221 protein-coding genes, 1 pseudogene and 2 other annotated features (1 of these 224 cut by a window edge) are annotated in these 230,686 nt (G+C 50.3%); of the genes and pseudogenes, 198 read left to right on the top strand and 24 right to left on the bottom strand.

Annotated features, from left to right (window positions below; genetic code table 11):
• Both D889_RS15945 and D889_RS14805 read right to left on the bottom strand, forming a co-directional pair.
• A protein-coding gene (locus D889_RS15945) for a CDP-glycerol glycerophosphotransferase family protein (protein WP_026039139.1) crosses the window boundary here: on the bottom strand, positions 1-383 show its 5' end (the start). Its footprint begins 781 nt before the window's first position; only the first 383 of its 1,164 coding nucleotides appear in the window; it begins with the start codon at positions 381-383; its stop codon lies off the left edge, out of view.
• A gap of 66 nt (positions 384-449) precedes the next feature.
• A pseudogene (locus D889_RS14805) lies at positions 450-3,947 on the bottom strand (bifunctional glycosyltransferase/CDP-glycerol:glycerophosphate glycerophosphotransferase); the annotation flags it as partial.
• Between the two features lie 257 nt (positions 3,948-4,204).
• Between D889_RS14805 and D889_RS0101180 the strand changes: the two are divergent.
• The 6 genes from D889_RS0101180 (at position 4,205) to D889_RS0101155 (ending at position 11,816) form a co-directional block, all read left to right on the top strand.
• The gene (locus tag D889_RS0101180; protein WP_018962078.1) at positions 4,205-5,785 is read left to right on the top strand and encodes a glycosyltransferase; all 1,581 of its coding nucleotides are present in this window, start codon (positions 4,205-4,207) and stop codon (positions 5,783-5,785) included.
• Between the two features lie 156 nt (positions 5,786-5,941).
• Complete coding sequence (gene tagD, locus D889_RS0101175; RefSeq protein WP_010631094.1) at positions 5,942-6,340, top strand: glycerol-3-phosphate cytidylyltransferase; 399 nt, start codon at positions 5,942-5,944, stop codon at positions 6,338-6,340.
• Positions 6,341-6,347: 7 nt separating this feature from the next.
• Positions 6,348-7,490 (top strand): CDP-glycerol glycerophosphotransferase family protein, encoded by a 1,143-nt coding sequence (locus D889_RS0101170; protein ID WP_010631093.1) that lies wholly within the window; start codon positions 6,348-6,350, stop codon positions 7,488-7,490.
• Positions 7,491-7,526: 36 nt separating this feature from the next.
• On the top strand, positions 7,527-8,753 hold the full coding sequence (locus tag D889_RS0101165; RefSeq protein WP_033403852.1) for a CDP-glycerol glycerophosphotransferase family protein: 1,227 nt from the start codon (positions 7,527-7,529) through the stop codon (positions 8,751-8,753).
• Between the two features lie 160 nt (positions 8,754-8,913).
• Positions 8,914-9,351, top strand: a complete 438-nt coding sequence (locus D889_RS0101160) for a universal stress protein (protein ID WP_010631091.1) — start codon at positions 8,914-8,916, stop codon at positions 9,349-9,351.
• 269 nt (positions 9,352-9,620) lie between these two features.
• Positions 9,621-11,816 carry an ATP-dependent Clp protease ATP-binding subunit gene (locus tag D889_RS0101155; protein ID WP_010631090.1) on the top strand — a complete coding sequence of 732 codons (2,196 nt, stop codon included), beginning with the start codon at positions 9,621-9,623 and terminating at the stop codon, positions 11,814-11,816.
• A gap of 154 nt (positions 11,817-11,970) precedes the next feature.
• Here the strand turns inward: D889_RS0101155 and def are convergent, their stop codons facing one another.
• Positions 11,971-12,528 carry a peptide deformylase gene (gene def, locus D889_RS0101150; RefSeq protein ID WP_010631089.1) on the bottom strand — a complete coding sequence of 186 codons (558 nt, stop codon included), beginning with the start codon at positions 12,526-12,528 and terminating at the stop codon, positions 11,971-11,973.
• Positions 12,529-12,705: 177 nt separating this feature from the next.
• Positions 12,706-12,921: a binding site (T-box leader), on the top strand.
• A 204-nt stretch (positions 12,922-13,125) separates the two neighbouring features.
• Between def and tyrS the strand changes: the two genes are divergently transcribed.
• Together tyrS and D889_RS0101135 are read left to right on the top strand one after the other, a co-directional pair.
• Positions 13,126-14,376, top strand: a complete 1,251-nt coding sequence (gene tyrS, locus D889_RS0101140; RefSeq protein ID WP_010631088.1) for a tyrosine--tRNA ligase — start codon at positions 13,126-13,128, stop codon at positions 14,374-14,376.
• A 193-nt stretch (positions 14,377-14,569) separates the two neighbouring features.
• A complete protein-coding gene (locus tag D889_RS0101135; protein WP_010631087.1) occupies positions 14,570-14,803 on the top strand; it encodes a YtxH domain-containing protein in 234 nt (77 codons plus the stop codon).
• Between the two features lie 69 nt (positions 14,804-14,872).
• On the opposite strand, the gene D889_RS0101130 is transcribed toward D889_RS0101135, so the two are convergent.
• Complete coding sequence (locus D889_RS0101130; protein WP_026039018.1) at positions 14,873-15,577, bottom strand: metallophosphoesterase family protein; 705 nt, start codon at positions 15,575-15,577, stop codon at positions 14,873-14,875.
• Positions 15,578-15,752: 175 nt separating this feature from the next.
• On the opposite strand from D889_RS0101130, the gene fumC reads away from it, so the two are divergent.
• Positions 15,753-17,141: a class II fumarate hydratase gene (fumC, locus tag D889_RS0101125; protein ID WP_010631085.1), complete on the top strand. Its 1,389-nt coding sequence runs from the start codon at positions 15,753-15,755 to the stop codon at positions 17,139-17,141.
• A 40-nt stretch (positions 17,142-17,181) separates the two neighbouring features.
• Here fumC and D889_RS0101120 read toward each other — a convergent pair whose 3' ends face one another.
• Positions 17,182-17,685, bottom strand: a complete 504-nt coding sequence (locus D889_RS0101120) for a hypothetical protein (RefSeq protein ID WP_010631084.1) — start codon at positions 17,683-17,685, stop codon at positions 17,182-17,184.
• A gap of 313 nt (positions 17,686-17,998) precedes the next feature.
• On the opposite strand from D889_RS0101120, the gene D889_RS0101115 reads away from it, so the two are divergent.
• The 4 genes from D889_RS0101115 (at position 17,999) to yfkAB (ending at position 21,316) form a co-directional block, all read left to right on the top strand.
• A complete protein-coding gene (locus D889_RS0101115) occupies positions 17,999-19,267 on the top strand; it encodes a C40 family peptidase (RefSeq protein ID WP_010631083.1) in 1,269 nt (422 codons plus the stop codon).
• Between the two features lie 250 nt (positions 19,268-19,517).
• A complete protein-coding gene (locus tag D889_RS15940) occupies positions 19,518-19,577 on the top strand; it encodes a YjcZ family sporulation protein (RefSeq protein WP_100489602.1) in 60 nt (19 codons plus the stop codon).
• 218 nt (positions 19,578-19,795) lie between these two features.
• Entirely contained in the window at positions 19,796-20,062 is a 267-nt protein-coding gene (locus D889_RS0101110) for a hypothetical protein (protein ID WP_010631082.1), read from the top strand.
• A gap of 120 nt (positions 20,063-20,182) precedes the next feature.
• The gene (yfkAB, locus tag D889_RS0101105) at positions 20,183-21,316 is read left to right on the top strand and encodes a radical SAM/CxCxxxxC motif protein YfkAB (protein ID WP_010631081.1); all 1,134 of its coding nucleotides are present in this window, start codon (positions 20,183-20,185) and stop codon (positions 21,314-21,316) included.
• Between the two features lie 65 nt (positions 21,317-21,381).
• Here the strand turns inward: yfkAB and D889_RS0101100 are convergent, their stop codons facing one another.
• Complete coding sequence (locus D889_RS0101100; RefSeq protein WP_010631080.1) at positions 21,382-21,984, bottom strand: TetR/AcrR family transcriptional regulator; 603 nt, start codon at positions 21,982-21,984, stop codon at positions 21,382-21,384.
• 57 nt (positions 21,985-22,041) lie between these two features.
• A complete protein-coding gene (locus D889_RS0101095; protein WP_010631079.1) occupies positions 22,042-23,301 on the bottom strand; it encodes an MFS transporter in 1,260 nt (419 codons plus the stop codon).
• A 293-nt stretch (positions 23,302-23,594) separates the two neighbouring features.
• Between D889_RS0101095 and D889_RS0101085 the strand changes: the two genes are divergently transcribed.
• Both D889_RS0101085 and D889_RS0101080 read left to right on the top strand, forming a co-directional pair.
• A complete protein-coding gene (locus D889_RS0101085) occupies positions 23,595-24,215 on the top strand; it encodes a DUF47 domain-containing protein (RefSeq protein WP_010631078.1) in 621 nt (206 codons plus the stop codon).
• A gap of 54 nt (positions 24,216-24,269) precedes the next feature.
• Positions 24,270-25,277: an inorganic phosphate transporter gene (locus D889_RS0101080; RefSeq protein ID WP_010631077.1), complete on the top strand. Its 1,008-nt coding sequence runs from the start codon at positions 24,270-24,272 to the stop codon at positions 25,275-25,277.
• A gap of 157 nt (positions 25,278-25,434) precedes the next feature.
• Here the strand turns inward: D889_RS0101080 and D889_RS14800 are convergent, their stop codons facing one another.
• Complete coding sequence (locus tag D889_RS14800) at positions 25,435-25,641, bottom strand: aspartyl-phosphate phosphatase Spo0E family protein (RefSeq protein ID WP_238537558.1); 207 nt, start codon at positions 25,639-25,641, stop codon at positions 25,435-25,437.
• A gap of 202 nt (positions 25,642-25,843) precedes the next feature.
• On the opposite strand from D889_RS14800, the gene dapD reads away from it, so the two are divergent.
• The 4 genes from dapD to D889_RS0101045 all read left to right on the top strand — a co-directional run bounded on the left by dapD (position 25,844) and on the right by D889_RS0101045 (position 29,880).
• Positions 25,844-26,554 carry a 2,3,4,5-tetrahydropyridine-2,6-dicarboxylate N-acetyltransferase gene (gene dapD / locus D889_RS0101070; protein WP_010631075.1) on the top strand — a complete coding sequence of 237 codons (711 nt, stop codon included), beginning with the start codon at positions 25,844-25,846 and terminating at the stop codon, positions 26,552-26,554.
• Between the two features lie 48 nt (positions 26,555-26,602).
• Positions 26,603-27,715, top strand: coding sequence for an N-acetyldiaminopimelate deacetylase (locus D889_RS0101065; protein WP_010631074.1), 1,113 nt, complete (start codon positions 26,603-26,605; stop codon positions 27,713-27,715).
• A gap of 343 nt (positions 27,716-28,058) precedes the next feature.
• Entirely contained in the window at positions 28,059-28,607 is a 549-nt protein-coding gene (locus D889_RS0101055; RefSeq protein WP_010631073.1) for a peroxiredoxin, read from the top strand.
• 244 nt (positions 28,608-28,851) lie between these two features.
• On the top strand, positions 28,852-29,880 hold the full coding sequence (locus tag D889_RS0101045) for a cytochrome d ubiquinol oxidase subunit II (RefSeq protein ID WP_010631072.1): 1,029 nt from the start codon (positions 28,852-28,854) through the stop codon (positions 29,878-29,880).
• Between the two features lie 98 nt (positions 29,881-29,978).
• On the opposite strand, the gene rnjA is transcribed toward D889_RS0101045, so the two are convergent.
• On the bottom strand, positions 29,979-31,685 hold the full coding sequence (rnjA, locus tag D889_RS0101040; protein ID WP_010631071.1) for a ribonuclease J1: 1,707 nt from the start codon (positions 31,683-31,685) through the stop codon (positions 29,979-29,981).
• Between the two features lie 4 nt (positions 31,686-31,689).
• Positions 31,690-31,899 (bottom strand): DNA-dependent RNA polymerase subunit epsilon, encoded by a 210-nt coding sequence (locus D889_RS0101035; protein ID WP_010631070.1) that lies wholly within the window; start codon positions 31,897-31,899, stop codon positions 31,690-31,692.
• A gap of 218 nt (positions 31,900-32,117) precedes the next feature.
• Here D889_RS0101035 and D889_RS0101030 point away from each other — a divergent pair, with 218 nt between their 5' ends.
• From D889_RS0101030 to D889_RS0100995, 7 genes are all read left to right on the top strand, one after another.
• Positions 32,118-32,906: a Cof-type HAD-IIB family hydrolase gene (locus tag D889_RS0101030; RefSeq protein ID WP_010631069.1), complete on the top strand. Its 789-nt coding sequence runs from the start codon at positions 32,118-32,120 to the stop codon at positions 32,904-32,906.
• Between the two features lie 334 nt (positions 32,907-33,240).
• Entirely contained in the window at positions 33,241-34,332 is a 1,092-nt protein-coding gene (gene pdhA, locus D889_RS0101020; RefSeq protein ID WP_010631068.1) for a pyruvate dehydrogenase (acetyl-transferring) E1 component subunit alpha, read from the top strand.
• Entirely contained in the window at positions 34,329-35,306 is a 978-nt protein-coding gene (locus D889_RS0101015) for an alpha-ketoacid dehydrogenase subunit beta (RefSeq protein ID WP_010631067.1), read from the top strand. The genes pdhA and D889_RS0101015 overlap by 4 nt, the downstream gene beginning before the upstream one ends.
• 144 nt (positions 35,307-35,450) lie before the next feature.
• Entirely contained in the window at positions 35,451-36,722 is a 1,272-nt protein-coding gene (locus D889_RS0101010; RefSeq protein WP_010631066.1) for a dihydrolipoamide acetyltransferase family protein, read from the top strand.
• A gap of 2 nt (positions 36,723-36,724) precedes the next feature.
• On the top strand, positions 36,725-38,134 hold the full coding sequence (gene lpdA, locus D889_RS0101005) for a dihydrolipoyl dehydrogenase (protein ID WP_010631065.1): 1,410 nt from the start codon (positions 36,725-36,727) through the stop codon (positions 38,132-38,134).
• 301 nt (positions 38,135-38,435) lie between these two features.
• Complete coding sequence (locus tag D889_RS0101000) at positions 38,436-38,624, top strand: hypothetical protein (protein WP_010631064.1); 189 nt, start codon at positions 38,436-38,438, stop codon at positions 38,622-38,624.
• A 267-nt stretch (positions 38,625-38,891) separates the two neighbouring features.
• Positions 38,892-39,737, top strand: coding sequence for an inositol monophosphatase family protein (locus tag D889_RS0100995; RefSeq protein WP_238537555.1), 846 nt, complete (start codon positions 38,892-38,894; stop codon positions 39,735-39,737).
• A 19-nt stretch (positions 39,738-39,756) separates the two neighbouring features.
• On the opposite strand, the gene D889_RS0100990 is transcribed toward D889_RS0100995, so the two are convergent.
• Entirely contained in the window at positions 39,757-39,942 is a 186-nt protein-coding gene (locus tag D889_RS0100990) for a DUF5325 family protein (protein WP_010631062.1), read from the bottom strand.
• A 190-nt stretch (positions 39,943-40,132) separates the two neighbouring features.
• On the opposite strand from D889_RS0100990, the gene typA reads away from it, so the two are divergent.
• Entirely contained in the window at positions 40,133-41,986 is a 1,854-nt protein-coding gene (typA, locus tag D889_RS0100985) for a translational GTPase TypA (protein ID WP_010631061.1), read from the top strand.
• A 189-nt stretch (positions 41,987-42,175) separates the two neighbouring features.
• Here typA and D889_RS0100975 read toward each other — a convergent pair whose 3' ends face one another.
• Complete coding sequence (locus D889_RS0100975; RefSeq protein WP_010631060.1) at positions 42,176-42,382, bottom strand: YlaI family protein; 207 nt, start codon at positions 42,380-42,382, stop codon at positions 42,176-42,178.
• A gap of 209 nt (positions 42,383-42,591) precedes the next feature.
• On the opposite strand from D889_RS0100975, the gene D889_RS0100970 reads away from it, so the two are divergent.
• The 3 genes from D889_RS0100970 to pyc all read left to right on the top strand — a co-directional run bounded on the left by D889_RS0100970 (position 42,592) and on the right by pyc (position 47,558).
• Positions 42,592-42,867 (top strand): Fpa/YlaN family protein, encoded by a 276-nt coding sequence (locus tag D889_RS0100970; protein WP_010631059.1) that lies wholly within the window; start codon positions 42,592-42,594, stop codon positions 42,865-42,867.
• Between the two features lie 103 nt (positions 42,868-42,970).
• Positions 42,971-44,134, top strand: coding sequence for an FtsW/RodA/SpoVE family cell cycle protein (locus D889_RS0100965; protein ID WP_010631058.1), 1,164 nt, complete (start codon positions 42,971-42,973; stop codon positions 44,132-44,134).
• A complete protein-coding gene (pyc, locus tag D889_RS0100960) occupies positions 44,115-47,558 on the top strand; it encodes a pyruvate carboxylase (RefSeq protein WP_010631057.1) in 3,444 nt (1,147 codons plus the stop codon). Before D889_RS0100965 ends, pyc begins: the two co-directional genes overlap by 20 nt.
• A 92-nt stretch (positions 47,559-47,650) precedes the next feature.
• Here pyc and D889_RS0100955 read toward each other — a convergent pair whose 3' ends face one another.
• On the bottom strand, positions 47,651-48,559 hold the full coding sequence (locus tag D889_RS0100955) for a COX15/CtaA family protein (RefSeq protein ID WP_010631056.1): 909 nt from the start codon (positions 48,557-48,559) through the stop codon (positions 47,651-47,653).
• A 388-nt stretch (positions 48,560-48,947) separates the two neighbouring features.
• Here D889_RS0100955 and cyoE point away from each other — a divergent pair, with 388 nt between their 5' ends.
• The 10 genes from cyoE to coaD all read left to right on the top strand — a co-directional run bounded on the left by cyoE (position 48,948) and on the right by coaD (position 54,835).
• Positions 48,948-49,883, top strand: coding sequence for a heme o synthase (gene cyoE, locus D889_RS0100950; RefSeq protein WP_010631055.1), 936 nt, complete (start codon positions 48,948-48,950; stop codon positions 49,881-49,883).
• A 232-nt stretch (positions 49,884-50,115) separates the two neighbouring features.
• Positions 50,116-50,646 carry a hypothetical protein gene (locus tag D889_RS0100945; RefSeq protein WP_010631054.1) on the top strand — a complete coding sequence of 177 codons (531 nt, stop codon included), beginning with the start codon at positions 50,116-50,118 and terminating at the stop codon, positions 50,644-50,646.
• A gap of 82 nt (positions 50,647-50,728) precedes the next feature.
• Positions 50,729-51,778 carry a CAP domain-containing protein gene (locus D889_RS0100940; RefSeq protein WP_010631053.1) on the top strand — a complete coding sequence of 350 codons (1,050 nt, stop codon included), beginning with the start codon at positions 50,729-50,731 and terminating at the stop codon, positions 51,776-51,778.
• Positions 51,779-51,891: 113 nt separating this feature from the next.
• Positions 51,892-52,356, top strand: a complete 465-nt coding sequence (ylbD, locus tag D889_RS0100935) for a spore coat protein YlbD (protein WP_018962067.1) — start codon at positions 51,892-51,894, stop codon at positions 52,354-52,356.
• Between the two features lie 15 nt (positions 52,357-52,371).
• Positions 52,372-52,623 (top strand): YlbE-like family protein, encoded by a 252-nt coding sequence (locus D889_RS0100930; protein ID WP_010631051.1) that lies wholly within the window; start codon positions 52,372-52,374, stop codon positions 52,621-52,623.
• A 101-nt stretch (positions 52,624-52,724) separates the two neighbouring features.
• Entirely contained in the window at positions 52,725-53,192 is a 468-nt protein-coding gene (locus D889_RS0100925) for a YlbF/YmcA family competence regulator (protein WP_010631050.1), read from the top strand.
• A 17-nt stretch (positions 53,193-53,209) separates the two neighbouring features.
• Positions 53,210-53,485, top strand: coding sequence for a YlbG family protein (locus tag D889_RS0100920; RefSeq protein ID WP_010631049.1), 276 nt, complete (start codon positions 53,210-53,212; stop codon positions 53,483-53,485).
• A 93-nt stretch (positions 53,486-53,578) separates the two neighbouring features.
• Positions 53,579-53,707: a hypothetical protein gene (locus D889_RS15875; RefSeq protein WP_018962066.1), complete on the top strand. Its 129-nt coding sequence runs from the start codon at positions 53,579-53,581 to the stop codon at positions 53,705-53,707.
• Between the two features lie 46 nt (positions 53,708-53,753).
• Positions 53,754-54,338, top strand: a complete 585-nt coding sequence (rsmD, locus tag D889_RS0100910; protein ID WP_010631048.1) for a 16S rRNA (guanine(966)-N(2))-methyltransferase RsmD — start codon at positions 53,754-53,756, stop codon at positions 54,336-54,338.
• Complete coding sequence (gene coaD / locus D889_RS0100905) at positions 54,335-54,835, top strand: pantetheine-phosphate adenylyltransferase (protein ID WP_010631047.1); 501 nt, start codon at positions 54,335-54,337, stop codon at positions 54,833-54,835. Before rsmD ends, coaD begins: the two co-directional genes overlap by 4 nt.
• A gap of 6 nt (positions 54,836-54,841) precedes the next feature.
• On the opposite strand, the gene ylbJ is transcribed toward coaD, so the two are convergent.
• On the bottom strand, positions 54,842-56,035 hold the full coding sequence (gene ylbJ / locus D889_RS0100900) for a sporulation integral membrane protein YlbJ (protein WP_010631046.1): 1,194 nt from the start codon (positions 56,033-56,035) through the stop codon (positions 54,842-54,844).
• Positions 56,036-56,207: 172 nt separating this feature from the next.
• Here ylbJ and D889_RS0100890 point away from each other — a divergent pair, with 172 nt between their 5' ends.
• Positions 56,208-57,230 (top strand): SepM family pheromone-processing serine protease, encoded by a 1,023-nt coding sequence (locus D889_RS0100890; RefSeq protein ID WP_010631045.1) that lies wholly within the window; start codon positions 56,208-56,210, stop codon positions 57,228-57,230.
• 15 nt (positions 57,231-57,245) lie between these two features.
• Here D889_RS0100890 and D889_RS0100885 read toward each other — a convergent pair whose 3' ends face one another.
• Positions 57,246-58,514 carry a nucleotidyltransferase gene (locus D889_RS0100885; RefSeq protein ID WP_010631044.1) on the bottom strand — a complete coding sequence of 423 codons (1,269 nt, stop codon included), beginning with the start codon at positions 58,512-58,514 and terminating at the stop codon, positions 57,246-57,248.
• 168 nt (positions 58,515-58,682) lie between these two features.
• Here D889_RS0100885 and D889_RS0100880 point away from each other — a divergent pair, with 168 nt between their 5' ends.
• The 51 genes from D889_RS0100880 to spoVM all read left to right on the top strand — a co-directional run bounded on the left by D889_RS0100880 (position 58,683) and on the right by spoVM (position 113,293).
• Positions 58,683-59,204, top strand: coding sequence for a YceD family protein (locus tag D889_RS0100880; protein ID WP_010631043.1), 522 nt, complete (start codon positions 58,683-58,685; stop codon positions 59,202-59,204).
• Between the two features lie 62 nt (positions 59,205-59,266).
• Positions 59,267-59,440 (top strand): 50S ribosomal protein L32, encoded by a 174-nt coding sequence (gene rpmF, locus D889_RS0100875; protein ID WP_010631042.1) that lies wholly within the window; start codon positions 59,267-59,269, stop codon positions 59,438-59,440.
• A gap of 142 nt (positions 59,441-59,582) precedes the next feature.
• Positions 59,583-60,116, top strand: coding sequence for a hypothetical protein (locus D889_RS0100870; RefSeq protein ID WP_010631041.1), 534 nt, complete (start codon positions 59,583-59,585; stop codon positions 60,114-60,116).
• A 266-nt stretch (positions 60,117-60,382) separates the two neighbouring features.
• Positions 60,383-60,826: a division/cell wall cluster transcriptional repressor MraZ gene (mraZ, locus tag D889_RS0100865; RefSeq protein ID WP_010631040.1), complete on the top strand. Its 444-nt coding sequence runs from the start codon at positions 60,383-60,385 to the stop codon at positions 60,824-60,826.
• A gap of 47 nt (positions 60,827-60,873) precedes the next feature.
• Positions 60,874-61,827 (top strand): 16S rRNA (cytosine(1402)-N(4))-methyltransferase RsmH, encoded by a 954-nt coding sequence (gene rsmH, locus D889_RS0100860; RefSeq protein WP_010631039.1) that lies wholly within the window; start codon positions 60,874-60,876, stop codon positions 61,825-61,827.
• The gene (ftsL, locus tag D889_RS0100855; RefSeq protein ID WP_010631038.1) at positions 61,824-62,186 is read left to right on the top strand and encodes a cell division protein FtsL; all 363 of its coding nucleotides are present in this window, start codon (positions 61,824-61,826) and stop codon (positions 62,184-62,186) included. Before rsmH ends, ftsL begins: the two co-directional genes overlap by 4 nt.
• A gap of 13 nt (positions 62,187-62,199) precedes the next feature.
• Positions 62,200-64,401, top strand: coding sequence for a penicillin-binding protein (locus D889_RS0100850; protein ID WP_010631037.1), 2,202 nt, complete (start codon positions 62,200-62,202; stop codon positions 64,399-64,401).
• Between the two features lie 110 nt (positions 64,402-64,511).
• Positions 64,512-66,446, top strand: a complete 1,935-nt coding sequence (locus tag D889_RS0100845; RefSeq protein WP_010631036.1) for a stage V sporulation protein D — start codon at positions 64,512-64,514, stop codon at positions 66,444-66,446.
• Between the two features lie 153 nt (positions 66,447-66,599).
• On the top strand, positions 66,600-68,072 hold the full coding sequence (locus D889_RS0100840) for a UDP-N-acetylmuramoyl-L-alanyl-D-glutamate--2,6-diaminopimelate ligase (protein ID WP_010631035.1): 1,473 nt from the start codon (positions 66,600-66,602) through the stop codon (positions 68,070-68,072).
• Positions 68,073-68,156: 84 nt separating this feature from the next.
• Entirely contained in the window at positions 68,157-69,533 is a 1,377-nt protein-coding gene (locus D889_RS0100835) for a UDP-N-acetylmuramoyl-tripeptide--D-alanyl-D-alanine ligase (RefSeq protein ID WP_010631034.1), read from the top strand.
• Positions 69,534-69,638: 105 nt separating this feature from the next.
• On the top strand, positions 69,639-70,616 hold the full coding sequence (gene mraY / locus D889_RS0100830; RefSeq protein WP_010631033.1) for a phospho-N-acetylmuramoyl-pentapeptide-transferase: 978 nt from the start codon (positions 69,639-69,641) through the stop codon (positions 70,614-70,616).
• A complete protein-coding gene (murD, locus tag D889_RS0100825) occupies positions 70,613-71,977 on the top strand; it encodes a UDP-N-acetylmuramoyl-L-alanine--D-glutamate ligase (protein ID WP_010631032.1) in 1,365 nt (454 codons plus the stop codon). Before mraY ends, murD begins: the two co-directional genes overlap by 4 nt.
• A 65-nt stretch (positions 71,978-72,042) precedes the next feature.
• A complete protein-coding gene (gene spoVE / locus D889_RS0100820) occupies positions 72,043-73,146 on the top strand; it encodes a stage V sporulation protein E (protein ID WP_010631031.1) in 1,104 nt (367 codons plus the stop codon).
• A gap of 78 nt (positions 73,147-73,224) precedes the next feature.
• Complete coding sequence (locus tag D889_RS0100815) at positions 73,225-73,992, top strand: cell division protein FtsQ/DivIB (protein WP_010631030.1); 768 nt, start codon at positions 73,225-73,227, stop codon at positions 73,990-73,992.
• A 389-nt stretch (positions 73,993-74,381) separates the two neighbouring features.
• On the top strand, positions 74,382-75,656 hold the full coding sequence (gene ftsA, locus D889_RS0100810; RefSeq protein WP_010631029.1) for a cell division protein FtsA: 1,275 nt from the start codon (positions 74,382-74,384) through the stop codon (positions 75,654-75,656).
• An 83-nt stretch (positions 75,657-75,739) separates the two neighbouring features.
• Positions 75,740-76,918: a cell division protein FtsZ gene (gene ftsZ, locus D889_RS0100805; protein WP_010631028.1), complete on the top strand. Its 1,179-nt coding sequence runs from the start codon at positions 75,740-75,742 to the stop codon at positions 76,916-76,918.
• A 272-nt stretch (positions 76,919-77,190) separates the two neighbouring features.
• Positions 77,191-78,114, top strand: coding sequence for a sigma-E processing peptidase SpoIIGA (gene spoIIGA, locus D889_RS0100795; RefSeq protein WP_010631027.1), 924 nt, complete (start codon positions 77,191-77,193; stop codon positions 78,112-78,114).
• 133 nt (positions 78,115-78,247) lie between these two features.
• Positions 78,248-78,958 (top strand): RNA polymerase sporulation sigma factor SigE, encoded by a 711-nt coding sequence (gene sigE, locus D889_RS0100790; RefSeq protein ID WP_010631026.1) that lies wholly within the window; start codon positions 78,248-78,250, stop codon positions 78,956-78,958.
• A gap of 164 nt (positions 78,959-79,122) precedes the next feature.
• On the top strand, positions 79,123-79,902 hold the full coding sequence (gene sigG, locus D889_RS0100785) for an RNA polymerase sporulation sigma factor SigG (protein ID WP_010631025.1): 780 nt from the start codon (positions 79,123-79,125) through the stop codon (positions 79,900-79,902).
• 176 nt (positions 79,903-80,078) lie between these two features.
• Positions 80,079-80,345 carry a YlmC/YmxH family sporulation protein gene (locus tag D889_RS0100775; protein ID WP_010631024.1) on the top strand — a complete coding sequence of 89 codons (267 nt, stop codon included), beginning with the start codon at positions 80,079-80,081 and terminating at the stop codon, positions 80,343-80,345.
• A gap of 83 nt (positions 80,346-80,428) precedes the next feature.
• Positions 80,429-81,268 (top strand): peptidoglycan editing factor PgeF, encoded by an 840-nt coding sequence (gene pgeF, locus D889_RS0100770; protein WP_010631023.1) that lies wholly within the window; start codon positions 80,429-80,431, stop codon positions 81,266-81,268.
• Entirely contained in the window at positions 81,265-81,957 is a 693-nt protein-coding gene (locus D889_RS0100765) for a YggS family pyridoxal phosphate-dependent enzyme (protein WP_010631022.1), read from the top strand. Before pgeF ends, D889_RS0100765 begins: the two co-directional genes overlap by 4 nt.
• A gap of 4 nt (positions 81,958-81,961) precedes the next feature.
• Entirely contained in the window at positions 81,962-82,411 is a 450-nt protein-coding gene (locus D889_RS0100760; protein ID WP_010631021.1) for a cell division protein SepF, read from the top strand.
• A gap of 57 nt (positions 82,412-82,468) precedes the next feature.
• Complete coding sequence (locus D889_RS0100755; protein ID WP_010631020.1) at positions 82,469-82,705, top strand: YggT family protein; 237 nt, start codon at positions 82,469-82,471, stop codon at positions 82,703-82,705.
• Positions 82,706-82,710: 5 nt separating this feature from the next.
• Positions 82,711-83,484 (top strand): YlmH family RNA-binding protein, encoded by a 774-nt coding sequence (locus D889_RS0100750; RefSeq protein WP_010631019.1) that lies wholly within the window; start codon positions 82,711-82,713, stop codon positions 83,482-83,484.
• A gap of 42 nt (positions 83,485-83,526) precedes the next feature.
• On the top strand, positions 83,527-84,042 hold the full coding sequence (locus D889_RS0100745) for a DivIVA domain-containing protein (RefSeq protein ID WP_010631018.1): 516 nt from the start codon (positions 83,527-83,529) through the stop codon (positions 84,040-84,042).
• 70 nt (positions 84,043-84,112) lie between these two features.
• Positions 84,113-84,339 (top strand) — a binding site (T-box leader).
• Positions 84,340-84,435: 96 nt separating this feature from the next.
• Positions 84,436-87,219, top strand: a complete 2,784-nt coding sequence (gene ileS / locus D889_RS0100740) for an isoleucine--tRNA ligase (RefSeq protein ID WP_010631017.1) — start codon at positions 84,436-84,438, stop codon at positions 87,217-87,219.
• A 72-nt stretch (positions 87,220-87,291) separates the two neighbouring features.
• The gene (locus tag D889_RS0100735; RefSeq protein ID WP_010631016.1) at positions 87,292-87,930 is read left to right on the top strand and encodes a TraR/DksA C4-type zinc finger protein; all 639 of its coding nucleotides are present in this window, start codon (positions 87,292-87,294) and stop codon (positions 87,928-87,930) included.
• 134 nt (positions 87,931-88,064) lie between these two features.
• Positions 88,065-88,520, top strand: a complete 456-nt coding sequence (gene lspA, locus D889_RS0100725; RefSeq protein ID WP_010631015.1) for a signal peptidase II — start codon at positions 88,065-88,067, stop codon at positions 88,518-88,520.
• Positions 88,521-88,522: 2 nt separating this feature from the next.
• Entirely contained in the window at positions 88,523-89,443 is a 921-nt protein-coding gene (locus D889_RS0100720) for an RluA family pseudouridine synthase (protein ID WP_026039016.1), read from the top strand.
• Positions 89,444-89,656: 213 nt separating this feature from the next.
• Entirely contained in the window at positions 89,657-90,196 is a 540-nt protein-coding gene (gene pyrR, locus D889_RS0100715) for a bifunctional pyr operon transcriptional regulator/uracil phosphoribosyltransferase PyrR (protein WP_010631013.1), read from the top strand.
• A 200-nt stretch (positions 90,197-90,396) separates the two neighbouring features.
• On the top strand, positions 90,397-91,329 hold the full coding sequence (locus D889_RS0100705; RefSeq protein ID WP_010631012.1) for an aspartate carbamoyltransferase catalytic subunit: 933 nt from the start codon (positions 90,397-90,399) through the stop codon (positions 91,327-91,329).
• Between the two features lie 69 nt (positions 91,330-91,398).
• On the top strand, positions 91,399-92,490 hold the full coding sequence (carA, locus tag D889_RS0100700; RefSeq protein ID WP_010631011.1) for a glutamine-hydrolyzing carbamoyl-phosphate synthase small subunit: 1,092 nt from the start codon (positions 91,399-91,401) through the stop codon (positions 92,488-92,490).
• Positions 92,483-95,734 (top strand): carbamoyl-phosphate synthase large subunit, encoded by a 3,252-nt coding sequence (carB, locus tag D889_RS0100695; RefSeq protein WP_010631010.1) that lies wholly within the window; start codon positions 92,483-92,485, stop codon positions 95,732-95,734. Before carA ends, carB begins: the two co-directional genes overlap by 8 nt.
• A complete protein-coding gene (locus D889_RS0100690; RefSeq protein ID WP_010631009.1) occupies positions 95,731-96,513 on the top strand; it encodes a dihydroorotate dehydrogenase electron transfer subunit in 783 nt (260 codons plus the stop codon). The genes carB and D889_RS0100690 overlap by 4 nt, the downstream gene beginning before the upstream one ends.
• The gene (locus tag D889_RS0100685) at positions 96,507-97,433 is read left to right on the top strand and encodes a dihydroorotate dehydrogenase (protein ID WP_010631008.1); all 927 of its coding nucleotides are present in this window, start codon (positions 96,507-96,509) and stop codon (positions 97,431-97,433) included. The genes D889_RS0100690 and D889_RS0100685 overlap by 7 nt, the downstream gene beginning before the upstream one ends.
• On the top strand, positions 97,412-98,122 hold the full coding sequence (pyrF, locus tag D889_RS0100680) for an orotidine-5'-phosphate decarboxylase (protein ID WP_010631007.1): 711 nt from the start codon (positions 97,412-97,414) through the stop codon (positions 98,120-98,122). The genes D889_RS0100685 and pyrF overlap by 22 nt, the downstream gene beginning before the upstream one ends.
• A complete protein-coding gene (gene pyrE, locus D889_RS0100675; RefSeq protein ID WP_010631006.1) occupies positions 98,122-98,757 on the top strand; it encodes an orotate phosphoribosyltransferase in 636 nt (211 codons plus the stop codon). The genes pyrF and pyrE overlap by 1 nt, the downstream gene beginning before the upstream one ends.
• Positions 98,758-98,942: 185 nt before the next feature.
• Entirely contained in the window at positions 98,943-100,688 is a 1,746-nt protein-coding gene (locus tag D889_RS0100665; protein ID WP_193379210.1) for an Rqc2 family fibronectin-binding protein, read from the top strand.
• A gap of 97 nt (positions 100,689-100,785) precedes the next feature.
• Complete coding sequence (locus tag D889_RS0100660; protein ID WP_010631004.1) at positions 100,786-101,676, top strand: YicC/YloC family endoribonuclease; 891 nt, start codon at positions 100,786-100,788, stop codon at positions 101,674-101,676.
• A 26-nt stretch (positions 101,677-101,702) separates the two neighbouring features.
• Positions 101,703-102,326, top strand: coding sequence for a guanylate kinase (gene gmk / locus D889_RS0100655; RefSeq protein ID WP_010631003.1), 624 nt, complete (start codon positions 101,703-101,705; stop codon positions 102,324-102,326).
• Positions 102,326-102,520, top strand: coding sequence for a DNA-directed RNA polymerase subunit omega (gene rpoZ, locus D889_RS0100650; protein ID WP_010631002.1), 195 nt, complete (start codon positions 102,326-102,328; stop codon positions 102,518-102,520). The genes gmk and rpoZ overlap by 1 nt, the downstream gene beginning before the upstream one ends.
• A 224-nt stretch (positions 102,521-102,744) precedes the next feature.
• On the top strand, positions 102,745-103,959 hold the full coding sequence (gene coaBC, locus D889_RS0100645; protein ID WP_010631001.1) for a bifunctional phosphopantothenoylcysteine decarboxylase/phosphopantothenate--cysteine ligase CoaBC: 1,215 nt from the start codon (positions 102,745-102,747) through the stop codon (positions 103,957-103,959).
• Positions 103,956-106,382 carry a primosomal protein N' gene (priA, locus tag D889_RS0100640; protein WP_010631000.1) on the top strand — a complete coding sequence of 809 codons (2,427 nt, stop codon included), beginning with the start codon at positions 103,956-103,958 and terminating at the stop codon, positions 106,380-106,382. The genes coaBC and priA overlap by 4 nt, the downstream gene beginning before the upstream one ends.
• Positions 106,383-106,418: 36 nt before the next feature.
• Positions 106,419-107,363, top strand: coding sequence for a methionyl-tRNA formyltransferase (fmt, locus tag D889_RS0100635; RefSeq protein ID WP_010630999.1), 945 nt, complete (start codon positions 106,419-106,421; stop codon positions 107,361-107,363).
• Entirely contained in the window at positions 107,360-108,706 is a 1,347-nt protein-coding gene (gene rsmB, locus D889_RS0100630; RefSeq protein WP_010630998.1) for a 16S rRNA (cytosine(967)-C(5))-methyltransferase RsmB, read from the top strand. Before fmt ends, rsmB begins: the two co-directional genes overlap by 4 nt.
• A 46-nt stretch (positions 108,707-108,752) precedes the next feature.
• Entirely contained in the window at positions 108,753-109,499 is a 747-nt protein-coding gene (locus tag D889_RS0100625) for a Stp1/IreP family PP2C-type Ser/Thr phosphatase (RefSeq protein WP_010630997.1), read from the top strand.
• Positions 109,496-111,487 carry a Stk1 family PASTA domain-containing Ser/Thr kinase gene (pknB, locus tag D889_RS0100620; protein ID WP_018962059.1) on the top strand — a complete coding sequence of 664 codons (1,992 nt, stop codon included), beginning with the start codon at positions 109,496-109,498 and terminating at the stop codon, positions 111,485-111,487. The genes D889_RS0100625 and pknB overlap by 4 nt, the downstream gene beginning before the upstream one ends.
• Before the next feature lie 33 nt (positions 111,488-111,520).
• Positions 111,521-112,405, top strand: coding sequence for a ribosome small subunit-dependent GTPase A (gene rsgA / locus D889_RS0100615; RefSeq protein WP_010630995.1), 885 nt, complete (start codon positions 111,521-111,523; stop codon positions 112,403-112,405).
• A gap of 59 nt (positions 112,406-112,464) precedes the next feature.
• Positions 112,465-113,109, top strand: coding sequence for a thiamine diphosphokinase (locus D889_RS0100610; protein ID WP_010630994.1), 645 nt, complete (start codon positions 112,465-112,467; stop codon positions 113,107-113,109).
• A 103-nt stretch (positions 113,110-113,212) separates the two neighbouring features.
• Positions 113,213-113,293: a stage V sporulation protein SpoVM gene (spoVM, locus tag D889_RS14790; protein ID WP_010630993.1), complete on the top strand. Its 81-nt coding sequence runs from the start codon at positions 113,213-113,215 to the stop codon at positions 113,291-113,293.
• 87 nt (positions 113,294-113,380) lie between these two features.
• On the opposite strand, the gene rpmB is transcribed toward spoVM, so the two are convergent.
• On the bottom strand, positions 113,381-113,569 hold the full coding sequence (gene rpmB / locus D889_RS0100600) for a 50S ribosomal protein L28 (protein WP_010630992.1): 189 nt from the start codon (positions 113,567-113,569) through the stop codon (positions 113,381-113,383).
• Positions 113,570-113,838: 269 nt separating this feature from the next.
• On the opposite strand from rpmB, the gene D889_RS0100595 reads away from it, so the two are divergent.
• From D889_RS0100595 to D889_RS0100165, 85 genes are all read left to right on the top strand, one after another.
• Positions 113,839-114,237, top strand: a complete 399-nt coding sequence (locus D889_RS0100595) for an Asp23/Gls24 family envelope stress response protein (protein WP_010630991.1) — start codon at positions 113,839-113,841, stop codon at positions 114,235-114,237.
• A 17-nt stretch (positions 114,238-114,254) separates the two neighbouring features.
• Positions 114,255-114,917 carry an L-serine ammonia-lyase, iron-sulfur-dependent subunit beta gene (gene sdaAB / locus D889_RS0100590; protein WP_010630990.1) on the top strand — a complete coding sequence of 221 codons (663 nt, stop codon included), beginning with the start codon at positions 114,255-114,257 and terminating at the stop codon, positions 114,915-114,917.
• Between the two features lie 35 nt (positions 114,918-114,952).
• A complete protein-coding gene (gene sdaAA / locus D889_RS0100585) occupies positions 114,953-115,855 on the top strand; it encodes an L-serine ammonia-lyase, iron-sulfur-dependent, subunit alpha (RefSeq protein WP_010630989.1) in 903 nt (300 codons plus the stop codon).
• Entirely contained in the window at positions 115,852-117,900 is a 2,049-nt protein-coding gene (recG, locus tag D889_RS0100580) for an ATP-dependent DNA helicase RecG (protein ID WP_010630988.1), read from the top strand. The genes sdaAA and recG overlap by 4 nt, the downstream gene beginning before the upstream one ends.
• A gap of 125 nt (positions 117,901-118,025) precedes the next feature.
• Positions 118,026-118,607 carry a transcription factor FapR gene (gene fapR, locus D889_RS0100575; RefSeq protein WP_010630987.1) on the top strand — a complete coding sequence of 194 codons (582 nt, stop codon included), beginning with the start codon at positions 118,026-118,028 and terminating at the stop codon, positions 118,605-118,607.
• Between the two features lie 74 nt (positions 118,608-118,681).
• Positions 118,682-119,626, top strand: coding sequence for an ACP S-malonyltransferase (gene fabD / locus D889_RS0100570; protein WP_010630986.1), 945 nt, complete (start codon positions 118,682-118,684; stop codon positions 119,624-119,626).
• Positions 119,626-120,372: a 3-oxoacyl-[acyl-carrier-protein] reductase gene (fabG, locus tag D889_RS0100565; protein WP_010630985.1), complete on the top strand. Its 747-nt coding sequence runs from the start codon at positions 119,626-119,628 to the stop codon at positions 120,370-120,372. The genes fabD and fabG overlap by 1 nt, the downstream gene beginning before the upstream one ends.
• 79 nt (positions 120,373-120,451) lie before the next feature.
• The gene (locus D889_RS0100560; RefSeq protein WP_010630984.1) at positions 120,452-120,694 is read left to right on the top strand and encodes an acyl carrier protein; all 243 of its coding nucleotides are present in this window, start codon (positions 120,452-120,454) and stop codon (positions 120,692-120,694) included.
• Between the two features lie 245 nt (positions 120,695-120,939).
• Positions 120,940-121,668, top strand: coding sequence for a ribonuclease III (rnc, locus tag D889_RS0100550; protein ID WP_010630982.1), 729 nt, complete (start codon positions 120,940-120,942; stop codon positions 121,666-121,668).
• 81 nt (positions 121,669-121,749) lie between these two features.
• Positions 121,750-125,322, top strand: a complete 3,573-nt coding sequence (smc, locus tag D889_RS0100545; RefSeq protein ID WP_010630981.1) for a chromosome segregation protein SMC — start codon at positions 121,750-121,752, stop codon at positions 125,320-125,322.
• Between the two features lie 40 nt (positions 125,323-125,362).
• Positions 125,363-126,361: a signal recognition particle-docking protein FtsY gene (gene ftsY / locus D889_RS0100540; protein WP_010630980.1), complete on the top strand. Its 999-nt coding sequence runs from the start codon at positions 125,363-125,365 to the stop codon at positions 126,359-126,361.
• 225 nt (positions 126,362-126,586) lie between these two features.
• Positions 126,587-126,922, top strand: a complete 336-nt coding sequence (locus tag D889_RS0100535; RefSeq protein ID WP_010630979.1) for a putative DNA-binding protein — start codon at positions 126,587-126,589, stop codon at positions 126,920-126,922.
• 11 nt (positions 126,923-126,933) lie between these two features.
• Positions 126,934-128,277, top strand: coding sequence for a signal recognition particle protein (gene ffh, locus D889_RS0100530; protein ID WP_010630978.1), 1,344 nt, complete (start codon positions 126,934-126,936; stop codon positions 128,275-128,277).
• A gap of 53 nt (positions 128,278-128,330) precedes the next feature.
• Entirely contained in the window at positions 128,331-128,603 is a 273-nt protein-coding gene (gene rpsP, locus D889_RS0100525; RefSeq protein ID WP_010630977.1) for a 30S ribosomal protein S16, read from the top strand.
• A 157-nt stretch (positions 128,604-128,760) separates the two neighbouring features.
• Positions 128,761-129,288 (top strand): ribosome maturation factor RimM, encoded by a 528-nt coding sequence (gene rimM / locus D889_RS0100520; protein WP_010630976.1) that lies wholly within the window; start codon positions 128,761-128,763, stop codon positions 129,286-129,288.
• Positions 129,278-130,024 carry a tRNA (guanosine(37)-N1)-methyltransferase TrmD gene (gene trmD / locus D889_RS0100515; RefSeq protein ID WP_010630975.1) on the top strand — a complete coding sequence of 249 codons (747 nt, stop codon included), beginning with the start codon at positions 129,278-129,280 and terminating at the stop codon, positions 130,022-130,024. The genes rimM and trmD overlap by 11 nt, the downstream gene beginning before the upstream one ends.
• Positions 130,025-130,158: 134 nt before the next feature.
• Positions 130,159-130,500 (top strand): 50S ribosomal protein L19, encoded by a 342-nt coding sequence (rplS, locus tag D889_RS0100510; RefSeq protein ID WP_010630974.1) that lies wholly within the window; start codon positions 130,159-130,161, stop codon positions 130,498-130,500.
• 213 nt (positions 130,501-130,713) lie between these two features.
• Complete coding sequence (gene ylqF / locus D889_RS0100505; RefSeq protein ID WP_010630973.1) at positions 130,714-131,586, top strand: ribosome biogenesis GTPase YlqF; 873 nt, start codon at positions 130,714-130,716, stop codon at positions 131,584-131,586.
• 66 nt (positions 131,587-131,652) lie between these two features.
• Positions 131,653-132,438, top strand: coding sequence for a ribonuclease HII (locus D889_RS0100500; protein WP_010630972.1), 786 nt, complete (start codon positions 131,653-131,655; stop codon positions 132,436-132,438).
• Positions 132,439-132,442: 4 nt separating this feature from the next.
• Positions 132,443-133,975: a hypothetical protein gene (locus D889_RS0100495; RefSeq protein WP_010630971.1), complete on the top strand. Its 1,533-nt coding sequence runs from the start codon at positions 132,443-132,445 to the stop codon at positions 133,973-133,975.
• The gene (locus D889_RS0100490) at positions 133,972-134,250 is read left to right on the top strand and encodes an EscU/YscU/HrcU family type III secretion system export apparatus switch protein (RefSeq protein WP_010630970.1); all 279 of its coding nucleotides are present in this window, start codon (positions 133,972-133,974) and stop codon (positions 134,248-134,250) included. Before D889_RS0100495 ends, D889_RS0100490 begins: the two co-directional genes overlap by 4 nt.
• Positions 134,251-134,697: 447 nt before the next feature.
• A complete protein-coding gene (sucC, locus tag D889_RS0100485; RefSeq protein WP_010630969.1) occupies positions 134,698-135,882 on the top strand; it encodes an ADP-forming succinate--CoA ligase subunit beta in 1,185 nt (394 codons plus the stop codon).
• Positions 135,879-136,787, top strand: coding sequence for a succinate--CoA ligase subunit alpha (sucD, locus tag D889_RS0100480; RefSeq protein ID WP_010630968.1), 909 nt, complete (start codon positions 135,879-135,881; stop codon positions 136,785-136,787). The genes sucC and sucD overlap by 4 nt, the downstream gene beginning before the upstream one ends.
• Positions 136,788-136,963: 176 nt before the next feature.
• Positions 136,964-137,833, top strand: a complete 870-nt coding sequence (gene dprA, locus D889_RS0100475) for a DNA-processing protein DprA (RefSeq protein ID WP_010630967.1) — start codon at positions 136,964-136,966, stop codon at positions 137,831-137,833.
• 169 nt (positions 137,834-138,002) lie between these two features.
• On the top strand, positions 138,003-140,078 hold the full coding sequence (topA, locus tag D889_RS0100470; RefSeq protein ID WP_010630966.1) for a type I DNA topoisomerase: 2,076 nt from the start codon (positions 138,003-138,005) through the stop codon (positions 140,076-140,078).
• Between the two features lie 118 nt (positions 140,079-140,196).
• Positions 140,197-141,504: an FADH(2)-oxidizing methylenetetrahydrofolate--tRNA-(uracil(54)-C(5))-methyltransferase TrmFO gene (gene trmFO / locus D889_RS0100465; RefSeq protein WP_010630965.1), complete on the top strand. Its 1,308-nt coding sequence runs from the start codon at positions 140,197-140,199 to the stop codon at positions 141,502-141,504.
• Positions 141,505-141,947: 443 nt separating this feature from the next.
• The gene (gene codY / locus D889_RS0100455; RefSeq protein WP_010630963.1) at positions 141,948-142,724 is read left to right on the top strand and encodes a GTP-sensing pleiotropic transcriptional regulator CodY; all 777 of its coding nucleotides are present in this window, start codon (positions 141,948-141,950) and stop codon (positions 142,722-142,724) included.
• A 413-nt stretch (positions 142,725-143,137) separates the two neighbouring features.
• Positions 143,138-143,518, top strand: a complete 381-nt coding sequence (flgB, locus tag D889_RS0100450; protein ID WP_018962058.1) for a flagellar basal body rod protein FlgB — start codon at positions 143,138-143,140, stop codon at positions 143,516-143,518.
• Complete coding sequence (flgC, locus tag D889_RS0100445; RefSeq protein ID WP_010630961.1) at positions 143,518-143,961, top strand: flagellar basal body rod protein FlgC; 444 nt, start codon at positions 143,518-143,520, stop codon at positions 143,959-143,961. Before flgB ends, flgC begins: the two co-directional genes overlap by 1 nt.
• A 7-nt stretch (positions 143,962-143,968) precedes the next feature.
• Complete coding sequence (gene fliE / locus D889_RS0100440) at positions 143,969-144,271, top strand: flagellar hook-basal body complex protein FliE (RefSeq protein WP_010630960.1); 303 nt, start codon at positions 143,969-143,971, stop codon at positions 144,269-144,271.
• A gap of 42 nt (positions 144,272-144,313) precedes the next feature.
• Entirely contained in the window at positions 144,314-145,906 is a 1,593-nt protein-coding gene (gene fliF / locus D889_RS0100435) for a flagellar basal-body MS-ring/collar protein FliF (protein WP_010630959.1), read from the top strand.
• 14 nt (positions 145,907-145,920) lie between these two features.
• Positions 145,921-146,937: a flagellar motor switch protein FliG gene (gene fliG, locus D889_RS0100430; protein WP_010630958.1), complete on the top strand. Its 1,017-nt coding sequence runs from the start codon at positions 145,921-145,923 to the stop codon at positions 146,935-146,937.
• Position 146,938: 1 nt separating this feature from the next.
• A complete protein-coding gene (gene fliH, locus D889_RS0100425; protein WP_238537563.1) occupies positions 146,939-147,679 on the top strand; it encodes a flagellar assembly protein FliH in 741 nt (246 codons plus the stop codon).
• Positions 147,679-149,007 carry a flagellar protein export ATPase FliI gene (fliI, locus tag D889_RS0100420; RefSeq protein WP_010630956.1) on the top strand — a complete coding sequence of 443 codons (1,329 nt, stop codon included), beginning with the start codon at positions 147,679-147,681 and terminating at the stop codon, positions 149,005-149,007. Before fliH ends, fliI begins: the two co-directional genes overlap by 1 nt.
• The gene (fliJ, locus tag D889_RS0100415) at positions 148,997-149,440 is read left to right on the top strand and encodes a flagellar export protein FliJ (protein WP_010630955.1); all 444 of its coding nucleotides are present in this window, start codon (positions 148,997-148,999) and stop codon (positions 149,438-149,440) included. Before fliI ends, fliJ begins: the two co-directional genes overlap by 11 nt.
• A gap of 14 nt (positions 149,441-149,454) precedes the next feature.
• The gene (locus D889_RS0100410; protein WP_010630954.1) at positions 149,455-150,108 is read left to right on the top strand and encodes a MotE family protein; all 654 of its coding nucleotides are present in this window, start codon (positions 149,455-149,457) and stop codon (positions 150,106-150,108) included.
• A gap of 31 nt (positions 150,109-150,139) precedes the next feature.
• A complete protein-coding gene (locus D889_RS0100405) occupies positions 150,140-151,831 on the top strand; it encodes a flagellar hook-length control protein FliK (RefSeq protein WP_018962057.1) in 1,692 nt (563 codons plus the stop codon).
• Positions 151,828-152,304: a flagellar hook capping FlgD N-terminal domain-containing protein gene (locus D889_RS0100400; RefSeq protein ID WP_010630952.1), complete on the top strand. Its 477-nt coding sequence runs from the start codon at positions 151,828-151,830 to the stop codon at positions 152,302-152,304. Before D889_RS0100405 ends, D889_RS0100400 begins: the two co-directional genes overlap by 4 nt.
• Positions 152,291-152,677, top strand: coding sequence for a TIGR02530 family flagellar biosynthesis protein (locus D889_RS0100395; protein ID WP_010630951.1), 387 nt, complete (start codon positions 152,291-152,293; stop codon positions 152,675-152,677). The genes D889_RS0100400 and D889_RS0100395 overlap by 14 nt, the downstream gene beginning before the upstream one ends.
• Positions 152,678-152,751: 74 nt before the next feature.
• Entirely contained in the window at positions 152,752-153,522 is a 771-nt protein-coding gene (locus tag D889_RS0100390; protein ID WP_010630950.1) for a flagellar hook-basal body complex protein, read from the top strand.
• 58 nt (positions 153,523-153,580) lie between these two features.
• A complete protein-coding gene (locus tag D889_RS0100385; protein WP_010630949.1) occupies positions 153,581-153,817 on the top strand; it encodes a flagellar FlbD family protein in 237 nt (78 codons plus the stop codon).
• Positions 153,796-154,230 (top strand): flagellar basal body-associated FliL family protein, encoded by a 435-nt coding sequence (locus D889_RS0100380; protein WP_010630948.1) that lies wholly within the window; start codon positions 153,796-153,798, stop codon positions 154,228-154,230. The genes D889_RS0100385 and D889_RS0100380 overlap by 22 nt, the downstream gene beginning before the upstream one ends.
• A 32-nt stretch (positions 154,231-154,262) precedes the next feature.
• Positions 154,263-155,261 carry a flagellar motor switch protein FliM gene (gene fliM / locus D889_RS0100375; protein ID WP_010630947.1) on the top strand — a complete coding sequence of 333 codons (999 nt, stop codon included), beginning with the start codon at positions 154,263-154,265 and terminating at the stop codon, positions 155,259-155,261.
• The gene (fliY, locus tag D889_RS0100370) at positions 155,254-156,513 is read left to right on the top strand and encodes a flagellar motor switch phosphatase FliY (protein ID WP_010630946.1); all 1,260 of its coding nucleotides are present in this window, start codon (positions 155,254-155,256) and stop codon (positions 156,511-156,513) included. Before fliM ends, fliY begins: the two co-directional genes overlap by 8 nt.
• A gap of 45 nt (positions 156,514-156,558) precedes the next feature.
• Entirely contained in the window at positions 156,559-156,921 is a 363-nt protein-coding gene (locus D889_RS0100365) for a response regulator (protein WP_010630945.1), read from the top strand.
• 16 nt (positions 156,922-156,937) lie between these two features.
• The gene (gene fliO, locus D889_RS0100360; RefSeq protein ID WP_010630944.1) at positions 156,938-157,609 is read left to right on the top strand and encodes a flagellar biosynthetic protein FliO; all 672 of its coding nucleotides are present in this window, start codon (positions 156,938-156,940) and stop codon (positions 157,607-157,609) included.
• Entirely contained in the window at positions 157,606-158,283 is a 678-nt protein-coding gene (fliP, locus tag D889_RS0100355) for a flagellar type III secretion system pore protein FliP (RefSeq protein ID WP_010630943.1), read from the top strand. Before fliO ends, fliP begins: the two co-directional genes overlap by 4 nt.
• A gap of 42 nt (positions 158,284-158,325) precedes the next feature.
• Positions 158,326-158,595, top strand: coding sequence for a flagellar biosynthesis protein FliQ (gene fliQ / locus D889_RS0100350; RefSeq protein ID WP_010630942.1), 270 nt, complete (start codon positions 158,326-158,328; stop codon positions 158,593-158,595).
• A 17-nt stretch (positions 158,596-158,612) separates the two neighbouring features.
• Positions 158,613-159,389, top strand: coding sequence for a flagellar biosynthetic protein FliR (fliR, locus tag D889_RS0100345; protein WP_010630941.1), 777 nt, complete (start codon positions 158,613-158,615; stop codon positions 159,387-159,389).
• A gap of 1 nt (position 159,390) precedes the next feature.
• The gene (gene flhB / locus D889_RS0100340; protein WP_010630940.1) at positions 159,391-160,479 is read left to right on the top strand and encodes a flagellar biosynthesis protein FlhB; all 1,089 of its coding nucleotides are present in this window, start codon (positions 159,391-159,393) and stop codon (positions 160,477-160,479) included.
• A 19-nt stretch (positions 160,480-160,498) separates the two neighbouring features.
• Positions 160,499-162,532, top strand: coding sequence for a flagellar biosynthesis protein FlhA (gene flhA, locus D889_RS0100335; protein WP_010630939.1), 2,034 nt, complete (start codon positions 160,499-160,501; stop codon positions 162,530-162,532).
• Complete coding sequence (locus D889_RS0100330; protein WP_010630938.1) at positions 162,529-163,620, top strand: flagellar biosynthesis protein FlhF; 1,092 nt, start codon at positions 162,529-162,531, stop codon at positions 163,618-163,620. Before flhA ends, D889_RS0100330 begins: the two co-directional genes overlap by 4 nt.
• The gene (locus tag D889_RS0100325; protein WP_010630937.1) at positions 163,610-164,512 is read left to right on the top strand and encodes a MinD/ParA family protein; all 903 of its coding nucleotides are present in this window, start codon (positions 163,610-163,612) and stop codon (positions 164,510-164,512) included. Before D889_RS0100330 ends, D889_RS0100325 begins: the two co-directional genes overlap by 11 nt.
• Positions 164,509-165,585: a protein-glutamate methylesterase/protein-glutamine glutaminase gene (locus D889_RS0100320; RefSeq protein WP_010630936.1), complete on the top strand. Its 1,077-nt coding sequence runs from the start codon at positions 164,509-164,511 to the stop codon at positions 165,583-165,585. Before D889_RS0100325 ends, D889_RS0100320 begins: the two co-directional genes overlap by 4 nt.
• Before the next feature lie 6 nt (positions 165,586-165,591).
• Positions 165,592-167,643, top strand: a complete 2,052-nt coding sequence (locus D889_RS0100315) for a chemotaxis protein CheA (protein ID WP_010630935.1) — start codon at positions 165,592-165,594, stop codon at positions 167,641-167,643.
• A 19-nt stretch (positions 167,644-167,662) separates the two neighbouring features.
• Positions 167,663-168,136 (top strand): chemotaxis protein CheW, encoded by a 474-nt coding sequence (locus D889_RS0100310; RefSeq protein ID WP_010630934.1) that lies wholly within the window; start codon positions 167,663-167,665, stop codon positions 168,134-168,136.
• Positions 168,137-168,140: 4 nt separating this feature from the next.
• Positions 168,141-168,755 (top strand): chemotaxis protein CheC, encoded by a 615-nt coding sequence (locus D889_RS0100305; protein WP_010630933.1) that lies wholly within the window; start codon positions 168,141-168,143, stop codon positions 168,753-168,755.
• Positions 168,752-169,234, top strand: a complete 483-nt coding sequence (locus tag D889_RS0100300) for a chemotaxis protein CheD (RefSeq protein ID WP_010630932.1) — start codon at positions 168,752-168,754, stop codon at positions 169,232-169,234. The genes D889_RS0100305 and D889_RS0100300 overlap by 4 nt, the downstream gene beginning before the upstream one ends.
• 26 nt (positions 169,235-169,260) lie before the next feature.
• Positions 169,261-170,031, top strand: coding sequence for a FliA/WhiG family RNA polymerase sigma factor (locus tag D889_RS0100295; RefSeq protein WP_010630931.1), 771 nt, complete (start codon positions 169,261-169,263; stop codon positions 170,029-170,031).
• 61 nt (positions 170,032-170,092) lie between these two features.
• The gene (locus D889_RS0100290) at positions 170,093-170,674 is read left to right on the top strand and encodes a hypothetical protein (RefSeq protein ID WP_010630930.1); all 582 of its coding nucleotides are present in this window, start codon (positions 170,093-170,095) and stop codon (positions 170,672-170,674) included.
• 145 nt (positions 170,675-170,819) lie between these two features.
• Positions 170,820-171,575 (top strand): 30S ribosomal protein S2, encoded by a 756-nt coding sequence (gene rpsB, locus D889_RS0100285; protein WP_010630929.1) that lies wholly within the window; start codon positions 170,820-170,822, stop codon positions 171,573-171,575.
• Positions 171,576-171,664: 89 nt separating this feature from the next.
• Complete coding sequence (gene tsf / locus D889_RS0100280; RefSeq protein WP_010630928.1) at positions 171,665-172,549, top strand: translation elongation factor Ts; 885 nt, start codon at positions 171,665-171,667, stop codon at positions 172,547-172,549.
• A gap of 171 nt (positions 172,550-172,720) precedes the next feature.
• Positions 172,721-173,446 (top strand): UMP kinase, encoded by a 726-nt coding sequence (gene pyrH / locus D889_RS0100275; protein WP_010630927.1) that lies wholly within the window; start codon positions 172,721-172,723, stop codon positions 173,444-173,446.
• Between the two features lie 2 nt (positions 173,447-173,448).
• Complete coding sequence (gene frr, locus D889_RS0100270) at positions 173,449-174,009, top strand: ribosome recycling factor (RefSeq protein ID WP_010630926.1); 561 nt, start codon at positions 173,449-173,451, stop codon at positions 174,007-174,009.
• Positions 174,010-174,097: 88 nt separating this feature from the next.
• Complete coding sequence (uppS, locus tag D889_RS0100265) at positions 174,098-174,886, top strand: undecaprenyl pyrophosphate synthase (RefSeq protein ID WP_010630925.1); 789 nt, start codon at positions 174,098-174,100, stop codon at positions 174,884-174,886.
• 8 nt (positions 174,887-174,894) lie between these two features.
• The gene (locus tag D889_RS0100260; RefSeq protein ID WP_238537548.1) at positions 174,895-175,677 is read left to right on the top strand and encodes a phosphatidate cytidylyltransferase; all 783 of its coding nucleotides are present in this window, start codon (positions 174,895-174,897) and stop codon (positions 175,675-175,677) included.
• 15 nt (positions 175,678-175,692) lie between these two features.
• Positions 175,693-176,841, top strand: coding sequence for a 1-deoxy-D-xylulose-5-phosphate reductoisomerase (locus D889_RS0100255; protein WP_010630923.1), 1,149 nt, complete (start codon positions 175,693-175,695; stop codon positions 176,839-176,841).
• A 26-nt stretch (positions 176,842-176,867) separates the two neighbouring features.
• Entirely contained in the window at positions 176,868-178,127 is a 1,260-nt protein-coding gene (rseP, locus tag D889_RS0100250) for an RIP metalloprotease RseP (RefSeq protein WP_010630922.1), read from the top strand.
• Positions 178,128-178,190: 63 nt separating this feature from the next.
• Positions 178,191-179,846, top strand: coding sequence for a proline--tRNA ligase (locus D889_RS0100245; protein WP_018962055.1), 1,656 nt, complete (start codon positions 178,191-178,193; stop codon positions 179,844-179,846).
• A gap of 164 nt (positions 179,847-180,010) precedes the next feature.
• Complete coding sequence (locus D889_RS0100240; protein WP_010630920.1) at positions 180,011-184,312, top strand: PolC-type DNA polymerase III; 4,302 nt, start codon at positions 180,011-180,013, stop codon at positions 184,310-184,312.
• 155 nt (positions 184,313-184,467) lie between these two features.
• The gene (gene rimP, locus D889_RS0100235; RefSeq protein WP_010630919.1) at positions 184,468-184,938 is read left to right on the top strand and encodes a ribosome maturation factor RimP; all 471 of its coding nucleotides are present in this window, start codon (positions 184,468-184,470) and stop codon (positions 184,936-184,938) included.
• 32 nt (positions 184,939-184,970) lie between these two features.
• Complete coding sequence (gene nusA, locus D889_RS0100230; RefSeq protein WP_010630918.1) at positions 184,971-186,149, top strand: transcription termination factor NusA; 1,179 nt, start codon at positions 184,971-184,973, stop codon at positions 186,147-186,149.
• A gap of 14 nt (positions 186,150-186,163) precedes the next feature.
• Positions 186,164-186,448 carry an RNase P modulator RnpM gene (gene rnpM, locus D889_RS0100225; protein ID WP_010630917.1) on the top strand — a complete coding sequence of 95 codons (285 nt, stop codon included), beginning with the start codon at positions 186,164-186,166 and terminating at the stop codon, positions 186,446-186,448.
• Entirely contained in the window at positions 186,435-186,743 is a 309-nt protein-coding gene (locus tag D889_RS0100220) for a YlxQ family RNA-binding protein (protein ID WP_010630916.1), read from the top strand. The genes rnpM and D889_RS0100220 overlap by 14 nt, the downstream gene beginning before the upstream one ends.
• 19 nt (positions 186,744-186,762) lie before the next feature.
• Positions 186,763-189,084, top strand: a complete 2,322-nt coding sequence (infB, locus tag D889_RS0100215) for a translation initiation factor IF-2 (protein WP_018962054.1) — start codon at positions 186,763-186,765, stop codon at positions 189,082-189,084.
• A complete protein-coding gene (locus tag D889_RS0100210) occupies positions 189,081-189,362 on the top strand; it encodes a DUF503 domain-containing protein (protein WP_010630913.1) in 282 nt (93 codons plus the stop codon). The genes infB and D889_RS0100210 overlap by 4 nt, the downstream gene beginning before the upstream one ends.
• 15 nt (positions 189,363-189,377) lie before the next feature.
• Positions 189,378-189,728 (top strand): 30S ribosome-binding factor RbfA, encoded by a 351-nt coding sequence (gene rbfA / locus D889_RS0100205; RefSeq protein WP_010630912.1) that lies wholly within the window; start codon positions 189,378-189,380, stop codon positions 189,726-189,728.
• A 45-nt stretch (positions 189,729-189,773) separates the two neighbouring features.
• A complete protein-coding gene (gene truB, locus D889_RS0100200) occupies positions 189,774-190,685 on the top strand; it encodes a tRNA pseudouridine(55) synthase TruB (RefSeq protein ID WP_010630911.1) in 912 nt (303 codons plus the stop codon).
• Positions 190,686-190,737: 52 nt separating this feature from the next.
• Positions 190,738-191,712, top strand: coding sequence for a bifunctional riboflavin kinase/FAD synthetase (locus D889_RS0100195; protein ID WP_010630910.1), 975 nt, complete (start codon positions 190,738-190,740; stop codon positions 191,710-191,712).
• A 128-nt stretch (positions 191,713-191,840) separates the two neighbouring features.
• Positions 191,841-192,110 carry a 30S ribosomal protein S15 gene (rpsO, locus tag D889_RS0100190; RefSeq protein ID WP_010630909.1) on the top strand — a complete coding sequence of 90 codons (270 nt, stop codon included), beginning with the start codon at positions 191,841-191,843 and terminating at the stop codon, positions 192,108-192,110.
• Between the two features lie 122 nt (positions 192,111-192,232).
• Entirely contained in the window at positions 192,233-194,365 is a 2,133-nt protein-coding gene (gene pnp, locus D889_RS0100185) for a polyribonucleotide nucleotidyltransferase (RefSeq protein ID WP_010630908.1), read from the top strand.
• Positions 194,366-194,511: 146 nt separating this feature from the next.
• Complete coding sequence (locus tag D889_RS0100180; protein WP_238537546.1) at positions 194,512-196,398, top strand: heavy metal translocating P-type ATPase; 1,887 nt, start codon at positions 194,512-194,514, stop codon at positions 196,396-196,398.
• Positions 196,399-196,460: 62 nt separating this feature from the next.
• Positions 196,461-196,688 carry a heavy-metal-associated domain-containing protein gene (locus D889_RS0100175; RefSeq protein ID WP_010630906.1) on the top strand — a complete coding sequence of 76 codons (228 nt, stop codon included), beginning with the start codon at positions 196,461-196,463 and terminating at the stop codon, positions 196,686-196,688.
• 7 nt (positions 196,689-196,695) lie between these two features.
• A complete protein-coding gene (locus D889_RS0100170; protein WP_010630905.1) occupies positions 196,696-197,226 on the top strand; it encodes a ferritin-like domain-containing protein in 531 nt (176 codons plus the stop codon).
• 24 nt (positions 197,227-197,250) lie between these two features.
• Entirely contained in the window at positions 197,251-197,910 is a 660-nt protein-coding gene (locus D889_RS0100165; RefSeq protein WP_010630904.1) for a Crp/Fnr family transcriptional regulator, read from the top strand.
• Here D889_RS0100165 and D889_RS0100160 read toward each other — a convergent pair.
• Complete coding sequence (locus D889_RS0100160; protein WP_026039006.1) at positions 197,905-198,246, bottom strand: nitrous oxide-stimulated promoter family protein; 342 nt, start codon at positions 198,244-198,246, stop codon at positions 197,905-197,907. The genes D889_RS0100165 and D889_RS0100160 overlap by 6 nt on opposite strands.
• 275 nt (positions 198,247-198,521) lie before the next feature.
• Here D889_RS0100160 and D889_RS0100155 point away from each other — a divergent pair, with 275 nt between their 5' ends.
• The 16 genes from D889_RS0100155 to D889_RS0100070 all read left to right on the top strand — a co-directional run bounded on the left by D889_RS0100155 (position 198,522) and on the right by D889_RS0100070 (position 217,450).
• Positions 198,522-199,757 (top strand): M16 family metallopeptidase, encoded by a 1,236-nt coding sequence (locus tag D889_RS0100155; protein ID WP_010630902.1) that lies wholly within the window; start codon positions 198,522-198,524, stop codon positions 199,755-199,757.
• 200 nt (positions 199,758-199,957) lie between these two features.
• Complete coding sequence (gene dpaA / locus D889_RS0100150) at positions 199,958-200,854, top strand: dipicolinic acid synthetase subunit A (RefSeq protein WP_010630901.1); 897 nt, start codon at positions 199,958-199,960, stop codon at positions 200,852-200,854.
• Entirely contained in the window at positions 200,851-201,441 is a 591-nt protein-coding gene (gene dpaB / locus D889_RS0100145; RefSeq protein WP_010630900.1) for a dipicolinate synthase subunit B, read from the top strand. Before dpaA ends, dpaB begins: the two co-directional genes overlap by 4 nt.
• A 307-nt stretch (positions 201,442-201,748) precedes the next feature.
• Positions 201,749-202,996, top strand: a complete 1,248-nt coding sequence (gene dapG / locus D889_RS0100135; protein WP_010630898.1) for an aspartate kinase — start codon at positions 201,749-201,751, stop codon at positions 202,994-202,996.
• A 5-nt stretch (positions 202,997-203,001) separates the two neighbouring features.
• Positions 203,002-203,910 carry a 4-hydroxy-tetrahydrodipicolinate synthase gene (gene dapA / locus D889_RS0100130; RefSeq protein ID WP_010630897.1) on the top strand — a complete coding sequence of 303 codons (909 nt, stop codon included), beginning with the start codon at positions 203,002-203,004 and terminating at the stop codon, positions 203,908-203,910.
• Between the two features lie 241 nt (positions 203,911-204,151).
• Entirely contained in the window at positions 204,152-205,819 is a 1,668-nt protein-coding gene (locus tag D889_RS0100120; protein WP_010630896.1) for a ribonuclease J, read from the top strand.
• Between the two features lie 238 nt (positions 205,820-206,057).
• A complete protein-coding gene (locus D889_RS0100115; RefSeq protein ID WP_010630895.1) occupies positions 206,058-208,361 on the top strand; it encodes a DNA translocase FtsK in 2,304 nt (767 codons plus the stop codon).
• 84 nt (positions 208,362-208,445) lie between these two features.
• Positions 208,446-209,183 (top strand): elongation factor P 5-aminopentanone reductase, encoded by a 738-nt coding sequence (gene ymfI / locus D889_RS0100110; protein WP_051001343.1) that lies wholly within the window; start codon positions 208,446-208,448, stop codon positions 209,181-209,183.
• A gap of 349 nt (positions 209,184-209,532) precedes the next feature.
• Positions 209,533-210,441 carry a helix-turn-helix domain-containing protein gene (locus D889_RS0100105; protein ID WP_010630893.1) on the top strand — a complete coding sequence of 303 codons (909 nt, stop codon included), beginning with the start codon at positions 209,533-209,535 and terminating at the stop codon, positions 210,439-210,441.
• Between the two features lie 127 nt (positions 210,442-210,568).
• Positions 210,569-211,147 carry a CDP-diacylglycerol--glycerol-3-phosphate 3-phosphatidyltransferase gene (gene pgsA / locus D889_RS0100100; RefSeq protein WP_010630892.1) on the top strand — a complete coding sequence of 193 codons (579 nt, stop codon included), beginning with the start codon at positions 210,569-210,571 and terminating at the stop codon, positions 211,145-211,147.
• Between the two features lie 86 nt (positions 211,148-211,233).
• On the top strand, positions 211,234-212,478 hold the full coding sequence (locus D889_RS0100095; protein WP_010630891.1) for a competence/damage-inducible protein A: 1,245 nt from the start codon (positions 211,234-211,236) through the stop codon (positions 212,476-212,478).
• A 105-nt stretch (positions 212,479-212,583) separates the two neighbouring features.
• Positions 212,584-213,648 (top strand): recombinase RecA, encoded by a 1,065-nt coding sequence (recA, locus tag D889_RS0100090; RefSeq protein ID WP_010630890.1) that lies wholly within the window; start codon positions 212,584-212,586, stop codon positions 213,646-213,648.
• 404 nt (positions 213,649-214,052) lie between these two features.
• Positions 214,053-215,609, top strand: a complete 1,557-nt coding sequence (gene rny, locus D889_RS0100085; protein ID WP_010630889.1) for a ribonuclease Y — start codon at positions 214,053-214,055, stop codon at positions 215,607-215,609.
• 72 nt (positions 215,610-215,681) lie between these two features.
• Positions 215,682-216,476 carry a TIGR00282 family metallophosphoesterase gene (locus D889_RS0100080; protein WP_010630888.1) on the top strand — a complete coding sequence of 265 codons (795 nt, stop codon included), beginning with the start codon at positions 215,682-215,684 and terminating at the stop codon, positions 216,474-216,476.
• Between the two features lie 114 nt (positions 216,477-216,590).
• Positions 216,591-216,851, top strand: a complete 261-nt coding sequence (locus D889_RS0100075; RefSeq protein WP_010630887.1) for a stage V sporulation protein S — start codon at positions 216,591-216,593, stop codon at positions 216,849-216,851.
• A 134-nt stretch (positions 216,852-216,985) separates the two neighbouring features.
• Positions 216,986-217,450 carry a CBS domain-containing protein gene (locus tag D889_RS0100070; RefSeq protein ID WP_010630886.1) on the top strand — a complete coding sequence of 155 codons (465 nt, stop codon included), beginning with the start codon at positions 216,986-216,988 and terminating at the stop codon, positions 217,448-217,450.
• A gap of 126 nt (positions 217,451-217,576) precedes the next feature.
• On the opposite strand, the gene D889_RS0100065 is transcribed toward D889_RS0100070, so the two are convergent.
• The 3 genes from D889_RS0100065 to D889_RS0100055 all read right to left on the bottom strand — a co-directional run bounded on the left by D889_RS0100065 (position 217,577) and on the right by D889_RS0100055 (position 220,030).
• Positions 217,577-218,026, bottom strand: coding sequence for a DUF2231 domain-containing protein (locus tag D889_RS0100065; RefSeq protein ID WP_010630885.1), 450 nt, complete (start codon positions 218,024-218,026; stop codon positions 217,577-217,579).
• Positions 218,027-218,097: 71 nt separating this feature from the next.
• A complete protein-coding gene (locus D889_RS0100060; protein WP_010630884.1) occupies positions 218,098-219,357 on the bottom strand; it encodes a sensor histidine kinase in 1,260 nt (419 codons plus the stop codon).
• Entirely contained in the window at positions 219,350-220,030 is a 681-nt protein-coding gene (locus D889_RS0100055; RefSeq protein ID WP_010630883.1) for a response regulator transcription factor, read from the bottom strand. The genes D889_RS0100060 and D889_RS0100055 overlap by 8 nt, the downstream gene beginning before the upstream one ends.
• A 228-nt stretch (positions 220,031-220,258) precedes the next feature.
• On the opposite strand from D889_RS0100055, the gene miaB reads away from it, so the two are divergent.
• The 3 genes from miaB (at position 220,259) to cotE (ending at position 222,792) form a co-directional block, all read left to right on the top strand.
• Complete coding sequence (gene miaB, locus D889_RS0100050) at positions 220,259-221,746, top strand: tRNA (N6-isopentenyl adenosine(37)-C2)-methylthiotransferase MiaB (RefSeq protein WP_010630882.1); 1,488 nt, start codon at positions 220,259-220,261, stop codon at positions 221,744-221,746.
• Positions 221,743-222,135 carry a YlbF/YmcA family competence regulator gene (locus tag D889_RS0100045; protein ID WP_010630881.1) on the top strand — a complete coding sequence of 131 codons (393 nt, stop codon included), beginning with the start codon at positions 221,743-221,745 and terminating at the stop codon, positions 222,133-222,135. The genes miaB and D889_RS0100045 overlap by 4 nt, the downstream gene beginning before the upstream one ends.
• 111 nt (positions 222,136-222,246) lie before the next feature.
• Positions 222,247-222,792, top strand: a complete 546-nt coding sequence (gene cotE / locus D889_RS0100040) for an outer spore coat protein CotE (RefSeq protein ID WP_010630880.1) — start codon at positions 222,247-222,249, stop codon at positions 222,790-222,792.
• Between the two features lie 77 nt (positions 222,793-222,869).
• On the opposite strand, the gene D889_RS0100035 is transcribed toward cotE, so the two are convergent.
• The 3 genes from D889_RS0100035 to D889_RS0100025 form a co-directional block, all read right to left on the bottom strand.
• Positions 222,870-223,328, bottom strand: a complete 459-nt coding sequence (locus D889_RS0100035; RefSeq protein ID WP_010630879.1) for a DUF58 domain-containing protein — start codon at positions 223,326-223,328, stop codon at positions 222,870-222,872.
• 66 nt (positions 223,329-223,394) lie between these two features.
• Positions 223,395-223,592 carry a hypothetical protein gene (locus tag D889_RS0100030; protein WP_010630878.1) on the bottom strand — a complete coding sequence of 66 codons (198 nt, stop codon included), beginning with the start codon at positions 223,590-223,592 and terminating at the stop codon, positions 223,395-223,397.
• Positions 223,589-224,533: an AAA family ATPase gene (locus D889_RS0100025; protein ID WP_010630877.1), complete on the bottom strand. Its 945-nt coding sequence runs from the start codon at positions 224,531-224,533 to the stop codon at positions 223,589-223,591. Before D889_RS0100025 ends, D889_RS0100030 begins: the two co-directional genes overlap by 4 nt.
• A 141-nt stretch (positions 224,534-224,674) precedes the next feature.
• Here D889_RS0100025 and mutS point away from each other — a divergent pair, with 141 nt between their 5' ends.
• Positions 224,675-227,323: a DNA mismatch repair protein MutS gene (gene mutS, locus D889_RS0100020; RefSeq protein ID WP_010630876.1), complete on the top strand. Its 2,649-nt coding sequence runs from the start codon at positions 224,675-224,677 to the stop codon at positions 227,321-227,323.
• A gap of 24 nt (positions 227,324-227,347) precedes the next feature.
• Entirely contained in the window at positions 227,348-229,228 is a 1,881-nt protein-coding gene (gene mutL, locus D889_RS0100015; RefSeq protein ID WP_010630875.1) for a DNA mismatch repair endonuclease MutL, read from the top strand.
• 54 nt (positions 229,229-229,282) lie between these two features.
• On the opposite strand, the gene D889_RS0100010 is transcribed toward mutL, so the two are convergent.
• Complete coding sequence (locus tag D889_RS0100010; RefSeq protein ID WP_010630874.1) at positions 229,283-230,389, bottom strand: site-specific integrase; 1,107 nt, start codon at positions 230,387-230,389, stop codon at positions 229,283-229,285.
• Positions 230,390-230,686: the final 297 nt, after the last annotated feature.

Genomic DNA, 230,686 nt, shown 5'->3' with positions numbered 1-230,686 from the left:
TGAATATCCGCACCAAGTGTCTTCAGTGGTGTACCGTGCCAGGTCTGGACATAGGTTGTTCCCTTTGGCTTCGGCAGCCATAATGGCCAGCGGCTGTTGGTTACCCAATACTTCGCACGTGCCCATTGCATGATGCCTCGATAGGAATACTTGATCACATAGGGTACCCGTTCTCTTTTAAAGATTTCTTCATAACCATTTTTTACGTTCCAGATGAGGTGATAGTCCGGATAATTCTTTTTCATGTATTCATAAATTGCACGGGGATTATCCGAATATTGTTGCCCGAAAAAACTCTCAAATAAAACTGTCTTCGGCTTACGAGGCAACATTCCAGCACGTCTGAAGAGAGAAGGATAGACGAAACGAAATTTCTTTCGAATATACTCTCTGATGAACGGTTCGCCCGGCTGCAACTGTATATTTGGACTCAGCAGCTGTTCGGCCGCTTTTTTAGCGGAATCACCTCGTCCGAAAGTGCAAAATTTGTTATAGAACGCAACGTACTTATCATGATATTTTGCTGCTAATTCAGGATCCTGAATTTGTCGGATGATTTCTTCTGTACTTCTGACAATCGGCCCGGGTACGGTTTCCTCATAATTTAGATACATTCCGCGCAGATCATCACGATAGAATTCAAGGTCGTAGGCAAAAAACAGCATCGGTCGTTTCAGGTGTGCGTAATCAAACATGACCGAAGAATAATCAGTGATCATCATGTCTGAGATTAGGTACAGATTCTGGATATCCGGATAAGATGATACATCGTAGACAAAACCCTTATAGGCTTCAACGTTAATTCTGCTGGCTACGAAATAATGCAGACGGAGAAGAAGGATATAGTGATCTGACAGACGTTCACGAAGCTGATCAAAATCAAGCTGCAGTTCAAATTTGTCCTTGCTTCGGAATGTCGGTGCATAGAGAATGATCTTTTTATCTAATGGAAGATTCGCTTCTTGCTTCACTTGAGCGATGAAATCCGGATTATTGTGTTTGTAAAGGACATCATTTCGAGGAAATCCGCATTCCACTACCTGATGCTGAAACATAAAGGCACTGGTCGCGGTCTTTGTCATATAAGGGCTTGGAGATACGAGATAATCCCACCGGCCGGACCTTTTGAGTAAGCTTTCCTGCTTCCATTTAGTGTTAAAAGTTACCTTTTCATCGAGCCCCATAGTCTTCATAAATGTACCATGAAGGGTCTGCATTTCGATCTGTCCCTTACGTTTTACATAAAAGTTAGGGAAATTTGTGTTTTCAACAAAATATTTTCCACGGGCAAGGTAGTAAAAATAGCGCCAGCTGTTTTTACGGACAGCAATCACATCATCCGGTACCGGGGTATATTCATTGTTTAAGAACCAGACATACTTATACTTTCTCCCGAATTTTTCGGACATATAATCGTATATTGACTTTGGATTATCATTAAAAGCCCGGCCCCAGAGACTTTCAAAGACGATCACGTGTTTCTTAATCGGAAGCAAACGCATCAGCGCGTAGAGATACCATTTGACAAATTTTCTCGATCTTGACGAACGATCGAGCAGATCCCAGTTGACATGAGTGCAGAAGTACAATGAGCCGTGGTCGCCACTTTTTGCGGTGAACGATAGTCTGTCGAAGAAAAAACGACTGTTCGATTCGGTTAAAAATGCGTCACCGGTTAATACCGGAATTTTCACAGCATGCTCATGTTCGTTAACATCGGTTCCGACAATTTCCATGTAAAGATTCCATCTGCCTGATCCAAACATCTTGAAATGATGATTTTTATCGAAAAGTTTTAAGCTTAATTGAGAAAATCCTGAGTTTTCTGAGCAAATCGATTTTTCAAGATCATAAATGACTGCCGGACCGCTTCGCTCAGGCTCGAATAGTAGCCGCTTACTGCTTATTTCAGTCAGATTTTCTCCGTGACTTTCAGGAAAAGTGATTTCAAGGTATACCGAATTCCCTGAAAAATTAATTTTATGAAGCAGAGGGTGTCTATAAGATGAAGGGAAAACGGTCAGTGTTCCATCATTCGATTGCTCAAGCAGCAGATGGCGCTGAACACCATTCAGGATTGTATTAGACTGAGGCATGTTCCCAGCAACAGGGTGGCCGACCGTTTCACCAGGCCGCAAATAGTTGATGATCCAGCCTTGTTCCTGAAATTTCAGCATCCCAAGCTTGTCGTCAGAAATGATTATTTTGCATGTTTCGTTTGCTTTATTAATTTTCAGTTCAGGAATATAAGTGGCTGATTTATTCAGATCGGGATTAAAATAGTTCAACAGGATTTTAGCTATATCACCATTTGTCTTGCCAGAAAGGATCAGTTGACGGTTGCTTATTTCCGCATCAGTAATCCATACTTCCGGTTTCAAAACGTCCACAGCCAGCTGCCATCCACCGTTATAGCCGACTTTCCAGGCTAATCCGTCCTTTATTTTAAATCCCGCTTCATTGCTGCCTCTGACCGGGCTGCCCAGCCGGATTGATTTCGATATCCCCTGTACCCGGACATTAATATATACAGCCCAGCGACCCTCTTTAAGTATTTCCAGAACTTCGTCTGTATTTATAGCAATTTTAAAGGCTGACCAATTATAGTTGTAGACTCGGGTCAAAGGATTGAACCGATGTATTTTAACCGTTCCCCATTTTCTCGTGATCGAACGGTCTTTAGCAATAGTAACAGGGAGATTCACCTTCTGATAATTATCAACATTAACAAGTGTTCCGGTCATGACAACTTGAGATCGAAATTTTGAATCGATTTCTTCAATATAGGCATGGCCTGAAACTTCAAGAAATTTATCATTCTGCCATTTCACATGATGAACTTTTGCAACAGCTTTGAGAGCATCATCAACAACGACCGGAGAAGCATTGGTAAGTTCGCTGAGCTTGAAATGTTTATACCAGTGGCCATTTTTTCTAAATGGTTTAACATTCAGATTCTTCTTTTTACCTATTTTGATCATCTTTAGTACTTCATCCATCTTGTTTTCAAGAACAAAACGATAGGCTAATTGCCATCGAGCAGGCAGTAATTTAAAAAGATCCGGGTTTACCTTCTTCAGTTCCGTTGCCAGCAAACTTTGAAATGCCAGAATATAATTGGAATCGGCGAACTTTAGATCTTTTAGGTAAATAAGAAAATCAACAGAGAGATATTTCAACTGATTAGCTTCGATAATTTCTCTTGAAGCGTGATGCTCATGCATAAATGTATTTAAAAGATGCAGTGCCTTCAAACGATCTTGAAAGTTTTTCAGATCGTTTCTTTTTTGGGTGATCGAACCATCATTGCTTTCCCTCATTCTCCAGTAATAAACGGTGTCTTCAACGATATCGACCGATTTTGCCAGAAAATGTGCCGGAATGGTTACCGGAATATCTTCATAGAGCATCCCTGTTGGAAAGGAGAGGTGGTTTTCATTCCAGAAGGAACGTTTATATAGTTTGTTCCAGGCCGTCGTATCATAAAGAAGAAATGGATCTTCTGTAATGTGTGTTTTTTCACGAGTATCGCGGATTGCCCGGCTGTGCAGCCATGAATTCACATTCTTCTTCGAATTGAACCGGTGGACTCCTCCGGATACAATATCTGAGCCAGTATGTTCCACCATGCCGTACATAATCCGAAAGGCGTCAGGATTAAGATAATCATCACTGTCGACGAACGCAATATATTCTCCTTCAGCATAACGGACGCCGGTATTTCTTGCTGCGCCCAAACCTTGATTTTCCTGATGAACGGCCTGGAAATTGGGGTACCTCGACGCATACTCATCCATGATTTCTCCAGTTTTGACATCTGGAGAACCGTCGTCCACCATAATGACCTGTATGTCTTTAAAACTCTGGTTAACCAGTGAGTCCAGGCACTGTCTGATATATTGAGCCACGTTATATCCGGGCACGATTACGCTGATCTTGTAGTCCATTCAAAATCTCTCCTTACAGCGGTAGTGTTCACAGAGCAAACATCATTTATCTTACCATTTTTTCGACAAAAAGTGGATGATTCCAAGTGCTTATCCTCTTATCGAATAGTTTTCAACATTCACTTGTTTTTATCCGTTTTTTTTGGGTATGACAACTGAGTTTGTATGGAATAGAGGAGTCTGTCTTTTTCAGGAATGTTTGCAGGACATAGTGTATAATACCATGGAAGCTTCATTATTTTGAAAGGATCCTGATCATGAATCATCCGAAAATAAGTGTGATTGTTCCTATATATAATGTTGAAAAATATTTGAAGGCATGCCTGGATTCGATTGCTCATCAGACGTACGACAATATCGAGGTCATCATGGTCAACGATGGTTCAACGGATCAATCCGGCAACATCATGCATCACTATGCAGATCTTTATTCGAATTTTCATGGCTACGACAAGCCGAATGGCGGCCTTGGACAGGCACGCAATTTTGGCGCGAGCCATGCTGCCGGGGAGTATCTCGCTTTTGTGGATTCAGATGATCGTGTGACGGCCGACGCTTATCTGCATATGGTCACGATGGCGGAACAGACAGGATCAGACATCGTGGTCGGCAATGTGCTTCGCTTTAACGCATATAAAACTTTTCCGTCGGGGATTCACCGGCAAGCGATTGTCCGGACAAAACGGCGTATTCACATAACCACCGATCCGGAACTGATTTATGACACCACGGCGTGGAACAAGCTCTACCGCACTTCATTCTGGAACAAACATCAGTTTGCTTTTCCCGAGGGGATGTTGTATGAGGATATTCCGCTCACTTTTCCGGCTCATTATCTGGCCCGGTCGGTGGATGTGCTCGATGAAACCGTCTATTTCTGGCGTTTCAGAAATTTTGGCGATCACTCGATCACGCAAAGCCGGACAGCGGTGAACAATCTCAGGGACCGGCTGAAAGCTGTCGAGATGGTGAACCGTTTTTTTGAGGCGTATCTGATCGATCCGGAACTGTGCGAAGCCAAGGACGTTAAACTCCTCAGCCTGGACTTTATGATGTATTTGAACAAACTTCCGAACGCCGATCAACCGTATTTTGATCTGTTCCAGGATTATGTTACCAGGTATTTAAAGGGCGTTCCGGAACAGGTTCTGATGCAGCTTCGTCCAATCGACCGGCTGAAGTATTATTTTCTGAAAAAAAGGGATCAAGATAAACTGTTCCGGCTGATCCGCTATCAGAAAAGCAAGGCCTTCCGCCGAAGCCGGCTGATCCGGCATGAAGATGGCCATTACTATGCTCCGGAACCTTTTCATGTCCAGATTCCAGAAAAATGGTTGCGGGCGGATAACACCCTGGAAGTCCGGCAGCAGGCGGAGAAAGCTGTCTGGCGGAACAGCAGTCTGGTGATTCGGGGCAGTGCATTCATCGAAAAACTGGATGTCCGGAAAAAAGATCAGGTATCGATGGGCTTTACCCTGGAGGACGAATCAGGGAGCATCCGGATACCGATAAAAAATGTCCGAAAACACAAATCATTGAAGAATTCACTGCGCGCTGCCGTCTCCGGACGCCTCAGCCGGCCGCATTTTGACTGGGTATATCACTATGACTGGTCGTCCTATGAAGCCGTCATTCCGTTTTCGGAACCGGAATTTGCTGCGCTTCCTGAGGGGACCTACAGGATCGTCGGGGAGCTGCGGACTCATGGATTAGCGCGAACATTTGCCGTCGGATTGCATCCGGGCAGCAGGAAGGTCGGCAAGTTTGCCGGGACGCACCACCGGGTGACACTGAGTGTCGGCGGAAGCGGGACGATTTATCTGATTGTTAATAAATAAGCTTTTTATTCCTCAGAGCGGATAATGTGCTGAGACAGATTGCTATCAACTGGACGAAGACTTATAATAATTGCAATTAGGTGCAGTTTTTTGGTCAGCGAGCCGTGATGGTTCGGCCAACTGAAACCTTACTAAAGTTCACCGGGAGAGATTATGATGAAAAGGGTACTGACATACGGAACATTTGACTTGCTCCATTACGGTCATGTCAATCTTTTGAAGAGAGCAAAGGAACTGGGCGATTACCTGATCGTCGGACTGTCGACGGATGAATTCAATGCCTTGAAACATAAAGAAGCGTACCACAATTATGCGCATCGCAAACTGATCCTTGAAGCGATCCGTTACGTCGATCTTGTGATTCCGGAAGAAAACTGGGAGCAGAAGGTCGATGATGTCAAGAAATACAATGTCGATATCTTTGTTATGGGCGATGACTGGAGAGGGAAGTTTGACTTCCTGAAAGATTATTGCCAGGTTGTTTATTTGCCGCGGACGGTGGGCATCTCGACAACGAAGATCAAGCATGATCTGTTTTCTGTGAAAAATGATTAGAGAATGGATGATCACCCTTTATTTACTGGCTTTTCGCTTTGCTTTTCTGCTGTTCAGGTATTTCCCGCAGAAAAACAGAGTCGTGTTTGTCGTATCGTTTAGTGAAAACACAAGATTTATTGCTGATGAATTCCGAAGCGAGCATGTCGCCGTGGAATTCGTCTTTTTGTGCCGTGGAAAATGTATCGACGCATTTAAAGACGATCGCAGTGTTGTACTGCCCTTTGAAACGATGAATCCGGGTGCCCTGTTCCGGTCGGCTTATTATCTGGCTACCGCAAAGGTTGTGTTTGTCGATAACTATTTTGGCTTTCTGTCTGTTGTCCGGTTCAGGGAGGGGGTCCCGTGCATACAGATCTGGCACGCGCCCGGAGCATTAAAAACTTTCGGCCTGGAAGACAACTCGATCGCCGGCCGGTCAGAGCGGGCAAGAAGACGTTTTCGCAAGGTTTATGAAAAGTTCGATAAGGTGGTTGCCGGTTCGGAGATCATGGCAGATATTTTCAAACGTTCCTTTGGCCTGACCGACGACCGGATTCTGCGAACGGGCTTTCCGCGGACCGATTTCTTTTTTCAGAAGCATGAGGCAGGTCGGCGTCCTTCGCATCACTTTCCGGCGGACAGGAAAAAAATCCTGTATGCGCCGACATTTCGCAACCGGCAGAGGGACCGGTTTCCGCTGGATCTGGATTTGTTAAAAAAAGAACTGGGTCATGAGTACGTTCTCCTGCTTCGGCTGCATCCGGCAGAGCGGTCCGGATACCGGTTTTCTGCAGAGGATCAGTCCTTTATAATCGACTGTTCCAATGATTCCAGTATTGATGAACTGATGCTGGCCAGTGATCTGCTGATTACCGATTATTCATCGATCCCGGTCGAGTACTCACTTCTTGGGAAACCGATGATTTTTTATCCTTATGATCTGGAAGCATACGGTAAGGAACGCGGCTTTCAGTCTGACTATCTGAAATGGGTGCCGGGGCCTGTCGCCTTCACGACCGAAGAGTTGATCAAGGTGATTCGTCAGGACCGGTTTAACCTGAGTCAGGTGAAAGAATTTGCCGCGTTATGGAACCGGTATTCACACGGCGACGCGTCAAAAAAGCTTGTCGATTACGTGGTCGGGACGTATGGTCTGACCCGAAAATGAAATGCACCTGTTTCACACAAATGAAAGGATGAACAGATGAAAAATAGGTTGCGCTCCTGCGCGTCTCTGATAAACCGGGCTGTTCGTACTTTTGCCGAATGGCTGATTCAAACGGGTTATAAATGCGGCTTCCTTTTTTTCGGACGGTTCCCCGCCGATCAAAAACTGGTTATTTTTGAAAGCTTTTTCGGCAGACAGTATAGCTGCAATCCACGGGCGATCTACGAATATATGCGCACCCATTGTCCGGATTACCGGCTGGTATGGAGCGCGGATCGCCGTCATGAAAAAATGTTTGCGGCCCGTCACCTGATGTATGTACGCCGCTATTCGTTTCGCTGGCTGCTTCTGATGAGCAGGGCAGGGTATTGGGTGACAAACATTCGATATCCCGACTGGTTCCGTAAGCCGGCTCATACCGTTTACGTGCAGACCTGGCATGGGACGCCGCTGAAAAAGCTGGCACTGGATCTGGACAGCTACCCGGAGAAATACAAGAAACAATTTATTAAGGATGCTGCCATGTGGGACATATTGATCTCGCCGAATACATACTCATCCCGAATCTTTCCCCATGCCTTTGGTTTCCACGGAGAAATGCTAGAGACCGGCTATCCGCGCAACGATATCCTCTATCGGAAGAACAATCTGCCGATGATCAGGAGGATCAGGGAGTACTGCCATATTCCGGAGGGCAAGAGCGTGCTGCTCTACGCGCCGACGTGGCGTGATGACCAGAATCTTGGGAATGAACATTATCGTTACGATCCTGTTCTCGATCTGAATGCAATGAAGAAGGCTTTCGGGGATCGCTGCGTGATTTTACTCCGTCTGCACTATCTTGTCGCCGATCAGATCGACCTGTCTGCTTTTGACGGATTTGCTCTCGATGTATCACATTATGAAGACATCAGTGATCTTTACCTGATCGCCGACGTGCTGATCACCGACTATTCTTCGGTATTCTTTGATTATGCCAATTTGAAACGACCGATGATCTTTTTTGCCTATGATATTGATAAATACCGGGATCAGCTGCGCGGTTTCTATTTTGATTTTGAACATGAAGCGCCCGGGCCGATTGTGACAACAAACGAACAGCTCATCGAAACGCTCCGGTCTGTCGAGAAGTCCGCTTTCACCGCAGATCGGCAATTTGAAGGCTTCTATCATCGTTTCTGTGCTTTTGAAGACGGCCACGCGGCGGAACGTGTTGTCCGGAGTGTGTTCCATGAGACTTCAAAAGCCCGGGCCCATCAATGAGTATCAGGGATAATGGGCAACCTCAGACAGGTTTGACCATTATCCCTTTAATAAACGAATATTCTTTCAATAAAACGCTTACGTGAATGAAAAATGTGGTATAGTTAAGGTGTAAGAGGAGTTATTGTCATCATATTGGTCAGGGAAGGTTGTGGTGAATATGTATGAAATTCTCGTACCTGTCGACGGATCAAAACCTGCAGCACGTGCGGTAAAAGAAGCCACTGTTGTTGCTGAAGGAAAAAAAGATGCCGAGATTACTTTAATTTACGTCAGTCCGTCTCCCGTTTATTTTCCATTCTATTCGATGGTCGGCCCGTCTCTGGATGCTGACGTTAAAGAGGTCGAGGAAAAAGAGGGCAACCAGATGCTTGACGACATTATTGCCGAGGAATCGAAACATACAAATGTAAAATTCAAAAAGAAACATTTGTACGGCATTGCCGCCCAGGAAATTTGCGATTATGCCAACGATACAAAGAAAGATCTGGTCGTCATGGGCAATCGCGGTATGGGTGCATTCGGTCAGGTCATTCTCGGAAGTGTCAGCAACAAGGTACTTCATCTGGCCAACTGTCCGGTAATGATCGTCAAGTAAGTACGAGTAAGTACGATGTAGATATGTATCAGGCCCCTGCGCCAGTAAGCAGGGGCTTTTGCTTTATAACGAGTCAGATCCATCACTGACGGAACGAACGTTTTCTTAAGGATCCGAAAGGGAGAAAAATTATTTTCAATCTTTTTTTGACGAAATACTTGAAAGTCAAAAAAGGTCAGACTATAATAAGAGCATAAGGTCAAAGATGGTCAGATGGATCAGTCCTCCGGCCATATGCAGACAAGTAAAGCCTGAAGGAGGCATACTTTATGTTATGTGATGAATGCAAAGTCAACCCGGCAACGGTGGAGATGAATGTGATCATTAACGGTCAGCAGAAACACCTCCATCTTTGTCAGGAATGCTATGCGAAGATGAGAAACGGCCTGAATATGTCACAATTCTTCCAGAGCGGGTCACCATTTGACGATCTGTTCAGAAGCTTTATGCAGCCGTCCTTTGCGGATAAAGCAAATAAAGCCCAGGAGAACGGAATGTCGTTCAACGGGATGCAGGGTCAGCCTGCCGGCGGGAGAGGCGGCAGACGCAGCGGCTTGCTGGATTCGCTCGGACGGAACCTGACCGATGAAGCAAGAAAAGGAAAGATTGATCCGGTGATCGGCCGTGACCGTGAAGTTCAGCTGGTCATTGAAACGTTGAATCGCAGAAATAAAAACAACCCGGTACTGATCGGTGAACCTGGTGTCGGCAAGACGGCGATTGCCGAAGGCCTGGCATTGAAAATCGTTGAAGGTAAAGTACCGGCAAAACTGGCGAATAAAGAAATTTACCTGATCGATGTGTCATCTCTTGTAGCAGGCACAGGAATTCGCGGCCAGTTCGAGCAGCGGATGAAACAAATGATGGCAGAACTGGAAAAACGTAAAAATGTCATTATCTTTATTGATGAAATTCATCTGCTTGTCGGAGCCGGATCGGCAGAAGGCGGCTCAATGGATGCCGGTAACATTCTGAAACCGGCACTGGCCCGCGGCGAGATTCAGGTTATGGGCGCAACGACGCTTCAGGAATACCGCAAGATTGAAAAGGATGCAGCGCTTGAACGGCGCTTCCAGCCGATCATGGTCAATGAACCGACTCAGGAACAGACGATACAGATTCTGAAAGGGATCCAGTCCAAGTATGAGAAATATCATCACGTCTCGTATTCCGATGATGCGATTAAAGCTTGCGTTGCTCTGTCGGCACGTTATATTCAGGACCGTTACCTGCCTGACAAAGCCATCGACCTGATGGATGAAGCAGGGTCGAAAGTCAACCTGAACCTGACTCCGGTCGATACGGAAAGTGTCAAGAGAAAAATTGAAGAGATTTCAGCAGCCAAAGCTCAGGCTACGAAGAACGAACAATTCGAGCAGGCGGCACATCTTCGCGACCAGGAACATGCTTACCAGAAGCAGCTGGAACAACTTGAAAAGATTAAAGCGAACGGTTCCGAACCGCCGGTTTCCAGAAAAGATGCTGTGGTTACTCCGGAACTGATCCAGCAAATCGTGGAAACACGCACCGGTATTCCGGTCCGCAGACTGCAGAGTGATGAGCAGAATAAGATGCGCAATCTGGCCGATCGTCTGAATGCGAAAGTCATCGGACAGAAAGAAGCCGTTGAGAAAGTCGCCAGGGCAATCCGGCGCAACCGCACCGGCTTCAGAAAATCGACCCGTCCGATCGGTTCCTTCCTGTTCGTCGGACCAACCGGTGTCGGGAAGACAGAACTTGCAAAACGGCTGGCAGAAGAGATGTTCGGTGACCGGGAAGCGATGATCCGTCTTGATATGAGTGAGTACATGGAGAAACACTCAGTGTCTAAACTGATCGGAGCACCTCCGGGCTATGTCGGCCATGAAGAAGCAGGACAGCTGACTGAGAAAGTCCGTCGCAAACCATACAGCATCATTCTGCTGGACGAAATTGAAAAAGCGCATCCGGATGTCATGCACATTTTCCTGCAGATTCTGGATGACGGGCGTCTGACGGACAGCCAGGGCCGGACGGTCAGCTTCAAAGATACGGTGATCATCATGACCAGCAACGCCGGCATCACAAATCGGTCGTCAACCGTCGGATTCGGTGCCCGAAACGCTCATGATGATATGATCAAACAGCTGGAAAACTACTTCCAGCCGGAATTCCTGAACCGTTTCGATGCCATCGTGAAATTCAACTCACTGACGAAAGAGGATTTGGTTTCGATCGTCGGACTGATGCTGGGCGACATTGATGAATCTGCGGAAAAACAGGGATTGAAACTGACTGTCACCGATGCCGCGAAGAAGAAACTGGCGGAACTGGGATACAATCCGGAATTTGGTGCGCGGCCGCTCCGCCGGGTTCTTGAAGAGCAGGTAGAAGACCGGATCTCGGATCTGCTTTTGGATAACGATAAGGCGAAGACCATGAATGTCGATGAGAAAGACGGTAAAATCACTGTTACCGCCGAATAAACTATTTGGATAGCAAAAACAGGGCAGGCGCTCAGTAGAAAAAGAGAGCCTGTCCTGTTTTTCTGTGGTTTAAAAAAAAGAGCCATCACTATGGACGGTCAATTTCTGAAAATGATCGGTGAAGGATGGTTTAAAAAAGTGTTTCGAGCTGCCTTTAAAGTTCGTTATGCTCGGCCACATGATCCGGGATTTTAAAGGGGTCGTCCTTATTTATCCGGTCGAAGAACAGGATTCCATTCAGATGATCGATTTCATGCTGCACGGCGATCGCCGGATAGCCTTTCAGTCTCAGCTTAACCGGCTTGCCGTCCGGATCGAAGGCTTTGACCTTAATCCGTGCATGACGCGGTACGAAGCCGGGCACTTCACGATCGACGGAGAGGCAGCCTTCTCCGCCTTCCAGGTAAATATTTTCGACCGATTCACTGACGATTTCCGGATTGAAGAGCATATATTCGTAATGCTTGCCGTCCGAATCATCCAGATAGATCGCAATCATCCTTTTACTGATCGCCAGCTGCGGGGCCGCGAGTCCAATACCGGCACGCAGATGATATTTTTTTGCCAGTGCTTCATCCTGACTGTTTTTCAGAAATTCAAGCATGTCCCGCAATGTATTCTTTTCTTCCTCCGTTGCGGGCAGAGCTACCTTTTCGGCGACTTGCCGCAGGATCGGATTGCCCTCACGGATGATATTATCCATTGTAATCAACGCCATTGCCACTCCTTAAATAATGAACTGAATATTTATAGTAACAGTATAGCATTAAGTCACGTGTCTGTTTATTATGTTGGTTCGGGGCGCTGAATTTATGAGAAACAGGATTTGACAGAGGGGGGCAATCGTGACAAAATAACACTATTCAGATGAACATCATCAAATAGAAAAGTAAAGACAATGACGAGATCAGTAACGTCAGTCTGATTTTTTCAGAGAACCGGCGGGTGGTGAGAGCCGGGAACGGACTGTATCGTGAATTACACCTCTGAGTCGCTTTCGTGAAAATCAGTAGCGAGAGACGGTTGATTCAGCCGTTAGCGCAATGAAGTGGCCGGATTTTAGTGCCGGTCAGAAGGATGGTACCGTGCATGAAGCGCTCCTTTTTCGGAGGGCTTTTTATTTTGCTTTTTTTTCATGTAAGCTCTGTTTAAAAATTGTGCTGGTTTTTGCCACTCCATCACTTGGCGCGGAAGGCGCGGGACTTCTGAGGGAAAAGCGAGCAAAGTAAGCCCCACAGCGAGCACCTGCAGCGGAAAACAACAGTCAGGTTAAACAGAGCCTTTAGATTAAAACAGAAGGGTGAGCGTTATGGATATTCTGGATGATCTGAAATACCGGGGCCTGCTCAATCAGGTGACCGATGAGGAAGGGCTCAGGAAAGCACTGAAGAAGCCGATGACATTTTATTGCGGGTTCGACCCGACGGCAAACAGCCTGCATGCCGGAAATCTGCTGATTATTGTGATCATGATGCGCCTGCAGCGGGCCGGGCATCATCCGATTGCGCTGGTGGGCGGCGGCACCGGTATGATCGGCGATCCGAGCGGCCGGTCCACCGAGCGTCAGCTCAATACGAAGGAAGTTGTCGACGGTTATGCGGAAAGTCTGAAAAATCAGCTCGGCCGGTTCCTTGATTTTGATCACGGCAAGGCCACATATCTGAATAATAGTGAATGGCTGAGCAAGTTATCGGCAATCTCATTCTTGCGGGACGTCGGGAAACATTTTCCGCTGAACTATATGCTTTCGAAGGAATCTGTTCAGACACGAATGGAAGCCGGGATCTCTTTTACAGAATTCGCCTACATGTTGCTTCAGTCGTTTGATTATCTGAATCTGTATGAGAAGGAAGGCTGTCGCCTGGAAATCGGCGGCAGCGATCAGTGGGGCAACATCACGGCCGGTCTGGAGCTGATCCGCAAGAAAGGACATGAAGAACCCGCCTTTGGGCTGACATTCCCGCTGATCACCAAGAGTGACGGGACAAAATTCGGGAAATCAATGGGCGGCGCCATCTGGCTGGATCCGGAGAAAACGACCCCCTATGAATGGTATCAATTCTGGTTCAACGCATCAGACGATGACGTGGTCAACTATCTGAAATACTTTACCTTCCTGACCAAAGACCAGATCGAAGCACTGGCTGCAGAGGTAAAGGCGCATCCGGAAGAACGAAAAGCGCAGAAAACACTGGCCAAAGAGATGACACGCCTGGTTCACGGCGAAAAAGCGCTGGAAGAAGCGGAAGAAATTACGGATGCCCTGTTCAGCGGCGACGTTTCCAAACTGACTGCCGCCGAAATCCGTCAGGGATTCCGCAGTTTTCCGACCTACAAGGCAGGTTCAAAAGATGCTGTCCGGCTCGTTGATCTTCTTGTCGCGGCCGGCGTCACCTCTTCGAAACGGCAGGCGCGGGAAGATATCGGAAACGGGGCCATCTATGTAAACGGGTCGCGGCGGACAGAACTGGATACCGTGTTGAACGCGAACGACCGGATCGAAGGCCAGTACACGATCATCCGCAGAGGGAAGAAGAAGTATACATTGATCAAGTATTAACTGTTGCAGGCAATGCCGCTTTTTCGGCCAATCCCGCTATGCTCCGACAAAAAGTGATGATTAGACGACACCGTCTGATATTGGTATACTTGAGTTAATCAAGCCGGAATGGATCAACGGTTTTTGCTCCGGCTGAAGATTGTCTGACATCAGCAGTCTGAAATCATTGCGACGATTCGGGGAGGTTTGCAGGATGAGTGCAGAAAAGAAGGAACAGGCTTGTGATTGCACCAACGCGAAGGATATTTTTCTCGGCGGTGTCATCGGAGGATTGATCGGGGCCGCGCTGGCATTGTTATTCGCCCCGAAAACCGGTGAAGAAGTAAGAAACGATTTGCATCTTAAGAAGCTTGTCACGGACGGCGTGGACAAGGTTAAAGAAGCTGCTTCAACCATTGCGAACAAAGATCAGGAGCCCTATAGCTGATCCTGTCGTTACGTTTTTGCAGTGCTTGAACAGAAGAAAACAGCTCTCCGGAAGACCAAGAGACGGTCTTTAGTCCGGAGAGCTGTTCGTTTTTACAGAATAAGCGGCTTGTGAGGGGAGTTCAAGACAGTTGAGCTGTCCGCCGAAGACACAGCCGCCGTCGATTCCGATAATGTTATTTTTTCCGAAAAAGACATCACAGGACGGCTGAAAATTCATTGTCGGCGTGTGTCCGAAGATCACAGTCTTTTCTCCGTGATAGCCATTAAAGAAGGGATCCCGGATCCAGAGCAATGTTTCTTCATCCGTATCTTCAAGATTACGGTCGGGATCAACACCGGCATGAACGAAAATATAATGTTGGGTCTGTGCGTAGATGTTCAGATGAGCAATCCAGTCCAGATCGTTCAGCAAATCGTCCGGGAGCGTCAGCTGACCGTCACAGATCTGACGATAGACGGTCCGAATATCAAGACCGTAACTCTGGAGGGTCTGAGCGCCGCCGTTCGCAGCCCAGTGGGACACAGCCGTCGGTTCCTTGCCGGACAAGGCTTTTTCCATCATCGATTCATGGTTGCCCTTGAGCACAATGGCTCCTTTTCTTTCCAGCTCTCTGACCTTTGCAATAACAGCTTTAGGATTTTCGCCGCGGTCGACATAATCGCCGATCAGGAACAGAAGATCCTTCGTTTCATCAAACTCGATTTTATCGAGCAGCTCATTGAATTGGTGAATCTGACCGTGTATATCACCGATCACGAGTAAACGTCTGATTGACTGCAAGAAATCGCCCACCTTCCTGTTCTATAATAGACAGAAAAAATATGAAGATGCAATACTGATCTTTCAATGGTTCAACGATGGCCGGCCGATTGTGTTACTATTAAATCGGTGAAAACGAATACATCAAATGCAGCAGACATGAATAATCAGGGAAGGGATGAGCGTGATGGCATTTCGGATTGAGCACGATACGATGGGGGAGGTTAAGGTTCCGGCCGATCGTTTGTGGGCGGCGCAGACCGAGCGGAGCAGGAACAATTTTCAGATCGGCTGGGAACGTATGCCGATCGGACTGATCCGGGCATTTGCCGTCCTGAAAAAAGGAGCGGCACTGGCCAACAGGGAACTCGGCAAACTGGATGAGGATAAAGCTTCAGCGATCAGCAGGTCGGCCGACGAGGTCCTATCGGGTAAATGGGATGACGAATTTCCTCTGGTTGTCTGGCAGACGGGCAGCGGCACGCAATCCAATATGAATATGAATGAGGTCATTGCCAGCCGTGCCAATCAGATTCTCAAGGAAAAAGGATCTGATCTGCATGTTCACCCCAATGATGACGTCAACAAGTCACAAAGCTCTAATGACACTTTCCCGACAGCCCTCCATATTGCCGCACTGACCGCGGTGGAAGATGAGGTGCTTCCGGCACTCCGGCACCTTCAGCAGACGCTGGAACAGAAGTCCGAAGCGTTCAGGGACATCGTAAAAATCGGCCGGACCCACCTTCAGGATGCAACACCGCTGACGCTTGGCCAGGAGATCAGCGGATGGGCTTATATGCTCGACCGATCAGAAGCAATGATCCGCAGCAGCAGCAACTACTTAAGAGATCTGGCGATCGGCGGTACAGCGGTAGGTACCGGGCTGAATGCTCATCCGGATTTCGGCAGGCAGGCAGCGGAAAAGATCAGTGAAATAACCGGAAAAAAATTCATCTCTTCACCAAATAAATTCCAGGCACTGACGAGCCACGATCAGATCGTGACGGTGCACGGTGCGCTGAAAGCACTGGCAGCCGACCTGATGAAAATCGCCAATGATGTCCGCTGGCTGGCGAGCGGTCCGCGCTGCGGTATCGGCGAACTGACCATTCCGGCGAATGAACCGGGGAGCTCGATCATGCCCGGCAAAGTCAACCCGACACAGTGTGAAGCCGTAACCATGGTTGCGGTTCAGGTCATGGGCAACGATGCAGCGATCGGCTTCGCCGCCAGTCAGGGGAATTTCGAGCTGAATGTCTTCAAACCGGTGATCGGTTATAATTTCCTCCAGTCTGCGCGTCTTCTGGCCGATGTGATGAAATCATTTGACCAGCACTGTGCCGCCGGTATCAAACCGGTACGTGAGAAGATCAATGAGAACCTGCATCACTCCCTGATGCTCGTTACTGCGCTGAATCCGTATATCGGTTACGAACAGGCTGCCAAGATTTCAAAGACAGCATTTAAGGAAGGACTGAGTTTGAAGGAAGCGGCAGTGAAACTTAAAATACTGACTGCGGAACAATTTGATCAGTATGTCCGTCCGGAGAAAATGACCGGACCGGCAAAATAATCGGATGATCGCTCTGAAGATGACTTCTTCAGAGCTTTTTTTAATGACTTCGCTGTCTTCTCAGACGCTGTTCGTTTTGTCCGGTTTTTACGACAAGGCCGGGATAGCGAATAAAGACCATCAGATAGCGGCCGAGCAAAAATCCGGCAATGAACAGCAGGTAGAAGATAAAATCGGATGCATGAGTCACCGTCGGCGTCAGAGAAAACCAGGACACAGCAATCTTTTTGAAAGCTGCCCGGACCGGAACGGACAGCAGCCAGACGAGTACGGCCATGATCGATCCGGACAGATACCATGCCCCATCATGTTGTATCAACGGTGTGAAGCGTCCCTGAAGCATCCCGAACGAGAAAGAAAGGGCCAGAGCAAGGGCCATTGCCAGCCAGTCGGAAGGCGTTACGGCAGGCGCGAAGGAGAGCGCACAGGCAATATATAAAAGCAGTGCCAGCGGCTGACGATACAGTCGGCCGGTGAGCGGTTTCTCCCGCAGCTGGTTCAATAAAATGATGAAAAGCAGAAGGGAACCGGAAATAAGGATCATTCGCTCACCTCCTTTTGCTTTTTATTATTCATACGAAAACAATAATTTGTCCAAGAACCCGCATTAACCTGGTAAAATCAGTCAACTTTTTCATGGATGACAAAAGGTTACAATAACATTACAAACTGAGCATTGTTCGACACGGACTTTGTCAGTTATTGTTACAGTTATGTTTCACTGAGAAATATAAGCTTAATATCTGTTAAAAAGTGCTGATGCTATAATAAAAATGTCAGAAAGAACAAACAGAATAATGAAAATCATGACAGATAAAGATAAAGAACAACCGTCTAGGGGAGGACAACCACAGGCTATGAAATTAAATAAGAAAAATGCGACCGTCGCTTTAGCCCTAACCGTAAGTCTTACATATACTTCGGTACTGCCATCTGTTACATACGCAAAACAATCTATTCACTCGATCAATAAGGATAAATATGCCACTCAGTCGCAGAAGGCTCAGCTTAGCAAGCAGCAGAAGCAGCTGAAGGATGATCTGGCAAAAATCGAAAAGAAGCAACTGGCGCTGACTGCCGAGATCAGTAAGGGACAAATTGCATTTAACCGCAATAGTGACCGGATTGCTGCTTTGAAGGATGAAATCGGAACGATACAGAAACGGATCGATAAGCGAAAGGCTCTCCTTAAAGAACGACTCGTTTCTGTTTATAAGAATGGCGGCTCGGTGAATTATCTGGATGTTCTGCTTGGATCCAGGGACTTCGGAGACTTCCTTGACCGGACAAAGGCTATATTTGAGATTACCAGCCAGGATCAGCGCATTATCACCGCACAGAAGAACGACAAACTGGCGGTCGATGCGAAACGTAAGACGGTTGTCAAGAAACAGGCAGTAAATGTTGCCAGGCTGGAAAGCCTTAAAAAGAACCTGGCACAGGTTCAGACACTTCAGGAGCAAAAGAAGATCGCATCATCTGCCCTGGCATCCAAACAGTCAGATCTGTCTGCAAGACTGGTGACACTGGCCGGAGCAGCAGCTGATCTTCAGCAGGCACAGCAAAGTGTGAGCCAGACATCCTATTCCCCATTCCAGAATAAAACTCAGGCTGAAAGTGCCGGAAATAATTCCGGATCTTCATCAGCATCATCTTCTTCATCCGCGGCCTCATCCGCAAAATCTGCCCCGTCCGCAGCGTCGAAACCATCCGCTTCTTCATTTAACCTATCTGCTTCGGCGGCTTCAGGCGGTGTTTCAGGGATTACCGGCTATGGAAATCGCTATATCGGCAGATCAACCTATGTATTTGGCGCATCAAGTCCGTCAACCGGACAATTCGACTGCTCGGGATTCGTCAACGCCGCCTTTGCGGCTAATGGCATCAGCGTCGGCCGGTCGACATCTGCCCTGGTCAGTACAGGCAGAGCGGTCAGCTACAGTCAGGCAAAACCGGGAGATCTCGTCTTTTTCGACACCTATAAGACGAACGGACATGTCGGGATTTATCTCGGCGGCGGCCGCTTCATCGGTTCCCAGAGCAGTACGGGTGTTGCCGTTGTCAGCATGAGCAATCCGTACTGGAGTTCTCACTTCCGCGGTGTCGTACGGCGGGTTCTGAACTGATAAAAAATTTATAGTCATCTGGCTGATTGATCAGGAGCCGGAAACGCGGATCTTTTGTTTACCGCATTTCCGGCTCTTTGTGATTTCTGCCGGAACGACTGATCACGGGTGCGACTCCTGCAGTCAGCAAGCGTCTCAAGAAAAATAACCGATGTATTGGCACAACTTTTTTCTGCTGCCTGTGCCGGTGTCCCTCTCTTTGTCCCTTCAATTCGCATAAACTATGGAAAAGTAGAGGGAGGATACTGGATTGTTTATTCTCATCGTTGTGATGTTTATTCTCCTCGTCATTGTCGGTCTGTTCTTCTGAATTCATGAAATGGAACAGATCTTAAAAGCACACAAAAATTCATACCGGCTCCCGATCGATCAGGAGCCGGTTTTTTGCACGATCATATTGGCACATTCAGAGCTCCGTGATTGTTCTGCCAAACTAGTGCTGTATCGACAAAATAACCCCGTTCAGCATTTACCTGAAATGTGTGACAATAGAGGTACATCAATCACACGAAAGGAAGTGCAGGCATTATGCGAAACATGGTCTCCTTCAAGATTAACCCGGCGAAACTGAAACTGAATCTGTTCATCGACTTTTATGATTATTGCACCCAGTGGGATCAGAACATCTATATTTATGGACAAACAGAAGCACATAAAATTCACCGACTGTCTGAGCTGCTTTCGTTTATTCTGTTTAATCATAATGATGAATGTCTGATCGTGATTGAGGGCAGCGGGATCAGTGAGACCAAAGCGTATATTTCCAAACACTTCTCAGGTGTGATGACTGCGTAGATAGGAACGAACTGTGGGCGAACTATAGAATTTGTGATTTATCGCACATTTTTTATCCAGAACTTTCCCGAACTGTGATATATTTAACAAGTGCTTATCACAAAGAAGGGATCGGGATAAATGAATATCAGGGAATCCATTGGCCAGAAACCGATCAGTGCCGCCAATGATCCATGGGAAGCTTATCAGGACATACAAACGTACGGCCATCTTGAATTGACGAATATTGAACTGACGACCACGACATTATGCAATATGCGCTGTGAACATTGCGCGGTCGGCTACACACTGCAGCAGCGCGATCCGGACGCGCTGCCGGTCGATCTATTGATCAAACGTCTTGACGAGGCAAAGCATCTTCATGCACTCAGCATCACCGGAGGAGAGCCGATGCTGTCGCTCAAATCGGTGCGTGAGTACGTGGTGCCGATTCTGAAATACGCCCATGAGCGGGGACTCAGGACCCAGATCAATTCAAACCTGACGCTGGATCTCGCCAGATATGAACCGATTCTTCCTTACCTGGATGTCCTTCATATTTCTTTTAATTACGGGAGCTTTCAGGACTATTCAGAAATCGGATTCGCCGTCATGCAGAAGAAGCCGGGGATACGCATCCAGCAACGCTTTTATCAGCAGATGATCGAGAATGCGAAACAGCTCTCTGCGCGCGGTGTGTTTGTGTCGGCAGAGACGATGATCAATAAACGAACGCTGCCGCATCTGGAGCAAATTCACGAGCAAGTAGTGGCCATGGGGTGCAGGCGGCACGAAATCCATCCGATGTATCCGAGCGACTTTGCCAGCAGCCTCCAGGTTGCCTCTCTGGATGAAATCCGTGCAGGCATTGATCGCCTTCTCGACATTCATGATGAGCATGTCTGGATGCTTTTCGGGACACTGCCCTTTTATCCGTGCAATAAAAGCGAAAAGGATCTTGCGCTTCTGGAGCGGCTCTACCACGCGAAGAATGTGACCGTTCGCAATGATCCGGACGGACGTTCGCGTCTGAACATCAATATTTTTAACGGAAATATTATTGTGACGGATTTCGGCGACACGCCGGCGCTTGGCAATGTGAAAACAACGCGTCTTGAGGACGCCTACGAGAACTGGATGAAATCGCCGCTTGCCCGGTCACTGAACTGTCATTGTCCGGCGGTGAAATGTCTCGGACCGAATATTCTGGTGAAGAACACCTATTATCGGGATACAGATTTCACAAAGCGGAAGGCCCGGATTGCACTCAGTTGAAAAGGAAAAAACGGACACCGTTTCCTGATTACAGATAACGGGTCCATTTTTTTTGCAGATTGAGTTCAATCAAGGCCGAGAGCATGGCGCAGATACAGGCGCAATGCTTCGACCTGGCCATGAACATTGACCGTTTCTTTTCCGAGCAAAGCGGCCTCGAGTGCAATACCGTCATTTACATTCATGAAAAACTGATTAATGGCCGAAACGGGCTGTCTCGGTTTGAATTCACCGCGGCGGACACCTTCATTAAAAAGACGAAGGAACAGTGCCTGGCCTTTTTCATAGCGCGTCCTTAAGTAATCTGTCCGTTCTCTGGCTCTCCATCCGGAGACAAAATATTCATAGGCAACCAGGGAAAAAGGATCGTTCGCTTCATCTTCGAGACTGATCAGATAATCCTGAAAAATATCCCAGATGTGCGCCTGAGCACTCAAGCTTGCATCGAGATGATGGCTGAATTCATCAGCGTTTTGTTCGAGCAGGGCGCGCATCATTTGATCCGTACTGGAAAAATATTGATAGACACCGCCGCGACTCATGCCGGTTTCTTCCACGACATCCTGCATGGTTGCCGGTTCGAAACCCTTCCGGCAGAAAACACGCTTTGCAGCGGTGAGTATCTGCTGCCTGCGCCGGATCACATGTTCAATAGAGACTTTCGGCATCGGATTCACCTCATAAATGCAGTATAACATGCCGGACAAAAGGCATAATCGTGAAAATTACTTTTCCGGCCGATCCAAAGTGATGGTATAGTTTCCTGTTCCCAGCTGTTCGGCCGGCGGCATTTTCCGAAGCAAGGCGTCGCCGAACCAATATGCGGAGACGAACAGGAAAGTGACACCGATGCTGATAAAGACAGGTGTTAAGGACCATATCCGCGCCAGTTCACCCCCGGCGAGTGAACCGACCGGTGTCATGCCGGCACCGATGCTGACGATGATCGTGTAGATCTGAGCCAGTTTCTGCTGAGGAACGGCACGCTGTATGGCGGAAACAAAAAGAATGTTGGTCACACCGATCGGGACGAAGCTGAATGCGTAAAGTAAGACGGACAAGGCATTGTTTGCCGAGAAAAAAGAAACCAGCCAGGCGAGACCGCTGACCGTGAATCCAAATATAGTCATTCGACCCAGAGGGATATTTTTCATGATCGGAGCCATCGCCGCACCGGCGAGCAATCCGGCTGTCTCTGCCGACTGAAAGAAACCGAACCACTGACTGCCGCCTCTTGACGAGGCATAAGCAGGGAGAACGGCAGTCAGCGTGCCGAGAACAAGATTTGCGACGACGGTTGCAGGGAGAAGGCGGCCAATAAATGTCTGACTTACAGTCTGAAAACCTTCTGCCAGGGATCGGCGATAATTTTTGAATCCTGAGACCAGTCCTGCTGCCGAATCCGCTTGTTCTGTTACCGGTGTTTTATTCGAACGCAAGCGAATCAAAGAGAAGCAGAGGGCGCTTCCGGCATTAAAGAGTACGGAAAAAATGTAAAGAAACAGAGGACTGATGAAGATAAGAAGGACGCCGACAAGGCTGGTGAAGACAATCTGCAGCGTCTGGTAGGTCACATTCATCAGCGAGTTTGCCGCTGCCAGTTTGTTTTTATCGACAAACTGCGGAATCAGCGTCATCTCCGCCGGATTACTGAACAGAGTGAGAAAGGCGACGACAGGCGTCAGAAAAATCAGGGCGCCGACATGATGCCAAACCGTCTCATAAAGGACAAAAGCGGCCAGGACTGTAACCAATTGTCCTGCCTCCGTAGCGATCAGGAGAAGCTTCTTATTGAATTTTTCAATCAGCGGACCGACGAGAAACTGCAGGATCATCGGAGCCAATACGAGGAATCCGGTCAGGCCTGTATAAAAGGTATTTCCGGTTAAGTGATAGATCAGCCAGATCAGAGAAACATTATAGAAACAATCACCAATATTACTTAAGATACGTCCGGAGAGCAACTTCCAGAAATTAACGGACATGATGATCCACCTCCCGAATAATAATGACATCAATGTCGTTATTATAATCGACACCTGTGTCATTTTCAATGCGATTCATCTTATTTCTATTTTTATCGGGAACGGCAGCAGAGAAAAACCGGGGACATTGTTAAGGAATTGTAAAGAAAACCAAAATTGATTGTAAATCTATCAACGTCTGTTAAAATGAAACATGGATTCCCGCCGGACGCAAATGTCGATCAGATTCGACCGCTTATCACCGGAACAGGAATGGATATGATGCCTATTTTGTTACAGAGGAGTGGACTTTTGTGCATTTTTTGTCCAAAAACGACAAGTTTTTGAATATGCTTTCGATGATTTCGGGGAATCTCGAAGAGGCTGCACGTTTTTTTGTTGAGACAAAAATCAAAAACGAAACAGACCTCCACGAGTTCTCGAAAAAGATGAAGAGTTATGAACGAAAGGGCGACTCCTATGTTCATGAATTGATTATCGCCCTGAACAAAACCTTTGTGACGCCGCTTCAACGAGAAGATATTCTCGAACTTGCGATGAAAATGGACGACGTACTGGACGGCTTTGAAGAGTGGTCGATGCGGCTTGAAATTTATGGACTGACCCATGCGGATGAATATATGGTGCAGTTTGTCGGCTATCTGAATGCCTCGACGAAAGAAATTGATGAGGCGATTACGATGCTGAGTAAGAAAAAGCTCGCGAATATCCGGAATAATGTGATTAAGATTAACGACTATGAGACGGAATGCGACGATCTTCTGGTTAAGTGCATTACCAACCTTTTCAAAAGTGAGAAGGACGCGATCAAAATCATCAAGTATAAGGAACTGTACGAGATGCTCGAGAGCGTGGCTGACAGCTGTGAAGACGTTGCGGATACACTGGAAACCATTATTATGAGAAATGCCTGATCGTCATTGATTATCGGGTTTCTCTGATCTTGATTCAGAAGGGATATTTTATTCATGGGAAGTTTGTTTGTGCTTATCCTCCTGATTGTGCTTTTTGCGTTTTTGTTCGACTTTATGAATGGCTTTCATGATACCGCAAACACAATCGCAACTTCGGTTTCAACCCGTGCGCTTCGCCCGCAGGCAGCTATTATCCTGGCCGGGTCGATGAATTTCCTCGGTGCCCTGACTTTCACCGGTGTGGCTCAGACGATCAGTAAAGGCGTCATCGATCCTTTCACTATACATGACGCGACATTAGGCCTTACCATTGTTATGGCAGCCCTGATTTCATCCGTACTCTGGGATTTGCTTGCCTGGCTCGTCGGTATCCCGAGCAGTTCCTCACATGCCATTATCGGATCGCTGGCCGGTGCCGGAATTTCTGCGCTGGGGTTCGGCGCCATTAATTATCGTGGATTTATCGAAATATTCGAGGCTTTGATTATCTCGCCGATTGCAGCAATTACTGTCGGTTTTATCATCATGAAATTACTGACACTTATTTTTCATAATTTTTCACTGGTGAAAACGAACCGGCGTTTTCGTCTGTTCCAGGTTTTTACGGCAGCACTGCAGTCGTTTGCACATGGAACGAACGATGCGCAAAAAACGATGGGCATCATCACAATGGCCCTGGTTGCATCGCATTATCTTGACGTTGTGGAAATCCCAATGTGGGTCAGGATCACTTCCGGTTTCGCAATGGCGATGGGCACATCGCTCGGCGGATGGCGGATTATCCGGACTGTGGGCAGTAAGATCATGAAAATTGAACCGATCAATGGAGCCGCTGCGGATATGTCTTCAGCAGCGATCATTTTCGGATTTACGTTCTTGCATTTTCCGGTCAGCACGACCCATGTGATCACCTCATCGATCCTTGGTGTCGGATCGGCTGAACGTGTCAAGGGGGTAAACTGGGGTGTCGCACGGAATATTGTCATCACCTGGATCATCACGCTGCCGATTACGGCGCTTGTTGCTTTCTTTATTCTTAAAGTACTGCAACTGATTCTGTGATGGCGGCTCTATTCTGATTTGACCATCCTCATCGGCAATATTTGACCATTTACATAGGATACAAATCAGGGGACAGCCGTTTCAGCGGCTGTCCCCTGTCGATTAATTGTCATTGAAAGGGCTGTGATTCGCTTGATGTGACGCGTTCTTTTCTTTGTCAGATGGCGAGGCTGTCGGTCTGGACCCTGATAATCATTCTGTCCAGTTCGCGGCTGCACCGTAACGTTTCTTCGGCGGACATTCCATAGATACTCGCGACGTAAAAGAGTTGTTGCCGTTTTGCTTCAATTTTCTCTGAATGGATCAACGCTTTAATACCAGGTTGATTCTGTGACGACAGACCGTACATTTGGTTCTTGTCCACCTGCTCCCAATTAGCATAGATTTATTATAGCATGTCTCATTTTTAAACTCTATAACAAAATCAACATGTCACCGAATCGTACAAAAGACCTGTGAATGATGGATTATTAAACGATACAGCTGTTGCCGCGCTCAGCCTGAATAGACTTTTCATTAAAAGTTCGGTAAGATATTTTTGATATAAACTTTTAGGAGGACCGGTCATGGAGCAAATGGATGCGCATGAAATCATCTCATTTTTACAGAACAGCCGCAAGAAGACGCCTGTGAAGGTTTACATAAAAGGAGAACTTGACGCTGTTGATTTTGGAAAGGAAGCACACGTGTTTATTAACGGGAGTTCGGGCGTTGTATTCGGCGACTGGAGCAATCTTGAACCCGTCATTCGCGAAAACAAAGATAAGATTGACGACTATGTTGTGGAGAACAACAGCCGGAATTCAGCTGTCCCGCTTCTGGATTTGAAAAAGATCGGCGCCCGGATTGAGCCTGGTGCACTGATCCGTGAAAAGGTTGAAATTGGCGCCAATGCGGTCATCATGATGGGCGCAGTCATCAATATCGGCGCGGTCATCGGTGAAGGCACGATGATTGATATGAATGCGGTACTGGGCGGGCGCGCAACTGTCGGTAAAAACTGTCATATTGGTGCGGGAGCCGTTCTCGCCGGTGTTGTTGAACCGCCGTCTGCGAAGCCGGTAGTCATTGAAGACAATGTGCTGGTCGGTGCGAATGCCGTGGTTCTTGAGGGCGTCCGTGTCGGGAAAGGCGCTGTTGTCGCTGCCGGCGCTATTGTGACTCAGGATGTACCGGCAAACACCGTTGTAGTCGGTGCCCCGGCAAGAGTGATTAAAACAATCGACGACAAGACACGGTCGAAGACGGAGATCATGCAGGCGCTGCGGCAGATCTGACAGAACCGGATGCATTGACACTATGAAGGAATCAGAGGGGACAAATTGATGGATTATCGAGAAATCAGGAGGGCACTGCACCGGATCCCGGAAACGGGGTTTCAGGAGTTCGAGACACAGGACTTTCTGCTCAGACAGATCAAGAAGATGCCTCAGGAACATCTTCAGATCAGAAAATGGAAAACGGGACTCTTTGTTCGGGTGGATGGGGTCAGCCCGACAAAAACAATTGGCTACCGGACGGATATTGATGCGCTGCCTGTCGAGGAAAAAACAGGCTATTCTTTTGCCTCTGAACATCCGGGGAAAATGCACGCCTGCGGCCACGATTTCCATATGACTGTAGCACTGGGCGTTCTGGAGAAGATTGCCGCTCATCCGATCAGGGATAATGTGGTCTTCCTCTTTCAGCCGGCAGAAGAAGGGCCGGGTGGTGCGATTCCGATGATGGCGAGCGACAGTTTTAAAGAATGGAAACCGGATTTTATTTTTGCACTGCATGTTTCTCCGGAGTTCCCGGCAGGCACGATTGCCACGAAAGAAGGCATCCTGTTCGCCAATACATCGGAACTATTTATTGATTTTACCGGGAAGGGCGGCCACGCAGCGTATCCGCATCTGACCCATGACGCGATCGTCGCCGCCTGCAGTTTTGTCACCGGCATTCAAAGTATTGTTTCCAGACGTGTCAGTCCGCTTAATTCGGCTGTACTGACGATCGGTAAGATGAGCGGGGGCACAAAGCAGAATATTATTGCTGAACATGCCCGTGTGGAAGGCACGATCCGGACACTGGATCAGGAAACGATGGCATTGATTAAGGATGATATCGAGCGGCATGTGAAAGCCGCCGAAACGGCTTATCATTGCACAGCAGCCATCGATTATGGAGCAAACTACTATGAGGTTTATAACCGGAAGGAGAATGTGGCGCCGTTTATTTCCTTCCTCAAAGAAAATAAGTTTCCTTATGTCATCTGCGGAGACGCGATGACCGGGGAAGACTTCGGCTATTTTCTGAAGGAAATACCAGGTTTCATGTTCTGGCTGGGTGTAGGAAGGACATCCGGTCTGCATTCCGCGGATTTTAAACCCGACGAATCCGCCCTGGCACAGGGTGTTCGTGTGGCTTCTGAATTTCTGATTCACGGGATTCGCTGATTTCCCTGCATGAGCGTTAACTGGTCATCTGCAAAAGCGGAGATTTTCTGATGTACGGAGAAAAGTCGGTATAGAAGCAATTGCTGCCAGAAAATGTTATGATATCCGGTGAGCAGATAGTGATTACAGACGTGGCAGGAAATCAACCACATGATAATAATCTTTTTAACTGATAATTGCTTATCGCGCTACCACTGATGTCTACATGTTTAAAATGAACCCTTCTAATTAGTTTAAATTAATTATCATTTAAGTTTGACTAAAAATAAAACAGGCTTTATAATAAGTCTATGCCCTCATGGGAGCATGAGGTACTTCAAACAATTCAGGAGGTTTTTCAAAGATGGCAGAACGTCTTGTTAGTGCTAAAGCACCGCTTTTCAATCTTGATTGTGTCAATGCTGATGGCTCATTCGGCAAGGCAAACCTGGAAGAGAATATCAAGGCTGGAAAATGGACGATTTTTTTCTTCTATCCGATGGATTTCACATTTGTATGCCCGACTGAGATCACCGCTTTCAGCGACCGTTATGATGAATTCAAGGCATTAAATACAGATATTATCGGCTGTTCATGCGATACCATTTATACGCACCAGGCGTGGATGAAGACATCTCGCAGGGAAGGCGGCATCGGCAAGATTAATTTCCGTCTCGCAGCCGATCATACACATGAAGCAGCTGAGAAGTATGGTGTACTGATTGAGGAAGAAGGGGTCGCTCTTCGCGGTCTGTTCATCGTCAGCCCTGAAGGAGATCTCCGTTATTCAGTTGTCAACGATAACAATATTGGACGCTCCGTTGATGAAACACTGCGTGTGCTTCAGGCACTTCAGACAGGCGGCATGTGCCCGGCTAACTGGCAGCCGGGTGATGAAACGCTGCACGTCTGATCCTGAATCTTTTATCCTTAAGAATAGATGTTTTTCAAATGAGTGGCTCCTGACGGATGCTGCTCATTTTATTTTCACACCAGGAGACATGTCAGACTGATTGTTTGTTGCCGGCCTCTTTTCTGTTAGAATGAAAGTTGCCGGAGCTTTTTTAGATTTTCCGGATTCAGCCGGTGCCGTCTGAACCAGGCATTTTTTCATTTTCAGCTGCTTCGTGCACGGACCTTTTGGGAGATGAAATCTGTTGGCGCATGTTCTGATGATGATGATTCTCTGGGTGATTATCTATAGTTATCTGATTCTGTCGGCGATTGAATACGGTGCCAGCTATTATCTTTTTTATGGGAAGTGTGTCATCCGGAGGGACTCTGAGTATGATACGCTGTATCCGTACCTTTCACCTGTATCTGAAATAACGAACTTTTGTTTCGTTTTATTATTTGCTCTGGTTATTACCTTCTCTCCTGATTTGTTTCTCAATAATCAGACACAGCTGGCGTATGCCGGGATTCTTGCCATTATCCTGATTTTGGTCAAGGGCACCTTTTTTTCACTTCTTGAGTGGTTTCCGAATAAATCGCGCGGTCACCAGATTTGTCTCGCGGGAAACGGAATCATCGGCGTCCTGATTCCTCCGGTGCTTGGGATTTCAATGGTCATCAGTGAGGGCGGATTCAGCGGTGCGGGTGCAGGATCGCCAGAAGCGTTCGCCGCCGGTCTGATCACAAATGTTTATTTCTGGTCGGTGATGGTCATTGCGGTCATCAGTATCTTTTATATCAGCGCGATGTACCTGACCTTGTTTGCCCATACTTCCAGGGATGAGACATTAAGCGCCAACATGAGAATGCACGCCATTTTCTGGAGTATGCCGACGGTTATGGCGAGTGTCTTTGTCTTTATCGGCCTGGAGAAACAGAATCCGGTTCACTTTATGCGTGTTCTGGACTATTCCTGGCTGTTCCTGCTTTCACTGGTCTGTCTCTTTCTTGCGGTTTTATTTATCTTTCTGAAACGCTGGTATTTCCTTTCGTTCGGGCTTGTGATGGCACAGTATTTCTTTGCACTGCTCGGTTATACATTGTCTCACCTGCCTTACATCATGTATCCTTCCATTCGGATCTCTGCTGAAGCCAGCCGGCTTGCCGGAAACTTCTGGCTGCTCCTGATCGTGATGGGCCTGTCTTTTACGCTCGTCCTGTTCTATCTGAGAATCAAAGCAAAACAAATCAGAAAGAATGAAGCCTTTCGCAAATTTAATTCGAAAGAATGAGTCTTTTCGCCAATGTCATTCGATAAGTACAGAAAAACACCCGATGCACTGCCGTCATGGCAAACATCGGGTGCGCTGTTTTTATTATTGATTTTGTGTCAGTTACCCGCCGGGAGCCGCCGTCCTGACTTTTCGTTGACCTGCATGATAATCGGCAGCACCATCGGCTTACGCCGCGTCTTTTCATAAAGATAGGGGGTAAGAACATCATTGATCTCATTTTTCACGTCCGACCACTGAAGCGTCTCCTGCGTCATGAGCCTCTGCAGGAGCGAGGAGACCAGTTTCTGCGCTTCATTGATCAAATCGCCGGATTCGCGCATATAGACGAATCCGCGTGAGATAATATCCGGTCCGGCCAGTACTTTATGTGCATTGAGATCGATGCTGACAACGACGATGACCAGCCCTTCTTCTGAGAGGGTCCGCCGGTCGCGAAGGACAATATTGCCGATATCGCCGATACCGTTTCCATCGATATACACAGAACCTGAGGGAATCCGTCCGGTAACTTTGGCATGATCACGATCCAGAGCGAGCACATCGCCAATACTCATAATATGAGAGTGGTCGTAAGGGATACCACAGGCGTGTGCCGTTTCGACATGCTTTTTAAGCATACGGTATTCACCGTGAATCGGCATGAAGAACTTCGGCTTCAGCAGACGCAGCATCAGCTTTTCTTCCTCCTGACCGCCGTGCCCCGATGTGTGAATATTGCTCAGTTTCCCGTGAATAACTTCTGCACCGGCACGGTAAAGCTGATTAATTGTCCGGTTGATGCTGACTTTATTCCCCGGTATCGGCGAGGATGAAAAGATGACGGTGTCGCCGGGCTGTACCTGAATCTGTCGGTGCGTGCCATTGGCAATGCGTGACAGAGCTGCCATTGGTTCACCCTGACTGCCGGTACACAAAATCACGACCTGATTATCAGGCAGATGGTTAATCACCATATGGTCGACAAACGTATCCTCTGGTGCATCAATGTAGCCCAGATCCTGACCAATCGTGATTGATGCCTCCATGCTGCGGCCAAACACGGCGATTTTCCGCCCTGTTTCAATAGCTGCATCGACCACTTGCTGAAGCCGGTGGATATTCGACGCAAAAGTCGCAAAGATGATCCGGTGCTGTACTTTGCGGAAAATATCCTTGATGTTTTCACCGACTTCTCTTTCCGTCATTGTGAACCCGGGAATTTCCGCATTGGTACTGTCGGACATCAGGCAAAGCACGCCTTCCTTACCGATATCGGCCATTTTTGTTAAATTCGCTATCTGACCGCCGACGGGCGTGAAGTCGAATTTAAAGTCCCCGGTCTCAACAATATTGCCCTGAGGGGTTTTCACGACGATTCCGTAAGAATCCGGAATACTGTGTGTCGTTCTGAAGAAACTGACTGACATTTTCTGAAATTTAATCACATCATCTTCAGTAATCTCATGAATGACGGTCTGGCGAAGCAGGTTATGTTCCTCCAGTTTGTTGCGAATCAGTGCAGCGGCCAGGTCACCGGCATAGATCGGAACATTCAGTGCCTTAAGCAAATAGGGAACGCCGCCGATATGATCCTCGTGACCGTGGGTAATAAACAATCCCTTGACTTTATCCGCATTTCTCACCAGATAACTGTAATCGGGTATCACATAGTCGATACCGGGCAGGTCGTCTTCGGGGAATTTTATCCCTGCATCGATAACGATGATTTCGTCCTGAAACTGGACGGCATAGGTATTTTTTCCGATTTCGCCGAGACCGCCGAGTGAATAAACAGCGACTTGATTATTTTTGACAAATTTCATATGTTTATATCTTCTCCAATTTGAATCCGGCCGACTTCTTTTCATACTCCAGAAACTTTCCTGTTACCGGCTGGATAAACTCGACATTATAGGGCGTGTCTGCCAGTTTTTTTCGGACATCGCGAATATCGGCCGCTTCAAGATACAGGGTCTCGGTGTTTTCCCGGATCGGCACTTCATCCAGTGTTTTTTGATACAGTACTTTGAATACCATTCCTTTTACTCCCCTCAAAAAGATTCTACTAACCATTATATATGAAACGGTGAGGTTTTTCATTGTTTCGCTGCCGGGAAGCGGAAAAGACACGCACCGCGTTGCGGCTGTCTTCCTAGTGTCTGCGCGTTGCAACAAATCATGCACGGGGTCGTGCGCAAAGAAGCGGATGACTGTTATAATGAAACAGTATGAGTTTTGACAGGGGAGGAAAAACTGTGACAGGAATCAAGATTGTCTTCTTTGACATTGATAATACGCTGTTCAATCAGAACAAGAAAGTTCCGGATTCCGCAGTTGAAGCGATCACAAAACTTCAGGAGAAGGGCATTATTACGGCGATCGCCACCGGACGGTCACCATTCATGTTCAGTGAACTGAGAGAAATGCTCAAGATTCATTCCTATGTCAGTTTCAACGGCTCTTATGTCGTCGATCAGGACGAGCCGATCTACCGGAATCCAATACCGGAAGAAGTGCTCGGCCAGCTGGAGAGACAGGCGTCGGAGAAAGACCAGCGTGTAGCCTTTCTGGATGAAAAGGCCATGAAAATTGACGGTACGCTGGATCCGCACATTAAAGCAAGCATCGCCAGTCTGAAACTGGATGTGCCTTTTCCGGAGAGGGACGACCAGTATTATAAGCACCATGAAATTTATCAGGGGATGCTGTTTTATTCGGAAAAAGACCCGACGGATTATCTGAAACAGGCACCGCTGAATGAACTTCGTTATGTCCGCTGGCATCCCTATGCTGTCGACGTGATCCCGCAGCACGGTTCAAAAGCCATGGGCATCAAAAGACTGCTGGCGGAAATGGATCTGCCGGCTGAAGCTGCCTGTGCCTTCGGCGATGGGAATAATGATGTTGAAATGCTGCGGTATGTCGGGACGGGTGTTGCTATGGGAAATGCGGTGGAACGCGCCAGAAATGCGGCAGACCGCGTGACCCGTACAGCAGATCGCGACGGCATCTATTATGGTTTGAAAGACCTGGGCCTGATCTGACCTGATCTCGGCCGGGCGAATTGACAATGTTGCAGCGGTTCTGGTGTATGTATCAGGCCGCTTTCTTAAAAATAAATGAAAGCGTTAACATTATCAGACCCTTCCGATTGACTTCATGAATTGCGTTATTATACACTGAATTTGGGCGTGGATAAAGAAATAGAGGAGCACGTCACAGTACCCAGACAAAAAAACACTTATTGTCCCGGATCCTGACCGGCAAGGGGAAACTGCCTGAAGAAGCAGGGGTTTCATATCAGGAATTGGAAGCGCTTCTGTGATATAGATCACTTAGCGCGGCCAAACGCGAATTCTGAAGGAAGAGGTGATCACGATGCCTGCAAAAAATGTTGAAGAGACACAGGATCAATTCGCACCATACAGAATCCTGGATGAACAAGGTCGGCTGATCCGTGAACAGGAAATGCCGGATTTGTCCGATGATGACCTTAAAGCGCTGATGCACCGTATGGTTTACACAAGAATCTGGGATCAGCGTGCTTTGTCGCTGAACAGGCAGGGACGCCTTGGCTTTTACGCGCCCGTAGCCGGCCAGGAGGCATCCATGCTGGCCAGCGAATTCGCAATGGAAAAAGACGACTGGCTGCTGCCTTCCTATCGGGATGTCCCTCAGCTTGTCTGGCACGGCCTTCCATTATATATGGCTTTTCTTTATTCCCGCGGCCATTTCAAGGGCGGTTCTTTTCCTGAAAACCTGAAAGCGCTGATGCCGCAGATTATTATTGCTGCGCAGTGCACGCAGGCAACAGGCATCGCGCTTGGCCTGAAAAAAAGAGGAAAGAAAAATGTCGCTTTCACCTATTTTGGCGACGGGGCAACGTCTCAGGGTGACTTCTACGAGGCTCTGAATTTTGCCGGAGTTTTCAAGGTTCCGGCCGTATTTATTAACCAGAATAACCGTTTTGCCATTTCTGTTCCGGTAGAAAAGCAGACGGCAGCACAGACACTCGCTCAAAAAGCCGTAGCTGCCGGTATTCATGGCATTCAGGTAGACGGAATGGACCCGCTCGCGGTTTATGCAGCAGCTAAAGATGCGAGGGAACGGGCTGTTTCCGGAAAAGGACCGACGCTGATTGAAACACTGACTTACAGATACGGACCGCATACAATGGCCGGAGATGATCCGACACGCTACCGGACAAAAGAATTGACGAATGAATGGGAGAAGAAGGATCCCCTGGTCCGGTTCCGCATTTTTCTTGAAGGGCGTGGTCTCTGGTCTGCTGAGGATGAGGAAAATTCCGTCAATACGGCAAAAAGCGATGTTGCTGCGGCATTGAAAGAAGCCGATCAAATACCGAAACAAAAGGTCACGGATCTGCTGAAGAATATGTACGAAACGCCGACGGCCCCGATAAAAGAACAGCTTAAGATTTATGAACAGAAGGAGGGGGAAGCGCAATGACGCAAATGACCATGATCCAGGCGATTAACAATGCCATGCGCATCGAACTCGATCAGGATGAAAACGTTCTGGTCTTTGGCGAAGATGTGGCTAAGAACGGCGGTGTGTTCCGAGCGACCGAGGGACTTTATGATGCGTTCGGCGAAGACCGCGTCTTCGATACGCCGCTCGCCGAGTCAGGAATCGGCGGACTGGCATTGGGTCTTGCCCTCCAGAATTTCCGGCCGGTAATGGAGATTCAGTTTTTTGGCTTTGTTTTTGAGGCAATGGACAGTATTGCCTCACAAATGGCCCGCCTTCGTTATCGATCCGGCGGAGTCTATCACGCTCCGGTCACGATCCGTTCGCCATTCGGCGGCGGCGTCAAGACGCCGGAACTGCATTCGGATAACCTCGAGGGGCTATTCTATGAATGTCCGGGTCTGAAGGTTGTGATTCCGTCCAACCCCTACGATGCGAAGGGCCTGCTCATCTCAGCGATCAGGGATAACGATCCGGTACTCTTTCTGGAACATATGAAACTGTACCGGTCCTTCAGAGAAGAAGTCCCTGAGCAGGCGTATACCGTCGAGATCGGCAAGGCGAAGGTCGTCCGCGAGGGAACGGCGGTTACGCTGATTACGTACGGGGCGATGGTCCGGGCAACATTGAAAGCCGCTGAACAGCTCGGCAAGGAAGGGATTGACGCGGAGATTATTGATCTGAGAACGATCAGCCCGCTGGATACAGAAACGATCACTGAATCGGTAAAAAAGACAGGACGGGCAGTGGTGATTCAGGAGGCCCAGAAACAGGCAGGAATCGCCTCGCATATTATTGCTGAGATCAATGACCGGGCGCTTCTCTACCTTGATGCGCCTGTAGGGCGGGTGACTTCCCCGGACACGATTTTTCCGTTTGCCGCGGCTGAAGATATCTGGCTGCCCAATGAAACAGACATCATTCAGAAGACTAAGGAAACAGTGGCTTTTTAAAAATATAGCTCTGATTTTCACGGCAGGGGATCCTTGCCTGACAGGACAGGCAAGTGCCGAAGAGCCATCAAATGAGTGATCAAAGAGCGAGCAATAAAAAGAGACAGAAATGATTGATGAATGGACTGAAGGAGGTAAGCGCCAATGGCCTATCTGTTTAAACTGCCGGATATCGGCGAAGGCATCCACGAAGGCGAAATTCTGAAATGGTTTGTCAAACCAGGTGATTTTGTTAAAGAAGACGAGGCACTTGCCGAGGTCCAGAACGATAAGGCGGTTGTCGAAATTCCATCACCGGTTGATGGAAAAGTATTGAAACTGAATGCTGATGAAGGGCAGACAGTCGAGGTGGGAACCGTCGTCATCACACTGGAATCCGATCAGGATAATGATCAGGCAGTGGAGCCGGAGGCAGTTGCTGAATCCATACAACCCGGAGTGCCTGATCCGGTTCAGCCTGCCGGTGCGGCAACTGCTTCCGCTCAAAGGGAGGATCAGGCAGCCGGACATCAGGTGATTGCGATGCCGTCCGTACGCAAATATGCACGGGATAAGGGAATCGATATCCATGCGATTCATGGTACCGGGAGAAACGGGCGGGTACTTAAGTCAGACGTTGACGCGTCGCTGGTTCCCCCGGCTGAAGCGGCGGCTGCGCCGAACAGCAGCGAGACTGCAACGGACACACGGCCGATTACAGGCGGCACATCCTCCTTTCCGGAGCACCGTGAAAAGTTTATCGGGATACGCCGGGCGATTGCCCGGGCCACAGTTCACTCGGTTCAGACAGCACCGCATGTGACGCTGATGGACGATGTCGACGTAACGAAACTGGTGGCCCACCGGAAAGCATTTAAACAGGAAGCGGCGGAGGCAGGCCTGAAGCTGACCTATTTACCTTATATCATAAAATCTTTGATTGCCGCTTTAAAAGCTTTCCCGATTATCAATGCATCACTGGATGAGGAGCATCAGGAAATTATCTACAAGGAGTATTACAACATCGGCATTGCCACGGATACGGATTCCGGGCTGGTGGTGCCTGTGGTCAAGCATGCCGAATCCAAGTCCCTATTTGAAATTGCGGCACAAATCAGCGACCTGGCGGAGAAGGCACGAACCGGGAAACTGACTTCCGCTGAAATGAAGGGCGGGACCTGCACGATTTCCAATATCGGATCCGAAGGCGGTCAATGGTTTACACCTGTCATCAACCAGCCTGAATCTGCTATTCTGGGGATTGGCAGGATTGCTGAGAAAGCGATCATTCGCGAAGGCGAAGTTGTCGCTGCACCTATGCTTGCTCTGTCTATGAGCTTTGATCACCGCCTGATCGACGGAGCCACGGCTCAGAGGGCAATGAACAAAATAAAAAGGCTGTTAAATGATCCGCAACGCCTAATTTTGGAGGGGTAAAGATGGTTGTTGGCGAATTTACCACAGAAGTTGACACAGTGGTGCTCGGAGCAGGACCCGGGGGATATGTCGCAGCGATTCGTGCCGCGCAGCTCGGACAGAAAGTGGTTGTGATTGAACGGGAGTACGTCGGCGGTGTCTGCCTGAATGTCGGCTGTATCCCTTCGAAAGCATTAATTTCAGCCAGCCATCGTTTCGAACAAGCCAAAAATTCTGAGTCATTCGGCATCAAAGCAGAAAATGTCACCCTGGACTTTCTCAAAGTTCAGGAATGGAAAAGTCAGGTGGTCGGCCGGCTGACAGGCGGGGTCAAGAGTCTGTTTAAGGCCCATGGCATTGAACTGGTTGAAGGCGAAGGACTTTTTGTTGAGCCTGATGTCATTCGTGTCAACCATGGTTATGAATCATCACGCTATAAATTCAAACATTGCATCCTTGCAACCGGTTCGACACCGATTGAAATTCCGGGCTTCAAATGGAGCAACCGGGTTATTTCATCAACCGGAGCACTTGCTCTGAAGGAATTGCCGAAGAAACTGGTCGTTATCGGCGGCGGTTATATTGGCATCGAATTGAGCTCTGCTTTCGCAGGCTTCGGCACGGAAGTCGTGATTCTTGAAGGCACACCATCGATTCTTCCGGCTTTTGAGAAGCGGCTGATTGCGCCGGTCAAGAAAAGACTTAAAGCCAAAGGCGTAACGGTTTACACGGAAGCCATGGCAAAAGGCGTCGAAGAGACGGCATCCGGGGTGACGGTAACCGCAGAAATAAAGGGGAAACCGGAGACCTTCCAGGCAGATTATGTAATGGTGACTGTCGGCCGCCGTCCGAATACCAAAGAGATCGGACTCGACCTTGCCGGAGTGGACACGACGGACCGCGGACTCATTAAAGTGGATAAACAAGGCAAGACCAGCAATGATAAAATTTATGCGATCGGCGATATTGTTCCCGGCCTGGCACTGGCTCATAAGGCATCCTACGAAGGCAAGGTAGCTGCCGAAGCGATCAGCGGCGAACCTGCTGAAGTCGATTACCGGGCAATGCCGGCGGTTGTGTTCTCTGATCCGGAGATTGCCAGCGTCGGTTTGTCCGAAGACGAGGCGAAGAAGCAGGGTTATGAGGTAAAAACCGGGCAGTTCCCGTTCGCTGCCAATGGACGTGCGCTGTCGCTCGGCGCGACCGACGGCTTTATTAAACTGGTTATCCGTGAATCCGACGGGCTTGTGCTGGGTGCCCAGATCGTCGGCACGAACGCCAGCGATATGATTGCCGAATTTGGCCTGGCTATCGAAGCAGGGATGACGGCTGAAGATATTTCGCTGACGGTTCATGCTCATCCGACGCTGGGAGAAATGGCGATGGAAGTAGCGGATGTCGTTCTTGGCAAGCCCATCCATGTCGCTAAATGATCATCATTCGCTAAACAGGTGAACTTTTTACTTTTAATCAGGCGGGAAACTGCCTGATTTTTTTCGGCTTTTTCACTGTTACCTGATACGTTCTCACTGTAAATCGTTTGTTTCGCATTGGATGGATGGACAGGGGTCCGGGAAAATAGGCGTTTTGAAATCGGAGAAATCTAAATTTTATAGCAAGACGGTTTATTCTGCCGCATAGTATGAAGAAAAAGCAGTCGGCTGGTGCAGTGTTCGCTGCAGGTCAATCTTTCAGTAGCCCTTTGGAACAAAATGCAGAAGGGATGTGCGGAAATTGAATTCAATTAATCAGACACTGAACAGAAAAGATGCGGAGAAGAGAATCCCGATACTAAAAATGGAAATCGATACTCAGCTGGGACTGTTGCATCACGCACTGATCAGTAAAGATATGGACACGGTCACAAACTGCAAAGCAAAGCTTGAAAAGCTGAGGCGTGAGATGCTGCTTTTGGAAATCTGAGCAGGCAGGACGTACCGTCGCCGCCCTTTAAGAAGGATCCGCGGACACGAGCTGCAGCAGCGCCTTAGAGTGTACCGGAGTTGATCGGGAGGCAAGGGAAACAGAATGAAAAAAAACATGGTTTTACCATTTCCGGTGAGGTTTGGTAAAGCCACATTTTATTTATCAGATGAAATGCGCTACTATTTAAGATGTTGATTGGCCATAGAGGATGCTGATCCTCCATGTGTGATCACGGCATAGCAAGGAAACAGGAGTGAACGATGAATGATAAACACTCAATATTGGCAGGAGCTTGAGGGTCGTGTGACCAGCTGGATCAGACAGGCGGGTGCGAGACTCAGGGACACACTTTCCGATCCGGTGGACATTCGAACGAAAACGGCACATAATGATCTGGTTACGAACAGAGATAAAGAAACGGAAAAATTTCTGACGGGGAAAATCAGAGCCAATTATCCGGGGCAGAAAATTATCTCCGAAGAAGGATATGGCGATTCCCCGGCAGACTTAAGAGGTGTCGTCTGGTTTGTCGATCCGATCGACGGCACGTTAAACTACGTCATGCAGAAGCGCTTTTTTGCCATCTCTGTGGCTGTGTATGAAGACGGCAAGGGGAGAGCCGCGTTCGTTTACGATGTGATGGCGGACGAGCTGTTCCACTGTATTCACGGTTCAGGCGTTTACCAGAATAACCGGCGGCTGCCGGAACTGCAAAATGTTGCTGTAAAGGATGCACTGATCGATCTGAGCATGACCTGGATTAAGCCGAACCGTCTGATCGATGAGAATGTCCTGACCGATATCGTCCGCACATGCAGCGGAACCAGAGCTTACGGGGCAGCATCGATTGAACTGGCTTACGTTGCGGCCGGCCTGATCGACGCCTACTTTACAATGCGTCTGTCTCCGTGGGATTATGCCGCCGGGCTGATGCTCATCAAAGAAGTCGGCGGAAAAGTAAGCAGGGTGGACGGTGCTCCTGTAGATCTGAAAAGCCGGACCTCCGTTCTGGCAGCGGGTCCGGCACTTCATGATTCTATTGCGAAGCATATCCAGCAGCAAATCGATTCTGGGAAATATGTTAAGGAACCCCCTCAGCTCTCCAGATAACTCCCAAAAAACAAATGGATCAGCCTTCATCACGGGCTTTCTGCTGCCGGCTTTTGATATAAAAGCCGAGCCACATGAAAAGTATGACGGCAAATACGCTGATCAGCGTGATCAACGGCCGGCCGTAAGCGATGCCTCCGCCAACTCCGATTAATGCGACAATGACGAGGAATGCCAGCAGCAGGAACAGAAAACGCATGATCATCACCACCCTTCCTATTCCATGATAAATTGAAGATGAAGAAGTTACAACGAATTGTATTTCAAAGTTTAAATGAAAATTATTTCCTTTAAGTCGGCTGGATTGACAAACCGGCTTTCCTTGTGAGAAAATGATTTGCATGTGTATAAGACCGGATTTGGAAAGTTTATGTAAATGAGGAGATTAAGCAGAAATGACAAAACGCAGGGAAGAATTAAGGAATATCGCGATTATCGCACATGTCGACCATGGGAAGACAACCTTGGTAGACAAGCTTTTGATGCAATCGGGAACATTCCGGAAGAATCAGCATATTCAGACGCGGGCCATGGATTCCAACGCGATCGAGCGGGAACGCGGCATCACGATATTAGCAAAGAATACAAGTATCACTTATAAAGACCATACGATTAATATTGTCGATACCCCCGGACATGCGGATTTCGGCGGTGAAGTGGAACGGATTATGAAGATGGTCGACGGCGTGCTGCTCCTGGTTGACGCCTATGAAGGCTGCATGCCGCAGACACGTTTCGTTTTGAAAAAAGCACTGGAACAGCATCTTCGTCCGATTGTCGTCGTGAACAAGATTGATAAGCCGATGGCCAGGCCGAAGGAAGTCGTCGACGAAGTCATCGATCTGTTCATCGACCTCGGTGCCGACGAAGATCAGCTCGAATTCCCTGTCGTCTACACTTCGGCTATCAAAGGCGTGGCAGGTACCGATCCCGATCATGTGGATCAGGATATGAGCGTCGTTCTGGACATGATTCTGAAGGATGTTCCGGCACCTGTTGACAACAGTGATGAAGGCCTGCAGTTCCAGGTCACCATGCTTGACTATAACGATTATGTCGGCCGTATCGGCATCGGCCGCATCTATCGCGGAAAAATTAAAGTCGGTGAGGAAGCGGCGCTTGTTAAGAACGGCGGCAAAGAAGTTCAAAACTTCCGGATTACCAAACTGTTCGGTTATCGGGCACTGAAACGCTATGAGATTCAGGAAGCGTCATCCGGGGATATTATCGCCATCACCGGTATTTCTGATATCGATATCGGCGACACGATCAATGACGTCAATAAGATTGATCCGTGTGCACCGCTGCGCATCGATGCACCAACGCTGAAGATGACCTTTCTGCCGAATACCAGCCCGTTTGCCGGCAAGGAAGGCGACAAAGTAACGAGTCGCAAAATTGAAACCCGGCTGATGCAGGAAATGGAACGTGACGTCAGCCTGAAGGTAGAGCCGGCTTCTGAAAAACATGATTCATGGATCGTTTCCGGACGCGGTGAACTTCATCTCTCGATCCTGATCGAAACGATGCGCCGTGAAGGCTTTGAACTTTCCGTTTCCAAGCCTCAGGTTATCACCAAGGAAATCGACGGCAAACTGTGCGAACCTTATGAAGCGGTTCAGATCGACGTTCCTGAAGAATATGTCGGCGCCGTTATTGAATCGATGGGGCAGCGCAAGGCCGAACTGAAAGATATGAAACAGGAGCAGCCGGGACAGACACGTCTGAATTTCATGATTCCATCGCGCGGCCTGATCGGCTTTAACCGTCAGTTCATGGCCGACACGCGCGGGTACGGCATTCTGAATCACACTTTCGATCATTTTGCTCCGCTGATCAAGGAAGAGATCGGCGGACGCAGAAACGGCGTCATGATCTCAATGGATCAGGGGAAGACGACCGCTTATTCGCTGGCGTCGCTTGAAGACCGCGGTGAGATGTTCGTTAGTGCAGGCGTCGATGTGTACGAAGGCATGATTGTCGGCGAGCATAACCGCGAAGACGATCTGACGGTGAATGTAACCAAAGCAAAACATGCGACAAACGTCCGGTCATCTACGAAGGACATTTCCGTCACGCTGAAAGAACCGAGAAAGATGTCTCTTGAAGACTCCCTTTCATATTTGAATGAGGATGAATATTGCGAGATTACACCGAAAAGTGTCCGTATGCGCAAGAAGATCCTCAATAAAGGGGAACGTGAACGTTACGAACGGCGCGGCAGCAGAATTCCTAAATTCAACGGCTGACGAACCGCATGAACAGAATAACCAAAAAGGACGCCCGGAAACGGACGCCCTTTTTTAATGATTGTGTTAAAAAAATAGTGTTGTTTTGACCCCGATCTCTGTCATCTGGGCGGAAGGTGCAAGATTCATGCGAGGAGACTCGCGGATCATCCCCGGAAAGCGGGTGATCGTGAACACGAAAAAACACAATTAACTTCTTAATCCTTTTCTGCCTTCGGCGGGCAGGTGAAGGACGAATTTACCGCTTGCCCATCTGTCTCTTGTACGTTTGCTGATGCGCTCATGACATTCATGACACATAAACGTATGGATCGGGCGGTTTCGCAGCCGTTTGGCCAGCAAAGACTGGTCGTCCAGTTCACAGATTTTATCACAGATGACGCATTTAACTTTCATCATCATCCCCCCAACTGGATTCCAGTATACCAGTTTTACGGGAAACAGACTAATTTGATGGAAAGCGGCATAATTGTTAAGGAAGTTGTCTGTCTCTCTGAGGATGAGCGGATCGGACGGTGAAACCGTTGCTGAATCTTGCTTTTTAAGTGTGCAGATTGTAAGATTAAAATTAAGAAACTGGAAACAGGGGAGGAACCAAATTGTCCATGAACCTGACGATAGGCAAACGCGAAAGAGCTTATGAGCTCCTTCAGTCCGATGCCCGGAAAATCCTGAAACTGATTGGGGTACAGATGGAAAATTTGACAATTCCCAAATGTCCCCTTTACGAAGAGGTGCTTGATACACAAATGTTCGGCCTTTCGCGGGAAATTGATTTCGCGGTTCGTATGGGGCTGGTACGTGCCGATGATGGCCGGGAACTGCTGAGTTCACTTGAACGGCAGGTTTCGGCACTCCATGAGGCGTCCATGCGCAAATAGGAACCATGCGAGGTGGAGAATCAGACTGCCTGTTTAAGGGCGGCTCGTCATTCCTTTCTCCGTTCCCGTTAATTTTTTGAAAGTACCGGGCCAGGTGAAGCACATGTTAAAGAAGCTCTTTCGTCATTATGATTATTCAATTCTGGTCGTCATGCTTCTGCTGATCGCTTTGGGATTGCTGATGGTGTACAGTGCAGGATCAGTATGGGCGACACTTATTTTAAAAAATGGATCACCAAGTTATTTCTTTGTCCGACAGTCGATCTGGCTGGTTCCTGCAATGATCGCGGGAATCATCGGACTGACTGTTCCGTATTATAAATATCGTAAATTTGTTAAATTTTTACTTCTTATGTCCTTTTTACTGTTAGTATTTCTTGAGTTTGCCGGCATGACGGTGAATAATGCGCAGTCATGGCTGCGTGCAGGATCCGTCAACCTGCAGCCGTCTGAAGTCGCAAAAGTTACCCTGATTTTTTACCTTGCCTATGTATTATCAAATAAGCAAAAATCAATCTCCAATTTTATGACTTCGGTGGTTCCGCCGCTGATCGTGGTGCTTGTGTTTTGCGGAATGATCGCCAGTCAGCCCGATCTCGGAACGGCGACAATTATCTTTGCGATCAGTGTCGTCATGTTTCTTTGCTCCGGACTCCGTTTCCGTCATCTGGTATTACTGTTCAGTTCGGGTGCTGTTCTTCTTTATCTTTTTATTCCAAAACTGATCAAAGGTTACCAGACGGGCAGGTTTACGGCTGCATATGATCCATTCTCTGTAGCGAACACAACGGGGCGGCAGCTGATCAATTCATATATCGCTATTGCGTCCGGGGGCCTGATAGGAAAAGGCCTGGGAAGAAGTATCGAAAAAACAGGCTTTCTTCCCGAACCGCAGACCGACTTTATCATCTCCATCGTTGGCGAAGAGCTCGGTCTGCTTGGAATTTTGTTTATCATTCTGTGTATTGCCTATCTTGTGTTTCGCGGGTTTGTCACGGCCATCCGGTGTAAAGACGTCTTTGGCAGTCTTCTGGCTATTGGCATTTCAAGCATGCTGGCGATTCAGACATTTGTCAATCTCGGGGCAGCGACCGGCCTGCTTCCGGTAACCGGAGTAACACTGCCCTTTATTAGCTATGGCGGGACTTCTCTGGTCGTCATGGTGTTTTCAATTTGTGTCCTGATCAATATTTCTGCCTATGTGAACATGGGCAGATCGAGTGGCAAAGCGGAAGGGGAGAGAGAGAATGTTAAAGCGTACTATTAAGAAACTGCTTGTTGCGAACCGCGGGGAAATTGCGATTCGTGTCTGTCGTGCCTGTAATGAACTGGGTATCCGGACGGTCGCCATTTACTCTAAGGAAGATATTGCTTCTTATCACCGCTATAAAGCAGACGAGTCTTATCTGGTCGGTGAAGATAAAAAACCGATCGAGGCTTATCTGGATATCGAAGGGATCATTGAGATCGCCAAAGCGCATCAAGTGGACGCGATCCATCCCGGATACGGCTTTCTCTCCGAAAATGCTGATTTTGCACGGCGATGTCAGGAAGAGGGGATCATTTTTGTCGGTCCCAAACCGGAACATCTGGTCACTTTCGGAGACAAATCAGCAGCTCGGGAAGCAGCCGTTGCAGCTGGAATACCGGTCATTCCGGGATCTGGCGGACCGGTGACATCCGTGGAAGAAGTTAAAGCCTTCGGCCGCGATCATGGCTATCCGATCATTATCAAGGCCGTTCTCGGCGGCGGCGGCCGCGGTATGCGGATCGTCCGCAGTGAGAATAGCGTTGAGGAAGCTTATGCACGTGCCACCTCTGAAGCCAAACAGACCTTTGGCAAGGAAGATGTCTACGTTGAAAAATTTCTGGACGAGCCGCGTCATATCGAAGTTCAGGTGATTGCTGATGAAGACGGCGAGACCGTTCATCTGTTTGAACGCGACTGTTCTGTCCAGCGACGCCATCAGAAAGTGGTTGAAGTGGCTCCAAGCCGCGGACTCGGCGAATCCCTGCGCCATGAAATCTGTGATTCAGCGGTCCGGCTGATGAAAAGTGTCCATTATCTGAATGCCGGAACTGTTGAGTTCCTGGTTGAACCGTCCGGAAAGTTTTACTTTATTGAAGTGAATCCACGGGTTCAGGTGGAACATACTGTGACGGAGATGGTTACAGGGATTGATATTGTCCAGTCTCAGATCTTCATTGCTGAAGGATACGGACTGCACGAAGATCCTGTACTGATTCCGGAACAGAAAGATATTCATACTTACGGACACGCCATTCAGTGCCGCGTGACGACGGAAGATCCGGCTAATAATTTCATGCCGGATACAGGAAAAATTGTCGCCTATCGCAGCGGTGGCGGTTTTGGTGTCCGTCTTGATGCCGGAAATGCATTTACCGGTTCAGTGATCACCCCATATTATGATTCGCTGCTCGTCAAATTGTCCACCTGGTCGATGACGTTTAAAGGCGCCGCGGCTAAAATGCTGCGGAATTTAAAAGAGTTCCGTATACGCGGGATCAAGACGAACATTCCATTTCTGATTAATGTGGTTCAGCATCCGGTCTTTCTTTCCGGAAATGTCTCCACATCGTTTATCGATTCGACGCCGGAACTCTTTTCCTTTGAAAAGAGTCTGGATCGCGGGACAAAAATGCTGAGTTATATCGGTAATGTCACGATCAACGGTTACACAGGCATTCCGAAGAAGAAAAAGCCAGTCTTTGAAAAACCGCAGCTTCCGGATGTCAAGCTGTCCGAACCTTTCCCTTCAGGAACGAAGCAGATTCTTGAGGCGCAAGGTCCCGAAGGCGTCTCCAGATGGGTCAGCGCGCAGAAACATGTCCTGCTTACCGACACGACATTCCGGGATGCCCATCAAAGTCTTCTGGCAACGCGGATGCGCAGTAAGGATCTTGTCAAAGTCGCCGCACAGACGGCGCATCTTCTCCCCAACCTTTTTTCAGAAGAGGCATGGGGCGGTGCGACATTTGATACCGCCTATCGTTTCCTGAGAGAAGATCCATGGGCACGGCTTCGCGACATACGAAAGAAAATGCCGAATATCCTTCTGCAAATGCTGCTGCGCGGTTCAAATGCAGTGGGTTACAAAAATTATCCGGATAACATCATCAGAGCATTTGTAAATCAGGCAGCCAAAGAAGGCGTCGATGTTTTCCGCGTATTCGATTGCATGAATTGGCTTGAAGGGATGAAAGTTTCTCTGGATGCCGTTCTCGAGAGCGGGAAGATCGCCGAGTGCACGATGTGCTATACAGGCGATATTCTTGATGGAAAACGAACCAAATTCAATCTTGACTACTATAAGAATCTGGCAAAAGATATGGAGAATTCCGGTGCACATATTCTGGGAATCAAGGACATGGCCGGACTTCTGAAACCGGAAGCGGCTTATGAACTCATCTCGGAATTGAAGGATACGATATCGATTCCGATTCATCTGCATACACACGATACAAGCGGCAATGGTATCTATACTTATGTCCGGGCGATCGAAGCCGGTGTGGATATCGTTGATGTAGCGGTTGAAGCTCTGGCCGGAATGACCTCCCAGCCAAGTGCCAACACGCTTTATTATGCGCTCGGCACAAACGACCGTCAGCCGGAAGTATCGATTGATGCCCTTGAGTCGCTCAGCCACTACTGGGAAAGAGTCCGCAAATATTACTATCCATTTGAAAGCGGTATGAACGCATCGAATGCGGAAATTTATAAACTTGAAATGCCGGGCGGGCAGTACAGCAATCTGCGTCAGCAGGCAATCTCTGTCGGGCTGGGCGACCGGTTTGAAGAAGTTAAGGACATGTATCGCCGTGTCAATCTGATGTTTGGCGATATTATTAAAGTAACTCCGTCATCCAAGGTTGTCGGTGATATGACCCTTTACATGGTTCAGAACAACCTGAATGAAGATGATATCTTCGAGCGCGGAGAGCAGCTGGATTTCCCGAATTCAGTCATCAGTTTCTTTATGGGTGAGCTGGGTCAGCCTTACCAGGGTTTCCCAAAGGAATTGCAGAGTATCATATTAAAAGGGAGAAAGCCGCTGACAGAACGACCCGGAAAACTTTTGCAATCCATTGATCTTAAAGAACTGCGGGCAACACTCGAAGAGAAATACAGCCGGAAATTTGCTGATGACGAAGTGATTTCTTACGGTTTGTATCCCAAAGTTTATTCCGGATATCTGGAATTTTGCGAGCAGTACGGACGGATCAGCGTACTCGAGACGCCGACCTTTTTCTACGGGCTGCGACTGGGCGAGGAGGTTGCCGTTAATATTGAAGAGGGCAAGACGCTGATTGTCAAACTGATTTCCATCGGTGAGGCACAGAACGACGGGTCGCGTACTTGTTACTTTGAACTGAACGGCCAGCCACGTGAAGTTTCAATCAGAGACCTGAGTGTCCAGTCCACCGTGACCGCACATCAAAAGGCGGACAGGGGCAATCAGAAGCAAATTGGCGCGTCTATGCCGGGTACCGTCATGAAAGTGCTGGTCTCCTCGGGTGAACGCGTAAAGAAAGGCGATCATCTGCTGATCACTGAAGCGATGAAGATGGAGACAACGGTTCAGGCACCTTCTGATGGAACGATCAAGAAGGTTTACGTTGACGCCAACGATGTGATCGAAGCAGGCGATCTGATGATCGAACTCGAGTAAATTTCTCATTCATGATAAGCAAAGCAGCAGGCAGGAGAACTGATCAGTTCTCTTGCCTGCTGCTTTGTGTTTTGCTGAGAAGCGGTTGCCTGTTATTCTTCGCTGCGTCTCAAGCCCAGCATTATCAGAATCATCAGGATTCCGAAGAACGCTGTGACAAACAGTGCATGAAGCAGTAAAAAGACGAGAGCCATTCGGGTGATGATAATATAGATTCCGGAGATTGACTGCAGGATAATGAGTAATAAAGCAACAGACAGGATCACGGAAAGGCTTGGCATCGAACGATATTTTTTCAGGCAGGTGACAAGAGTGGCAATCAGCCAGATTAAAAGAATCGCGGCGAGCACCCGATGCAGATACTGAACGCCGGCTTTACTGATCAGCGGTTCAGGAAGAATTTGTCCGTTGCAAAGCGGAAAATCAGTGCAGCCGAGACTGGATTGCGTATGTCTCACAAAAGCGCCGGAATACATCAGCACATACGTATAAATGCCGAGAAGAATAAAATTCAATGTCATGCCCCGGCGAATGTGCGGGATGATCCTTTTTGCATGAGGCAGCGTTTCTTCACAGATCACAAAGGCGAGCAAAAGGTTGCTGGAAAAGGACAGAAGGGAGACGCCGAAGTGAAGGGCCAGAACAACCGATGATTGGCCCCAGACAACAGCTCCCATCCCGAGAAACGCCTGAAGAAATATAAAAAATACGGAGGAAATCGCCAGAAAGCGAACTTCTTTGATCTTTTTAAATCGGATCCAGGACCAGACGGCGACAATCACGACAAGAATTGAGGAGATTCCGGAAACAACCCGGTGGCTGAATTCAATCCAAGTCTGGTGCGCCTGTGATGTCGGTATCACCTGTCCGTTGCATAACGGCCAGTTATTGCCGCATCCATAGGCGGATCCGGTGTTGGTCACAAGCGTTCCCATCAGAACAACAATAAGAACAGCCAATGCAGCCAGCAGGCTGAGAAGTCGAAGATATCGGTCTTTCATATACAGATCACCTGTCTCTGAAATGTCTCAGGTTCATTATCCTGTTTGATCGGGCAGTACTTCAAAACCGGATATGAACCCAGTCTTTATTCTAACAGATTCACTGGAGAAGGGGGCATAATCTGTATGTTGCTGAGCAAGTTGTAAGAATACTGTCGCTAAATGTCGGATCGTCGTTGCCTTATATGTGATATTAGTCATTGTTTCATATTGAGGACAAATAAATGTTTTTCATATATAATAGTTTATGGATTCAGGAAGATTTTTGCAGTGCCGGATAGTTACCTGGATCGATGAGAACCAATTTGTTTCGTATTGATCGGCATAAATCGAAAATAAAATAGGAAATGTAATGGCAGCAATCTTTAACAGAGAGAAGGAATCATTTATGAGCAAACCGGTGTTCAGTGCGCAAACCATGGAAGAGACAGATCTGCGTACGGAAACAGAGGGGTCGGGCAGTCTGGTTAAAGACGTGCTGACCACAGTGAAAATCGGAATTGTGAATTCTAATTTAATCACTACATTTACAGGACTATGGCTGGCTTTGTATTTTACCGGCCAGTCGGTTTTATCGTTTCTTCTGCCGGGCTTTTTCGCACTTGCCGGAACCGCATTGATTATTGCGGGGGGCTGTTCCCTGAATAACTATATCGACAGGGATATTGATCCATTAATGGAAAGGACACAGAAACGGCCGTCGGCGACGGGCAGATTTACCGGGAGCAATGTTTTGAAAATGGGTATCTGCTTGTCTGTATCCGGTCTGATCCTGCTGCTTGCGGCTTCACCGACAGCCGCATTCTTCGGCTTTGTCGGGCTGTTTGTCTATGTATTGATTTATACGATGTGGCTGAAACGCACCTATACCATTAATACGGTTGTCGGCAGTATTGCCGGTGCAGTGCCGCCGCTTGTCGGATGGGCCGTAGTGGATCCGTCCATGACTTCACCGGTACCCTGGGTGCTGTTTCTGATTATGTTCCTCTGGCAGCCGCCGCATTTCCTTTCGCTCGCGATCAAAAGGGTTAAAGAATACCGTCGGGCAGGGATTCCGATGCTCCCGGTCGTCGCCGGTTTCTCAGTGACGCAGCGGCAGATGATCATTTATGTTGCCGTCCTGGTACCGGTTTCGCTGTTACTGTATTCTCTGGGCACTTTTTATATCGTGTCGGCACTGCTGCTTGGTTTCGGCTGGCTATGTTACGCCATTGCCGGACTGTTCACGAAGGATATTGTCAGATGGGCGCGGATCATGTTCGTGATCTCGCTGAACTATCTGACCCTGCTCTTCATGCTGATGATTATTGCTACCTTTATCTGATCCATTGATTTACCCATCTCCTTGTGAATTGCCGGGAAATAAGCTTCCCGGCAATTTTCATATCTGTGCCGGCGGTTAAATAGAATAGAATGCAGAACGCCCGTCCGAATATTTCCGGGAGACCGGCGGCCGGAGCAATCTCTACAATCTGCACCGGATACAGAATGTTTACGCATTTCCGTTTCTGTCAAAAATGGAGGGTAGAAATGCATGTCGGGGGGGAGGAATCCTGATGAACGGCCGTTTCCGGACGCAGACCCGAATCCTGCTCTTAGTCATCCTGCTGGCCGGTATTCCGCTGCTTTCCGGTTTATATGCTGAAGGGACACCTGCAGAAATGAAACGGACGCCGGCACAACTTGCCCGTCCCCATTTTTCACCTGTGCTCACGGATGAAAAAACACTTTCCGAGAAAATCAATCTGTACCGGCAACAGAACCACCTCAGAATGCTGAAAGCAGACTGGGACTTGTTCCGGCTTGCCCGGCTTGAGGCGAAAAGTCGGGCAGCCGGTAAGACTCATGCCCTGGTTGATCATAAACTGAATACACTGCTCTCAGGAATGGGCCGGAGCAAGATACGCGTGCATAGCCTGATTATTTCTGTGCCGCCGGACAAAAGACTTGCCGATCCCGCACTGTGGCCGGGCACGGCGATTGATCGGTTTGTAAGCAATAAATCTGTTTTATTCTTGGGGACAGGTCATGCCAGAAGTGCGGACGGTGAGTTCTGGGTGCTGTTAACAGCTGAGAAAATCAAATGAAAAGCGATTCACGACCGTGGCTTTTCGCATCTGGTAACGGTTATAATTGGGTCGTCAGATTAAACTATCCGGGAGGCAGAAGGTGCAAAGATTCAATAGAATAGTTTTCTTTCTTGCAGTTCTGGTATTCACCGGTATGTTTTTCATCAGTGAGATGAATCTCCCTGCCCGGATGGTACCGAATCCGGATTCGGTCAAATCGGTTTCCGCCGGAGTCTCTGCGGCACCTCCGGTAAAAATTCCTAAGACGGGGATCCAAAAACTGATCGGTAAAAGTGAAGAAAGTATCGTTCGCTCCTTCGGGAAACCGGAGCGAACGGATCCGACTGAATTCGGCTATCAGTGGTTGGTCTATGGCAGAAATACGGAGAATTATATTCAGATCGGAATCGGCCAACAATCGCATCGCGTGGAAACCGTCTATGCATTGGGCAGGAAATTGGATACCGCACCGTTTCTGATCGGTCAGCCGGCCGCTCATTTTTTAAAAAAGGAAGCAGCAACCGTGCCTTTAAATGAGAAGGGACTGATGGTTAACTTCGAATTGAATGCGGATGACCTGGCAGCAAGGCCGCTGATCCGGCTGAAATCCGGCTGGGCACAACTTGACATTGACCGGATGACCGGACGGCTGCAGGGCGTGCGCTATTTAAATTCAGCCGTTCTCTTGCTTCAGCGTCCTTATTCACTGAGCTATGCCGGACATTTACCCTCAAGACCGCAGATTTCATCGAAGCGCCAAACTGCAGTAGATCGCGGTGAGGAAAAAGAAATTTTTGATATAACAAATATTCTCAGAGCCCGGAATCACCGGGAGACACTCACGTGGGATTCCAGGGCCGCGCATGCCGCCTACCTGCATAGCCGGGAGATGAAACTCAGGAACTATTTCTCCCATGATTCCAAATGGTCCGGGGATTTAAAGACCCGGCTTGAGCGGGAAGGGATCCTTTTTCAATATGCCGGAGAGAATATCGCAGCGCGGTATACAGATGCTGCCGCAGTAACGATGGGCTGGCTGAACAGTCCGGATCATCGCAGCAACATGTTGAGCCCGGACTTTACTCAGCTCGGTGTCGGCGCGTTTACAAACGAGTATACTCAAGACTTTGTTTCCCCCATGCGCCCGTAAAATTGGGCGCACCTCTTTTCATCTGCCGATTATGATGGCATTAAGCAGGCTGCGTCTTCAGACACGGCCTTGAGCGGCCACCGAGGCATATATGCTGAGAGGGAGTGTGGATGATGGCTGAAGAGAAGACCAACGATGCATTGAACCGGTTCAAAAAATTTTTACGCAGAAACCCGGAAATTGTGGATTATGTCCGGGAACATCATTTAAGCTGGAGCCATCTGTTTGATGAATGGGTGATTTTTGGTGAAGATGATCCTGTCTGGGAAAAATACGGTGCCAAAGTCGCGAAAAAAGAAGAAAAAGATGCTCCGGCTTCATCACTGTCCTGGAAAAAGATCGTGGATAAAGTTGACCATATCGATACAGGACGCTGGCAGGAACGACTGAACACCGTGAATGGGGCATTAACCGGAATTCGCTCACTGATCAGTCAGTTCAGTCAGAACGGCAGCGGGCAAAACGGCGGGGCGCCTCAGCAGAACAATGGCGGCGGACAAAATGATGCCGCACAGGCGCCTGGCACAGGAACCGGCCCCGGGAACTCACCGGACACGCAGCGGCCGTATTATTTCTGAAAGGAAAGGTGACAGATGCGTACCGAGATCATCCAGTATCTGGATCAAAGACCGGATCAAAAACTGTTTGTCCGGCTGCATCCCGAGTGGTATCGCCTGCTGAGCAGAGATCCATGGCAACTGAACCGTTTAAAAAAATCTGCGGATGCTTTTTACGGCCGGACGCTCGGACAACGGCTGGACCGGCTGAATAGCCAGATTGGCCTGATGTCCATGCTGATGAATATGACCCAGGCGGTGGTGAGTCAGAGTCAGCCGGATAAGTGAGCGCAGGGAACGGACACAATGTGATTCGCATCGTGCCTGCGGTCATTAATGGAACTTTCCCATCATTTGTTGTATATTTTATGTAAGCCGGAGGTGTGGAAATGATAGCTACAACAGAAAGCGTGTCACTGCTTGACGAAACAGATCAGCTGGCATCGATGGTGATCCGGTCAGATGTGTATCAGCGTTATCTTGCATCACGAAGCCAGGTTGCCCGGAGTGAGACGGCACAGCATCTGATCAGACAGTTTAAAGATACAAGGGAAAAATACGATGAAGTTCAGCGCTTTGGACGGTATCATCCTGATTTTAAACGTGTGATTCACCTGATGATGGATGTCAAGCGTCAGCTGGATATGAATCCGCTCATTGCTGAGTATAAACGTTCGGAAACGGATCTGAATGATCTGCTCGGGAAAATCAGTCTGCAATTCGCCCGTTCTGTGTCGGACGAAATCATGGTTCCCACGGGAGACCCGTTCTTTGACAAATTAAATCACGGCGGGTGCGGCGCCGGCGGTAAGTGCGGATGCCGGACAAGAAGAAAACGAATCAGGAAGAAAGCATAAAAGGTGGATAAGCGGCAATGCCGATAAAAAAGAGAGACGGATTCATCGTGTGGATGTACAACACGAAATATTTGCGCGTGCTGAGACGTTATGGCTATGTTCACTATGTGTCCAGACGGATGAAATATGCCGTCATGTACTGGGATCATGATGCTACTGAATCAACGCTCGGTCAGCTGAAGAAAATGCGTTTTGTCCGCAGCGTGGAACCATCGCATCTTCAGGAGATCAGCACGACGTACGACAAAGGAAAGTCGGAATGGGAAGTTAAAGATGAAGTTCTGAATCCATGAGTCCCTGCATCAGCCGGACAGGCAGATCTGTTCTGCAGTACGCCGCGCGTTAACAGGCATAAAAAAAACCCGTATTCTCATGCGGGCGTCTTTATGCATCAACTGATGCAAGACAATGGGAGAGGAGAAACCGGCGGAAAACTTATGGGGAAACGTAAGTATCCGCGGTCGGTCAGCATCTTTGCCGATGCTGCCAGCTCCTATTATTCACGCTTCCTCTGAAAAATATACATCAGGCACCATTATATGCCGAAGGGATGAGCAGTCTGTGAGAGTCATTGCCGGTAAAAATAAGGGAAGGCAGCTGAAAGCCGTGCCCGGCCGTCTCACCCGGCCGACGACGGATAAGGTTAAGGAAACCATCTTTAACATGATCGGTCCGTATTTATCCGGCGGGCGTGTACTTGATCTGTATGGCGGCAGCGGCGGGCTGGGACTTGAAGCGTTAAGCCGGGGGGCAAACGAGGCTGTATTTGTTGACCGGGCTGCTCAGGCATGCCATGTCATCGCTGAAAATGCAGATAAATGCGGCTATACGGATCGCTGCCGGATTCTGCACCTGAATTCTGAGAAAGCACTGAGTCTGCTTGCCGAAAGCCGGGAAGTTTATGATTATGTGTTTCTCGATCCGCCCTATGCAAAGCAGCATCTGAATCAGGATATCGATTTCCTGACCAGGAAGAGAATGCTTGCACCGAATGCGGTCGTGATTGCCGAACATGAGGATACCGTCGTACTTCCGGACCGGACGGGCTCCGGTCTGATCCGGACAAAATACCGAACCTATCAAGGCAAGACTGCTGTTTCCGTCTACTGTATGACGCCAGAAGACCGAGGAGATGGACAACCATGAGTGAGAGAACGGCCATTTATCCCGGAAGTTTCGATCCGGTAACTTTTGGTCACCTCGACATTCTCAAGAGGGGACTCCGGGTATTTGATCACATTATCGTTGCCGTTTTGAATAATTCGAGGAAAGATCCGCTCTTCAGTGTCGAAGAACGTGTCGCTCTGCTCAAGAAAGCGACGGAGGGACTGGGTTCTGTCACCGTGGATTCATTCGACGGACTGCTGATGGACTATGTACATAAAAAAAATGTGAAAGTGGTTCTGCGCGGACTGCGGGCGATTTCTGATTTTGAATATGAACTTCAGATTGCTTCAATTAATAAAAATCTCAATCCGGAGATCGAGACGTGTTTCATGATGACCAGTAACCGTTATTCCTTTCTGAGTTCCAGTATGGTGAAAGAAGTCGCCAAGTACGGCGGATCGGTCCATGGCCTGGTACCTGAAATTGTTGAGAAATCCATTCAGGAGAAATTTGCCGAACAGTATCACCATTCCTGAAACGGATTAATGACGGGAGTGCCGGGCGCGGCGGATCAGAATCATGCAAAAAATCAGAAGGGCAGTAAATGTGAACCACGTACCGGCGGCAGGAAACAGCATGTCGCTCTGAAACAGCGGGTTTCCGGCCATGGCGGGTTGTGCTGATGACTGATCTGTATAGCGAAACAGATGATAAAGGATCCAGGCAGCAATCCCTGAGAAAATGCTGTGCAGCATTCTGCCGAGCATAAAAGGCCGGGCGCTGAGTCCTGCCTGCGAGAGAATACTGATTGCCTGCGCCTGTATTGAGAAACCGCAGAATCCGAGCAGAGCGGCCGCAGTGATGACCCGCTCCTCAAGGGGTGCCATCGCGCTGCCGACGCCATGAGTCCCAATGGTCAGTTCGAAGATGCCGGGCATCGCAGCCGGTCCGATCGAAGGCGCAATCCCCAGAATATGGAACAGGGAAATCAGGACATCAACAAAGATATTGATGATCCCGGCTTGTACCAGAAGCCGGTACGTCATCGAGAACAAGGCGATGAAACCGCCGATGGCGAGCAGTGTCTGAACGGAAGCGATCACGGCGTCGCCGAGCATTTTTCCCAATGGCTGATATCTGTTTACCCGGTCCTGATGCATGCGATCGAGTGCATTGGTAAAAACTGAATGCGTTCGGGCAGGATCAGTCCGGCCGTCCGATTTTTTTTTATAGGCCCGCATGGCGATGCCGACACCGATATTTCCAATATAATGGGAGAGCGCGAACAGGATACCCAGCGTTGCTTGATGAAAGAACTGAACGGCCATGACGCTGAACAGAAACAGCGGATTGCTGAAGTTAGTAAAACTTGAGAGCCGTTCCGCTTCATTTTTCGTCAGTTTCTGCTCTTTATAAAGCTTGGCCGTCATTCGTGCTCCGGCCGGAAATCCTGAAAAAAGTCCCATCATAAAAACGAAACCGCCGATTCCGGGGACGCGAAAAACAGGCCGCATCAACGGTTCCATTAGGACCCCTGTAAAGGTGACCACACCGAAACCGATCATCAGTTCCGAAAGGACAAAAAAGGGGAACAAGGCAGGGAAGACTTTATCCCACCAGATTTGCAGCCCTTCAGCGGAAGCACGGACCGCAGTGGTCGGATACCGAATCATCAGAAAAACAAGGCCTGCGGAAACCATGGCAAGCAGATATGTTGCGGTTCGTGAATATCTCATGGCAGTCTTCCTCTCACGTCCCTTGGAAACTTCTTGTCCTTATCACTTTATGCGGCGGGGTGGAAGAATTGCCGGATTCATCTGAAATTATTCTGTCCGGGACCGGCGGGAAAACAGGACCGTTAGTGTATCAGATCGGAATGTCGGATCCGTTCATCAGGAGGGAAAGCTATTGAACCGAAGAAAACGTTCTTATTTTAAGTGGATCTCACCGATCGTCATTGTCCTTCTTCTCCTTCTCGTATTCATCCGGCTGCCCTATTTTGTCCAGAGCCCCGGAAAGGCACAGACCATGAACGGCCTGGTCAGTGTCAGCAGTGCTCATCCGGTTCACGGCGATTATCGGCTTGTCTACATCTATCTCGGACAAGCCAATGTCTATCAGTACCTGTGGGCCAGTCTTGACGGGAATCCGTATACGACGCTCGTACCGGAGAGCGAGGTGAAGATTCCTGATGAAAGCGATGCGGCGTACAACCTGCGCCAGAAAAATTATATGACGCAGGCACAGCAGGCTGCATCCTATGTGGCCTACAAAGCAGCAGGAAAGAAACCGGAGCTGATTCAGGACGGAGCACTGGTGCTTGATGTGATGTCCGGCATGCCTGCTGCAAAGGTGCTGAAGACCGGAGATCTGATCATCGGTGCAGAGCAGCATAAAGTGTCGTCGACGGCACAATTAAACACTTTGATCAAGAACAAAAAACCGGGCGATCGGGTGAACCTGACTGTGAGACGGGGAAATAAGACGGAGAATCTGACCGTAACGATTGCCAGATTTCCGAAAAGTCTTGCCGGAAATGGAAAAAAGCAGGGGATTGGTATCTATCAGAGTGATCAAATGAAAGTGAACGTCCATCCTCCGGTCCGTTTTAAGATCACCAATATCGGTGGTCCGTCAGCCGGTCTGATGATGACTTTGGACATCTACGATCAGCTGACCCGGCAGGATCTGGCGAAGGGAAGGAATATCGCCGGTACAGGGACGATTGAAATGGACGGCTCGGTCGGCCCAATTGGGGGTATTGCTGAGAAGATTGTCGGCGCCGATCAGTCAGGTGTTTCGATATTCTTTGCGCCTGTTGCAGACAATGAATATAAGACAGCCGTCCGGACAGCGAAACGGATCGGTTCGAAAATGAAAATTGTTCCGGTCCGTACTTTTCAGGATGCAGTCGGTTATCTGTCACGATGAATGTACAGTGATTTGCTAATCCGTTTGTTGATTTGCATGCATCGGGTGAACAAACTGCCCCTTGTGCTCATCATAGCGAACCGGTGCCTGTCCTGTTTCACCAGGAGAAAAGGAAGATCTTCCGGAAAGATAGTCGTAGACGGCCGCCGCTTTCAGATCGAGATCAAGAATCGGCGTACGGTGCTGGCGGATCTTTGAGACGACCGGGATCGCGAAATCTTTGCGCATGGCTGCGAGATATTTTTGGCCTCTAAGGCGCATGCCCAGCAGCCTCAGATAGTCTGCGTCTTTTGCTGCTGCCGGCTTTCTGGCCTCGCTCTTTTCGGTATCCGTCAGAATGTGCACGCAGAGCCGTTGCAGCCGCGACCAGGTATATCGCTTTGTTTTTACTTGAGACAGAAATTCATGGAAGGTCGCAGAGCGTTGAATACAGGCCAGCAGACGGTGCTCGATCCCTTCTTCGGCCTCATAGATTTTTTCCAGTTTCCCTGCACGGGAAGAAAGAAGTTTGTATTTGAGAAAAGGGAAGAACGCCTCCCAGTCGGCCAGTTCATTTTTTTTAATGGACTTCTCAAGCAGAGTCGCTGTAAAACCGGGCACTTTGTCACGAACAGATGCCACCGAATAACTTTGCCGGAGTGCATCACGAATGCTGGTGGCGCTGGCGATCCGTCCCGTTTTACACAGTTCGGGATCATTGTGTCCCGCATCTTTTCTGCCGATCGTCACAGGAATGATCCGACCGCCGCGCTGCTCAATCGCTCGCAGATAGTGATAGCCGAGGCTGTTGTTCGGCTGCGTCAGATCCAGCAGATCCTTGTTTGCTGACTGTGCTGCCAGACTCCGGTAGGCAGCTGCATGCGCATTCGGGTAGCTGATGCCGTTTTTCAGCGCATCCATCAAGTGGGCCCGATAGTCCTCGCGATGCTGTCTGATCAGGCGGAACGTATTCTGAAAAGGTTCAATCCGCCCGGCTTCACTGCCGAAAACGAGATGGGTCACGCCAAGATGATCCAGCACCGAAACAGCGCCGCCGGCAAAAATATCTGCCTTTCCGACAGCATAAATATAAGGAAGTTCAAAGATGAGGTCAGCGCCTTCATGCAGGGCCATGGCCGTCCGTGTCCATTTTGAAACAACGGCCGGTTCGCCGCGCTGGACAAAGTCGCCGCTCATCACGACGACAATCAGATCAGGGTTCAGCTGTTCCTGCACTTTTTTTAACTGAAAAAGGTGTCCGTTATGAAACGGGTTATATTCAGCAACAATTCCGGCAATAATCAAATTACATCGTCCTAATCAATCAGAATTAACTCATTTTAACATATATTATTGGAAACGAAAAATTGCCAAATCTTATTTTCCTGTGTTAACCTGAAAGTACGGTGCAAAGGCAATTGACTTTGCACAGGGCAGAGATTATAATAACTCTTGTTGTCTAGAGGTGGTTCTATGTCTTTATCCTGGTCAGTTCCTGAACTGCTGAAACATAAGCATGAAGGATTTGGTTTTCACGAAGAAATTGTATTGCCTCTGGAATTGTTTCGAGCGGATCCTGAAATCAGAAGTTTGTCACCTGTTGATGTCAAAGGTGTTGTTGAGTTTTCAGCACGTGCACTGACGTTTCATTTGCAACTAACCGGAACGATGGTGCTGCCGTGCGCGATAACCCTGGAGGATGTCGACTATCCCTTTGAGATTAATACTTCAGAGACTTTTTTGCTTGCCGGCGCAGAACTTGAGGCGTCCGGTCAGGAGGATGAAGGTTTTCTCCATTATCCGGAAGATGACCGGATTGACCTGGTGCCTTCTCTTGTCGAGGCGATTCTTGTTGAGAAGCCGATGCGCGTGGTCAGCGCGAAAGCCGGGGCGGCTGAGTTATCTGGAAATGGCTGGGAGCTTGTGACAGATGAAACTGCAAAGCAGCGTATTGATCCGAGACTTGAGAAACTAAAGAAGTTTTTTGACAATTAATAGAGTTTGTTCGGGCAGGAAAAGATCCGGATATCTCTAAATAGATTGAGGAGGTGCGAACCGTGGCAGTACCTAAGAGAAGAACGTCGACGACACGTAAGAACAAACGCCGGACACATTTTAAACTGGCTGTTCCGGGCATGGTTAAATGCGATAACTGCGGTGAATACAAACTGGCTCATCGTGTATGCCCGAATTGCGGCTCATATAAAGGTGAAACCGTCGTAGAAAAATAATGATCGAGGATATGATCCGGGAGAAGCAGAAGCTTCTTCTTTTTTTTATACCCTTTTTTTCTGTGATTCTACTCCTTCTATTAATTGCATAGGGATGAGTAAAAGCTTTTAAAATAAATCAAAAAGAAAAGAGGGAAGCAACATGGCCTTTATTCGTCAGGATGCCTGGTCGCCGGAAGAAGACAAAAAGCTGGCGGAGCTGATTCTGAAACACATTGAATCGGGAAGCACTCAGCTTGCAGGTTTTGCAGAAGCAGCGCCCATTCTCTCACGTACACCTGCTGCCTGCGGATTTCGCTGGAATTCGTCAGTTCGCCGTCAATATGACCAGGAGTTGGCTGAAGCCAAGAAAAAACGGAAAACGTTGAAACTGCGAAAAGGGCATAAGCTTTTACCGGATGCCGGAGCGGTGGCTGCTAAGGAAGCTGTTCCCGACAGGGATCCATTCTCCGCGGAGACGCTGGATACGCTGATTCAATTTCTGCTTGATTTGAAACGAGGCAGAACTGGAAGCGACGAGGTGAACCGGGAGCGCCTGGACGCTTTGGAACAGGAGATTGGCAAACTTAAAGAAGAAAATCAGCAGCTCCGTAAAAATTCCGAGGCATTTATCGGCGTTATGAATCTGCTGGACCGGGCCAGGAAACAAGGGCTGAAAGTACCAGAACAAAAATAGTCATTCCAAGGTAAAACGTGAAAAATCATGTACCGGAAGATTCGTCGGGATCCAATCGATTCCGGCATTTTTTACGCCTCCAGACCATGGAGCAGCGACAGTATTTTTAAATGAAAATTTTGTAGTGATCATTTTCCTTCGGTTCAAAAAACGAGTGTATTGCCCGTGAAGGACCAGATAAGAATAACTAAGCCTTAAGATTTAAAAATTAAGTGGTGAAAAGTGGTGGGTTGTGGTAAAGTAGGACCAAGAGGAGGCGTCCTGCGATGTTTATGGGTGAATTCAATCATAGCATTGACACCAAAGGACGTCTCATTATACCGGCGAAATTCCGTGAAGAGCTGGGCAGTTCATTCGTTATCACGAGGGGTCTGGAGAAATGTCTCTTCGTCTACCCGATGACCGAATGGCATCAGATCGAGGAGAAGCTGAAAGCACTCCCATTCACCAAGAAAGATGCAAGGGCGTTTACGCGTCTGTTCTTTTCGGGGGCCAGTGTCAGTGAACTGGACAAGCAGGGCAGAGTCACCATAGGAAATGGACTGAGAGAGTACGCATCGCTTCAGAAAGATTGTGTTGTGCTCGGTGTTTCGACCAGACTGGAAATATGGGACAGCAAATCATGGCATGACTATTTTGAAGCGTCTGAGGCATCCTTCAGTGATATTTCCGAAACTTTGCTCGATGCCGGCCCGTTATCCGGGATGTGACACGAAACCTTTCTGATCCTGAGTTAACGCAAGGAGTATGGATGCGTATGTTTGAACACACGACGGTACTGAAGAAAGAAGCGGTGGAGGGTCTGAATATCCGGCCGGACGGAATCTACGTCGACTGTACGTTAGGCGGTGGCGGTCACAGTGAAGCAATCGTCACCAGACTGACCTCAGGCCGGCTTTATGCGTTCGACCAGGATCAGGAGGCTCTCCATGCTGCTGAAAAAAGACTTGAGCTGTATGTCGGGAAAATCACTTTTATTAAATCCAATTTTCGTTACATGAGACAGATACTGGAAAATGAAAACGTTACAGGTATCGACGGAGTCTTGTTCGACCTGGGCGTTTCTTCACCGCAGTTCGACCATGCGGAAAGAGGATTCAGTTATCAGCAGGACGGACCACTGGATATGCGTATGGACCGAGATCAGGCACTGACGGCGGAGAAAATTGTCAACGAATGGCCGTATGACAAACTTGTCCATATATTTTTTATGTATGGTGAGGAACACTTTTCTAAGCCCATTGCCCGTCTGATCGAGGACCGCCGCAAGCGGCAGCCGATTCAATCCACAGGGGAACTGTCGGACCTGATTAAGGAAGCCATTCCGGCTCCTGCGCGACGAACAGGCGGCCATCCGGCAAAGCGTGTCTTTCAGGCATTGCGGATCGCCGTGAATGATGAACTGGGCAGTCTGGACGAAGCCCTTCATCAGTCACTGGAGCTGTTGAATGTTGGGGGACGGCTCTCGGTCATCACCTTCCAGTCTCTGGAAGACAGACTGTGCAAGCAATTTATAAAAAAATACAGCGAATGGCCCGAGCTGCCCTTAGGTATTCCGCAACTGCCGGATCACGATCAGCCGGTTTTGAAGAAAGTAACCCGGAAGCCCATCGTTCCGTCAAAATCGGAAGTTGACAACAACCGCCGCGCCAGGTCGGCAAAATTAAGAGTCGCTGAAAAAATAAGATCAGTTGAGGGGGAAAACCAATGAGTCAGTCGCAGCATGCATTTCGTTCACAAGAATCAGAATACACAGCGCCGGAACGCCGTTATATCGAAGAACCTCTGGTCCGTACACGTCATATTACCAAGGGCGAGCGACTGCTCTGGATTGCAGCGGGTTTTCTGTTTTTTTTCCTCGCGGCACTGATCATTACGAACCAGGCAAGATTGTACCATACGTCCAGCCAGATCCAGAATCTGCAGAATTCGCTGGGCAATCACGAGAAAACTGTACAGCAGTTAGAATCACAGGCAGACAGCCTGAGTTCCCCGGACCGGATTGTCCGGTTCGCCGAAAAGAATCTTGGCTTGAAACTCAATATTAATAATATCAAGGTTCTCCCATAAGGAGGTCTGACCGGTGTTTCAACAGAAAAGAAGAGCATTAACGTATTGGACGGTATTGGTCGGCAGTGTTTTCATGCTGACTTTTTTTATTATTATCGGCAGGTTTGTATTTATTGCCCAGGGCAAGGAAATTGACGGACACCGACTCATTCAGCTGGGCCATCAGCAGTGGACGCAATATAAACTGGTTGACGAAAAACGGGGAACAATTTTTTCAAGCGACGGGCAGATTCTGGCTGAGGATGTGCCTTCGTACACACTCTATGCCGTGCTCAGCCCGACTGCCGGCAAGGATTTTAACGGGCACTACAGATATGTCCGGGATAAGCGGAAAACGGCGCAGGAACTGGCACCCATTCTGAAAATGCCGGAGCAGACCATTCTCACTAAACTCAGCCTGTCCCGCTATCAGGTGGAATTCGGTTCCAGGGGACACATGCTCAGTGTGGCGACCAAGGAAAAAATCGACCGGCTCCATCTTCCCGGCATCAACTATTATACTGAATCGAAGCGCTATTATCCGTCTCAATCCAGTGCTGCCTACACCATCGGGTTCACCCAGAAAAATCCTGAGACAAACAGTCAGACGGGGGTTTTCGGCATCGAGAAGGCGCTTAACCGATACCTGACGGAAAAGGACGGCTCAGTGCGCTATTACCGAAGTACCGGGGGCGTACCGATACCTGATGAGGCGCAGAAGATGACGAAAGCCGTTCCCGGTAAAAATGTGACGCTGACACTGAATTCCCGGGTTCAGACGGTGCTGGATCAGGCGATGGCCAATGTCAACCATACGTATCGGCCCAGTGGGATGATCGGTATTGTCGCGGATCCGAAAACGGGCAAAATTCTTGCGATGTCGACTTATCCTGATTTCAATTTGAACAAACGGGATATTAAGCAGTATACGAATAGTGCGATTGCTTCGCCTTTTGAACCCGGATCGGTGATGAAAACCTTTACCATAGCTTCTGCCATTGATGCCGGTGTCTATAAAGGCAATGCCACCTACAAATCCGGCAGCTACCGGACAAAGGGCGGCGTCATCCATGACTGGGACCTTTCCGGATGGGGCAATATTAATTTTGATCAGGCGTTTGAACTGTCCTCAAATGTCGGTATGTCGGTTCTGACAGATAAGTATATTGGAACAGGCCGGTTTCAAAGCTATCTGAAAAAATTCGGTTTCATGAAGCCGACCGGAATCGATCTGCCGGGTGAACAGCCGGGGATTGTGAACTGGAACTGGCCGATTGACAAACTGGAAGCTTCCTTTGGACAGGCTTCATCATTTACCGCGATGCAGATTGTCCAGGCTTCGACCGCCATTGCAAACAACGGGACGATGATGCGGCCTTATGTTGTGGACAAAGTGGTTAATCCGCAAACGGGAAAGACAGTCATGCAAAACCGTCCCCATGTTTCCGGCCATCCGATTTCCGCAGCGGCAGCTGCTCAAACCCGAGCACTGATGCGCCAGGTCGTCAGTAATAAAAATGTCGTCAAGGGATACAGCGCAACCGGTGTGGCCTATGATTTACCCGGTTACGATGTCATCGGCAAGACGGGCACAGCCCAGATTGCGAGCAAGGGGCAATATCTTGTCGGAAAAAATAATTACATTTTCTCATTCCTTGGGATGGCTCCGGAGAAGAATCCGAAAATGATTGTCTATGTGGCTGTGAAACAGCCTCATCTGAAACCTACGGATCTGGGGTCGGAACCTGTAGTATCAATTGTGCGTCCGGTGATGACCAGCACGCTTCAGTATTTTCAGGTGGATAAAAAGCTGACGAGCAGCGGCGGCCAGCTGGCACAGCAGGCAGCCCGTATTCCGGATTTTACCGGAAAACCGATCAGCGATGCAGCCCTTACAGTACAAGGACTGGGTCTGAATCCTGTTCAGCTTGGCACAGGAACGGTGACGGCACAGCTGCCTGCATCGGGCGAAAAGCTGATGCAGGGGAATCGGGTCCTTCTCCGCGGCGAAGGACAGACAGTGATGCCCGATCTTAGCGGCTGGACGCTGGCAGATGCCATGAAGCTGTCGCATTTCCTTGGCCTGCGTCTGGAGACTGGGGGAAGCGGCTATGTATCGACGCAGAGTCCGTCGGCCGGTACGCCGGTCGCAAAGGGCACCGTCATTCGCGTCACCCTGAATCCGCCGGGAACGAAAACGGTTCAGGGCACAGCAGCAAATACCGGAAAACAATAATTTTAAGATTTGCGCGGCCATGATCACAAACCAGTCCTTTTCGGAAAGGCCCGTTCTATTTTTCACGTTCTGTCCATATGAGTAGGACAAGGACGACAGGGGGGCTACTGGTGCGTATCTCTAAAGTAAGCGTAAAGAAAAGGCTGCTTTTTACGTTGCTGATCAGTCTGGCCGTGTTTACTATTTTCTTTAGCCGACTTATCTATATTCAACTTTATAAGAATCACTGGCTGACACAGAAAGCCCTTGATGAATGGGGTAAGAATGTTCCGTATGAAGCCCAGCGCGGTAATATTGTCGATCGGAACGGCGTTGTGCTTGCGACAAACAGCAGCAGTCCGTCTGTACTCGTGGTACCGATTCAGATACCTGCGGAAGAACGCCGTTCAACCGCTCAGGAACTGGCCCGTATCCTTGGCATGAACGAACAGAAAGCATACGGGATGATCACAAAACATCAGTCGATTGTCCGGATCACCCCGGAAGGCAGGAAGATTTCCAATGAAAAGGCTTTTGCCATCCGCACACTTGCTCTGCCCGGAGTCTTTATTGCAGAAGACTTCAAACGGGATTATCCAAGGGGCAACTATCTGGCTCATGTGCTTGGCTTCGCGGGCATCGACAACCAGGGACTGACCGGACTGGAAGCTTATTACAACAATGGACTGAAAGGGGAAAAAGGCCATGTCTCCTTTTTCTCTGATGTCCGCGGCAACCGGATGTCCAGTCTCAGAGATCAGTATACGCCGCCGACAAGCGGGTCAACACTGAAGCTGACGATTGACGCCCGCGTTCAATCGATCATGGAACGTGAGCTGAATCATGCCGTGGCCTTCTACCATCCGGACAATGCACTGGCGATTGCGATGGACCCGAACACCGGTGAAATTCTCGGGATGTCTTCGAAACCGGATTTCAACCCGGAAAACTATCAGAAAGCTTCACCGACCGTCTATGATCGTAATCTCCCGATCTGGAAAACCTACGAACCCGGTTCGACGTTCAAAGTCATCACTCTGGCTGCCGCTCTGCAGGAAAAGGTGGTCAATCTGGAAAAAGATCATTTCTATGATTCGGGCTCCATCGATGTTGCCGGAACGAAGCTGCACTGCTGGAAAAGGGGCGGACATGGTTCGGAAACCTTTCTGCAGGTCGTTCAGAACTCCTGCAATCCGGGGTTTGTCGCCCTTGGTGAACGGCTGGGTAAGAATAAGCTGTTTTCTTACATCAATAAATTCGGATTCGGTACGAAAACGGGTATCGATCTGCAGGGTGAAGCCAAAGGTATCCTTTTCAATAAAAATCAGATCGGCCCGCTGGAAACAGCAACCACGGCATTCGGACAAGGCGTCGCCGTGACACCGATTCAGCAGGTAGCCGCCGTTTCAGCCGCAGTCAATGGCGGGTATTTGTATGAGCCGCATCTGGCTAAAGCATGGATCGACACGGATACCGGCAAGACGATTAACCAGATCGAACCTGTTTTGAAAGGTCAGGTCATCAGCAACCGGGTGTCGGGTGAAGTCAGAAGTGCTCTGGAAAGTGTCGTTGCGGACGGCACCGGAAGAAACGCCTATGTGGACGGATACCGGATTGGCGGCAAAACAGGTACCGCGCAGAAAGTCGATTCGAAAACCGGTCACTATATGCAGGGAAACTATATTGTGTCCTTCATGGGTTTCGCACCGGCCAACAATCCGAAAATCGTCGTCTATGTAGCGATCGATCATCCGAAGGGAACCGTACAGTTCGGCGGCACTGTGGCGGCACCGATTGCCGGACGGATCATCGGAGACAGTCTGAGTGCGATGGGCGTGAAAAAGCAGACAGGCGGTCTCGAGAAGACGCCTAAATGGCCGGATCAGCCCCTGATCGAGATTCCCGACTTGTCCGGAGTCAAGAAAAGTGAACTGACGAGCTATCTGGAGGATTTGAAACTGAAAACCACCGGAAAAGGCAATACTGTGGTTATGCAGTCGCCAAAAGCCGGCGTCAAGGTCAGACAAGGTTCAACAATAATGATTTACTTAGGTGACAAAAAGTAAACCGACGATTAAAATAGTCAGGGGTATGGGGTCGATGCTCTTAAAGATCGGCCTTTCGTTTACATAACCGATAAGTGATCTGCGGAACGCGGCCGGATCGTTTGAATCCATTGCGTTTCCGCTTAATTTTCAAGAAATAAGGACGTGTCATTCATGGATTTAGCCAATTGTCTCGAGGCGCTTACAGATTTCCGGCAGGATCGCAGGGGTGATCCTGAAATCAGCAATCTTGTCATTGATTCACGGCTGGCCGGACCGGGATCGCTGTTCTTCTGTATCAAAGGGCATGCACTTGACGGTCACCGTTTTGCCTCCATGGCAGAAAAAAACGGGGCGGCGGCCATTGTCGCCCAGGAACCGGTCGAAGCAAATGTTCCGGTGATTTACGTCAATGACACACACCGGGCACTGGCGATGGTTGCCGATCACTTTTACGGCCACCCGAGCCATCATCTGCATCTGATCGGCGTCACCGGAACAAATGGAAAGACAACGATTACTTACCTCGTCCAGGCGATTCAGGAATCATGCGGCCTGGCAACCGGACTGATTGGAACGATGGGCATGCATTTTAAAAACCATCAGGCAGCCGTTGTCAATACGACCCCAGAAGTTCATCTGATCCACGAGAATCTGGCAAAAATGAAAGAGCAAGGTGCCGAATCAGTCGTCATGGAGACGTCGTCAAATGCGCTTTATGACGGCCGGGTCCGCGGCTGCGATTTTAATGTCGGCATCTTCACCAACCTGACGGAGGATCATCTGGATCTTCACGGGACAATGAAAGATTACATGTATGCGAAAAGCATACTTTTCACTCAATTAGGAAACCGGTATGGGGAACATGGGGAAAGCAAGGTGGCGGTACTGAATCAGGACGATCCGGTGTCAGACGTTTATCGCCATATGACGGCAGCACATGTGATCACCTACGGCATCGACCATCCCGCCGATTTCCGCGCCGAATCGATACAGATCACGCCGCAAGGTACTGCGTTTACCCTGAATATCAGAGGAACGGCATATCCGGTAGCGATGAAACTGATCGGCAAATTCAGCGTGTATAACGCTCTCGCCGCGCTCGCTGCATGCTCCGTCAGGGGATTCGATACGTACCGGATGATTCATGCACTGGAGCAGGTTCCGGGTGTCTCGGGCCGCTTTGAATCCGTGCGCGCGGGCCAGGATTTTTCAGTGATTGTGGATTATTCGCATACTCCGGACAGTCTCGAAAACGCATTGGCGACGATCAAAGAATTTGCCAGGGGCAGAATCCTGACTGTTGTCGGCTGCGGGGGAGACCGAGAACATGGAAAACGTCCGATCATGGCGAAAATTGCTGTCGATAACAGCGATCTGGCGATACTGACTTCAGATAACCCGCGGACAGAGGATCCGGAAGCAATTCTTGCGGAGATGGAGACCGGTGTGAAAGGACGTTCCTATAAAAAAATCACGGATCGCCGGGAAGCGATCAGGTACGCTGTAAGGGCGGCACAGCCGGACGATATCATCCTGATTGCCGGGAAGGGTCATGAGACCTATCAGATCATTGGAAAAGTCAAGCATCATTTTGATGACCGTGAGATTGCAAAAAATGCGATTGCTGAGATAATAAATAAGTAAGCGGCTGCCGGCGCAGGTTCTGTGATCAGCTTTCCGATGCCGGCGTGAACTTGATTGATAAGCTTTCAACAAGGGGAGTTATTGATGAGTATTGGTATTGATATCGTTCGCGGTCAGGCAATCCAGACCATTGGCAATCCGGCCGGACTGACCCGGTTTAACATTATGACGGACAGTCGTAAGAGGGTGATTAACGGCCTTTTTATACCACTGGTCGGAGATCATTTTGACGGACACCGGTTTCTGGCCGATGCGATCCGCAATGGTGCCCAGGCTGCCCTGTGGATGGAACGGAAACCGCTCCCGGAGAATCTTCCGGAAGCGTTTCCGCTTTTTCTGGTGAAAGACACACTGATCGCCCTCCAGAGCATGGCCAAGGCATTTCTCACGCAGTGCCGTCCCAAAGTCATTGCCATCACCGGATCAAATGGTAAGACAACAACAAAAGATATGGTTTACAGTATTGTTTCCGAAACTTTTAAGGCCTTTAAAACAGAAGGCAATCATAATAATCATATTGGTGTTCCGCTGACAATCCTGTCCATGCCTGAAGATACCGAGGTTCTCGTTCTTGAAATGGGCATGAATCATTTTGGTGAAATGACGTTCCTCAGTCAACTGGCAAAACCGGATATTGCCGTGATCACGAATATCGGTGAATCTCATATTGAATATCTGGGCAACCGCGCGGGCATAGCCAAAGCCAAACTGGAAATGATCAATGGCCTGAAAAAGAACGGCAGTCTGATCATCGACGGAGACGAACCGCTGCTGACCAATATTCATACCAATGCTTTTAAGATTATCCGCTGCGGGTATCAGGATGAAAATGAGTGGAAGATCACCGATGTGAAAGAGGGGACAGACGGGTACCGCTTTTCCCTGAACCACGGATTAAGCGAGTATAAAGTGCCCGTGCTCGGCCGGCATAATGTGAAAAATGCCGTATTCAGTCTGACCGTTGCCAAACTGCTGGGCATCAATGCACAGTCGGTGATCGAAGGGCTGAACCATCTGTCGCTGACGAAAATGCGTTTTGAGAAAATAGCCGGACGAAACGGCTCTCTGCTGATTCGTGACTGCTATAATGCCAGCCCGACATCGATGAAAGCGTCGCTGGAGACCCTTAAGGATCTTCCCGGATTCACCCGGCGGGTCGCGGTACTCGGTGACATGTATGAGCTTGGCAAAGACGAAGAAAAGCTGCACCGGAGCGTTGCCGATGTGCTGACGCCGCCGCTGACGCATGTCGTGACCATCGGCGAGAAAGGGGCCTGGATTGCCGGAGCGCTGCTGGAAAGCGGGAATAAAAATCATCTGGTAATCCGCTCATTTCATGACAAGATGGATGCCTGTGCTTTTCTCCTGTCGCTGCTTGATGAGCATACGGTCATGCTTTTTAAGGCCTCGCGGCTGCTGGCACTTGAGCAGCTGGTGGATGAACTCACCGATCAGCCCTGACAGACGGGCGGCGGGCAGAGAGAAAATGAGGAAAAGAACCGGTGTGCATACCCCGGGTTTCCGGCAGAATGCACCCGGTCTGCAGCTAAAGGAGAGAACAGATTCATGTATTGGGTTTTAATAAGCGGCTTGGGGATTTCATTTTTAATTACACTGCTTTTTGCACCACTGTTTATTCCTGTATTGCACCGTCTGCATTTTGGACAGTATATCCGAAAAGAGGGACCGAAAAGCCACCGGAAAAAGGCAGGTACGCCGACAATGGGCGGAGTTATTTTTCTGGTCAGTGTGCTGATTACACTGCTGATTATCGGGTTTAACTTCCACGCTGCGACTCAGGAAACATATATGCTTCTGTTTGTCTCCCTCGGTTTCGGTCTGGTCGGCTTTGTGGATGACTTCATCAAGATTGTCATGAAACGGAATATGGGGCTGACATCGAAACAGAAGATGTTCGGACAATTGATCGTCGCGCTTGTCTTCTGGTATATTGTAACGCGGTTCCATTACTCCGCCGAGCTGTTCGTCCCGGGAACGGACTGGTCGGTCAACCTGCACTGGTTCTACCCTGTTCTGGCTATTTTTCTGCTGATCGGCGTCCCGAATGCAACGAACCTGACCGACGGTATGGATGGATTACTGTCCGGCCTTGCGGCAATTTCCTTCGCTGCATATGCTGTGATCGCCTATGCAACAATGAATCTGGGTGTCGCCGTATTCTCAGTGGCCATGCTGGGCGCTGTTCTCGGCTTCCTGATCTTCAATGCGCATCCTGCCCGGGTTTTTATGGGTGATACGGGATCTCTGGCGATTGGCGGAGCGCTTGCCGGAATAGCCATATTGACAAAAACGGAAATATTACTGGCAATCATCGGCGGCGTCTATGTCATCGAAACGCTGTCGGTCATCATACAGGTGGTTTCTTTTAAGACAACCGGGAAAAGGGTGTTCCGGATGAGTCCGATTCATCACCACTTCGAACTTGGAGGCTGGTCGGAATGGAAAGTCGTCACCGTTTTCTGGATTGTCGGGTTGATACTTGCTGCCATCGGCGTCTATCTTAGAGTGGGGATGATGAATTGAAAACACTGAAAAAGTATGAAAACAAGAAAGTTCTGGTTCTGGGACTGGGGAAGAGCGGTTACGCTGTTGCAAAACTCATGCAGAAGCTGGGCGCGGATGTCACCGTGAACGACCGCAGCGATCTGGAAGGCAACGCCCATGCTGAAGAACTCAGAAAATCGGGCATTCGCGTCATTGGCGGCGGGCACCCGCTGACGCTGATCAATCAGGATGTGGCCGTTCTGATTAAGAATCCGGGTATTCCCTATTCCAATCCGCTTGTGAGAAAAGCCATTGAAAATCAGATTCCGGTCATTACGGAAGTTGAGATTGCCTATGAATTATCGGAAGCGCCGTTTATCGGGATTACCGGATCAAATGGAAAAACGACAACAACGATGCTGATCGGGGAGATGATGAAGGGATCGCCGCAGACGCCTATTGTTGCCGGGAACATCGGCACCGCGCTCACGTCGGTCGTCAGCAAGGCGACAGATAAAAATGTGATTGTGGCCGAACTCTCCAGTTTTCAGCTGCTTGGCACCGTGACCTTCCATCCGCATGTGGCGGTTGCTCTGAATATCTTCGATCATCATCTCGATTATCACAAAACGGTGGAAAATTACGCACGGGCTAAAGCCCGGATGACAATGAACCAGACGGCCGGCGACTTTCTGGTATACAACGCGGACAGCGAGCGGGTAACCCATTATCTGGCTGAAAATACGAAAGCCGAGACGATCCCGTTTTCGACAACCCGCAAAATGGCAAACGGCGCTTATCTCGCTGAAGGTGCCATCTGGTTCAGAGATACCCGGATCATGCCGATTACAGAGATGGGACTTCCAGGTGAACATAATTTGCAGAATGCACTGGCGGCAGTTGCTGCAGCCCGTGTATCCGGTGCATCGGTTGCAGCAATTGTTCACGTTCTGAAGACGTTCACGGGTGTCCGCCACCGCCTCCAGAATGTAGGTGTGGTTCAGGGACGGACGATCTACAACGATTCGAAAGCAACGAATATTCTGGCGACCTCCAAAGCGCTTGCTTCATTTCCGAATAAACAGATTGTACTGCTGGCAGGCGGACTGGATCGCGGGAATACCTTTGATGCACTCGTTCCGGATTTGAAAAAAGCGGCTGTCAGGGCAGTTCTGCTTTTTGGTGAAACTACAGAAAAATTGAAAGATGCCTGTGAAAAAGCGGGAATTCCGGTCATCAAACCAATGAAAAATGTCGAGGCTGCTGTTCCGGAAGCTTTCGCTTTGTCGAAACCGGGGGATGTTATCCTGCTGTCTCCTGCCTGCGCCAGCTGGGATCAGTATAAATCCTTTGAACAGCGCGGTGACATCTTTATCGACGAAGTGAATAAGTTTAGATAAGGACAGGCCCGACCGGTCAGGCGGATTCCGGTTAATCTGAGCCTTGTCTGAACGGAGTGCCTCAGATGCCGGAACACCGGAGAAAACCGGATCTGTTGATCCTTTTTTCTGTTTTATCACTGCTGGTCACCGGTCTGGTGATGGTTTACAGTGCCAGTGCCATATCGGCGGCTCACAAATTTAATGGCGACGCTTTTTATTTTCTGAAACGGCAGTTGATTTTTTCAGGGGCCGGCCTGGCCATGATGTGGGTGACGATGCGGACGGATTACAGAGTCTGGAAATCCTGGACAAAAGCAGCGCTCCTGATCTGCTTCAGCCTTCTGATTCTTGTCCTGATCCCTGGAGTCGGACTGGCACGGGGCGGTGCAAGAAGCTGGCTCGGAATCGGTGCTTTTTCCATTCAGCCTTCCGAGTTTATGAAGGTGGCCATGATCCTTTTTCTGGCGAAGTTTCTGTCGGAAAATCAGCAAAAACTGCCTTCATTTACAAGGGGCCTGATCCCTGCACTGGCGCCGTTTCTGATCGCTTTCGGCATGATCATGCTCCAGCCGGATTTCGGAACAGGCGTCGTGCTCGTTCTGACGTGCCTCGTGATGATTTTTGCCGCCGGTGCGAGAATCAGGCATTTTGTGATTATGGGTGTTTTCGGGCTGGCGGGTGCGGCTGCGCTCATTCTTTCAGCGTCCTATCGGATCAAACGGCTGGCATCCTTCTTTGATCCGTGGAAGGATCCGAACGGTACCGGATTCCAGATCATTCAGTCCTTGCTGGCAATTGGGCCGGGTGGCTTGCTCGGCTTCGGTTTGTTCCAGAGCCGGCAGAAATATCAGTATCTCCCTGAAGCACAGAACGATTTCATTTTTGCCATTATCTCTGAAGAGCTCGGGCTGATCGGCGCAGCGGCAGTACTGTTTCTGTTCTGCCTGCTTCTGTGGCGCGGGATCATTACCGCCATGCGGGCACCGGATCTTTTCGGTACGCTGCTCGCACTCGGCATTACCGGCATGATTGTCATTCAGGTGATGATTAATATTGCCGTCGTCACCGGTCTGATTCCGGTGACGGGGATTACCCTGCCATTTCTCAGTTATGGGGGATCTTCACTGACACTGATGCTGATCTCGGTGGGCATTTTGCTGAATATCAGCAGTCAGTCGGAAAAATGATCGCTCGCGGAATCAGGCAGTGCGCCCGGTTTTGTTTCTGACACGTCAGTTCCGGCGATGAATCAGGAGGGTCTTAAGATGAGTGATAAAAAAGTCATCCCGCTGGAGGACAGACTTCCACAATTGAAAAAGGAAAGGAAACAGCGCGCGAATCGACGCTTTGTCTTTTACGCTGCCGTTTTCTTTATTCTTATTCTGGGGATTGTTTATTTCCAGTCGCCGCTGAGCCGGGTCAGCCGGATCAGCGTCAAAGGGCCTCAGATTGTCACCCGTCAGGACGTGATTCAGGCAAGCGGGATCACGCGGCAGACGCATATCTGGGATATCCGTTCTGCCCGGGCAGCGGCTCAGATCCGGAAATTACCGACTGTGAAAAGTGCGGCTGTTCATCTCTCTTTTCCCAACACTGTGAGCATCCGTATTCAGGAATATCAGCGAAAGGCGTATCTTCGGAAGGGGGGAAAATATTATCCGATTCTTCAGAATGGCACCCGGCTCACACCGATTTCCGGAACCGCCCAGCCCACAGACGCGCCGATACTGATCGGATTCAACAGCGCAAAGGCGCTGAAAGCAGTCGGCGAAGGGCTGACCGGTCTTTCACCGGATCTGCTTCATAATATTTCAGATATTCATTACATAGCGAACCATGCAGGAAGCGATGATCTGATTCTTTACATGAACGACAACAATCAGGTTGTTGCCAGTACAAAAACTTTTCGGAGAAATATCCGCCTTTATCCGGAAATCGCCGCGAATCTCCCTAAGGGAAAAAAAGGAACGGTGCATCTGAGCGTCGCCAGTTATTTTGTCCCCTATAATAGCGCAAACAGTAACAATCGGTAATCATCCGTTCTACGGATCCTGCGCCCTGCCGAATGCGGTGCTAAGATTTCAAAGAACTCAGTAATTCTATCTTTTCTACTCTGCAAAGATGGTGTAGACTATTAACTAGTTGTAGATTCAATACGACTCGAATTTAGTGAGTGGATATATTTGGATAAAGCAACTTGATTTTTAATCTATTTTTACCGATAGACAGTTTGTAAATGTTTCATTGAACGATGAATGGCAATAAAAGGGGATTAGTTTCTGCCGAAGCCAGCAAGGGGCTTTACAAGGAAACTGAGAGTGCCGGGTTTTATACGCAACGCTTGTCACTGCCGGAATCAGAATAACCCGTATCAGACATCCCTGAGGATCAGTTTGTTAAGTTTATGGGGGTGCGCCGGAGAATGAATGAAGAGAATGTATTTGTCAGCCTGGACATTGGAACGTCCAGTGTAAAAACGCTGATCGGAGAAATGACCGGAGGCGCCCTGAACGTTATTGGCGTCGGTGAAGCAGTTTCATCGGGAATTAAAAAGGGATCAATTGTCGATATTGATGCAACGGTTCAGTCCATTCGTACTGCCGTAGAACAGGCAGAACGGATGGTCGGCCTGACCATCAAAAGTGTGATCGTCGGAATTTCAGGAAATCATATCCAGCTCAGACACTGCCACGGCGTCATTGCCGTGTCCGGTGAATCCCATGAGATCGGCGATGAAGATATAGCCCGGGTCATTGATCAGGCACAAGTCATGTCCATTCCGCCGGAGCGTGAGATCATCGACGTCATTCCGGATCAGTTTATCGTGGACGGGGTGGATGAAATTCGTGATCCGAGAGGCATGATCGGTGTTCGTCTGGAAATGGAAGGGACACTGATCACCGGAATGAAAACGGTGCTTCACAATCTGTATCGGTGTGTTGAAAAAGCGGGGCTTCAGGTGACCGATATTTGTCTGCAGCCGCTTGCACTGGGATCGGTAGCACTGACGGAGGATGAAAAGAATCTCGGTGTTGCGCTTGTCGACATCGGCGGCGGTTCGACAAGTGTTGCCGTTTTTGAGCAAGGATCACTTGTCTCCACCTTTGATCTGCCCATCGGCGGGAATCATGTCACGAAGGATATTTCAATCATCGAGCGGATTCCGATGGATGAAGCAGAGCAGCTGAAGATAAAACATGGTGCGGCGATCGCCAGGGCCGCCTCTCCGGAGGATACATTTACCTGTTCTCAGATCGGAAGCGCCAAGAAACTGACTCTGAGTCAGGAAGATCTTGCGGAAATTATCGAAGCCAGAATCGGTGAAATGTTCGATATCATCCGTGAAGAACTCCTTCGCATTGATATCGACGACCTCCCGGGTGGATTTGTCCTGACCGGCGGCGTCACGTCGATGCCTGGAATTCTGGATCTTGCCGTACAGAAACTCCATGCCAACGTGCGTATTTCAATTCCTGATTATATTGGTGTTCGCGAACCGAAATTCACCGCATGTATCGGTTTAATTCAGTTTGCCTATCACAATGTAAGGATTCAGGGGAAGGAAGTTGCGGCAGCTATTTCACCTGATTCGACAGTGCCGGTACAAAAAACAGCCAAAGTCAAAAGCAAAGATGCCAAAGAGCGTACCGGTATGGTCACAGGTATTAAAAAGTGGTTTAATATGTTCTTTGACTGACAACGGCACACTTTATTTGGTATGTTTAAAGAAAGCCGACTGCAGCAACAGAAAAAAAGACCTCTGGATGGGAGGAATTAAGTGTGAGCGAAAATGACGTGGAGACTGCAAATCTTGCAAAAATTAAAGTAATCGGTGTCGGCGGCGGTGGAAGCAACGCGGTCAACCGAATGATTGAGAGCGGTATTCAAGGTGTCGATTTCGTCTGTGCCAATACTGATGCCCAGGCGTTAAAATTTTCAAAAGCAAACATAAAACTTCAGCTCGGTGCGAAACTGACGCGGGGTCTTGGTGCCGGAGCCAATCCGGATATCGGTAAAAAAGCCGCAGAAGAAAGCCGCGATCAGGTTGAAGAATTGCTTCAGGGTGCCGATATGGTTTTCGTGACTGCCGGCATGGGCGGGGGTACCGGTACCGGCGCCGCGCCGATCATTGCCGAAGTGGCCAAGGATGTCGGTGCACTCACGGTCGGTGTGGTAACACGTCCCTTTACCTTTGAAGGCAGGAAGCGCGCGAAGCAGGCGCAGCTGGGAATTGCCAATCTGAAAGAGAAGGTCGACACGCTGATTGTCATTCCAAATGACCGGCTGCTTGAAATTGTCGATAAGAATACGCCGATGCTTGATGCCTTCCGGGAGGCCGACAACGTCCTCAGGCAAGGTGTTCAGGGCATTTCCGACCTGATTGCCGTTCCCGGTCTGATCAATCTGGATTTCGCCGATGTCAAAACGATCATGACTGAGGGCGGGTCCGCGCTGATGGCGATCGGGATTGCATCGGGAGAAAATCGTGCTGCGGAGGCAGCTAAAAAGGCGATTGCCAGTCCGCTGCTTGAGAAGTCGATCGACGGTGCCAAGGGCGTTTTGATGAACATCACCGGCGGAACCAATCTAAGCCTGTATGAGGTTAATGAGGCGGCAGATATAGTGGCAACGGCGGCCGATGAAGACGTCAATATGATCTTCGGTTCTGTCATTCGCGAGGAAATGGAAGACGAAATCGTTGTGACGGTTATTGCTACCGGATTTCTGGAAGACGAAAGAGAAAATTCCGGCCTGCACCGTCCGGAATCTGTGACTGGCGGCCGGCCTGCAGCTTCCGAGGATGGCGACTCGCTGAAAAAAGCACAGCACGAAATCGGCCAGGAAGAGAAACTGAAACGGAACGAGCATCCGCTGCGCCGTCCTCATGGTCTTGTCGAAGATGAAGAGACGCTGGACGTTCCGACGTTCCTGCGCCATCGTCATCAGAGGAATCAGTAAGCCCCGTTTATTAACCCCTTATGTTGAAACATCCACGTCATAAATTGTCGATCCAGTCGTGGAACAGATGATCACAATCTGTTCCGCGACTTTTACTTTTTTTACGGCGTTTCTGCTGATTGCCGGCAGATCCTGCGATGCGAATCATTCCCTGTTTTCACTTGCTACAGAAGACGTCAAAATAACAGCAAAAATCCTGCCAAAGAGCGACAGACTTTCACACTTCAGGGCCTGTATACTGTTCGTAATCAAAAGGAGAAGAGGGTGAGCGCTTGGTTCTCTATCTCGATGCCGTCTGGATGCTCAATTTGCTTATTGACGCCTGTCTCCTTAAGCTGACGGCCCTGATGCTCAGGCGGAAGGTGAGCCGGCTGCGGCTCTGGTCAGGCGCTGTGCTGGCATCAACGGTCGTATTGATCCTGTTCACACCGCTGTCTTTTCTTGTGGCTCATCCTATGGGAAAGCTCTTGTTCTCTGTGCTGATCATCCTGACCACATTCGGCTTCGGCAGGCTTTCCTGCTTCGTTCAGAATCTCGCGTCCTTTTATTTTGCCGCATTTGCAGTTGGCGGCGGACTTTTCGGTATCCACTATTTCTTCCAGAACAGTTCATTTTATGCGAACGGTGCTTTATTATCCACGATGAATTTTGGTGATCCGGTCAGCTGGATCTTTGTTACTGCCGGCTTCCCGCTGCTCTGGCTTTTCTCAAAGAAACGATTCGACCAGGTCGTTACAAGAAAATGGGAACGTTCAGTGGTCACCGGCATTCAGATCCGGATTTTTGACCGGACAATCCTGACCGATGCGCTGATCGACAGCGGCAATAAGCTCTATGATCCGCTGACAAGGGTTCCGGTCATGTTTCTCAGCCGCTCGGCTTGTCAGGGCATGATCCCTGAACCGTTTTTTCAGCCCTTGCAGCCGGAACGCTTCCAGGAGATTCAGGAGCAGTTGCCGGCAGAATGGCTGGAGAAACTTTCATGGATCCCCTATCGTTCGGTGGACGGCATTCCGCGTTCTTTGCTCGCTTTCCGGCCGGACGAAGTGCTCGTGACGCACGGGGGGCGTCTGCTGAGCTGTAAAAAAGTACTTGTTGCACTGACGGACCAGGTATTAAGCCCTACCGGAGACTTCGGCGCCATACTGCATCCGGACATGCTGCTCCATGGCAAAGCCATCGACAGAGCTTCCTGATCCTGTATCCTGCTTTACTGGCCTTGCAGCGAGCGTCCCGATGAGGATACCTACAGCCCCGTCCGCGTTGAACGATTGCCCGGAGCCAGATGCGACAGTCACATGATTTGCTAATAAAGAGGAGGAGAAGCACTTGAAACGCACACTGATTACTTTATGGCACAAGTTACTTGTCCGGCTGCATCTGCGTCCGGAGGAAATTTTCTATATCGGCGGCAGCGAGGGACTGCCTTCTCCGCTGTCGAGAGAAGAGGAGGCTGAACTGATGAAGCGCCTGCCGACGGGTGATCCGGAGGCACGGGCAACACTGATCGAGCGAAATCTCCGGCTGGTTGTCTATATTGCCCGGAAATTCGACAACACCAGAATCAATATTGAAGACTTGATCAGCATCGGAACAATCGGCCTGATTAAAGCGGTGAACACATTTAACCCGGAAAAGAAAATTAAGCTGGCAACCTATGCATCGCGCTGCATTGAAAATGAAATTTTGATGTACCTGAGACGGAATAACAAGACGCGTTCGGAAGTTTCGCTTGATGAACCCCTCAACGTCGACTGGGACGGTAACGAGCTGCTGCTTTCCGATGTACTGGGTACAGCCAATGATGTGACGACGTCGGATATGGAACGTAAGGTGGACCGGACGCTGCTGAAACGTGCGATCATGATGCTGAGCGACCGTGAGAAGGAGATCATGACTTTGCGTTTCGGCCTGTCAGGGGGAAAAGAGAAGACGCAAAAAGACGTGGCTGATCAGCTCGGCATCTCACAATCCTATATTTCCCGCCTTGAAAAGCGCATTATCAAACGGCTGAAAAAGGAATTCAGTAAGATGGCCTGAGTTTCTGCAGATCAGCTGACGGTGGAAGGGTGCATAAAATGAACCGCCGGGGAGATACTGGATCTTATAGTGACCGGAAGATGACGGAGACAGTGAGATATCCCTTTACCTGCATCTTCTCGTTCCTGTCAACAGTATCTACAGACCCTGGGAGGTTGTCACCAATGGCACGGCATAAAGTTGAGATCTGTGGTGTTGATACGGCAAAACTGCCCGTACTGACCAATACGGAAATGCGCCGCTTATTTACCGAGCTGCAATCCGGTAGAAAAGAAGCAAGAGAGACACTGGTGAATGGAAATCTCAGACTGGTACTGAGTGTGATCCAGCGTTTCAACCATCGCAGTGAGTCCGTTGATGATTTGTTTCAGGTTGGCTGCATCGGACTGATGAAGTCCATTGATAATTTTGATCTGAGTCAGAATGTCCGTTTCTCTACTTATGCGGTACCGATGATCATCGGTGAAATCAGAAGGTACCTCAGAGACAATAATCCAATCCGGGTGTCGCGATCCCTCCGTGATATGGCCTACAAAGCGCTGCAGGCGAAAGAGCGCTACGTGGCAAAGCATTCGAAGGAACCGACGACCGTTGAACTGGCCAAAATTCTCGATCTTCCGGTTGAAGACGTCGTTTTCGCTCTGGACGCGATCCAGGATCCGGTTTCCCTGTTTGAACCTATCTACAGTGATGGCGGAGATCCGATTTTCGTCATGGATCAGATCAGTGATGAAAAGAATAAAGACAAAGACTGGGCCGACCATCTTGCTCTGAAAGAAGCGATGAGCCGGCTGCATGAAAGAGAAAAAAAGATTCTCGCGATGCGCTTCTTCTACGGTAAAACGCAGATGGAGGTAGCTCAGGAGATCGGCATTTCCCAGGCTCAGGTCTCCCGTCTTGAAAAAATGGCGATCAAGGAAATGAATCAGGATATCGGTCCCTGAACGCTTTCCGGAACGGCATCGTATCCTTGTTCCCGAATACAGTCTGCCCTCGGGCAGATTTTTTTGTGCCCGGCGATGCGCCGTCCGGTTTGCTGATAAAAATGGATTCCGTCATTTTCTGCTTCTCAATTCACCTGTTCCTCCATATATTCTGATAAGAGAGGGGGGACAACATCATGCCGAGAATCTCAGATTTTCAGACTAAAGAAGTTGTCAACGTCGAGAACGGGAAACGGCTCGGTCATATCGGTGATCTGGATGTCAATCTGTCAACGGGAAAAATCGAGAATATGATCATTCCTGGTTCAGGACGCGTACTTGGCCTGTTCGGAAAAGAAAATGACATCATCGTTCCATGGAGCAATATTGTCCGGATCGGGGCAGATGTCATCCTTGTCCGCTTTTATCATGAGACAGGGATGTCATCCCATGAGGACCAGTGAGCAGGTAAAGCTTTTCAGTCTCAGATATGGTAAAATAATGGTGTATAAACTTAATTTGTGTAGAAGGATTCCAGGGAGGCTTTATGACGGAACCATTTTCTCAGGTTACGGACACTGCTCTGCTGGCAGAACCGGTTGAATCAGGAAATAAGGAAATACTCCTTGGTTTCTCACTGAGAAATCATGGGACGAGCAGCGGCCCGTTTGAATCACTTAATCTGGGGCTTCATGTTCATGATCAGGCGGAGAGAGTCCGCCAGAATCGGCACATACTTGCCGGGCATATCGGATTTCCGCTGGATCGCTGGGTTTGCGCCGAACAGGTTCACGGAACGACGATTGCCCGGGCAACTTTATCCATGGCCGGTTCAGGTGCTTTAAGCATGGAAGACACTGTCGGCGGTACGGACGGCCTGTTCACGACGGAAACCGGTTTATTACTGGCGCTTTGCTTCGCGGACTGTGTACCGATCTATTTTTACTGCCTTGAACCCGCTGCAGTGGCGATGCTTCATGCGGGCTGGCGCGGAAGTGTCGCAAACGGGGCAGGAAAGATGGTCGCCAGGCTGGAGAAAGAACTGGGCATCGGTCCGGATGCCATTCATGCAGTGATTGGTCCGGCTATCGGCGGCGATGATTACGAAGTGGATGAGCGCGTGGCCGGCCACGTCCGGCAGCTGCCGCAAGCTATTTGGGAGACCGCCGTCAGGATGCATGGAACGGGCCATTACCTGCTTGATCTGCAGGCCCTGAACCGGGCGATGCTTGAAGCGGCCGGAGTACCCGGCAGCCAGATCCGCGTCACCGGATATACCACTTTTGCAAATCCAAAAATATTTTTCTCTTATCGCCGCGACCAGGGATCAACCGGCCGGATGATGGGTTTCATCGGAATCCGTAAAAAGGAGCAAGCGACACGTTGACAGTTGAAGAGAATTACAGACAGATTGACGAGAACATCAGGGCTGCCTGTCTTCGTTCCGGGCGCCGGAGAGAAGACGTCACCGTCCTGGCGGTCACAAAGTACGTCACCGTTCAGACGGCCCGGGAAGCTGTGGACAGCGGCATCCTGAATATTGCGGAAAATCGCAAAGAAGGCCTGATTGAAAAACAGGATGCGATTCGCGACAGCAGAATTGTCTGGCATCTGATCGGGACGCTTCAGACACGCAAAGTCAAGGATGTCGTCGATCGCATCGACTATTTTCACGCTTTGGACCGCCTGAAGCTCGCTGAAGAAATTAATAAGCGAAAAAAAACAGGAAAATTGAAATGCTTTATCGAAATGAATATATCCGGAGAAGCAACAAAACATGGGATCAGTGAAGAAGAACTTGACGGATTTATCGACGCATTAGGCCAGCTTGAGCATATCAGCGTGGTCGGTCTGATGACCATGGCGCCTTATACAGAAGACAAGGAACTGATTCGTCAGGTTTTCCGTAAACTGAGGCGCGACCGCGACCGGATCCGGGCCAGAAAGCTGGACTATGCGCCATGTACCGAGCTTTCCATGGGCATGTCCCACGATTATCAGATTGCTGTGGAAGAAGGTGCGACATTTGTCCGCATCGGCACCGCACTCGTTGGAAATGAACTGAGGGGGAACTGAACATATGGGACTCAAATCGGCGTTCCGGCGTTTTTTTGATCTTGAGGAAACCATCGACCCGGAAGAAGAGGAACTGTTGCAGCATAACGGTACTGAAGGGATCAAGCCACCGAAGGCAACGCATCGCGAACCTGAAAAAAGCGGACACCTGGTGGCCATTCAGAATATCCGCCAGCAGGAAAAAGTCGTTCTGGTAGAGCCTAAAGTTTTCGATGATGTTGAGGATATTGTCACACAGATCAAGAATAAGAAAACGGTTATCTGCAGCCTGGACAGCACAACAAGGGGAGATGCCCAGCGGATTCTGGATTTCATGAGCGGAACCTGCTTCGCCCTGAACGGTCAACTCCGGAAGATCGGAAAAAACACATTTCTCTTTGCACCGGATTCGGTTTCGATTTCAGGTATGATTAACAGCTGGAGAGAAAACACACGTCTTGGTGGACTTCAGTAATTCAAAGTTGAGGTGAATGCATTGACCATATACTGGATTGCGCGAGGACTTTCCAGCTTGCTGGAAATTTATAAATGGATATTATTTATCTATATTTTGATGTCCTGGCTGCCGAATATCGCAGGTTCTTCAATAGGTCTGCTCTTTGCCAGAGTCTGCGAGCCCTTTCTAGCTCCCTTCCGCAAAATTATCCCTCCGATCGGCGGCGTGATCGACATGTCGCCGGTAATTGCCTTTCTGGCGCTCTGGTTTGCTCAGGTGGGGATCAGCAGTCTCGCCGGTCGGTTCGGGTGACGGCAATGTCTGTCTACGAACATTTTCGTCCGGAAGAAAAACCGCTGATTGATCAGTGCCTTGACTGGAAGGATCAGGTCAGCCGGAACTTTGCGCCAAAGCTGACGGATTTCCTTGATCCCAGACAGCAAAGGGTTCTGGAACTGATCATCGGAAAGAATGACGACGTCCGCGTGACATTTTCCGGCGGCTATCCGGATGCAGAAAGGAAAAGGGCACTGCTTCTTCCGCCTTATATCCCTGAGGAGGGAGAAGCTTTTGAACTGACTGCTGTGGAGGTCGCTTTTGCTTCAAAGTTTATTTCCCTGTCGCATCCTGAATTGCTCGGTGCGTTAACCGGAACCGGGGTGAACCGGGACAAAATCGGCGATCTCATGGTTACAGGCGACCGGGCTCAATTTATCTGTACGAAGGATATTGAGCCCTATCTTCGTCTTAACCTGACTTCCGTCGGAAAAAATGCAGTATCCTGTCAGGCGATCGGCAAAGATGAACTGATACATAATCAGCTGAACTGGGTGGAGTCCTGGGGCACGGTGCCTTCACTCAGGCTCGATGCGGTGGCTTCAGAGATTTATCATTTATCCCGGGCGAAAACAGCAGAACTGATCGACCGGAAACGAGTCCGGATTAACTGGGAACTGATCGACAGGCGGGATTTTGAACTTGCTGAAGGCGATCTGCTCTCCGTGCGCGGCTATGGACGAAGCAAGATAATATCTGTGGACGGATTGACAAAAAAACACAAAATCCGTCTTCAATATGGTAAACTGTATTAAATGGAATTTTCAGTTAGGCAATCGACTTGGAGGTGATCCGGAATGCCATTAACCCCTTTGGATATTCATAATAAAGAGTTCTCCCGCGGGTTCCGCGGCTATGATGAAGATGAGGTCAATGATTTTCTTGATCAGATTATTAAAGACTACGAAACGGTAATCCGTGAGAAGAAAGATCTTGAACAGGAAGTGAAAAGCGCCAAGGAAAAGCTGAGCCACTTCTCCGATATTGAAACAACGCTGAACAAGAGCATTCTCGTTGCCCAGCAGACGGCGGAAGAAGTCAAGAACAACGCGAATAAGGAATCCAAGCTCATCGTGATGGAAGCCAAGAAAAACGCCGACAGAATCATTAACGAGGCCTTGGAAAAGTCGCGCAAAGTAACGATCAACATTGAAGAACTGAAGAAGGAAGCCAATGTATACCGGACTCGGTTCCAGATGCTGATCGAGGCACAGCTGGAACTGCTCAAAAGCGATGAGTGGAAAGACCTTGCGAAAAAGCCTGAAAACGATGCGGAACCGTCTGAAGAGGATACGGTTAAAACACAGGCTTGACGTTCCCAAATATTGTGACTATACTGGTTATTAATCAATCAAATGAAAAGCTGAAGCTTGAAAAATATTCAGCCAAACGTTGACGGGGAGAGTACCCGGGACAGTGGAATCAAGCGAGCCGGAGAAATGGTGAAAGACCGGTATTCCAAACCCCGGGGAAGATCACCCCTGAGCCTGTACCTGAAAACTGGAGATCGGTGAGTAAGGCGCGGCGTCTGATCCACGTTAAGGATATTGAGTGACAGATGTTTCAACGATCTGTTATTAGGGTGGTACCGCGGTCCTTCCGTCCCTTTGGGATGGAAGGACCTTTTTAAATACAGAAAAGCATGGCCCGTGATCCGACCTGATCCGGCCACTGCCAAAAGGATGAATAATGGAGGCGTAATAGTCGTGGAGTACAAGAAAACGCTGCTGATGCCGAAAACCGGCTTCAAAATGCGCGGAAATCTGCCGAACAAGGAACCGCTGATGCAGAAAAAGTGGGACGACGATCATCTCTATGAGCAGTCGGTGAAACGTAACGAAGGGAAACCGCAGTTTATTCTGCATGACGGACCGCCCTATGCGAATGGGAATATCCATATCGGCCACGCGGAAAATAAAGTCCTGAAAGATATGATCAACCGATATAAGTCCATGACCGGCTTTCAGACGCCTTATGTACCAGGCTGGGATACGCATGGTCTGCCGATTGAACAGCAACTGGCGAAACAAGGCATCGACCGCAAAAAAATGTCGATTGCCGATCTCCGTGAAAAATGTAAAGAGTATGCTTTGGGCCAGGTTGCCCGGCAAAAGGTACAGTTCAAACGCCTTGGTGTCCGCGGCGACTGGGATCATCCTTACCTGACACTGAACAAAGAATTCGAAGCCGAACAAATCGAAGTATTCGGAACGATGGCACGGAAGGGTTATATTTATAAAGATAAGAAGACCGTCTATTGGTCGCCTTCGTCCGAATCGGCTCTGGCGGAAGCGGAAATTGAATATAAAGATGTTAAATCCTATTCGATTTTCGTTTCTTTCCATGTCACAGATGGCAAGGGTGTTCTGAACAACGATGAAGAAGTTGTAATCTGGACAACGACGCCGTGGACGATGCCGGCGAACCTGGCCATCTGTGTGAATCCGAAGTTTGACTATAGTGTGGTCGAGACCGGCGGCAGGAAGTTTGTTGTTGCCACCGAACTCGTCGACAAACTGACGAAAACGCTGAACTGGGAAAATCCAAAGACGCTGCGGACGTTCAACGGCAAAGCTCTGGAAGGCGTTGTCTGTCGGCATCCGTTCTATAACCGTGATTCGCTCATGATTCTCGGCGATCATGTCACGCTGGATGCCGGTACCGGCTGCGTGCATACCGCACCGGGTTTTGGTGAAGATGACTTCAACGTCGGCAAGAAATACGGACTGGATATTCTTTGCCCGGTCGATGACAAGGGAAAAATGACCGATGAAGCACCCGGGTTTGAAGGCATGTTCTACTCAGATGCCAACGAACCGGTGATTCAGAAACTGGAAGAAGTACACGCATTACTCAAAAAAGGTACTTTTACACACTCCTATCCGCACGACTGGCGGACCAAGAAGCCGGTGATCTGGCGCGCCACAAAGCAATGGTTCGCTTCGATTAAGGCATTCCGTCCGGAAATACTCAAGGCGATTCATGAGGTCAAATGGATTCCGTCATGGGGCGACGTCCGGATGACCAATATGATCAAGGACCGTGAAGACTGGTGTATTTCACGTCAGCGTGCCTGGGGCGTGCCGATTCCGGTATTTTACGGTGAGGACGGAGAACCGATCGTCACCGATGAAACGATCCATCATGTTGCCGAGCTTTTCCGCAAGTACGGGTCGAATATCTGGTTCCAGCGGGAAGCCAAGGACTTGCTGCCTGAAGGATTCACTTCGAAGCACAGTCCCAACGGAAAATTCCGCAAAGAGACAGATATCATGGATGTCTGGTTTGATTCAGGCACCACGCATCAGGGTGTTCTGACGACACGTCCGGGACTGAGAAGGCCGGCCGACATGTATCTTGAAGGCTCCGATCAGTACCGCGGCTGGTTCAACTCTTCGCTGGCTACCTGTGTTGCCGTCACCGGCCATGCTCCTTACCGACAGGTTTTGAGTCACGGCTTCACACTGGACGGCAAGGGATTGAAAATGAGCAAATCGGTCGGGAACGTTATCGATCCGATGAAAGTCATGAAACAATTCGGTGCCGATATCATCCGGCTCTGGGTCGCTTCGGTCGACTATCAGGCCGATGCCCGGGTATCCAATGATATTCTGGCTCAGGTTGCCGAAGTGTACCGCAAAATTCGCAACACGGTCCGGTTCATGCTGGGCAATCTGCATGACTTTAACGAAAAAGACAATGCGGTTCCTGTCGAAAAGCTTCCGGAGCTTGATAAGTATATGCTGCTTCGGCTGAATGAACTGATCAAAACCTGCCGTGACGGTTATGAGGAATACCAGTTCCAGACCGTTTATAAGGCATTGCAGAACTATTGCACGACGGATCTGAGCGCATTTTACATGGATATCGTTAAAGATGCCCTGTATGTTCAGCCGAAAGACAGCCTGGTCCGCCGCTCGGCACAAACGGTGCTGTTCAGGACCGTCGTTGCGATGACGAAATTGCTGTCTCCGGTTATTCCGCATACAGCAGAAGAGATCTGGCAGTACATTCCCGGTGCGAAGGATCAGTCTGAATATGTGCAGCTGACCGACATGCCGGAACCGAGCGATATTCCCGGAGCGGACGAACTGAAACAGAAATGGACTCAGGTGCTTGCTGTTCGCGACGATGTGCTCAAGTCGCTCGAAAAGGCACGCGACGCGAAACAGATTGGTTCGTCACTGGAAGCGGCAGTGACGGTCTATCCGACCAAGTCCAACAGCTGGCTTAAAGATCAGCCGGCACTGGATAAACTGTTCATCGTTTCTCAGGTTACCGTAGCGGATGGAACGGCGTCAGTTCCGGATGCAGCCGATCGTTACACTAAGGATGCTGTTTTTGTCAAAGAAGCTGAAGGTAAAAAATGTGAACGCTGCTGGTCGGTTCTGCCCAGTGTCGGTGAAGATGCCGAACATCCGACCCTATGTGCGCACTGCTGTGAGACTGTCCGTCATGACTATGCAGACGTGTCTCTTGAAGAAAACTGACAAAAAATAATTATACTGAATTCCCTCTTTTTATCCCATGCTAACCATGAGAAATGAAGGAGGGATTTTTTTATGATCAATCAGGATTTGTTGAGAAAAAGGCTGACTGACCGGATGGCTGAACTGGAAACGAAATTGAGGCCTAATACGCCGGGATCTGCCCGGCAATCACTGACTGATTTCGCTTCAGGCGAACTGTCGACTTATGACAATCATCCGGCGGATACGGCAACGCAGCTCTACGAACGGGAAAAAGATCTGGCTTTGGACCGCCAGGCAGAAGCGGAGCTCGAGGATATCCGTGATGCGCTGAAACGGATGGATGATGGTACTTACGGGATTGATGAAAAAACAGGTAAGAAAATTTCGGAGGAGCGGCTCATGGCGATACCGACAGCGCGGACCGATGTGGCAATGGCACCGCCGAAACACAGCCATAAGGTGCGTCCTGCTGAAGAATCCGTCATTGAAGAAATGATGCGGCTCGAAGGCGGCACCGGAAACAACGGAAAATTTGACGAAACGAACGCCTTTGATCTGGTTTCACTTGATAACGACCGTAAAATGATTCACGAAGACAATGTTACCGATCGAGATGAAGAGCAGCTCGGAACGGTTGAGGATTTGGATGCGTGGGCCGCCACGGATATTGACGGCTATACCGGAGACGAAGAGGTACGCATCATACGCCGCTCGCCTGAAAAAAAATGAAACATCAGCGGCAGACTGTTCCCCCGGATCGATGGACAGAACGAAAAGCCTTCTGGAAAATGCCGGATCTTCGCGAATATGCTAAAATGCAGAAAGAACGAATCAGGGTATGACACTAGGCTGGGGGAAAGACAATGATTTACTATTTGTTGGCACTGGCGGTATTTCTTTTGGATCAGCTCGCAAAATGGCTCGTGGTCCAAAATATGCAGGTTGGCGAGAGTATCCCGATCATACCGCATTTTCTTTATTTCACATCGCTCAGAAACACGGGCGCTGCATGGAGTATCCTTCAAGGACAATTTACCATCTTCTTTGTCATAACCGTTCTTGTGCTGGGCACAGTGATTTACTTAATGCAGAAAGCAGGACGGAAGCAGCCGCTGCTCGGGACTTCGCTCGGGCTGATCATCGGCGGTACACTGGGCAACTTCTCGGACCGGCTGCTGCGCGGTGAAGTCGTGGATTTTGTTCATGCGTATCCTCTCGGGTACAATTTCCCTGTCTTCAATCTGGCCGACTCATCACTTTTTATCGGCGTGGTACTGCTTCTGATCTATATGTATCTTGACGGAAAGAAAGCGAAATGAAGATGGGACAGGTGACGCGAACGGCAGATCTGCCTGATGAAGGGAAGCGCGCCGACAAATGGGCGTCCGATCTTTTTCCCGATGAATCGCGGAGCAGGCTGCAGCAGCTGATTAAGAACGGAGAATTTCAGATCAACGGGAAGAAGATCCGGCCAAGCTACCGGGTACAGACAGGTGACAAAGCGACGCTGGTGCTGCCGGCCCCCGAACCGGCAGCTGTTGTTCCTGAAGCGATTCCGCTCGACATCGTTTATGAGGATCATGACGTCCTTGTGGTCAATAAACCGCGGGGCATGGTCGTTCATCCCTCTCCGGGCCATATGAGCGGCACACTGGTTAACGCGCTGCTCCACCACTGTACGGATCTGTCGGGGATTAACGGCGTTTTGCGCCCGGGGATTGTCCACCGGATTGATAAGGATACATCCGGTTTGCTGATGGTCGCAAAAACCGATTCGGCTCACCGCTCACTGGCCGCGCAGCTCAAGGATAAATCGACAAAGCGGCAATACCTGGCGATTGTCCACGGCGTGATTGCGGAAAATGAAGGAATCATCGATGCACCGATCGGACGCGATGCACGTGATCGTAAAAAAATGGCAGTGACCGCAGATCACAGCAAACAGGCGGTAACCCATTTTAAGGTACTCGAACGCTTCCCTCGATATACCTTAGTTGCCTGCAGGCTGGAAACCGGGCGGACCCACCAGATCCGGGTGCATATGGCTTATATCGGGCATCCGCTGGCGGGAGATCCGAAGTACGGACCGAGGAAGACACTGCCGATCGACGGTCAGGCGCTGCACGCCGCGGAAATCGGATTTACTCACCCGGTCAGCGGAAAATTCATGGCATTCCGGGTCAATCCGCCGGCAGATTTTCAGGGGCTGCTCGACCGGCTGCGCCACGGCGGCTTTTCGTGAAATAAACGCATTTATGGCGGAATACCTGTTGACAGTTGCATCCTGATTTGCGATACTAACAGTAATCAAGTGAATACGATTCCTTTTAAATTAGTCCTGTGAGACTAAGAAGGGTGATGAGTGCCAATGGATGTTGGCAGCACAATAACCGAATCTCGCCCCTTCAGGCGAGATTTTTTTATGAAACAAAACAAGTTGGCAGGGGTCTTTGGTTTGGAAGAAAAAGTTATTATGAATGAGAAGGCCGTCGCACGTGCACTCACCCGGCTGGCCCACGAGATCATTGAACGTAACGAAGGTGTGGATAAAGTTGTGATCGTCGGAATCAAGACGAGAGGCATTTATCTCGCCAACCGGCTGGCGGACCGGATTGCATCGATTGAATCCCGGCAGGTTCCGGTCGGTGAACTTGATATCACTGCCTATCGCGATGATCTGCCGACAAAAACAGGAGATCCGAAAATTGTCGGGACGAAGATTGCCCTTCCAATTAAAGGGAAAACGGTCATTGTTGTGGATGATGTACTGTATACCGGGCGAACGATCCGGGCGGCAATGGATGCGCTGATGGATCTCGGCAGACCGGACCGGATCCAGCTGGCGGTGCTTGTGGACCGCGGCCATCGTGAACTGCCGATCAGGCCCGACTATGTCGGGAAGAACGTGCCCACCTCGAAAGAAGAACGGATTTTCGTCCGGCTCAGTGAAGTGGATGATTCGGATCAGGTTGTGATCATCAATAAAAATGAATAATCCAGTGCAGAAATAATTCGTCTTTTAACAGGCAGTCCTGAGAGACTGATAAAGAGCGGTTCGGCACAGATGCATCTTTTTGCATATCTTTACCTGCCTCTTTATCGGTTGCTCCGATGAAGAGGTTTTTTTGACGGAAAATCTGAAGAATTTCAGTAATTTCAGTGCGGCAAGGCAAGATAACTGAGGAGGAGTTCACAATGGCCAATCTGTTCAGTTTAAATGATCTGACAATTAATGATATTAAAGGAATCCTGAACCGGGCGGAACAAATCAGGGAAATGGGCAGGGAAGGCTGGTTTGAACCGCGGCATCTGCTAGTCGCCAATCTTTTCTTTGAGCCGAGCACACGGACACGGACAAGCTTCGAGGCCGCGGAGACACGGCTCGGACTCAAAATTCTTGATTTCAGCAGTAATGTTTCCAGTACCCGGAAAGGGGAAAGCCTCTACGACACCGTCAGGACAATGGAAGCGGTCGGAGCCGAAGCAGTCGTCATCCGGCATAAAAAAGACCGGTACTATGAGGAGCTGAACGACGGCATCGGGATGACGATCCTGAATGCAGGGGACGGAGCCGGTAATCATCCGACACAGGCGCTCCTTGATCTAATGACGATCCGTCAGGAATTTTTCAGCCTCAGCGGTCTGACCGTCGCCATTATCGGCGATCTGCGTTACAGCCGGGTCGCTCGTTCCGATGCCGAAATTCTCACCAGGCTCGGCAACAAGGTCCTGCTGTCCGGACCCGAGGAGTGGAAGAACGATCAGATTCCCGGCACCTATGTTTCGGTCGATGAGGCGATCGCTTCCGCCGATGTGGTGATCATGCTGCGGATTCAGCATGAACGCCATGAACAGGCAATGAAGATGAGCAAAGAAGATTACCATAACCGTTACGGCCTGACCAAAGAGCGGGCCGCCCGGATGAAGCCGGAGAGCATTATCATGCATCCGGGACCGGTGAACCGGGGTGTGGAACTGGACAGCAATCTGGTTGAATCACCGCATTCCCGCTACTTCAAGCAGATTCATAACGGTGTCTATGCACGGATGGCGGCGATCGAATGGGCGCTTGATCTGAACGGCAAAAGCAGCAGCCCGCGGCCGGTCCCGATGGCAGAGCACTTATAAAATGACGTATTGCGCGATAAAGTGAGGATCATTCGGCGTTTCAGCGAACAAAAAAGGAGTGGCGGCAGAGTGAAAAGACAGCTTGTTCTGGAAGATGGCACGGCTTTTACAGGAGAAGCATTCGGCAGCCCGGATGTGTCTCAGGGTGAAGTTGTTTTCAATACAGGAATGACCGGTTATCAGGAAATTATTACGGATCCGTCGTACTGCGGGCAAATCGTGACACTGACGTACCCTTTAATCGGAAATTACGGAATCAACCGTTCCGACAATGAGTCCGGGCGTCCGAGCATTTCCGGACTCGTTGCCCGGGAAGTTTCCGACGCACCGTGTCACTGGCAAAAAGATAAAACGTTGAGTGAGTGGCTGGCTGAAAATAATGTGCCGGGAATCAAGGGCATCGACACCCGTAAACTGACAAAAATCATCCGGGAGCACGGTACGCTTCGCGGCAAAATTGCTGCGGCAGATGAGAATCCGGAGACGGTCGCAGCGGAATTGAGGGACTGGCCGCTGCCGAAGGATCAGATCAGCCGTGTTTCAACAAAATCGGTATATGTGACTCCGGGTTCAGGGCCTCGCGTGGTACTGGTTGATTTCGGTGCCAAACAAGGTATTCTGCGTGAATGCATCCGGCGCGGGCTGGACGTCGTCGTGGTTCCGTACAATACTTCAGCTGAGTCGATACTGAAATTTCATCCGGACGGCCTGCTCCTGAGCAACGGCCCCGGTGACCCGAAGGATGTTCCGGAAGCCATCGACATGGTCCGGACGATCCTCGGCAAGGTTCCGTTGTTCGGCGTGTGTCTCGGCCACCAGCTGTTCGCCCTGGCGTCCGGTGCCAATACGGTCAAAATGCGTTTTGGGCACCGCGGCGTCAACCATCCGGTAAAGGATTTAAGAACAGGCAAGTTTTCCATCACGTCGCAGAATCACGGATTTACCGTGGAAAAAGCGTCTCTTGAAGGTACAGAACTGGAAATTACGCATCTGGCGATTAACGACGGAACGATTGAAGGACTCAGACATAAACGTTTTCCGGCTTTCAGCGTCCAGTTTCATCCGGAGGCATCTCCGGGTCCGGACGACAGCCAGGGACTTTTTGATGAATTTGTCACGTTAATTAACGCACACAGAAAGGAAGGTGCCGGTCTTGCCTAAAAGAACAGATATTCATAAGATTCTCGTGATCGGGTCCGGGCCGATTATCATCGGACAGGCAGCTGAGTTTGACTATTCCGGAACGCAGGCCTGTCAGTCTCTCAGAGAAGAAGGCTACGAAGTTGTTCTGGTTAACTCCAATCCGGCGACGATTATGACCGATACGGATATTGCCGATCGTGTTTACATAGAGCCGCTGACCGTTGAATTTGTCAGCAAGATCATCCGCAAGGAGCTACCGGACGGTGTGCTGGCGACTCTGGGCGGTCAGACCGGACTGAATCTGGCGGTTCAGCTGCACCAGTCCGGCATTCTTGATGAACTCAATATCCAGCTACTTGGCACCGATCTTAACAGTATTGAACAGGCCGAAGACAGGGAAAAATTCAAAGAGCTGATGCTTCAGCTCAATGAACCCGTTCCGCCGAGCAAGACGGTCAATACTGTTGACGACGCCAGGGAATTTGCGGCTCAGATTCATTTGCCGGTCATTATCCGGCCGGCATTTACCCTTGGCGGAACCGGCGGCGGCATTGCAACGACCGAGGAGCAGCTGGAGACCATTACTGAGAACGGTCTGAAGCTCAGCCCGGCGAATCAGGTACTGATTGAAAAAAGTATCGCCGGTTTCAAGGAAATTGAATTCGAAGTTATGCGCGACAGCAATGACGGAGCGATTGCCGTCTGCCATATGGAAAACATGGATCCCGTGGGCATTCATACCGGCGATTCCATCGTCACCGCCCCCTGCCAGACATTGAGTGACCGTGATCTTCAGCGGCTGCGCAGTGTGTCGCTGAAAATTGTGCGCGCCCTGAAGATCGAGGGCGGCTGCAACGTTCAGCTGGCACTGGATCCGAACAGCGATCGTTACTATATCATTGAAGTCAATCCGCGTGTCAGCCGTTCCTCTGCGCTGGCTTCGAAAGCAACCGGTTATCCGATCGCGAAAGTTGCGGCAAAGATTGCCGTCGGCTACCATCTTGACGAAATCCGCAATGCGGTGACGGGCACGACCTATGCCAGTTTCGAACCGACACTCGATTATGTTGTGACCAAGATCCCGCGCTGGCCGTTCGACAAATTTGTCGATGCCAAAAGGACACTGGGCACACAGATGAAAGCAACCGGAGAAGTACTGGCGATCGGCCGCAATTTTGAAGAATCGATCCTTAAAGCTGTCCGTTCACTGGAGAACGGCACCCGGCATCTACGTCTACAGGAGGCCGTACCGATGACGCTGGAGGAACTTTATCAGGCGATCTCGCTTCGGGACGACCGCCGGCTCTACTTTATTGCCGAAGCGTTCCGCAAGGGTGCCCTGGTCGATGCCATCTGGAAACTGACGAAAATCAGCCCCTTCTTCCTGAATAAGATTGCCCATATCGTCCGGATCGAAAAACAGCTGGCCGATCATCCGGATGATGCCAGCGTGCTGCTGAATGCCAAGAAGCACGGGTTTTCCGATGATGAAGTCGCCTCATGCTGGAAAAAGGATGAAACGGCCGTCACGCAATGGCGGAAGAAACAGGGTATCCGGCCGGTTTATAAAATGGTCGATACATGTGCCGGTGAGTTTGAATCGGAGACACCTTACTATTACAGCACTTATGAGGAAGAAAACGAATCCCGGGTAACGGATAAAGAGAGCGTTGTCGTTCTCGGTTCTGGCCCGATCCGGATCGGCCAGGGTGTCGAATTCGACTACGCCACGGTACATGCGGTCTGGGCAATCAAGCAGCAGGGTTATGAAGCGATTATGATTAATAACAACCCGGAAACTGTCTCGACTGATTTCAGTATCTCCGATAAGCTTTATGTCGAGCCGCTGACGCTGGAAGACGTGATGCATGTGATCGACCTCGAAAAGCCGAAAGGTGTCGTGGTTCAGTTCGGCGGCCAGACGGCGATCAATCTGGCGGCAGGACTTGCAGAAAACGGTGTAAAAATCCTTGGCACGTCGCTTGATGCAATGGATCAGGCTGAAGATCGTGACCGGTTTGAACAGCTGCTTCATGAACTGAACGTCGACCGGCCGGCCGGAGATACGGCGTTTTCTACGGAGGAAGCGGTGAAAATCGCCTCCGGACTCGGTTATCCGGTGCTCGTTCGTCCGTCCTACGTGCTTGGCGGGCGGGCGATGGAAATTGTCTATCATGAAAAAGATCTGATTCATTATATGAGCAACGCCGTCCGGATCAATCCGGAGCACCCGGTGCTTGTCGATCGCTATCTTGTGGGTACCGAGATTGAACTGGATGCTCTCTCCGATGGTAAAGATGTTTATATTCCCGGCATCATGGAACACATTGAGCGGGCCGGCGTCCACTCCGGAGACTCGATTGCCGTTTATCCGTCGCAGACGCTGAGTGGAAAGATCAAGGAAGAAGTCATCGATACCGCGATCCGGATTGCCCGCGGATTGAACGTGGTCGGTCTGATGAATATTCAGTTCGTGATCCACGACCATCATGTGTATGTCATCGAAGTGAATCCGAGAGCCAGCCGGACGGTCCCGTTCCTGAGCAAGATTACCGGCGTGCCGATGGCGAAGGTAGCCACACGGCTCATTCTTGGCGAGACGCTCGCAAGTCTCAGTTATCCGACCGGAATTCATCAGGAACCGGCACATAACGTTTTTGTCAAAGTACCGGTATTCTCGTTTGCCAAACTGCGCAGTGTCGATGTAACGCTCGGTCCGGAGATGAAGTCGACGGGGGAGGTTATGGGACAGGATGTTACCCTTGAGAAAGCACTCTACAAAGGACTCCTGGCCAGCGGCATGGCCATCCCGTCTCACGGGAGCGTTCTGTTCACAATTGCGGATAAAGATAAAGAAGAAGCTTTGGATCTGGTCAGACGCTTCCATAACATCGGCTATAATATTCTCGCTACGGAGGGCACGGCAAAAATGATTGCGGCACGGCATCTTCCGGTTACAGTCGTTAATAAAATCGGCGGTGACAAGCCGAACCTGCTCGACCTGATCCGCCACGGCGGGGCTCAGTTTGTCGTCAACACGCTCACGCCCGGACAGCGGCCGGCACGTGATGGATTCCGGATCCGTCGCGAATCGGTTGAGAACGGCATCGTCTGCCTGACTTCGCTGGATACGACGGAAGCGCTGCTGACCGTTCTTGAATCCCTGGCTTTCAGAACGGAATGCATGCCGCAGATGACGGATCATGCAACCGGCAGCATGGCTGTTTCCGGTCAGCCGGATCAGGAGGGTGTCATTCAATGATCCAGGAAGAAATGGTCGTCACGGCACAGACAAAGATTGCAGACGGCGTTTTTGAACTCCGTCTGTCGGGCAGGATTGCCACACTCGTCACGGAACCCGGGCAGTTTGTTCATATGCGCGTGCCGGGTGAATCCGGTATGCTTTCGCCCGTTTTGCGTCGGCCAATCAGTATTTGTTCGGTGGATCCGGCTCACCGGGAACTGACGCTGATTTACCGCGTTGTCGGACTCGGCTCACAGCTGCTTTCCAACACCTGTCCGGGGATGAAAATCGATGTATTCGGGCCCCTTGGACATGGCTTCCCGGTCGATGAGGTGCCGGCGGGCGGTCGCGCCCTGATGATCGGCGGCGGTGTCGGTGTGCCGCCGCTTTACGGGCTGGCTGAGGCACTGACAGACCGGGGCATTGAGGTCACGCATATTCTCGGTTTCAGGTCGGACAAAGATATTTTTTATGAAGCGCAGTTTGCCGCACTAGGTGAAACCGTCATTTTTACTGATGACGGAAGCCATGGCCGGAAAGGTCTGGTCACCGATGCAATCGGTGAAGCGGCATACGATGTCGCTTATGCCTGTGGTCCGCTGCCGATGTTGAAAGCTGTGCAGAACGTAATTACGGAAAAGCCGCTGTTTGTTTCCATGGAGCAGCGGATGGGCTGCGGGTTCGGAGCCTGCCTGGCCTGTGCCGTACACACAACAGATGCGCAGGATCATAAAGGCTATCGGCGTGTCTGCTGCGACGGTCCGGTGTTCCGGGCAGGGGAGGTGGAACTATGCTAGAAGTTCATTTGCCGGGCCTTGATCTGAAAAATCCGGTAATGCCGGCGTCCGGCTGCTTCGCATTTGGGAAAGAGTATGGAACGCTTTATGATCTCAATCAGCTTGGCGCGATCACCATTAAAGCAGCTACGCTTCATGCCCGGTTCGGCAATCCGACGCCGCGTGTTGCAGAAACGCCGAGTGGGATGCTGAACGCGATCGGCCTGCAGAATCCCGGTGCCGAGCAGATTATCAGCGAGGAACTTCCTTATCTTGCCGGATATGATGTTCCGGTCATTGCCAATATAGCCGGAAGCGAAATGTCCGATTATGTGCAGACCGCCGAAAAAATGTCGGCATCGCCAGTCGTCCGTGCGCTGGAACTGAACATTTCCTGCCCGAACGTAAAACACGGAGGCATTCAGTTCGGCACCGTGCCTGAGGTCGCTGCGGAACTGACGGCAAAGGTCAAAGCGGTATCCGCAAAGCCGGTCTACGTCAAATTGTCGCCGAATGTCACCGACATTGTGGCGATGGCCAGGGCAGTGGAGCAGGCCGGTGCCGACGGGCTGTCGATGATCAACACCCTGCTCGGGATGCGGATCGATCTGCGGACAAAACGTCCGGTGCTGGCCAATCAGACCGGCGGACTGAGCGGCCCGGCGATCAAACCGGTCGCCATCCGAATGATCTATGAAGTCAGCCAAAAAGTGAACATCCCGATCATCGGCATGGGCGGTATTCAGAGTGCCGATGATGTGATCGAATATTTTCTTGCCGGAGCCAGTGCTGTCGCTGTCGGCACGGCAAATTTTATCGATCCGCTGATCTGTCCGAAGATCATTCATGAACTCCCGGGGAAGCTGAACGCTCTGGGCGTGTCGGATATTAACGATTTAGTCGGAAGGAGCTGGAAGTCTTGGAACCGGAAGAACGGCTGATCGTCGCCCTGGATGTTTCCTCAGCGGAAGACGTGTTTTATTTGTTGAAAAAGATCGGGCAGCCGCGTTGTTCGGTTAAAGTCGGAATGGAGCTGTTCTATCAGGAGGGAGCGGACATGGTCCGCAGACTGAAAGACGAAGGACATTTTGTCTTTCTCGACCTGAAACTTCATGACATCCCGCATACGGTGTACCGGACGATGCGCGGCCTGGCCCGAGCCGGGGCGGATATGGTCAATGTGCATGCTGCCGGCGGTTCGGAAATGATGAAAGCCGCTATAGAGGGACTTGACGAAGGGGCCGCCGGAAAAAGACCGGTTTGCCTCGCAGTAACACAGCTGACCAGTACCGGTCAGGACATGCTGGAAAATGAGCTGCTGATTCATCAGCCGATTCAGAAAGTGATCGCTCAGTACAGCGAACTTGCTTATCGGTCCGGACTGGACGGTGTCGTCTGTTCCGCCTGGGAAGCCGCAGCGATCAAAGAACAGACCTCATCGACCTTTCTTGCCGTAACTCCGGGCATCCGTCTGGCCAATGACGCTGCGGGCGATCAGAGACGCGTGGCGACACCTGAACGGGCAAGACAACTCGGCAGCGATTATATCGTGGTCGGCCGCAGCATTACTTCGGCTGAAAATCCGGCGGAGGCTTATCTGCGCGTTGCCAATGAATGGAGGAAGATTTAATGAACAGCAAAGAACAGATTGCCGAGCATCTGTTAAAAATAAAAGCGGTTGTGCTGAGTCCGGATGAGCCTTTTACCTGGGCATCCGGCATCAAGTCGCCGGTATACTGTGATAACCGGACGGTCATGGGCTATCCGGAGATATGGCATGACGTCATTCAGGCATTTGTGGCACTGATCCGAGAACATTATCCGGATGCCGAAGTGATTGCCGGTACGGCAACCGCAGGTATTTCCCATGCGGCACTGATTGCTGAAGCGCTGCATCTGCCGATGGTTTACGTTCGCTCTGCAGCCAAGTCGCACGGACGGAAGAAGCAGATCGAAGGTATCGTTAAATCCGGACAGAAAGCTGTTGTTATTGACGACCTGATCTCCACCGGCGGCAGTGTCCTGACGGCGGTACACGCTCTGGAAGCAGCAGGCGCGAGAATTCTGGGTGTGGCGGCTATTTTCACCTATCTTCTGCCACAGGCTGATAAAAATTTTGCTGAAGCCCGCATTACGCTGAACACCCTGACTGATTTTGACACGCTGATCCATCTGGCTGTTGAGAACGGTACGATCAATGCGTCGCAGCTCAGTCAGCTGAAGCAGTGGTATGCTGATCCGACATCGGATGACTGGAGAAATTGAATGTTAAATGGTTAAAAGCTTATCCATCGCCTCCCATTTCGGAGGCTTTTTCAATGGTGAAATCGTACCCGCAGTTCCCGGAATTCTTGACGGATCAGCTGAATCAGTGAGACAATAATATTCTGGTACATAGGAAGCAGAAAACGAGCAGATGATGCCCGTTTTTTTTGAAAGTGGTGAAAAATTTGGCATATGATGGAATTGTCACCCGCGCTGTCGTGCAAAGCATTCAGGGATTTACCGGCGGCCGGATTACGAAAATATATCAGCCGACTCAGACGGACCTTGTTCTCCACATGCGTTCACGAAACGCACGGGGAAAGCTGCTGATCTCAATCAACGCGGCTTTCGCGCGGCTCCATTTAACCCGGCTGGTCGAAGGAAATCCGGAGAAGCCGCCGATGTTCTGCATGCTTCTGCGCAAGCATCTTGAAGGCAGCGTGATTGATTCGATCGAACAGGTTGGCTTTGAACGCATTGTGCACATTGATCTGCGGGCGAGAAACGAGTTCGGCGACCTGACTCAAAAGCAGCTGATTATTGAGCTGATGGGGCGTCACAGCAATGTCATTCTGATTGACAAACCGACAGGGCGGATCATTGACAGCATGAAGCATCTCACACCGGCAGTGAACCGCTACCGGACGGTTCTGCCCGGAGAAACCTATGTCGCGCCCCCGGATCAGGGAAAGATGAACCCGCTTGAGATGAGCGTACAAGATCTGATCGCGCGTATTGAATGGAACAGCGGGAAAACGGAGCGGCAGATTGTCGGCCTCGTGGAAGGCTTTTCGCCGCTGATCGGCCGGGAAGTGATGCAGCGAGCCGGACTGCCGAACCAGGAATCGGTTGCCCGAGCATTCGGCGAGGTGCTGCAGGCCATTCGTGAAAATGACTACGCACCGACAATCATTTATGGAAAGAATGGAAAAGACGAGTGCCATGTACTCGATCTGACATGTCTGGACGGCCGCAAAGAGCAATTTACCGATGTCAATGAGATGCTCGACCACTTCTATCTGGTTAAATCGGAAACCGACGCGGTCAAACAGAAGGCCGGCGATCTGGGCCACTTTATCTCGCTAGAACTGAAGAAGAATAAGAACAAACTCAAGAAGCTTGAAAAAACGCTTGATCAGGCGGAAAATGCGGATGAATTCCGTCTCAGCGGCGAACTTCTGACGGCGAATATGCACCTCTTCAAACGGGGTGACCTCTCCGTTCAGGCAGTGAACTATTATGACGAAAACCAGGCGACCGTCAAAATTAAACTGAATCCGAACCGGACCCCGTCGGAAAATGCGCAGGCTTATTTCAAAAAATACACAAAAGCCAAGACAGCCAGAAAAGTGGTTGCCGGCCAGATCGACCGGACGAAACAGGAGATCGACTATTTCGATACGCTGCAGCAGCAGATTGAATCCGCTTCGCTGAAGGATATCGCCGAAATCCGTGAGGAACTGGAAGAGGGCGGCTATCTCAGGAAAAAGCGCGGAAAGTCCTTCAGGAAAAAGAACACCCGCCCACAGATTGATCATTACTATGCCTCGGACGGTACCGTTATTCTGGCGGGAAAGAATAATAAACAAAATGATTATCTGACGACGAAGGTCGCCGGACGGGACGACACCTGGCTCCATACCAAGAACAGTCCCGGTTCCCATGTGATTATCCGGTCGGCGCATCCGACGGAAAAGACGTTAACCGAAGCGGCGTGTCTGGCGGCATTTTTTAGTAAATCACGAATGGGCAGCGGTGTTCCGGTCGACTATACACGGGTAAGATATGTGAAAAAACCGTCCGGTGCCAAACCGGGTTTTGTGATTTATACGGATCAGCGGACGCTGTTCGTTACACCTGATGAATCGCTTGTTCTGAAACTCATGAAAAAACCGACTGTTCCGTCTGACGGGCAGCCATCAAAAAGCTAACTCTGAAGCATGGGCCGATGCGAAGCCTGAATGCAGAGGACTTTGACTTGCCTGTAAGGTACAGGATTGTATAAAATAGTGAGATGGAAGTGATTGGATGATCAACAGTATGACCGGATACGGTTCGGCTGTGATCAGCGATAATGATGCTACGGCCAGGGCGGAACTAAAGTCGGTGAATCACCGCTTTTTCGATCTTTCGATGAATTTGCCGCGTCCTTTCCTGTACCTTGAGAACCGGATTAGAAATGAAATCCATTCATTTTTTCAGCGGGGCTCGCTCACATTATATCTGACCCTGGATGGGGGAGCAGCAGCTGAACCTAAACTGAATACGGACTGGGCGCTGGCCGATCAGTATCTGCAGGCGGCAAAAGATCTTGAAAAACGCAGCGGTACTTCCGGATGGGACTTAAGCGCTGTATTGACGCTTCCCGGCATCTTTACCGTAAGAGAGCCGGACACCCAGACCGCAAAACAGGCAGAAGCCATTGTGCTCAAGGCTGTCAGACAGGCCTGCCGGCAGATGCAGGAGATGCGCCGTAATGAAGGCGAACAGCTCAGAACGGATCTGATCGCGAAAGCCGACTTCATTGCAAATGAGGTCGGCGCTCTTGAAGCGTATGCCCCTGAGGTACACCGTCATTATGCGCGAAGGCTGCGCGAGCATATTACCGAGTTTCTGGCGGACAGCCACGAGCTTGATGAGGACCGGCTGATGAATGAGATCGCCGTATTTACCGATAAGTCGGCGATTGACGAGGAATTGACCCGTATGAAAAGCCATCTGGCGCAGTTCCGGCTGTTCCTGTCCAATTCTTCCGAGTCGGTACCCGTCGGCCGGAAACTTGACTTTCTGACTCAGGAAATGAACCGCGAAATGAACACGATTGGGTCAAAGGGCAACGATGCCGAGATCAGCCGCAAAGTGGTTCTGTTAAAAAGCGAGATTGAAAAATTGCGCGAACAGGTTCAGAATATTGAATGATGCTATAATGGTTGGAGGCAAATGAAATGGGTTTTAAGGAAAAAGGGTTGCTCGTGGTTCTTTCCGGACCGTCCGGTGTCGGGAAAGGTACTGTGTGCAAGGCACTCAGAGCCCGGGGAACCAGTCTTCACTATTCAATTTCGGTAACCACCCGTAAGCCCAGAGAAGGCGAAAGCGACGGTGTTCAGTATTTTTTCCGAACCCGAGAGCAGTTTCAGCAGATGATCCGTGACGGCGAACTGCTGGAATGGGCGGAGTACGTCGGCAATTATTACGGAACGCCGGTTGACTACGTCCGGAAGACCGTGGAAGACGGCCGCGACGTTATTCTTGAGATAGAGGTTCAGGGCGCGCTTCAGATCAAAAAGAAATTTCCCCAGGCCCTGTTTATTTTTCTCGCACCCCCGAATCTTCACGAGCTGAAGAAGCGGATTATCGGCCGGGGAACAGAAACCGCCGATCTGATCGAGAGCCGGATGACGGTCGCCCGTTCTGAAATGGAATTAATGGAAAACTATGATTACGTGGTTGAAAATGACGAAGTGGAGAAGGCGTGCGACCGGATTGAATCGATCGTTCTCGCCGAACATTGCCGCGTCGACCGCCTGATCGAAAAATATAAGAATAATGAAGGAGCTGATTCATTATGATGATTTATCCGTCGATTGACAATCTTTTGAAAAAAATTGATTCAACGTATACGCTTGTTTCACTCTCTGCAAAACGGGCACGCCAGCTGCAGGACGGCACAGGCAAACTGATGCTGGAGCATCCGCGTTCGGTTAAAGCCGTCGGTCAGGCACTCGAAGAGGTTAATGCCGGGTTGCTGACGTTTAAACGCTGATGAACTGAACAACATGAAAAAGAGGCAGCAACCTGTGAAGGGTTGTTGTTTTTTTACCTGAAAGCTCGATTAACCCCGCTGCTATTTTCCGCTGCAGGTGCAGATCCTGCAAGGGTCTTGCACCTGCAGCGCCAAAAGGCGGAGCGGCAGCAGTTACTTTTGAACAGAACGTACCTGAATGACCATTGGAGACAGAGATCGCTGTGACAGGAGAGGTGGTTCTAGTGAATTTGAAAGGAAGAAATATCGTGCTTGGCGTTACCGGGGGGATTGCTGCCTATAAGGCGGCTGAACTGGCAAGCCGTCTCGTTCAGTCCGGTGCTCAGGTACATGTGATCCTGACCGCTGAGGCAACACGATTTATCGGCGCTGCAACCTTTCAGGCATTAACAAGGCATCCGGTCAGTGAATCGGTTTTTGCCGATGAGCAGGACGGGCAAATCGCCCATATCGATCTGGCTGATTCCGCAGATCTGGTACTGATCGCACCGGCCACAGCCAATACCATTGCCAAACTGGCTGCCGGTGCCGCCGATAATATGCTGAGCGCTGTTGCATTAGCGGCGAAATGCCCGGTCTGGATTGCACCGGCAATGAATGTCAACATGTATCGGCATCCGGCAGTTCAGGCAAATCTCCGCACCCTGGAAACCTATGGCTGTCACTTGATCGGACCCGATCAGGGGCGTCTGGCCTGCGGCTGGACAGGAAGAGGGCGGATGAGCGAACCGGCTGCGATTCTGAAGGAGCTGGAGGCCTATTTTACTGAAACTGATATGAGCCGGCATGCGCTTGATGGGAAAAACATCCTGGTGACTGCCGGACCGACCCGTGAGGCACTGGATCCGATTCGCTTCTTCAGCAACCGTTCGAGCGGGAAAATGGGATTTGCCATTGCCGAAGCGGCGGCTCAGGCAGGGGCATCAGTGACGCTGGTTTCCGGACCGGTTGCCCTTGAAGCGCCGCATGGCGTGACCTTGATCCGGGTCACCTCTGCCGAAGAGATGCGTCAGGCCGTCGCCGCCCGGTTTGAACATACCGATGCGGTCGTCAAAGCTGCAGCCGTCTCCGACTACCGGCCCGAACAGGTGAGCACCAGTAAAATTAAAAAGCAGGATGGTCCGCTGCTCGTCCGTATGGTGCGCAACCCGGATATTCTTCTTGAACTGGGCCGGAAAAAGAAGGATCAGGTGCTCGTCGGATTCGCCGCCGAGACGGAGAAACTTGAGGAGCACGCGATTGAGAAACTGAAAAAAAAGAATGTGGATTTTCTCGTGGCTAACGATGCGGTCCATGGATTCGGCGGGGATACGAATCTGGTGACTTTTTTCTTTGCCAGCGGGGAAAAACAGCGTTTTGAGCAAATGACCAAAAAGAGTGTGGCGGCGCACATTGTTCATGCTGTCGCCGAACTTCTGAGGAAAAGGGAACAGCAATGATTGCTGAAATTTATATCGATATTCCTGCCGGCTCGGTAGACAAGCCGTTCGACTATCAAATACCAGATGAACTCGTTCATCTGGTCTGCCCGGGAATACGGGTCACGGTGCCCTTTGGACGAACCAGACGGCTGGGCTTTGTGACCGCGGTGAAGGCGTCTTCCGAACTGAAGAAGCTGCGGAAAGTCAGTCAGGTGATTGATCCGGTCCCGGTGCTGACACCGGAACTGCTGGGTCTCGGCAACTGGCTTGCAGAGACGACGCTTTGCCCGACGGTGTCGGCTTATCAGGCGATGCTCCCTGCCGTGATGAAGGCAAGCTATGAGAAACAGGTCACCGTTGCAGACCGGACCAGGCTGGATCGGGAATTTCCGGAGCTGATTCCCCTGTTTTCTAAAGACTTCATCGGGTGGCGCCGGCTCCTGACACTTCCGGATCCGCAGAAACTCGATCGCATCAGAAGGGCGATCAATGACGGCGTACTCAGTGTCCGCCAGAACGTGCAGAATCAGGCAAGGATCCGGAAAAGAACGGTGATTTCGGCTTCTGTGTCAAAAGAAAGGCTTGAGGCGTTTCTGCAAAAAACAGAATCGCGTTCGGAACGGCAAAGAGACGTGCTGCGTTTTTTCATCAGCCGGAATGAACCGGACCAGAAATATCCGGTTTCGGAACTGGTCACGAAACAAGGCCTTTCACGACAGGCACTCCACGCATTGACCGCGAAAGGGCTTTTCACAGAAGAGAAGAAAGAACAATTCAGGAATCCGTATGAAGCCCTTGACGAAGAAGAACGGACCCAACCCCTGCCGCTGACCGACGAGCAGGAGAAAGCCATCCGGCCGATCATCCGCTCGGTTGATCGTCAAGAGACGAACGTCTTTCTGTGTCACGGGGTAACAGGCAGCGGAAAAACCGAACTCTATCTGCAGTCGATTCAACGCGTGATCGATAAAGGACGGCAGGCGATCGTACTTGTTCCGGAGATTTCTCTGACACCGCTGATGGTTCACCGGTTCAAAGGACGGTTCGGCAACCAGGTAGCGGTCATGCACAGCGGTCTGAGCCGGGGAGAGAAATATGATGAGTGGCGCCGGATTCGGGAAGGACGGGTCAGCGTGGCGGTCGGTGCAAGGTCCGCTGTGTTCGCCCCATTTGAGAATCTCGGATTGATCATTATCGATGAAGAGCACGAATCCAGTTATAAACAGGAAGACATTCCGCGTTACCATGCCCGTGATGTGGCGATTCACCGCGCTGCCCGCAATCATTGTCCGGTAGTGCTCGGCAGTGCCACGCCGTCTCTGGAGTCTTACGCCCGCGCCCGGAAGAAAGTTTACCAGCTGCTGACTCTGAAGGAACGCTTCAACCATCATCCTCTGCCGCCGGTGGATATTGTCGATATGCGTGAGGAGATGCGGGACGGAAATCATTCCGTATTTTCAAAGGAACTTTTTACAAAGCTGCAGGAACGTGTTGCACGGCATGAACAGACCGTCCTCTTCCTCAACCGGCGCGGTTACGCCACATTCGTCATGTGCCGGTCATGCGGCACGGTCATTAAGTGTCCGCACTGTGACATTTCGCTGACTTATCATCGGGCCAGTCATCTGCTTAAATGCCACTACTGCGGCTATGAAACCCGTGTTCCCGATGCCTGCCCTTCATGCGGGAGCGACGCTATGCGCTATTTTGGCACAGGGACCCAGAAGGTGGAGGCTGAGTTGAACCGGCTGATGCCTGAAGCCCGCGTCATTCGGATGGATGTCGACACGACAGGCAGGAAGGGCGGACATGAAAAGCTGCTGCGGCGATTCGGCGAGCATCAGGCAGATATCCTCCTGGGCACTCAGATGATTGCCAAGGGACTGGATTTTCCGGAAGTCACGCTGGTCGGTGTGCTCGCGGCGGATTCAATGCTCTACCTGCCGGACTTCCGCGCATCGGAGAAGACCTTTCAATTACTGACACAGGTTTCCGGACGCGCCGGCAGGCATGATCTGCCCGGCGAAGTGGTGATCCAGAGTTATTCGCCGGATCACTACGCCGTCACCGATGCGGCGGCCAATGACTTCAACCGGTTCTATCAGGAAGAGATGCAAATTCGCCATCGTCTCGGCTATCCTCCGTTTTATTATCTGACATTGATTACCGTGACGCACCCGGAGGCAGCACAGGCTGCCGGTGCGTCAGAACGCATCGCCTCGATTCTCAGAAATAGCCTGTCTTCTTCCGTCAGGGTCCTGGGCCCGGCTGTTCCGTCAGTTGCCCGGATCAAAGATAGATATCGTTTTCAGTGCATGGTAAAATACAAAAGAGAACCGAAACTTCTGCCGGTGCTGCACCAAATCATGCAGCACTTCAAGGAGACCGGCAAAAATGGATTACAGCTTTCAATTGATATGAACCCGGTATCCCTGATGTAAGTCGGCAACCGGGCGAACGCAAAGGATGAGTCATTAATGAAAATCGTTTATATGGGGACGCCTGACTTTTCAGTTCCTGTGCTGCAAAACTTAATTAACGATCCGGCGTACGATGTGGTCTGCGTCGTGACGCAGCCGGACCGGCCGAAGGGCAGAAAACAGAAGCTGACCGCTTCGCCTGTGAAGGTTCTGGCGGAACAGTATGACATTCCGGTGCTTCAGCCGGAGAAGGTGCGCAAACCCGAAGCAGTGGCAGCTATTCTCGCTTACGCGCCTGATCTTCTGGTCACAGCGGCCTATGGACAGATTCTGCCGCAGTCGCTGCTTGACGGGCCGCGTCTCGGCTGCATCAATGTCCACGCGTCTTTGCTCCCGTCGTACAGAGGAGCCGCGCCGATCCAGCAGGCGATCATCGACGGGCAAAAGGAATCCGGCGTTACAATTATGTACATGGTGAAGAAACTGGATGCCGGCGATATTCTATCCCAGATCCGGGTGCCGATTACTGATGAGGATACGTTTGGTTCCCTTCACGACAAACTGAGTGCGGCCGGCAGCGAACTGCTGATGAAGACGCTCCCTGAGCTTGAACAGGGCCGTCTTCATCCGGTCGTTCAGGATGAAGACCTGGCCACCTTCGCACCAAGCATCAAACATGAAGATGAGAAGATTGACTGGAACCGGCCGGCGGATGAAATACGGAATCTGATCCGCGGGCTGAACCCGTTCCCGGGTGCGTTTACCTACTTTGAAGGCAATGTTTTCAAAATCTTCTCTGCTCTGTCCAGTGACGTGAAACGGGAGGGAACCCCCGGCCTGCTGGTCAGGACTGATGACGACCGTTTGCTTGCTGCTGCCGGCGACGGCCGCTGGCTGGAGATTAAAAAGTGTCAGCCGGCAGGGAAAAAACGGATGGGTGCGGCAGATTTCCTGCGGGGCCGGGAACTGAAACCCGGAACCGTTCTGGGGAACCGGGAATGAACCGGCAGTCTGCGCGTGAGACCGCGCTTGACCTTCTGCTTTCTATTTCAAAAAACAAATCATACAGTCAGATTGCCCTCAATGAGATGCTTTCATCAGCATCGCTGAATGGCCGTGACAAGGCACTGGTGACGACCCTGGTTTACGGCGTGCTTCAGCACAGCCGTACGCTTGACTACATACTGGCTTTTTACGTATCCGGAAAGAAACCTGACCTGTGGGTTGATCTGCTGCTTCGCCTGTCCCTCTACCAAAAGATCTATCTGGACCGGATTCCCGATCATGCCATTGTGAATGAAGCCGCGCGGATCGCCGGAAAACGGGGACATCATGGGATCGTCGGTTTTGTCAATGCAGTGCTCCGGCGATTCCTGCGCGAAGGGGTCCCGGATCTGAACCGGATCCAGCCGGAAAGCAAACGGTTATCGATTCAGTACAGCCATCCGGAATGGCTGCTCTCACTCTGGGCCGGCCAGTGGGACAGCGATACCGCGGTTAAGATCGCAGAGAGCGACAATCAGGCACCTCCGTCTTTTGTTCGCGTCAACCGGCTCCATACCGACCGGCATGAACTGGAAGCCATCCTTGAACAGGATGGAATGCAGACCGAACCCGGCAGGCTGTCCCCCGACTGTCTGGAGATTAAAGGCGGACATATCGCCGGGACCCGGGCATTTGCGACCGGTCTGATGACGATTCAGGATGAAAGCTCGATGCTCGTTGCCGACGCCGTTGCGCCGGAGAAAGGCATGACCGTACTTGATGCCTGTGCCGGACCGGGCGGGAAGACGACGCACCTGGGCGAACGGATGCAAAACAGCGGTCAAATCATTGCACTGGACCTTCATGAACATAAAACGAAACTGATCGATCAGTCGGCAAAACGGCTTGGCGTGACGAATATCCGGACAAAAGCAATGGATGCACGGGAAGCCGGTTCTTTTTTCAGTCCGGCTTCATTTGACCGGCTGCTGCTGGATGTTCCGTGTTCGGGACTTGGCGTGATCCGCCGAAAACCTGAGATCAGATGGGATAAGTCACCGGAGGATCTCGGACATCTGGCTGAAATCCAGAACGCCCTGCTCGAGCGTACATCAACACTGGTCAGGTCCGGCGGCTGGCTGGTTTACAGTACCTGCACCGTGAACCGGGATGAGAACGACCGCCGGCTCACCGGCTTCCTGTCGCGGCACCCTGAATTTGAATGGGAACCCGATTTTTTCCGTCGGTTGCCTGAGGCACTGAAACAGTGCCGCGTGACCCCGGACAGCAGTATGATTCAGCTGTTTCCTTTTCAGTTCAATACCGACGGCTTTTTTATCGGATGCCTGCGAAGAAAGTAGCACAGGATTTGTAGGAAACGGAACAACCCGTACGGGAGTGTGGACAATGGAAGCTGTATTTGCAACAGACACAGGAAAAGTAAGAACAAATAATGAGGACAGTGTCCGGATATTCAGAAGCCGGACGCAGCTTCTCGGGATTGTTGCCGACGGTATGGGCGGCCATGTTGCCGGAGAGGTGGCGAGCCGACTGGCTGCAGCTGTTGCTGAACAAAAATGGAAGGCGCTGAAGGAAGACTTTTCCCGCGCTGAGGCAGTGGCATGGATGAATCAGCTGGTACGTTCCATGAATGTCCGGATCTATGATTATGCTGAGCAGCATGCCGAATGCCGCGGTATGGGCACGACGGTTGCAGCTGTGTTTTGCGGGAAGGATTATGTAGTCGTCTCGACGGTCGGAGACAGCCGGGTCTATTTGTGGCAGTCCGGGAATCAGATGAAACAGGTTACCGAAGACCATACTCTGGTGAACGAACTGGTGAAGACCGGACAGATTTCACGTGCCGATGCGGAAGTTCATCCCGAACGGCATATTCTGATGCGGGCGCTCGGGACGCAGCCGGCGATTGAACTGGATACGACGACGCTTGACTGGCCGCAGGATTCAAAAATCCTCATCTGCTCCGACGGGCTCACGAACAGGCTTCCGGATGAGCGGATCGGCGAGCTGCTCGGCGGGGATCAATTATTGAAGGACCGAGCCGAAGCGATGGTCCGCGAAGCCAATGAGGCCGGCGGGGAAGATAATATCTCGCTGATTATCATTGATCACGGCAAGGGTGGTGATCAATGATGATCGGCAGGCGTATCGGTGGAAGATACGAAATTCTATCCCGCCTCGGGGAAGGCGGAATGGCTATTGTTTATAAGGCAAAGGATCTGATTCTTGATCGCCTGGTTGCCGTAAAAATTCTTCGCTCGGATCTCGCCGGCGATCAGGAGTTTATCAAACGCTTTCACCGGGAAGCCGAATCTGTCGCCAGTTTATCCCATCCGAATATTGTGGCCATCTATGATATCGGGGAAGAAGAAGACTGTTATTATATCGTCATGGAATACGTGCAGGGCATGAGCCTGAAAGCGTTTATCCGGCAGTATTCCCCGATTAAAGTAAGCGAAGCCGTACATATTATGGAACAGATCACACTGGCTATCGCTCATGCCCACCAGCATGGCATTGTTCATCGCGATATCAAACCTCATAACATACTGATTGATGCATCGGAAAATGTGAAAGTGACGGATTTCGGCATTGCAATGGCTGTCAGCAGTGCGACGATCACCTACACGCATTCGATTCTCGGATCGGCGCATTATCTGTCGCCGGAACAGGCACGGGGGGGGAAAGCAACCGTCAAGTCGGATATCTATGCACTGGGCATTGTCATGTTCGAACTTTTAACCGGAAGGCTGCCCTTTCCCGGAGAATCTCCTGTTTCCGTCGCACTGAAACATCTGAATGAGCCGATGCCCTATCCGCGGGAAACACGACCGGAGATTCCTCAGAGTGTCGAGAACATCGTGATCCGGGCCACGGCCAAGATACCGCTGGACCGGTATGCCTCAGTCATGGAAATGTACCATGATCTGGGGACATCGCTTGAGCCGCAGCGCGCCGGTGAAAGGCGTCTGATACTGAACGAAACGATGCCGGAAGAAGCAGCCGACGATGATGAGAGAACGATCAAGATCAGCACGCTTCAGTCAGCCGGCTATGCTGTTGCCCCGTCCTCAGCCGAAAAGACAGCACCCGGTACGGAGGGAAAAAAGAAAAAGAAATCAGGAGTCCGGAAGTGGCTGACATTCACAGGCGTTCTGATGCTCCTGATCATCACCGGTCTGGTAATCGGGCTCACCGTACTTCCGAAGATGCTCTATGTCAGCAATGTGACCGTTCCTTCAGTAACCGGAAAAACGTTTGCGGAAGCGGGAAAAATAATAGACAGCCGGAATCTGAGTATCGTGCGCCGAAATCAATCCAGCTCAAAAGTGAAAAAGGGGAATGTAGTCAGCCAGAATCCGGAAGCCGGCGCAGAAGTCAAGTCAGGTACGAAGGTCACTCTGTTTGTCAGTTCAGGAGCCCAGAAAATCACGGTAGAGAATTATATCGGTTACAGCAGGGATTCATTAGCTCAAACGCTTCTGGATGCCGGATATAAAAATGTCGTCTGGACAGGCGAGACGTCGACAAGCGTTCCTGAAGGTGAAGTCATCCGTCAGACACCTCGCGCGGGTCAGCATGTCGTGCCGGGAAATACGACGGTGCACCTGACTTACAGCACCGGCATCACGGTACCGGATCTGACAGGAAAGACAAAAGAAGAAGTCACTCAGCAACTGAACAGTATGAGCCTCAAGGCCGACTTTTCAGCGGGCAGCTACTCGCCGGTCATCCCGAAGAATCAGGTGGTCACCCAGCAGCCTGCGGCGGGCAGCCGTGTAGCAAGCGGAACAACGGTTGTTATCTCACTTTCAAAGGGAGAGCAGCCGGAGCCAAAAGAGATTGACAAACCGATCAAGGTCGTTTACCAGAAGAACGGTAATGGAAATGGTAATGGCAATGGCAATGGCAATGGGAACGACAGCAGCAGCCAGCCTGCACATGTACAGATCTATTATACGGATGCGAATCACCAAAACGCACTCTTTATCGATGAGGAGATTACGAGTACGAAGACGTATACCATTCCGTTTACCATTAATCCCGGGAAAAAAGGCACTTATCAGATCCTGATCGACAATCGGCCGGCGAAAAACGGAACGGTTGACTATCCGGGCTGAGCCCGGAGATTCTCAGATAAGGAGAAATGAACGATGGCTGAAGGCACGATCATCAAAGCACTGAGCGGCTATTATTATGTGAAGACCGGCGACCGTCAGATTCAGTGCCGGGCCAGAGGAATATTCCGAAAACGCGGAGTGACACCACTTGTCGGCGATCACGTGGTTTATGAGGCGGAGAATCCTTCTGACGGCTATATTATGTCCATCCGGCCGCGAAAAAATTTTCTGAGCCGCCCGCCGATTGCCAATATCGACCAGGCACTGCTCGTTTTTTCAGTCAGCGAACCGGAGTTTGACAGCCAGTTGCTCGACCGCTTTCTCATCATCATGGAAGCAAGCCGGATCCATTCTGTGATCTGCCTGACTAAAGAAGATCTATTGAGTGAGGATCAGGAATCGCTACTAAAGAAGCAACTGTCTGTTTACCGTCATGCCGGTTACCCGGTCATTGTTACATCGAGCAAAGCGCACACCGGCATCGATGAGCTCAGACAGATTCTGGATGGAAAAGTGACCGTAGTTACCGGCCAGTCCGGTGTGGGGAAATCTTCTCTGCTCAATCAGATCAATACGACCCTGAATATAGAAACGCAAAGTATTTCCCATGCACTCGGACGCGGCAAACATACAACAAGGCATGTGGCATTGCTTCAGATCGGCAGATCCGGTTTTGTCGCCGATACACCCGGGTTCAGCTCGCTCGATGTCACACAGATTGATGCTTCAGAACTGGCCGGATGTTTTCCCGAATTTTCACCGTTCAGTCCGTCCTGCCGGTTCAGAACGTGTACACATATTGCCGAACCGGACTGTGCCGTGAAACATGCGGTTGAGACAGGTGATATAGATCCGAAACGTTATGACCATTACTGCTTCTTTTATCACGAGATTAAAAATAAGAGGAAACTCTACTGACCGGTGAAAGAGACTTTCGGGAGACCAAATGATTTTCAGTCGGAAGGGAATGATCTGAAATGAAACTGGCAATTGTGGCCGGAGGACCTGAAGCAAGGATTCCTGATCTGACCGCACCGGAATATCATGACTTCGACTGGATCGGTGCGGATCGCGGCACGTTTGTCCTGCTGAAGTCGGGTATCAAGCCAAAACACGCGTTCGGTGATTTCGACTCGGTTCACGGGCCGGAGAAAAATGCCGTCTTTCACAGCGGTACCGAGCTGCGTACCTTTCAGCCTGAAAAGGATCAGACGGATCTGGAAATTGCTGTTGACTGGGCAGTCGGCAAGAAGCCTGAGTTACTGCTGATTTTCGGCGCAACCGGGGGACGTATCGATCATGAGCTGGCGGCGGTTCAGATCCTCCTGCGTGTCGCACGTGCCGGGATCCGCTGTGCCCTGATTGACACGCTCAACCGGGTCACTTTACTCATGCCCGGTACATATCATGTAAGTAATGACCCTGACTATCATTACCTGTCTTTTCTGGCGCTCTCAGAAAAAGTGGAGGGGCTGACCCTTGAAGGTGTTAAATACCCGCTGAAAAATGCCGGGCTGCCTGTGGGTTCCAGTCTGTGTATCAGCAACGAGGCCGATGCGGCAACTTTTTCTGTTTCGCTGAGATCAGGTTGTTTGCTGATGATGCAGTGCAGCGATGCTTAAAAGGCCCGGACGTGAGACACAGGTCATAGATTCAGGGCACGTCACATATAATTCAGAAGCAGACGATAACACGGCAGCAGTGGCAACAGGGAGGAGCATGACGATGAAATTCTATACGATCAAACTGCCCCGCTTCCTGGGCAGCATAGTAAGAGCCCTCCTCGGTTCCTTCCGGAAGGGTTAACCAACTCGCAGACGCAAAAAATCCATCCTCTTGATCAAGAGGATGGATTTTTTGCATTTGAACGATTTAAAAACGTTCGCGTCTCATTCAGACACGTTCCACTTTGCCGGCTTTCAATGCCTTTGTAGAGACATAGACTCTCTTCGGTGAACCGTTGACAAGAATCCGTACTTTCTGAAGATTTGCTTTGAAAGTCCGTTTCGATTTATTTTCAGCAAAAGAACGATTCTGACCGAACTTGGTCGTCTTTCCGGTAACAAAACAATGACGTCCCATTTCCATACCTCCTGCCTGGCTAATAATTAGGTCGGACTGATTTAACATCCGGGCCTTTCAGATGCAGCAATAATTCTATATTATCACGTCAAAGTGGTGTCCGCAACAGGGCAAATCAGCGGACTGATCCGGAACAGCCGGCTTCGGTCCGGCTTTAAAAAACCCTGAAGCTAGTGTAAAATAACGATAACAGCGGCAAGGTGCCGCAACTGACAGAAAAGCTGACAGCATCATTCTTTCTCGAATGATGACTCAGGGAGGAACAGAGCGTGTCAATTTCAATCAATAACACATATGGACAGATCGATATTTCTACAGAGGTCATTGCGAAAATTGTCGGCGGGGCTGCTTTGAACTGCTACGGAATAGTCGGTATGGCATCAAAGAATCAGCTAAAAGACGGATTCGCCGAATTACTGAAAAAAGAAAATTTCAGCCGCGGCGTCATCGTTGATCTGGATGATGAGGATAATCTTCTGATCGACATGTATATTATTGTCAGCTATGGGACAAGGATTTCAGAAGTCGCCTATCAGGTACAAAACAAAGTGAAAGAAACTCTGAATCAGACACTGGGCATTGAAGCTGCCGCAATCAATATTTTTGTGCAGGGTGTCCGTCTGACGGATGCGGAACAGGCGGAAGATGCCGAAACTGCCGGTGACTAAACTGGAGGCAGAAACCGATGAAATATCGAAGCGTTTTTGACATTATCGGACCGGTGATGGTCGGCCCGTCAAGCTCGCATACTGCGGGTGCCGTCCGTATCGGAAAGACGGCAAGAAAATTATTCGGGATTAAACCGGATCATGTTGAAATCACGCTCTATGGATCCTTTGCCGAGACATACAGAGGACACGGAACAGACCTGGCACTGGCAGCCGGTCTGCTTAATTTTGGCACGAATGATACCCGCCTGCCGGAAGCATTGACGATTGCCCGGGAACAAGGCATCAGGATCACGATCACTCCGGATCAAAAAACACAAGTAGCGCATCCGAATACGGCGAGACTGATTCTCTCCGCAGGGGGGAAGACACTGGAGCTGGTCGGCGTCTCAATCGGCGGCGGCAAAATCGAAATCACCGAAGTGGACGGTTTTTCCATATCATTGACCGGCAGCAATCCGGCTCTTTTAGTCCTGCACCGGGATAAATATGGCGCGGTTGCCGAAGTGGCGGGTTTGATTGCAAAATATGAGATCAACATCTCTCATATGGAAGTGTCAAGGCATGAGCGGGGGCATCTCGCGTTAATGGTGATTCAGACGGATGAAGAAATCAGCGAAGCGCTGGCTGCCGAAATTGCCGGGCTGCAGAATATGCTGAATGTGGCGGTTTTATCCTGAACAAGGAAGGAAATAGCGAAAGGAGCCGTAATCTCATGTTTACGACAGTTAAAGAGTTGACGGAACAATCCGTGAAATCCGGATTGCCCTTGTCTGAAATCATGATTCGTTCGGAAATGGATACGACTCAGAAAAGCAGAGACGAGATCTATCACCGGATGGAGAAAAATCTTGAGGTCATGGAAAAGGCCGTCGATCGCGGCATTCATGAACAGGTCCGTTCTCATTCCGGTCTTACAGGAGGGGATGCGCGGCGTCTGCAGACGTATCTGAAATCCGGGCGGTCACTGTCCGGCGATACGCTGCTGCAGGCTGTCAGCATGGCAATGGCCACCAATGAGGTCAACGCTGCCATGGGGATCATTTGCGCCACCCCGACGGCAGGATCAGCCGGCGTTGTGCCCGGCACGCTGTTCGGGCTCAGAAAACGCATGCAGCCGACGCATGACCAGATGGTCCGATTTCTGTTTACTGCCGGTGCATTCGGCTTTATCGTCGCCAATAATGCATCAATTGCCGGTGCTGCAGGGGGGTGCCAGGCCGAGGTAGGTTCGGCAACCGGCATGGCGGCGGCAGCCACCGTAGAGCTGGCCGGCGGGTCGCCGGAACAGTCGGCCGATGCCATGGCGATTGCCCTTGGTAATATGCTCGGACTGGTTTGTGATCCGGTCGCCGGCCTGGTTGAAGTACCCTGCGTCAAGAGAAATGCGATTGGCGCGTCAACAGCGATAGTGGCCGCAGATATCGCACTGGCGGGGATCAAAAGCAAGATTCCCTGCGATGAAGTGATCGATGCCATGTATCAGGTCGGCAGACTGATGCCGGCGGCGCTCCGTGAAACAGCGATGGGCGGGCTCGCCGACACCCGTACCGGCCGGGAACTGAAACAGCGTATTTTCGGCGGGCGGGCTCAGAATCCTGCCGTGGAAGAAAAATGATTGCACCGCAAACATCTCCTCCGATCGGCAGCCTTAAAGGTGTCGGTCCGTCGGCTGTCCGGACTTTAAATGAACTGGGTATCCGGACAGTCGCCGACCTGTTTAACTACTTTCCCTATCGCTATGACAACTATGAAATAAAAGATCCGCAGTTTGCGGAAAACGGTGTCAGTCTGACCGTTTCCGGCAGGGTTCAAAGCGAACCGGTACTGACCTTTTATGCAAAAAGGAGGTCGCGCGTCGTTGTCCGGATGATGGCCGGCCGCAGTCTGATTACGGTTGTCGCCTTCAACCGGCCCTATCTGAAAAAAAGTCTGAGTCCCGGCAAAGAAGTCACGGCCACAGGAAAATGGGATCGCAACAGAGCGGAACTGACCGCAACGGAGTTTCATGTCGGCCGGCAGGATTTCACTGAAACGATGGCGCCCGTCTATTCAGTGAAGGATGGGATGACCGTCCAAAGACTGAGGACGATGGTCCGCCGGGCATTCGAACAGTTTCCCGACCAGATCACAGAAACGCTGCCTCGTTCGTTCGTCGAAAAATACAGATTGCCGGAACGAAAAACCGCCATTCATGAAATCCACTTTCCAACCGGGCCCGAGTCGCTGAAACAGGCGAGACGGCGTCTTGTCTATGAAGAATTCCTGAACTATGAGCTGAAAATGCAGAGCCACAGGCAAATCCGTCAAAAGTCGGAAAAGGGACTGTCGATCCACATCCACATGCAGAAAGTGCACCAATTCGTGGCGCAGCTGCCCTTTGCCCTGACTCAGGCCCAGAGACGCGTTGTCGGCGAAATACTGGAGGATCTGCAGGCACCCTATCCGATGAACCGTCTGCTCCAGGGTGATGTGGGGTCGGGGAAAACGGTGGTCGCTGCCATTGCCCTATATGCGGCGGTATCCGCCGGATATCAGGGCGCACTGATGGCACCGACGGAAATCCTTGCCGAGCAGCACGCAAACAGTCTGCAGAAGCTGTTCCACCCTTTTTCTGTCACTGTCGCACTCCTGACCGGTAACGTTCACGGAAAAGAGCGGCAGCTTTTACTTCAGGAACTTGCCGCCGGTCATGTGGATATCCTGGTGGGTACGCATGCATTGATCCAGGATGATGTTCACTTTGCCGGCCTCGGGCTGGTGATCACCGATGAGCAGCATCGCTTTGGGGTTAACCAGCGGAAAAAGCTGCGGATTAAAGGCAAAGAACCAGGCGTTCTTTATATGACAGCAACGCCGATTCCGAGGACCCTGGCGATCACTGTTTTCGGCGATATGGATGTCTCGACGATTGACGAACTTCCAGGGGGCAGAAAAACGATCCGGACGTACTGGATTCGTCATGATATGTCCGGCCGGCTGATCGCTTTTATCAGAAAGCAGCTGAAAGAAGGGCGACAGGCTTATGTGGTTTGCCCGCTGATTGCCGAATCGGAGCAGCTTGACGTTCAGAACGCGATCGATGTTCATGCCAGCCTTGTCCGGGCACTGCCCGGATTTCAGGTCGGGCTGATGCATGGAAAACTCGCTCCGGATGAGAAAGCAGCAATTATGGACGAGTTCAAAGCGAATAAGATTCAGGTACTCGTCTCAACAACCGTTGTCGAAGTCGGCGTTGACGTACCGAATGCCACGCTGATGATCATTGACGATGCCGAGCGCTTCGGGCTGTCCCAGCTGCATCAGCTTCGCGGACGCGTCGGACGCGGAAGCTATCAGTCTTACTGTATCCTGATTTCCGATGCCAGATCAGAGACCAGTCAGGAAAGGCTGCGGCTCATGACGGAAACCTCCGACGGATTCAAGCTGTCGACGTTCGATCTGAAACTGCGCGGACCCGGAGACTTTTTTGGTAGAAAACAGAGCGGGCTGCCTGAATTCAAACTGGCGGATATGGTTCACGATTACAAGACACTTGCTGCGGCCAGAGATGATGCCGCCGGAATGGTAAAAAGTCCGGCGTTCTGGAAGGATGATGTATACCGGCAGCTGCGGCGGCCGCTGATCGATTCCGGGATTACGGATTCGGCTAACCTCGACTGATATGAAACATCCTGAAGGGTTCGTTCGTATTTCATAGCGGCTGTCATTCTGTGTCACTATTCCATGGTTCCCGGATATGGTATACTAACTATTAATATCTAGTCTTAACCAAGGGTGTCCATGAGATGAGAAAAAACAAACAGGAACGTCAGGAAGCGCTGAAACAAACGATCGCTGAAAATCCTTTTGTCACCGATGATGAGCTGGCTGCCCGATTCTCTGTCAGTATCCAGACGATTCGGCTGGACAGGCTTGAACTTTCCATTCCGGAATTGCGGGAGCGTATCAAATATGTCGCCAAACGACGCTTTGATGACGTCAAAGCGCTTCATGAAGATGAAGTGATCGGGGATATTGTGGATCTTCAACTGGACGAATCGGCCATTTCGATCCTGGAAATTGATCCGATGCATGCCTTCTCGCGTACCGGTATTGCCCGTGGGCACCACCTGTTTGCCCAGGCGAACTCACTGGCTGTCGCCGTGATCGACGATGATCTGGCTCTGACTTCGAAAGCCACAATCCACTTTATCCGCCCGGTCAGAGTCGGTGAGCGGGTCGTCGCCAAGGCAAAAGTCATCCAGAAGGAACGGGTAAGGACCATTGTTGAAGTGAACAGTTATGCGGGTCAGGATCATGTTTTCAGAGGCAGATTCACGATGTTCCGTTCCCACACAGCAAAGAACAGTCAGAAACCAAAGCAATAATCCGTTTCATGTGTTTCACAAGGCCGGAAGATCCCGAAACCGGGAGAATCAGGCCAGTCTGAGGAGGTTTTTTTATGGGCAAGACAGCTTTTGTATTCCCGGGACAGGGGTCGCAGTACGTCGGAATGGGCAGCGATCTGCTAGCTGAACCGGAAGCACAGGCAATGTTCCGGGCGGCAGATACGAAACTTGGCTACGGGCTCAGTGAACTGATCGCAAACGGGCCGGAAGATAAATTGCGCCTGACGGAGAATACTCAGCCGGCATTGCTGACAGTCAGTGCAGTTCTTTACCGTTTACTGAAAAAGAGGGGGATCAAACCGGATTTTCTTGCCGGCCACAGTCTCGGAGAATATTCAGCCCTTTATGCAGCCGGTGTGCTCGACTTTGAGGATGCCGTGTTTGCTGTGCGTCAGCGTGGTCAGCTGATGGAGCAAGCCGTGCCGGCAGGCCGGGGCACGATGGCAGCCGTACTGGGCATGGATAAAGAACCGCTTGAACACATCTGCAGCGAGGCGGCATCGGGCGGAGAGTCGGTGCAGCTAGCCAACCTGAACTGTCCCGGTCAGATTGTCATCTCCGGTACGGTCGGCGGTGTTGAAAAAGCGTCAGCGCTTGCCAGAGAGGCCGGCGCACGGCGTGTTGTTCCTCTATCGGTCAGCGGTCCTTTCCATTCGGCACTGATGAAACCTGCGGCAGCCCAGCTCGAGAAGGTGCTCAACGGACTGCCGGTGAAAAATGCGGAAATCGCGGTGATTGCCAACAGTACTGCAGAGCCGGAACACACGGCAGCGGCTATTCGCAGCCATCTGATCGAACAGCTCTATTCACCGGTACGCTGGACTGAATCGATTGAAAAACTTGCTGCACTGGGCGTCGACACCTATGTCGAAGTCGGCCCGGGAAGGGTATTATCCGGTTTGATTCGAAAAATCCGGCGCGGGGCGACAACGATTCAGGTCAATAGTCTGGAAACACTGGAAGCAGCCGCGGAAAAACTTAAGGAGAGTGCGGAATAATGGGGCTTAAAGGTAAAGCTGCTCTGGTTACCGGCGCATCCAGAGGCATCGGTAAGGCGATCGCACTGGCATTCGCCCGTGAAGGCGCTTCTGTTGTCGTGAACTATGCCGGCAACAAAGCACGTGCGGAAGAGACTGCCGCCGAAATCCGGGAACTGGGACAGGAGGCACTTGTCTATCAGTGCGATGTGACGAGTGAGCCGGATGTTCAGGAAATGATTAAAACAGTATCCAAAAAATTCGGGCATCTGGATATTGTCGTCAATAATGCCGGAATTACGCGGGACGGGTTATTGATGCGCATTAAGGAAGCCGACTGGGATGCGGTTTTGAATACCAACCTGAAAGGTGTCTTTCTTGTGACCAAAGCCGCGCTGCGCCCGATGATGCGGCAGCGCAGCGGCAAGATCATCAACATTGCTTCGGTCGTCGGTATTCTCGGCAACGCCGGTCAGGCTAATTACTCGGCGGCAAAAGCCGGTGTGATCGGGCTTACGAAAACAACGGCCCGTGAAGTGGCTTCCCGCGGTATCACGGTCAATGCGGTCGCGCCAGGTTTCATCATAACGGAAATGACGGCCGAGCTTCCTGATCAGGTGAAAGAGCAGATGAAGGCACAGATTCCGCTGCAGCGTCTCGGTACGCCGGAAGATGTGGCTTCGGTCGTACGCTTTTTGGCTTCGGATGACAGCAATTATATGACCGGGCAGATTTTAAGTGTTGACGGCGGTATGGCAATGCAATAAAATATGTTAGGTATGCTTGAATCATTTGGTGAATACGCACATTCTTAATTTTAATTATTCCTTGAGAGGGGGTGAAGACATGGCAGATACAGATGTTCTGACTCGTGTTAAAAAGATCGTTGTCGACCGCCTTGGTGTGAATGAAGCTGATGTAAAACCCGAAGCTTCATTTAAGGATGACCTCGACGCCGATTCTCTTGATATCGTGGAACTTGTTATGGAACTTGAAGATGAGTTCAATCTGGAAATTTCAGATGAAGATGCTGAAAAAATTCAGACTGTTGGTGATGTCGTCACTTACATAGAGAATCATAAATCGTGACACACTGACAGGTAAGGTCCCGTTTCTATATTCATATACTGACGGGGCTTTTTTACACAAAGCCGGGTTGATCTGCGGCTGTTTTTCATTGCATCAGTCAATGGGGGAGACTGGCGCAGCATCCGCGATCAGCAAAGCTTTGAACAAAATGCCGAATGAAACAAGCGCCCGGTTTTCGAATCCGTTCAATCGGGTTGGATTCTTCGGCGGATATTTCGTTCCTGTTTTAGCGGAGGTGAGGATTCATGCCGATCTCAAAAAGATCTGAAGGCCGGGATCAGGATACGGTAAGTCGAATCCATCAGTTTTTAGCACGCTTTTCATTTGCATTCAATCAGGAAGAATTGCTGTTTGAGGCATTCACGCATTCCTCCTATGTGAATGAACATCGGGAAGAAAATCTTGAGAATTATGAACGTCTTGAATTTTTGGGTGACGCCGTGATGGAACTCATGGTCTCCCAGTACCTGTTTAAGCATTATCCGGGACTTTCAGAGGGCGATATGACGAAATTACGTGCGGCGATCGTCTGTGAAACCGGGCTGGTTATGTTTGCCTCCAGCCTGTCGTTTGATCAGCTGATCTTTCTTGGCAGAGGCGAGAAGGTAACCGGCGGACAGAATCGTCCCGGTCTCCTGTGCGATGTCTTTGAGGCATTTGTCGGCGCACTTTACCTTGACCAGGGTCTGGAGGCGGTCGGACGTTTTCTGAAGCAGGTCGTTTATCCGAGAATCGATGATGGGACATTTTCCCATGTCATGGATTTCAAAAGCCAGCTTCAGGAAACAGTACAGCGCCAGGATCTCGGCGAACTGGATTACGCTGTGACGATGGAGATGGACGGAGAGCGTCAGAAGGGCTTTCTGGCAAAGGTTCTGCTGGACGGTAAGGCGATCAGTTCAGGACAGGGCCAGTCGAAAAAAGATGCTGAACAGAACGCGGCACGCGAAGCGTTAAAAAAGATCGCCGGGTAACAAAAACAGCCGAAGCTTACGGCTGTTTTTGTTACTTTCAATGAATGACTTTGTGACAGGTATGGAAACGGGGGAATCAGGATGTTTCTTAAGCGGCTGGATGTGTCAGGATTTAAATCCTTCGCGAATAAAACATCTGTTGCGTTTGTTCCCGGGGTTACCGCAGTAGTGGGCCCTAATGGCAGCGGGAAAAGCAATATTACCGAGGCTATTCGCTGGGTGCTCGGCGAACAGTCGGCTAAATCGCTGCGCGGTGCTAAGATGGAAGATATTATTTTCTCCGGCAGTGATTCCCGCAAAGCGGTGAATATGGCGGAAGTGACGCTCACTCTGGATAATCAGGACCACTATCTTCCCACAGACTACAGTGAAATCAGTGTCACGCGGCGTGTCTACCGTTCCGGAGAGAGTGAGTTTCTTCTGAACCGTCAGAGCTGCAGACTGAAGGATATTGTAGATCTGTTTATGGATTCAGGACTCGGACGTGAAGCCTATTCCGTTATCGGTCAGGGAAAAATCGATGAGATTCTGAACAGTAAAGCCGAGGAAAAGCGGAAAATTTTCGAGGAAGCGGCCGGCGTCCTGAAGTATAAATTAAGGAAACAAACCGCAGAAAAGAAACTTGACGACTCGGCGGACGATCTCAACCGGGTTGAAGATATTTTACACGAGCTGGAGAGCCGGATTGAACCTCTGGCCAGGCAATCGTCAATCGCAAAAGATTACCTTTCAAAAAAAGATGAACTTGAAGAAGCAGATATTGCCCTTCTGGCGCACGACATTGCCGGGATGCATGAAGAGTGGGAAAAATCGAAGAAACGCAGCGCAGAGCTTGAAACAGAAAAAAACAAACGCAGCGAAAGGCTCAAAAGCAGTGAGCAGGTTTATCAGGAAAAACGAAATCTTTTGGAACAGCTTGACCGTTCCATTGAATCCGATCAGGCAAAACTGGCTGAATCCGGTGAATATCTTGAGAAAATCATCGGCCGGAAAGAAGTGCTTGCCGAACGGAAGAAACATGCGCAAACAACTTCCTTCGAGATGAACGACCGATTGACCATCCTGAAAAAGCAGCTGGCATCGGAACGCCTGGAACTGAATCAGACAGACGAAGACTATCGCCGGGCAAAGGCGCAGCTGGATGCATTAAATAAACAACTGGCCGGCAAACGGCACGATGCCGATCAACTGGATGAGCATCTGGACGGCCGGATCGAACAGCTCAAAGGGGACTACATTGAGACACTGAATCAACAGGCATCAATGAAAAATGAGCAGCGGTATCTGAACGACCGGCTGTCCGGACTGGATCAGAAACGGAACCAGACCGGGACGCGTACCGGTTCCGCGCGGAAGACCGCAGAGGACGCGCGAAAGAAGAAACAGGAACTGGAGGAGCAGCTCGGGCAGAAAGCCGGGGAAGGCCGGGACATGCAGCAGAAGTACTCGGCACAAGCAGCAGCGCTTGAAGCTGACCGTGAGCGCTACGACAGGCAGAAAGAGGCAGTCGGGAAAATCGGCCGTCTGATCGAACAGGCGACTTCCCGAAAGGATATGCTCGAGTCGCTGAAGGAGGACTATGCCGGTTTTTATCAGGGCGTCCGGACAGTTCTCAAAAACAAAGCCCGTCTCCGCGGTATTCTCGGCGCTGTGGCCGAACTGATCAGGGTCGATGAACCCTATCGGACAGCGATTGAAGTCGCTCTGGGCGGAGCTTCCCAGAATATTATTGTGACTGATGAAAATGCCGGCCGCCAGGCGATCCGTTTTCTCAGGGAACGTCAGGCGGGACGTGCCACCTTCCTTCCGGTGTCGGTAATGAAAGCCCGTTCGATCGCTCAGGCCGATCGAGTGCGGGCGCAGGCGCATTCATCATTCATCGGTCCGGCGGATGAACTGGTGGCGTGCGATTCGAGATTTCATGCGGTGATTGCCCACTTGCTCGGGCACGTGATGATTGCTGAAAATCTTCAAGGCGCGAATGAACTGGCCAGGCTTGCCGGCTATAAATACCGTATCGTGACTTTGAAAGGCGATGTTATCGCTCCCGGCGGCGCCATGACCGGAGGAAGTCTGAAGAAAAATGGTGCCGGTCTGATCGGCCGCGAATCGGAGATCGAACAGATTGCCGGACAAATTAAGGAAATGAAGAAGAAGCAGGGCGAGCTGCGTGAGGCTTTCTCCAGCCTCAAACAGCACATTGCAGCAGAGGAACTCGAAGCAGAAAAGCAGAGACAATCGGTTCAGTCTGCGGCTGAAGCATACCGTGATCTCGAAGATGCACTACGGGAAGCGGCAGCGGTGGAGAAGAACGCGACTGATCGCTATCAGCTGCTTGCCAGAGAGAACCATGACTTTGATGCTGAAAGCCGAAAAATAACGCAGAGGCTTGGCGAATTAGCGGAAAATCTGGCTGCCGCAGTCAAGGATGGCGACCGGCTGACCGAAGAGATAAACCGTCTGACCGCTGCAAGAGAGGACAGGGATTCGGCCAAATCCGCGCTTCAGGAGGAAATGACGGCGCTCAAAGTACACTTTGCCTCTCAGAATGAGAAAGTGCTGCATCTCAAGGAAACAAGAGAGCAGATGCACCGCCGCGTGGATGACCTGGCGGCAAGTGCCGAAGCTTTGCAAAACTCGATTGTTCAGATGGCCTCCGACCTTGACCAGCAATCGCTGAGCAGTGAAAAAATAGCAGCGGACATTCACCGGGCGAAAGAGACAAAGGAACGGCTGATGAAGACCCTGGCGCAGAAAAAGAAAGAACGGGAAACGGCGCAGGGAGCACTTTCAAAACGAGAACAGGCCATTCATGAGGAACGGCTGGCAGCCGCCGGACTGAGCGAAGCGCTGCAGCAGGAGAACGTCAGACTCGGCCGCTTTGATGTCCAGCTCGACCATTTGATCGATACACTGCGTCAGGACTATCAGATGACTTTTGAAGCAGCAAGAGCCGATTATCCGCTGAAGATGGATCCGGAGGCTGCACGGAAAAAAGTCCGGCTGATTAAACGGGCGATTGAAGAACTGGGCACGGTGAACGTCGGTGCCATTGAGGAATATGAAAATGTCCTCGAACGCCAGCAGTTCCTGTCCTCACAGCGGGATGATCTGCTGAAAGCCCGTCAGACACTGGAAAATGTGATGACTGAAATGGATCAGGAAGTCGAACAGCGCTTCTCGGCAACATTTAAAAAAATTCGCGGTCATTTCCAGATCATCTTCCGTGAACTGTTTGGCGGCGGTCAGGCGGATCTGCGACTGATTGATCCGCATGACCTGCTCGGCAGCGGTGTGGACATATTCGCTGAACCGCCGGGAAAGAAGCTGCAGCGGCTTTCCCTGCTTTCAGGCGGTGAGCGCGCGCTGACCGCCATTGCACTTCTCTTTTCAATTCTTAAAGTCCGTCCGGTTCCCTTCTGCGTGCTTGATGAAGTCGAAGCGGCACTGGATGATGCCAACGTCGACCGGTATGCGCGGTTCCTGAAGAAATTCAGTACGGAGACTCAGTTTATCGTGGTCACGCACCGGCACGGGACGATGGAACATGCGGATGTGCTGTACGGTGTAACGATGCAGGAATCCGGTATCAGTAAACTGGTTTCTGTCCGGCTCGAAGAAACTGAGGAACTGCTGTCCGCGGAAAATGGATGAATCTTTTTAAACGGCCACTAGTCAGGGGAGGGAACAGCAGATGAATTTTTTTGACCGAATCAAAGCAAAAATAACCGGAAGCACCGAATCTGTCTCGGAAAAATTCAAAGATGGTCTGAGCAAGACGAGAAAATCTTTTTCGGACGGAATGAATAATCTGGTCAAACGCTATCGTAAAGTTGATGAGGACTTTTTTGAAGAACTTGAAGATTTGCTGATTGAGTCGGATGTCGGTGTGACGACGGTTCTGGATCTGGTCGAGAAACTCAAGGATGAGTCAAGAACACGGAATATCAAAGATACGGAGCAGCTGAAAACCGTCATTGTCGAAGTGCTCTCCGACTTTCTGACGAAGGATAAACAGGATACGCAGCTTCGCCTGAATCCGGACGGTCTGACGGTGATTCTGATGGTCGGCGTCAACGGGGCAGGAAAAACGACAACGGTCGGGAAACTCGCCGCACGGTTCAGGAGCGAAGGCCGGTCGGTCCTGCTTGCGGCAGCAGATACCTTCCGCGCCGGCGCGATTGACCAGCTGCAAGTCTGGGGTGACCGGGCCGGTGTCGATGTCATCCGGCATCAGGAAGGCTCCGATCCCGCATCGGTGATTTATGACGCCATTAAAGCGGCAAAATCACGGAACACCGATGTGCTGCTTTGTGATACGGCAGGCCGTCTGCAAAACAAAGTTAATTTAATGAAGGAACTGGAGAAAATCAAACGGGTGATCCAGCGTGAATGTCCCGGGGCTCCGCAGGAAGTACTGCTGGTTCTCGATGCGACAACCGGCCAGAATGCGCTGAATCAGGCTAAATTATTCCGGCAGGCGTCGGATGTAACCGGCATCGTCCTGACTAAACTCGACGGCACAGCGAAAGGCGGCATTGTCCTCGGTATTCGCCATGAGCTCAATCTTCCCGTAAAACTGGTCGGTCTTGGTGAAAAAATCAACGACCTGCAGACATTCGATGCAGATGCTTTCCTTTATGGGCTTTTTTCAGAACTGTTCACTGATTCCGGAGAACAGGAGAATCACTGACAGATTTCTTTAAAATAAGCTCTGATTTAAAAAAATCGTTTTGTCACCCCAATGCTTCGAGCGGAAGGTGTACGGCCCTTTGAGGGAACAGCGGGCGCCTGCAACGGAAAACCGTTGCCAAATTTAACAGAGCCTGAAGTAAAGAAAAAAACTTGACAGGTCCCCGTGATTCCGGTAAGATAATCCAGTAAAGTCAATCGCCTTTACAGTCAAGGGGTTATTGTAATGCTTGAAAAAATTTTACGAGTCAATGCCTTATATGATTTTTATCAGCCTCTTCTTACCCCGAAGCAGCAGGAGTACCTGGATCTGTACTATTTGAATGATCTTTCACTCGGCGAGATTGCAGAGAACTGCCATGTCACTCGTCAGGCTGTTTATGACAACCTGAAGAGGGCCGAAAAAACGCTGGAGTCGCTCGAATCAAAGCTTGGCCTTTTTCGGAAATATCAGTCCAGGACCGCATTGATCCGGGAACTCAGGGACAAGTCCGCGAGAATGAGCAATGATGCGCGCCGGAGTGTGGATTCGGTTCTCGACCGGCTCGAGAAATTGGATTAGGAGTGAGCGATATGGCCTTTGAAAGTTTATCCGACAGGCTCCAGTCAGCGATGCGAAAAATCCGCGGCAAAGGCAAGGTGTCGGAAGCCGATGTCAAGCAGATGACCCGGGAGATCCGTCTGGCTCTTCTTGAAGCCGATGTTAACTTTAAAGTGGTTAAGACTTTTGTCAAACGGGTTCAGGAACGGGCTATCGGCCAGGAAGTACTTAAAAGCCTTACCCCCGGTCAGCAGATCATTAAAGTTGTTCAGGACGAACTGACGGAATTAATGGGCGGAGAACAGACCAAGCTGAATTTTGCCCTCAAGCCCCCGACGGTGATCCTGTTTGTCGGCCTTCAGGGTGCCGGCAAGACGACATCTGCGGCCAAGCTGGCCAATTATATCCGGAAGGCGCATAACAAAAAGCCGCTGATGATTGCCGCCGACATTTACCGGCCGGCAGCGATCAAGCAGTTGCAGACTCTTGGCCGGCAGCTGGATATTCCGGTTTTCTCACTCGGTGATCAGGTGAATCCGGTAGACATTGTCCGCCAGGGTCTGGAACAGGCGCAGACCGATCACAATGATCTGGTCATGATTGATACTGCAGGGCGTCTTCATGTGGATGACGCACTGATGGAAGAGCTGGAACAGATCAAGTCGGTCAGTCATCCGGATGAGATCTTCCTGGTCGTCGATGCAATGACCGGTCAGGATGCGGTGAATGTCGCAGGCGCCTTTAATGACCGGCTGGATATTACCGGTGTGATCATGACCAAACTTGACGGCGATACCCGTGGCGGTGCGGCGCTTTCCATCCGCTCGGTAACCGGCAAACCGATCAAGTTTGTCGGTATGGGCGAAAAGATGGACGCGCTCGAACCTTTTCATCCGGATCGCATGGCTTCACGTATTCTCGGCATGGGCGATGTGCTCTCTCTGATCGAAAAAGCACAGAACACAGTTGATGAAGAAAAAGCCAGAGAGATGGCCAAAAAGCTGCAGACAGTCAGTTTCACACTGGATGACTTTCTGGAACAGATCGGCCAGATCCGGAAGATGGGCCCGCTGCAGGATCTGCTGGCGATGATGCCGGGCGCGAACAAGTTCAAGGGTATGAAGAACATGCAGATCGATGAGAAGAAAATCGATCAGGTTGAAGCCATGATCCGTTCGATGACGCCTCTGGAAAAGAACGATCCGGACATCATTAATGCAAGCCGCAGGAAACGCATCGCACTGGGCAGCGGAACATCGATTGCCGATGTGAACCGCCTGCTGAAACAATTCAAAGATATGAAGAAAATGATGAAGCAGTTCATGGGCGGCAAAGGGAAAAGACGCGCCAATCCGTTTAATATGCCGTTTATGTGATCTGATCGTCAGCATGATTAAAAAAATTCACAAGAATCAGGAAGGTGTCAGTAATGTCTGTTAAAATTCGTCTGAAACGTATGGGTGCTAAAAAGCGTCCTTTTTACAGAGTTGTCGTAGCTGATTCACGCTCACCGCGTGACGGCCGTTTTATTGAAGAAATCGGTACTTACAATCCGGTTTCCACCCCTAAGGCGTTTACCATCAATGAAGATAAAGCGCTCGACTGGCTGCAGAAGGGTGCACAGCCGTCCGATACGGTCCGTAATCTTTTTTCCAAAAACGGGCTTATGGAGAAATTCCACAACGCAAAGCTTCAGAAATAATCCGGAATAATCCGGAATAACCCAGTTGGATGATGATGTGAAAAGAGAAGGGGAAAGGTCTGCCCTTCTCTTTTTCGCCATACATAGCCGGCAGGCAAGATTTTCAGGGCACATACACGATAAAGGAAACAGACGGATGCCATAAGGAGGAATTTGCGTGACAGAGTGGCAGTATGTCGGCAAGATTGTGAATACAAGAGGAATTAAGGGCGAAGTGAAAGTGATCAGCGTCACCGATTTTCCGGAAGAACGGTTTGCATCCGGTGCCGTTTTGTATGCACAGAAAGAACCGTCATCCGGTTATCTTCCACTGACAGTGGCTGGCTACAGCCGGCGCGCTCCTTTCGACTGCCTTTTATTTGAAGGCTATCCGACGATTAACGAAGTGGAGAAGCTCAAGGGCAGCGCACTGTTTATCTCCAGGGATCAGCTGCCCAGGCTGGAGGACGACGGGGATTTCTACTATTACGAGATCATCGGTGCTGAGGTTTATACTGAAGAGGGCAGGGAGCTTGGTCGAATCAAAGAAATTCTTTCTCCGGGTGCCAACGACGTCTGGGTCGTCGACAGTGGCGGAAAAGATATTCTGATTCCATATATTATAGATGTGGTGCGCCATGTGGATGTTCCGGGAAAACGTGTGACCGTGCATCTGATTCCGGGGCTGATTGATGATGAGGATTGATGTACTGACCCTTTTTCCTGAAATGTTTCCAGGCGTACTGAACGGATCAATGCTTGGGAAAGCTCAGGAAAAAGGTGCGGTCAGTTACCATATCACGAATTTCCGGGATTTTACGACGAATAAACACAATAAAGTGGACGATTATCCGTTCGGCGGCGGAGCGGGGATGGTATTGATGCCGCAGCCGCTGTTTGACGCGGTTGATGCCGTCCGTTCGGCAGATCCGGCAGAACCGCGTGTCATTCTCACTTCACCGCAGGGCAAACCTTTTGTCCAGAAAGATGCTGAGAAGCTGTCCAAAGAGCAGAGGCTGATCTTCATTTGCGGCCATTATGAGGGTTTCGATGAGCGCATCCCGCGCCGCCTGGCAACCGATGAGTATTCAATCGGTGATTTTGTGATGACCGGTGGTGAACTGGCAGCGATGGCCATGATCGACAGCATCGTCCGGCTGCTCCCGGGTGTGCTGGGCAATGCGGTGTCTGCAGTTACCGAATCTTTTTCCGAAGGACTGCTGGAGCATCCGCATTACACGCGCCCGGCCGACTTTCGCGGTATGCAGGTTCCTGAAGTGCTGCTTTCCGGGAATCATGAGCGGATCGCCGAATGGCGCCATAAAGAATCACTGAAAAGAACTTTCCTGCGCCGTCCGGATATGCTGGCGAACCGGGTCTATACGGATCAGGAGCGAAAATGGATCAGCGAATTCGAAAGAGCGCGTTCCCGCGGCAAGTGATTTGCTGAAACAGCTTGCATGAGCCGGTCCGGTTGTGGTACTATTTAACTCGTGGCAATTGCAAGTCAACGACGATGTTCCGCTGAGTCGACAGGACTGGATGAGCATCTGTATGGAAGGAGGCCATGATCGTTATGTCAAATGTTATCGATGAAATCACAAAGGAACAACTTCGTTCAGATATTCCTGAATTCAGACCTGGTGACACGCTTAAGGTGCATGTAAAAATCACTGAAGGCAGCCACGAGCGTATTCAGGTGTTTGAAGGTGTTGTCATCAAGCGTCATGGTGCCGGGGTCAGTGCGACATTTACTGTCCGCAAGATCTCTTACGGTGTCGGTGTGGAACGTGCTTTTCCGGTAAACTCGCCGAAGATTGCAAAGATCGAAGTGGTTCGTCTCGGCAAAGTACGTCGCGCAAAACTGTATTATCTGCGTGCACTGCGCGGCAAAAAGGCGCGTATCAAGAGCAGATAACGAAAAGCGTTCAGACAACAAAGTGTATAGTCGGAAAAAGGGCTTGGGGAAATCCCGGCTCTTTTTTTTGACAATCGCCTTTTTTTAACATGGCTTTATTTAAAAATACTATTGTTTTGTATTACTCCATTGTTTGGGGCGTAAGACAGCAGGCAATTTAACTGAAGCTGAAAAATGGATTCAAAACATGATCTTTCGATGAGGAGGCTGACGATGAATCTCCAATGGTATCCCGGGCACATGGCCAGGGCGAAAAGAGAAATGAGTGAGAAAATCAGGCAAATCGACGTCGTCATTGAGCTGGTTGACAGTCGTATTCCGGCCGCATCACGCAACCCACTTGTTGATGAAATTGTCTCCGGCAAGCCAAGGCTGCTCCTTTTGAATAAGACAGACATGGCTGACCCGGAAGCGACAGCTGCCTGGAAAGCACATTTTGAAAACAACGGACTGACGGTGCATCTGGTGAACAGTCAGAACGGGCAGGGCACGTCGGCGATTGCCGGAAGTGTTCACCGGCTTACCGCGGCACGGCGGAAGCGCATGGAAGAAAAGGGGTTCCGTCCCCATCCCGATCGGGCGCTGATTCTTGGGATTCCAAATGTCGGGAAATCGACACTCATTAACCGGCTTGCCGGGAAAAAGATAGCCAAAATCGCCGACCGGCCGGGCGTCACCACCGCCCAGCAATGGATTAAAGTTGGAAAAACAATGGAACTCCTGGATACACCAGGGATTCTGTGGCCGAAGTTTGAGGATCCGAAGACAGGCATGTTGCTGGCGGCAACCGGGGCGATTAAAGAGGAGTTGCTCGATTTTCAGGAGATCGCCTTTTTCCTGATTAAAACGATGCTCAGACGCTATCGTGAACCGCTGGCAGCGCGCTATCACCTCAGTGACTTACCGGAATTAACCGGGAACCATGATGATCAGGACCTCATGATCAGACTGTTGGAAACGATCGGGAAAAACCGCGGATGCCTGATGAGCGGAGGCCGCGTTGATTTCGACCGGACAGCGGAAATCATCGTCCGTGATTACCGGAGCCGGAAACTCGGCCACCTGACACTGGAACTTCCTCATTAATGAGAAAAAAGAGATAAACACCAGGCGAGCAGGAACCGATATATAAAACAGAGAAGGGGAAGATCTATGTCCGGTCCGTCAATCGCCGAGATCAGGAAACAGCTGGAACAGGTTGATTTTCTATCGGATGAAACGCGCAGGAAACTGAACAGCGACTCAAGAAAAGGTGTTCGGCATTTGCTGGAAATCTGGGACAGAAGGCAGCACCGCAGGCAGGCACTGATCGATCGGTTCCATAAAATGAACCATTTTGAAAACGATTTGTACCAGAAAGGCATCCGACAGGTCGCCGGAATTGATGAAGCCGGACGCGGCCCGCTCGCCGGCCCGGTCATTGCTGCCTGTGTCATGCTTGATCCGGATGCGGTGCTCCCGGGCGTCAATGACTCAAAACAGCTTACGGCACCGGAGAGAGACCGGCTTTTCGACCAGATTGTGGCATCTGCGTCAGCTTATGGCATCGGCCGTGTCTCAGCGAGGGACATCGACCGGATCAACATTTATGAGGCGGCGCGTCTGGCGATGACCAGGGCATTCGAACACATGGCCCGGCATCCGGAATTTTTGCTGATTGATGCGATGAAACTGCCTGTATCGGTGCCGCAGCTTTCCCTGATCAAGGGTGATGCCCGAAGCAATTCCGTTGCTGCTGCTTCGATCCTGGCGAAGGTAACCCGGGACCGGTTGATGAATGATCTGGATCAGCGCTATCCGGAATATGGTTTTGCCGGAAACAAGGGCTATGGCACGCCACAGCATCTTGCAGCCCTGAAGACCTATGGGGCCTGTCCGGAACACAGACTTAGTTTTTCACCGGTCGCGGCGGTCATACGGACAGAAGACAGAAGGTGATTCGATGAATTTCCAGCCATATGCCGTGAGTCAGAGTCAAATGATCGGAACTTATGTTCCGGAACAGATTCTCCGGGGCAAAGTGCTCGATATTCTTCCGGACAGAACGGCAATTGTTCAGCTCGGCGCGCGAAAGAGTATAGCCAGAGTCACAGCACTTCAGCCACCTCTGAAAATCGGGGGCGACTATTTGTTCCAGATCAAACAGGCGGACAGCCATCCGCCGACCGCGGTCGTTGTCGGACACCGGAATGAATTGCAGCAGGAGAAGTCGTCGCCGCTCTCGATGGTCCGCGACCTGTTAGATGCCTTTCAACTGAAAGACACTCCGGCCAACCGCGGACTGGCAAAAATATTTCTGGACAGCGGCGAACCACTGTCCCGGAGCCAACTGGTTTCCGCCGAATCCCTTGCCGGCAGCACTGCCGGTGTGTCCGACAGTCTGCGTGCCGTCGGCTGGCTGGTCAATCGTCATCTGCCGCTGACAAAACCTTTTTTCAATACTGCGGTTCAGCTGATGCAGCAGAAGTCACTGACAGGACAATTGAGCAGCCTGCAAAAAGAGATTGCGGCGTCATCATTATCCACGCCGTCCATGCTGGCAGTAAATCAGTCGATTTCGGATCTTGAAAAGACCGACGGTTTCCCCGATCCGGTGATGACAGCCGGCCTGATTGGCCGCGAACAATCAGCGCAGCTTCTCCGGGATTTTTTTCAAAACAGCGTACCGGCATTTCATGATGACTCGAACGCCATGGCTGAGTTTATCAACAGCTCGATGTCCGTGCCGGATGCTGCGAATCTATTGAATAAACTGGCTGTCCGGATGCAGCCGGATCAGTTTCTTTCCCGTTACCACCAGCTGCTGCTGGCGCAGCCGGCGATTCAGACACTCCTCCAGACTGCAAACGGGCGTACCCCGATCGGTATTTTATTTAAAACACTAGAGGCCCTCGGATTTAATGAAGAGCATAGTCTGAGGAACCAGCTGTCGATTGATGGCACGGTTCAGGCAACGGGCTCGCTCAAGGAAAGACTTTTGGCTTTGTCGGATGATGTGCACGCACCGGCCGGAGTCAGGCAGCTTGCCGGTGAAGCTCTTGGGAAAATTACCGGGCAGCAGCTGCAAATGGTTTCTTCCGATCCGCTTATCGCCCAGTTTTCCTTCCAGGTACCTGTACCCATCCAAAATAAAGTGAAGAATCTTTCCGTTTACTGGGAAGGCAGGAGGGACAAACAAGGAAAACTGGATCCGGATTCATGCGTGATCCTTCTCCATCTGGAACTGACCCACCTGCACGAAACCCTAATCACCGTCAATGTCCAGAACCGGCGCATTTCAGTGAATGTGCAAAATGAAACAGCTGATTTGCAGACACTGCTTAAAGACACGGAACCGGAACTCCGCGATCAGCTATCCGCCCTGAACTATCATCTGCTTTCGGTTCATCAGACACAAAAGATCAACCGCCGGCTCGCTGAAAAAGCGCAGCAGCCGCTTGCTGTATCAAATTATAATCTGGATCTGAGAATATGAAAAAAGAACCGATGAGTACGCGAAAAAAAGCAGTCGCGCTGAATTATGTCAAAGGTCAGGACCAGGCGCCGTATGTGAGTGCTAAAGGAGAAGGGAACGTTGCGAAAAAAATCATTGATAAGGCCAGGGAAGCCGATATCCCGGTTCAGAAGGATCCCGGTCTTGTTTCAATGCTGTCCGGCCTGGATCTGAATGAAATGATTCCGCCCGAGCTGTACGGAGCGGTGGCGGAAATTTTTTCTTATATTTATCGAATTGACGAAAAAAACAAATAATTTCTCGCTGCTTTGAATACATTCATGAAGACTACCGCTATTTTAACCCAATGCAACCCATCTCTAACTTAATCCCAATACTTTGTTAACCTCGCTGTCGTTATGGCAGCAAGTGCTTGCTATTCTCGCAGAAATCCTATTGAACAAAGCCAATCCGAAAGATAAAGGACACTTTGCGCATCAAATTCCATTCAATCCTCCCTTTCATGAAAACACTGAAACGACGCTGATGAGCATCACCTGGAAGTGAGCATCTGCGTTACGACCAACAGACAGGGCTTAACCACAATTCGACGAAAAAAGGTCTAAATAAGGCGATAATTGTTTGAACATCTCGTGGCGTAATTGTGACAAATTAGTGGACAAATGATTTTAAACACGATTATACTAAAAAAGAAAGGGCTTACATAGCCCGGATCATTCGATCTGCTGAAAGAAGGGGAATGTATGAAAATCCACGAGTATCAGGGTAAACAGCTGCTGAAGGATTATCGTGTGGCGGTGCCGCGGGGATCGGTTGCCTTTACACCGGAGGAGGCTGGAGAAGCCGCGGCAGCGATCGGTTCATCTGCTTATGTCGTGAAGGCCCAGATTCATGCCGGGGGAAGGGGAAAGGCCGGAGGTGTGAAAGTTGTCCACTCTCCGGAACAGGTGAGTGAAGCTGCTACGGAACTGCTCGGGAAGGTATTGGTGACCCACCAGACAGGTCGGGAAGGAAAAGAAGTCCGGCGCCTGCTCATCGAAGAGGGAAGTGCCATTGATAAAGAATACTATCTTGGCATCGTCCTGGATCGAAAAATATCTCGCGTAACGATGATTGCTTCATCCGAAGGCGGGATGGAAATCGAGGAAGTTGCGGCGAATACTCCGGAGAAAATTGTTCGTGAAACAATTGATCCTCTGATCGGCCTTGCTCCGTTCCAGGCGAGACGTCTGGCATTTGCCATCGGTATCCCCGGGGACAAAGTGAACCAGGCGGTCAAATTGATGCTCGGATTATACCAGGTCTTTGTCGAGAAGGATTGTACGATTGCTGAAATTAATCCGCTGGTGCTGACGAAGGAGGGAAAGATCGTTGCCCTTGATGCAAAACTGAATTTTGACGATAACGGCCTGTTTCGTCATAAGGATATTCTGGAACTCCGGGATCCAAATGAAGAAGATCAGAAAGAGATTGAAGCATCAAAATACGGTCTGAACTATATTGCGCTGGACGGGAATATCGGCTGTATGGTCAACGGTGCGGGACTGGCTATGGCAACGATGGACATCATTAAGGCGTATCACGGGGAACCGGCAAATTTTCTCGATGTCGGCGGCGGTGCCAGCAAAGAGAAAGTGGAAGCGGCATTCCGGCTGATTCTGTCTGATCCCCATGTTGAAGGGATCCTGGTCAATATTTTCGGCGGTATTATGAAATGCGACGTCATTGCCGAAGGGATTGTTGCCGCAACCAAAAGCATCGGGTTAAATGTACCTCTGGTTGTCAGACTTGAGGGGACCAATGTAGCGCTTGGGAAAGAAATTCTCAAACGTTCGGGGCTTGCCATCTCCCCAGCCGGGAACATGGCTGATGCTGCCGGGAAAATTGTCTCACTCGTCGACCAGACTGCAGGAGGTGTAGCCCAATGAGCATTCTGATTAATAAAGATACCCGGGTGATCGTACAGGGAATCACCGGATCTCAGGGTCTGTTTCATACGCAGCAGATGCAGGCGTACGGGACCAGGGTAGTCGGCGGGGTTACTCCCGGGAAGGGCGGAACCTCTGTTCTGGGCCTGCCGGTCTTTAATACAGTTCAGGATGCTGTCCGGGAAACCGGGGCAAACTGTTCGATCATCTATGTCCCGCCGGCATTTGCGGCAGATGCGATTCTGGAGGCAGCGGATGCGGGAATTCCGCTCGTTGTCACGATTACCGAAGGCATTCCGGTATTGGATATGGTTAAAGTGAAACAGTACCTGGCAGACAAAGAAACACGGCTGATCGGACCGAACTGCCCGGGCATTCTGACTGCTGAAGAGTCCAAGGTGGGGATCATGCCGGGGTACATTCACCGTAAAGGCCACGTCGGGGTTGTCTCGCGTTCCGGCACACTCACCTATGAGGCAGTGGATCAGCTGTCCAAATTGAACATTGGCCAGACCACTGCTGTAGGGATCGGCGGAGATCCGGTCATTGGAACGAACTTCGTCGATATCCTGAAACTGTTCAATCAGGATCCGGAAACATATGCAGTGGTCATGATTGGTGAAATCGGCGGCACGAGTGAAGAGGAAGCCGCAGCATGGGCGGAGCGGTACATGGATAAACCGCTCATTGCATTTATCGGCGGGAGAACCGCACCGCCTGGAAAAAGAATGGGGCATGCCGGAGCGATTATTTCCGGCGGCAAAGGAACAGCGGATGAAAAGATCAGTAATTTAAAAAGTCATGGGATCGCTGTTGCCGAGACACCGGCAGATATCGGTGAAACAATGGCGCACAGACTGAAAGAACGCGGTTTGCTTCAGGATTGCCTGATTACTGCTGACTGATGGCTTGCAGGGAAGCACATGACTCCGTGCTTCTCTTTATTTTTTCTTCTTTTTTCTTCCTTAACCTCATCATTTAAACACCCGCATGCGCTGCCCGGAAATGATCAGAAAATCCCTACAAATCATCGGAATATGTTTTTCTGCCCACTAACCTCACAGGAAAGGATTATTTCTCAATGGACCATCTGACTCGAAAGTTATTTCATTTAAATCATTGCCGCGGCATTGGCAGAAAGACGATTCGCACTTTACTGAAGAGCGATCCTCAGCTTGACACGCTGAACCGGCTGAGTCTGAAAGAACTGACAGGCGTACTGAATATGAAAACAACTGATGCCCATAATTTTCTGGCTGATTACCACGCGTTTGACGTCGGAAAGACGGAAGACTATTACACAAGCAGAAGCATCCGGATGATTGGTATCTATGAAGACGTCTATCCTCCGCTGCTCCGCTGTACTGACGATCCGCCACTGATGATCTATGCGGCGGGCAGAATCGAACTACTTCAGGCGAAAAAGTCGCTCAGCGTTGTCGGCACCAGATATCCCAGCAGAGAGGCGGAACAGGTAATCAGACGTCTGACCGCGCCGCTGATTCAATCCGGATGGACGATCGTCAGCGGCATGGCGGCTGGTGTTGACGGTATGGCACATCGCCTTGCCTTAAATGGAAAGACTATTGCCGTACTGGGATCCGGTCTGCTTTCCCCGTATCCGCGACAACATCTGGAACTGTACCGCGAACTTTTTAAAAGGCAGCTTGTCATCAGTGAATATCCGCCGCTCTCCGGTCCGGAACGCTGGCGTTTTCCGGAACGCAACCGGATTATCAGCGGACTCACCCTGGGCACACTGATCATTGAGGCTAAGGAAAGAAGCGGCTCGCTTATTACTGCCGACCAGGCGCTCGAACAGGGCCGGGAGGTCTTTGCTGCACCAGGCTCAATTCTGAAGGCCAGCAGCGCCGGTACCAACCGGCTGATTCAGCAAGGGGCCAAACTGGTGACTTCTGCCGACGATATCCTTGAAGAACTGCCGGAGTGAGAAGGATCAGCCTGATGTTCCATTGTGCCGGTCTGAAAAAATGCAGAATCAGGTGAATGCCGTACCCTGGTTTTGCCAAGGATACGGATACATCGGGTTTGACAAAGCTTACATCAATCATTAATATTAGTGGAGATTTGATTTTACTTAGAAAGGGGGAACGCCTAAAGTGAACGATTATCTTGTTATCGTAGAATCTCCCGCCAAAGCGAAAACGATTAAACGGTATCTTGGATCTAAATATGAAGTTAAAGCATCAATGGGACACGTTCGCGATCTGCCTAAGAGTCAGATGGGTATCGATGTGGCAGATCACTTTAAACCAAGATATATTACGATCCGCGGCAAAGGGCAGGTTCTCAAAGACTTGAAAAGTGCCGCAAAAAAAGCGAAAAAGGTCTATCTGGCTGCCGACCCCGACCGCGAAGGAGAAGCTATTGCGTGGCACCTGGCGCACAGCCTGAACATCGATGACCATTCCGATTGCCGCGTCGTATTTAATGAAATAACAAAACCGGCAATACGCGATGCCTTTAAAAAACCTAGAAAAATAAATATGGACCTGGTTGACGCGCAGCAGGCAAGACGTGTGCTGGACCGGCTTGTCGGCTATAATATCAGCCCGTTACTCTGGAAAAAAGTGAAGAAAGGGCTGAGTGCCGGACGTGTGCAGTCTGTCGCCCTTCGCCTGATCATTGAACGGGAGAACGAAATTAAGGCGTTTAAACCTGAGGAATACTGGTCGATTGAAGGCCTGTTTCACGTCGGCGAGGAAACGTTCGCTGCTGATTTTTACGGCGTTGACGGTAAAAAAATGGTCCCGAAGACCAAAGATGAGGTGGCTGCTGCTCTGGCACGGCTGACCAGGGATCATTTCCTGGTGACTCATGTACAAAAGAAGGAACGGATGCGGTTTCCGATTGCTCCGTTTATTACGTCGTCGCTGCAGCAGGAAGCAGGGAGAAAGCTGAATTTCCGCGCCCGGAAAACGATGATGATTGCCCAGCAATTGTATGAAGGAATCGCGCTCGGAAAACAGGGAAGCACCGGTCTGATCACCTATATGCGTACCGACTCCACCCGGATTTCCGATGTCGCCAAAGCGGAAGCGAAAGACTATATCCTCCAGAATTACGGTGAAAAATATCTGGGGACAAGACCCGTCAAACAAAATAAGGGTGAGAACGTTCAGGATGCTCATGAAGCGATTCGCCCGACAGCGATTGTCAGGAGCCCGAAAGAAATCAAAGACTATTTGAGCAGAGATCAATTCCGGCTCTATAAACTGATCTGGGAACGGTTTGTTGCCAGTCAGATGGCTCCCGCCATTCTCGATACGGTCCGGGCAGATCTTGTTCAGAACGGGGTTACTTTCAGAGCGACCGGTTCCAAAATAAAGTTCAATGGTTTTATGAAGGTTTATATCGAAGGCAGCGATGATCAAAAAGCCGCCACCGGGGCGGGGAAAGAGAAATATCTCCCTGAGCTCGCAGACGGCATGGATGCGATCAAAGAAAAAACAGATCCGAAACAACACTTTACGTCACCACCGCCACGCTATACAGAAGCATCTCTGGTTCATAAAATGGAAGAAATCGGCATCGGCCGTCCGTCAACGTATGCACCGACGATCGACACCATTCAGCGACGGAATTATGTATCCATGGATGCCAAACGATTTGTTCCGACAGAGCTGGGAGAAATCGTTCTGAAACTGATCGTTGAATTCTTCCCGGAAATCATCAATATAGACTTCACAGCTCAGATGGAGACAGATCTTGATGAAGTTGAAGAGGGTAAGAAGAACTGGATTGCACTAGTTGACAAATTTTATCAGCCATTTTCGAAACGACTCACTAAAGCTGAAAAAGAAATGGAATCGGTCACGATCAAGGATGAGCCTTCGGGGATCATTTGTGAGAAGTGCGGCCATGAAATGGTCTATAAAATCGGCAGGTACGGTAAGTTTCTTGCCTGCTCCAATTTTCCGGCGTGCCGCAATACCAAACCGATTTTGAAAAAGACCGGCGTCACCTGTCCGAAATGCGGAAAAGGTGAGGTTGTTGAACGGAGAAGCAAGAAACGCCGGATATTCTACGGCTGCGACCGCTATCCGGAATGTGACTTCGTATCATGGGATAAACCGATTCAGCGGCAGTGCCCGAAATGCGGCTCTTATCTTGTTGAGAAGAAGAGCAAAAACGGAAAAATTGTGCAATGTCCGAAATGCGACTATAAAGAATAGCGTAGAGAGACTGCGCTGATGCAGGAAAGACCATGCACCTGCCTTTGTTTGTGCATGGCTTTTTGTGCGTATCAGGCGTGTGAGCAGGATAAACAGAGGAAATGAGGTGAGAATCATTATGGCCGATCCATTTGTAACCGTTATCGGTGCCGGCCTTGCCGGGAGTGAGGCCGCCTGGCAAATTGCCAGGCGGGGCATACATGTCGACTTGTTTGAGATGCGTCCCGTCAGGATGACACCGGCTCACCATACCGATCAATTTGCCGAACTAGTATGCACCAATTCGCTCAGATCGAACACACTGACCAATGCAGTCGGTATCCTCAAGGAAGAAATGCGGCGACTGGATTCAGTCATTATGATGGCTGCCGATCGCTCCAGCGTACCTGCCGGAGGGGCGCTCGCCGTTGACAGACATGATTTTTCAGCAAGAGTGACACAGCAAGTCGGTAGCCTGCCGAACGTCACTGTTCGCCATGAAGAAATCAGCGCCATTCCTGAGGGAAATACGGTCATCGCGACTGGTCCGCTGACGTCAGCCGCCTTATCAGCATCTCTTTCTGCGTGGACCGATGAGCGCAGCCTCTATTTTTACGATGCGGCTGCACCAATCATTTCCGGAGAGTCAATCGATCAGCGCAAAGTGTATCTGAAGTCACGTTATGATAAGGGCGATGCGGCCTATCTGAACTGCCCGATGACCAAAGAAGAGTTCGGCATCTTCTACCATGCACTGGTCCGTGCTGAAACAGCGCCACTTAAAAATTTTGAAAAGGAGAATTATTTTAACGGCTGTATGCCCGTCGAAATTATGGCCAGGCAAGGCGCCAGAACACTTCTTTTCGGACCGTTGAAACCGGTCGGGCTGGAGGATCCGCATACAGGGAAACGCCCGTATGCTGTAGTCCAGCTGCGGCAGGACAATGCTGCGGGCACGCTCTATAATATAGTAGGTTTTCAGACGCATCTGAAATGGGGGGCGCAGAAAGAAGTCTTCAGACTGATTCCCGGTCTTGAACACGCTGAGATCGTCCGATACGGGGTGATGCACCGCAATACATTTCTGAACGCACCGAAGCTTCTTCGTCCCACCTATCAGACAAAACGCCGGGATAATCTTTTCTTCGCCGGCCAGATGACCGGTGTCGAAGGTTATGTGGAATCGGCGGCGTCAGGTCTGATTGCCGGAGTCAATGCAGCGCATATTGCTGCAGGTAAGGAACCTGTTGTTTTCCCGGAGGAGAGCGTTATCGGCAGTATGGCTCATTATATATCGAATGCGTCACCAGCCCATTTTCAACCGATGAATGCAAATTTCGGTCTGCTTCCGCTGCTTCGTGTGCCGGTTAAGGACAAAAAAGAACGGGCTGAGAAGTATGCAGCCAGAGCGCTGGATACAATTCAGAATGTTGCTATAAAACTGTAAATTATGTTGCGATTCATACGCGCTTATGTTACCATTATAAGGCAAAGAAGCCGCTCAATGAGATCAGTGTGATATGACTGAAAGGTTCGCTTATTTTCAGAATGGCAAGTCAATGTGCTGAGTGACTGATCACAACAAGTCCGATCCGAATGCTGGCAATATTTATTGCTGCTGGGGAACGGACTTTCGCTTGTTTTCAAAATGCAGCAGGAGACAACCCGGACGGAAAAGTCGCCACAGATAAAGAAATGGTCTCTGGATACCGTTCAAACAGGACTCGGAATACATAAGGGGTCATCTGCTTGATGAGGTCATCGTGCACTTTTTTGTCATCCTTTGTCAGAATTTTCACTTGAAACTGTCTCAGTTCCGATTGGCACTGCCGGCAGTTCAGGACAAGTATTGATGGTTCATGCAAGAAACTCAATCAGGAGGAACTTTCTATGACGTTATTGGAAAAAACCAGGAAGATCAATCATTTGCTTCAAGGTACGAAGACACAAGTCGATTTTAACGAGATGGCCAGGACACTGAGAGATGTGATTCAGACGAACACGTTTGTCGTCAGCAGGCGTGGCAAAATTCTCGGTCTCTCGTTAAAACTGGAGTTTGAAAATGAACGTATCCAAAAAATGTTCAAAACCCGGCAGCTTCCGGAGACCTACACAAAACATTTGTTCAGTGTCACGGAAACCTCGTCGAATCTTGACGTAAACAGCGAATTTACAGGATTTCCGTATGAGAATAAAGACTTATTCGCGAATGGGCTGACGACCGTTGTCCCGATTGTCGGCGGCGGCGAACGGCTCGGGACTTTGCTCCTTTCCAGACTGAATGAACCGTTTACCGATGAGGATTTGATTCTTGCCGAGTATGGTGCAACGGTTGTCGGCATGGAAATTCTTCGGGAGAAGACCGACGAGGTTGAAGAAGAAGCTCGTGAGAAAGCGATTGTTCAGATGGCGATCAAGTCGCTGTCATTCAGTGAGAAAGAGGCAGTGGAGCATATCTTCGAACAGCTGAACGGGAAAGAAGGCCGGCTTATTGCCAGCAAAATAGCCGACCGGGTCGGCATTACCCGTTCAGTCATTGTTAACGCGCTCAGGAAACTGGAGAGTGCCGGTGTGATTGAATCCACGTCTTTGGGAATGAAAGGTACGTTTATCAAAGTGCTGAATGATAAATTCCTTGTTGAACTGAACAGAATTAAGAGTGAATAAGTAGCGCATCGGTAAAGCGGACAGCTGAATACGCATTTTAAGTATAGGACTTTTGGATTATTTTCCATTTTGTAACCAAAAGTCCTTATTTTTGTGTACACAATTTTCGATGCAAACCTTCTTCAGACGATAGAAACATTGGTCTGTCCGACAGACCGGCTTTTCCGGGGGTTACATAAGTCCTTGTTTCTTGCACTATTCATTAAATAGTAGACATGGCAATGGCGCAAACGGATCGTTTAAACTTTGATTAAAGGATAAAAGTGGAAGTTGATAAGTCTTTAGTACCTGGATCAAGCTAAATATTGTGTCAGCTGAAGTCGAATGAGAGAGATAGTTGTAGACAGAATGGGAGAAGTTGATAAAATGTACTTATATGAACAATATCTGGAAAGTCAGGAGGTATGGTGCTGATGTTTGCGACAACGCCGCTCGGAGCTATTGAGACATCACTTAATCGCTCCATGACAGAACAAAATGCCATTTCAAAGAATATTGCGAATGTGGATACACCGGGGTATAAAGCACAAACGGTCGTTTTTGACGACGCTCTACAAGGTGCACTGCAGGCGCACAGGACGGAGCCCGGCCACATACCCTTCTCGGATTCTTCAGATACCGGTTACCAGACCGTGACAGATAATTCCGGCACAATCCAGAATAATGGAAACAACGTCGATATCGACCATGAAATGTCACAGCTTTCCAGAAATCAATTTCTCTATCAAACTCTGACCCGGGCGGCAGCGGATCAGTTTCAGAGATTCAACACGGTATTGGGGGGGACTCAGTAATGGGTATGTTCAGCGGACTGGACATTTCGGCATCCGGTCTTACGGCTCAGCGATTCAGAATGGATGTGGCCTCAGCGAACATCGCCAATGCCGACACGACACGTGAACGCCGGGTGAATGGTCAGTGGCAGCCTTACACACGAAAAGTGGTGAATCTGAAGACGGTCGATCGATCGTTCGATTCGATGCTTCATCAGGCACTGGGTTCTTCTGCCGGAGGAACAGAAGTTGCTTCGGTCACGGAGGATCCTGCTCCTTATCCAATGAAATATGATCCGTCCAGCCCTGATGCGAATGCTAACGGGTATGTCAGGGAACCCAATGTTGATCCGCTCAAAGAAATGGTCGACATGATGGAGGCAAACCGATCCTATGAAGCCAATGTCACGGCGATGAATGGTGAAAAGAACATGCTCACATCAGCACTGCAAATCGGAAGGTAGGCGATAAATGGTGAGTGTGGCACCGGTTAGTATGAATCAGGCAGTGAATGCTGCACCTGCTGCTTCGCAAAGCGCGGCAGGTGCACAGACTTCTTTTTCCAATGCTTTAAACCAGGCACTGGGCACAGTGAATCAGTCGGTGACTTCAGCCGACCAGATGGTGACCGGTCTGGCAAATGGGAGCAGCAATGCAGATCTCCACAGTGTGATGATTGCGATGCAGAAAGCAGATGTCCTGTTAAAAACAACCGTTCAGGTGAGAGACCGGGTCGTCGCAGCCTATCAGGAAATCATGAGGATGCAGGTATAGACATACGATCTGTGCACTCGGGCAAGCTGAACGGAGGAAATTATGAAAGAGAAAATACAGGGCTGGTATCGCAGGATACGCAGTTATTGGGCAGAATTGCCGAAAAAAAAGAAAATCTGGTTTACCAGCGGTGCTGCCGGATTGCTGATTGTCTTAATACTGGTGCTGCTGCTGACGAATGTTAAGCACTATGCACCCTTATACAGTAACCTGTCGACCAACGAAGCCGGTCAGATTACGGACGCCCTGAAGAGCCAGAAAGTACCTTACAAGTTATCCAACGGCGGGACAACGATCAGCGTACCGTCCAGTCAGGTGAATCAGCTTAAAGTCAGTCTGGCAGCCCAGGGGATCCCCAAGACCGGTCAGATTGATTATTCATTTTTTGGACAGAATGCCGGATTCGGCATGACCGACAGGCAATTTGAAGTGCTTCAGCGCGCTGCCATGCAAACCGAACTGGCAAACCTGATCTCGAACAGCAAAGGTGTTAAATCGGCTAAAGTGATGATCACCCTGCCTCCGGAAGATGTGTGGGTCAGCAATCAGAAGAATCAGAGTCAGGCGTCTGCATCTGTTGTCCTTAATGTCGATCCCGGGTATCAGCTCAGCAATGCCCAGGTAAGGGGCCTTTATCATCTGATCTCTAAAAGTGTGCCGAATCTGCCTGAACATAATATTGTCATCATGGACCAGTATTACAACTATTACGATCTGAACAGTGGCGGATCGGGCGATTCGACGATGTCGGCCTACCAGACGCAGGAACAGATCACGCGAAATGTTGAGGATAATATTCAGCGCCGGGTCACTCAGATGCTGACGACCATGATGGGGCAGGGAAAGGTTCTGGTCAATGTCACGGCAAATGTTGATATGACCCGAACCAAAGAAAAGCAGGATCTTGTACTGCCGGTGAACCAGCAAACCATGGAAGGCCTTCAGACCAGCACGGAACACATTGCAGAAACCTATACCGGTACAGGCGCGGCAGGTCAGGCAGGAACCGGTACCAACGATGTACCTACATACCAGGCGGGGACGAATGGCAACGGAAATTACCAGAAGGTGGAAGACCGCGTCAATTATGAATTCAACAGAATACATAAGGATATCACGCACAGTCCTTACAAAGTCACAGATCTTGGGATTCAGGTACTGATCGAACCGCCAAACGTGAATAACGTGAACTCGTTGTCACAGCAAAGGATCAATGATGTGAAAAGCATCCTAAACTCGGTGGTCGAGACGTCGATCTCAGACAACCAGGGCCAGGAAATTCCTGCAGCCCAGATCAATCAGAAAACCTACGTTTCTGTCGGCCGCCTCAACGGTCAGGTGACGCCGCCGGTTCAGTCAGGATGGGGTATCTGGCCTTATGTGATTGGCGGTGCGGTGCTGGCGGCAGCTGCCGGTGTCATTACCTGGATTATATTAAGAAGGCGGCGGAAAACCGAGGAGGTCAATGCCGCTGCGACAGCTGATGAATCTGTGCCACAGGAAGATGAACTCGCTGCGGCGCTCAATAAAGAAACGCCAGAGCAGCGAAAGTATAATGACCTGGAGCGGCTGGCCCGGCAGAAGCCGGATGACTTTGTCAAATTGCTCAGAGGCTGGATGTCCGATGATCGATAAGCGGGGTGATTCCATTGGCTGAACGAAGAGTCAAACTGAACGGAAAACAAAAAGCGGCCATTCTCATGATTGCACTGGGTACCGATGTTTCCGCAGCGATATTCAAGCATCTTACAGAGCAGGAAATTGAGGACCTGACGCTTGAAATTTCCAACGCGCATAAGATTGATTCAGATGAAAAAAATCAGGTCATTGACGAATTCTTTCAGACGGCCAAGGCTCAGGAATATATCTCTCAGGGCGGTATTGGCTACGCCAAACAGATTCTGGAAAAAGCGCTTGGAGAAAAACCGGCTAACGACGTGATCCAGAGGCTGACTTCAACGCTGCAAGTCCGGCCATTTGATTTTATGAGGAAAAGCGATCCGCAGCAAATACTGAACTTTGTTCAGAATGAGCATCCGCAGACCATCGCATTGATTCTGTCCTATCTTGATCCGGATCAGGCAGCGACTGTTCTGTCGTCCCTGCCTGTAGAGGTTCAGGCAGATATTGCCAAACGTATTGCCGTGATGGACCGGACTTCTCCGGAAATCATTTCCGAAGTGGAACGGGTTCTTGAGAAAAAAGTATCCAGTACGGCCGGAAGTCAGGATTATACCCGGACTGGGGGCATCGCCTCTGCAGTTAATGTGCTGAACGGTGTGGACCGCACGACTGAGAAGAACATCATGGAGCAGCTGGAAGAGAGTGATCCCGATCTGGCTGAAGAAATCAAGAAACGCATGTTTGTCTTCGAAGATATCATTGTCCTGGATGATCGCGCAATCCAGCGGGTTATTCGTGAAAGCGAGAACGAGGATCTGATTCTTGCGATGCGCACAGCAAGCGATGAGGTCAAAGATCTGCTGTTCCGCAACATGTCGGAACGCATGGCGGCCAGTTTCAAAGAGGAAATGGAATACATGGGTCCTGTGCGGCTTCATGATGTGGAAGAAGCACAGACACGTATTGTCAGTACGATCCGCAAGCTGGAGGATGCAGGTGAAATCGTGATCGCCCGCGGGAAGGGAGACGATGTCATTGTCTAATGTGATCAAATCTCCTGAGCGGGCAGGTCAAGGCAAGGTCGTCCGGCTGACAACGATTGCCCCCCCTGAAGAATTAACCGATGGAACGGCAAAATCGGTCAACCAGACCTTAGAAGAGCGAATCGGTCAGGCCCGGAAGCAGGCGGCTCAGATTCTGGATGCGGCAAAAGAGCAGAAATCGGAAATTGAAGCGGAACTCCAGGCGCAGAAAGAAAAAGCGGAAAGAGCACAGAAAGCAGCTTATGAGGAGAACCGTCAGGCAGGATATAAGGCTGGATTCAGTCAAGGGTTGCAGGCGGGAAAAGCTGACTGGCAGAAACGGATCGACCAGGCGAATCAGCTTGTCGATCGGATGCGGACAGACTATCAGAAAAAAATTGCCGCTGCCGAACCGGACATTTTGAAATTATCCATGGCCGTTGCTGAAAAAATTCTCAGCGTCTCCATTGCTTCCGACGAGGATAAATGGTTTTCACTCGTAGCAAAGGCGGTTCGCGAAGTCAAAGATCAGAAAACGGTGAAGATTATTGTTCCGCCGGATCACTTTGCCACACTTGATATACATAAGGAAGAACTTGATGCACTCGTGCGGAATGCCGGGATTTGTATCTATGCCGATGGTGATTTGCAGGATCATGCCTGCATCATCGAAACTGAATTCGGACGGATTGATGCCGGCATAGACAGCCAGCTTACTGTTATTAAGCAAAAACTCAGGGAAATTATGGAGGAACATGCCTGATGGATGTGGATCTGCTGGTTGACTCGCTCAGTTCCATGGACAGCTACCGGCGGTTTGGAAAAATCAGCCGCGTGGTCGGACTGTTAATCGCGTCTAACGGACCGGAATCTTCGGTAGGCGACGTCTGCACGATTCACTTGAAAAACGGTGGCCGGAACATTAAAGCCGAAGTGGTCGGCTTTAAAGATGAAGAAATTCTGCTGATGCCCTACACGTCGGTGGCACATATCTCTCCAGGATGCCTCGTTGAAGCGACGGGGAAGCCGCTTGAGGTCAAGGTTAGCGACGAACTGATCGGTCAGGTCTGCGACAGTCTGGGTGATCCGTTGTCACGGATGCATTTTTCAAAAGGCTTTGACACCGTTCCGACAAATCAGAAACCTCCGGATCCCCTGGAACGTCCGCGGATCTCCGAACAAATCGAACTGGGCATCCGGTCGATCAACGGGCTGCTGACGGTTGGAAAGGGCCAGCGTGTCGGTATTTTTGCCGGCAGCGGTGTCGGCAAGAGTACATTGATGGGCATGATCGCGCGAAATACATCTGCCGATCTGAATGTCATCGCACTGATCGGTGAGCGAGGCCGTGAAGTCAGGGAGTTTCTCGAGAAGGATCTCGGCCCTGAAGGCATGAAGCGTTCGATTGTCATTGTGGCGACCAGTGATCAGCCCGCGTTGCTCAGAATAAAAGGGGCGATGACAGCGACGGCTATTGCCGAATACTTTCGATCCAAAGGAAAAGACGTGCTGCTGATGATGGATTCGCTGACGCGAGTGGCGATGAGTCAGCGGGAGATCGGGCTGGCTGTCGGGGAACCGCCGACAACCAAGGGCTATCCGCCATCGGTTTTTGCTTTACTGCCGCGGCTGCTGGAACGTGCCGGCAATGACAGAAACGGTTCAATAACTGCTTTCTATACGGTACTGGTCGACGGTGACGACTTCGATGAACCGGTTTCCGATACGGCCCGCGGAATCCTTGACGGCCATATCGTACTGGATCGCGCGCTGGCACAGAAAGGGCAATATCCTGCCATTAATCTGCTTAAGAGTGTGAGCCGGGTTATGTCTGAAATCGACAGTCCCGAACAGCTGAAGGCAGCGGGTTATTTTCGGAAACTGCTGGCTCAGTATACGGATTCCGAAGATTTGATCAATATTGGCGCGTATAAGTCCGGGAGCTCGGCGGCGATCGATGAAGCCATTCAGTTTCATCCCAAGATCCTCAGTTATCTGAGGCAGCCGGAAGATCAGAAAGTGACGCTTGAGGAAGCGATCAGACAGCTTGAGACGGTATTTGGAAAAGGGATGAATGAGCATGCCGTTTGATTATCGATTGGAACGGATCATGAAAATCGCGGAAAGTGAGCAAAAGAGTCTTGAAGCGCAGTACCAGGATCTTTACGACCGTCTCGAATCTGTTGCCCGGACACTGATTCATCTGCTGGATGATAAAAAACAGTTCCAGAAAAAACTGGAGGGCAGCATGAAACAACCGACGTCCATTGAATCCATGAAGCTGCAGCTCAGTGAAATTGACCGGACTGATCAGCGGATCACCCGGCAGACGGTGCTCTATCAGCAGCTGAAGACAAATCTCGAAAAATTCCGGACGGTTCTTCAGGAAAAATCGATCGAGGTTAAGAAGTACGAGAAAATCAAATCCAGGCAAATGGCTGTTTATCACCACGATCAGGTTAAAAAAGATATGAAACAAATGGATGAAATTGCGATGCTGCGTACGGCTTCAAGTCGATCGTAAAAGGAGGGAGACAAATGGACGAGAAACAAAAGACCGGTTTTGGAAGAAAATTCGGCAAGGTGCTCTTAGCCATTTTAATCCCGCTTCTCTTTCTTTTGCTGCTGACCGGTCTGTTTCTCAAGCTTGCCGGAATCGATCCGATCAGTGAGGCGAAATCGCTGCTCTTTGGATCCGGACAAAATCCGCCGGTTCAGTCGATTAATTCGCCTGCGGCAACAACGTCGGGTCTGAAACAGCAGATTGCCGGTCAAAACCGGACGATTAAGCAGCTTCAGAATGACAATAAGAATAAGTCCGACCAGATTGCACAGCTGCAGAATCAGCTGAAACAAGCGCAGAGCCAGTCCAACCAGCAGAATCAGGCGCAGAAAAGTCAGAAACAGGCAGCTCTCCAGTCCGTCTATGCACAGACGTATCGGAATATGGATCCCGTCAAGGCGGCAGCCATATTCGAGAAGCTTTCTGTCAAACAGGCAGCAAAATATATGAACATGCTGGATGATAAAACAAAAGCGTCGATCATGCAGAACATGACGGCAGCCAAAGCAGCAGCCGTGACGCCGCTGCTTAAGGCTCCGGCCGATTCCGGTTCATCGGCAGATTCGGCACTTAACGGCTCAGCAGCTTCGACGGCAACGACGACATCGTCAACTACTTCACTGCCGTGAGCGACAGAAGACTTTGAAAGGAGGTGAGAAAATGAGTACAGAACCGATGATCGAGGCAACAGGAGGCGCGTCCATCCTGCCAGGCAAGGAGATTATTAAAGGAAAGAAAAAAAACCTGGCACTCACAGATGTGCTTTTTGTTGACCTGATCAGCCAGATGGTAAAGCCCGATGCACTGCATGATCCGGACAAAAAGTCACTCCGGCATCATCAGTCAAATCAGACAGCAGCCGGCAAAGAAAAAGGACCATCCGTAAGCAGGGCGTCAAAGAGCAATGTCGTCTTCCGGAAGGATATGGCGGTACAAGAAATGGAAAATCGATTGCCCCGGCCTGATACACCTGTTAAGATTCCGGCAGTAACGGCTGGAGACCTCCCTGTTGCGTCTGCACCTGATCATTTACGTTTACAGAGCGAGATGGGAAACGACCTGATTGCATCTGCTGATCCGGCAACGGGTGAAAAAAATGCCAGGCGTGGCAAGGTTGTTGGAAAAAGCGTCCAAAGTTCCGCATTCCCTCTTCGTTCCGGACATGTTCCGCCGGTAGCGATCAGAGAACCGGACAACCGTGGCGCAGAGTCCACTTCAATCAAAGAAACAACACAGTCTCATGGCCGATTAAACGGTTCTGAGAAACCGGCGATTGCTTCAGACGGAACTCACGGCGCTTCGCTTCATGCCTCCTCAGCGGGGAAAGTGCTTTTTCAGCTGAAGAACAGTGATCCAGCCCCTGTGTCCCTGCATACTCCCTCCATAGGGAACGTGCTGCAAACCGATTCAGCCCAGGTTCTGACGAAACCGCAAATTCATTCAGATTTGGCGAGGTTTGTCAGCAGCCGTCAGGCACACCCGGCAGATTCACCGTCTGCCAGGGCAACTGCACAGGCAGGCGAATCCAGTCCGTCAGGAATAACTGAACCCCCGGCAGCCGCAACCCCAGTGATGGCGCAAACGGTCCGAAACGGAGAAAAGAGTGTTCAGCAGGTACAGCCGCGTTCGGTTGGGGTCGTTCATGCAAATTCTTCGGCTTTGAAAGAAACACAAACCATGAAAGCCACCGATCCGGTTTTTGGTGAACAAGAGATTGATGCGAAACCTCAGGAACGCGAAAGCACAGCTGTTTCTGGAAGTGCCGTGCGTAACACCGCCGCTTCCAGAAAGGGAGAGATAATATCGGATCCGCTGGTGATGCGGCCAATGAGCCCGGCGGAACAGTTTGCTGTCTTTTCCCGTTCACGACCGGTCAGTACTGCCGCACGATCTGTAAACGGTCAGATCGCGCAGCAGCTGGCCGACTGGATGGGCAAAGCCTCATTCCATCTTGAACAGGGAAGCGTGAAGAGTCTGACCATGACACTGTATCCGCAAAATCTGGGTCAGGTGACGGTAACTGTAACACAATCGGATGCCGGGATTGTTGCCCACCTGCTGACCAGCACGAAAGCAGCTAGAGAGCTGATCCATTCCGGTCTCGACCAACTGAGAAGTGATATTGCCTCACAGGGAATTTTCCTCCATCATCTGGATGTGTCGCGGCAATGGCAAAGTTACGCTGCGGGAGAACCCAATCAGTCCGGTCAGGGAAAAACGGATCAGAATGCTCAGGATCAGTCCGATGAGAACGAGGAACAGAAGAAGAAAAAGAGATCAAGCTTTATTGATCCGGATGGAAATACAAAGGCATTTCTAAATTGGCTGAAAGGAGGCGCACCGGCCGTATGAGCAGCGATGGAATGACCGTGGACAGCAGCACGCCGGCAGGACAGACAAATGCGGCGGCGGATGCGAGCAGCATCCTGAACAAAGATGATTTTCTGAAATTGCTGATCGCCCAGATGACGCATCAGGATCCAACGTCACCGATGGACAGCGGACAGTTTGTCTCGCAAATGGCCCAGTTTACCTCACTGGAGCAGACACAGAACATGGGCTCAGCGATTGATCAGCTTGTTGCTTCGCAGTCGGACAATTCGCTTGCCGACAGAGCGACGATGATCGGCAAACAGGTGACATGGACGGCAACGCAGACGGACCAGGATGGCCGTGATGTTTCAGAAAGTTTGTCCGGGATTGTCGGCGCTGTGAAGATTAAAGACGGGAAGATCAGTTATGTGATAAAAAGCGGTGACAGTGTCGATCCGGAAGCAATTACTCAGATCACTGATACGGCGGGAAATACGAATGACGAAGATTGAACAGTATCCTTTTTATCCGCTTCAGGTAACGTCGCAGCCAAAGAAACAAAAGCCATTGCCGAAAACAAGCCGTAATGTCTTTGAGACTGCTCTGGCGAATGAGTTAACCGGAACCCCTGTGAAACTCACGAAGCACGCGAGGGAGCGGATGGCATCAAGAAACATTCATCTATCCGCAGATGAATGGAATCAAATACATGACAAAATGCAGGAAGCTGAGAAAAAAGGGGTGCATGATTCGCTTGTCCTGACGCCTCAGGCGGCTCTGGTGGTCAATGCACCGAACAACACCGTGATTACGGCAATGAAACTTTCAGAAGCAAAGTCGCATATTTTCACAAATATTAATGGAACCATTTTGTTGAATCACTGAATAGGCTGGACCTTTAACAGGAGAGCCGGACTGCGGACCGACAGAAGCAGTCAAAAATAAGGAGGAATCGGATCATGTTATTACGTTCATTAGGGTCAGGTGTATCAGGGCTTAAAAACTTTCAGACCGATCTCGATGTGATCGGCAACAACATCTCAAACGTCGATACTTACGGTTACAAAAAAGGCCGGATCAACTTTGAAGACATGTTCAATCAGCAGGTGCAGGGCGCACAGGCAAATCGGAACGCCATTCAGGTTGGGCTCGGTTCAACAACAGGGTCCATCGACAACATTGTTACCGGTGGCACGGTTAATCCGACGGGGAATCCGTACGATCTGGCGATTAACGGCGAAGGTTACTTTCAAGTCTCCAACGGGACAAACACTTTCTATACGCGTGCAGGAGATTTTAAACTGAATTCGAATCGCCAGTTGGTAAACGCTCAGGGGATGACTTTGGTCGGGGCAAGTAATTTCCCTCAAAATCTACAATCATTCACAGTGAATAGCGATGGAACAATAACCGGTGTTTTAACAAATGGCACGACCCAGGGACTGGGAACAGTCAATCTTGTCACTTTTTCGAATCCGGCCGGTCTGGAAAAGGCAGGCAACTCTTTATACCGGCAGACGGCGGCTTCAGGCGTGCCTGTCACTTTGACGAATACGACGGGAATGGGTACATCAACAACCATCCAGCAGAACGCTCTGGAAGGTTCCAACGTTGACCTGACCGATGAAATGACGAACCTGATTGAAGCGCAGCGTGCTTATCAGGCGAATGCGAAAACGATCACGACGGCCGATCAGGTACTCCAGACACTGGTTAACCTGAAGCAATAATAAATGAAAGGAGCGGACCGGACCTGTTCTCCAGGTTCTGTCCGGTTCATGAATATCCATGATCAAACTGACACGGTTTAACGGCCGGACATTTGTTCTGAATGCTTTCCTTATTGAGCAGATTGAAGCTCTTCCGGATACGACAATCACACTGACGACCGGTAAGAAACTTGTTGTCCGGGAAACTGTGGACCAGGTGGTTCTGCGTGTGACCGATTTTATCAGGCAGACGTCCTGGTCCGGGGCGGTCCGAGCGGAGGAAGGTGTCATCAAATGTTCAAAAGTAAAGGACTGAATATCATTTTCATTCTGATGATCGTCATGATTATCGGAACCGTGATTGCCTACTTTTTACTGTCGGGGTATGCACAGAGCCGTGCAGATGTCCGCAATCCGAGTATTGATGAGATCAACAAAGATCTGACGGTATCGACAGGGGAGATCACGACCAATATACAGGGCGACCATTTTATCAAGGTTGATTTTAATATCCAGGTTTCGAATAAGCAGGCCAGGGATGAGCTGCAGAAACGGTCGTTTCAGATGAAGAATGCGGTGATCTATGTCGTTTCCGATCTTACAGCAGGAAAAATCCAGAATCAACAAGGCATTGCCGGACTTGAGAACCAGATTAAAAACCGGATCAACGGTTTTCTGCAGAGCGGGACAGTCACCCATGTTTACACAACGGAAAAAATTGTTCAATAACCGGATTCCGGAAAATGAGGTGGTGATGCAACGTGGCCGACATACTTTCACAATCTGAGATTGATGCACTGCTGTCCGCTTTATCCACCGGAGAAATGGACGCGGAGGAATTAAAGGAAGAGAGCCAGAAACCCAGAGTTCGTAATTATGATTTTAAAAGAGCTTTACGTTTCTCTAAAGATCAGATCAGGAGTCTGACACGGATACATGAGAATTATGCGCGATTGCTGACCTCTTATTTTTCTGCTCAGTTAAGGACGTATGTGCAGATTACTGTTGCTTCGGTGGATCAGCTTCCCTATGAGGAATTCATCCGTTCGATTCCATCGGCAACGATTCTTAACATCATCGAAGCGCCGCCTTTGGAAGGACACCTGATTATTGAGGTTAACCCGAACATCGCCTATGCGATGCTCGACCGGCTGCTCGGCGGTGCCGGTACAAGCATGAATAAGATCGATAATCTGACCGAAATCGAAAAAAATTTGATGAGAAACCTTTTTGAAGGGACACTGCCGTCCCTGAAGGAAGCCTGGTCACAGGTCGAAAATGCATTAGAGCCGAAATTATTAGGGTTGGAAACCAATCCTCAGTTTCTTCAGCTCGTGTCGCCAAATGAGACGGTGATCGTCATCTCGCTTTCAGCGGTGATCGGCAAGTCAAGTGGAATGATCAATTTGTGCCTGCCCCATGTTGTCCTTGAACCGGTTGTCCCGAAGCTGTCTCTGCATTACTGGATGAATGAGCAGAAAAATGATGCTACGGAAGAGGAATATCAGGCATTGCGCCGCCGCGTCGAGCATTCGCTCGTCCGTGTCAATGTCATGCTTGGGCATTCGGGGATTACCGTGCAGGAATTGCTGAATCTGACAGCCGGAGACGTGATTCGGCTCGATCAGCAGATTGATCGGCCGGTAACCGTCGAAATCGGCGGGTTGCCGAAGTATTATGCTCAGCCGGGGAAGAAAGGCAAACGTATGGCTGTCCAAATCATCAAACCCATAAAAGAGGAGGATAACCAGGATGAATGACGGACAACTGTCACAGGAAGAAATTGATGCACTTCTCGGAAATTCGGGCAAGAATGAGCCCGAGAAGAAAACAGCTGAGGCGCAGAAGCCGCAGCAAGATCCTGATCCGGCACAAAGTAAGAATAACGAAGAAGTGGCAGACAGGAACACCGTGATGTCCGATCTTGAAGGCGATGTGCTCGGAGAAATCGGAAATATTTCATTCGGCAGTGCGGCTACCGCTTTGTCGACGATCCTGAATCAGAAGGTGGAAATCACGACGCCGTCGGTCCGGGTCGTTAAACGAAATGCGCTGGCTGATGAATTTCCTGTCCCGCACGTCTCTGTTAATGTGAACTATACAAAAGGGTTTCAAGGATCCTGCCTGCTGGTGATCAAGTCCAGTGATGCCAGCGTCATTGCAAATCTGATGATGGGCGGGGACGGTACCCATCCGTCGAATGAGATCAGCGAAATGGAAATGAGCGCCGTCCAGGAAGCCATGAATCAGATGATGGGTTCTTCATCAACAGCAATGTCGACGGTATTTAACCGGCGCATCGATATTTCGCCGCCGCAGCTGACACTGATGGATGTAAAAACGCGGCGCGGCATTGAGCACATTCCTAAAGATCAGGTTATGTTCGAAGTGTCGTTCAAATTGCGGATCGGCAATCTGGTGAATTCGAACATTATGCAGCTGATGCCGGTCAAATTTGGAAAGGAACTCGTCGAGGTTTTGATGCATGCGACAAGTGACGGGGACCGGGTGCCGCCGGCAGATTCGGATTCCGTACAGACAACGGCGCCGGATGTCGTTTCTGAACCTGCTGAGGAGCCGGAAACCGGCGGGAAACCGCTCGCTTCCGGGACCGGAGAATCTCATCCACAGGCAGCGGCGACGAAGGAAAGTGACGCCGTTTCAAACAATATTGTCAGTCAGGCGCACGTTCAACCTGCTGAATTTTCCAGCTTCGGCGCAGCTCCGGAACAGGAGAACAGCAAGGGAAAAGAACCTCGGAATCTTGATCTTCTGATGGATATCCCTCTGGACGTCAGTGTTGAATTGGGACATACCCGGAAGACGGTCAGAGAAGTTCTGGAACTCGGCCCGGGATCCATCATTGAGCTGGACAAGCTTGCAGGTGAGGCAATTGACATACTCATCAACAAGAAATACGTGGCAAAAGGCGAAGTTGTCGTTGTCGACGAGAATTTCGGGATTCGGATCACGGAGATTCTCGATCATGCCGACAGACTGAAAAGCTTGTAAGCTTGTCACGGTTAATTGATGAAAGGTAAATTTGGGGGGATAACAGTGAGTGGTCGCATTCTGATCGTAGATGATGCAGCGTTTATGAGGATGATGTTGAAAGATATTCTTGCCAAGAACGGCTATGAAGTGGTTGGTGAAGGCGCAAACGGCAATGAAGCAGTAGCAAAATATGAGGAACTGAAGCCGGACCTGGTCACACTGGATATCACCATGCCGGAGCTGGACGGCATTCAGGCACTGCGCAAAATCAAGGCTCTGGATGCCGGGTGCAAAGTGATCATGTGCTCGGCTATGGGTCAGCAGTCGATGGTGATCGACGCGATTCAGGCAGGGGCAAAAGATTTTATCGTAAAGCCATTTCAGGCGGACAGAGTGATCGAGGCAATTAAAAAGACACTTGGGTAACAGGAGAAGAGAAGGTGTGGCATTGTTCTTCAGAGGACTGATCTCAGTGATTGTCGCTCTTATGATCATTTTTTTACCTGATGCCGAGGCATTTGCCGCAGATTCCGGAAACGGAACCGTACAGGAGATGCTGCAGCAGCAGAAAAACGGGCAGAAGTCCCAGCAGAACAGGGGAAGCAGTGCAGCAACAAGCAGCAATGCCACATCAACCACTTTGTACGGCGGATCGAATCTGTTTCTGGATTTTATCAAGATCGTTTTTTCTTTGTTACTCGTTCTTGCGCTGATTTATCTCTTGTACCGGTTTGCTGCGAAACGAACCGGTAGATTTAAAGAAGGAAATCATCTCAAGAATCTCGGCGGCGTTTCCGTCGGTCCAAACCGGTCGATCCAGCTCATCCGGCTCGGCAACAAAGTGATGGTCGTCGGTGTCGGAGATAATGTCCAGCTGCTTAAAGAAATCAGCGAGCCGTCGGAGATTGACGCACTGACCAGCCGGACGGACGCACCGGATCCGATTGAGCACGGTGTGTATAAGTTATTGAGCTGGACATCGGGCAAGGAAGACGTCCAACCGGACAGGAACCGGCAGGCACTTATGGAACGTTTGAGAAGTTTTCTGGATGTATTGAAGCGTGAGCGGTCTGAAAAGATGAGCGAGTTTGTCCGGGAGGCCAGGAAAAAATGAACACGATTCCGGGTATTCCGACGAGCTTCTTCACCACTCAGCCTCAGGGCGTGGCAACGACGGTGCAGCTGCTGCTTTTACTGACCGTTCTTTCACTGGCTCCGGCAATTCTGATCCTGATGACTTCGTTCACACGGATCATCATTGTTCTTTCCTTTATAAGAACTTCGCTGTCGACCCAGCAAACGCCTCCGAATCAGGTACTGATCGGACTTGCCTTGTTCCTGACGTTCTTTATTATGGCTCCGGTGTACGGTCAGATCAATTCCAGTGCACTGCAGCCTTATATGAAGGGGAAAATAACCCAGCAGCAGGCGATTCAGCGTGCTGAAGATCCGGTTAAGACATTTATGGCGAAACAAACCAGAGAAAAGGATCTTCAGCTGTTCATGAGTTATGGAAAATATAAAGCGCCGTCCAGGATCCAGGACATTCCGCTTACCGCTCTGGTTCCGGCGTTTACCATCAGCGAACTGAAAACAGCTTTTCAGATGGGATTTATGATTTTTATCCCGTTCCTTGTCATCGATATGGTTGTCGCCAGTGTGTTAATGGCGATGGGGATGATGATGCTGCCGCCGGTGATGATCTCGCTGCCCTTTAAAATTCTGTTGTTTGTCATGGTCGACGGATGGTACATGATTGTTGAATCGCTGCTGAAAAGTTTTCATTAGCTTCTGGGAGCATGATAGAATTCAGAGAAAAGAGTGATGCCGGTGAGTGCCGAGACAGTTCTTTCAATCGCGGATCAGAGTGTCATGGTGATTATTATGGTCTGTGGCCCGCTGCTCCTGATTGCCCTTGTTGTCGGCCTGGTGATCAGTATCTTTCAGGCGGCGACACAGATTCAGGAGCAGACGCTGGCATTCATTCCCAAAATTCTGGCTGTGTTTTTCGGACTGATCCTTTTCGGTCCCTGGATGCTCTCTAAAATGCTGACGTTTACTCAGAACATTCTTTCCAGTCTTCCGAACTATATCAGGTAGAAAAGGATCAGGTTTTCGTGGCACTATTAAATGCACTTCCCGCTTTTTTATTAATACTGGCCAGAGTCTCAAGTTTCATTGCGGTCATGCCGATTTTCTCGTATCGGACGATTCCGGCAAATGTGAAAATCGGACTGGCAGCCGTTCTATCCATCCTTATCGATCTGACACTTTTCGAAAGTCAGAGCGTACCGCTGGACGATACATTTGTTCTGCTGATCGTCAAGGAAGTACTGGTCGGACTGACGATGGGCTTCGTTGCCGGCATACTTACTTATGCCGTTCAGTTTGCCGGTGCGGTGATTGACCTGCAGATGGGTTTCGCTATTGCCAATATCATCAGTCCGGAAAACGGATCAGCGACGCCGCTGACCGGACAGCTGCTTTATCTGTTCCAGATGTTATTCTTCCTGGGGGTCGACGCACATCATATGCTGCTCAACGGCATGATGGACAGTTTCCGGGTGATCCCGCTGAACAGCCTGAACGTCTCATTCGGTTCAGGAAATCTGGCTGAATTTCTGACCCGGCTGACCGGCCAGATGCTCCTGATCGGCGTGCAGCTGTCGCTTCCGATTGTCGGGTGTCTTTTTCTTGTTGATGTGGCGATCGGACTGATTGCCCGGACAGTTCCTCAGGTCAATGTGTTTGTTGTCGGACTGCCGTTGAAAATCATCGTTGGATTTATTCTGATGCTCATTGTTTTTCCCGCTTTTATTGTCTTATTCCGGTTCATTTTCGATTCAATGACCGATGCGTTCAGTACGATAATGCAGCTGCTGGGGAGTTCATGAAATGGCGACATTCCGGTTCAAACTGAACCTCCGTTATTTTGACGGAGAAAAAACCGAAAAAGCAACGCCTCACAAAAGGCAGGAAAGCCGGAAAAAGGGCAATGTTTTTAAAAGCCTCGACCTTTGTACGGCGGTGAGTCTGCTCGCCTTTTTCATCTATTTTAAAGTGGCCGGTGCGACTTTCGGCGGGAATATTGCCAGCCTTGTTGCCCATATCTATCGGGATCAGCTGAATCTCGATCTGACGGAAAATAATATTCAACGGTTTTTCTATGATCTTTCTGTCCGTTCGGTCGGCCTGCTGATCCCGGTTCTGGTCGTTGCCCTGGTTGCGGGCGCAGCCGGACAGATTCTTCAGATCGGCTTTCTTTTCACTCCGGAGAACATCTTATTTAAACCGGAACGGATCAGTTTCTTGAAAGGCTTAAAACGTGTTTATTCCTTCCGGGCCGTCATGGAGTTGTTTAAATCCATTCTCAAGATTCTGGTCATCGGGCTGGTGGCGTTCACCGTGATCTGGTTTAACCGGCAGCCAGTGGTGGAATCGGCTGAGAAGCCGCTGAATGCCGGACTGGCGACGATGGCCGGCATTGTGGTGAACATGGGCCTGTTTGCTTCAGTGACACTGATTGCTCTGGCAATGATTGATTATTTCTATCAGCGTTTTGACTATGAGAAGAACCTGCGCATGTCAAAACAGGATATCAAAGATGAGTATAAAAATATGGAAGGCGATCCGAAGGTAAAGTCCAGAATCCGGGAACGGCAGAAACAGATGGCGATGCACCGGATGATGCAGGAAGTACCTCAGGCGGATGTCGTCATCACCAACCCGACACATTTTGCGGTTGCTTTAAGGTATGATGCGAAAAAGATGACCTCACCTCAGGTTGTTGCCCGCGGAGCGGATTCTATCGCATTCCGGATTAAAACTGTGGCCAGAGAGAACGGTGTCGCGATTGTCGAGAAAAAACCGTTAGCCCGGGCGCTGTATTTCCAGCTGAACATCGGAGACAGTATACCGGAGCAGTTCTTTCAGGCTGTTGCGGAAATTCTGGCTTATGTCTATCGGCTGACTGGAAAAGCCTGATCAGGAGGAGAAAAGACCATTGAGAAGAACAGATTTCATCGTCATCGTCGGTGTTGTGGCTATTGTCATGATGCTGATCATTCCGCTGCCGCCGGCGCTGCTCAGCTTCCTGATCATTCTGAACATTTCACTGGCGCTGACCATCCTTCTGGTCACGCTGAATGTGACCGGACCGCTGGATTTTTCCGTATTTCCATCCCTTTTGCTTGTGATGACCCTCTTCCGGCTTGGGCTTAATGTATCGACAACGCGCCTGATTCTGACACAGGGGGATGCCGGAAAAGTTATTGCCGCGTTCGGACAGTTTGTTGTATCGGGCAACGTTATTGTCGGTCTGGTAGTTTTCTTGATCCTGATCATTGTCCAGTTTATTGTCATTACAAAAGGTGCCGAACGTGTTGCAGAAGTTGCGGCACGGTTCACTCTGGATGCGATGCCGGGCAAGCAGATGAGTATTGATGCCGATATGAATGCCGGGCTGATTGATGATCGTGAAGCGAAGCGAAGAAGAGAAAACATTACCCGTGAAGCTGATTTTTACGGCGCGATGGACGGGGCCAGCAAATTTGTCAAAGGCGATGCGATTGCCAGCATGATTATTGTTGCAATCAACCTGATTGTTGGCATGATCATCGGTGTGGCGCAACAAGGCATGCAATTTTCGGATGCCGCCCAGACATTCAGCCTTCTGTCCGTCGGCGACGGAATTGTCAGCCAAATCCCGGCGCTTCTGATTTCTACAGCAACCGGCATTATCGTTACCCGATCCTCTTCAGAAACGAATATGGGCAGGGAAGTCACCGATCAGCTGCTCCATTATCCGGTGATGCTGATTGTTGCCGGAACGGTTATTCTGATTCTCGGACTGACACCGATTGGCCTGGTTGCCACCTTGCCGATCGCTGCGCTGCTGATCATTGTCGGGCTGATGATCCGTCGCCGGCAGACGGCAGTGAAAAACTCGGAAAATGCAGCGGCGGATCAGAAAGCAGAGTCCGAGTTTAAGAATCAGGAGAACGTGATCAATCTGCTGCAGATGGATCCGGTTGAATTTGAGTTCGGCTATGCCCTTGTTCCCCTCGCCGACAGCAGTCAGGGCGGTGATTTGCTCGACCGGATCGTGATGATCCGCCGCCAGCTCGCCCTGGAGCTTGGCATTGTTCTGCCGGTCGTCCGGATCCGCGACAATATTCAGCTCGAACCGAACAATTACCGGATCAAGATTAACGGCAGCGTTGTTGCAACCGGTGAACTGATGCTTGATCATTATCTGGCGATGAGTCCGGGTGTGGAAGATGAATCAATTAAAGGTATTGAAACCACGGAACCCGCTTTCGGACTAAAGGCACTCTGGATTGATGAACAGACGAAAGAACGGGCCGAATTAGCCGGTTATACGGTTGTGGATCCGCCATCCGTCATTTCGACGCATCTGACCGAAGTTCTCCGCCGCCATGCCTGGGAACTTGTCGGGCGCCAGCAGACGAAACAATTAGTTGATCATCTGAAGGAACAGGCACCGGCTTTAGTTGAGGCGGTCACACCGGAACCGATGAGCATCGGTGAAGTTCAAAAAGTACTGGTCAATTTACTGAAAGAGAACTTATCGATCAGAAATCTGCCGGTCATTTTTGAAACGCTGGCTGACTATGCACCCATGACGCATGATGCGGGTCTCCTGACGGAGTACGTCCGGCAGGCTCTGTCGCGGCAAATCACGGAACAATTTACGAAACCCGGCGAAGCACTTAAAGTCCTGACCATCAGTCCTGACCTGGAACGTAAAATCAGTGATTCTGTTCAGAAAACAGAACATGGAAACTACCTGGCTATGGACTCTGCCGCCACAGCGCAAGTTTTGAAGAACCTGACGGCGTCGATCGAAAAATGGACGGATATGGACAGTGATCCGGTCATTCTTTGTTCTCCGGCCATCCGGATGTACGTCCATCAGCTGACTGAAAGGTATTTTCCGAATATACATATTTTGTCATATAATGAACTCGAATCGAATGTTGAAGTTCAGAGTATCGGGGTGTTGAATGCGGCATGAAACTGAAAAAATTCACGGCGCCGACGATGTCCCAGGCGATTGCCAAAGTGAAAAAGGAATTAGGTAACGATGCCGTTATTTTTCATACGAAAAAGGTGACGACCGGCCGTTTCTTTAATCTGATAAAGAGAGAGCATATCGAAGTGATTGCAGCAAGTGATCCGGATCCGGTATTAAAAGAACCGCGTCTTTCTGCCGAAAAGATACATAGAAAGAGCGCGGACAGCCATGTGATTGCTGTGCCTTCTGCGCCCTTGAAACGCCGCCGGATCGATAAATATTTTTCCGGACCCGATGCATTCAGGAAGATCGAGACCCGCTTATCGGAGCAGGGTCTGAAACCGGAACATGTGGACCTGATCCTGAAAGGTCTGGTGAAAAAGTGGTACAAGCACGATGAATCACTGAGTGAACCGGAGATGAACCAGATCCTGAAAGCTTCGTTTGTCAGGCTTTTGCACCCGGAACGTTTCGGAAAGCCGGAGACCAATCAGCGGCTGATCATGCTGCTCGGACCGACCGGAGTCGGCAAGACGACAACAATCGCCAAGCTGGCCGGACGGGATGTACTCGGCGGCGGGAAGCAAATCGCACTGGTCAGTACGGATACTTTTCGCGTCGCGGCAATCAGTCAGCTGAAGACGTATGCCGATTTGCTGAGCGTTCCGGTTGATGTTGCTTATTCTGCCGGTGAATTAAAGCCCCTGCTTGTCAAATATTCCGGCTGCGACCGGATCTATATTGATACTGCCGGACGAAATTTCCAGCATGAGGCATACGTCAGGGATCTGGCGTCGATGATTCGTGATAATGATCAGATCCGGCCATACCTGACGCTTGCGGCGACGGCGAAGTATGCCGATCTGAACCGGCTGATCCGCTCATTTGACGGGCTGCCTGTTGATCAGCTGATCCTGACGAAAATGGATGAGACGACGACGTACGGGGCGATCGTCAGCACCTTGATTGATTTTCCGGAAAAGCAGATCGTCTGTGTCACTAATGGACAGGAGGTACCTGATGATCTGCAGGCTCCTGATGTAACTGAACTGATTAATCTGATGCTGGGTGATACACATGATAAATGATCAGGCCAAGAAATTGCGGCAAATGATGGCGACGATGAGCGAAGCGACACATCAGGGTGTGGTCGTCGGAATATTAAGCGGTAAGGGCGGAGTCGGGAAATCTGTGTTCAGCCTGAATTTTGCGATTTCCCTTTGCAGAATGAAGAAAAGCGTTCTTCTGATTGATCTGGATGTCGGCATGGGGAACATTGATCAGATGCTCGGGAGAACCGCAGAATTCAGCATTGCCGATTGTATCCTTGATAAACTTCGGCTTGAGGATGTTGTTTTCAAGGGTCCTGACAACCTCTCCTGCATCGCAGGAGGAAGCGGACTCGGCAATTTGTTTCAGCTCGATGAAAGAAACCTGGATGCTTTTCTTGATCAGATCGAAGCACTGCGGCATCGTTATGATTACGTTCTTTTTGACTTTGGCGCCGGTGTATCGGAGAACATGCTTCATTTTCTGCTTGCCGCGCAGCGGATCATTCTGATCACAACACCGGAACCTCCGGCCATGGCCGATGCCTATTCAGCCCTGAAAATATTGCTGCATCATAACCCGCAGCTCAGCCTTTTCTGTGTCGTCAACATGGTCGACACGCTTCAGGAGGGCAAAGATACGTGGATACGTCTGTCACAGGCGACCAGCCGTTTCATGGGAACCGACATCAGCTGGCTGACCGCACTGCACCGGGACAAAGCCGTACTGCGCTCCGTCAGGGACCAGATCCCCTGTGTCGTTCAGAACCCGGGCTCACGCTACAGTGTTGAGATGCGTCTTCTTGCTGCTTCATTTCTGGTCGGCACCGGTCCGGACACTCAGGATCATTTAATGGACACGTCAGGGCTGCATTCCTTTGCCGGCCGTGTAAGAAATTATTTCCGGTTACTTGGAGGGCGCGGACAATGAAAACAGTCCAGGTACTTGTTGTTGATGATTCAGCTTTCATGCGCCTGACACTGAAAGCCATGATTGAAGAAGATCCTGCACTGCATGTCGCCGCTACGGCGAGAAACGGACAGGATGCGCTGAAGAAAATGGCCCTGTATCATCCGGATGTCGTTACCCTCGATATCGTGATGGATGGGGAGATGGACGGGCTCCAGGTGCTTCACCGGATGATGGCAGAGCAGCCGACACCGACAATCATGATCAGCGGTGCGGATGACCGGAATGTCAATTATGTGCTCGATGCCATCAGCATCGGTGCATTCGATTTCATTTTCAAGCCGTCCGGACGGCCGGAGGAAATTGAAGAAATCAGACATCAGCTGCAAATGAAAATCCGGGAAGCGGCACACTCCGGTGTTCGGCAGCCGCCGCAACGGGCGAAGAATCCGGCTTCAGTGTCAAGGCCTTCTTTCTCCCCGGAGACAGGGGAGACGGGAAAGCCGTTGTCACTTGTGCTGATCGGCACATCGACAGGCGGTCCGCGTGCCCTTCAGACGGTTGTTCCCGGTTTGCAGCGCACACTTCCGGCGCCGATTCTTGTCGTTCAGCATATGCCGCCGAAGTTCACCAAGTCTCTGGCAGTCCGCCTGGACGGACTCTCAGACTGCCCGGTGACCGAAGCCGGCGAAGGAGACGTACTTAAGAAGGGCCATGTCTATATCGCACCGGGCGGGAAACATCTGCAGGTTGTGGCGCAAACAGATGTAAATCTTGCTGTTCACCTGCTCGACACGCCTCCAGTTCACGGGGTCAGGCCGGCGATGGATGTCACCCTTGATTCCTTTTCACAGATCAGAAATTTTAATTTTGTGATTGCGATCCTGACCGGGATGGGGCGTGATGGTGCCGACGGGCTGACCGCTTTGAAAACAACAGGCAGAGACGTGTACGCTATCGCAGAATCGCAGGAGTCCTGCGTGGTTTTCGGCATGCCCAGGGCGGCGATTGATACCGGGCAGATCGATACGGTCTGTCCGGTTCAGGAGGTTGCACCGGCAATATGCAGACACTTCGGCCTTATAAGGAGATGATCCGGGATGGATATGAGTCAGTACCTGGGCGTGTTTATCGATGAAGCACGAGAACATTTGCAGAATCTGGATGAAAAATTATCGGAACTTCTGGAGCATCAGAACGATCCGGAACTGATTAACAGCATTTTCCGCTCGGCCCATACATTGAAAGGGAGCTCCGGACAAATGGGATTCAGTACCATGATGGAACTGACCCATTCCATGGAAAATGTTTTCGACGCATTGCGGCAGAAAAAAGCTGCAGCTGATCAGACCATGGTTGATGTGCTCTATGAAGCCCTTGATCTGCTGGAAGGAATGGTGGATTCGGTAGAAAAAGGCGGGGATGACAAAAAGGACACATCCGCGATTGTTAAAAAATTACAGGCACTTCTTAACGGTCGGAACGGCGACACACCGGACAGCAGGGCTCCGGAAGAGCAGCCGGATAAAGCCGAAAACGGGAACGCTGCGGCTTCGAAACTGACGTTCACAGACTATGAACAGGCAGTGATCGAGCAGGCATTAGCGCAGCACCAGCACACATTCATTACGGAAGTGATCCTTCGAAAAGATTGCGTCCTGAAAGCGGCAAGGGCTTTAATGGTTTCTAACGCGCTTGAGGAACTGGGAACGATTATTAAATCCAAACCATCCACTGAAGCGATTGAAAAAGAAGCCTTTGAATCCTCAATCATCTATGTCGTGGTTACTGATCAGAATGCGGATGCCGTGAAACGGGCGGTTCTGGGTATCTCGGAAATTGAAGATATCCGGCTGACCCCCTATGAAAGTCAGCTGTCCGCGGAACCGGTGCCGTCCGCAACAGCAGCATCCGGGAACTCTGCTGCAACTGGGACAAGGGTTGAAAAACCAAAGAAGATTGCGAAAACCATTCGCGTCAATCTTGACCGGCTGGACCGGCTACTCAATCTTTTTGAAGAAATGATCATCGACCGGAGCCGGATTGAGAAGATATCCTCTGCCCTTGATAATCCGGAACTCACGGATTCGGTCGATGTACTGAAGAGAGTTTCCGGTCAGCTTCAGGAAACGATTCTCAATTTACGGATGGAGCCGGTAGAACAGGTGTTTAACCGGTTTCCAAGGATGGTCCGGAGTCTTTCCCGGAAGCTGAACAAGAAAGTCCGCCTTGAAATCTCCGGTGCCGAAACAGAGCTGGACCGCACTGTGATCGATGAGATCGGCGATCCACTGATGCACATGATCCGAAATTCCATGGATCACGGGATTGAACATCCTGATGTTCGCCGGAAGGCAGGGAAAGACCCTGAGGGGACACTGAACCTGCGTGCCTATCACAGCGGAAACCATGTGTACATCGAAATTGAAGATGACGGCGCCGGGATCAACCGTGAAAAAGTGCTTGCTAAGGCGGTCGAAAAAGGTGTGGTCGCTGCGGATCAGGCTTCAGAACTGACCGATAAGGAGATCTATCATCTCCTGTTTGCTTCAGGTTTCAGCACAGCGGACAAAATATCAGACATTTCCGGACGGGGTGTCGGTCTTGATGTCGTCGAAAGCAAGATTCGCAGTCTCAGCGGTACCGTTTCGGTCACTTCTGCTGAAGGAGAAGGATCAAAGTTTACGATAAAATTGCCGCTGACACTTTCGATTATTAACGCGATGCTGATCCGGACCGGAAACGAAACGTATGCGATACCGATGAGCTCAATTGTCGAAACAGCTCTGGAGCGACAGACCCGGATTCAGTCCGTCGGCCGTCAGCAGGTCATGCACTACCAGGATCACTACATACCTGTAATTGATCTGAAGGATTATCTTCAAGTTCCGGTGTGCGCCGATTCTGGCAAACCGGTCGCCGGTTCCCGGTCGATCGTACTGATCCGTCACGGGGATAAGCACATTGCGCTGCTTGTCGATCTGCTGGCCGGCTATCAGGATATTGTGATTAAACCGCTCGGCGATTATTTAAGCCATGTGCACAAGTTTTCCGGCGCTACGATACTGGGAGACGGTAAAGTCGCCTTGATTCTGGACTGCCAGGAACTGGTTGAGACGCAAAAGCGAAACGCATCAGCGCAAAATGCTTAATATGGGGGCGGCGAACAATATGGAAAACGATGAAATGGGTACACAAAAAGTTATCTTGTTTGCACTGGGTGAAAATACATACGGGGTCCCGATCGATCAGGTTGTTTCAATTGTCCGTCCGGAATCAGCGACCCGTGTCCCTGACGCACCCGACTTCGTTGAAGGGGTGATGAATTTCAGGGGATCGATCATACCGGTGATTAATGTCCGGAAACGGTTCGGGATGGAAACAGCCGGAGCCACTAAGGACAGCAGGGTGATTGTGGTGACCAGCGGCGATCTGACGGTCGGCATGCTTGTCGATACAGCCAGGGAAGTCGTTGAATTCGGTACCCGCCAGATTGAACAGGCACCGGACATTGTCGGTGGGCTTGATGCTGCATTTATAAGAGGGATTGCTTCACTGGACGACGACCGTCTCCTGATTCTTCTCAATCTTGAAAAAGTGTTGAGCGATCAGGATGTTCATGATCTGAAGTCGCTGAAGGACTGAGCCGATGCATCAATTATCAGACCTCACCCCGACTCACCTTGATCTGCTGAAAGAAGCTGGAAACATTGGTGCGGCACACGCTGCGACGGCATTGTCGACACTGCTGCATGAACGTATTGAAATGAACGTCCCGTCAGTGACGATCATGCCGATGAATGAGCTGATGAAGAAAGATGCTGAAAAGTACGTCGCAGCGACGTTTATCGAAGTCACCGGCGGACTGAAGGGCTGCTATGTCATGATTTTCGGGGAACAGCAGGCAAACAGCCTGATCAGCCGGCTTATACCGTCCGGAACAGTGGATGATGGCGGGATGGGCAGTTCTGCATTTTGTGAAATCAGCAATATTCTCTGCGGTTCTTATCTGTCAGCGATCTCATCGATGCTTGATACCCGGCTGATTCAGTCGCCTCCGGATTTTGCCGTGGACATGGAAGGGGCCATTTTGGGTGAGGCTTTGAATGAATTGTCTCTGTACGATGACTCGGTACTGATGATCGATACGGCCTTATTTCATCAGGAACAGCAAGATAAACTTTCTGGAGAATTCCTTTTTATGCCCTATCCTGGATCGCTTGATCTGATTTTCAGCCTTGCGGCGGGGGAGACATCGCTGTGATTCTGGTCGGTTTGTCGGAAATTAAGTTTGCGGAAAGTCCGGAGACATTGAAATCCCTGGGCCTCGGCTCCTGTATCGGTGTGATTCTCTACAGCGACCGCGCGCACTGCGCAGGAATGGCACATGTGATGCTGCCGGATTCATCTCTGTCGTGTTCCGGATCTTTTTCACCCGGGAAATATGCCGATACGGCAGTTCCGGCGCTGATTCGTCTGATGACCGTCATCCATGGGCTCCCGATGGCTGAGTTAAAAGCAAAAATGGCCGGCGGAGCCGAGATGTTCCGGGCATCACAGAGATACAGCACAATGAGCATTGGGAAGAGAAACGCTGAGGCCGTCGGCAATCAGCTGAGTAAATACCGGGTACCGCTCGTCGCTGCCGAAACAGGACATGATTTCGGACGTACCATTGAATTTGATCCGGGTAACGGAATGCTGGTCATCCGGACCATTTTGCGCGGCGAACAGAGGATCTGATGCCATTAAGAGAGGGAGGGGTAGAGGTGACAAAGCCGGATGTAATGGAGCTGGAATACTGGGAGCGCTGGAACAAATCCCGGGATAAAAGTGCAGCGGATGCGCTGCTTCAGCTATATATGCCTCTCGTTCAGTATCATGTGCAGAGAATCAGTGCCGGCTTGCCGAAAAATGTGGACCGGAGTGAGCTGAAGAGCTACGGTATGATCGGTCTGTATGATGCATTGGAGAAATTTGACCGGAAACGGTACCTGAAGTTTGATACATATGCGTCTTTTCGTGTACGGGGAGCCATTCTCGACGGCCTGCGCAAGGAAGACTGGATGCCCCGCTCTGTCCGTGAAAAAAGCAAACGGATTGAACGGGCTTCGGAACAAATTGAACAGGAACAGAAACGGGCGGCTACCCTAGAAGAAGTGGCAAAGAAGTGCAGGATGAGTATTGAAGAGGTTTCTCAGGTTGTTTCAGAAGGGCTGCTGACCAATCTTCTGTCACTGGATGACGGGACATCCGCCGGAGGCAGCGATTATGTTCAGGGCGCGATCGAAGACCAGGCAGCTACGCTTCCGGACCAGCATCTGATTGAGGAAGAAGACAGAAGGGCACTGGCCAGAGAAATAGACCGGCTCAACGAGAAGGAACGAACGGTGGTTTCACTGTTCTATTACGAAGGTCTGACCCTGACGGAAATCGGCCAGGTACTCAGTTTGTCCACTTCCCGCATCTCACAGATCCATTCCAAAGCACTATTTAAACTGAGACAGTTCCTGTCCGAGCATCGCCTGAGTGAACACTGAAACAATCACGTTTCCATGCAACGCTCGGCGCGCAACAAAATAAAAAGGCGGTGACCCCCTGATGACAGCCATCTGGATGACATTAAATTTCCTGCTGATCGTTCTTGCCTTCTATCTGATTCTGCAGTTGTTTCAACGCGTCAGGCTGCAGCAGTCCGAGGCGAAACAGGAAACCGGCGAGCTTGAAAAATTATTTGCGGCCTATCTTGAGGACCTGCAGAAAGAAAATGACCGGTTTATCCAGGCCCTGAGCGAAGCAACAGGAGACAAGCAGGTTTCCCGACGTAGGACGGCCCCGCGGGCAAGCAGGCCGGTCCGATCGGAAACGGCCGCATCAGCGCCTTCTGAGTCCGGGAAAGCGGAAAAAGTCCCGTCCTTTCGACAGATATTGAAAGACGAGACAGCACAGCAGGACCCTGTCGGAAAGAAAACAACCCGCTCACAGCCGGCAGATGATCATGCTGCCGACAATTGGGTGCCCCCGGTTGATGAGATACAGGATCAGCTGGAAGAATCGCTGCCGCTTCAAGCGTTAAAATTAAAGAAAAAAGGGTATACTGCAACACAAATTGCGAAAGAATTGAAGACGGGAAAAGAAGAAATCGAGTTGCTTCTGAAGTTTCAGGGAAAGAAAAAATTGTAATCTTGTCTTTGCACGTATATTGTGATATATTAACGTTTGGTGTCAATCACACACGCCGGTTGATTCGTGAACGGGTGCTGATCTGATCAGTTGTTTGCGGACAGGAAGCCGGCGGAGGCATAAAACCAACAGGAGGAATCACAGAATGGCAGTTATTTCAATGAAACAATTACTGGAATCCGGTGTTCATTTCGGTCATCAGACCCGCCGCTGGAATCCAAAAATGAAACCGTATATTTTTACGGAACGGAACGGAATCTACATTATCGACCTGCAGAAAACCGTTAAAAAGGTTGAGGAAGCGTACAAATTTGTTCGCGATATTGCTGCAGATGGTGGAAAAATCCTGTTTGTCGGTACCAAGAAGCAGGCTCAGGATTCAGTGAAAGCTGAAGCAGAACGTTCCGGTCAGTTTTATGTCAATCAGCGCTGGCTGGGCGGCACGCTGACTAATTTCGAAACGATTCGCAAAAGAATCAAACGTCTGAAGGACATTGAAAAAATGTCTGAAGACGGTACTTTTGACGTGCTTCCGAAAAAGGAAGTCGTTGGTCTCAAGAAAGAATGGGCGCGTCTCGAAAAATTCCTGGGCGGAATCAAGAACATGGAGAGCCTTCCTCAGGCACTGTTTGTTATTGATCCGCGCAAAGAACGGATTGCCATTGCTGAAGCAAGGAAACTGAAGATTCCGATTATCGCAATCGTTGATACGAACTGTGATCCGGATGAAATTGATGTTGTTATTCCGGGCAATGACGATGCTATCCGTGCCGTGAAACTGCTGACCGGTAAAATGGCAGATGCCGTTCTTGAAGCCCACCAGGGAGAAGAAAACGAACAGGCTCAGGCTCCGGAACAGGCGGCCCATGCAGCAGATACGGAAACTGTAAAAGCTGAATAAGCAGGATACATTTTGACAGGGTGATAAAAGGGACTGCCCTTTTATCACTCTTTTAGCGAAAAAAACAATTCATGTAAGGAGGAAATCAAGTGGCAGTGATTAGTGCAAAACTTGTTAAAGAACTGCGGGACATGACGGGTGCCGGAATCATGGACTGTAAGCATGCGCTTACGGAGACCAACGGAGATATGAAAAAGGCGGTGGACGTTCTTCGCGAGAAAGGCATTGCCAAAGCCGCCAAGAAATCGAGCAGGATTGCTGCTGAAGGTTTGGCTGAGATTAAAATCAAGGAGAACAAGGCAGTTGCCCTTGAAGTGAATTCGGAAACAGACTTTGTGGCGAAGAATGCACAGTTCAAAGAACTGATCGACACGCTCGCAAATCATCTGCTCCGTGAAACACCGGCAGATGTGGAAACCGCCCTCGGTCAAAAGCTGAACGGGAGCGATGAAACGGTTGGAGATCACATCACGGCTGCCATTGCCAAAATTGGTGAGAAGCTTTCACTTCGCCGTTTTACCGTTCTTCAGAAAAATGATGACGAACTTTTCGGGGCTTACCTCCACATGGGCGGCCGCATCGCTTCACTGGTGAAAATCAGCGGTGGAGATGAAAGTGTGGCCAAGGATGTTGCCATGCATATTGCGGCGAGCAAACCGCTTTACCTGACTGAGAAGGCTATTCCTGAAGATGTTGTCGCTCATGAAAAAGAAGTATTGAAGAAAGAAGCACTGAGTGAAGGAAAGCCGGAGAACATTGTCGAGAAGATGATCGTCGGTCGCCTGAAAAAGTATTTCAAGGAAATCTGTCTTGTGGATCAGCCGTTTGTCAAGGACGGAGACATCACAGTGGCTCAATACCTGAAAGATCATAACGCCGCCGTCAACGCATACGTTCGCTATGAGGTTGGCGAAGGCATTGAAAAGAAAGAAGAAAATTTTGCTGACGAAGTCAAAGCTCAAATGAAGCAATGATTTGCGCCTGTAAGTGTGTTGTGGGGTGGCGGTGATCCATTCATGTTCCGTACCCGGACTTCACAGCACCTCTGTGAGATAAAGAATGGACACAATGGGGCACGCTTCACGTGTCCCATTTTTTTGAAATTATCGCTTTTAGTGCTGAAATTCGAGAGGAGCCGATTGAAGATGCCGGAGAAGGCAAAGTACAAACGAGTGATTCTGAAATTGAGTGGCGAGGCACTGGCCGGAGACGGCGGCTTTGGCATCGACCCGAAAGTGATCCGGTCGATCAGCAAACAGATCAAAGATGTTGTTGATTTGAAAGTGGAGGTGGCTATCGTGGTCGGCGCCGGAAATATCTGGCGGGGCAAAACCGGCAGCGAGATGGGCATGGACCGGGCTCAGGCGGATTATATGGGCATGCTGGCGACAGTGCTAAATGCGCTCGCTCTTCAGGACAGCCTGGAGGGACTGGGTGTGGAAACCCGCGTTCAGACTTCCATTGATATGCGGCAGGTGGCTGAACCCTATATCAGACGTCGTGCGATTCGCCATCTTCAGAAGGGTCGCGTGGTGATTTTTGCTGCCGGTACGGGTAACCCTTATTTCTCAACGGATACGACAGCAGCACTCAGAGCAGCTGAAATTGAAGCTGATGTCATCCTGATGGCCAAAAATAATGTCGACGGCGTTTATTCGGCCGATCCGAAAGTGGATAAAGACGCGAAGAAATATAAGGAAATCTCTTATCTCCGTGTTTTGAATGAAGGCTTGCAAGTGATGGATTCTACTGCATCTTCACTCAGCATGGACAATAATATCCCGCTGGTTGTTTTCTCATTGTCAGTTGAAGGAAATATCAAACGTGCGGTGCTTGGCGAAAACATCGGCACGGTCGTTAAGGGGAGATAATGATGGCACAGGACAGCGTATTAAAAGAAGCCAGAGAACGGATGGACAAATCGGTAAAGTCTTTCCAGCGTGAACTTGTAACAATCAGGGCCGGGCGTGCCAATCCGTCACTGTTAAATAAAGTAACCGTCGAATACTATGGTGCGGAAACACCGCTGAAACAAATTGCTTCAGTGACTGCTCCGGAAGCACGGCTGCTGCTGATCCAGCCCTATGACCGGAACGCTCTGGCAAATATCGAGCGTGGTATATTGAAATCCGATCTTGGGATAACGCCGACGAACGACGGCACGGTGATCCGGATTGCCATTCCGCCGCTGACTGAGGAACGACGGGCGGAGCTGGTAAAGGTTGTTCATAAATTCGCCGAAGAGGCAAAAGTCGCCGTACGGAATATTCGTCGTGAAGCGAATGAACAGATCAAGAAAATGGAAAAGAACAACGAGCTGACGAAAGACGACGTTCGTGAATCTGAGGAAGAGACACAGAAACTGACCGATACGACGATCAAACGTGTGGATCAGCTGACGAAGGACAAAGAAAAAGAAATGATGGATATATAATGATCGAGGCAGCAGGTCCCGGTAAAACAGTCAGATTTTCATCCAGCTGCAAAGAATCCACATCTGCGCAGTAAATGGGGGACTCAGGATGTACGATAAATTTCCCTTTTTTAATAAAGGAAAAGCAATTCAGAATGAACCGACTGCCGAAACTGGAAAAATACCGCAGCATGTCGCAATCATCATGGACGGCAACGGTCGATGGGCGCAGAAACGCGGGCTGCCCAGAATTGCCGGACATCGCGAAGCGATGAAGACGATTAAGCGGATCACTTATGAAGCACAGCACCTCGGCGTAAAGGTACTGACACTTTATGCTTTCTCTACTGAGAACTGGAAACGGCCAAAATCAGAAGTAGATTTTCTGATGAGACTGCCGGAACAGTTTCTTCATTCCTATCTGGCTGAATTGATTGAAAGAAATGTTCAGGTCCGGGTGATGGGGGATATGAGCCGTATCCCGGAAAATACGATGCGGGCGGTCCGCCAGGCTATCGACCGGACGAAGAGCAATAGCGGACTGATTCTGAATTTCGCACTCAATTACGGGGGGCATGCGGAAATCATTCATGCCGTTCGCACAATTGCCAGGAAAGTGCAGGAGAAAAGGATTGCACCGGAATCGATTGATGAACAGCTTCTGGCAAACAATCTGCTGAGTCCTTCACTGCCTGATCCGGATCTTCTGATACGTACGGGCGGGGAGATACGTCTCAGCAATTTCATGTTATGGCAGCTGGCTTATACGGAATTGTATTTCACTGAAGTGTTCTGGCCGGATTTTAAAGAGGAAGATTTGAAAAGCGCGGTCTATGAATTTTCAAGGCGGCAGAGAAGATACGGCGGGATTAAGGATAAAGGAAGCGAGAACAAATGAGGCTGAGGATGACGACGGGTTTCATCGCCGGGGCAATGTATCTTGCAATCCTTTTCGTCGGATCTGTTCCGTTCGTCCTTCTTGCAACCATTATCGCCGTTATTACACTGCTGGAACTGGCAGCCATGAAACATATTTCACTGCGATCTCCGGGGGTTCTGCTTAGTGCAGCATTCACTGCCGCACTTGTCTTCGCTGCGCCCTTTCTGAAAGGTTCGGAGTTCCAGACGTATTTCATTCGGCTTCTGGTTCTTCTGGTACTGGTTTTACTGGCTGCCGTCGTATTTTCAAAGAACCGTTTTCAGATTGAAGAGGCTTCCTTTCTCTTCTTTTTCGTGAGTTACATAGGCTTTTCCTTTTACCTTCTGGCCCAGCTCCGCCTCGAGAGCCTGCTTCTGGTGCTTTTTGTTCAGATTACCATGTGGGCGACCGACTCAGGTGCCTATTTTGTCGGGAGAAAATTAGGACGGCATAAACTAGCGCCCCACATCAGTCCGAATAAGACGGTGGAAGGTTCAATCGGAGCCGTTGCTGCTGCTTTTCTTGTCGCTGCTGTTTTTCAATTCATCATCCGGAGGCCGCTGTTTGCATCAGCCGGGCTATTTGTGACCGTGACGCTGATTATTTCTGTACTCGGCCAGGTCGGCGATCTTGCAGAATCTGCAGTGAAACGCCATTTCGGGGTTAAAGACTCCGGCGACATATTGCCGGGACACGGAGGGTTTTTTGACCGCTTCGATAGTCTGATCTTTGTCCTCCCTGTCTTATACCTGGCCGGAATGATCAGCTGAAGCAGGAGGAGAATAATGAAAAAGATTAGTTTGCTTGGTGCCACCGGATCCGTCGGTACACAGACATTGGCAGTCATCCGGGAACATCCGGATGTATTTTCGGTTTCGGCCTTTGCTTTCGGTGCCAATATCCGTAAGGCACTCCCGTTGATTCGTGAATTCAAGCCGGAATTAATTGCCGTTAAAAATAAAGCAGTTGCCGATCGGCTGCACATCGAACTCAGTGGAAACAGTAAAGTCGTCTACGGCCCTGAAGGCATGATTGAAGCTGCTGCCTACGGACCGAGTGATATGCTCGTGAATGCTGTGCTTGGCAGTATCGGCCTGGAACCCACACTGGCAGCCATCGAAGCAGGGAAGACGATCGGTCTGGCAAACAAAGAAACGCTGGTTACAGGCGGACATCTTGTCATGGAACAGGCAAAGAGGCGCAACGTTCCGGTGCTTCCGATTGACAGTGAACATTCGGCTATTTTCCAGTCTCTGCAGGGGCAGGACAAATCAGCCGTCACCCGGCTGATTCTGACGGCTTCCGGCGGGACGTTCCGGGACCGGCGGCGGGATGAATTGCAAGATGTCACAGTTGCTGATGCGGTGCAGCATCCCAACTGGTCGATGGGGGCAAAAATCACCGTCGATAGTTCGACCATGATGAATAAAGGGCTGGAAGTCATCGAGGCACACTGGTTATTTGGTGTGCCTTATGACCGGATCGAGACCCTGATTCACAGAGAAAGCATTGTTCATTCACTTGTGGAATATGCTGATCACAGCATGATTGCCCAACTTGGCGTGCCCAGTATGCTCGTTCCGATTCAATATGCCATGACCTACCCCTCAAGACTTGAACTGAAGCAGACAAAAAGGTTAAACTTATGGGAAATGGGAACGCTGCATTTTCAGAAAGTGGATCTGAAACGGTATCCTGCCGTGGCACTGGCTTATGCGGCAGGAAAGGCCGGGGGATCGATGCCGACCGTACTTAATGCAGCCAATGAGACGGCAGTTGATCTGTTTCTTGACGGGAAAATTCGTTTCCTTGATATTGAACCGCTGGTCGGCGATGCACTGGACCACCATCAGATCATTGCTTCGCCGGATCTGGACGCCATTGAGGAAGCGGACAGGCGTACACGTGCATTTGTTCATTCACGGATTAAATAAAATTCAGGTTACAGAGGTGAACGCTCGTGGAGACGCTGATCGTCGTTGTGATTATTTTCGGGCTGCTGGTGTCGATTCATGAACTCGGGCATCTGATTGTCGCAAAGAAGAGCGGCATTCTCTGTCGTGAATATGCGATCGGATTTGGTCCGAAACTGTTCGCTGTGAAAAAAGGAGAGACGGTGTATACCCTCCGTCTGCTGCCCATCGGCGGCTATGTCCGGATGGCCGGAGAGGATCCGGAAATTGTCGAAGTGAAGCCGGGCCAGCGTGTCGGCTTGTTTTTCAATAACGAGGGCAAGGTTAGCCGACTGATCACCGATCATCTGGATAAATATCCGGATGCCAGACTGATGACCGTGGAACACTGCGATCTTGAAAAGGACCTGTATCTTGCCGGGTATGAGCAGGAGAACAGCCCTTTAGTCCGGTATGATCTGGATCGCCGTGCAACTTATGTTTCGGATAATCAGGAATTTCAGATTGCACCGCTTGACCGGCAGTTTGCCTCGCAGGCGCTTTGGAAAAGGTTTCTGACTATTTTTGCCGGACCGTTCATGAATCTTGTTCTTGCTGTAGTTGTTTTTATTGTTTTCTACAGCATTCAGGGGATCCCCTCCGATGCGCCGAAGCTCGGGCAGCTGCTTCCGGATTATCCGGCACAGAAAGCCGGTTTACAGGCTGATGACCGGATTGTCAGCATCAATGGTCAGGGTATGTCCAGCTGGAATCAGATCGTCGGATTTGTCCAGAAACATCCAAAAGAGAAGCTGACACTGGTCGTTAACCGTGATTCCGCGACGAAAACCATTGTCCTTGTGACCGGGCAACGCAAGGGAACTGACGGCAATGAAGGCGTGATCGGTGCTTACGGACCGACCGTGCACTCAATCCCTGAGGCGTTTCTTGCCGGTGTGAAACAGACCGGATACTGGATCGGTATGGAACTACAGGGGTTAAAGATGATGGTCACCGGTGGATTTAATCTGAATGATCTTGCCGGTCCGGCGCGTATCTACAGCATGACCGGCCAGGTTGTTTCTCAGGGGCTGGTACTTGTGCTCAACTGGACGGCTTTCCTGAGTGTCAACCTGGCTGTTATCAATCTGCTTCCGCTTCCGGCACTGGACGGCGGGCGTCTGCTGTTTCTGGTGATTGAGGGACTTCGCGGGAAACCGGTGGAACCGCAGAAGGAAGCAATGGTTCACTTTATCGGTTTTGCTCTGCTGATGCTGCTGATGATTCTGGTAACCTGGAACGATTTACAGAATATTTTCATGCGTTAGTGCAGGCAGAGACAATGTTCATAGCGGAAACAATGAAACGATTATATATTGGGGTGCGGGTTAATGAGACAAAGCAAAATGTTTATTCCGACATTGAAGGAGGTTCCTGCCGACGCGGAATCAGCCAGCCACCGTCTGCTTTTGCGCGGCGGATTCATCCGTCAGAATGCGGCGGGAATTTATTCCTATCTTCCGCTGGGCTATAAAATCATTAAGAAAATCGAGCAGATCATTCGTGAAGAGATGGACCGGACGGGTGCTCAGGAACTGCTCATGCCGGCCATGCAGCCGGCGGAGTTATGGCATGAATCGGGCAGATGGGATGTCTACGGTCCCGAACTGATGCGCCTTAAAGACCGGCACGGCCGTTTTTTTGCTTTAGGAGCAACCGGTGAAGAACTGGTCACCAGCCTGGTACGAGATACACTGAATACCTATAAGAAATTGCCGATGGCTGTTTATCAGATTCAAACGAAATACCGTGATGAGAAGCGGCCAAGATTCGGCCTGCTCCGCGGCAGAGAATTTATTATGAAGGATGCTTATTCTTTTCATGCCGATGAAGAGAGTCTCGATGAGGCATATTGGAAAATATTTAATGCTTATAAGCATGTGTTTGACCGCTGCGGACTGAAATATCGTGCTGTACTTGCCGACTCCGGCGCGATGGGCGGCAAGGATACGCATGAGTTCCAGGCGCTGGCTGAAATCGGGGAGGATACAATCGCCTATTCGGATCAGTCCGATTATGCCGCCAACCTGGAAATGGCACCGGTAGTCGGCCAGTCAGTGGAAGGTTCGCGGCATACCGCGCAGGAACGGATCGGCCAGCGGGGCAGACAGCCGGTTCCAGCCGGTCAGGAGCTGGCTTTATATGGATTCAAGACACGTACAGAAACCATTCTTGTCCTGGTCCGGGCGGAAGATGAAGTAAACGATGTCAAGGTGAAAAATGTACTTGGCACGGATCTCCTTGAACCTATTGAAAATGATCAGCTTCCGGATCCATTTTATCATGACGACAAAGTCAGGATTCTTGCGGATCAGGGCATCCGGACTTTGACCGGAGCAGGGTTTTACAATCAGGCGGATGATACGACGTACATAAATGTCGATCCGGAACGCGACCTTCAGATTACTCATTATCACGATTTGCGGTTCGTTAAAGAAGGCGATCCTTCTCCGGACGGCAAGGGAACGATCCGGTTTGCCAAAGGAATTGAAGTCGGGCAGGTTTTCAAACTCGGCACCAAATATTCCGAAGCGATGGGCGCGCTTTTTCTTGATGATCAGGGGAAGTCGCACCCGCTGATCATGGGCTGCTATGGAATCGGTGTTTCCCGGACACTCTCGGCCATCTGTGAACAGTATCATGATGAGAATGGCCTGATGTGGCCGAAAGCACTGGCGCCGTTCCAGGTTCATCTGATTACCGTCAATCCGAAAAAACAGGAACAGGCACAATTGTCTGAGAAACTGTATCAGGAGCTGCTCAGCCACGGATTCGATGTACTCTGGGACGACCGTAAAGAACGTCCCGGTGTAAAATTCGCCGACAGTGATCTGATCGGCTGTCCGGTACAGCTTGTTGTCGGAAAGGGTGCCGGCCAGGATCTGGTTGAGGCCGGATCAAGGCAGAATGCATCTGAGGGAAGAACAGAATTTCCGGCTTCTGAATTGCTTCGGACAGTCGATCAGCTGCTGGAAACAGCAAAATGAGTCGGAATGTCAGTCAAGGCTGAGGGATCAATGAGATCCCTCTTTTTGTTTGACATAAGCTGAAGAATCTGAAGCTGCATTAAAAAAATTCTTTGGGGTATCGCTTCAGAGGGGCGAAGTTTAGTAGAATGAGAGAATAAGATTGTGAAAGGAGATGCCTGAGGGTGGCCAAAGATGAAGCCGGATCCTCAAGATGGTCTGTCCTGATGGAACAGATCAATGCTCCGGAAAAATGGATGACGGATTATTTTCAGAATGGTGAAATTGAAAAACTAACCGTTTTTCGTAAAGAAAAATGCTGGCACTTCGCTTTCCGGATTGACCGGATTTTACCGCTGACGGTCTATAAGTGGCTGCAAAGCAGTCTTGATCAGGCTTTTCACCATATTGTTCCTGAGATTACCTTTTCTATCGAAACACGTGCCGCAATGAACGCCGGGGATGAAGTGAGCGAATACTGGCCGATGGTTTCCAAAGCTCTGTCGGCTCAGTTCCCGCTGATGAAAAATTGCCTTTCCGGCCAGGAACCGCATGCGGACGGCAGACAGCTGATACTGGCGGCGACAAATGAATCTGAAGCCGGGCTGATGAAACGGAAGCTGCCGCACGAACTCAATGAACAGTTCAGACAATTCGGCTTCCCGCCATTTACGCTTGAGATAAAAATCAATCCCGAGGACAAGTCGAAAGCCTATGATGATTTTGTCCGGCAGCGTCAGGAAGAAGACCATCAGAAAGTACTCCAGGCGATGCTCGAGCAGCAGAAAAGTAAAGAAGAAGCGGATGCGGCACCGGAAGGCCCGTTCAAATTCGGTTACGATATTCATGATGAACCTGTATCGATCGAAACCATCCAGGATGAAGAACGCCGGATGACGATCCAGGGCTATATTTTTGACTGCGAGACGCGCGAACTGCGCAGCGGCCGGACGCTGCTCCTTTTCAAAGTGACCGATTATACGGACTCACTGCTGGTCAAAGCATTTTCCCGCGACAAGGAAGATGCCGCCCAATTCCAGAAGCTGCATAAAGGAATCTGGGTCAGGGTACGCGGCGGGGTGCAAAATGACAGCTTTGCCCGTGACCTCGTGATGATTGCCAACGACATTGAAGAGATCCGACCGATAAAACGGGAGGATCAGGCACCGGACGGCGAAAAGCGTGTCGAGCTCCACGCCCATACGGTGATGAGCCAAATGGATGCCGTTGTGACAGCGACAGCGCTGATCAAACAGGCGAAAGAATGGGGCCACCGCGCCGTTGCGATCACCGATCACGGCGTGGTTCAGTCTTTCCCCGAGGCGTACAATGCCGGAAAGAAATACGCTATGAAAGTCCTGTACGGCATGGAAGCGAACATGATCGACGACGGCGTGCCGATCGCCTATAACCTTGAGCACCGTGAACTGTCGGAAGCTGTCTATGTCGTTTATGATACGGAAACGACCGGACTGTCTGCGGTATATGACACGATCATTGAGCTCGCGGCCGTGAAGATCAAGGACGGCAAAGTGATCGACAAGTTTGACCAATTTGCCAATCCACATCATCCACTGCCGCGAAAGATCACAGAGCTGACCAGTATCACCGATGAAATGCTGGCCGATGCACCCGATGCCGGGAAAGTCATCACCGATTTCCGTGAATTTACCGGCGACGCCATACTTGTCGCCCATAACGCAACTTTTGATATGGGGTTTCTCAATGCCGGTTATAAAAAGCTCGGATTTGATGAAGCTGCCAATCCGGTGATTGATACGCTGGAGCTCGGGCGTTTTCTCTATCCGGAATTTAAGAACCATAAGCTTGATACACTCTGCAAAGCGTTTCATATTGAACTTACCCACCACCACCGGGCAATTTACGATACGGAAGCGACCGGCTATCTGGCCTGGAAAATGCTTCAGGATGCTGCCGCAAAGGGGATGCTCTACCACGATCAGCTGAACGATAACCTTGGCAAAGGAAATCTTGACCGGGTTCGTCCAACGCATGTGATCCTGCTTGTCAAAAACCAGACCGGGCTGAAAAATCTGTACAAACTCGTTTCCTATGCACATGTCAAGTATTTTTACAGGGTTCCGAGAATTCCCAGATCGCTGCTGACAAAATATCGTGACGGACTGATTATCGGATCCGGCTGCGACAAAGGCGAACTGTTTGAGACGATGATGGAAAAGTCTGCGGAACAGGCTGAGAAAGTAGCCGGTTTCTACGATTATATTGAAATTCAGCCTCCGTCCAATTACAGGCATCTGGTCGAGAAGGGTATTGTCCGGGATGAACTGGCTTTAAAGGATATCATGACCAAACTGGTTAAGCTCGGGGAAAAGCTGGATAAGCCGGTGGTCGCCACCGGAGATGTTCATTTCCTTGATCCGCACGATGCGATTTACCGGGAAATCCTGATTCGGTCGCAAGCCGGCAATCCGCTCAACCGACAGACGTTACCTGATGTCCATTTCCGCACCACAGACGAGATGCTGGACTGCATGAGTTTTCTCGGTGCGCAAAAGGCGAAGGAAGTCGTCGTCACCAATCCGAATGCGATTGCCGACAGTATCGATGAAGTGCATCCGGTCAAAGACCGCCTCTATACACCGACGATCGACGGGGCAGAAGATGAGGTCAGGGAAAAATCGTATGCACGCGCCCATTATCTTTACGGTGAAAAGCTTCCGGATCTCGTGGAAAAACGGCTGGCTAGGGAACTGAAGAGTATTATTGGAAATGGTTTTTCCGTAATTTATCTGATTGCCCATAAGCTGGTGAAAAAATCACTTTCAGACGGTTACCTGGTTGGTTCCCGTGGGTCGGTCGGCTCGTCGCTGGTGGCGACGATGCTGGAAATCACGGAAGTTAATCCGCTGCCGCCGCATTACCTGTGTCCTAAATGCCATCATGTCGAGTTTTTCACCGACGGTTCTGTTGCCTGCGGGTTTGATCTGCCGGATAAAAACTGTCCGGAATGCGGTACACCGATGAAGAAGGACGGACATGATATTCCGTTCGAAACATTCCTGGGGTTCAAAGGCGACAAAGTGCCGGATATCGACCTGAATTTTTCCGGCGACTATCAGCCTGTTGCCCACAACTACACAAAAGAAATTTTCGGTGCGGATAAAGTCTACCGGGCCGGAACGATTGGCACGATTGCCGATAAGACGGCTTACGGCTATGTCAAGGGCTATGAAGAGGACACGGGGAAACAACTGCGCGGCGCTGAGCGGGACCGGCTGGCGGCCGGGTGTACCGGTGCCAAACGCACAACCGGACAGCATCCGGGCGGTATCGTCGTTGTTCCTCGCGACATGGAAATTTATGATTTCACGCCGGTTCAGTATCCTGCTGACGACAAGACGGCGGAATGGCAGACAACGCACTTCGACTTCCATTCCATCCATGATAATATTCTGAAACTCGATATTCTCGGCCATGATGATCCGACGGTCATCCGTATGCTTCAGGATCTCAGCGGGATCGATCCGAAAAAGATTCCGGTCGACGATAAGGACACGATGAAGATTTTCAGTTCAACGGAGACACTGGGCGTCACGCCAGAACAGATCCGTTGCAAAACGGGCGTGCTCGGCATTCCGGAATTTGGTACGCGTTTTGTCCGTCAGATGGTTGACGACACCAAACCGACGACCTTTGCCGAACTGGTGCAAATATCCGGGCTGTCACACGGTACAGATGTCTGGCTGGGCAATGCGCAGATCCTGATCAACGACGGCACGTGCGTGCTCAAAGACGTCATTTCCTGCCGTGACGACATTATGATCGATCTGATGCATCAGGGACTTGAGCCTTCCCATGCCTTCAAAATCATGGAGTCCGTCCGGAAGGGAAAAGGGCTCAATGACGACTGGATCAATGAGATGAAGGAAAACAACGTACCGGACTGGTATTTACAGTCCTGTCTGAAAATCAAGTACATGTTTCCGAAGGCCCATGCAACGGCGTACGTCCTGATGGCCTTTCGGATCGCTTATTTCAAAGTTCACTATCCGATTTTGTTCTATGCGACTTATTTCTCTGTCCGTGCCGACGACTTCGATGTCGACGTCATGCATCAGGGACCGGACCGGATCCGCGAGAAACTGGATGAGATCGATCAGAAGGGCAATGACGCGCTGCCGAAGGAGAAAAGTCTGCTGACGGTGCTTGAAGTTGCCCTGGAGATGTGCGAACGCGGCTTCAGTTTTCAGACGGTCGACCTGTACCGCTCGGATGCGACACGCTTTCTGGTCGACGGCAAGTCGCTGATCCCGCCGTTCAATGCGATTCCCGGTATCGGAACAAACGCAGCCAAATCGATTGCGGCGGCAAGAGATCAGGGTGAATTCCTTTCCAAGGAAGATCTGCAGAAACGTTCCAAAATATCCAAAACCATCCTGGAGTATCTCGATGATCAGGGTTGTCTGGAAGGGATGCCGGACTCCAACCAGCTGTCTCTTTTCTGATCAGAAATGGTCCGCTTCTTCCTGAATACGCCGGAATCAGGGTATTCTTGCCTAGATTTCCCGGGTATGATATAGTGGTGAAGGAAATACTGGAAATAGTTCGTGCGCAAAGAGTGGGATTTTCCCACTCTTTCGTTTTCAAAAGGAGGCTTGACATGGCAAGCACAATCGCGAAGAGGACAGGCGAACTGGTGTCGCCGATTCTGAGCAGCCTGGATCTGGAACTCGTGGATATCCAATTCGTTAAGGAAGGAAAAAACCGCTTTTTGCGGGTTTTTATTGATTCACCGGCCGGTGTGGATCTGGATACCTGCGAGAAAGTCAGCGAGAAGCTGAGTGAAATTCTCGACAGGGAAGATCCGATTAAGGAAGCTTATTTCCTCGAAGTATCTTCAGCCGGTGCGGAGCGTCCGTTGAAAAATCAACAGGACTATTTGCGCTTTGTGGGGAAGGATGTTCATCTGACCACCTATGAACCCGTCGACGGTTCCAAGGTGTTTGAGGGCCGGCTTGAGAAAGTCAGCGATACAGAGGTGATTCTTGCCGTTCGTCAGAAGACAAGAGAGATTCCAGTAACTCTGCCCTTCAGCAAGATTGCAAGCGGCAGACTGGCCATTATTTTTTGATGAATCGGATGTATGGAAAAGGAGAGAAAGAAATGAGCAGTGATTTAGTTGAAGCGATTACGGCGCTGGAAAAAGACAAGGGAATCAGCAAGGAAGTACTGCTCGATGCCTTGGAGGCAGCCCTGATTTCTGCATATAAGCGTAACTTTGAACAGGCACAGAATGTCCGTGTCGCGATTGATGAAACTCTCGGGCAGATCAAAGTCTACGCGCGTAAAGAAGTCGCCGAAGCCGTGGAAAACCCGAACCTGCAGATCTCACTGGATGATGCGAAAAAGCTCAATTCCAATTATCAGATCGGCGATACGGTGGAAATCGAAGTCACTCCGCGCAATTTCGGACGGATCGCCGCCCAGACAGCGAAGCAGGTCGTGACGCAGCGTGTCCGCGAAGCCGAACGCGGCGTCATTTATTCTGAATTCATCGACCGGCAGGACGACATCATGACCGGTATCGTTCAGCGGATTGATCACCGGTTCATTTATGTGGATCTCGGCCGTGTCGAAGCGCTTCTACCTCAGTCGGAACAGATGCCCAATGAAACCTATCGGCCGCACGACCGGATCAAGGTCTATCTGACGAAAGTGGAAGACAACAAAAAAGGCCCGATGATTACGGTGTCCAGAACCCACCCGGGACTGCTGAAAAGACTTTTTGAACTTGAGGTTCCGGAAATCTACGATGGAACAGTTGAAATCAAATCGATTTCACGTGAAGCCGGCGACCGCTCTAAAATCGCTGTTTATGCCGAAGATCCGGAAGTCGATGCTGTCGGTGCCTGTGTCGGCCAGAGAGGTGCCCGTGTCCAGACCATTGTCAATGAACTGAAGGGCGAGAAAATCGATATTGTCAACTGGTCCGAGGATCCTGTCATTTATGTTGCGAACGCACTCAGCCCGTCAAAAGTCGTCAAGGTGATCGTCCATGAAGCGGAAAAGGCGACGACGGTTATCGTTCCCGATTATCAGCTTTCTCTGGCTATCGGTAAGAAAGGCCAGAATGCGCGGCTCGCCGCCAAACTGACGGGGTGGAAGATCGATATCAAAAGCGAGACGGAAGCAGAAGAAAACGGCCTGTTCGATGACGATCAGGATACTGCTGCTCCGACGTCACCGGATGCTGCTGCAAGTGCCGATGCGACCGATGCGAACACGTCTGACGATCAGACTGACGGTCAACAGCCGGAATCGTCGGATCATCAGGAAAGCTAAGGAGGCCGGAGATCGTGGTGAAAAAGCGGAAAGTACCGATGCGCAAGTGTGTTGTCTGTCAGGAAGCGGCTGAGAAAAAAGATCTTTTCCGTGTCGTCCGCTCACCGGAGGGCGAGGTAAGTCTGGATCCCACTGGAAAAAAGAACGGTCGCGGCGCCTACCTGTCCAAAAAAGAAAGCTGCGTGAAAAAAGCCAAGGATAAAAATCTGCTTTCCAGACATCTGGGTGTGGCCGTACCTGAAGAGGTATTTGATCAGATGATCACGGAATTAGGGGAACAGGCACATGCTGCAGAATAATAAAGACTGGGTTTCATTCCTGGGCCTTGCACAGCGTGCCGGTAAGATTGTTTCTGGAGAAGACACGGTGATCCGGGTGATCCGGGAAGGCAGGGCAGGTGCCGTAATCCTGTCGAAGGATGCCTCTGACCGGACCAGAAAAACCGTTTCAAATAAATGCACGTTTTATCACGTCCCGCTGTTATCTGTACCGGACAGGGAGCAGCTTGGACGGGCGATCGGCCAGCCGGCAAGGGTGCTGGCTGCTGTAACGGATGCCGGGTTTGCAAAGGGGCTGATCAAGCGGCTCGGATGAACAATACGGGGGTGGCTATATGAGCAAAATGCGAATTTATGAATATGCCAGGGAAAATCACGTGACCAGTAAAAGGGTCATTGAAATACTTGAAGGGCTCGGGTTTCAGGTGAAGAGCCATATGTCCGTCATTGAGGACAATGCCATTAAACAATTGAACCGTAAATTCAATCCGAAAAAGGAACCGGTCGCTGTCGCGACAAAAACGGAACCTAAAAAAAAGAAAACAGAGGTTAATGTGAATCAGACTAAATCGAAAGACAAACGACCGAATCAAAGGACAAATGATCGAAACAGCCACAACGGAAAGGCAACGAATTTCCGGTCAGGCGAGCACAGCAGCAGCAGAACCGGAAATTCACATTCAAACAGTAACAGTCAGAATGCCGGACACAATGCCAGCCATAATGCCAGCCATAATGCCAGCCATAATGCTAGCCATAATGCCGGACACAATACCGGCCACAGCAACTTTGTGGAACGTGGTTCCTCCAACCGCCGCGGTAAGGGACGCCGCGGGCGCAATAATCAGCGCCGCCGCGGCGCAAGCAGTGCTGCCGCACGTCAGAGAATGGAAATCAGGCTGCCTGAAAAGATCATGATTTCGGGTTCGATGACGGTTGGCCAGTTTGCTGAGAAACTGGGCCGCCCGTCCACGGACATTATCAAAAAACTGATGTCGCTCGGGGTAATGGCGACAAAGAACCAGAATCTCGATGAAGACACCATTGAGCTGCTGGCCGACGACTACGGTGTTAAAGTCGAACACAAAGTGGTCGTGGATGAAGCCAGTTTCGAAGATAAAGGCCTGGAAATTGATGAAGCCACAGCGGTTATCCGGCCGCCGGTCGTCACGATTATGGGCCATGTCGACCACGGAAAGACGACCCTGCTTGATTCCATCCGCCATACGAAAGTGACTGCCGGAGAAGCCGGCGGGATCACGCAGCACATCGGTGCCTATCAGGTCATTCATGAAGGAAAGAAAATCACCTTCCTGGATACACCGGGACACGCCGCATTTACAACGATGCGTGCGCGCGGTGCCCAGATCACCGATATTACCGTTCTGGTTGTTGCAGCGGATGACGGTGTCATGCCGCAGACGATTGAAGCCATTCATCACGCACGTGCAGCGAAAGTGCCGATTATCGTTGCCGTCAATAAGATCGACAAGCCTAACGCCAATCCGGATCATGTGATGCAGGAACTGTCTGAACAGGGGCTCGTTCCGGAAGACTGGGGCGGCGATACCATCTTTGTTAAGATTTCCGCAAAGAAAGGTATCGGGATCGATGATCTTCTCGAGATGATCCTGCTCGAAGCAGAAGTCAATGAGTATAAGGCCAATCCGGAAAAACCGGCCAGAGGAGCGGTCATTGAAGCTAAACTCGATAAAGGAAAGGGACCTGTCGCAACGCTTCTTGTCCAGAACGGCACGTTGCGCATTGGTGATTCGGTTGTTGTCGGGAATACGTACGGCCGCGTGCGCGCAATGCTGAATGATGCCGGACGGCGCGTCAAGAAAGCCGCTCCGTCCACACCGATTGAAATCACCGGTCTGAACGATGTGCCGCAGGCCGGGGACCAGTTTATGGTCTTCGAGGACGAAAAGAAAGCCCGTCAGATTGGTGAAACCCGTGCAGAACGGGCATTGATCACCGAACGCAAAGAAACACAAAATAAAGTCAGCCTGGATGATCTGTTTGAAAAGATCAAAGAAGGCGACATGAAAGAGATTAATATCGTCATTAAAGCAGACGTTCAGGGTTCGGTTGAAGCACTTTCCGGATCCCTGAAAAAAATCGATGTTGACGGCGTGAAGATCAACATTATTCATGAAGGTGTCGGCGGGATCAGTGAATCGGATATCATCCTTGCCTCTGCTTCAAACGCGATTATCATCGGCTTTAATGTGCGTCCGGATAATCATGCAAAAGAAGTTGCCGAACAGGAAAAAGTCGACATCCGTTTGTATCGTGTGATCTACGACGCCATTGATGAGATGAAAGCAGCGATGAAGGGCATGCTCGATCCGGAGTACAAGGAGAAAGTTATCGGACAGCTGGATGTCCGTACCACCTTCAAAGTTTCCAGGATTGGGACCATTGCCGGATGTTACGTCACCGACGGTATTGTTTCAAGAAATGCAGGGATTCGTCTTGTCCGCGACGGCGTCGTCATTTATGAAGGGCACGTCGATACACTCAAACGTTTCAAAGATGATGCGAAAGAGGTCAAAGCCGGACTTGAGTGCGGGATCACACTGGAGAACTTTAACGATATTAAAGAGGGCGACACTATGGAAGCCTATGTTATGGAAGAAGTTCAGCCAAAATGATCATCGGGCTGGTGCAGTGTGACTGCCTGCTGCAGGATGCCCATTCTCTAAAAGAAAAACGCTCCGTGATCCTGAGTATTCTGAGGAGAGCGACAAATAACCATAACCTGTCCGCCAGCGAGACCGGATATCAGGACAAATGGCAGCGGACCGAGCTGGCTTTTGTCAGCGTTGGAACGGCAAAAGTAAGTGTTGAAAGGGAATTAAACCGTGCGCTGTCGTTCATTGACAGCCGCACAGATATTGAACGGACAAATACGCATTATGAATGGTTCTAAAAGGAGGGTGACCCCATGGCCAGATTAAGGGTGAATCGCGTCGCCGAGCAGATGAAAAAAGAAATGAGCGACATTATCGAACACCGGTTGAAAGATCCCCGTGTTGGTTTTGTGACCGTCACCGGAGTTGATGTCACCGGTGATCTGCAGGATGCGACAGTTTATATCAGTGTTCTGGGCGATGATGAGAAGAAGGCAGCAACGCTGGAAGGGCTGAATAAAGCGAAGGGCTTTGTCCGCACAGAGATCGGGAAGCGGATCCGTCTGCGTAAGACACCGGAGATCCAGTTCAAATTCGATCAATCGATGGACTATGGCAGCCATATCGACCGGCTGATCAATGATCTTCACCGAAGCGAAGACTGAGCCGGTGATGAATGATCCTAATCATCAGTAAAGGGATGGCCGTACATGATCGACTATAACGGGTTGCTGCCGCTCTATAAACCCCGGGGGATGACGTCCCACGACTGTGTGGCCCGACTTCGCAAGTTGCTGAAATTCAAGAAAATCGGGCACACCGGAACGCTGGATCCTGAAGTTGACGGTGTGCTGGTTCTCTGTCTGGGAAGGGCGACGAAAATTGCTCAGTATCTTCTTGAATTCAATAAGGCCTATGAGGGGACAATTCGTCTCGGGACAGCAACCACAACAGAAGATGAAGCAGGGGCAGTAACCGAAAGCCGCGAACTGGGAGAAGATTTTTCTCGCCGGGATCTGGAACAGGTATTCCAGTCATTTACCGGCAACGTTCGGCAGACCGTGCCGATCTATTCGGCTGTAAAAGTCAACGGGAAGAAACTCTACGAGTATGCCAGAGAAGGCTTATCCGTGGCGCGTCCCGTGCGTGAAATCCATATTTATGAACTGAAACTGACCGGAAACGCGGAAGTTTATCGCTCTGACATTCCTTTTTTTGTCTCATGCAGTAAAGGAACCTATGTCCGGACTCTGGCCGTTGATATCGGCAGGAAATTGGGGTATCCGGCGCATTTGAAGTCCCTGACCCGTGTTCAGGCCGGGTCTTTTACGCTTGCCGATTGCTGGTCGTTCGACCGGATTGAATCGCTTTTGGACTCAGGGCATTTTTGTGACTGCCTCAAACCGATCGAATGCGGTTTGTCACATATGGATAAATGGACGGTGGATGACCGGACGGCCGAGGAAGTTGTCCACGGAGCAGTTCTTCCGCAGGCAGACGCGCCGGATAGTCCTTTGTTTGCTGTCTTTGACCGGAACCATTGCTGCCTGGCTATTTATGAACGCCATCCGGTGAAAAAGGGCTTTATTAAGCCGAGAAAGGTCCTCGCAGTCAGAGCGTAACCAGATGTGTTGTTGCCATTTTGTCAGTGTCAGAGAGTGAGAAGGTGCCGAATTGGAAACGATTTATTTAGACCACAAGCCGTACATCGAAGATAAGGACAGCAATGAGAAAGTGATTGCACTCGGCTATTTTGACGGACTTCATCTCGGCCATCGCGATGTCATTGAACAAGCCGTGAAAATTGCCGCTGAAAAAAATCTCGAATCTGCCGTAATGACTTTTTATCCGCATCCGTCTGTCGTGCTCAGTCCGTCTAAAAAGCGGGAAGACAGTCTGACGCCGCCGGAACTTAAAACTGAGATCATTGAGAAAATGGGTGTGGATCTGCTGATTTTTATCCACTTTGATCTGGCGCTCAGTCAGCTGTCTCCGCAGGAATTTATCGATCAATACCTGATCAAATTTCATGCAAAACATATTGTTGCCGGCTATGACTTCACCTTCGGCAGGAAAGCTGAAGGGAACATGAAGAACATCGATCAGTTTTCGCGCAGCATGTTCAGCTACACGGTCGTCCCTAAAGTCGAACGTTTCGGGGAGAAAGTCAGCACGACGCATATCCGTGAACGCATCCATGAAGGAGCCGTCGACGAGGCAGCCGAACTGCTGGGACGTCCTTACCGGATCACCGGAAAAGTGGTTCATGGCGACGAACGGGGCAGAACACTCGGCTTTCCGACAGCCAATGTCGCATCGGAGCAGGTTTTTGTCATGCCGGCAAACGGTGTCTATGCGGTCCGCCTGAATGTCGACGGCCGGTCGCTGGACGGTATCTGCAGTATCGGGACACGTCCGACATTTTACCGGCAGCCTGATGCAAAAACCACCGTTGAAGTCTATGTATTGAATTTCTCAGGGGATCTGTACGACAAGCAGGTATCCGTTGACTGGTATAAACGGCTTCGTGAGGAAATAAAATTCTCCGGATCGGAAGCTTTAATTCAGCAAATGGATAAGGATAAAGTGAATACTGAGGCTTATTTCCGTTCACTGCACGATTCGGATGAGAAAAAATCACTTGATTAATTCGGAAGAAACATATAAAATTAAATCATAATTGGCTTTATGCCGGTTATTAGGAACCCTTGCCCGGCTGGCCGTATCACCGGCGGCAGCGGAGCTTGCGGGGATTTTAAAAAGGGAGGTGAAAGCTGATGGCTTTAACGAAAGACAAGAAGACTCAGCTGATTCACGATTTTCAGACACATGAGAACGATACCGGTTCACCGGAAGTACAGATTGCCGTACTTAGCGAACAGATCAACACGCTTAACGAACATCTGAAGGTGCATAAGAAGGATTTTCATTCTCGCCGCGGTCTGTTGAAGATGGTTGGTAAGCGCCGTAATTTGCTGACTTATCTGCGCGGTAAAGATGTCAAAAGATATCGCGTGCTGATCGATAAATTGGGTCTGCGCCGATAACAAGGGATTGAAAAAGAGCGGGAGCATTCCCGCTTTTTTGTTAGCCGGATTTTAGATGATTCGGTATCGGATGATCTATTTTGCCATTGTATGGATCGAGAGAAAGGAGGTGCCTCAGAGGAATGGAATCGGAGCAGCAGAAGAAATCGGTATATACACTGGACTGGGCCGGACGTCCGCTCCGTATCGAATGCGGCGAAGTGGCCAAACAGGCTGACGGAGCCGCTCTGGTTTATTATGGCGATACGGTAGTGCTGTCGACAGCAACAGCATCGAAACAACCTAAGGACAGTTCGTTTTTTCCGTTGACGGTAAACTTTGAGGAACGTTCCTACGCTGTCGGCAAGCTGCCGGGCGGATATCTGAAACGGGAGGGCCGTCCCGCTGATCAGGCAACGCTCTCGGCCCGGCTGATTGATCGCCCGCTCCGCCCGCTGTTTCCTGAAGGGTTCAGAAATGAAGTGCTGGTCGACAATATGGTGCTGAGCCTTGATTTTGACTGCAGTGCACAGATGGCTGCCATGATCGGTTCATCACTCGCCCTGTCGCTATCGGCTATTCCGTTCGGCGGCCCGGTTGCCGGCGTCATCATCGGACGAATTGACGGTCAATTCGTTGTGAATCCGACGCTTGCTCAGGAACGGGTCAGTGATCTGCATCTTACCGTTGCCGGAACAAAAGATGCGATTAATATGGTTGAAGCCGGCGCCGATCAGGTCCAGGAGGAAGTGATTCTGGACGCATTAATGTTCGCCCAGGAGCAAATCCGGAAACTGATCGTTTTTGAAGAAAGGATCGTCTCCGAAATTGGCAGGAAGAAAATGACGCCAACGATCTATAAAGCAGATGATGAACTGGCGGCCCGGGTACGTGAACTGGCTGGAGAAAAGCTCAATCAGGCGATGCGGGTTGAGGAGAAAAAGGCGCGGGATGCGGCGATCAGCGAAGTCAATCATGCTGTTATGACTCAGATCGCCGCCGAGTATCAGGATCGCGAGCCAGCTGTGCATCCGGAAATCGTCGAAGAATTATTGCATGACCTGCTTAAGGAAGAAGTACGCCGAATGATTGTTCGGGAGCATCGCCGTCCGGATGGCCGCAGGATCGATGAAATCAGACCGCTCTTTGCGCGCGTCGGGCTGCTTCCGCGGGTCCATGGGTCAGGGCTGTTTACGCGCGGCCAGACTCAGGCACTCAGTACCTGTACACTGGCGCCGCTCAGTGAGGAACAGATCATGGACGGATTTTCCGCGGAGCATACAAAACGGTTTATTCATCATTACAATTTTCCGGGTTTCAGTACCGGGGACACCAGGTCGTCGCGATCACCGGGTCGCCGGGAAATCGGACACGGCGCGCTCGGCGAACGTGCTCTTGCGCCGGTCATTCCGTCTGCTGAAGCTTTTCCTTACACGATACGCTGCGTCTCCGAAGTGCTCGAATCCAACGGTTCATCGTCACAGGCCAGCATCTGCGGCAGCACACTGGCTTTAATGGATGCCGGGGTACCGATCAAGGCACCGGTCGCCGGCATTGCCATGGGGCTCGTGAAACATGGCGAGGATATCGTCATCCTGACTGATATTCAGGGCATGGAAGACGCGCTGGGCGATATGGACTTTAAATGCGCGGGCACAGAAAAGGGCGTAACCGCATTGCAGATGGACATCAAAATAAGCGGTGTTACTCGTGAGATTTTATCGCAGGCGCTGGAACAGGCAAGAGCAGGGAGACTGAAGATTCTCGCGACACTGTCGGCGGCCATTTCTGAGCCGCGTCCTCACCTGTCGGCTTTTGCCCCGAAAATTCTGCGAATGACCATCGATCCGTCCAGAATCCGTGATGTGATTGGTTCAAACGGACGGGTAATCAACAAGATCATCGAACAAACCGGTGTGAAAATTGATATTCAGCAAACCGGATCAATTATGATTTTTTCTGTGAGTGAAGATAAAGGCGAACAGGCGAAAAGGATCATCGAAGATCTGGTTCGGGAAGTCAAAACCGGTGAAATTTATAACGGAACGGTCACGAGAATTGAAAATTTCGGCTGCTTTGTTCGCTTATTCGGCCACAAAGAGGGACTTGTACATATTTCGGAACTGGATCATAAAAAAATAGATCGTATTGAGGATATCGTGAAACCTGGAGAGAAAATGCGCGTCAAAGTGCTGAATGTCGACCGGCAGGGCCGGATCAAATTATCCCGGAAAGCACTGCTGCCGGACAATGCATCGGCAGATCGTCAGCAATAATCCTGTTTGCGGTTCATCGGGAATCGGCTTTGTGCCGGTTCTTTTTTTTTCGCCCGGTTAAACTTTCGATCATCTTGATGCCCGTCAATTTTTTTGCTGCGGTGCCGGCTTACACTAGGGGCAGCAAAATGAAAGGGCGTGAGAAAATGATGAAATTACTTCAATGGACGCAGCGCAATTTGGCGGCGATTACCTGGAGCTGCGGGGGATGGATTGCCGCAGGTTATCTGAGCCTTCTTTTGCTTCACTGGCAGCCAGGCTATCTCTTGAGCCTCGGCATCGCTTCCCTGATTGGTTTTCTGCCTGTTTTTCTGAGCGCGGTTCAGGCGCTGAGAGTACACACGATCAGTATCGAACTGCTCATCAGCATTGCCGTTACCGCCGCATTTCTGATCGGTGAGGCTGCCGAGTCGGCGATCGTGACTTTTCTCTTCCTGTTCGGCAACATCCTCGAACGTAAAGCATTGGCAAAGACGAGACAATCGGTAAGAGAACTGACAGAAATGGTCCCGTCGACAGCGTGGCGGAAGGAGGGCAACCAATGGGTTCAGGTTGACGTCGATGAGGTGCAGAAGAGAGATCATCTGCTCGTGAAAACGGGGGCTCAGGTACCGGTGGACGCCCGGATTATCAGCGGCTCCGGCTATCTTGATGAAGCCAGTGTCACCGGCGAGTCGCGGCCGGTCAGGAAGGAAACGGGGCAGATGGTGTTTGCGGGTACTTTTCTTGATAACGGGACCTTACACATTGAAGCCGAGCGGATCGGAGAGGATACGACGTTCGGTAAGATGATCGAACTCGTTGAAGAAGCCCAGGACAGCAAGTCGCATACAGAACGATTCATTGACCGGTTTTCCAGGGGGTATACGCCGATCGTGCTGCTGCTCACACTGGCGGTCTGGCTGTGGACGCGGGATCTGCGCCTGGCCGTCACGCTTTTGGTGCTGGGATGTCCGGGGGCACTGGTGATCGGCGTTCCGGTATCAAATGTCGCCGGCATCGGAAACGGTGCAAAACATGGTGTACTGATCAAAGGCGGCGAGATCATGAGCAAATTCAGCCGGGTCGATACGCTGGTGTTCGATAAGACAGGAACACTCACTCGCGGCAAGACCGAAGTGACCGATGTTGCTGCATATCGTGACGATTTTGACGATCTTCTTGCTGTTGCGGCAGCCATAGAAAAAGAGTCTGATCATCCGCTGGGCCGGGCGATTGTTGCTTATGCAGAGAAAAAAGCCTTGCTCCGCCCAGTCGCAGTCCGGAAAACCATGGTGATCAAGGGAAAAGGAATTCGTGCGGAAGCGGACGGCCGGATCTATCTGATCGGAAGCGAGCAGTTGGTGACGGGAGCAGGCATCCGTCTGCAAGCGGCACAGCTTCGCAAACTGGACCAGATGCGCCGTGCAGGCGTTTCGACGGTTCTCTTTGCCGGAACTGACAGCCTAATTGGTATTTTTGCCGTGGCTGACCGGCTTCGGGACGATGTTCCCTCAGCACTGGCCTGGCTGCGCAAGCATGGGATTCGCCAGGTGATCATGCTGACCGGAGACAACCGGCAGACGGCTGAAGCGATCGGACAACAGGCGGGGATTGATAAGATTCGTGCCGGGTTACTCCCGGAAGATAAGGCTGCTTATGTTGAAAAGTTAAAAAAGGACGGTCATTACGTTGCGTTTATCGGCGACGGAATCAATGACAGCCCGTCGATCGCAGCGGCGGAGATTGGGATTGCTATGGGTCATGGGACAGACGTGGCTGTGGAGACCTCCGACCTCGTTCTGATGCGTTCCCGTTTTTCCGAATTGGTGCATGCTTATGGGCTGACGAGGAAGACGGTGGGAAACATGAAAGAGAACATTGGCATTGCACTTGCTACGGTTCTGCTGCTGCTGGCCGGACTCATTGCCGGAATGATTGACATGGCCGGCGGAATGCTGATTCATGAGCTCAGTATTCTGATCGTTGTAGCTAATGCGATGCGCCTGCTCGGCTACCGGCCGGGAAGATTCCGGAAATCGGCAAGAACTTGATGACGATCAATTTATCCGGATGTGAACGGACTTATGCTTAATTTAAAAAGGAGGAGAAAAGAATGAAAATAATCATGCAACTGGATGAATTAACCTGTCCCTCATGTATGCAGAAGATTGACACGGCGCTTAAGAAACAAAAAGGGGTCGAAGACGTGCGCGTCCTGTTTAATGCGAGCAAGGTCAAGGCCACCATTGATCCTGACCAGGTCACAGCATCTGAACTGTCCGCTGTTATTGAAAAGCTGGGTTTTGCGGTTCAGTCTGTCAAAATGAAACAAGGAGTGTGAATGGACGATGACGATCGATGAACAGTATCAGACAGAGCTGGCACAGAGTGAGAGAGATCATCACACCCCGACGGCCGGAGCAATGGTCGGTCATATATTAGCGAACCTGAAGATACATCGCAATAAGCTCAGTCAGGGGGCATATTTTGTTTCAGGAGACAGGGGCCCGTTGGTCCGCCGCTTTTTTCAGGGTCTGGCTCTGGAAGAAGACCGGCAATTTGACCGGCTGGCCGAATTGATGTTAGATGAACATGAAGTGATTCCGACAACATCGGCTGAATTCACCCGCTATTCTATGATTGAAGAGAGTGGAAAATTCAAGTATGAATCTGCCCCGGCAATGCTGGAAGCTGCAGGGAAGGATTTTGACACACAGCTTCTTTTTCTGACTCGCGGGATCAAACTGGCGGAACAAGAAGGAGCGTTCCCGCTGCAGCATTTTCTGATCGGGCTTCAGGGCTGGATGAATCACCAGAACCGGCTGATTCACGCGTATACCGGCACAAAATTCGAAACGGCGGCGGATGAAGAGGATTAGTTCCGTGAAGTGGAGGTGATCGCGATGCAGCATTGTGCCACTCTGGTACCATTATTCAGCCATCTTGAAGATCGGGATCTGGACAAGATTAACAACCGGATCTATGATCGCACCTACCATAAAGGCGAGCAGATCATCCGTCCGGACGGGGAGCCGCAACTGGTGATTGTGGCAGGCGGATCAATGAAGGTGTATCAGCTGTCACCTTCAGGAAGAGAACAGCTGCTGCGTATCATCGGGCCCGGAAGCTACGAAGGTGAAGCGGCACTGCTGGGCGCCGAAAACAACAATCTGTTTGCCGAATCTTTACAGGAAACAAAAGCCTGCATTCTGCGGCGACAGGATTTTGTCCGGCTGCTGCAGGACGATCCTCAATTGAGCCTCAAGCTGCTGGAAAGCAATGCTGCGAAAATCGTTTCTATTGAAGAACAGGCACGTTTATTGATGCTCGGAACGGTGGCGTCACGGCTGGCCACTTATCTGACCAACTTAAATAAAACGGAGAGCGGAGCCACATTCCAGTTGCCGCTCAAGATGAAAGAACTTGCTGGATTTCTGGGGACAACCGCAGAAACACTGTCCCGGACCTTCCGCCAGCTTGAGGAACAAGGGCTGATTCAACGGAAATGGCGTCGCATAACGATCTGTGAGCCTCAGAAACTCGAAGAAATGACGCGGTTATGACCGATGGGTCGTGATCGCCTTTTTTTTCTTCATTAAATGCGTAATTGAAAAAATGGGATGGCAGAGCAGCATCCACTTACCGGAATAGCGCATCACAGTTTTTATTTTTCTCCGGTATTCCGGCCGGTAACAATGGACTTTGCAGTTGGAACAGGCGCCCTTGTTCTCCCCGAAAGGGCAGTACGAAAGCCGCATCAGCGCGTAACGCTCCAGATCACGGCAGCTTTCGCACAAGTCTTTACGACGGTGTTTCTTGCGGCAGTAGATGCCGATCATTTTCACAACGGTTTCTTGTTCTTCTCGGATCACCGGGCCATCGTTTATTTTCCTAGGCAAAGTGCATTCCTTCTTTTATGAGAGTATGCCGTGTCGGCGCCGATAGGATGCAGGCGTAACGCGGGGAGTAAATCGTATCTGACTGTATCGTAAAACAAAAGCAGCCGAAGGGATATGACCTGGATCAATGCGTCAGACTTGACCGATCCCTAAGACGGCTTTTTCCATGCCGGCACCCGCACAAAAATAATCTTGCATTGTCTCATATTTTTTTACGTGCTATATTATAATGTAATTTAAATGATTGTTTCATAGAGACACAGGGGGATTTATTTTTGGTTATCAAACATGTCGCAGGCAACGGCGTCCGTATTCTCCTTGAAAGAATACCTTACGTCCGGTCCGTCAGTCTTGGAATCTGGGTCGGTACAGGGTCGCGTTATGAAAATACGGCCAATAACGGGATCTCACATTTTATTGAGCATATGCTGTTCAAGGGCACAAAGACACGGACGGCCAAGCAGATCGCTGAAGCGTTTGATCGCATCGGCGGACAGGTGAATGCGTTTACGTCCAAAGAATGCACGTGCTATTATGCTAAGGTTATGGACCGGGATGCATCCTATGCACTGAACATTCTGGCCGATATGTTCTTTCATTCTCGCTTTGATGTCGCCGATATGGATAAAGAGAAAAAAGTGATCGGAGAAGAAATAAAAATGTACGAAGACACGCCGGATGACCTGGTGCACGATTTACTGAGTTCGGCGAGTTTCGCGCATCATCCGCTCGGGTATCCGATTCTGGGCACAAAGCGGACACTGGCTGATTTTAAGCCGGATGATCTGAGAAAGCATATGCACACCCACTATACTCCGGACAATATTGTTGTCTCGGTCGCCGGAAATATCAGTGAGGATTTTATTGCGGAGATCGATGCGCTATTCGCTCAATATACGGTGCCGGAAGGAGCAGAGCGCCAGCCCGCCCCTTCATTCAGTCCTGGAAAAATTGCCAGGAAGAAAGAAACGGAGCAGGCACATATCTGTTTCGGCTTTGAAGGTGTATCCAGTAATAATGAAGAAATCATTCCGCTGATCGTTATGAACAATGCACTGGGCGGCGGGATGAGCAGCCGGCTGTTTCAGCAAGTGCGTGAGGAACGCGGCCTGGCCTATTCGATTTTCTCCTTCCATACGGCATTCAAAGACAGCGGTCTGCTGACCGTCTACGGCGGTACGGCGGCAGACAAGGTTGGCGAACTCGGAAAAACAATGATCGAAACGATTCATACGATGGTTGACGAAGGCCTTACGGATGAGGAACTGCAAAGCAGCAAGGCGCAGATCAAGGGAAGTATGATTTTCGGCCTGGAGAGTACGAACAGCCGGATGAGCCGGAATGCAAAGAACGAACTGATTCTGGGGCACGACCGCTCGGTTGACGAGATGATCCGCAGAATCGATGCGGTGACGCCTGAAGAGGTGCAGAAAGCGGCCGAACGGATATTCAATACTCCTTATTCGTGTTCCGTGGTCAGTCCGACCGGCCGGCTGCCTGAAGCCATCTGATTTCCTTCACGATCTGTTTCGCTTTGTGCGATAGTCAACTTAATGTTTTTGTGTAAACGGGGTCCGGTTTTGTCTGGTCCCTTTTTGTGTGCCTGCCGTTCTCACGTCGGCAGGCTTTTGTCATACGATAAAGTATTGAATGAATTATCGGCTGATGCGGAAAAGGTTCCGAGATCGGCTGATGCGGAGGTTAAGGCCAGATGCTGACAAACAGGCATATTGTGGTCCTGGGAGGCGATGCACGGCAGATTCAGGTGATTGAGAAATTGATTAGCCTGGATGCCCGTATCTCGCTTGTCGGCTTTGATCAGCTTGACAGGAACTTCAATGGTGCTGCCAAGGTAGCAATGGATGAGCTGCATCCGGAAGAAATTGACAGTCTCATTCTGCCTGTAAGCGGTACAGACGATCAAGGTCAGATCGAAACCACATTTTCTAATGGAACGATCCGGTTGACCAGGGACTGGGTCGAAAAAACTCCTGAACACTGTGTGATTTATTCGGGGATTGCAACTGCATTCCTGAATCAACTTACCAAGGAAACGAAAAGACAAGTGATCCGTCTCTTTGAGCGTGACGACGTATCCATCTATAATTCGATCCCGACAGTGGAAGGGACCCTTATGGTCGTGATTCAGAATACGGACATCACCATCCATCGTGCACGCATCATCGTGCTCGGACTCGGCAGAACCGGCATGAGTCTGGCCAGGGCGTTTCATGCCCTTGGCGCACAGGTGAAGGTCGGCGACCGGGAACCGGAACACATTGCCCGGGCAACAGAGATGGGTGTGGCCGCATTTCACCTGAAAGAACTGGAAAAGGAAGTTCAGGATAACGAGATTTGTATCAACACGATACCTGCGCTCGTCCTGACGAGCCGCGTCCTATCCAGAATGCCCTCGGACAGTCTTATTGTTGACGTCGCTTCGAAGCCCGGCGGCACCGATTTTCGTTATGCGAAAAAACGCGGGATCAAAGCGCTGCTTGTTCCGGGACTGCCGGGACTGGTCGCACCGAAAACAGCCGGCAGAATCATCGCCAATGTGATCGCCGAACTGCTTCAGGATAAATTAAAGGGGGAAGAGTCAGAGTGACACTTTCAAAGACACATATCGGTTTCGGTATCACAGGTTCACATTGCACTTACAGCCAGGTCGTGCCCCAGGTGCAGAAGCTCATCGATGCCGGAGCTCAGGTGACGGCGTTTGTGACTTATACCGTGGCGAATACCGTCACCCGCTTCGGTGACGGGAAGGATTGGGTGGCGAAGGTGGAATCTCTGACCGGCCGGCCGGTAGTCAGCAGCATTGTCGATGCCGAACCGTATGGCCCGAGCACACCGCTGGACTGTATGGTGATCGCGCCGCTCACGGGTAATTCACTCAGCAAAATGGCGAACGCTCAGACCGATTCGGCAGTTCTGATGGCTGCAAAAGCGACGCTTAGAAACGGTAAGCCGGTGGTGCTCGGCATTTCAACCAACGATGGCCTGAGTCTCAGCCTGCAGAATATTGCGAAGCTGATTGTGGCAAAGAATATTTATTTTATCCCTTTCGGTCAGGATGATCCGGTAAAAAAACCCAACTCGCTGGTCGGGAAAATGGATCTGCTTCAGGACACTGTTGAGTCGGCCATCCAGGGCAGACAGCTGCAGCCGGTCCTTGTGCCCAAAAATCAGTAATATCCAAATTTCAGTTCAGCCAATTCGATTGGAATATGCTAAAATAATGAAGGTTATCAGGGAGATGAAAAGGTTAGACCGGATTCTCCCTTTTCTTCAACTTGCAATGATTATATAATAAAAAAATGACAAACCCGCAGAGGCCGGTTCAGAAGGAATGGCATTTACCTGAAAATGCTGCTTCAAATGATGGTGTGCTTCCTGAAATCCGGACAGAAAAGGGTTCAGACAGGAGTAAAGTCGGGACGGACGCCGGAAGATGGCACAGACACCGATCATCCTGTGGAACTGAAGGGGCGGTTAGAGATTGAAAATCATTGTACAAAAATTCGGCGGGACTTCGGTCCAGAACGAAGAAATGAGGAAACATGCAGTAAATCATGTGCTGCGTGCCGTAAAGAGAGGTTATAAGGTCATCGTGGTTGTCTCGGCGATGGGCCGGACAGGTGATCCTTATGCCACAGATACGCTGCTCAGTCTGGTAAATGAATCCCTTAGTTCACCTCGTGAACGGGATATTCTCATGTCCTGCGGGGAAACGATTTCGATGATCGTCTTCTCAGGGCTGTTAAAGGCGGCCGGTATCCAGTCAGAGGCGATGACGGGTGCTCAGGCCGGATTCCGGACAAATGATTCATTTAACGATGCCAAGATTATTGAAATGAAGGTCAATCCTCTTCTGAAACGTCTGGAAGAGCTTGATGCGGTAGTTGTTGCCGGCTTCCAGGGACAGACACGTGACGGTGAAATCACGACGCTTGGCCGTGGCGGCAGCGACACCTCGGCTGCAGCTCTGGGGGCAGCCGTTGATGCGGAATGGATTGATATCTTCACGGATGTCGACGGCGTGATGACTGCCGATCCCCGGATTGTCAGGGATGCACGGCAATTATCTGTTCTGACATACAGTGAGGTCTGCAATCTGGCCTATCAGGGCGCAAAGGTCATTCACCCGCGTGCCGTGGAAATTGCGATGCAGGCCAAGATTCCGCTTCATATCCGTTCAACCGGTTCGGACAGTCCGGGAACGCTGGTGACAATGATCAACCGCCCGGAGCGGGGCAGGGACATGACCGAACTGCCGGTGGCCGGGATTACGTACGTGAAGGGCGTGACTCAGATCCGCGTCCGGGCAGGAAAGAACGATTACGATCTGCAGGCCAAGGTCTTCAAAGCCATGGCGGAGCAGGAAATCAGTGTGGACCTGATTAACATCAGCCCGAACGGTGTCGTTTATACAGTCATGGAAAAGATGACGGACCGTGCCGTCCGGATACTGCGTTCGATGGGTTATGAACCTGAGGTTTTGAAGGGCTGTGCCAAAGTATCGGCGGTCGGTGCCGGCATGGCCGGCATGCCGGGCGTTGCCTCGCGGATCGTCAATGCATTGACCGATCAAGGCATTCGGATTCTCCAGTCATCAGATTCACACAACACCATCTGGGTTCTTGTCCGTCAGGATAAAATGGAACTTGCGGTCAATGCGCTGCATCATGCCTTTCATCTTGAAACCGACCGCAAAACAGTGAATCTGGAACATCCAAAACAGGAGTGAGAAAAATGGATTTTGGGAGATTGCTGACAGCAATTGTTACCCCATTTGATGAACATGGAGCATTAAGTCTGGAAAGAACGACGGCATTACTGGAACATCTTATCGAAACCGGATCAGACGGAGTTGTCGTCGCCGGGACGACCGGCGAATCACCGACCCTTTCCGATGATGAGAAACTGGCACTTTTCAAGCACGTCGTCAATGTATCGAACGGGCGGCTTAAAGTCATCGTCGGCACCGGCACGAATAATACGCATCACTCCGTCGAATTTTCGAAAGAAGCGGCAAAGCTTGGCGTCGACGCGATCATGGCCGTGGCGCCATTTTACAATAAGCCGAACCAGGAAGGCATCTTTGAACATTACAAGGCCATTGCCGGCAGTGTCGATGTCCCTGTGGTCATCTATAACATTCCGGGACGTTCCAAAGTGAATATTGAGGCTGAAACGATTATCCGGTTGTCAAAGATCAAGAACATTGTTGCGGTCAAGGAAGCAAGCGGTAATCTGGATCAGATGGCTGCAATCATCAGCGGTACGGATGACCGGTTCCATCTTTACAGCGGGGATGACGGGCTGACGCTGCCGATTATGTCGATCGGCGGTCAGGGCGTGATCTCTGTCGCTTCACACATCATCGGTCCGGAAATGAAACAGATGATCGGTCATTTCCTGAATGGGGATCATGATGCTGCAGCGTCAGAGCACCGGGCGATGCTGCCGTTTATGCGGGCACTGTTTGCTCAGCCCAGTCCGGCTCCGGTCAAGGCGATGCTCGACAGTCTCGGCATCTCTGTCGGTGGTGTGCGGCTGCCGATGGTTCCACTTACAGCGGCTGAATTCAACAAGTTGTCGGCCATATACCGGAAATACGAAGAAACTGAAGGAAACGCAGCCGGTCAGACATCAAAATGATTTGATCGATGATTCAGGGGCAAGTAAGGACCGATTCTTATTTGCCTCTTTTTCATGCGCGTTTTCAAGTACCGGATGCTGCAAATGACTTTCTGCCGTCTCACTGATGAAGCATCCGGCTAGTTTCAGGGAGATCGGCGGAATCATTGTACTTTAATCAGCCGTTTGGTTATAATAAGGGCAATGATTAGTTCGGGTCAAAGCGATGACTGTTTGTTTAATTAAATAGGAGGAATGCCCATTGTCACATTCGAAGCGTAATGGCATCAGAATCTACGCAATGGGCGGCGTTGGCGAAATTGGAAATAATATGACGGTCATTGAATCAAGTCATGACATTTATATTATTGATGCAGGTTTGATGCACCCGCACGAAGATATGCTGGGTGTGGATACAGTCATTCCGGATGTATCTTACTTGGTGGAGAAGAAGAGTAAGGTCCGGGCTGTGCTGCTGACACATGGCCACCTGGCGAATATCGGCGGGCTGCCGTATCTGTTGAAAGAATTAAATGTTCCCGTTTATGGAACCAGGCTGACACTGCAACTGGTTCAGGAAAGCTTGAAAAGTGCCGGAGAAAGCGATAAGAATGTTTCCCTGATCACGATAGATCCGGATCAGGAAGTAAAGATCGGCCAGTATCGTTTTTCCTTTTTCAGGACCTATCACAGTGTTCCGGATGCCATCGGTATTGCCATTCATACACCGCAGGGCAATATCGTCCACACAGGCGACTACAAGTTCGATTTTACACCTGTCGGCGGCGTGCGGACGGAAGTCAGCAAACTGGCGTCGCTGGGGGACGAAGGTGTGCTTTGCCTTCTGGCCGACAGCAAGCACTCGGAAATTCCCGGAAAGGCACCGTCGGATTCAGCAATTGGAGATGCGTTTAACAATATTCTCTATACGGCGGCCGGCCGGGTCATTGTGGCCATTCATGCAACCAATCTTTATCGCATCCAGCAGTTTGTCAATGCGTGTGTGCGGCACGGACGTAAAGTTGCCGTCGATGGTAAATTTCTGGAGAATACCATTTCGTTCGCGATTAAAGATGGCTTTTTGAAGGCACCTGACAATGCTTTTCTGAGCTGGGAAAAAGCGTCGGGTTATCCTGCTGAGAAGCTGGCCGTTCTGACCAGCGGACCGGACGGGGATCCACTGACGCCTTTAACAGGTATGGCTAATCATGTGCATAAAAAATTAAAACTCAGAGAAAACGATTTGATTATCTATGCCGCTTCATTGACACCAAGCAATGAAAAGACGGTCACGAACGCAATCGATCAACTGATGAGCGACGGGGCAGATGTAATTTTCGGCAAACCGGTACATGTTTCCGGTCATGGATCTGCAGAAGACATTAAATTAATGCTTCAGCTCACTCGTCCGAAATATTTGGTTCCCATTGACGGTGAATTCAAAATGCAGCGTGTTCATCAGGAGATCGCCGAATCGATGGGAATTTCGGCTGATCGGGTATTCTTGCTCGACCGCGGCGATGTTGTCGAATTTACTGAGGGCGAAGCAAGGCAGACCGATTCGGTACCTGCCGGGCAGCTGCTCGTTGACGGTCTGGGTGTCGGTGATGTCGGTAATATTGTGCTCAGGGATCGTCGCCTGCTCTCGCAGGACGGTACAGTAGTCATTGTCGTCACTCTGGGCCGAAAAACAAAACGGATTCTTGCCGGACCGGAAATCATTACTCGGGGATTTGTCTATGTCAGGGAGTCGGAAGACCTGCTGGATAAGGCAAATCAGATTGTTTCCGAAGTGTTGTCAAAAGCATTGACGCAGCACGTTTCCGAATGGTCATCGCTGAAAAATGGAATCCGTGATGCACTGAGTCGTTTCTTTTTTGATCAAACCAAACGCCGTCCAATGATACTGCCAATTATCATGGAATTTTAAAAATCAGGTCCTGAGGGCCTGATTTTTTTCGATCTTCGTTCATTCATACTCTTTTATGCGCACGGAAGGAATATTTGCAGCGGATAACGAATAAAGGGTTCAGCCGGACTTTGCGAGACTGATAATAATAGAGTAAATTAGAATGAGGTGTTTGTATCAGGTGGCTCGCCTCGATTTGATCAGCGCATTGCAAATCGGGCGGGAAACGGTGACTCTTACTATTTCCAGAGGTGTAACTATGTCGGGCAAAAAGCAGAAACGCGCACGTGCACGAAAAGGATGGAAAGAGACGCTGATTTATGAAGTCGGCGGACTCTGCATGTTTGCTCTGACCTGTATCGGGATCAGCGCGCTTGGCGCTGCCGGTCAGGTCATCAAGGAAGTCTGCCGCTTTTTTGCCGGAGACTGGTGGATCATCCTGCTTTTGTATTCGCTTGCGCTTTCAGTTTATTACGTACTGTTTCGCCGCCAGCCGGTCTTTTTTACGCGCCGGCTGACCGGTTTCTACATACTCTCTTTATCACTGATGCTGATCGGGCATGTCCGGCTGTTTGAAACACTGTCTGCAGTGAATCAGTGGCAGAACCGTTCCGTCATCTTTAATACATTTTTGCTTTTTCGCGGTGAGCTGACCGGCTCCATGCCGCCGCATGGTCTGGGAGGCGGTATGATCGGCGCCGTTTTCTTCGCCTTTTCTCATTACCTGTTTTCGACAACAGGTACGTTATTTATTTCTGCTCTGCTGATCCTGATCTCCGGAATACTGATCACCGGCCGGTCGCTGCGCGATACCTTGAAGAAGCTGTTCGGCGGCCTGTTCCGCAGTATCGTTCAGAGCCTGACCGGGATCCGGAAATCCATCGGGGAAATGCTGCAGAGAAAGAAGGAGACACGGAAAAGAAGGCGCAAGCCGTCTGAACCGGAGGCACCCATTAACCCTCTCCAGGAGGAGCCTCCTTATCCGGAACCGGAAATTCATGATTTCAATGAGCGGCAGACGATGGCGGCGGACGTGCAGCCGCCGAAGCAGCCGGTTGCTGAAGATCATTCCTCCGCTCCGGAGCATGAGACGGCTGATGAATTTGTGACAGAGACGGCAGAAAATGAGGATTACACACTTCCGCCGCTGGACCTGCTCAATATTCCGAAGAAGAATGCGCAGAATAATGAGCGTAAACGCATTGCCGAGAATGCTAAAATTCTGGAACGGACCTTTGAGAGTTTCGGTGTGCATGCGGCTGTCCGGGAAATTCACCTCGGACCTGCAGTCACCCGCTATGAGGTTTATCCTGAAGCCGGCGTTAAAGTCAGCCGGATTCTCAGTCTGAGCGACGACCTGGCACTGGCGCTGGCGGCCAAGGAGATCCGGATTGAAGCGCCGATTCCCGGCAAGTCGGCGGTCGGCGTGGAGGTCCCGAATCAGGAAGTGGCGATGGTCGGGCTTCGTGAAGTACTCGAGTCGAAAAATGCACAGCGGGCAAAATCCAAACTGACCATCGGGCTCGGACGCGACATATCCGGTGAACCGATCTTATCCGATTTGAATAAGATGCCGCACCTGCTTGTTGCCGGAGCGACCGGCAGCGGCAAGAGTGTCTGTATCAACAGCATTATCGTGACCTTGCTGATGCGAACCAAACCAAGTGAGGTCAAACTGTTCATGATCGACCCGAAAATGGTTGAACTCAATGTCTATAACGGGATTCCGCATCTGCTGACGCCTGTCGTCACCGATCCGGCGAAAGCGGCCCAGGGCCTGAATAATGTGCTTGGGGAAATGGAACGACGGTATGAGCTTTTTTCCGAGAGCGGGACGCGCAATCTGGAAAGCTATAATGAAGCGGTCAGAAAATACAATGCGGAGCATGACGAGAAGCAGCCGCTGATGCCCTATATCGTTGTGATTATCGATGAACTGGCCGATCTGATGATGGTCGCATCAAAGGAAGTCGAAGAAACTGTGACCCGGCTGGCACAGATGGCCAGAGCAGCAGGTATCCACCTGATTATCGCCACACAGCGACCTTCAGTGGATATCATCACCGGTGTGATCAAGGCAAATATCCCGTCACGAATCGCGTTCAGCGTTTCATCGATGATGGATTCACGGACGATTCTGGACTCCGGAGGGGCGGAGAAGCTGCTGGGCAAGGGGGATATGCTGTTCTTACCGATCGGTGCGTCGAAGCCGATTCGCATTCAGGGTGCTTTTCTTTCGGACCATGAAGTGGAAAAAGTGGTTCAGTATGTCATCGGTCAGCAGAAGGCTCATTATCGGCAGGATATGATCCCCGATGAGCATCCGGAGAGCCGCAAAGAAGAGCAAGTGGATGACGAACTTTATGATGATGCCGTGCAGCTGGTCGCCAGTGTCCAGACGGCGAGTGTTTCCATGCTCCAGCGCCGGTTCCGGATCGGGTATACACGCGCGGCGCGACTGATCGATGCGATGGAAGAGCGGCATATCGTCGGTCCCTATGAAGGCAGCAAACCGCGTGCTGTTCTGATCCCGAAACCGACTGATGAAGCAACTACCCGCTGAGTCGTGGTTTTCTGACCGAATATTTATTAAGTGAATATTTTCTATCGGCCGTTTCTTAGCGGCCGGATGATTTTTTTCCCGGGGATGATTGAGCTGAAAAATATACTGATTACCGGTGCCAGTGGAACGATCGGCCGGGCGATTGCCCGGAAACTGGCCGGGTCAGGCAATTCATTATATCTCCATTTCCATCAGGACAGGAAAAGTGCCGCTGAACTTGCCCGTGGTCTTGAGAAGGCTTATCCGGATCAGGTCTTCAGCTGTGTTCAGGCCGATCTTTCTGAGCCGGACGGTCCGGACAAGCTGCTCCGTCAGATCCGGCTTCCGGTGACCGGTGTAGTTTACAACTGCGGGAAAAGTGAAGTCGGGCTGTTTCAGGATACTCCGGAACCGGTGGTCCGCGAACTGGTTCAGCTGCAGCTGACCAGTCCGTTTCGTCTGATCCAGTCGCTGATTCAGCCGATGATCAGAGAACAGGACGGCCGGATCGTCTTCATCACCTCAATATGGGGCCTGACCGGTGCATCGACAGAAGTCCTCTATTCGATGGTCAAAGGCGGCCAGAACACGTTTGTCAAGGCACTGGCCAAGGAAGTGGCGCCGAGCCATATCACCGTAAATGCGGTGGCACCCGGCGCAGTGAATACGCCGATGATGAAGCTTTTCAGTGAATCGGATCAGGAGGAGGTAAGATCGGAAATCCCGGCCGGCCGTTTTGCCCGTCCGGAAGAGATTGCCGCACTGGTTCAGTTCCTGCTCGGACCGGATGCCGGCTATCTGAATGGTCAGGTGATCTCGGAGAACGGGGCCTGGTACTGCTGAAGGAGGGCATATTCCGTTTGCCGCGAGTGAACGAACCATTATGGCGGCGCACACATTCCCCGCGGGAAAGCGAGTGCCTGACCCGAAAAACAGCAGACAAGTTTGGCGGATCCTATCGTTAAAAAGTAAGGAATATGATAATATTAACAGGGAGTGGAAAGATTCGGTCTGAAGGCTGCGTTTTCATGGATTGGCTGAAAGTGTACGTCGTCTGCTCGTCGCTTTTTTATCCGCAGGAGACAGGTGCTGTGAAGGCTCTGTGCCGGAGGAACACGGGCTAATGACAGAAGGCAGTGAAACAGACCGATCCGGATCTGATTTTGTTAATTAATTATGGCAGGTGTTATTCGTGAGTGAATTAGGTCAGGCGTTGAAGGAAGCCCGTGAGCAGAAAGAGCTTTCTCTGGATGATCTGCAGGAAAGGACAAAGATTCAGAAGCGTTATCTGAAAGCAATTGAAGATGGGGATTATAAACAATTGCCGGGCACTTTTTATATCCGTGCGTTTATCAAGAGCTACGCCGAGACAGTCGGTCTTGATTTCAGTGCTCTGATTCAACAATATGGTTCGGAAATACCGACGCTGCATCATGATCAGCCGGAGATTCGGACACTTCCGCCGAGCGGGGCAAAACCTGCTCAGACTGCGCGGACAAGCAGGTCCGGCAGTGGCGAAGGCAGAGGAGGGTCTGTCCGGCTGTCCTCCTTTATCAACCGGGCACTCGTGGTCGTCATCGTGCTCATTATCCTGATGGTGGCCTATCTGCTGATTACCGGGGTCATGAGCAATAAAGGAAATAACGGAACAGCAGGCAGCCCGAACAGCGGTTCGTCGGTCTCGTTCAGCGGCAGCAGCTCCAGTTCAGACAGCAGTGCAGCTTCGTCGGATTCAGGGAGTACGGCCGGTTCGTCATCTTCATCTTCTTCAGTACAGCAGACGCTTAAGAAGGACAGCACGCAGGGGACAACCTCAACTTACACACTGACCGGCACACAGAAATTCGATGTTGTCGTCGCTCTGAAAAACGGGCCGAAAGCCTGGTTCGAGGCAAGTGACGCTAAATCAGGCAAGGTAATCAAGCAGGGGGTTGTCTCGACGGCCGGGCCGAAGTCGGTTCACATTAATGCCGCTAATGTGCAGTCACTGAAGCTGAGCTTTGGGGCGGTGCCTTATACGCAGCTCAAAATCAATGGTCAGAATTTTACATTCCCCAGTGGCAATACCGTGCAGAACATTGTGATTAATTACAGTAAATAACTTTGTATAACTAACGGAGTCAGCAGGAACAGGCGGCTCCGTTTCTTTATGGCATGGCCATGTGACATTTCTGTGTCACTGTGGAAAAAGAAAGAATCTTTGTTGGTCTGAATAGGAGGATTTTGCCGTGAACATCGCTAATAAATTAACAGTGACCCGTATGTTTATGATCCCCGTGTTTCTGATCTTCCTGCTTGTGCCGATGCACCTGGGTACTCTGGGTTCCGGAACCTATACCCTTCCTGTCTCGCAGGCCATAGCCGGCATCATCTTTGTTCTTGCCTCAGTAACCGACTGGTTTGACGGCCGAATTGCCCGAAAACGGCACTTGATTACTAATTTCGGAAAGTTTTCCGATCCGCTGGCTGACAAACTGCTGGTCATGAGTGCCTTCGTGTCGCTCGCCGGTATGGGCCGGATGGCATCATGGATGGTGATTGTGATACTGGCCAGAGAATTTGCGGTAACCGGTTTGCGGCTTGTTGCGGCAGGCGAGGGCGACGTGATTGCGGCAGGCAAAATGGGAAAATGGAAGACGCTTTTTCAGATGCTCGCCATCATTTTTTTCCTTTTCAATAATATTCCCTTTGGTCTCAGCGGCTTTCCCCTGGAACAGATCCTGCTCTGGATCGCCGTTGTACTGACCATCTTGTCCGGAGCCGATTATTTCATCAAAAATCGTCAGGTGCTGCTTCGGTCTAAATAAGTATCGGGAGTTGCAGCTGACAGCTGAGTGGCTGATAATGAATTGAGAGACTGATTGAATGGTTAAAAAGACAGGAGTAAGGCTTAATGAATGCAGAACTTATCGCGGTCGGATCGGAACTGCTCCTCGGTCAGATCGCCAATACGAATGCTCAGTTTATTTCGGAACAGCTGGCCGGTCTGGGAATCAATGTGTATTTTCAGACGGTTGTCGGTGATAACAGGACCAGGCTGATTCAGTCGATCCGGATTGCCGAATCGCGTGCCGATCTGCTGATCTTTACAGGCGGGTTGGGACCGACGGAGGATGATCTGACAAAAGAAACGGTAGCAGAAGTGCTTGGACGGAAAATGGTTCTGGACACTCAGGCCATGGACGAGATCCGGAATTATTTCAAGACAACAGGCCGTGAGATGACGGAAAATAACCGGAAACAGGCGCTCGTCGTCGACGGGAGCACGATACTTCCCAACAGACACGGGATGGCGCCGGGCATGATTATTGAAAACAGCGGCAAGACATTCCTGCTGATGCCGGGTGTTCCTTCAGAAATGAAACCGATGTTTCTCGATTTTGCCGGAAGCTATCTGGCCAAAAATCATGCCCCTGAGATTCATTCACGTGTGCTGCGTTTCTTCGGCATCGGTGAATCTCAGCTTGAGACCAGGCTCATTGATCTGATCGATGCCCAGTCCAATCCGACGATCGCACCGCTGGCCAAGGAGGGCGAAGTGACCCTCCGGCTGACGGCCCGTCATGACCGGCCGCAGGAAGCGAAGAAACTGCTCGACCGCACAGAACAGGCGATCGATCAGCGCGTCGGTGCCTATTTATACGGCTATGGCGAGGATTCACTGGCTGACGTGGTATTCCGGAAACTAAAGGCTGAGAAAAAGACCATCGCGTTTGCCGAGAGTCTGACGGGCGGCATGGCTTCCGAATGGATCACAGCATTCCCCGGTGCGTCATCCGTTTTGATGGGCGGCGTGGTCTGCTATACGAATGCGGTGAAGCAGGATGTACTCCATGTTCCTGCTGAAGTTCTCGATCACGACGGGGCGGTCAGTGCCCGCTGTGCAGAACTTATGGCTTCATCCGTCCGCTCACTGTGCCATGCAGATATCGGCGTCGGTTTCACAGGCGTCGCCGGTCCGGACAAGAGTGAGGGGAAGGATGTCGGTACGGTCTATATCGGGTTTGCGGATCAGAGGGGTGCACGGAGCATTCTCTGCCACCTCAGCGGAACACGCCGGATGATCCGGATCCGCTCGGTCAAAACCGGTCTGGATATGGTCAGAAGATACCTTTCCCACCTTCCGGATCTGCACTGACAGACAGAATGTGCAAAAAGCGAATATATATTCGTGGGAACAGTTGTGCTTATTTATAAAAAAAGGTATGATAATAATACGAAGCATGAGGAGATGACTGGGACAATGGCTGAAAACAAGGAAAGAAAGGCAGCGCTGGACAGTGCGTTGCGCCAGATTGAAAAGCAATTTGGAAAAGGTTCGATTATGAGACTGGGCGAACAGCCGGATCAGCGTGTGTCTACGGTGTCCAGCGGTTCACTGGCTTTGGATATTGCGTTAGGGGTCGGCGGCTATCCCCGCGGCAGAATCATTGAGATTTACGGTCCTGAATCTTCGGGTAAAACGACGGTTGCCCTCCACGCCATTGCTGAAGTGCAGAATGCCGGCGGTCAGGCCGCCTTTATTGATGCCGAACATGCCCTGGATCCCGTGTATGCACAAAATCTCGGTGTGAATATCGATGAGCTGCTGCTGTCCCAGCCGGATACCGGCGAACAGGCACTGGAAATTGTGGAGGCACTGGTCAGAAGCGGTGCGATTGATATCATTGTGATTGACTCTGTGGCCGCGCTTGTTCCGAAAGCGGAAATTGAGGGCGAGATGGGGGATTCTCACGTAGGGCTTCAGGCACGTCTGATGTCTCAGGCGCTGAGGAAACTTTCCGGAGTAATCAGCAAATCAAAAACCGTTGCGATTTTTATCAACCAGATTCGTGAAAAAGTCGGCGTCATGTTCGGCAATCCGGAAGTGACACCCGGGGGACGTGCACTGAAATTTTATTCTTCCGTTCGCCTTGAAGTCAGACGTGCCGAAACATTGAAGATGGGCAACGACATCGTCGGCAACCGGGCAAGAATTAAAGTTGTCAAAAATAAAGTGGCGCCGCCGTTTAAACAGGCTGAAGTCGATATTATGTATGGAAAGGGCATCTCGTCCGAAGGGGAGATTCTGGATATCGGTTCGGACCTGGACATTGTGGAGAAGAGCGGTTCATGGTACTCATATAACAAAGAAAGGCTCGGCCAGGGACGCGAGAATGCGAAGCTCTTCCTCCAGGAAAATGAACCGGTCAAAGAGAAAATTAAGAAAGCGATCCGGACGCATTATCACCTCGACGATGATGAAACAGATACCGAGGAACCGGAAAAAGCGAAAGAGACGCAACCGGCAGGCAAGGATACCGAGTGAGCGTCCCAATATGAAAAGAGAATAATTGTTTCGGAGCCGTCTTCCTGTGAGAAGGCGGTTTTTCGTTTACAGATCAAAAAAGGTTACTGTTGTCTGTCAGCCGACTTTATTGCCGGGGAGGTGATGCAAAGTTGACAACCCAAAATGGCAAATATAAAATAAACTTGTAACTGTCAGGTTACTGATGTGATGAATATGTAAACTTTTTTACCGGAAGGCACTTGACCCAGTGAACACCGTCCTGATCCGATCGATGACCGGGTTGGGAAAAAGATAATGACCGGGGCATCTCTATACATTCCCCGGCAGCCTCAAGTATCCCGGATGCGCCGGTTAATGTGCCGATTATGGTTGAGAGCAATGAACGTACTGTTCGTCATCTGGAAAAGCAAGGGGGTGAAATCATGATTCTTCTAATCATCTCCATTGCGCTGATCTCTGTAGTTTGTCTGATTGCTGGTTATTTTTTTCGAAAAAAAATTGCCGAGGCTAAGATTGCTTCCGCTGAAGCTGCCGCACAGCAGATCGTCGAAGATGCACACCGCGATGCAGAAGCATTGAAAAAGGAAAAACTGCTTGAAGCGAAAGATGAGATTCATTCGATCAGATCTCAGGCAGAAAATGAAGCCCGGGAACGCAGAAATGAACTTCAGAAGCAGGAAAATCGTCTGGTCCAGAAAGAGGACCTGCTGGATCGCAAAAGCGAGTCTCTTGACAATAAAGAAAGTTCATTGGATAAAAGGGAGGACGCACTTAGCAAAAAACATCGACAAATTGAAGAGACACAAAGCAAAGTGGAGGAACTGGTACAAAAACAGCAGAGTGAGCTGGAGCGGATTTCCGGTCTGACCACTGAGGAGGCGAAATCGCTGATACTTCAGGATGTCCGTCAGGAAACATCCCGGGAGGCAGCCCAGATTGCCAAAAACATCGAAACTGAGGCGAAAGACAACGCGGAAAAGAAAGCGAAGAGTATCATTTCTCTCGCAATCCAGCGTTGCGCAGCAGACCATGTTGCCGAGACAACGGTATCTGTAGTCAATCTGCCCAATGATGAGATGAAGGGCAGAATCATCGGTCGTGAAGGCAGAAATATCCGGACGATTGAAACACTGACGGGTATTGATCTGATCATCGATGATACGCCTGAGGCCGTCATCCTCTCCGGTTTCGATCCAATCCGTCGTGAAATTGCCAGAATTGCTCTGGAAAAACTTGTTCAGGACGGGCGGATTCATCCGGCACGGATTGAGGAAATGGTTGAAAAAGCACGCCATGAGGTCGACGAAAAGATTCGCGACTATGGCGAACAAACCACTTTCGAAGTGGGTATCCACGGACTCCATCCGGATCTTATCAAGATCCTCGGTCGTCTGCATTTCCGCACCAGCTATGGTCAGAACGTACTGAAACATTCCGTGGAGGTTGCGTTCCTGGCGGGGATGATGGCAGCTGAACTGGGTGAAGACGAAATGCTGGCCAGACGTGCCGGACTGCTCCATGACATTGGAAAAGCGATTGACCATGAAGTGGAGGGCAGCCACGTCGAGATCGGCGTCGAGCTGGCAACGAAGTACAAAGAACATCCGGTTGTGGTTAACAGTATCGCATCGCATCATGGCGATACGGAAGCGACTTCGGTTATTTCGGTACTCGTTGCGGCAGCTGATGCGCTGTCGGCAGCTCGTCCCGGTGCCCGTCGCGAGACGCTTGAGACGTACATTCATCGACTGGAAAAACTTGAGGAAATTTCCGAGTCGTTTGATGGCGTTGAAAAGTCGTATGCGATTCAGGCCGGACGTGAAGTACGGATTATCGTTCAGCCTGATGTGATTGATGATACGAAATCATTCCAGTTAGCTCATGATATTACCAAAAAGATTGAGAATGAGCTGGATTATCCGGGGAACATCAAAGTTACTGTGATCCGGGAAACACGTGCAGTAGATTATGCAAAGTAAAAGAAAGCAGCCAATACGCTGCTTTCTTTTACTATTAAGCTGAGTAAATCGGAAGAGAAAAGAGCGGATTTGATGAAACTGCTATTTATCGGCGATATTTACGGAAAAACGGGAAGAGAGATGCTTCAGGAATATCTCCCCAGGATGAAAAGCTGGTTCCATCCGAATATTACCATTGTTAATGCTGAAAATTCCGCACATGGCAAAGGCATCACGGAGAAGATTTATCATCAGCTGCTCGCCATGGGTGCGGATATTCTGACGATGGGGAATCATACCTGGGATAACCGGGATCTTTTTGAATTTATTGACCACGCTGACAGGCTTGTCCGGCCGGCAAATTTTCCAGAAGGGACGCCGGGAACCGGATTACGTGTGATTCAGGTGAATCAGACGAAGATTGCGGTGATTAATCTTCAGGGGCGCGTCTTTCTTCCGCCGCTGGATGATCCGTTCCGTACAGCGGACCGGCTGGTCGCCAAAGCAAGAAAGGAAACACCGGTTATTTTTGTGGACATCCACGCAGAAACAACCAGTGAGAAGCTGGCGCTCGGCTGGTATCTTGACGGCCGTGTTTCGGCAGTTGTCGGAACACATACGCATGTTCAGACGGCTGATGAGCGGATCTTTCCGCGTGGCACCGGCTATCTTTCCGATGTCGGCATGACCGGACCGTATAATGGCATTATCGGCGTCGACCGGGCCGCGGTAACCCGGCGTTTCCTGACTTCCATGCCGGTGCGTTTTGAAAGCGAACAGGGCTCGGGCCAGCTGGGCGCCGTGCTGATTACAGTCGACCCTAAGACAGCTAAGGCTACAGCAATCAACCGGATCCTGATCAACGACGATCACCCTTTTTTTGACTGACCGTCTTCAGGCATACGGATCTGTCCATTTCCCTGATAATGAAAGGCATAGTCATTTTTTATGTGGAATATAGTTTATTATGGGCAATCCTCATAAGGAGATGACAATGGGAAAATGGACGTGTTGAAAGTTTCAGCAAAATCGATACCTAACTCTGTTGCCGGAGCCCTGGCGCATGCCATGCGGGAACAAAAAACGGCCGAAATTCAGGCGATTGGAGCGGGCGCACTCAATCAGGCAGTCAAAGCCGTAGCCATCGCCCGCGGATTTGTTGCTCCGAGCGGTCTGGATCTGATCTGCATTCCGGCTTTTACGGATATACTGATCGACGGAGCGGAACGGACGGCAATCAAACTGATTATTGAACCAAGATAATGTATGAAAAGGTACCTGACACCCTGAGCGGCAGCCAGGTACTTTTTGCTTGCTTGATTTTTTATCGGTAAAGCGTTTCCACGTCGATTTAGTGTATACTTAAAGTGTAAGCTGCGCAGGGGAGGCGGAAGATGATGAGAATTGGCGATCTGATGATCAAAGGAGTTGTTCTCGCCCATCACGACGATACGGTTGAATCTCTGATTAAAATGATGGCGGCGAAGCGTGTCGGCGGGGTTCCGGTCGTTGATGCTGAGAACAAACTGACCGGATTCGTCAGTGACGGGGATATTCTTCGTGCCCTGATACCGAAACATCAGGCGATCTATGATGCGTACAGCATGATTTCCGCAGTCCGCCTTGAGGTCACTCATGAGGGGCTCTCGGATCTCCTCGAGGGTAAAGTTCGCGATGTGATGACCCGGAAACATCTTTATTCTGTCCGCCCGGATGAAGATCTCGACGCGGCTTTAAAACAAATGGGTCGCGCACATATCAAGAAGCTGCCTGTGGTTAACGATCATAATGAAGTGATCGGCATCATCAGCCGCAGCGATATCATCCGCCATATCGTCGGACAGGCCCTGTACGTCAAATGATTCAAACATGACTGCTGCTTTCCAATGAAAATAAAAATAAAAGCCGGCGACGGGAATCTATATATCCCATGTCGCCGGTTTTTCCTGTTCCCGGATCGTACATATATTGGCATGAGAGGGAACATTTTACCGGATCTGACTGCTGATCAGCATCTCCGCGTGCTTTTGAACATAAACCATCTGTCCGCCATAATGCCCGGTCATGGCCAGAGTAAATGATCCGGCCAGGCACAAGATCAGAACCAGGGGCATTACCCACCTGATCTTCGTCAAATACTGAAGCATTCTGAAGGCCAGTGCACCGCCGAAGAGCAGCATGGTGACGGCAGAGTACACTTTATGAATATGGACAATCGAGAGATAGGCATTTCCCCAGTGGGCGGATGCGAATCTTTCCGCGCCGGATCCGGACAGGAACGCAGCAACACCGGACAGAAAACCGAGCAAAAGCAGAACAAAAGCAGCCCGGTCGAAAAATGCTCTACGGCGCAGCGCAATGATCTGGAAAGCAGTCCCGACAAGCAGCAGAGCGATCGGAAAGTGTACCAGCAAGGGGTGTAAAGGCGTGTTTAACAACTGAATCGTCTCCTTTAATTTTCCTTAGCCAGATTACTAAAGAAAACTGAAAAGAAACTGAATATCCCGGATCAGCTTAATACGGGTAGTCTGATGGTGAAAACAGTGCCGCTGCCGTGATTTCCATCGACTTTAATGGATCCTTTATAGGCGTCGACAATTTCACGGGCAATGGACAGCCCAAGACCGGAGCCGCCGTTTTGCCGCGACCGTCCTTTATCAACGCGGTAAAACCGTTCGAAAATATGTCTGCGGGCATCTTCCGGTATCCCGATGCCGGTATCGGCGACCGTAAAACAGAATTGACGCGTCTCCTGGTCCGCCCAGATCTTCAGACGGATGTGATCCCCTGTTTTCGTGTACCGGAACGCGTTATCAAGAAAGATGGTCAGCAGCTGTTTGATCTCCCCCGGATTGGCATGCAGCATCAGTTCCTGTTCCGGAAGGTGTGCACTGAATTTTTTTCCCTCACCGGAGGCTTTCTGGTTGTAATAGATGTTCATTGTGCGGACCGCTTCGGACAGCGGAAAATGTTTCAGGTTCTCCGTTGCCGGTCGGTTACCCGCTTTAGCCATCGTCAGCAGCTGATTGATCAGATGATTCATATCAGCGACTTCGTCTTTAAGATCCTGAAGCGTTTCCTTCGAAGAGACCGACATGCGATCCTTTTCTTCGGCTTCGAAAAACTCGAGTGACGCGGAGAACACACTGAGCGGCGTTCTCATCTCATGGCTGGCGTCGGCGACAAACGCACGCTGCCGCTCATAATTCTTTTTCACCGGAGCAACGGCACGCCGAGCCAGAAAGTGGGCGATGATCACGGACAGAATCGCCGTAGCAACGCCAAGCAGAAACAATACTTTAAACCAGAATTCAATCTGTTCATGCGTCTTCAGGATTTCTTTGGCAATGACGATGTAACCGGATGTTTTTCCATCATGGCGCACCGGCTCCATCGCGTAGACGATCAGGGTCGTCTTTCCCGATGGCTCTTGGGCTGAAAGCAGCCCGGTCTTCTCTCCGTGTTTCAGCCGCCCGATCAGTTCGCTTCTCATCCGGTTCCGCAGTGATCCTTTATAAAGGATATCTTTTCCCTGGCTGGAGAGATAGGCAGACAGAAATACGGAACGCCGTAAAGGGCCTCCTTCAAGACGCTGCGTTTCTGAAAACTCACTCGCCTGGTCACGGGCCAGATCGTCGACCTGCCAGCGGACAGACTGATAGATCATGCTCTTAAAAAGAAAGAACAGCAGAAATAAGATGGCGGCCATTGTCAGAAAGAAAGTCAGACTGTAGGTCAGGCTCAGTTTCCTCTGAAGCTGTTTAAACATGATCGTCCACCCACATATACCCGAATCCGCGGACAGTTTTGATATAACTGTTGCGCTTGGTCTGCCCCAGTTTTTTTCGAAGCAGTTTGACGAAAGCTTCCATCGTATTAAATGTCACGTCGCTTTCTTCCTCCCATACCCTGGCGATAATCTGGTCTTTTGACAGGGTGCGGCCGGGATTTTTCACAAAATAGACGAGCAGCTGAAATTCCCTCGGCGTCAGCGGAATCGTTTCCTCCCCGCGTCTTGTAATGTGGTTTTGCAGGTCAATCGTCAGGTCATGGGATTTCAAGACATTATGGTCCACCGGAAAGAAATTCCGCCGGGAAAGCGACCGGATCCGGGCAAACAATTCTTCAAAGGCAAACGGTTTAACCATATAATCATCAGCACCGGCGTCCAGTCCGCTGACGCGGTCATCCAGCTCACCACGGGCAGTCAGCATCAGAATCGCACCGCTGTAGTCTTCTTCACGGAGCGATCGGCTGATCGTCACACCGTCCATCCCGGGCAGCATCCAGTCAAGGATGACCACATCATAGTCACCCGACAGTGCCTGATCTCTGGCACTGACCCCATCTTCGACCCAGTCGACGGTGAACTGTTCCCGCTTCATCATTTTGACCATCAGTTTTCCGAGCCGCCGGTCATCCTCGGCGATTAAAATTTTCATTGATTTAACCTCATTTTCATCATGATTCCAAATTTTATTATAATCCTTACGGCATACACGGCGTAAACGCACGGCGAGCCGTGCGATTCACAGCCGGCTTGCTTTTATTGCTTTCAGCACTTTGCTATAATTGATAAATGAATATTTTACAAGTTTGTTCGTCCGGGGGCAGGAGAAACTGTCGGGAATTTTCAGACTGACGAACAGCCAGGTTAGGGAGGAACAGCAGTGGGCAAATCAACATTCAGCAAGGTTGATTTTTCGAAATACTTTCAGCCGCCTTCTCTGAAAGACGCCAGACGGCGCCGCAGAGAACCGGTTCATATAATAAATAATTTCAGTATTCCGGAAGAAATGAAAACCATCGGCAAAGGCAAGAACTATCTGATCGAAACATACGGCTGTCAGATGAATGAGGCAGATTCGGAAGTGATGGCCGGCATTCTTGAGGCCATGGGTTACCGGCCGACTGAGGATGCGGCCCTTGCGGATGTTATTCTGGTCAACACATGCGCGATCCGCGAGAATGCAGAAAACCGCGTTTTCGGGCACATCGGACGTATGAAACCGCTGAAACTGGAAAAACCAGGTCTGATTATCGGCCTGTGCGGGTGCATGGCCCAGGAAGAAACGGTGGTCAACAAGGTGCTTCGTACTTATCCTCAGGTCGATCTGATCTTCGGTACGCATAATATACACCGACTGCCGCAGCTGCTTCAGGAAGCCCTGTTCAGCAAGGAAATGGTCGTTGAGGTGTGGTCCAAGGAAGGGGACATTGTCGAGAACCTGCCTGTTGCCCGTCACGGCCATTTCCAGGCGTGGGTCAATATCATGTTCGGCTGTGACAAATTTTGTACGTACTGCATCGTACCGTATACTCGCGGCAAGGAGCGCAGCCGCCGACCGGAGGAAATCATCAGTGAAGTCCGTGATCTGGCGCGCCGCGGCTATAAAGAAGTGACGCTGCTCGGGCAGAATGTCAATGCCTATGGGAAAGACCTGAAAGATCTTGACCACTACGGACTCGGCAATCTGATGGACGAAATCAGAAAAATCGGCATTCCACGGGTCCGGTTCATGACGAGCCATCCCAAAGATTTTGACGATCATCTGATCGAAGTGCTCGGCAAGGGCGGCAATCTGTGCGAACACATCCATCTCCCGGTTCAGTCGGGAAATTCGGATATTCTGAAGATCATGGGCCGCGGCTATACGCGTGAACGCTACCTTGATCTTTTCCATAAAATTAAAAATACGGTACCGAACGCGGCGTTTACCACCGATATTATCGTCGGTTTTCCGAACGAAACGGAAGCGCAGTTTGAGGACACACTGTCGCTCGTGAAAGAGTGCCGGTTTGACGGTGCCTATACTTTTATCTATTCACCCCGCGCAGGCACTCCGGCGGCACGGATGAAAGACAACATACCGATGGAAGTGAAGAAAGAGCGGCTGCAGCGTCTGAACCGGCTGATCGATCAGTATGCTTCAGAAAGCAATGCCAAATATCAGGATCAGGTGGTTGAGGTGCTTGTCGAAGGTACGAGCCGGAAAAATGATCAGGTCCTTTCGGGGCATACGAGGACCAATAAAGTGGTCAATTTTGTCGGACCGAAGTCGCTGATCGGGCAGCTGGTAAACGTGAAGATCACTGAAACAAAGATGTGGTCGCTGGACGGCGAATGGCAGCGTGAACCCGAGGTCGCCGGAAAATGAGCAGGCACTACTCAAGCGACGAAATCATTGCCAGAGCCAGAGAAGTCGCAAACCATCTCGGATCAACCGATCAGGTGCGTTTCTACAGACAGGCTGAAGCCAAGATCAGCGGCAACCAGAAAGTGCAGCAGCTTGTTGACGCGATTAAGCAGCATCAAAAGGAATCGGTGAACCTTCAGCACTATCAGAAACATGAAGCCTACAAACAAAACGAAGCCGTCATCAGCCGGCTGCAGGAAGAGCTCGATGCGATCCCGGTTGTTCAGGAATTCAAACAGTCACAGGGAGAAATCAACGACTTTTTGCAGTTAATCGTCAATCTGGTTTCCCATAAGATTGAAAAAGCTTCCGAAGAAAATGATGACGGACAGCGTCACGATGAACTTTAACGGGACACTTGCCTCTGCCTTCAGCTCTCCGCTCTTGCGGAGAGTTTTTTTCACACGTGTCATTTGCCTTGCATAACATGTCAGTGAAGAAGGCAAAGGAGGTTTAATCTTTTGGCAGACGCATACAGAGAAATTATTACCAGGGCTATTTGCGGGAAAGGTAAGAAATCGGGCCGGTCCACACATTCCGTAACACCGGCACATAAGCCCTCAAACATCCTCGGATGCTGGGTCATCAACCATAGATACAAGACGCACTATCAGAAGGATGCGGTGGTTGTCGAAGGAACCTACGACATTAACACGTGGTACTCCTATAACAACAATACACGGACAGAGGTCGCTGTGGATACGGTGAGTTACCGGGATAAAGTCCGGCTGACGCTGCGTGACAAGAATCTGGTGTCCGACAAGGTGGAGGTCACCTGCCGGCCGCTCCAGGAACCGAACTGCCTGGAAGCGAAGATCTCGTCGAACGGAACGAAGGTCGAAGCCGAAGTGGAACGTGAATTTCTTGTCGAGGTCATCGGCGATACCAAAGTGAAGGTCCAGGTCGAAGGCGAAGGACTGGAAGAAACAGAAATCGAAGAAGAAGATGATCTGGATAAAGAGCTGAGCGGTCTGGATTCCGAACTGCTGACTGATGAAGACGAATGAGCGAAGGCATGCCTTCGCTCTTTTTTCAGCAGCTAAGTTGGAAAAGCTCTGCGTCCTGCAGATTCAGTCCATAGATTTCACCGCCAGCAGTCACACTCTTTGCCGAGCCGCGCACTGGCTTTCCAGTGAATCTGGCGAAACGAATCCGATGACTGGTAATCCCGCGTCCCCGCCGGCGCAGTTTCATCATGAAACAGGGACCGCGGAACAAATGAGGGCCCCACCCAATCATGAATGCGCCTTCGGCTGTTTTGAACGGATTTCGGCTTCGGATAGACAATGATCTTACTTTTGACCATGTCATTCAGCGTCAGCGTGCAGCCGAATATGCGGAACGGATCCTCGCATTTCAGTTCGAGCACGCGGATTCTTCCCGTCCCGCGCCGAAGGGCATAAACAGGACAGGAGACGGCGATGTGCTTCATCGCCGGGACGGTCATGCGAAAGCGGAATTCCTGAGTATCCTGCTCACGATGCTCCGAGAAAGAAAACAAGGGTTCACCGGTGATCCGGCCGCGGACAGAATAGAACGGCAAACGGGCACTGCTGACAAACTGAAGGACAAGCGTCCCCGTTTCCCCGGCGGAGAGGCTGACACTGAGTTATTTATTCACAAGGGCCAGATGGCGAATCAGATAGAAAAGATAATATTTTGCAGCGCAAGACGCCAGCAGGAAAAAGATACCGGCGGCAAGAATGACCGAAGTGCCGGTCAGAAATCCAAGCACGGACAGCGTCAGACCGGAATAGAGGAAAAGTGTGCGGACTTGCGTCTTCTGACCACTGACCGACCAGTTCATTGGCGCCGCGCTCCCGATTCCACCGGTACGTCGACTTTGTCCAGCAGATCCGCGATCAATTTCTCTTTGGTCGTATGAAGTTCCCCATCCATCGACAGGACGAGCCGGTGCGGGAGTATGTACGGCGCGACTGCTTTGATGTCTTCAGGAACAACGTAGTCGCGGCTGTTCAGAAATGCCCGTGCCTGTGCACCGCGCATCAGTGCGAGTGTCCCCCGCGGACTGACTCCGCTCGCGGTCCACTCATGGGTTCGGGTCGCCTGAATAATCCTAAGCAGATAATCTTCGACAGATTCGTCGAGCCGAATCTCACGTACTTTTGCCTGAAGCTCCAGAATGGTTTCCAGCGTAAAGACCGGTTCCAGATGTTCGAGCGGGTCCTGTTCCCGGTAGAGCCGGATCATCCGCTTCTCTTCAGCAAGCGACGGATAACCGGTGTGCAGGCGCATGAAAAACCGGTCCATCTGTGCTTCCGGAAGGGCAAAGGTCCCTGAAGATTCAATCGGATTCTGTGTGGCAATGACAATAAACGGTTTCGGCACCGGCAGCGTCCGTCCTTCGATCGTCACCTGGCGCTCTTCCATCACTTCGAGCAGACTGGACTGGGCACGCGGCGTGGCCCGGTTGATCTCGTCCGCAAGCAGGATATGGGTCATCACCGGTCCGGGCCGCGTTTCAAACTGCTGGGTTTTCGGGTTGAAGAAATTGATTCCGGTAATATCGGAGGGGAGGATATCGGGGGTGAACTGAATCCGTCGAAATGTCCCTTTGATGGATTTGGCGAGGGCTTTGGCCAGCATCGTTTTTCCGGTACCGGGGACGTCCTCCATCAGGATATGGCCGCGGCAGATCAGGGCGATCATGATGTTCTCAACGAGCGCCTCTTTTCCAACCAGAACCCCGCCAATAGTTTTCTGAAGCTGCTCAAGCGCTCTGATCATTCGAATCCGACCTTTTACATAATTTTTTTAATTATAGCACGACTCGGCGCCGGCGGTGCGAATCGCGATGAAAGCTCGTTGCGCCGGCTCCATGTGGTATAATTAAATGATGGATAAAAGGATTCCGGGGTGGACGTGTCGATGAGTTATACACCAATGATCAAACACTATTTGTCGGTAAAAGCGCAGTATCCGGACGCTTTTTTATTTTACCGGATCGGCGATTTCTATGAGCTGTTTTTCGACGATGCGCTGAAGGCATCGAAAGAACTGGAAATTACGCTGACGTCGCGCACCGGCGGCAAGGATGAGTATATTCCGATGTGCGGGGTGCCGCATCACGCGGTGAATCAATACATAAAAGTTCTGATTGACAAAGGTTACCGGATTGCAATCTGTGAACAGATGGAAGATCCGAAACTGGCCAAGGGCATGGTCAAACGCGGCGTCATCCAGATGATTACACCGGGAACGGTTATGGAGGACGATTCTCTTGAGCCGAAAAAGAACAACTATCTGGCGGCGCTCAGCGCTTTTTCCGATGGCTCTTACGGATATGCGATGAGCGACCTGACGACCGGCGAGACGAAAGTGACGATGATCGCCGGCTGGGACGGCGTCGTCGAAGAACTGGACGCCAATGATGTGCGCGAGATTGTGCTCGATCCGTCTTTTGATAAGAAGAAACAGAGCTGGCTGACCGAAAGGCTGAATGTCACCATTTCAGAAGATGCCAGCGAGCAGGTTCCGGAACAGCTGCAGGCAATCGTTTCCGGCATTGACCAGGAGAAGCTGCTGTCTCCGCTCGGCCGGCTGCTGAACTATCTGCTTCGGACACAGAAGCGGTCGCTCGATCATCTCCAGCAGGCCGATGTCTATCAGATCAGCGCTTCAATGATGATCGACCCGCATTCGCGGCGCAATCTGGAGCTGACCCGGACGAACCGGGAGAAAAAGAATTACGGCTCGCTGCTCTGGCTCCTCGATGACGTCAGGACGGCGATGGGCGGGCGGCGGCTGAAGCAGTGGATCGAGAAACCGCTGCTGAACCGGGAAAAGATCGAAGACCGGCTGAATGCTGTATCTGCGCTGAAAAAACATATGCTGGAACGCGAGACGCTTCGTAAACTGCTGAACGATGTCTATGATCTGGAACGTCTCGTCGGCCGTGTCTCCTTCGGCAATGTCAATCCGCGTGAAGTCCTGCAGCTGAAGCGGTCACTTGACCAGGTGCCGGGCATCAAAAAAACGCTTGACGAAATTCCCGATGAAGCGCTGCATGCTTACGGCGCGCAGATGGATCCGTGTGAACCGGTCCGGTCGCTGATCGCCGGGGCGATCGTTGACGATCCGCCGTTTTCCACGGGAGACGGCGGGATGATCCGTTCAGGATACAATGAAAAACTGGACAGCTATCGTGATGCCTCGAAAAACGGGAAACGCTGGATCGCTGAACTGGAGGCAAGGGAACGCCAGGCAACCGGAATCAAATCGCTGAAAATCGGTTATAACCGCGTGTTCGGCTATTATATTGAAGTCTCCCGGCCGAATCTGAAACTGATCCCCGAGGGGCGCTATGAACGGCGGCAGACGCTGTCCAATGCGGAGCGCTTTATCACTCCGGAGCTGAAGGAAAAAGAACAGATCATTCTTGAGGCTGAGGAAAAGCGGGTCAGTCTCGAAATGCAGCTGTTCAATGATGTCCGGATGAAGATCAAAGGCTATGCGGCGCCGCTCCAGAAGCTGGCCCGGCTGGTCAGTGCACTCGACGTGCTGCAAAGCTTTGCCTCGGTCAGTGATCGCAACAATTATATCCGTCCGGAATTTTCAGAAGACCGGACACTCGAAATCAAGAACAGCCGCCATCCGGTGATCGAGAAAGTCATGGCGGACGGCGCATTTGTTGCCAATGACATTCATATGGACAAGTCCTGCGATATGCTGCTGATCACCGGACCGAACATGGGCGGCAAGAGCACCTACATGCGTCAGGCGGCGCTGACGGCAATCATGGCGCAGATCGGCTGTTTCGTTCCGGCCGACAAGGCCGTTCTGCCGATCTTCGACCAGATCTTTACCCGGATCGGGGCGGCGGACGATCTGGTATCGGGACAGAGCACGTTTATGGTCGAGATGGATGAGGCGCGGTACGCGCTGACCCACGCGACCCAGAACAGCCTGATCCTGCTCGATGAGATCGGGCGCGGCACTTCGACCTATGACGGCATCGCCATCGCTCAGGCAATCGTTGAGTACATTCATCAGCACATTTCGGCAAAGACATTCTTCTCAACGCATTATCACGAGCTGACCTTCCTGGATCAGAAACTGGAACGGCTGAAAAATATCCATGTCGGGGCGATGGAAGAAAACGGCACGGTCGTTTTTCTTCATAAGGTACTGCCCGGTCAGGCGGATAAGAGCTATGGCATCCATGTAGCGAAACTCGCCGGTCTGCCGGATGCACTGATCGATCGGGCAGACGACATACTTAAGCGTCTGGAAGATGAGAAAGACAGTACGCATGAACCGGCGGCGGATTCCAGTGATGCAGCGCCGCTGGTTCGTGAGCAGGCGGCGGCGACTCGAGAAGAACCGGATGAATCGGATGAAGAAGGACCGGAACAGCTGGCGCTTTTTGCCGACCCGCAGCCGAATCAGAAGCAGAAGAAGCTGAGCCGCCATGAACAGAAAGTGCTGCATGAACTGGAAAGAATTGATCTCTTGACGATGACGCCGATGGATGCGATGAATCAGCTGTATGCTTTGCAAAAGGAATTGAAGAAATAAGCGAGACAGAAAGAGGGTACGGATATGGGCGTGATTCAGAAGCTCAGTGTGACACTGTCCAATAAAATTGCTGCCGGGGAAGTGGTCGAACGGCCGGCTTCCGTAGTAAAGGAACTGACGGAGAATTCACTCGACGCGGGCGCAACGTCAATACGTGTGGACATCGAAGAAGGCGGCATGAAGCTGATCCGGGTCACGGACAATGGCCGCGGTATCGCCCCCGAAGACTGCACACTCGCCTTTGAACGGCATGCGACCAGTAAAATCAGTCAGGACAGAGATCTGTTCCATATCCATACACTCGGTTTCCGCGGCGAAGCGCTGCCGAGTATTGCTGCCGTCTCCTATACGGAACTGAAAACTTCCGACGGGGCGCATCCCGGTTCGCATCTGGTGCTGCAGGGCGGCCATGTGATTCAGTCCGGACACACCGAGAGCCGTCAGGGAACAGAAATTACCGTCAGCCGGCTTTTTTACAACACGCCGGCACGGTTAAAATATTTAAAGAGTATTCATACAGAACTGGGGAAAATCACCGATGTCGTTAACCGGATGGCACTTTCCCATCCGGACGTCCGCTTTCTCCTGACGCACGACGGCAAACCGGTGTTTCAGACGAACGGCAGCGGCGATCCGGCCCACGTGCTGGCCGCCGTCTATGGCCTGAGAACGGCAAAGTCGGCTGTCCCTTTTTCGGGAAAATCGCTTGATTTTTCCGTGAGCGGTCTGGCCGTCAATCCGCAGATCAACCGGGCCGGCCGGCAGTACGTCTATATTTTTGTCAACGACCGGTTTATTCGCAACTATCCGATCTTCAACAGCATCATGGAGGGCTACCATACGCTGCTGATGATCGGCAGATACCCGATCTGCGTCATTCATATAAAAATGGATCCGACTTTGATCGATGTCAACGTGCACCCGGCGAAACTCGAAGCGCGGATCAGCAAGGAGAAAGATCTGTGCGACCTGATCACCCGGACGATTCGTGAAGCGTTCCATCGCGAACGGCTGATTCCGTCGGTTGATACCAGGGAGCGTCAGGCCCGGCCTCAGAACATGCAGCAGTCACTGGACTTCTCACCGGACGTGGCAATCGGCCCGGATCTGTCCAGTGAAGGAGGCTCAGCGGAACCGCAGAAGCACTTTTCTGCTGTGCCTAATATTTTTGCCGAACAGGTTCATGAGAACGGAACCAATGATGCGGAAACGGCAGAACCCGGAGCCTCACAGATGGCCGCTGCGGCGGAAGCGGGTGCGCCTCAGGATGAAAGGGGAAATGACGTTCCTGATCTTCCTGAAGCTGAGCAGGAAAAGCCGCGGCGGATGCCGAAATTATATCCGATCGGACAGATGCATGGCACCTACATCTTTGCCCAGAACGAGGATGGGCTCTATATTATCGACCAGCACGCCGCTCAGGAGCGAATCAACTACGAATATTACCGGGAAAGAGTCGGCGAAAACGCCCGGGAAGTCCAGGAACTGCTCGTCCCGATGACGTTCGAGTTCACCGATGCGGAATATGAAACCGTCATGCAGTTTCACGACTATCTTAAAGAGATCGGCCTGAATTTTGAACCGTTCGGCGCGCGTTCACTGATCGTCCGGGCCCATCCGACCTGGATGCCGAAGGGAAAAGAGCCGCAGATGATCGAGGACATCGTCCAGCAGCTGATTGAGAGCGGCAAAGTATCAATCAAGAAACTCCGGGAAGCACTGGCGAAAATGATGTCCTGCAAACGGGCGATCAAGGCCAATCACTACCTGCGCCCCGATGAAATTCAGGCCCTGCTCGACCATTTAAGCCGGGCCCGGGATCCGTTCACCTGCCCGCATGGCCGGCCGGTCCTGGTGCACTTCACCCCCTACGAAATGGAAAAGATGTTTAAACGGGTACAGTAAAGGGATTTATGAACCACCGATAAGCCCTTAGCCCATAATTTGCCCATGTAATTTTTATTTTTCTAGATACGAATCGAGATTTGAAAGCATTGTTTTCTCTAGATTACGTGTGAAGTGAACATAAACGTTAGCAGTAAATTCAACGCTACTATGCCCCAATCGTACGCTTACAGATTTAATATCCGCACCGCTCTCCAGAAGCATGATCGCGTGTGTGTGGCGCAAGCCGTGCGGTGTGATGTGGTGAAGGCTTGTCTTTGCAAGAATTAAGTTAACAATCTTATTCACGCCATACTCGCCCATCTCACGTCCGTTTGGAATGGTGAACATATAATCAGAGTCAAAGCAAAATTTATGCTTGAGACGCTCTTTCTTCTGCCATGTCTGATATTTCTTCAATTGAGCAATGAGTGTATCATCAATGGCGATCGTCCGAATACTTGATGCGGTCTTAGGAGGATGGCATCCGGTATTATCTCTTGACTTCGTGATTTTAATTCTTTTATGTATCAAATCGACATCGCCCCATGTGAGAGCAAGCATCTCACCTTTTCTCATTCCTGTTCGTAAAAGTAATGATACCATGATAAAATGGTGAAAAGGTGATGTCCCTGCTGCATCCATAAAAGTCTTGACCTCGTCTTTGGTCAAATAATTAGTTTTTATAACGTCGTCTTTCGTTGTAATGGACACATTTTGAAATTTGTTAAAAGGTAGCATTTCCAATTCAACAGCTTTATTTATGGCTGTACAGAAGATGGAATGGATTGACTGAACGGTCCTTCTTTTATATTTTTTCATCAGTTGGTTAATGAATCTCTGATATTTCGTTTTAGTGAGTGTCGCCAGGCGGTAACCACCCAATATGGGGATAATGATGTCTTGAAGATAATGCTGGCGGTAAGAACGTGTTTTTTCTGTAATGCCCTCGTTATAGACTTCAAACCATTCATTAAGCCAATTCTTGATAAGCATGTCTCGACTTTTAACAATCGTAGTCTGACCAAGGTAAATTTTCTCTTCAATGTCTGATGCTTCAACTTGTGCTTCCTTCTTTGTACGGAATCCTCCTTTTGTTTTCTCTCTATATTTTTCCGTCACAGGATCCCGGTACATAATTCGGTATTCCCATCTGTTTCCGCGCTTACGAAAGCTGGCCATGATAAAAACCTCCTGTTATGATAACATTGATTTCTGTGTATTTGTCAATTTAAAAATCCCCCATTTAGTCATTTAAAAATCCCCCACTAATATTTGGTAAATAGGAGGGATATGTTAATTGCCAGATCAGAATGGAGGTTCTCCAGTTTGTTTCTGCTCTAATTGAGTGATCTTATAGTTTAGCTCTTCTATTTCTTGTTTCATTTGAACCCATTCTGTCAAAAGACGGTTAACCTGTTCCTGCAGGCTGATTCCTGGTTCCAGAGCGGTGCCTTTGAACCGTCGCCAGTCATTAAA

Origin of the sequence: Sporolactobacillus vineae DSM 21990 = SL153 (assembly GCF_000377985.1) — a bacterium.
In the GTDB taxonomy this organism is placed as follows: domain Bacteria; phylum Bacillota; class Bacilli; order Bacillales; family Sporolactobacillaceae; genus Sporolactobacillus; species Sporolactobacillus vineae.
This window is presented reverse-complemented; position numbering and strand designations above follow the sequence as displayed.

What these genes read in the sequence shown, in the direction of transcription:
- D889_RS0101180 (WP_018962078.1), top strand. Translation starts at nt 4,205, where the DNA reads ATGAATCATCCGAAAATAAGTGTGATTGTTCCTATATATAATGTTGAA.
- tagD (WP_010631094.1), top strand. Translation starts at nt 5,942, where the DNA reads ATGAAAAGGGTACTGACATACGGAACATTTGACTTGCTCCATTACGGT.
- D889_RS0101170 (WP_010631093.1), top strand. Translation starts at nt 6,348, where the DNA reads ATGATCACCCTTTATTTACTGGCTTTTCGCTTTGCTTTTCTGCTGTTC.
- D889_RS0101165 (WP_033403852.1), top strand. Translation starts at nt 7,527, where the DNA reads ATGAAAAATAGGTTGCGCTCCTGCGCGTCTCTGATAAACCGGGCTGTT.
- D889_RS0101160 (WP_010631091.1), top strand. Translation starts at nt 8,914, where the DNA reads ATGTATGAAATTCTCGTACCTGTCGACGGATCAAAACCTGCAGCACGT.
- D889_RS0101155 (WP_010631090.1), top strand. Translation starts at nt 9,621, where the DNA reads ATGTTATGTGATGAATGCAAAGTCAACCCGGCAACGGTGGAGATGAAT.
- tyrS (WP_010631088.1), top strand. Translation starts at nt 13,126, where the DNA reads ATGGATATTCTGGATGATCTGAAATACCGGGGCCTGCTCAATCAGGTG.
- D889_RS0101135 (WP_010631087.1), top strand. Translation starts at nt 14,570, where the DNA reads ATGAGTGCAGAAAAGAAGGAACAGGCTTGTGATTGCACCAACGCGAAG.
- fumC (WP_010631085.1), top strand. Translation starts at nt 15,753, where the DNA reads ATGGCATTTCGGATTGAGCACGATACGATGGGGGAGGTTAAGGTTCCG.
- D889_RS0101120 (WP_010631084.1), bottom strand. Translation starts at nt 17,685, where the DNA reads ATGATCCTTATTTCCGGTTCCCTTCTGCTTTTCATCATTTTATTGAAC.
- D889_RS0101115 (WP_010631083.1), top strand. Translation starts at nt 17,999, where the DNA reads ATGAAATTAAATAAGAAAAATGCGACCGTCGCTTTAGCCCTAACCGTA.
- D889_RS0101110 (WP_010631082.1), top strand. Translation starts at nt 19,796, where the DNA reads ATGCGAAACATGGTCTCCTTCAAGATTAACCCGGCGAAACTGAAACTG.
- yfkAB (WP_010631081.1), top strand. Translation starts at nt 20,183, where the DNA reads ATGAATATCAGGGAATCCATTGGCCAGAAACCGATCAGTGCCGCCAAT.
- D889_RS0101100 (WP_010631080.1), bottom strand. Translation starts at nt 21,984, where the DNA reads ATGCCGAAAGTCTCTATTGAACATGTGATCCGGCGCAGGCAGCAGATA.
- D889_RS0101095 (WP_010631079.1), bottom strand. Translation starts at nt 23,301, where the DNA reads ATGTCCGTTAATTTCTGGAAGTTGCTCTCCGGACGTATCTTAAGTAAT.
- D889_RS0101080 (WP_010631077.1), top strand. Translation starts at nt 24,270, where the DNA reads ATGGGAAGTTTGTTTGTGCTTATCCTCCTGATTGTGCTTTTTGCGTTT.
- dapD (WP_010631075.1), top strand. Translation starts at nt 25,844, where the DNA reads ATGGAGCAAATGGATGCGCATGAAATCATCTCATTTTTACAGAACAGC.
- D889_RS0101065 (WP_010631074.1), top strand. Translation starts at nt 26,603, where the DNA reads ATGGATTATCGAGAAATCAGGAGGGCACTGCACCGGATCCCGGAAACG.
- D889_RS0101055 (WP_010631073.1), top strand. Translation starts at nt 28,059, where the DNA reads ATGGCAGAACGTCTTGTTAGTGCTAAAGCACCGCTTTTCAATCTTGAT.
- rnjA (WP_010631071.1), bottom strand. Translation starts at nt 31,685, where the DNA reads ATGAAATTTGTCAAAAATAATCAAGTCGCTGTTTATTCACTCGGCGGT.
- D889_RS0101035 (WP_010631070.1), bottom strand. Translation starts at nt 31,899, where the DNA reads ATGGTATTCAAAGTACTGTATCAAAAAACACTGGATGAAGTGCCGATC.
- pdhA (WP_010631068.1), top strand. Translation starts at nt 33,241, where the DNA reads ATGCCTGCAAAAAATGTTGAAGAGACACAGGATCAATTCGCACCATAC.
- D889_RS0101015 (WP_010631067.1), top strand. Translation starts at nt 34,329, where the DNA reads ATGACGCAAATGACCATGATCCAGGCGATTAACAATGCCATGCGCATC.
- D889_RS0101010 (WP_010631066.1), top strand. Translation starts at nt 35,451, where the DNA reads ATGGCCTATCTGTTTAAACTGCCGGATATCGGCGAAGGCATCCACGAA.
- lpdA (WP_010631065.1), top strand. Translation starts at nt 36,725, where the DNA reads ATGGTTGTTGGCGAATTTACCACAGAAGTTGACACAGTGGTGCTCGGA.
- D889_RS0100995 (WP_238537555.1), top strand. Translation starts at nt 38,892, where the DNA reads ATGATAAACACTCAATATTGGCAGGAGCTTGAGGGTCGTGTGACCAGC.
- D889_RS0100990 (WP_010631062.1), bottom strand. Translation starts at nt 39,942, where the DNA reads ATGATCATGCGTTTTCTGTTCCTGCTGCTGGCATTCCTCGTCATTGTC.
- typA (WP_010631061.1), top strand. Translation starts at nt 40,133, where the DNA reads ATGACAAAACGCAGGGAAGAATTAAGGAATATCGCGATTATCGCACAT.
- D889_RS0100975 (WP_010631060.1), bottom strand. Translation starts at nt 42,382, where the DNA reads ATGAAAGTTAAATGCGTCATCTGTGATAAAATCTGTGAACTGGACGAC.
- D889_RS0100970 (WP_010631059.1), top strand. Translation starts at nt 42,592, where the DNA reads ATGAACCTGACGATAGGCAAACGCGAAAGAGCTTATGAGCTCCTTCAG.
- D889_RS0100965 (WP_010631058.1), top strand. Translation starts at nt 42,971, where the DNA reads ATGTTAAAGAAGCTCTTTCGTCATTATGATTATTCAATTCTGGTCGTC.
- pyc (WP_010631057.1), top strand. Translation starts at nt 44,115, where the DNA reads ATGTTAAAGCGTACTATTAAGAAACTGCTTGTTGCGAACCGCGGGGAA.
- D889_RS0100955 (WP_010631056.1), bottom strand. Translation starts at nt 48,559, where the DNA reads ATGAAAGACCGATATCTTCGACTTCTCAGCCTGCTGGCTGCATTGGCT.
- cyoE (WP_010631055.1), top strand. Translation starts at nt 48,948, where the DNA reads ATGAGCAAACCGGTGTTCAGTGCGCAAACCATGGAAGAGACAGATCTG.
- D889_RS0100945 (WP_010631054.1), top strand. Translation starts at nt 50,116, where the DNA reads ATGAACGGCCGTTTCCGGACGCAGACCCGAATCCTGCTCTTAGTCATC.
- ylbD (WP_018962067.1), top strand. Translation starts at nt 51,892, where the DNA reads ATGGCTGAAGAGAAGACCAACGATGCATTGAACCGGTTCAAAAAATTT.
- D889_RS0100930 (WP_010631051.1), top strand. Translation starts at nt 52,372, where the DNA reads ATGCGTACCGAGATCATCCAGTATCTGGATCAAAGACCGGATCAAAAA.
- D889_RS0100925 (WP_010631050.1), top strand. Translation starts at nt 52,725, where the DNA reads ATGATAGCTACAACAGAAAGCGTGTCACTGCTTGACGAAACAGATCAG.
- D889_RS0100920 (WP_010631049.1), top strand. Translation starts at nt 53,210, where the DNA reads ATGCCGATAAAAAAGAGAGACGGATTCATCGTGTGGATGTACAACACG.
- D889_RS15875 (WP_018962066.1), top strand. Translation starts at nt 53,579, where the DNA reads ATGCATCAACTGATGCAAGACAATGGGAGAGGAGAAACCGGCGGAAAA.
- coaD (WP_010631047.1), top strand. Translation starts at nt 54,335, where the DNA reads ATGAGTGAGAGAACGGCCATTTATCCCGGAAGTTTCGATCCGGTAACT.
- ylbJ (WP_010631046.1), bottom strand. Translation starts at nt 56,035, where the DNA reads ATGAGATATTCACGAACCGCAACATATCTGCTTGCCATGGTTTCCGCA.
- D889_RS0100880 (WP_010631043.1), top strand. Translation starts at nt 58,683, where the DNA reads ATGTCTTTATCCTGGTCAGTTCCTGAACTGCTGAAACATAAGCATGAA.
- D889_RS0100870 (WP_010631041.1), top strand. Translation starts at nt 59,583, where the DNA reads ATGGCCTTTATTCGTCAGGATGCCTGGTCGCCGGAAGAAGACAAAAAG.
- mraZ (WP_010631040.1), top strand. Translation starts at nt 60,383, where the DNA reads ATGTTTATGGGTGAATTCAATCATAGCATTGACACCAAAGGACGTCTC.
- rsmH (WP_010631039.1), top strand. Translation starts at nt 60,874, where the DNA reads ATGTTTGAACACACGACGGTACTGAAGAAAGAAGCGGTGGAGGGTCTG.
- ftsL (WP_010631038.1), top strand. Translation starts at nt 61,824, where the DNA reads ATGAGTCAGTCGCAGCATGCATTTCGTTCACAAGAATCAGAATACACA.
- D889_RS0100840 (WP_010631035.1), top strand. Translation starts at nt 66,600, where the DNA reads ATGGATTTAGCCAATTGTCTCGAGGCGCTTACAGATTTCCGGCAGGAT.
- D889_RS0100835 (WP_010631034.1), top strand. Translation starts at nt 68,157, where the DNA reads ATGAGTATTGGTATTGATATCGTTCGCGGTCAGGCAATCCAGACCATT.
- mraY (WP_010631033.1), top strand. Translation starts at nt 69,639, where the DNA reads ATGTATTGGGTTTTAATAAGCGGCTTGGGGATTTCATTTTTAATTACA.
- spoVE (WP_010631031.1), top strand. Translation starts at nt 72,043, where the DNA reads ATGCCGGAACACCGGAGAAAACCGGATCTGTTGATCCTTTTTTCTGTT.
- D889_RS0100815 (WP_010631030.1), top strand. Translation starts at nt 73,225, where the DNA reads ATGAGTGATAAAAAAGTCATCCCGCTGGAGGACAGACTTCCACAATTG.
- ftsA (WP_010631029.1), top strand. Translation starts at nt 74,382, where the DNA reads ATGAATGAAGAGAATGTATTTGTCAGCCTGGACATTGGAACGTCCAGT.
- sigG (WP_010631025.1), top strand. Translation starts at nt 79,123, where the DNA reads ATGGCACGGCATAAAGTTGAGATCTGTGGTGTTGATACGGCAAAACTG.
- D889_RS0100775 (WP_010631024.1), top strand. Translation starts at nt 80,079, where the DNA reads ATGCCGAGAATCTCAGATTTTCAGACTAAAGAAGTTGTCAACGTCGAG.
- pgeF (WP_010631023.1), top strand. Translation starts at nt 80,429, where the DNA reads ATGACGGAACCATTTTCTCAGGTTACGGACACTGCTCTGCTGGCAGAA.
- D889_RS0100760 (WP_010631021.1), top strand. Translation starts at nt 81,962, where the DNA reads ATGGGACTCAAATCGGCGTTCCGGCGTTTTTTTGATCTTGAGGAAACC.
- D889_RS0100750 (WP_010631019.1), top strand. Translation starts at nt 82,711, where the DNA reads ATGTCTGTCTACGAACATTTTCGTCCGGAAGAAAAACCGCTGATTGAT.
- D889_RS0100745 (WP_010631018.1), top strand. Translation starts at nt 83,527, where the DNA reads ATGCCATTAACCCCTTTGGATATTCATAATAAAGAGTTCTCCCGCGGG.
- D889_RS0100735 (WP_010631016.1), top strand. Translation starts at nt 87,292, where the DNA reads ATGATCAATCAGGATTTGTTGAGAAAAAGGCTGACTGACCGGATGGCT.
- lspA (WP_010631015.1), top strand. Translation starts at nt 88,065, where the DNA reads ATGATTTACTATTTGTTGGCACTGGCGGTATTTCTTTTGGATCAGCTC.
- D889_RS0100720 (WP_026039016.1), top strand. Translation starts at nt 88,523, where the DNA reads ATGGGACAGGTGACGCGAACGGCAGATCTGCCTGATGAAGGGAAGCGC.
- D889_RS0100705 (WP_010631012.1), top strand. Translation starts at nt 90,397, where the DNA reads ATGGCCAATCTGTTCAGTTTAAATGATCTGACAATTAATGATATTAAA.
- D889_RS0100690 (WP_010631009.1), top strand. Translation starts at nt 95,731, where the DNA reads ATGATCCAGGAAGAAATGGTCGTCACGGCACAGACAAAGATTGCAGAC.
- D889_RS0100685 (WP_010631008.1), top strand. Translation starts at nt 96,507, where the DNA reads ATGCTAGAAGTTCATTTGCCGGGCCTTGATCTGAAAAATCCGGTAATG.
- pyrE (WP_010631006.1), top strand. Translation starts at nt 98,122, where the DNA reads ATGAACAGCAAAGAACAGATTGCCGAGCATCTGTTAAAAATAAAAGCG.
- D889_RS0100660 (WP_010631004.1), top strand. Translation starts at nt 100,786, where the DNA reads ATGATCAACAGTATGACCGGATACGGTTCGGCTGTGATCAGCGATAAT.
- gmk (WP_010631003.1), top strand. Translation starts at nt 101,703, where the DNA reads ATGGGTTTTAAGGAAAAAGGGTTGCTCGTGGTTCTTTCCGGACCGTCC.
- rpoZ (WP_010631002.1), top strand. Translation starts at nt 102,326, where the DNA reads ATGATTTATCCGTCGATTGACAATCTTTTGAAAAAAATTGATTCAACG.
- priA (WP_010631000.1), top strand. Translation starts at nt 103,956, where the DNA reads ATGATTGCTGAAATTTATATCGATATTCCTGCCGGCTCGGTAGACAAG.
- fmt (WP_010630999.1), top strand. Translation starts at nt 106,419, where the DNA reads ATGAAAATCGTTTATATGGGGACGCCTGACTTTTCAGTTCCTGTGCTG.
- rsmB (WP_010630998.1), top strand. Translation starts at nt 107,360, where the DNA reads ATGAACCGGCAGTCTGCGCGTGAGACCGCGCTTGACCTTCTGCTTTCT.
- D889_RS0100625 (WP_010630997.1), top strand. Translation starts at nt 108,753, where the DNA reads ATGGAAGCTGTATTTGCAACAGACACAGGAAAAGTAAGAACAAATAAT.
- pknB (WP_018962059.1), top strand. Translation starts at nt 109,496, where the DNA reads ATGATGATCGGCAGGCGTATCGGTGGAAGATACGAAATTCTATCCCGC.
- rsgA (WP_010630995.1), top strand. Translation starts at nt 111,521, where the DNA reads ATGGCTGAAGGCACGATCATCAAAGCACTGAGCGGCTATTATTATGTG.
- D889_RS0100610 (WP_010630994.1), top strand. Translation starts at nt 112,465, where the DNA reads ATGAAACTGGCAATTGTGGCCGGAGGACCTGAAGCAAGGATTCCTGAT.
- spoVM (WP_010630993.1), top strand. Translation starts at nt 113,213, where the DNA reads ATGAAATTCTATACGATCAAACTGCCCCGCTTCCTGGGCAGCATAGTA.
- rpmB (WP_010630992.1), bottom strand. Translation starts at nt 113,569, where the DNA reads ATGGGACGTCATTGTTTTGTTACCGGAAAGACGACCAAGTTCGGTCAG.
- sdaAB (WP_010630990.1), top strand. Translation starts at nt 114,255, where the DNA reads ATGAAATATCGAAGCGTTTTTGACATTATCGGACCGGTGATGGTCGGC.
- sdaAA (WP_010630989.1), top strand. Translation starts at nt 114,953, where the DNA reads ATGTTTACGACAGTTAAAGAGTTGACGGAACAATCCGTGAAATCCGGA.
- recG (WP_010630988.1), top strand. Translation starts at nt 115,852, where the DNA reads ATGATTGCACCGCAAACATCTCCTCCGATCGGCAGCCTTAAAGGTGTC.
- fapR (WP_010630987.1), top strand. Translation starts at nt 118,026, where the DNA reads ATGAGAAAAAACAAACAGGAACGTCAGGAAGCGCTGAAACAAACGATC.
- fabD (WP_010630986.1), top strand. Translation starts at nt 118,682, where the DNA reads ATGGGCAAGACAGCTTTTGTATTCCCGGGACAGGGGTCGCAGTACGTC.
- fabG (WP_010630985.1), top strand. Translation starts at nt 119,626, where the DNA reads ATGGGGCTTAAAGGTAAAGCTGCTCTGGTTACCGGCGCATCCAGAGGC.
- D889_RS0100560 (WP_010630984.1), top strand. Translation starts at nt 120,452, where the DNA reads ATGGCAGATACAGATGTTCTGACTCGTGTTAAAAAGATCGTTGTCGAC.
- rnc (WP_010630982.1), top strand. Translation starts at nt 120,940, where the DNA reads ATGCCGATCTCAAAAAGATCTGAAGGCCGGGATCAGGATACGGTAAGT.
- smc (WP_010630981.1), top strand. Translation starts at nt 121,750, where the DNA reads ATGTTTCTTAAGCGGCTGGATGTGTCAGGATTTAAATCCTTCGCGAAT.
- ftsY (WP_010630980.1), top strand. Translation starts at nt 125,363, where the DNA reads ATGAATTTTTTTGACCGAATCAAAGCAAAAATAACCGGAAGCACCGAA.
- D889_RS0100535 (WP_010630979.1), top strand. Translation starts at nt 126,587, where the DNA reads ATGCTTGAAAAAATTTTACGAGTCAATGCCTTATATGATTTTTATCAG.
- ffh (WP_010630978.1), top strand. Translation starts at nt 126,934, where the DNA reads ATGGCCTTTGAAAGTTTATCCGACAGGCTCCAGTCAGCGATGCGAAAA.
- rpsP (WP_010630977.1), top strand. Translation starts at nt 128,331, where the DNA reads ATGTCTGTTAAAATTCGTCTGAAACGTATGGGTGCTAAAAAGCGTCCT.
- trmD (WP_010630975.1), top strand. Translation starts at nt 129,278, where the DNA reads ATGAGGATTGATGTACTGACCCTTTTTCCTGAAATGTTTCCAGGCGTA.
- rplS (WP_010630974.1), top strand. Translation starts at nt 130,159, where the DNA reads ATGTCAAATGTTATCGATGAAATCACAAAGGAACAACTTCGTTCAGAT.
- ylqF (WP_010630973.1), top strand. Translation starts at nt 130,714, where the DNA reads ATGAATCTCCAATGGTATCCCGGGCACATGGCCAGGGCGAAAAGAGAA.
- D889_RS0100500 (WP_010630972.1), top strand. Translation starts at nt 131,653, where the DNA reads ATGTCCGGTCCGTCAATCGCCGAGATCAGGAAACAGCTGGAACAGGTT.
- D889_RS0100495 (WP_010630971.1), top strand. Translation starts at nt 132,443, where the DNA reads ATGAATTTCCAGCCATATGCCGTGAGTCAGAGTCAAATGATCGGAACT.
- D889_RS0100490 (WP_010630970.1), top strand. Translation starts at nt 133,972, where the DNA reads ATGAAAAAAGAACCGATGAGTACGCGAAAAAAAGCAGTCGCGCTGAAT.
- sucC (WP_010630969.1), top strand. Translation starts at nt 134,698, where the DNA reads ATGAAAATCCACGAGTATCAGGGTAAACAGCTGCTGAAGGATTATCGT.
- sucD (WP_010630968.1), top strand. Translation starts at nt 135,879, where the DNA reads ATGAGCATTCTGATTAATAAAGATACCCGGGTGATCGTACAGGGAATC.
- dprA (WP_010630967.1), top strand. Translation starts at nt 136,964, where the DNA reads ATGGACCATCTGACTCGAAAGTTATTTCATTTAAATCATTGCCGCGGC.
- trmFO (WP_010630965.1), top strand. Translation starts at nt 140,197, where the DNA reads ATGGCCGATCCATTTGTAACCGTTATCGGTGCCGGCCTTGCCGGGAGT.
- codY (WP_010630963.1), top strand. Translation starts at nt 141,948, where the DNA reads ATGACGTTATTGGAAAAAACCAGGAAGATCAATCATTTGCTTCAAGGT.
- flgB (WP_018962058.1), top strand. Translation starts at nt 143,138, where the DNA reads ATGTTTGCGACAACGCCGCTCGGAGCTATTGAGACATCACTTAATCGC.
- flgC (WP_010630961.1), top strand. Translation starts at nt 143,518, where the DNA reads ATGGGTATGTTCAGCGGACTGGACATTTCGGCATCCGGTCTTACGGCT.
- fliE (WP_010630960.1), top strand. Translation starts at nt 143,969, where the DNA reads ATGGTGAGTGTGGCACCGGTTAGTATGAATCAGGCAGTGAATGCTGCA.
- fliF (WP_010630959.1), top strand. Translation starts at nt 144,314, where the DNA reads ATGAAAGAGAAAATACAGGGCTGGTATCGCAGGATACGCAGTTATTGG.
- fliI (WP_010630956.1), top strand. Translation starts at nt 147,679, where the DNA reads ATGGATGTGGATCTGCTGGTTGACTCGCTCAGTTCCATGGACAGCTAC.
- fliJ (WP_010630955.1), top strand. Translation starts at nt 148,997, where the DNA reads ATGCCGTTTGATTATCGATTGGAACGGATCATGAAAATCGCGGAAAGT.
- D889_RS0100410 (WP_010630954.1), top strand. Translation starts at nt 149,455, where the DNA reads ATGGACGAGAAACAAAAGACCGGTTTTGGAAGAAAATTCGGCAAGGTG.
- D889_RS0100405 (WP_018962057.1), top strand. Translation starts at nt 150,140, where the DNA reads ATGAGTACAGAACCGATGATCGAGGCAACAGGAGGCGCGTCCATCCTG.
- D889_RS0100400 (WP_010630952.1), top strand. Translation starts at nt 151,828, where the DNA reads ATGAGCAGCGATGGAATGACCGTGGACAGCAGCACGCCGGCAGGACAG.
- D889_RS0100395 (WP_010630951.1), top strand. Translation starts at nt 152,291, where the DNA reads ATGACGAAGATTGAACAGTATCCTTTTTATCCGCTTCAGGTAACGTCG.
- D889_RS0100390 (WP_010630950.1), top strand. Translation starts at nt 152,752, where the DNA reads ATGTTATTACGTTCATTAGGGTCAGGTGTATCAGGGCTTAAAAACTTT.
- D889_RS0100385 (WP_010630949.1), top strand. Translation starts at nt 153,581, where the DNA reads ATGATCAAACTGACACGGTTTAACGGCCGGACATTTGTTCTGAATGCT.
- D889_RS0100380 (WP_010630948.1), top strand. Translation starts at nt 153,796, where the DNA reads ATGTTCAAAAGTAAAGGACTGAATATCATTTTCATTCTGATGATCGTC.
- fliY (WP_010630946.1), top strand. Translation starts at nt 155,254, where the DNA reads ATGAATGACGGACAACTGTCACAGGAAGAAATTGATGCACTTCTCGGA.
- fliP (WP_010630943.1), top strand. Translation starts at nt 157,606, where the DNA reads ATGAACACGATTCCGGGTATTCCGACGAGCTTCTTCACCACTCAGCCT.
- flhB (WP_010630940.1), top strand. Translation starts at nt 159,391, where the DNA reads ATGGCGACATTCCGGTTCAAACTGAACCTCCGTTATTTTGACGGAGAA.
- D889_RS0100330 (WP_010630938.1), top strand. Translation starts at nt 162,529, where the DNA reads ATGAAACTGAAAAAATTCACGGCGCCGACGATGTCCCAGGCGATTGCC.
- D889_RS0100325 (WP_010630937.1), top strand. Translation starts at nt 163,610, where the DNA reads ATGATAAATGATCAGGCCAAGAAATTGCGGCAAATGATGGCGACGATG.
- D889_RS0100320 (WP_010630936.1), top strand. Translation starts at nt 164,509, where the DNA reads ATGAAAACAGTCCAGGTACTTGTTGTTGATGATTCAGCTTTCATGCGC.
- D889_RS0100315 (WP_010630935.1), top strand. Translation starts at nt 165,592, where the DNA reads ATGGATATGAGTCAGTACCTGGGCGTGTTTATCGATGAAGCACGAGAA.
- D889_RS0100310 (WP_010630934.1), top strand. Translation starts at nt 167,663, where the DNA reads ATGGAAAACGATGAAATGGGTACACAAAAAGTTATCTTGTTTGCACTG.
- D889_RS0100305 (WP_010630933.1), top strand. Translation starts at nt 168,141, where the DNA reads ATGCATCAATTATCAGACCTCACCCCGACTCACCTTGATCTGCTGAAA.
- D889_RS0100290 (WP_010630930.1), top strand. Translation starts at nt 170,093, where the DNA reads ATGACAGCCATCTGGATGACATTAAATTTCCTGCTGATCGTTCTTGCC.
- rpsB (WP_010630929.1), top strand. Translation starts at nt 170,820, where the DNA reads ATGGCAGTTATTTCAATGAAACAATTACTGGAATCCGGTGTTCATTTC.
- pyrH (WP_010630927.1), top strand. Translation starts at nt 172,721, where the DNA reads ATGCCGGAGAAGGCAAAGTACAAACGAGTGATTCTGAAATTGAGTGGC.
- frr (WP_010630926.1), top strand. Translation starts at nt 173,449, where the DNA reads ATGGCACAGGACAGCGTATTAAAAGAAGCCAGAGAACGGATGGACAAA.
- uppS (WP_010630925.1), top strand. Translation starts at nt 174,098, where the DNA reads ATGTACGATAAATTTCCCTTTTTTAATAAAGGAAAAGCAATTCAGAAT.
- D889_RS0100260 (WP_238537548.1), top strand. Translation starts at nt 174,895, where the DNA reads ATGACGACGGGTTTCATCGCCGGGGCAATGTATCTTGCAATCCTTTTC.
- D889_RS0100255 (WP_010630923.1), top strand. Translation starts at nt 175,693, where the DNA reads ATGAAAAAGATTAGTTTGCTTGGTGCCACCGGATCCGTCGGTACACAG.
- D889_RS0100245 (WP_018962055.1), top strand. Translation starts at nt 178,191, where the DNA reads ATGAGACAAAGCAAAATGTTTATTCCGACATTGAAGGAGGTTCCTGCC.
- rimP (WP_010630919.1), top strand. Translation starts at nt 184,468, where the DNA reads ATGGCAAGCACAATCGCGAAGAGGACAGGCGAACTGGTGTCGCCGATT.
- nusA (WP_010630918.1), top strand. Translation starts at nt 184,971, where the DNA reads ATGAGCAGTGATTTAGTTGAAGCGATTACGGCGCTGGAAAAAGACAAG.
- D889_RS0100220 (WP_010630916.1), top strand. Translation starts at nt 186,435, where the DNA reads ATGCTGCAGAATAATAAAGACTGGGTTTCATTCCTGGGCCTTGCACAG.
- infB (WP_018962054.1), top strand. Translation starts at nt 186,763, where the DNA reads ATGAGCAAAATGCGAATTTATGAATATGCCAGGGAAAATCACGTGACC.
- D889_RS0100210 (WP_010630913.1), top strand. Translation starts at nt 189,081, where the DNA reads ATGATCATCGGGCTGGTGCAGTGTGACTGCCTGCTGCAGGATGCCCAT.
- rbfA (WP_010630912.1), top strand. Translation starts at nt 189,378, where the DNA reads ATGGCCAGATTAAGGGTGAATCGCGTCGCCGAGCAGATGAAAAAAGAA.
- truB (WP_010630911.1), top strand. Translation starts at nt 189,774, where the DNA reads ATGATCGACTATAACGGGTTGCTGCCGCTCTATAAACCCCGGGGGATG.
- rpsO (WP_010630909.1), top strand. Translation starts at nt 191,841, where the DNA reads ATGGCTTTAACGAAAGACAAGAAGACTCAGCTGATTCACGATTTTCAG.
- pnp (WP_010630908.1), top strand. Translation starts at nt 192,233, where the DNA reads ATGGAATCGGAGCAGCAGAAGAAATCGGTATATACACTGGACTGGGCC.
- D889_RS0100180 (WP_238537546.1), top strand. Translation starts at nt 194,512, where the DNA reads ATGATGAAATTACTTCAATGGACGCAGCGCAATTTGGCGGCGATTACC.
- D889_RS0100175 (WP_010630906.1), top strand. Translation starts at nt 196,461, where the DNA reads ATGAAAATAATCATGCAACTGGATGAATTAACCTGTCCCTCATGTATG.
- D889_RS0100170 (WP_010630905.1), top strand. Translation starts at nt 196,696, where the DNA reads ATGACGATCGATGAACAGTATCAGACAGAGCTGGCACAGAGTGAGAGA.
- D889_RS0100165 (WP_010630904.1), top strand. Translation starts at nt 197,251, where the DNA reads ATGCAGCATTGTGCCACTCTGGTACCATTATTCAGCCATCTTGAAGAT.
- dpaA (WP_010630901.1), top strand. Translation starts at nt 199,958, where the DNA reads ATGCTGACAAACAGGCATATTGTGGTCCTGGGAGGCGATGCACGGCAG.
- dapA (WP_010630897.1), top strand. Translation starts at nt 203,002, where the DNA reads ATGGATTTTGGGAGATTGCTGACAGCAATTGTTACCCCATTTGATGAA.
- D889_RS0100115 (WP_010630895.1), top strand. Translation starts at nt 206,058, where the DNA reads ATGTCGGGCAAAAAGCAGAAACGCGCACGTGCACGAAAAGGATGGAAA.
- ymfI (WP_051001343.1), top strand. Translation starts at nt 208,446, where the DNA reads ATGATTGAGCTGAAAAATATACTGATTACCGGTGCCAGTGGAACGATC.
- D889_RS0100095 (WP_010630891.1), top strand. Translation starts at nt 211,234, where the DNA reads ATGAATGCAGAACTTATCGCGGTCGGATCGGAACTGCTCCTCGGTCAG.
- recA (WP_010630890.1), top strand. Translation starts at nt 212,584, where the DNA reads ATGGCTGAAAACAAGGAAAGAAAGGCAGCGCTGGACAGTGCGTTGCGC.
- rny (WP_010630889.1), top strand. Translation starts at nt 214,053, where the DNA reads ATGATTCTTCTAATCATCTCCATTGCGCTGATCTCTGTAGTTTGTCTG.
- D889_RS0100080 (WP_010630888.1), top strand. Translation starts at nt 215,682, where the DNA reads ATGAAACTGCTATTTATCGGCGATATTTACGGAAAAACGGGAAGAGAG.
- D889_RS0100075 (WP_010630887.1), top strand. Translation starts at nt 216,591, where the DNA reads ATGGACGTGTTGAAAGTTTCAGCAAAATCGATACCTAACTCTGTTGCC.
- D889_RS0100070 (WP_010630886.1), top strand. Translation starts at nt 216,986, where the DNA reads ATGAGAATTGGCGATCTGATGATCAAAGGAGTTGTTCTCGCCCATCAC.
- D889_RS0100060 (WP_010630884.1), bottom strand. Translation starts at nt 219,357, where the DNA reads ATGTTTAAACAGCTTCAGAGGAAACTGAGCCTGACCTACAGTCTGACT.
- D889_RS0100055 (WP_010630883.1), bottom strand. Translation starts at nt 220,030, where the DNA reads ATGAAAATTTTAATCGCCGAGGATGACCGGCGGCTCGGAAAACTGATG.
- D889_RS0100045 (WP_010630881.1), top strand. Translation starts at nt 221,743, where the DNA reads ATGAGCAGGCACTACTCAAGCGACGAAATCATTGCCAGAGCCAGAGAA.
- D889_RS0100030 (WP_010630878.1), bottom strand. Translation starts at nt 223,592, where the DNA reads ATGAACTGGTCGGTCAGTGGTCAGAAGACGCAAGTCCGCACACTTTTC.
- D889_RS0100025 (WP_010630877.1), bottom strand. Translation starts at nt 224,533, where the DNA reads ATGATCAGAGCGCTTGAGCAGCTTCAGAAAACTATTGGCGGGGTTCTG.
- mutS (WP_010630876.1), top strand. Translation starts at nt 224,675, where the DNA reads ATGAGTTATACACCAATGATCAAACACTATTTGTCGGTAAAAGCGCAG.
- mutL (WP_010630875.1), top strand. Translation starts at nt 227,348, where the DNA reads ATGGGCGTGATTCAGAAGCTCAGTGTGACACTGTCCAATAAAATTGCT.
- D889_RS0100010 (WP_010630874.1), bottom strand. Translation starts at nt 230,389, where the DNA reads ATGGCCAGCTTTCGTAAGCGCGGAAACAGATGGGAATACCGAATTATG.